Here is a 230,686-nt window from a genome sequence, read left to right on the forward strand (position 1 = left end):
ACGTGAAGCCCGCGCCGGTCGCCGCTCCGGTGCAGGGCACCTCGACCGGTCGGAACGCCACCGCGAAGCGGGCTGCCCGTGCGGGTGGCGCTGCCGCCGGTGGCGGTGAGCGTGCCGCCGGTGGTGGCCGCCGCCGCCGTGGTCGCGGCGGGTCGGGTGCCGCAGCCGCTCCGGCCGGTGCCGGTCAGGGTCGGTCCGCCGCGCCCGCCGCCCAGGGCCGTGCTGCCGGGGCAGCCCAGAGTCGCGCCGCTGGCCAGGGCTCCGGCCGGGCCGCACAGGGTGCCGGGTCCGCCGCCGGCCGCTCGGCGCAGGGCCAGGCGGCCGCTGCCGGCTCCGGTCAGCCGCGTCGCAGCCGCAGCCGTCGCGCCGGCCGTCCCGCCGGTCCCGCGCAGTCGGCACACGCCGGTCGCTGACCTCCACGAACGGGCGCCCACGGTCTCGCGGACCGGGGCGCCCGTTCGCATGTCCGAGCGCCACCCGCAGGCGGTGCCGGGTGCGGGGTGTCAGGGTGGAACAGGCGGAGGGCGAGGGTGGTTGGACCGTGTGCGCCCGGCCCCTGGGCGCGAGGAGGAGGAGCACATGTCGACCTACGAGGTCACCAAGAACGAGTCCGAGTGGCGTGCCGTGCTGAACCCGGAGGAGTTCCAGGTGCTGCGCCTGGCCGGGACCGAGCGGCCGTGGACCGGCGAGCTGCTGGACGAGCACCGGGAGGGCGTCTACCGCTGTCGCGCCTGCCAGAACGAGCTGTTCCGTTCCGACACCAAGTTCGACTCGCACTGCGGCTGGCCGAGCTTCTTCAGCCCGCTCGCGGGTGACAAGGTCGAGCTGATCGAGGACCGCAGCCTGGGCATGGTCCGCACCGAGGTGCGCTGCGCGAAGTGCGGTTCGCACCTGGGACACGTCTTCGACGACGCGCCGCAGACCCCGACCGGCGACCGGTTCTGCATGAACTCGGTGAGTCTCACCTTCGAGCCGACCGAGAACTGACAGCCGGTGGGTTCAGGTAGGGCGAGGACCTGCCGATACCCCTCACATGGAAGAGGCCCTGATCGTGCATCGGTGGCGCCGCTACGGCGCTGACCGGTTGTACGTGCGGGCGGGGACCGGTGCACCCCTGGGCAGCATCGACCTGATGACCGGCGCGGTGGATCTGGCGCAGGGGGCCGCATGGGCCGACGCTGCCGTCCGGTCCGCCGCGCAGGCATTCCTGCGCCGGGACCTGCCCGAGCTGGTGCTGCCGCTGTCCGAGGTGCTCGGTGAATCCGGAGCACGGGGTCGGCGTGCCGCCCCCGGACCTGCTGACCAGTTGGCCGGTCGGACCCCGATCAGCCCGGCGACGATGCCGGGCTTCGCCACGCTGGCGGGTCCGGTGCTGCCCACCCCGCGCGGTCGGCACCGCGCTGACGAGGCCGTCGGTGACGGACTGCGCGACCGGCTCGACCGGCTGGAGCTGTCCGGCTGGTCGGTGCTGCACGATGTGCCGCTGGGGCGCCAGGGGACCGTGCTGGAAGACTTGCTGATCGGGCCCGGCGGGGCCTTCGCGGTCGCCGATGCCACCCGGATCGCGGCCCGCTCCTTCGTGCTGGAGGGTCGGCGACTGTCGGCCGACGGGGCCGCGGTGGCCGAACTGCGCCAGGTGCGCCTGGCCGCCACCCGTGCCGGTGCACTGCTGCGTGCGGCGGTCGGCACCCCGGTCGAGGTCCGCGGCGTGCTGGTGGTCGGTGCCCCCGTGCAGGAGGTGGCGGCGGCCGATGCCTGGGCGGTGCCGCTGGACGCGGTGCCGGAGTTCTTCGAGCGGCAGGCCCCGCGATGGGATGCCGGGCGGGTGGCGGCGTTGACCCAGGTGGCCCGGCGCACCAGCACGTGGTCGCTGACCTGGGCGCACTGAGTCGGGCGCTCGGAGGCCGTCAGACCGGCTCGTCGTCCGCCAGGCGGTGCTCGGTGAGGTCGCGGTTCAGGCGCGCCAGCTGGTCGGCGAGCACGCCACGGTCGTCGTCGGACCAGTCGGTGAGGGCGGCCGCCAGGTAGTCCCGTCGCGCGCGGCGGGCCTGCCGCATCTGCTCCTCCCCGGCGTCGGTCAACCGGATCAGCTGCCCCCGCGAGTCCTGCGGGTCCGCCTCCCGCTCGATGAGTCCCAGCTGCTCCAGCCGGGCGAGCTGCCGGGACATGGTGCCGCGCCCGATGCCGATCAGCCGGGCCAGCTCACCGGCCCGGATGCCGGGCGCCTGCGCGATCCTGACCAGCAGCGGATACGCGGAGGGCTCCAGATCGGGGTGCACGGCGCGGGACAGGCGTTCGGCCTGCGACCGGGCGCGCCGCAGCAGGAGACCGAGCTCGGCCTCGATCCGGGCCAGCGGGTCGAGTGCGTCCATGGGCGCATTCTCCCGTACGTGCGCACTCGCCCCCGCCCGGACGACCGGACAGGGGCGAGTGGTGGAGGGACTCAGGCGTCGACCGACTCCAGCTCGTCGACCACGGCGGCCCGCTGCTGCAGACCGGACCGGGTGCCGAGCGGGACCTCCTTGAGGAAGAGCACCGCGATCAGAGCGACGATCGCCAGCGGCGCGGCGACCAGGAACAGCTCGGCGATCGCGTCACCGTAGGAGGACTCGACGATCACCCGCAGCGCGTCCGGCATCGAGTTCACGTCCGGCACCGTGCTGCTGCCACCGCTGAGCTGGCTGGGGTCGATCCCGGCCGAGACCAGCTTCTCCGTGATCAGCGTGGTGATCCGGGAGGCGAGCACCGCGCCCAGCGCGCTGACGCCGATCGCGCCACCCAGGGTCCGGAAGAAGGCCACGGTCGCGGTGCCGGAGCCGATCTCCTCCACCGCCAGGGTGTTCTGCACGGCGAGCACCAGGTTCTGCATCAGCATGCCGACACCGGAACCCAGGATGAACATGAACAGGCAGACCAGGGCCAGGCTGGTGTCGTAGTGGATGGTGCCCATCAGGGCCAGCCCCACGGTCAGCACGGCGGCACCGGCGATCATGAACTTCTTGTAGTGGCCGGTCTTGGTGATCCGGCGGCCGCTCAGGGTCGAGGAGATGAACAGGCCGAGGATCATCGGGATGGTGAGCAGACCGGACTGGGTCGGGGTCTTGCCGCGCGCCACCTGCATGTACTGGCTCAGGAAGACCGAGGTGCCGAACATCGCGACACCGACGGCGACCGAGGCGATCACCGAGAGCACCAGGGTGCGGTTCTTGAACAGGTGCAGCGGGATGATCGGGTCGGCGACCTTGGACTCGACCCACACCGCGAGGGCGAGCAGGACCACGGCGCCACCGACCATCGCGCCGGTCTGCCAGGAGATCCAGTCGAAGCTGGTCCCGGCGAAGGTCACCCACAGCAGCAGCGAGGCGATCCCGGCGCTGATCAGCAGGGCGCCCCAGTAGTCGATCCGCACGATCTTGCGGACCATCTGCGGCAGCTTCAGGGTGATCTGCAGGACGATGATCGCGGCGACCGCGAACGGCAGTCCGACGAAGAAGTTGTAGCGCCAGCCCAGGGTGTCGGTGATGACACCGCCGAGCAGCGGGCCACCGACCATGCCGATGCCCATGATGCCGCCCATCAGGCCCATGTACTTGCCGCGCTCGCGGGGGCTGAGGATGTCGGACATCAGGATGGTCGCCAGGGCGGTCAGACCGCCGGCGCCGATGCCCTGGAAGGCGCGGGCACCGATCAGGAAGCCGACGTTGTGCGCGAAGCCGGCGGCGGCCGACGACACCACGGAGATGATCAGCGCGATCTGGATCAGCAGCTTGCGGTCCATCAGGTCCGCGAGCTTGCCCCAGATCGGCGTGGTGATCGTGGTGGTCAGCAGGGTGGCGGTGACCACCCAGGTGTAGGAGTGCTGCGAGCCGTTCAGGTCGCTGACGATCTTGGGCAGCGAGCTGGAGACGACGCTCGTGGCCAGGACGGACACGAACATGCCCAGCAGGATGCCGGACAGCGATTCCAGCACCTGACGGCGCGACATGGGCGCGGGGGAGGTCGCGGCGGGTGCCGCGGCGGGGGACTCGGTCATGCTCTCGGCTTTCGGTTCGTGGTGGTGGAACCCGGCGCCGTCGTCGGGAAAGGGGTGTGGAGCAACGGTCAGGGGGCGACCAGTTCGGGTTCGGCGTGCGCGTCGATCGCGCCCACGGTGTCGGCCACCCGGTTGATCTGGCCGGCCGCCGCTTGGATCTGTTCGGGGGTCCAGTCGCCGAACACCTCGGCGAGCAGGGCGTCCATCCGGACCCGGGTCTGTTCGGTGAAGGTGCGACCGGCGTCGCTGAGCCGGACGGTGCGGACCCGATGGTCGGCACCGGGTGCGCTCTGTCGGGTGCGCTCGGCGTAGCCCGCCTCGACCAGGGCGCTGGTCTGTCGGCTGGCGACCGACAGGTCCACCCGCAGGTGGGTGGCCACGTCGCCGATGGTCAGCTCACCGCGCTTGTCCAGCAGCCACAGCAACCCGAGCGCGGCGCGGGGGCAGTCGAGCTGCCGGGACAGCTTCTCCCCGATGTCCCGCTGGACACGGGTGAGGCGGCTGATCGCGTCGATCAGTGCGCGGGAGTGCTCGGGGATCACGGCTGCCTACTTTCTTGGTTGCAGCAGGCAACTTATTACGTGTGGTTGCAGAAGGCAACTGATATCGGCTGTGAGCTGTGCCGCACCCGGGGGCGGACGATCAACGCCCCGCGGCGTAGCCCTGCATGCCGCGCGGGTTGGCACCGGCATGCAGCAGCCCATCCCGGCGGACCCCGGCGGCGCTGACCCGGCCGAGTGCCCACGGCCCGGCGTCCCGCACCGCATGCCCCCGGTCGCGGAGCCCGGCCAGCACGTCGTCGCCGAGCCGACTCTCCGCCTCCACGCCGAGCCGCTCGCTGACCCGCGGGTGGAAGGACGACGGCACATGCGTCGAGTGCCACCCCGGTGCGTCGATCGCCGCCTGGAGGTCGGCGCCCCAGAGCAGGTGGTGCAGCAGGAACGGGACCGTCCACTGGTCCTGCTGGTCGCCGCCGGGGGTGCCGAAGGCGAAGCCGGTGCCGTCCGTGCGCAGGGCCAGTGCCGGGCTGAGGGTGGTGCGGGGTCGTCGGCCGGGGGCGAGGGACGCGGGCAGACCCGGCTCCAGCCAGAACATCTGCGCCCGGGTCGGGAGGCCGAAGCCCAGGCCGGGGACCACCGGCGACGACTGCAACCAGCCACCGGACGGCGTGGCTGACACCCGGTTGCCCCAGCGGTCGACCACGTCGACGTGGCAGGTGTCGCCCCGGGTCTCGCCGGTCGGTCGGGTCGGCAGCGTCGGGTCGGTGCCCTCGCCTGTCCCGGTCGTCTCGATGCGCATCGCGTCCGGGCCGGTGAGCTCCGTCGGCTCGGCCGGGCCGCGGGTCGGTTCGCCGCCACCCGCGCCCACCGCGGCACCCTCGTACCGCCCGGGCCACACCCCGTCGACCGCCTCGCCGAACACGCTCGCGAGCCGGGGTGCGCGGCCACCGGGACGACCGGGTCGCAGCCCGTCGGCCGCCGAGTCGCCGACCAGGGCCGCGCGCTCCGCGGCGTACCGGGGGTCGAGCAGGTCGGTCAGCGGGGTGTCGTCGTCGCCGTACCAGGCCTCCCGGTCGGCGAAGGCGAGCTTGGCCACCTCGATCGCGGTGTGCACCAGCTCCACCGACCCGGGCTCGGCCTCCGCGACGTTCAGCGTCTCCAGCATCTGGAGCTGCTGCAACAGCACCGGACCCTGACCCCAGGCTGCGGTCTTGTGCACCTGCACCCCGGCGAAGTCCACCGCGACGGTCGGCTCCTCGGTCGGGTGCCAGGCGGCCAGGTCGTCGGCGGTCAGCAGCCCGGTGTGGTCGTCGCCGGTGGAGTCCCGGACCGGAGTGCGCAGGAAGTCGTCCATCGCCTCGGCGACGAAGCCGGCGTAGAACGCCCGGTGTGCTGCCTCGATCTGGCTGAGGCGGTCGGGTCCGGCGGCCTCGGCCTCGGCCAGGACCCGACGGAAGGTGGCGGCGAGGTCGGGATTGCGGAACCGGGCACCGGGCTCGGGCAGCTCGCCGTGCGGCAGGTAGATCGACGCCGAGGTCGACCAGTGATCGGTGAAGAGATCGCGCACGGTGGCGATGGTGCGCACGGCGGCCGGGACCAGCGGGTACCCGTCCTGGGCGTAGCCGATCGCGGGGGAGAGGACATCGGCGAGCGGGAGGGTGCCGTAGCGGGCGAGCAGGTCGAGCCAGGCACCGAACGCCCCGGGCACGACAGCAGCCAGGTGGCCGGTGCCGGGGATCTCGCTCAGGCCGAGCTCACCGAAGGCACCGATGGTCGCCTCGGCCGGAGCGGTGCCCTGACCGCAGATGACGAAGGTGTGACCGTCGGCCGCCCGGTGCCCGACCAGCGGGGCGTCGCCGCCCGGTCCGTTCAGATGGGGTTCGACCACCTGCAACGTGAACCCGGCGGCGACGGCCGCGTCGAAGGCGTTGCCGCCCTGTTCCAGGATCCGCATGCCGACCGCGCTGGCGAGCCAGTGCGTGGAGCCGACCATGCCGAAGGAGCCGACGAGTTCCGGGCGGGTGGTGAACATCGGCCCACGGTACGTGCTCAGTCGGTCGACGCCCGGTGCAGCCGCGAGTGCCGGTAGGAGTACCCGGCGTAGACGGCGATGCCGATCGCCAGCCAGACGAGGAACCGCAGCCACGTGGTCACCGTCAGGTTGCTCATCAGCCACAGGCAGGCCACCCCGGCGATGATCGGCAGCACCGGCGACCACGGCACCCGGAACCCGCGCGGCAGGTCCGGGCGGGTGCGACGCAGGATCGGGATGCCGAAGCTGACCAGCACGAAGGCCGACAGCGTGCCGATGTTGATCATCTCCTCCAGCAGCTCGACCTTGGCCAGACCGGCGATCAGCGCGACCGCGATGCCGCAGATGATCTGCAGCCGGGCCGGGGTGTGGAACCGGGGCGAGGTGCGCGAGACGCCGCGCGGCAGCAGGCCGTCGCGGCTCATCGAGAACACGATCCGGGTCAGGCCGAGCAGCAGCACCATGATGACCGAGGTCAGGCCGACCAGGATGCCGACCGAGATGACCTTGCCCGCCCAGTCGGCACCGACCAGGACGAAGGCGGTGGTCAACGAGGGGTCACCGGATTCGGCGAGGGCGGTGTAGGGCACCATCCCGGTCACCACGATGGTCACCAGGATGTAGAGCACCGTGACGATCGCCAGACCGCCGAGGATGCCACGGGGCAGTGCCTTCTGCGGGTTCTTGGTCTCCTCGGCGGTGGTGGCCACCACGTCGAAGCCGATGAAGGCGAAGAACACCAGCGCCGCACCAGAGAGGATGCCGACGATGCCGTAGGTCGTCGGTTCCAGACCGGACAGGAAGGCGAACAGCGACTGGTGCAGGCCGGAGTCGGAGTCGGCGGGCTGCGCGGGCGGGATGAACGGGCTGTAGTTCTCCGCCTTGACGTAGAAGAACCCGGCGACGATCACGAACAGCGTGATGCCGACCTTCAGGATGGTGAAGATGCTGTTCACCCGGGTGCTGAGCTTGGTGCCCACCGCGAGCAGGGTGGTGAACACCCCGACCACCAGCACCGGACCCCACTCGACGTCCACCGGGCCGAGGTGCAGCGTGGTCGGCACGTCCAGGCCGAACAGCCCGAAGGCGTCGGAGAGGTAGACGCCCCAGAACTTCGCGATCACCGCCGCCGCCAGCAGCATCTCCAGGATCAGGTCCCAGCCGATGATCCAGGCCACGAACTCGCCCATCGTGGCGTAACTGAAGGTGTACGCCGATCCGGCGACCGGCAGGGTGGACGCGAACTCGGCGTAACACATGATCGCTAGCGCACACACGACGGAGGCGATGATGAAGGACAGGATCACGCCCGGTCCGGCGTAGTTCGCCGCCGCGGTCGCCCCGACCGAGAAGATGCCGGCGCCCACGGCCACGGCGACGCCGAGCACCGCGAGGTCCCAGGCGGTGAGGTCGCGGCGCAGTGAGCGCTCCGGATCCTCGGCGGTGGTCAGCGAGTCCTCGACGGACTTACGACGCAGGATGCTGCGGTTGATGCCCACGGCTGGCTCCCCTGGGGTCGGCGACGGCGATGAAGCATTCCGTGTGTCACAGGTCCCCGCATCCCGGGTCCGCCATGTGGTCCGGTCAGACGCCGCCGGGGAAGTCGAGCTGCCGCCACGCCTCGTAGAGCGCGATCGACGCCGAGTTGGTCAGGTTCAGTGACCGGCGGCCGGGCAGCATCGGGATCCGCAGCAGGCCGGAGACGCGGGGGTGGTCCAGCACCTCCTGCGGCAGCCCGGTGGGTTCGGGCCCGAACAGCAGGGCGTCACCGTCCTGGTACTCGACCCCGGTGTAGCCCTGGTCGGTGTGGGTGGTGAAGGCGAACACCCGGCCGGGCAGCGCGGACATCGCGTGCTCCAGGTCGGGGTGCACCACGGTGTTCGCGAGGTCGTGGTAGTCCAACCCCGCCCGCTTGAGCCGTGGCTCGTCCATCACGAAGCCCAGCGGTTCGACCAGGTGCAGGGTCGCCCCGGTGGCGGCGGCCAAGCGGATCGCGTTGCCGGTGTTGCCGGGGATGCGGGGCTCGAAGAAGACGACGTGCAGCACGCCGTGATCCTCTCACCTGACATGATCGGGGGTGCCAGCCACCCAGCGTCGAAAGGCCAGCCATGCCCGTCCTGCCTCCCTACCGCGCAGCGGACGACCGCTACGAGTCGATGCCCTACCGCCGCGCCGGTCGCTCGGGGCTGGACCTGCCCGCCCTGTCGCTCGGGCTGTGGCACAACTTCGGTGACGTGAACCCGATGGAGACCCAGCGGGCAGTGCTGCGCCGGGCCTTCGACCTGGGCATCACCCACTTCGACCTGGCGAACAACTACGGCCCGCCCTACGGCTCGGCGGAGACGAACTTCGGTCGGCACCTGGCGCAGGACCTGGCGCCGTACCGGGACGAGCTGGTGATCTCCTCCAAGGCCGGGTACGACATGTGGCCCGGGCCCTACGGCGACGGCGGGTCGCGCAAGTACCTGCTGGCGAGCCTCGACCAGTCGCTGGCCCGCACCGGGCTGGACTACGTGGACATCTTCTACTCGCACCGGCCGGACCCGAGTGTCCCGCTGGAGGAGACGATGGGGGCGCTGCACACCGCTGTGACCAGCGGCAAGGCGCTGTACGCCGGCATCTCCAACTACAGCCCGTCGGCGACCCGGGAAGCAGCGCGCATCCTGGCCGAGCTGGGCACGCCGCTGCTGATCCACCAGCCGTCGTACTCGATGTTCAACCGGCACGTGGAGCAGGTCGCCGAGGGACAGACCGAGGCGCTGCTGGACACCGTCGGTGACCTGGGGGTGGGGATGATCGTGTTCTCCCCGCTCGCGCAGGGCCTGCTGACCGGCCGCTACCTGTCCGGGGACGTGCCCGCCGACTCCCGCGCCGCGCAGGGCAAGTTCCTCACCGCCGAGGCGATCAGCGATACCTACCTGGAGCGCGCCCGCGGTCTGAACGCGATCGCCGAGGGCCGCGGTCAGACCCTGGCCCAGTTGGCGCTGTCCTGGGTGCTGCGGGACGCCCGGGTGACCTCCGCGATCATCGGCGCCTCCTCGGTGGCCCAGTTGGAGGACAACGTGCGGGCGCTGAGCGCCGAACCGCTGACCGACGACGAGATCGCCGCGATCGAGCCGCTGGCGGTGGACGGCACCGGGCGCTGACGATGACCGGTCCGCTGCCCCTGGTCCTGCTGCACGGCCTGACCGACTCCGCCGCGTGCTGGCCGAGTGTAGTCGCGGAGTTCGGCGGCACCCGCGACGTGATCGCGCTGAACGCGCGGGGGCACGGCGGCCGGCCGCTGCCGGACGAACTGTTCACGATCGGCGCGCTCGCCCGGGACGCCGCCGACGCCCTGCGGGACGTGGGTCCGGCGATCGTGCTCGGGCACTCGATGGGCGCCGCCACCGCCGGGGCACTGGCCCTGCACGCCCCGGACGTGGTCGCCGCGCTGATCCTGGAGGACCCGGCCTGGACGGGCGGGAACGACGACGGGGGAGCGCCGCCGTGGTTGGCGGAGGTGGTGGGGCGTTTCTCCGGCCGATCCGTCGAGGAGCTGATGGCGCTCGCCGACCGGGAGTGCGTCGGATGGTCCGACGTGGAGAAGCGCGGGTGGGTGGCGGCCAAGCAGGGGCTCGATCCCCGGATCGCCGAGGTGGAGCACCGGTGGCGAGAGCGGGACTGGGCGGCGGCGATGGCCGAGGTCCGGGTGCCGGTCACCCTGGTCACCGGTGACGTGGACCGTGGGGCGATCGTGACCGCCGCGCGGGTGGCCGGGGTGCGCGCGGCACTGGGGGAGCGGTTGACCCACGTGCCGGTGGCCGGGGTGGGGCACAACATCCGGCGGGAGGCGCCGGGGGAGTTCCTGGCGGCGGTCCGAGCGGCGATCGGTCGGGCCGACCGGGGCTGACCGAGCTGACCGGGGCTGGCCGAGCTGACCGGGGCTGACCGAGCTGACCGAGGCTCATCTAGGCGACCGGACCGGCCGGGTCGACCCGCTCAGGTCCCCGTCACGCGTCGTGCTCGGGCTCCCGCCCGGCGACCACCGCCAGCACCCCCTCGCCGTACTTCTCCAGTTTGCTCGCCCCGACTCCGCTGATCGTGCCCAGCGTCCCGGTGTCCTCCGGTCGGGCGGCGGCGATGGCCCGCAGGGTGGCGTCGTGGAACACCACGTACGCGGGCAGCCCGTTCGCCTTCGCCGTGCGCGCACGCCAGGCCCGCAGCCGCTCGAACAGTTCGGTGTCGGCGTCGTCCAGCGGGGTCGTCTCGGCGGCCGCGCGACGGGACCGGGTGGCGGTGGACCGGGCCACCCGGGTCTCGGTGCGCAGCGGCACCGGGCGCTCGCCGCGCAGCACCACGGCGCTCAGCTCGGTGAGCCGCAGGGTCCCGTAGCCGTCGGTGTCCACGCCGAGGATGCCCCGGGCGAGCAGCTGGCGGACCACCCCGCGCCACTCGGCGTCGGACAGGTCGGTGCCCAGGCCGAAGGTGCTCAGGCCGGCGAGCCCGAGCTGGTCGATCCGCGGGGTGTGCTTGCCGCGCAGGATGTCCACCAGGTGCCCGGCGCCGTAGTGCCGACCGTGCTCGCGCTCCAACCGCACCACGGTGGACAGCAGCTTCTGCGCCGGGACCGTGCCGTCCCAGGTGCTCGGCGGTGCCAGACAGGTGTCGCAGTTGCCGCACGGCTCGGACTGCTGACCGAAGTAGCCGAGCAGCTGCTGGCGACGACAGGTGACCGTCTCGCACAGCGCCAGCATCGCGTCCAGGTGCTGGCCCAACCGGCGCCGGTGCTGGTCGTCGCCCTCCGAGCTGTCGATCATCTTGCGCTGCTGCACCACGTCGCCCAGGCCGTAGGCCAGCCACGCGGTCGACGGCAGTCCGTCGCGTCCGGCGCGCCCGGTCTCTTGGTAGTAGCCCTCCACCGATTTCGGCAGGTCGAGGTGCGCGACGAACCGGACGTCCGGCTTGTCGATGCCCATCCCGAAGGCGATGGTCGCCACCATCACCAGGCCGTCCTCGCGCAGGAACCGGCTCTGGTTGCGGGCGCGCACCGCCCGGTCGAGGCCGGCGTGGTACGGCAAGGCCGGGATGCCCTGGGCGGACAGGAACTCGGCGGTCTGTTCCACCGAGGCCCGGGACAGGCAGTAGACGATCCCGGAGTCACCGGCGTGCTCCGTGCGCAGCAGGTCGAGCAGCTGGGCGCGGGGGTTGTCCTTGGGCACGATGCGGTACTGGATGTTCGGCCGGTCGAAGCTGGACACGAAGTGCCGCGCTCCCTGGGCCGCGGTGAGTTCCAGCCGCTCGGCGATCTCCGCGCGGGTGGCGGCGGTCGCGGTGGCGGTCAGGGCGATCCGGGGCACCTCCGGCCAGCGGTCGTGCAGCACCGACAGCCCGAGGTAGTCGGGTCGGAAGTCGTGCCCCCACTGGGACACGCAGTGCGCCTCGTCGATGGCGAAGACGCTGATCGATGCCCGGCCGAGCAGGTCCAGGGTCTCCGGCACCCGGAGTCGTTCCGGTGCCAGGTAGAGCAGGTCGAGCTCACCGCCGAGCAGTGCCTGTTCCACGGCGCGGCGCTGGGCGAAGTCCTGGGTCGAGTTGAGGAAGCCCGCCCGCACCCCGACCGCCGACAACGCATCCACCTGGTCCTGCATCAGCGCGATCAGCGGCGAGACGACCACCCCGGTGCCCGGTCGGACCAGCGCGGGGACCTGGTAGCACAGCGACTTGCCGCCACCGGTGGGCATCAGGACCAGGGCGTCCCCGCCGGCGATCACCGTGTCGACGATCGCCGCCTGCTCACCCCGGAAGTCGTCGTAGCCCCAGACCTCGCGCAGCACCGCCAACGGCGACTGCCCGGTGTGCGAACCGGCGGCCGGTCCCGTGGGCGCGGCGGTGGCGGCGCGGGGTGCGATGTCCGGGACGCCGTCGTACTCGGGGTCGTACGGCGGTTCCTCGGGGAGCGGCCAGTCGTCGGGGGATGACACCCGACCAGCCTAGGCCGGTCACTCCCGGGGGTGCTCCGGTCGTCCCCAGAATGTGACGCTCGACCCGGGTGTGGAGAGTCGCGCCGTCGAGGGCTACCCTCGATCCCGGACCGGTCGGTCCGCCACGGCACGACGCGAGGAGGTGGCGCGATGAGTGACTCCGCAAGTAGTCCGCATCCGTCGACGCCCGTCGTGCCCTGCGCGCTGAGCTGACCCCGGGTGCCGCGCACTGCGGTGACAGTGCAGCCCGCGTCGAGCCCACAGCCTCGGATCGTCGAGCGTCGTCGGAGAGCTCCGGCACCCATCGGGTGCGCCCCGCCCACCGCTCTGCCGGTCCCCTGATCACCCCTGTACCCGGGCCACGCCTGCGTCGACGTCGACGGCGTTGCCCGGGTGTCGGCGTGCGCACGGAGCCGGTGGCCCTCCCGGTCAGGAGATCCGCCATGACGCCCACGACCACCCTCCACACCCTCGATACCCTGGACCTGCACGACGTGCTGACCGTCGGCACCCCGCGCTCGGTCGAGATCTGGCTCGACACCGTCGGTTCCCGGCGCGCCCGGTCCGACCAGCTCGCCGACCTCTCCGACGAGCAGGTCCGCGCGCTGGTCCGGCTGCTGCGGCCGGACACCGCCCGTGAACTGTTCGGCACCCTCGACCCGCATGCGGTGGCCGAGGTGCTGGACGTGCTGCCGCCGGCCGTCGCCGCCGGGCTGGTCGACTCGATGGAGCCGGACACCGCGGCCGAGGTGCTGCGCGCGGTGGACGACGATGAGCGCACCCGGCTGCTGTCGGCGATGGCGCTGGCCCGCTCGGCGGTGCTGCGTGGCCTGCTCGCCTGGCCGGAGGACTCCGCCGCCGCACAGATGAACCCCGAGGTCGTCACCGTGCAGCCCACCCAGACGGTGCGCGAGGCGGTGGACGCGATCCAGACCCAGTCCCCGGCCCAGGACACCACCGAGGTCTACGTGACGAACCCCGACGACGACGGCCGGGACGTGCTGCGCGGGGTGGTCAGCTTCCGGGACCTGGTGCTCGCCCCCGCCGACCAGCTGGTCGCCGACCTGATGCGGGACGACCCGGTGTGCGTCGAGGCGACCGCCGACCAGGAGCGGGCCGCCCGGTTGATGGGTGAGCACCGGCTGGCGGCGCTGCCGGTGGTCGACGACGGGCGGCTGATCGGGGTGCTCAGCCCGGACGACATCGCGGACATCATGCGCGAGGAGACCACCGAGGACGCCGCGCGGCAGGGCGGCAGCGAGCCGCTGGACGTGCCGTACCTGCGGGCCAGCCCGTGGCTGCTGTGGCGCAAGCGGGTGGTGTGGATGCTCGCGCTGTTCCTGGCCGAGATGTACACCGGTTCGGTGCTGCGGGCGTTCGAGGACGAGCTCGCGACCGTGGTCGCGCTGACCTTCTTCGTGCCGCTCCTGATCGGCACCGGCGGTAACGCGGGCACCCAGATCACCACCACCCTGATCCGGGCGATGGCCACCGGCGAGGTCCGGCTGCGCGACGTGGGCCGGGTGCTCGGCAAGGAGATGACCACCGGCACCCTGATCGCCGTCACCATGGCGGCGATGGCCTTCGTCCGGGCCTGGACCCTGGGCGTCGGGCTGGAGGTGGGGTTGACCGTGGCGGTGTCGGCGGCGGCGATCGTGCTGTGGGCGTCGTTGATCGCGTCCGTGCTGCCGTTGGTGCTGCGCCGGATCGGCATCGACCCGGCGGTGGTCTCCGGGCCGATGATCGCCACCATCGTGGACGGCACCGGGCTGATGATCTACTTCACGGTCGCCCGGCTGTTCATCTCCGCGCTGGGGTAGTGGGCACACCTGGTCTGCGCCGGGTCGGTCGCGGGTCGGTGCCGGGTTGGCTCGGCGGCACCGGGAAGCCCCTACGCTGACCCGGTGCAGGAGAACCCGGCCCCGGTGGAGAGCGTCGACCGTGCCCTGCGGGTGCTGGACCTGGTCGCCTCCGCCGGACCCGGTGGCGCGGCGCTCGCGGACCTGGCCGGGACGCTCGGGCTGCACAAGACCACCGTGCACCGCTCGCTGGCGGCGCTCCGGCACCGGGGCTTCGTGGCCCAGGACCCGCTGACCGGGCGCTACCAGCTGGGCGGCGCGGCGGTGGCGCTGGCCGACCGGTTCTTCGCCGAGGACGACCTGCCCGCCCGCCTGCGCCCCGCGCTGCTCGAGGTCTGCGCCGCCACCGACGAGCTGGTGCACCTCGGGGTGCTCAGCGGCGCGCAGGTGGTGTACCTGGACAAGGTCGAACCCGAGCGGGCGGTGCGGGTGTGGTCGGCGGTCGGCCGTCGGAACGGGGCGGCGGCGACTGCGCTCGGCCGGGCGATGCTGGCGTTCCGCGATCTGCCCCGGTCCACCGCCGACGACTACGCGGCCGCCGCCGGATCGGATCCCGACCGGCTGTGGGCCGAGCTGGTCGCGGCCCGGGAGCGCGGCTGGGCGCAGGAGACCCAGGAGAACGAGCCGGGGATCGCCTGCGTGGCGGTGCCCCTGTTGCGCGGCCCGGGTAGGCCGGTGGCCGCACTCAGCGTCACCGCCCCGGTCGAGCGGATGTCCCCGGAGCGGATGGCCCAGATCCACCGCCAGCTGACCGGTGTGCTGCCCGACCTCCTCCCGCCGGGCCTGACGCTCCCGCGCTGACCCGCCCGACCCCGCCGCGCTGTACGTGCGGTGCTGGTCGGTCCCGGTAGGTCCCGGTCTGGTCCCGGATGGGGCCCGCGCAGCTGTGGCATGCTGGCGTTGCATCCAGTAGCACGCGCGTTGCGCAGAGTGAAACGGAATCCCGATGGACGTCCTCACGCAGTTGTCAGCCTCCCGCCTGGTCCCGGTCGTGGTGCTCGACCAGGCAGCCGATGCCGACGGGCTCGCCTCGGCGCTGGTCGCCGGGGGACTGCCGGTGGCCGAGGTGACCTTCCGCACCGACGCCGCCGCCGAGTCGATTCGGATCATGGCCGACCGCGGTGACGTGCTGGTCGGTGCGGGCACCGTGATCACCCCGGCGCAGGTCGACCAGGCGGTCGCCGCCGGGGCGCGCTACCTGGTCTCGCCGGGCACCTCCCGCGCGGTGATCGAGCGGGCACAGGAGCACGGCGTCCCGGTGCTGCCCGGCGCGGTGACCGCCACCGAGGTGCAGGCGGCGCTCGAACTCGGGCTGGACACGGTGAAGTTCTTCCCGGCCGGGACCTCCGGCGGGGCGCCGGCCATCTCGGCGCTGTCGGCTCCCTTCGGCGGTGTGCGGTTCGTGCCGACCGGCGGCGTCGGGCCGAAGAACCTGCACGAGTACCTGGCGCTGCCGTCGGTGGCGGCGGTGGGCGGCTCGTGGATGGTGCCGCGCGACCGGGTGCGGGCCGGGGACTTCGACGGGGTGCAGGCGCTGATCGCCGACGCCGTCGCCCTCGCGCAGTCCCTGCGGCCCTGACCCCCGCGCGCCGAGGACCCGCGCGTCACCCCGGCGCGCGTGCCACACACCCACGGCGCGCATCCCGTCCGGGCGGCAGCACCGCCCACCCGAGCCGACCTCGAGGAGACCCACGATGACCACCCTCCCGCTCCGTCCCGCCGCCGACTGCCGCTACGACGCGGTGTCCCTCGGTGAGGTGATGCTGCGCCTGGACCCCGGTGAGGGTCGGGTGCGCACCACCCGTCAGTTCCGCGCCTCGGAGGGCGGTGGCGAGTACAACGTCGCCCGCGGTCTGCGCCGCGCCTTCGGCCTGCGCACCGGCATCGTGACGGCGTTGGTCGACAACGAGGTCGGTCGCCTGGTCGAGGACTGCATCCTGGCCGGCGGCGTCGACACCGAGCACATCCGCTGGGTGCCGTCGGACGGGGTGGGCCGCAGCGTCCGCAACGGACTCAACTTCACCGAGCGCGGCTTCGGGGTACGCGGCGCCGTCGGCGTCTCGGACCGGGGCCACACCGCCGCGTCCCAGCTGCGGGCCGAGGACGTGGACTGGGACGACCTGTTCGGTCGCCAGGGCGCCCGCTGGCTGCACACCGGTGGCATCTTCGCCGCGCTCAGTGAGACCTCCGCCGAGACCACGCTGGCGGCGGTCAAGGCAGCCCGCGCGCACGGCACCCTGGTGTCCTACGACCTGAACTACCGGCCCAGCCTGTGGAAGTCGATCGGCGGCCAGGCCAAGGCCCAGGAGGTCAACCGGGCGATCGCGCCGTACGTCGACGTGATGATCGGCAACGAGGAGGACTTCACCGCGTCGCTCGGCTTCGAGGTCGAGGGCGTGGACGCCGACCTCGCCGAACTGGACGTCTCCGGCTTCGCGGCGATGATCGACCGGGTGGCGGCCGAATACCCGAACTTCCGGGTGATCGCCACCACCCTGCGCACCGTCCGGACCGCCACGGTCAACGACTGGGGTGCGATCGCCTGGTCCGCCGACTCCGGCCTGGTGCGGGCCACCCACCGCGAGCGGCTGGAGATCCTGGACCGGGTCGGTGGCGGCGACTCCTTCGCCTCCGGGCTGATCGCCGCGCTGCTCGACGGCGAGCCGCTGGCCACCGCGGTCGAGTGGGGCGCGGCGCACGGTGCGCTGGCGATGACCACCCCGGGCGACACCTCGATGGCCAACCGCGCCGAGGTGCTCAAGCTGGCCGGCGGTGGCGGCGCGCGCGTCGACCGCTGAGCCGGGAGAACACGACGAGGCCCGGTGGTCGAGCTGACCACCGGGCCTCGTCGGGTGCGGATCACTTCACGTCGTCGTCGACCCAGTCGAAGGTCTTGGTCACGGCCTTCTTCCACAGCCGGTACTGACGGTCACGCTCCGAGGAGTCGATCTTCGACTCCCAGCGGGTGTCCTCGGCCCAGTTGTCGATGACGTCCTGCTCGCCGTTCCAGTAGCCGACCGCGATACCGGCGGCGTAGGCGGCACCCAGGGCGGTGGTCTCCGCCACCTTCGGCCGGATCACCGGCACGTCGAGGATGTCGGCCTGGAACTGCATCAGCAGGTTGTTGGCGGTCATGCCGCCGTCCACCTTGAGCTCGGTGAGCGCCACGCCGGAGTCGGCGTTCATCGCGTCCATCACCTCGCGGGTCTGGAAGGCGGTGGCCTCCAGCGCCGCACGGGCGATGTGGTTGCGGTTCACGAACCGGGTCAGGCCGACCAGCGCGCCGCGGGCGTCCGACCGCCAGTACGGGGCGAACAGCCCGGAGAACGCCGGCACGAAGTACGCGCCACCGTTGTCGTCGACCTTGCTGGCCAGGTACTCGATGTCCGGGGCGTCCATGAACATGCCCAGGTTGTCCCGGAGCCACTGCACCAGCGAACCGGTGACCGCGATCGACCCCTCCAGCGCGTACACCTGCGGGGCGTCACCGATCTTGTAGGCGACGGTGGTGAGCAGGCCGTTCTTGGAGGCGACCGGCTCGGTGCCGGTGTTCAGCAGCATGAAGTTGCCGGTGCCGTAGGTGTTCTTGGCGTTGCCGACCTCGAAGCAGGCCTGGCCGAAGGTGGCCGCCTGCTGGTCGCCCAGGATGCCCGCGATCGGCACACCCGGGACCAGTCCGCCCTTGCGGCCCTCGCCGTAGACCTCGGAGGAGGAACGGATCTCCGGGAGCATGGACATCGGGATGCCCATCTCGGCGGCGATCTCCTCGTTCCAGGTCAGGTCGTCGACGTTCATCAGCAGCGTGCGCGAGGCGTTGGTGACGTCGGTGACGTGGATGCCGCCGTCCACACCGCCGGTCATGTTCCACAGCACCCAGGAGTCGGTGTTGCCGAAGGCCAGCTCACCGCGCTCGGCCTTCTCCCGGGCGCCCTCGACGTTGTCCAGGATCCAGCGGACCTTGGGGCCGGAGAAGTAGGTCGCCAGCGGCAGACCGGTGCGCTCCTTGTAGCGCTCGGCCCCGCCGCCCAGCGCCGCGAGGTCGTCGCAGATCTTCTGGGTGCGGGTGTCCTGCCAGACGATCGCGTTGTAGACCGGCTGACCGGTCGTGCGGTCCCAGACCACCGCGGTCTCGCGCTGGTTCGTGATGCCGATCGCTGCCAGGTCGGTGTAGGTCTTGTTCGCGCGGGACAGGGCCAAGCCCACGACCTCGCGGACGTTGGTCCAGATCTCGTTCGGGTCGTGCTCGACCCAGCCGGCCCGCGGGAAGATCTGCTGGTGCTCGGTCTGGCCGACCGACACGATCTGACCCGCGTGGTCGAAGATGATCGCCCGGGACGAGGTGGTGCCCTGGTCGATGGCCATGACGAACTTGTCGGACATGTCACTTCCTCAAATGTCAGGGGAACAGGGTGCTCGCGGGCCGGGCGCGGCTCTGCTGGCCCGGCCCGCGAGCGGGGTCAGGTCGGGTCAGGCGACCCAGCCGAGGGCGGCGGCCACCAGACCACCGAGGATGCCGCCGACGGCGGGACCGGCGACCGGGACCCAGGCGTAGGCCCAGTCCGAGCCGCCCTTGCCCCGGATGGGCAGCAGGGCGTGCGCGATGCGGGGCCCGAGGTCACGGGCGGGGTTGATGGCGTACCCGGTCGGGCCACCGAGGCTCGCACCGATACCGACCACGACCAGCGCCACACCGAGCGGACCGATCTGCGCCGGGGTGTTGCCGCTGATCACGACCCAGAACACCAGCACGAAGGTGGCCAGCACCTCGGTGACGAAGTTCCAGCCGTAGGACCGCACCTCAGGGCCGGTGGCGAAGACGCCGAGCTTCACGCTCGGGTCGGCGTCCTGGTCGAAGTGCTTCTTGTAGGCAAGGTAGGCCAGCAGCGCGCCCACCGCAGCACCGGCCATCTGCGCGGCGATGTACACGAAGCCGTTGACGGCGTTCACCTCGACACCCGGGGCGAACTCCTCCTTGCCCGCCGCCCAGATACCCAGGGTCACGGCGGGATTGAGGTGTGCTCCGGACTTGAAGGCCACGTACACACCGGCGAAGACACCGAGGCCCCAGCCGAAGTTGATCATCAGGGTGCCGCCGTTGAAGCCCTTGGTCTTCGGCAGGATGACATTCGCCACCACACCGGCACCGAGCAGCAGCAGCACCGCGGTGCCGAGGAATTCGGACAGGAACACCTGTCCCAACGAGATGGACTCCACAGTCGACCTCTTTCTGGACGTCGTTGTCTCACAGGGGTGACCGGTCGGTCGGGAGAACCTTCCCCCGACCGACCGGGGTGGTGCTGGTCAGATCAGGTGCCGGCCGGCCCCGCCGCAGCGCGGGTGTCGGGCGAGGAGCCGGGCTTGGTGCCCGACTCCACCGTGTCGCCGCCCGGCATGGGCAGCATGGGAGCGAGGTCCTCGGCCTGCAGTCGGGCCACCTCGGCCGCGACGTCGTCCGGCTGCTCGGCAGCGGCGAACTCCGCCTCGGCACGGGACCGGTAGGCGGCGATCTCCTTCTCCCGGGTGGCGGCATCCCAGCCGAGACGCGGACCGATCAGGTCGGCCATCTCCTCCAGGGCGCCGACACCCTTGTCCGCCTGCTCGTAGTTCAGGCGGGTGCGGTGCATCAGCACGTCGTCCAGGTGCAGCACGCCCTCGTGGGTGGCGGCGTAGACGACCTCGGCCCCGATGTACGCGGGGGCGTTCTTCAGCGGCTCGGCCAGCTCCGGCTCCGCCTCGATCAGGTCGATCAGCTCGTGGATCAGCGACCCGTACCGGTGCAGCAGGTGGTCCATCCGCCCGCGGTCCCAGCCGTAGCGCTTGGCGATGTCGCGGGACTGGCGCTGGACGACCTCCAGGCCCTCGGCACCGACCAGCGGGATGCGGTCGGTGATCGACGGCAGCGTGGTGGCGCGGGAGCCGATCGCGAAGTCCACGGCGTCCTTGGCCATCACCCGGTAGGTGGTGAGCTTGCCACCGGCGATCACGGTCAGACCCGGGATCGGCGAGGCGACGGTGTGCTCACGGGAGACCTTGGCGGAGGACGTGCCCTCCTTGGTGCCCGGCTGCAGCAGCGGCCGCAGGCCGGCCCAGGTGCCGATGACGTCCTCGCGGGTCAGCGGCCGGGCGAGCACCGCGTTCGCGTGGTCGATCACGTAGTCGATGTCCTCGCTGGTGGCGACCGGGTGGGTCAGCTCCTGCTCCCACGGGGTGTCGGTGGTGCCGATCACCCAGTAGCGCGACCACGGGATCACGAACAGCACCGACTTCTCGGTCTGCAGGATCAGGCCGGTGTTCCCGGCGATCCGGTCGCGCGGCACCACGATGTGGATGCCCTTGGACGCGAGCACCCGCAGGCCGCCGTCGGTCCCCGCCAGACCCTCGGTCTTCTCGGTCCAGACCCCGGTGGCGTTGATGACGTGCCGGGCGCGGACGGTGAACCGCTCGCCGGTCTCCAGGTCGACCAGCTCGGCACCGGTCACCGCGCCGCCCGGGGTGGTGGTCAGGTCGACCACCTGGGTCCGGGAGGCGGCGTGCGCGCCGTAGCTGACCGCGGTGCGGATCAGGGTGGAGGTGAGCCGGGCGTCGTCGACGGCGGCGTCCCAGTACCGGACGGCACCGACCGCCGCGTCGTGGCGCAGGTCGGGGAACAGCTTCTCCATGCCCTTGCGAGACAGGTGCCGGTGGATCGGCATCGCGCGCTCGCGGCCGGAGACGCTGGCCAGGGTGTCGTACAGCGCGACACCGGCACCGACGTAGGCCCGCTCCCAGACCCGGTGCTCCAGCGGGTAGAGGAAGGACACCGGCTTGACCAGGTGCGGGGCGAGGGTGTTGATCAGCAGGTCGCGCTCGGTCAGCGCCTCGCGGACCAGGTGGAAGTCGAGCATCTGCAGGTAGCGCAGACCGCCGTGCACCAGCTTGCTGGACCGGCTGGAGGTGCCCGACGCCCAGTCCTGCGCATCGATCACCGCGGTGGACAGGCCACGGGTGACGGCGTCCAGGGCGATGCCGGCGCCGGTGACACCGCCGCCGATCACCAGTACGTCGAGCTCGGGACCCCCCTCCGAGGTGGAGCGCAGGGTCGCCAGGGCGTCCTCGCGCAGCTGGGGGGTCAGTGCTGCCGTCCTCATGGGTGTCTCTCCGATGCGTCGCCGTCGGCCGCTCGTCCTGCCCGTCCGCGGCTGCTCGCACGGGTAGGACTTCGGTCCTGCCTGGAGCTATCGTCAGGGTCCGCGAACAGACGCGCAACCGCTGTGCACGAACGTGCAGGGACCGGGGAGGGTGAATGGCCGAGCGCGATCAGGACGTGTTGCGGGCCGCCTCGATGTACTACCTCCAGGACGTCAAGATGGAGGTCATCGCGCGGCATCTGGGCACCTCGCGGTCCACGGTCTCCCGGTTGCTCAAGCAGGCGCGGGAGAGCGGTCTGGTCGAGATCACCCTGCGACCGTCCACCACCCGGGCACCCGGACTCGGCCGCTCCATCTCCGCGGCATTCGGCATCGAGACCTATGTGGTGCCGGTCCCGGACTCAGCCGAGGAGATCGACCGCCTGGACCAGGTGGCCAAGACCGCCGCCCGGCTGCTGGCCAGCTGGTTCGACTCGGACATGATCCTCGGCGTCGCCTGGGGCACCACGCTGGCCGCCATCAGCCGCCGGTTGCAGCCCAAGGCCACCCGGGGATCGGTGGTGGTGCAGCTGAACGGTGCCGCCAACACCCGCACCTCCGGCATCGAGTACGCCTCGGACCTGATCGCCTCCTTCGGCGCCGCCTACGGCGCGGCGGTGCACCACTTCCCGGTGCCCGCGTTCTTCGACTACCCGGAGAGCAAGGCGGCGATGTGGCGGGAGCGGTCGGTGCGGCGGGTGCTGGACGAACAGGCCCGGGCTGACATCGCGCTGTTCTCGGTCGGGTCGGTGTCCGGGTCCCTGCCGTCGCACGTGTACTCGGCGGGCTACCTGGACGCGGCGGATGTCGACCTGCTGCACGACCAGGGAGTGGTCGGGGACGTCTGCACCGTCTTCCTGCGGGCCGACGGCTCCTGGCAGGACGTGCCGCTCAACGCCCGCGCCACCGGCCCGACTCCGGAGCAGCTGCGCCGGATCCCGCGCCGGCTGTGCGCCGTCGCCGGAGACACCAAGGCGGTGCCCCTGCTCGCCGCCTTGCGGGCCGGGACGGTCACCGATCTGGTCATCGACGAGCGCACCGCCGCGCGCCTGCTCGACCTGACCTGACCTGACCCGACCTGACCTGCGCGTAGGTTGGGGCCGTGACCTCGCGCGACGACTCCCCGATCCGGATCCGACCCGCCCGCCCGGCCGACGTCCGCGCCATCGGCGCGCTGGTCCAGCCCTACGCGGAGGAGCGCATCCTGCTCGCGAAGGAGTGGGTCGGCTACTACGAGGCGGTGCAGGAGTTCCTGGTCGCCGAGGCGGCCGACGGCACCCTGATCGGCTGCGGTGCCCTGCACGTGATGTGGGAGGACCTGGCCGAGATCCGCACCCTCGCGGTGGCGGCCGACTGGCGCCGCCGAGGTGTGGGACACCTGCTGCTGGACGCCCTCACCGACCGCGCGCGTGCACTGGGGCTGCGGCGGCTGTTCTGCCTGACCTTCGAGGTCGACTTCTTCGCCGGGCACGGATGGTCGGAGATCGACGGCACCCCGGTCGACCAGCAGGTCTACGCCGAGCTGCTGCGGTCGCAGGACGACGGCGTGGCGGAGTTCCTCGACCTGGCGCGGGTGAAGCCGAACACGCTGGGCAACACCCGGATGCTGATCGAGTTGAGCCCGGGCGAGCCGTCGGGGACGACGGTGCTGCGGGGGCCGGTCCGCTAGCCGGGCACCGTGCTCGGTCAGTGCGGGAGCCGGTACCGGTCGCCCACCTGTTCCACCAGTCGGTCGGCGAGCAGGGACGCCAGGCATCGATCCCGCTGCTCGTCATCCGGCCAGACCGCCGCGACCGCATGGGCCGGCGCGGGTTCCAGGGCATCGCGCAGCAGCGCCATGATCCGGCCGCGCACCTGACGATCGGTGCCCCCCCACGCCTGGGTACGACGGCGCGCGGCGTGCACGTCGGCCGGGAACCCGGCGGCGCGCCAGGCGCACAGGCCACGCACCGGGCAGTCGTCGCAGCGGGGCGAGCGTGCGGTGCAGACCAGGGCGCCCAGCTCCATCGAGGCGGCGGCCCAACGGGCGGCGGTGGCGTCGTCCTCGGGAACGAAGGCCCCGGCGAGTCGCCGTTCGGCGGCGGTGAGGGCCGGTGCCGGGAGCGCGATCCCCTCGGCGACCCGGGCCAGCACGCGGCGGACATTGGTGTCCAGCACCGTCGACCGCAGCCCGAAGGCGAAGGCCCGGATGGCGGCGGCGGTGTATTCGCCGATCCCCGGCAGGGCGCGCAGCTCCGCCTCCTCGGTGGGCAACTCACCGCCGTGCCGTTCGACAACTGCCTGCGCGCACTCCCGCAGCCGCAGCGCCCGACGCGGGTAGCCCAGCCGGTCCCAGGCGCGCAGCACGTCGGCGGGTGCGGCGGCGGCCAGGTCGGCGGGGGTGGGCCAGCGGGTCATCCAGGCGTGCCAGGCCGGTTCGACCCGGACCACCGGGGTCTGCTGCAACATCACCTCGCTGACCAGCACCCCGTAGGGCGTGCGGTCGTCGGCGCGCCACGGCAGGTCGCGGGCGTGGGCGGCGAACCAGTCGAGGGTCAGGTCCCGGATCTCGGCGACCTCGTCGGCGGGGACCAGATCGGCTGCGTGGTCGGCGGGGGCGGCTGGCACGGGGGACATCCTCACATCCGGCGGCTGGCCGCCCGCCCGGGGACCATCGGTGGTGTGATGTCCCGGCGCGCCGTCCGCACCGACCTCGGCCCGCTGGTTACCGTGATCGCCAGCCGGACACGGGAGGATCGACGATGAGCGTGCTGCGCCCGACCGGGCCGGAACCGGCTCAGGTGTACTGGCGGCGCCGACTGGTGGTGCTCCTGGCCCTGGTGCTGGTGAGCGTGCTGGTGGTGGTCGTGATCCGTGCGCTGACCGGCGGGGGCGACGAACCGACCGGCACGCCGACCGACGGCACAGCCGTCTCCGACCCGGCCGCCTCGCCCAGCGCACCTCCCGGGACCGAGACCGCCGCCTGCGACCCGGCCGACCTGACGGTGCAGCTCACCGCCGACGCGGCCGCCTACCCCGAGGGTGCGCAGCCGCTGTTTACCGCGACCATGACCAACGCGGGTTCGACACCCTGCCTGCTGGACGCCGGGGACGCGCAGCGCCAGGTGGTCATCACCTCCGGCTCGGACCGGATCTGGGGCAGCACCGACTGCGGTGAGGGGCAGGCGCTGCAACTGCTGCTCGCGCCGGGCCAGGCCGACCAGCGGCAGACCCAGTGGGACCGCACGCGATCGGACGAGGCGTGCTCCACCGACCTGCCGGCACCGGGTGCCGGGACCTACCAGGCGGTGCTCACCCTGAACGGCGTGAGCACCGACCCGGTGGTCTTCACCCTGGACTGAGCCTCAGGGCTTGACGACGATCTTGCCCCGGGTGTGACCGGAGGCCAGATCGTCATAGGCCTCGGCGGCCCGGTCCAGCGGGTAGCTCGCCGCGACCTCGACCCGCAGCTGCCCGTCCGCGGCGAGCTGGGCCAGCTCGGCCAGCCCTTCCGGGTCGGGGCGGACCCACACGTACGCGCCGCCGAACTCGGTGCGGGCGCGCGGGTCGGCGATCGACACGACGGTGCCACCCTCGCGACGCAGCTCGTTCGTGGCGTCCATCGCCGGGCCGCCGACGTAGTCCAGGATCACGTCCACGCCTTCGGGGGCGAGCGCGCGGACAGCTTCCACCAGGCCGTCGCCGTAGGTCACCGGCTCGGCGCCGAGCTCCCGCAGGTAGTCGTGGTTGCGCTCGGAGGCGGTGCCGATCACCCGGGCACCCGCCCGCAGGGCCAACTGCACCGCGATCGACCCGACACCACCGGCGGCTGCGTGCACCAGCACGGTGTCGCCCTCGCCCAGCCCGGAACGCCGGATGCTCTGCAGGGCGGTCAGCCCGGCCAGCGGCAGGGCCGCCGCGTGGTCGAAGTCCAGCCCGGCGGGCTTCGTGGTGGCGGTGCGCACCGGCACCTGCACGAACTGGGCCAGGGTGCCGTCCTGCACGGTGTCCTTGCGCGCGTAGGCCAGGATCTCGTCGCCCTCGGCGAACTCAGGGGTGTCCAGCCCGGCCTTCACCACGACACCGGCCACGTCCCAGCCCGGGATCGCGGGGAACCGGGTGTCGATCAGCCCCTGGAGGTAGCCCTCCCGGACCTTGTAGTCGACCGGGTTGATCCCGGCCGCCACCACCTTCACCAGCACGGAGTCCGGACCGACGTGCGGTTCGGGCTGCTCGGTGACCTGCATGACCTCGGCGCCGCCGAAGCGGTCGTACGTGACTGCCTTCATGCTCGGCGCAACGACGATGGCACCGATCGCATTCCTCGGCTCAGACGTAACGCTCCAGGATGCTGGACTCGGCCAGCCGGGACAGGCCCTCGCGGACCGCCCGGGCACGCTGCTCGCCGACGCCGTCCACCGCCATCAGGTCGTCGATGCTCGCGGCGAGCAGCTTCTGCAGACCGTTGAAGTGCCCGACCAGCCGGTCCACGATCGCGGCCGGGAGCCGGGGCACCTTGGACAGCAGGCGGTAGCCGCGCGGGGCGACCGCGGAGTCCAGCACCTCGACCGCACTCGGCAGGCCCAGCACCCGGGCCATCGACGACAGGTCCAGCAGCTCGGTCGAATCCAGGGCGGCCAGCGCGGTCTGCACCTGGTCCTGGGTACGGCGGGTGGTGTCCACGTAGTCCCGCACCACCAGATCGGCGTCCGACCCCACCCCGCCGGTCAGCTCGTCCAGCTGCAGCGACAGCAGACGGCCGTCGGTGCCGAGCTCGACCACGTACCCGGCGATCTCGGCCGAGATACGCCGGACCATCTCCAGACGCTGCACCACCACGCACACGTCGCGCACGGTGACCAGATCCTCGATCTCCAGCGCCGACAGGGTGCCCGCGACCTCGTCCAGCCGCGCCTTGTACCGCTCCAGGGTGGCCAGCGCCTGGTTCGCCCGGGCCAGGATCGCGTCCGCGTCCTCCAGCACGTGCCGCTGGTCGCTGACGTACAGCGCGATGATCCGCATCGACGCGGACACCGAGATCACCGGCAGGCCGGTCTGCTTCGCCACCCGCTCGGCGGTGCGGTGCCGGGTGCCGGACTCGGAGGTGCTGATCGAGGCGTCCGGCAGCAGCTGCACCGCGGCGCGCAGGATCCGACCGCGGTCCGGATCCATCACGATCGCGCCGTCCATCTTGGCCAGCTCGCGCAGTCGGGTCGCGGAGAACTCGACGTCCAGCTCGAAGCCACCGGAGCAGATGCTCTCGACCGTGGCGTCGTAGCCGAGGACGATCAGCGCGCCGGTGCGGCCGCGCAGGATGCGCTCCAGGCCGTCGCGCAGCTCGGTGCCGGGGGCGACGGCGGCCAGGGTGGAGCGGAGCAGGTCGTCCGCCGGGGTGGTGGGCACGGCGTGATCCTACGGGTCAAGCCGGGATCGTGGGGGGTCGGACACCCGATGTGTGGGTGGCCGCCGTTAGCGTGACCCGGGTGAGCACCACCACCTCCCGTTCATCCCGCACCGCCCGGGCCGGTTACCGCTGTTCGGAGTGCGGCTGGACCACCAGCAAGTGGGTGGGCCGGTGCGGTGAGTGCCAGACCTGGGGGAGCGTCACCGAGGAGGGCGCCGCCGGTGGGGCGGCCCCGCGCACCGTCGCCAGCACCCCGCCCCGCGGAGCGGCTCGGCCGATCGCGCAGATCGACGTCGAGACCAGCCGCTCCCGGCCGACCGGCGTGGACGAGCTGGACCGGGTGCTCGGCGGTGGCCTGGTGCCGGGCGCCGTGGTGCTGCTGGCCGGGGAGCCGGGGGTGGGCAAGTCCACCCTGCTGCTGGACGTCGCGAGCCGGGTGGCCGAGTCCGAGGGACGCACCGTGCTCTACGTGACCGGCGAGGAGTCGGCCGGACAGGTGCGGCTGCGCGCGGAACGGATCGGGGCGCTCGCCGACCGGCTGCTGCTGACCGCCGAGACCGACCTGTCGACGATCCTCGGGCACATCGAGCAGTCCGACCCCGACCTGCTGGTGCTGGACTCGGTGCAGACGGTGGCCTCCGCCGCGGTGGAGGGGTCGCCGGGCGGGGTCGCCCAAGTGCGCGAGGTGGCCGGGTCGCTGATCGCCGCCGCCAAACAACGCAACCTGCCGGTGGTGCTGGTCGGACACGTCACCAAGGACGGTGCCGTCGCCGGGCCGCGCACGCTGGAGCACCTCGTCGATGTGGTGTGCCAGTTCGAGGGCGACCGGCACTCCCGGCTGCGGCTGCTGCGGGCGACCAAGAACCGGTTCGGCCCCACCGACGAGGTCGGCTGCTTCGACCTGAACGAGGGCGGCATCGTCGGGCTGGCCGATCCCTCCGGGCTGTTCGTCTCCACCGAGCGGAACCCGGTCCCGGGCACCTGCGTCACGGTGACCCTGGAGGGACGGCGGCCGCTCGCGGTGGAGGTGCAGTCATTGGTCGCCCCGAGCATGCTGTCCAACCCGCGCCGCACCACCAGCGGCATCGACGGCTCCCGGCTGGCGATGGTGCTGGCGGTGTTGCAGCGGCGGGCCGGGCTCAAGGTCGCCGACCAGGACGTCTACGTGTCGAGCGTCGGCGGCGCGCGGGTGGTCGAACCTGCTGCCGATCTGGCCCTCGCCCTCGCCACGGTGAGCTCCCGGGAGAACGTGGCCCTGCCGCCCCGGTTGATCGCGATCGGCGAGGTCGGGTTGGCCGGGGAGATCCGACCGGTGACCGGGACCCTGCGCCGCCTGTCCGAGGCGGCCCGGCTCGGTTTCACCCACGCCGTGGTGCCTGCCGGGTCCATCGAGCAGGGTCAGGCTCCGGCCGGGATGGCGGTGGCACAGGCCGCGGATCTGATGGAGGCGGTGCGCGCCACCCGGTCCGGACCTCGCGGCGCCGACGGCTGAGGCACGTGGCGGCGCCGTGCCCCGCTGGTGCGTGGGGTGCGACACGTCGGTGCAGGTCGGTATCCCGAGCGGGTGACTCTGGCGGCTAGGCTGCCCGAGATCATGCGGGAGACACCAATGAACGAGCGCGACAGCCTGCCGGACGCCAGCGACGGGCAACGGCCCGCCGACCCCGCGACCGCCCCACAGCCGGCCGTGCCCTCGGCCTTCGGCAGCGCCCCGGCGTTCTCCTCCGAGCCGGCACCGGTCACCGGCGCCCAGCCGATGGCTGCTGTGCCGAGCCGCCGTTCGTTGCGCGGCAAGCCCCCGGTCAGCACCGCCGCGATCCCGGTGGTGCCCGCGCCCAGCGCGACGACCGGCGGACCGCAGCCGGCCGGGGCCCCGCAAGCCGCCGCCGCCTCGGACACCCGCGCGCCGATGGGGTCCGACGCCGCGACGTCGGCTGCGGCTCCGTCGACTCCTGCCGGGTCGCCGGATCCGGCTCGGGCAGCGGATGTCACGCCACAGCTCAGCGGCACGGCGTTGCCGCGTCGCAGCTCGTGGAAGCGGGATGGAGCAGCACCGGGCACGGCCGCGCCGACTCCGGACGCCATGAACCCGGCCGCAGCGAACTCGGTTGCGCCCGCCCCGACCGACCCGGCAACGGCTGCGCCCGCAGCCGCTCCGATCGGCACCCAGGGCGATGCCGCCGGGTACGCCGCCCTGGGGGCGATCGGCGCCCACGCCACGCTGCAGCCCACCGGCCCCTCGGCGTCCGGCTCCCGGCCGACACCGCCCGCATCGTCCGCGCCGACTCCGGCCGCTCCGAACCCGTCGGCGGCTGCTCCGAACCCGACCGCGGCTACTCCCAACCCGACCGCGGCTACTCCCAACCCGCCCGCAGCAGCCCCGAACCCGGCTGCGCCGTCGGCCCCGTTCGCGCCGACCGATCCGACGGCCCCCACCGCGCCGCCCGCCTGGCACCCGGTGAGCGCTGCGGACACCGCGGCCTCGACGGGACCGCAGACCCCGTGGAAGCCGGTCACCGGCGCCCAGGCGATCGTGCCGCCGCGTGACACGACCCCGCCGTCGACCCCCGAGTCGGCCCCGGACGTGACTCCGGCCGCCGTGGAGAACTCGGGCGCTCCGGTCCCGGTCCCCGATGCCCACAGCCAGGTGCCCGCCGAGGCCCACGCCGCCCCGACCCACGCCGCCCCCGGCTGGGACCCGTCCGCTCAGTCACCGCCGACCACCGCCACCCCCGCTGTCGCGGGCTTCGGCGCCCACTCCTCGGAGGAACCCGTGACCTCGAACCGTCGCAGCCGTCGCGGCCTGTGGATCACCCTGATCGTCGTCGGCGTCGTGGTGCTGGCCGGTGCCGGGGTGGCGGCGTGGTTCCTGCTGAACCGGGACGAGCCCGCCGCGCAGCAGCAGGAGGTGGTGCAGGCGCCGGTGCCGACCAGTGCACTGACACCGGTCGACCGCGCGGCGACCTCCGCCTTCGCCGCGAACCTGCCCGGCACCGTCCTGCAGTACGCGCTGACCGGTTCACAGCAGGACACCGAGTGGTCGACCGTGGGGGCCCTGGAGTCGTACCTGGACTCTTACGCCGACGAGGCGGGTGACCAGATGACCGTGCACTCCGGCCAGTGGGCGAGCGCCGACCAGGCCCGCGCGCAGCAGGAGTCGATGGCGGGTGCGCTGACCGGCGAGGTGCTGAGCTCCGGCCCGGTCACGGTGGACGGCCAGGACACGGGTGCGGTCACCGTCGTGGACCTGGGCGATGGCAACGGTGCGGCGCTGTGGAGCAATGGCACCGGCGTGTTCGTCCTGACGGCTCCGGTGGACGACGTGACCAACGCGTACGCCGCCTACCCGGTCTGATCGCCGCATCGCGCTCCCCGGTCCGACCGCCGCACCGCCCGCCCCGGTCTGACCGCCGCATCGCCCTCGCCGGTCCGACCGCCGCATCGCGCTCCCCGGTCTGGCCGCCGGTCGTCCCCTCGCGGGTCCCCGGGCGACATGTCGCCCCGACGCCCGTCGTCGGACCATGGTGTGCGCCGGGAAGAGTCCCGGCGCCTTCCGGGTTGCCCCCGTGGTACCCGATCACCCGACCGGGCGCTGACGATCGATGGACGCCGCCCCGCACGGCGTCGAGGAGGATCATGACCCGCATCGGCACCACCGACCTGGACGTCCTGCCGCTCAACCTGGGTGGCAACGTCTTCGGCTGGACAGCTGACCAGGACCAGTCGTTCGCGGTGCTGGACGCCTTCGCGGCGGCCGGCGGCAGCTTCATCGACACCGCCGACGTCTACTCCCAGTGGGTGGAGGGCAACTCCGGCGGTGAGTCGGAGGCGATCATCGGGGCGTGGCTGGCCGCACGCGGCAACCGCGACGACATCGTGATCGCGACCAAGGTCGGTCAGGCCAGCGCCCAGCCGGGGACGTCCCGCGCCGCGGTGCAGACGGCCATCGACGGGTCGCTGCGCCGCCTGGGCACCGACCACGTGGATCTGTACTACGCGCACATCGACGACCAGGACACCCCGCTGGAGGAGACGGTCGCCGCGCTGGGCGAGGTCGTCACCCAGGGCAAGGCCCGGTATGTCGCGGCGTCGAACTTCACCGCCGACCGGCTCGCGCAGGCGCTGGCGATCGCGGATGACCTGGGTGTCGCCCGGTTCGTCGCGCTGCAGCCGCACTACAACCTGGTGCACCGGGACGAGTACGAGGGTGCGTTGCAGGACCTCGCGGTCGCGGAGAACCTGGCGGTGCTGCCGTACTGGTCGTTGGCGAGCGGGTTCCTGACCGGCAAGTACCGCGACGGCGAGACCGTGGACTCCCAGCGCGCCGGTGGTGCGGCCCGTTACCTGGACGACCGTGGTCGCCGGGTGCTCGCGGCGCTGGACGCGGTGGCGGCGGACACCGGTGCCTCGGTCACCGCGGTGGCGCTGGCCTGGCTGCGCGCCCAGCCCGGGATCGCGGCGCCGATCGCCAGCGCCCGCACCGTGCAGCAGCTGCCCGACCTCATCGCCGGTGCCACCCTCGACCTCACCCCCGAGCAGCTCACGACGCTCACCACCGCCTCCGCCTGAGCCACGGCGTCGAGACTACGGAAATCGACGCCTGGCCTCGCCCGTTGCGACGTTTTCCGTAGTCTCGGCGGGCGCTTGTCGTCTCGGCGGGGGCGTGCGAGTTCGGCGCGAGTCTGGGCGGACGGATGGGGTCTGGGCGGGCGGTTGGGGTCTGGGCGGGTTAGGCGTGGGGCAGGTGGACGGTGAAGGTGGTCGCGCCCGGTGTGCCGTCGGCTTCGATCGTTCCGCCGTGTGCGGTGACCACCGCGTGCACGATGGCCAGGCCCAGGCCGGTTGATCCGGCGGCACGGTTGCGTGACGCGTCGCCTCGGGCGAAGCGCAGGAACAGCCGGGACAGCAGCGGTTCCGGGATGCCCGGCCCGTCGTCCCGGACCCGGAGCACCACCTGGTCGCCCTCGTCCCGGACCGACACCACGACCTCGGTGCCGGGTGGGGTGTGCACCCGGGCGTTGGACAGCAGGTTGAGCAGCACCTGACGCAGCCGGTGCTCATCGCCGAGCACCGGGGCCGGGGGCTCGGCGCCCTCGGTGCCCAGGTCCAACGTCCAGACGTGGTCAGGACCGGCGACATGCGCATCGGCGACCGCGTCCACCGCGAGTCCGGCCAGGTCGACCTCGGTCAGGTCCAGGTCGCGTCCGGCGTCCAACCGGGCGAGCAGCAGCATGTCCTCGACCAGGGCGGTCATCCGCCGTGCCTCGGACTCGACCCGCCCCATCGCGCGCAGGGCGTCCTCCGGCAGATCGTCCGGCAGGCGCTGCACCAGTTCGGCGTAGCCGCGGATCGATGCCAGCGGGGTGCGCAGCTCGTGCGAGGCGTCGGCGACGAAGCTGCGGACCTGGGTCTCCGATGCGTGGCGGGCGGTCAGCGCCGACTCGACGTGGCCGAGCAGCTGGTTGAGCGCGGCGCCGACCTGCCCGACCTCGGTGCCGGGGTCGGTGTCCTGGGCGGGGACCCGCTCGGCGAGTTCGACCTCGCCGCGGGACAGCGGGATCTGCGCCACCCGGGTCGCGGTGGCCGCCACCCGGTCCAGGGGGCGCAGCTCGCGGCGGACCAGGACGGTGGCGAGCCAGGCGCCGACACCCAGCGCGACCACGACGACGGCCAGCTCGACCACCAGGAACGTGTCGACGGTCGCGGTGACGTCGGCGAGCGGGAGGGCGGTGATCGAGAGGTCGCCCCGGTCGCCGGTGGTGGAGACCGCTCGGTAGTCGCCGAGTCCCGGCAGCGCGACGGTGGCCGTCGTGCCGTCGGGGGTGAGGCCGAGCAGCGCGTCGAGTTGGTCGTCGGTGAGTTCCTGGCTCACCCCGTCGTCGTCGAGGTAGCCGGAGAGGGTCAAGCCGTCCATCCGGTAGACGTTCACCGTGCCGACGTCCTGCCCGGGCATGACCAGGGCCGGTGGCACATCGGTGCCGGGCGGCGCGGTGGGTGTGGCGTCGCCGTCCGGCTCCCCGTCCGCGAAGCGCTCGGGGGCTCGCTCCGCGCGCTGACTGGCCGCGGTCAACCGCTGGTCGATCTGTCCGATCAGGGTGCTCCGCAGGGCCAGGGTGGAGACCACGCCCATCGCGGCCGCCACCGCTGCCAGCAGCACCAGGACCACCGCGACCAGGCGACGGCGCAGGGGCCAACGGCGGCGTCCGCGGCCCGGGGCGGAACGTCCGGCTTCGGTCACGCGGCGGGCTTGAGGACGTACCCGACGCCGCGGAGGGTGTGCAGCATCGGCGCGCGCCCCTTGTCGATCTTGCGGCGCAGGTAGGAGACGTACAGCTCGACGATGTTCGCCTGCCCGCCGAAGTCGTACTGCCACACCCGGTCCAGGATCTGTGCCTTGGACAGCACCCGCTTCGGGTTCCGCATGAAGTAGCGCAGCAGCTCGAACTCGGTGGCGGTCAGCCGGATGTCGTCGCCGCCGCGGGTCACCTCGTGCGAGTCCTCGTCCATCACCAGGTCGCCGACGGTCAGCACCGCCTCGTCCCGCTGGTTCACCGCTCCGGTGCGGCGCAACAGGGCGCGCAGCCGCGCCACGACCTCCTCCAGGCTGAACGGCTTGGTCACGTAGTCGTCGCCCCCGGCGGTCAGCCCGGCGATCCGGTCCTCGACGGCGTCCTTGGCGGTGAGGAACAGCACCGGGACCGTGGGGTGGGTGGTCCGGATCCGGCGGAGCACGTCCAGCCCGGACAGATCCGGCAGCATGACGTCCAGCAGGATCACGTCCGGGTCGAGGGACTTCGCCTGCTTGATCGCGCTCTGGCCGGTGAGGGCGTGCTCCACCTGCCAGCCCTCGTAGCGTAGGGCGGTGGACAGCAGTTCGGCGAGGGTGGCCTCGTCGTCGACGACCAGCGCGCGGACCGGCTGTCCGTCCGGGCGGGTGAGGGCTTCGCGGGTGAGTGTGGAGGCGGTCATGCGTTCACTGTGCGCCGGCTGACTGAACCGGTCCTGACCCGAAGCTGTGAGAAAGCTGTAGATCGTCAGTCGTCGGCGACGATGGACAGCACGTTCCCGGCCGGGTCGGTGAACCACGCGATCAGCGGACCTCCGCCGCGGAACACCCCGTCCTCGTCGGTCTCGGTCGGCGTGCCGCGGTAGTGCTCGAAGGTCACTCCCCGGTCGCGCAGCTCGGCGACCGTGCCGGGCACGTCGGCGACCCGGAAGTTCAGCACGGTGTACTCGGCCGGCCGGTGCGCGGGGCCCTTGGGGTAGAGCAGCACCTCGGCGCCGGTGCCCAGGCGCAGCCAGAGCAGGCCGTTCACCGGCCTCGTCTCCAGGCCGAGCACGTCGCCGTAGAACCGCTGGGCGGCGTCGATGTCGTCCACCGAGTAACCGCTGAACGGATTGCTGAGATCGGCCATGTCCGCACCCCTGGTCGCCGGTGGCCACCACGTCGTGGCCGACAGCTCCAGGATGCGACACGACGACGCCCCCCGCCCACCGAGGACGAGGGGCGTCGTGGCGTGCCGACTCAGACGTGGACCGCCGTCTCCGGCCACAGGGAGTCGTAGTCCTGGCCGGTGAGCTGCTGCACCACGGTGCGGGTCTCCGGGTCGACATCCGCCTTCGCGCCACCCGACTGCAGGCGGTCGATCTCGGCGCGCAGCACCGCGTGGGTGCCGGAGTTGAGGTACACGAACCGCGAGCAGATGAAGGCGGCGACGATCAGCGCCATCGGCAGCAGGACGGTGACGGCGGCGATCGCGTGCTGGGCGCCGGAGCTCTGCACCAGCGGGCAGGAGTCGGTGCAGGCCAGGTCGAGCTGGACGCCACCGGCCGAGCCGGGCTTGAGGAAGCCGCCGAGGTCGAGCAGCCAGGACACCAGCAGGGTGGAGACCGCGCCGGTGGACTTGCGGCCGAAGGTCATCACCGCGGCGTAGATGCCGGAGCGGTCCTCGCGGGTCATGATCCGGTCCACGTCCGGGATGAACGGGAACACGTTCCACGGCGTGAACTCCAGGATCGAGCGGCCCGCCTGGTAGCAGACGCCGACGATCACCATCAGGGTGATGACCGACGTCGGCTGGATCAGGTAGATCGCCCCGATCGACAGCAGGCAGGCGATGATGATGCTGAACGAGGTCGCCCACAGGAAGCGCGGCCCCTTGCGCACCATCAGGAACCCGGCGGCGACGGTGACCGGCAGGCCGACGATGGACAGCGCCTGCAGGGTCAGCCCGAAGGACTCGGTGCCGTTCAGCGCGTAGACCACGAAGAACGTCAGCGCGGACGCGAACACGTCCTTGCCGGTGAAGGACAGCAGGTACACCGCCAGGTGCTTGCGGAAGCTGGAGTTGCGGAAGGTCGAGCCGAAGTCCGCGAGGTTCTGCCGCAGCGCGGCCATCGGGGTCAGGCGGGGCTTGGCGTCCAGCTCGGCGACGAACTCGCGGGTCAGCGGCCGTTCCCAGGTGGTGAAGTAGGTGATGGCGACGGCGGCGGCGAACAGCACCGAGAAGATCAGACCGGTGATCAGGTACGCGTCCGGGTTGTCGGTCGCCTTGATCCGGGCCGGGATGAAGAACACCAGGAAGGTGCCCAGGGCGGACAGGAACATCCGCGCCGAGCTGAGCTTGGTGCGCGCGGTGTAGTCGTCGGACATCTCGGTCGGCAGCGTCTCCCAGGGGATCAGGATGACGGCCATCACGATCTCGACCAGCAGGTAGACCCCGAGGTAGTACCAGAAGCCCTGGTGGGAGATCCACAGCAGCGGGAAGACCACCAGCAGCGCCGGAATGCCGGCCAGCAGGAAGAAGTGCCGCCGTCCGAACCGGCGGCCGAGCCGGGTGCGGTAGAAGTTGTCGGTCAACGGGCCGATCAACAGGGAGGCCACCGCGTCGACGATCCGGGCGATGAACAGGATCGTGCCCGCCTCCACCGCCGTGACGTTGCCGTAGGTGGTGAAGAAGTACAGCATCAGCCCGCTGATGATGGTGTTCCAGCCACCGCCCATCAGGTCGAGCACACCGAAGCCGACGGCGCGGGCCAGGGTGATCGGTTTCGGCGTGTATACCCGCCGGGTGGTGAGGTCGTCAGACGTCGTCATCGTGCACCTTTGCTGATCAGGGGGTCGTCGAACGGCTGGTCGTGATCACTGCGCGGCGTAGGCCTGGACCGGCAGCCGGTACGCCAGGTCGGTCGCCGTGTCGATGGCCTCGTCCAGGTCGAGGCGGTGTTCGGCCACCAGGCGGGCCAGATAGCCCGCGTCCACCCGGCGGGCCAGGTCGTGTCGGGCCGGGATGGAGCAGAACGCGCGGGTGTCGTCGACGAACCCGCTGACGTTGGCGAAGCCGGCGGTCTCGGTGACCGCCTCCCGGAACCGGCGCATCGCGTCCGGGGCGTCCAGGAACCACCATGGCGCGCCGACCCGCAGCGACGGGTAGGCACCGGCCAGCGGAGCGAGCTCCCGCGAGAAGGTGTCCTCGTCGATGGTGAAGGCGATCATCCGGAAGCCCGGGTGGTGACCGAAGGCGTCCAGCACCGGGCGCAGCGCTTCGGTGAACTCCACCGCGACCGGGATGTCGTAGCCCCGGTCGGCGCCGAACCGCGCGGTCTGGGCGCTCGCGTGCCCCCGGCACACCCCGGGATGCAGCTGCATCACCAGGTGGTCGTCGGCGGCCATCGTGGCGAGCTGGAAGAGCATGTGGGCGGTGAAGGCGTCGCGCTCGGCGGTGCTGACGCTCGCCCCGCGCATCGCCCGGTCCCAGAGTGCGGCGGCGTCGGCGGCGTCCATCGGGGTGGTGTCGGCCAGGAAGGGGCCGTGGTCGGTGGCCAGCGCACCGGCCCGCTTGAACCGTTCGCGCTGGGCGCGCAGGGCGTCGAGGTAGGCGGCGTAGGAGGTCGGGTCGATCCCGGCGGCCTGGCCGAGTCTCTGGACGTCGGCGGCGAAGGTGGGCGAGTCGACGGCGAGCACCGGGTCCGGTCGCCAGGTGGGCCGGATCCGGTCGCCCCACCCCTGTTCGCGCAGGGTGGCGTGGTCGTCCAGGGTGGCCCAGGCCGGGTCGGTGGTGGCGATGGTCTCGATCCGGAACCGGTCGAGCAGGGCGCGCGGGCGGAACGACTCCTCGGCCATCACCGCGGCGATCCGGTCGTAGATCGCGTCGGCGGTGTCCGGACCCGGGCGTTCGGTGACCCCGAAGATCTCCACCAGCTCGGTCTCGATCCAGAACCGGGTCGGGGTGCCGCGGAAGTGCCGCCAGCCGGCGCAGAACCGCCGCCAGATCTGCCGCGGGTCGGTCTCGGCGGGGGCGCTGCCGTCCAGGGCGGGGATCCCCAGCTCGGGGAGCGTCGCGCCTTGGGAGACCAGCATCCGGATCAGGTAGTGGTCGGGCACCACGAGCAGATCGGCGGGGTCGGAGAACGCGGTGTCCTGGGCGAACCACTCCACCGGGACGTGACCGTGCATGGAGACCACGGGCAGGCCGGCGACCGCCTGGTAGATCTCCCGGGCGATCGGCCGGGTGGTCGGGTCGGCGGGAAGCGCACGGTCCGGGTGCAGGGTCCAGGTCATCGTCAGGTCCGCTCCTCATCCAGCGAATGCAAACGATTGCATTCGTCCCATTCCCGACGTTCGTTGTCGGACACGACGATGAAAGCGCACAGAATGGCGTCCCGATGTGACGTAGGTCCCATCGCAAAGGCGCTGGGTTCGCCATAGTTGTGCAAACGTCAGCATCAGGAGGGGAGCACCGTGGCCGTCACCATCCACCAGGTCGCCGCCGCGGCGGGCGTCTCGCCCGGGACCGTCTCCCGCGCGCTGACCAGGCCGGAGAAGGTCGCCGCGCCGACCCGTGACCGGGTGCTCTCCGCCGTCCGCGCCCTCGGCTACGTGCCGAACCGAGCCGCCAGCGCCCTGCGAGCCGGGCGGACCCGGACCATCGGCCTGGTGGTGCCGGACATCGCCAACCCGTACTTCGCCGCGCTGACCAAGGGCGTCGCCGACCGGGCACGCGATCACGACCTGACCGTCTTCGTGGTGGACGCCGACGAGGACCCGTCGATGGAGAGCGAACGCACCCGAGCGGTGATCGCCCAGGCCGACGGCATCGTGCTCTGTTCCCCGCGCGCCCCCGCCGAGGAGGTCGTCGTCCCGACGTCGGTCCCCGTGGTGGTCGTGAACAACGAGCTCGCCGGTGCCACCTGCCTGGCATCGGACGCCGAGGGCGGGATCGAGCTCGCGCTCGACCACCTGCACGCGCTCGGCCACCGCCGGATCGGCTACGCGGGCGGGCCGGGTCGATCCTGGTCCGACCGGCACCGCCGCCAGGCGCTCGCGGACGCGCGCAGCCGATGGCCCGAGATGGAGCTGATCGAGCTGGGCGGTTTCAGTCCGGACGTGGACGGCGGGATCGCCGCCGGCGGTCTGGTGCTCGCCTCCGGTGCCACCGCGGTGATCGCGTTCAACGACGCCATGGCCGCCGGGCTGATGCGCCGCGCCCGGGAACTGGGCATCGAGGTGCCGAACGCGCTGTCGGTGGTCGGCTTCGACGACACCCCGCTGGCCCGGGTGGTCGAACCGGCGCTCACCAGCGTGCGGACCCGCCCCCGCGAACTCGGCCGGGCCGCCGCCGACGCCCTGGTCGCGCTGTTGTCCGGCGTCGTCGACGGGCCCGACCCGGTGCCGGTGCCCGCCGAGCTCACCGTCCGCGCCTCCACCGCCCCCGAACCCTCCCTGCTGTCCCGCTACCCCCGATCCTGAGGAGATCCCCGTGTCGCACGACCTGCCCCGACTGGGTGCCACCACTCCACTGCCCGACGGCGTGACCGGACCCCGGGTGCTGCCCGAGTCGGTCGGCATCGTGCACCTGGGCTGGGGTGCGTTCCACCGGGCGCACCAGGCGGTCTACACCGAGGACGCGATGGCGCTCGGCGGCGACCGGAGCTGGGGCATCCTCGGCGACGTGGAACGCACCCCGGTGCTGGTCCCGGCGCTGCGCGAGCAGGACGGCCGCTACACCGTCCTCACCAGCGGGGTCGACGACGACGGCACCGTGGTCCGCACCGCTCGGGTGATCGGCTCGGTGGTCGACGTCGCCTACCCCGGCGACGAGACACCGCGGCTGCTGGCCGCGATGGCCGCCGACAGCACCCGGCTGATCACGCTGACCGTGACCGAGAAGGGTTACACCCGCACCGCCGACGGGCACCTGGACCTCCCGCAGGTCGCGGCGGACGTCACCGCCTTCACCGCCGCACTGCGCGGCGAGGCCGACCCGGTCGCCGCCGTCTCCGCGATCGGCCTGCTGGTGCGTGGCCTGCTCGCCCGGTTCCACGCCGGGGGCTCGCCGGTCACGGTGCTGTCCTGCGACAACATCCCGCACAACGGCCGGGTGCTGTGGTCGGTGGTGGACGAGTTCATCGCGGCGGCCGACACCGACACCGACGCCTTCCGGTCCTGGCTGGCGGACAGCACCACCTGGCCGTCCTCGATGGTGGACCGGATCACCCCGGCCGCCACCGACGCCACTCGGGCCGAGATAGCCGCGGTGCTCGGTGCCCGGGACGAGGCGGGCATCCTGGCCGAGCCGTTCAGCCAGTGGGTGATCGAGGACCGGTTCGCCGCCGGGCGTCCCGCCTGGGAGCTGGCCGGTGCCGAGTTCACCACCGACGTCACCGCCTGGGAGAACGCCAAGCTGTTCATGCTGAACGGCACGCACTCGCTGATCGCCTACGCCGCACGCCTGCTCGGGCACACGACGATGGCCGACGCGGTGGGCGACCCGCGGATCGCCACGGCGGCGCGGGAGTACATGATGCGCGACGCGCTGCCGACGCTGACGGTGCCGGAGGGTGCCGACCTGGCGGAGTACGGCGAGGGCCTGCTGCGCCGGTTCGCCAACCCGGCCACCGGCCACACCACGACCCAGGTCTCCACCGACGGCAGTCAGAAGCTGCCGATCCGGTGGGGCCGGGTGGTCGCCGACTCCCTGGCCGCCGGCCGGGTGCCGCGGGGCGTGGCCTTCGGGCTGGCGGCCTGGAGCGAGTTCGTGCGCCGGGCGGTGCGGGACGGGATCGACCTGGGCGACCCGGCCGGTGCCGAGACCCTCACCGCGACCGTGCGCGCCGCTGTGTCGTCATCCACCGCGGCACCGGAGGACCTGGCCGCGACCCTGATCGCGCTGCCCGGCCTGCTGCCCGACGGCGCGGGGACCGACCCCGGCCTGGTGGCCGCCGTGGTCGCACAGGTCCGCGCGCTGACCGCCGTCGGCGACGACGTCATCTGATCCACCGACCCCCACCGAGAGGCACCCCATGAAGATCGGATTCCGCTGGTACGGCGAGGGCAACGACACCGTCGCCCTGGACGACATCCGGCAGATCCCCGGCGTCGAGACCATCGTCTGGTCGCTGCACCACAAGCAGGCGGGCGAGGCATGGTCCGAGGCCGAGATCGCCGCCGAGCTCGCCACCATCACCGAGCTGAACGAGCAGCACCGCGCGCGCGGCATCACGAAGACCTTCGACGGCGACGTGGTCGAGTCGGTGAACGTGCACGAGTCGATCAAGCTCGGGCGCACGGTGCTCGGGATGAGCCGGGACCAGGCGATCGAGAACTACATCGTCACGCTGGAACGGCTGGGCCGGGCCGGGGTGAAGGTGGTCTGCTACAACTTCATGCCGGTCTTCGACTGGCTGCGCACCGACCTGTGGCACCCGCTGCCCGACGGGTCCACCGCCCTGTTCTACGAGCAGGCGGTGGTCGACCAGCTCACGCCGGAGAAGCTGATCGCCGACATGCAGGCCAACTCCGGCGGGCTGACCCTGCCCGGTTGGGAGCCGGAGCGGCTGGCGTCCTTCACCGAGCTGGCCGACGCCTATGTCGGCGTCACCCGGGACGACATGTACGAGCGCTACCGGTACTTCCTGGACGCGATCATGCCGACCTGCGAGCAGTACGACGTGAAGATGGGCGTGCACCCGGACGACCCGGCCTTCGACCTGTTCGGCTGGCCCCGGGTGGTGTCCACCAAGGCGGATCTGGAGCGGGTGCTCTCCCTGCACGACAGCCCGCACCACGGCCTGACCCTCTGCCTGGGCAGCTTCTCCTCCAACCCGGGCGCGGACGCGGTCGACGCCGTGCGCACCTTCATGGACCGGATCCACTTCTCCCACGTCCGGAACATCAAGCACCTCGGCGGCGGCGACTTCACCGAGGTCGCTCACCGGGCCTGCGAGGGGTCGGTGGACACGGTCGGGATCATGCGGGCCTACGCCGAGGCCGGGTACACCGGGTACATCCGGCCGGACCACGGCCGGCACCTGTGGGATGAGAACACCACCAACAAGCCGCGGCCCGGTTACGGGCTGTACGACCGGGCGCTGGGCATCCAGTACCTGCTGGGGGCGTGGGACTCCGCGCGCTACGGCAGCTGAGCCGATCCACGGACGAGCGCTGTCAGGGTCGTGCACGTTCGGTGTGCACGACCCTGCGGCGCGCTGGGAGTCCGCGTCGTCGCCTACCGTGATCGCCATGACCTCCGTCCAGACACCGCCGCCCGCCCCCGTGCGGACCTTCGGTGCGTCCCGGTCCACCGCGGTGGCCTGGACCGTGCTGGTGACATTGGTGGCGGCGCTCGGGGTGATCGGCTGCTGGCGGCTGTTCGTGGCCACCGAGCACGGCCAGGCGGTGGATCAGGCATCGCTGGAAGGTGCGCACATCGGCCAGGGTCGGCTGTGGCAGGTCGCCGAGCCGGTGCTGGACGTGGTTTCGGTCGGGTTCATCGTCGGTGCCGTGCTGTTCTGCGGGGCGATCGCCCTGATCCGCCGCCGCTGGTCGCTGGCCATCGCTGCCACCCTGGTGCTGGGCGGTGCGAACCTGAGCACCCAGTTCCTGAAGAAGATGGTCTGGGACCGGCCCGACTGGGGTCACGGTCCGGACTTCAACACCCTGCCCAGCGGGCACACCACCGCCGCCGCCTCGGTGGCTGTGGCGGTGCTGCTGGTCGTCCCGCCGCGGGCCCGGGCCTGGGTCGCGGTGCTCGGTGCCGGGTACGCCGGGGCGACCGGGATCTCCACCCTGGTCGGCCAGTGGCACCGGCCCTCCGACGTGATCGCCGCGGTGCTGGTGGTGCTCGCCTGGGGTGCGCTGGCCTGCCTGGTGCCGGCGGTGGGGTCACGGGATCAGCGCGGCACGCCGACCGCCGCGGTCCCGACGGTCACCCGTCGACCGGTCGGCCGGACAGCTGATCGGGTCGCGATCGTCCTGTTGCTGCTGGTCGCGCTGGCAGCCGGGGTCGCCGGAGGACTGGGGCTGATCAGCACCTGGAACTCGGCCGACCCGCTCGCCGACCGCACCTCGCTGTTGACTGCCTACGGTGGTGGGGCGCTGGGCATCGTGGCGGTGACCGCCCTCGCCTTCGCCGTCCTCACCGCCGTCCGCCGCTCAGCGGTGGCGTCCGGGTTGCGGGACGGTCCGTCGTAGAGTGCCCCCGTCGCCCGAGTCCGCTCGGCCGTCCCCGTCACCACAGCCCGTCGTTCTGGTCGTCACAGCAGGGAAGCAGGAAGTTCATGTCCGCAGGTCGCAAGCTGGTCATCGTGGAGTCGCCCGCCAAGGCGCGCACGATCGCCGGGTACCTCGGCGACGACTACGACGTCGAGGCGAGTGTCGGGCACATCCGTGACCTGCCGCAGCCCTCCGAACTCCCCGCGGAGATGAAGAAGGGCCCGTTCGGCAAGTTCGCCGTCGACGTGGACAACGGCTTCGAACCGTTCTACGTGGTCGACGCGGACAAGAAGAAGAAGGTCGCCGAGCTCAAGCGCAAGCTCAAGGACTCCGACGAGCTCTACCTCGCCACCGATGAGGACCGCGAGGGCGAGGCCATCGCCTGGCACCTGCTGCAGGAGCTCAAGCCCAAGGTGCCGGTGAAGCGGATGGTCTTCCACGAGATCACCCGCGAGGCGATCACCCGCGCGCTGGAGAACACCCGCGAGCTGGACGAGCGACTGGTCGACGCCCAGGAGACCCGGCGCATCCTGGACCGGCTGTACGGCTACGAGGTCAGCCCGGTGCTGTGGCGCAAGGTCCGCCAGGGGTTGTCCGCCGGTCGCGTGCAATCGGTGGCCACCCGTCTGGTGGTGGAGCGCGAGCGGGAGCGGATGGCGTTCACCGCCGCCGACTACTGGGATCTGACCGGCACCTTCTCGGTCGAGTCCGCCGACGAGCCGTCCTTCGAGGCCCGCCTGACCCGGATCGGCGACCAGCGGGTCGCCACCGGCCGTGACTTCGGCGACGACGGCATGCTGAAGGCGTCCGCGGGTGCCGTGGTGCACCTGGACGAGGCGGCGGCGACCGGCTGGGTCTCCGCCCTCGACTCCGCGGACTTCGCGGTCAGCGCGCTGGAGTCCAAGCCGAGCACCCGGCGGCCGGCCGCGCCGTTCACCACCTCGACGTTGCAGCAGGAGGCGTCCCGCAAGCTGCGGATGGCCTCCCGGCAGACGATGCGCACCGCGCAGAGCCTGTACGAGAACGGCTACATCACCTACATGCGTACCGACTCGCCGGTGCTGAGCACCCAGGCGATCGACGCGGCCCGGCGGCAGGCCGCCGAGCTGTACGGCGCCGACCACGTGGCCGACAAGCCCCGGGTGTACGCCGCGAAGTCCAAGGGCGCCCAGGAGGCGCACGAGGCGATCCGGCCCGCCGGTGACAACTTCCGCACCCCGGCGCAGGTGGCCCGCGAGCTGTCCGGCGACCAGTTCCGACTGTACGAGCTGATCTGGAAGCGCACCGTCGCCTCGCAGATGGCCGACGCCAAGGTGCAGACCACCACCGTCCGGCTGTCGGCGACCGTGCCCGCACCCGGCACCGGCGAGGCCACCGCCGCGCAGTTCTCCGCCTCCGGCACCGTCATCACCTTCCGCGGCTTCCTGGCCGCCTATGAGGAGGGCCGGGACGTCGAGCGCTACGAGGGCAAGGAGTCCGCCGGCAAGGAGGAGACCCGCCTGCCCCGGATGTCCGAGGGCGACCCGCTGACCGCCGCCGACCTGACCGCCGACGGACACCGGACCTCCCCGCCGCCGCGCTACACCGAGGCCAGCCTGGTCAAGGCGCTGGAGGAGCGGGGCATCGGCCGCCCGTCGACCTACGCCGCCACCATCTCCGTGATCCAGGACCGCGGCTACGTGACCAACCGGGGCCAGGCCCTGGTGCCGACCTGGCTGGCCTTCGCGGTCACCCGGTTGCTGGAGGAGAACTTCGACCGGCTGGTCGACTACGACTTCACCGCCGGGATGGAGCAGGACCTGGACGCCATCGCGGCGGGCACCGAGGACCGGGTGGACTGGTTGACCCGGTTCTACTTCGGCTCCACGGCCGCGGACGGTCCGGATGGTGAGGGCTTGCGCGAGCTGGTCGCGAACCTGGGGGAGATCGACGCCCGCGAGGTGAACTCCATCGACCTCGGCGACGGGCTGACCCTGCGGGTCGGTCGCTACGGGCCGTACATCGAGGACAGTCAGGGCGAGCCCGGGCCGGACGGCAACCCGCGCCGCGCCTCGGTGCCGGACGACATGGCCCCGGACGAGCTGACCGCGGCGAAGGCACGTGAGCTGCTGGAGGCCGAGCCGGAGGGTGACCTGGTGCTCGGCACCGACCCGTCCACCGGCACCACCATCGTCGCCAAGAACGGTCGCTACGGGCCGTACGTGACCGAGCTGCTGCCGGAGCCGGAGCTGGATCCCGGGCTGTCGGCCGCCGCGAAGAAGAAGGCCCTGGCCGCCCAGCCCAAGCCGCGCACCGGTTCGCTGCTGAAGTCGATGTCCTTGAACACCGTCACCCTGGAGGACGCGCTCAAGCTGCTCAGCCTCCCGCGGGTGGTGGGCACGGACCCGGAGACCGGCACCGAGATCACCGCGCAGAACGGTCGCTACGGGCCGTACCTGAAGCGGGGCACCGACTCGCGCACGCTGCCGTCGGAGGAGGCGATCTTCACCACCACGCTGGAGGAGGCGCTGGCGATCTACGCCCAGCCGAAGCGTGGCCGGGGTGCGACCGCCGCGCCGCCGCTGCGTGAGCTGGGCGACGACCCGACCTCGGAGAAGCCGATCGTGGTCAAGGAGGGCCGGTTCGGCGCGTACGTCACCGACGGCACCACCAACCGGACCCTGCCCCGGGACGTCACTCCGGAGACGATCACCCGGGAGCAGGCGATCGAGCTGCTGGCCGACAAGCGCGCGCAGGCGCCGAAGAAGAAGCCGGCCGCCCGCAAGACCACCAGCCGGGCGAAGGCGACCAGCAAGAAGTAGCGCATCACCGAACGCCCCGACCCGCGGGTCGGGGCGTTCGTCGCGTCAGTGGACCGGTCAGCGCGGCGCGGCGATCAGCCAGCCACGGGCCGGGACCATCGCCCGCACCCCGGCCACCGACCCCGCGAGCGGCACCGCCGCCGGGTCGCCCTGCCCGACGCCGTCGTCGGCCGCCGACACCACGAGGACCTCGGCGTCGTCGTCCCCGAGCGGCACGTCCGCGACCGGCTCCGCCGCCAGGTTGAGCGCGACGACCAGGCGCGGCTCCGGTCCGGGACCGGTGTGCCCCTGCGCCACCTGCCGGTACACCAGCAGATCGCCGGTGACGGTCAGCACCTCGGTCCGGGCGGAGGCCAGCCACGGGTGCCGGTGCCGCAGCCCGAGCAGCGCCTGGTGCAGGCGGCGCAGGGCGGTGCCGCCCGGGGCCAGGCCGTGGTCGGGCAGGTCGGCCGGGGAGGCGGGGTACTCCGGCCGGATCGCGTCGTCGCCGCCGATCCGCTCCTCCTTGACCCCGGTCAGCGCCTGCTCGTCCCCGTAGTACACCGCAGGGGTCCCGGCCAGGGTGCTGAGCAGGACCAGGGCGTGCCCGGCGATCCGGGGGTCACCGACCTGGGTGACGATCCGGGTCACGTCGTGGTTGCCGATGAAGGTCCACGGACGGAAGTGCCGCACGAACTCGTCGTGCCGCCCCAGGGTCCAGACCAGCTCGTGCCAGTTGTGGTCGACGATCGAGCTCCAGATCGCCTTCCACAGCTCGTACTGGGTCACGCTGTCGATGCCGGACTCCGCGACGAACCCGGCGTAGTCGCCATGGATCACCTCGCCGAGCAGGTAGGCGTCCGGGTGCCGGTCCCTGACCCGTCGCACCACCTGTGCCCAGAAGGTCGTCGGCACCGCGTACGCGGCGTCCAACCGCCAGCCGTCGATCCCGGCGTCCAGCCAGTGCAGCATCACGTCGGCGATCCAGTCGACCACCCGGGGCGAGTCGTGATTCAGGGTGACCAGCTGGCGGTGGCCCTCGAAGCAGTCCCAGGTCGGGTCGTCGGCGGACCAGTCGATCCGGAACAGCTCGTTGTCCGGGTGCTCGGGTCCGCCCGCCAGCACGGCCTGGAACACCGGGTGCTCGGCGCCGACATGGTTGAACACCCCGTCCAGCAGCACCCGGACGCCGCGCTGGTGGGCGGCGGCGATCAGGGCGTCGAGGTCGGCGCGATCACCCAGGCGCGGGTCGATCCGCAGGTGGTCGACGGTGTCGTAGCCGTGAGTGCTGGCGGCGAAGACCGGGCCGAGCGCCAGCCCGTTCCACCCGGTCTCGACCAGATAGTCCAGCCAGGCGGTGATCCGGGGCAGTCGGTGGGCGGGCTCGGCGGTCGCACCGGTGAAGCCGAGCGGGTACACCTGCCACCAGAGGGCGTCGGCGGGTCGGACGAGGTCGCTGCTCACCCGACCCACCGTAGGCCCGTGACCCGGCTCGTCGCTCAGTGCCCGCGGTGCGGCACCGGCTCCGGCAGCCCGGCCTCGGCGCGGACCCGGCGGCTCAGGCCCTCGATGGAGCGCAGCGCGTCCACCAGCTCCGGTACCCGCACCGTGAACGGCATCGCGTGGATCGTCTCGCCCTCGACCGTCGCCGCCTCGGCGACCCGGGTCAGGTCGTCGACGTCGTCGGTGGTCAGCCCGATCTCGGTCAGGGTGTTCGGCAGCCCGACCCGGGTGGTGAACTCGATGAAGTCCCGCACCTCCTGGGTGGGTGCCCCCTCCAGCACCAACTGGGTCACCGAGCCGATGTTCACCTTCTGCCCGTGGGTCAGCCCGTGGGTCTGCGGCGCGGCGGTCAGCCCGTTGTGGATCGCGTGCGCGGCCGCCAGCCCACCGGACTCGAAGCCCAGGCCGGACAGCAGGGTGTTCGCCTCGATCACCTTCTCCACCGCCGGGGTCACCAGGTGGTCGCGCACCGCGTCGATCGCGGGCAGCGCGTTCTCCCAGAGCGCGTCCCAGGACAGCCGGGCCAGGGCGGTGCCGGTCATCGTCGGCAGCCCTCCGGCCATCGTGGTGGCATCGGTCTTCGCCACCGCGCGGGCCTCGATCCAGGTCGCCAGCGCGTCGCCGACCCCGGCGATCAGGAACTTCACCGGCGCGTTGGCGACCAGCTGGCTGTCCACCAGCACCAGGTCCGGGTTGTGCGGGAAGAACCGGTACTCCTCGAAGGCGCCCTCCTCGGAGTAGATCACCGACAGCGCCGAGCAGGGTGCGTCGGTGGAGGCCACGGTCGGGACCGACACCCACCGGACGCCCGCCAGGTGCCCGGCGGCCTTCACCGCGTCGATCACCGAGCCGCCGCCGACCCCGACCACCACGTCCGCGCCCACCTCACCGATCCGCGCGGCGATGGCGTCGACGGCCTTGGCGGTGGCGTACACCCCGAAGCCGTCCCGGGTCAGCGGCAGCCCCGCCTCGGCGAAGGACGCGGTCACCTGCTCGCCGACGAAGCCCCAGACCACGTCGTCGGCCACCACCAGCGGGGTGCCACCGATCGGCTTGGTCAGCTCGCCGAGCCGGGACAGGGCGCCCCGGCCCTGGGCGTACCGGCCGGGGGAGATGACGGTGCGGATGCTGGACATGCTGCCTCCTCGGATCGCGCCGACGGCGGGCCCGGCATGGTCCGCGCCGACATCCCCACCCTAGGAAGGATCGGTGCCCGCCGCTGGGACTAGGGTCGGTGGCATGACGCTGATCGCAGAGCCGCGCACCGCGCCCGCCCTCCGCTGGGGGATCCTCGGCGCGGGGAACATCGCCGGACACTTCACCGACGCCCTGCACGCCGAGACCGAGTCGAGAGCCGTGGCCGTCGGTTCCCGCAACCGGGACAAGGCAGCCCGTTGGGCAGCCCAGCACGGGGTCGAGACCGTGCACGGCAGCTACGACGCGCTGGTCAACGACCCGCAGGTGGACGTGGTCTACGTCGCCACCCCGCACTCCGAGCACCGCGAGCACGCCCTGCTGGCGATCGCCGCGGGCAAGCACGTGCTGGTGGAGAAGGCCTTCACCCGGAACGCCGCCGAGGCCCGCGAGGTGCTGGACGCAGCCCGGGCCGCCGGGGTGTTCGTGATGGAGGCGATGTGGACCCGGTTCCTGCCGCACGTGCAGGCGCTGCACCAGGTGATCGACTCCGGTGAGATCGGCGAGGTCGTGTCGCTGCTGGCCGACCACGGTCAGGCGTTCCCGCTGGACCCGACCAGCCGGCTGTACGCGCCAGAGCTGGCCGGTGGCGCGCTGCTCGACCTGGGGGTGTACCCGGTCAGCTTCGCCCACGACCTGCTGGGCGTCCCGCGGTCGGTGCACGCCGTGGGCCAGCTGACCGAGACCGGGGTGGACGGCCAGATCGGCATCGTCCTGGACTACGGCGAGCGCACCCAGGCCACGCTGTCCACCACGCTCTGGGCCCGCACCCCGACCACGGCGGCGATCACCGGCACCGACGGTGCGATCACCGTCGAGGGGCCGTTCTACGCGCCGAGCGGCTTCACCGTGCGCCGCAACGACGGCCGGGTGTGGACCTTCGAGCGTCCCACCCCGCACGGCCTGCAGTTCGAGGCGGCCGAGGTGGCCCGGCGGATCAGCGAGGGTGCCACCGAGAGCGAGCGCATCACCTGGGCGAACACCCTCGAGGTGATGACCACGATGGACAGCATCCGCGAGCAGATCGGGCTGCGGTACCCCGGCGAGTGAGTGCCCTGCACGCGGACCCGGTGCCCGATCGGGTCCGCGTGCCTAGGGTCGGGGGATGCACACCATCGGCCCCTGGACCAAGGGCTTCTGGCAGCCCGAACCCGTGTCGACCGACGACTGGCTCGCCGCGGACCATCACCTGTTCGATGGGTCGTTGAGCTGGCCGGTGCTCACCGTGGACACCGCCGCCGTGGACCAGAACATCGCCACGATGGCCGCCTTCGCCGCGGAGCACGGGCTGCGTCTGGCGCCGCACGGCAAGACGTCGATGGCCCCGGCATTGTTCCGGCGGCAGCTCGACGCCGGTGCCTGGGGGATCACCCTGGCCAGCGCGAACCAGGCACTGGCCGCCCATGCCGCCGGGGTGCGGCGGATCCTGATCGCGAACCAGGTGCTCGACCCGAGCGCGCTGCGCTGGATCGCCACCGTCGACGCCGAGATCCTGCTGCAGGTCGACTCCGATGCCGGGATCGCGGCGCTCGCGGCGGTGGCCGACCCGGTGCGGCCGGTGGAGGTGCTGATCGAGCTGGGGCACCCGGCCGGACGGACCGGCGCACGCGACCTGCCGTCGCTGCTCGACCTGGCCCGCCGGGTGCAGGACACCCCGGGCCTGCGGCTGGCCGGGGTGACCGCCTACGAGGGCGGGCTGCCCGACGCGCAGCGGGTACGGGACTTCCTGCGGCTGCTGCGGGCGGCGGGGACGGCAGTCGGCGAGCTGATCGGCGGCGAGGCGATCGTCTCGGCCGGTGGTTCGGCCTGGTTCGACCTGGTCGCCGAGGTGCTGGGCGGGATGCCGGACGCCACCGTCCTGCTGCGCAGCGGGTCGACGGTCACCCACGACCACGGCATCTACGCCGAGCGCACCCCCTTCACCCGGATCGCGGGGGACCTGCGACCGGCGCTGCGGGTGTGGGCGCAGGTCACCTCCCGGCCGGAGCCGGGGCTGGCGATCCTCGGCGCCGGGAAGCGCGATCTGCCCTACGACGAGGGGCTGCCGCTCCCGCTCCGCGTGCACCGGGACGGGGCTGCCTGGGACAGCCACGGCTGGACGCTCACCCGGACCAACGATCAGCACGCCTACCTGGAGGCTGCCGCCGACGCGACCGAGCTGGCGGTCGGCGACGTGGTCGAACTCGGTCTGTCCCACCCGTGCACCAGCTTCGACAAGTGGCGGGTGGTGCCGGTGATCGACGACCGGCAGCGGGTGGTCGAGCTGCTGCACACCCTGTTCTAGGCGGCCCCGTCCGGGGTGTGCACCAGCCGGCCCAGCTCGTCGAAGCGCAGCGGCCAGCCGGGCACCCCGGGCCGTCGCTGCCAGGGGTGCGGTCCGTCCAGCGGGCGGTACTCCACCCCGGCGGCGTCCAGGCGGGCGAGGTGCGCGGTCCGCAGCCGTCGATCGAAGTCCGGCCAGTCCCGTGCCTCGCGCGGTGACCACACCACCTCCGCGAAGGCGGCGAGGCGGGGGAAGGCGGCGTAGTCCACCCGGCGCGGGGAGTCGAGCTGCTCGCTCCACAGCTGGGCCTGAGCGCCCAGGACCGTCCCGGCACCCGGTTCGGCCGCCGCCTCCGCGACCTGATCGATCATCGGCTCGAAGCGGTACACGTCGGCGAGGGTGTGCACCGTGCCGACCGGTGCCGGTTCGTCCAGGCCGGGTGCGGCGCGGTGGTCCAGGTAGACCTCGTGCTCGGGGCAGACCACCACGTCGTGGCCGTCACGTAGGGCGTCGATGCCACCCCGGTAGCCGCGCCAGGAGTTGATCGCCACGTCGGTCGGCAGCCGGGAGCCGCCCACCTCGTCCCAGGCGGTGGCCCGGCGACCACGGCTGCGCAGGTGATCGGCCAGCTGCCCGATGAACCAGGGCAGCAGCTCCTCCAGACCGGACATCCCCAGTTCCTCGGCGCGGCGCACGCTGGCGGGGTCGGCCGCCCACTCGTCCACCGGCACCTCGTCGCCGCCCAGGCAGATCAGCGGCGAGTCGAAGATGTCCAGTACCTCGTCCAGCACCGTCCGGTAGAAGTCCAGCACCCGGTCGGCGGTGCTCAGCACGTGCGGGTTCAGCCCCCAGCGGGTCCACACCTGCCAGGTCGCCGCCTGCTCCCGCAGGGCCGCCAGCTCCGGGTAGGCCACCATCGCCGCCTGGGAGTGCCCGGGCAGGTCGATCTCCGGGATCACCGTCACGCCCCGGCTGCGGGCGAAGGCCACGATCTCGCGCAGGTCGTCCTGGCTGTAGAAGCCGCCGTGCGGCGCGCCGTCGTACCGCGACGACCGGGACGAGCCGACCTGCGACTCGGTGCGCCACCCGCCGACCTCGGTCAGCCGGGGGTAAGCGCGGATCTGGATCCGCCAGCCCTGGTCGTCGGTCAGGTGGAGGTGCAGCACGTTCAGCTTGTGCGCGGCGATCAGCTCGATGAACCGCAGCACGCCGTCCTTGGGCATGAAGTGCCGGGCCACATCCAGCAGCACGCCGCGGTGACCGAAGCGCGGGCCGTCCTGCACCACCAGCCCGGGCAGTGTGATCGTCTCCTCGCGTACCGGCATCGCCCGGAAGGCCGTCGGTCCGATCAGCTGCTGCACGGTGCGCAGCGCGTGGCGGGCACCGTCGGGGCCGTTCGACTCGATCAGGACGCCGCCGTCGATCACCAGCCGGTAGTGCTCGGCGGGCAGCGTCGGGTCGTGTCGCAGACGCAGCTGTGCCGTGCCGTCCTCCGGTGCCAGCTCCCGGCCGAGCCGGATGGCGAACAGGTCGATGAGCGGGGAGCGGGCGGCGGACAGCTCGGGGTCGACGGTCACGGTGAGCCGCTCCGGCAGGGTCCAGGCGGTGTCGGTCGGGGTGAGGTGGGTCGGGGCGGGGATCAGGGTGTGCGCAGGGGTGGTCACGTCAAGGCTCCCGGTCGGCTGGTCGGGGTCACGCGGTCGGGTCGATGGTCGGCGGGGGGCGTGGTGACGGGGCGCCGGGGTGGTGGGGTCCAGCCCAGGGCACCCGACAGCGATCGGGCGACCTCGACGGTGGCCCGGGCGTTGTCGCGCAGGGTGGCCGGTGGCATCCGGTGGTGGTCCAGGGCCACGCCGACGGCGGCGACCACCATGCCGGTGTGGCCGAGCACCGGTGCGGCGACCGCCCGCACATGCGGGTCGTGCTCCCGGTCGTCCAGGGCGAAGCCACGCTGGCGGGTGCGGTCCAGCTCGCCGCGCAGCTCGGTCGGGTCGGTGATGGTGCGCGGGGTCAGCGCGCGCAGACCTGTGGCGATGGCCCGGTCGATCCACGCGGCGGGGGCCATCGACAGCACCGCCTTGCCCCAGGCGGTGCAATAGCTCGGGACCACGGCGTCGGTGCTCAGGCTGCCCCGGCCCCGCCCGGCGGTCAGCGCCAACCGGATCCCGTCCTGCTCCGGGACACCCAGGACGCACACCCCGCCGGTCCGTGCCGCCAACGACCGCAGCGCCGGATCGGCGAGGGCGGGCAGGTCGATCGACCCGAGGTACGACTGACCCAAGTGCAGCGCCCCCAGACCCAGCCGGTAGCGACCGGCGCCGTCCCGGTGCAACAGACCCTCGTCCAGCAGCGGGGTGAGCAAGCGGGCGGCGGTCGAGCGGTGCACCCCGATCGCTTGGGCCAACTCCATCACCGGCACCCCGCGCTCCGCGGTGGCGTGGGTGCGGACGTGTTCGAGCAGGTGCAGACAGCGCCGGACAGAGAGGGACTCGTTCCGCATCGTCGTCTCGCCAGGGGGCATGGCAGGGACGGTAGCGGTCGGACCGGCTGTCCGGGGTCGCTCGTCGCGGAATGCGCGCGCGTTCTGGATCGATGGGCGCTGACCTGAACCGACGCGCGGTCCCGCCCGGTGTCATGCGTGTGCAGTGCACACGCGGTGGCGGTCGGGCGGTCGCCAGGGATGGTGCCCGGTGGCGCGCGGGACGTGCCTGGGGCGGCCGGGGGATAGTGCCTCGGGTGGTCGGGCGGGAAGTGCCTGGGGTGGCCGGGCGGGACGTGCCTCGGGTGGTCGGGCGGGAAGTGCCGGGGGTGTCCCCGGCAGTCGATACCCTGGGCCGGTGACTTCCGCTGCGACCGTGCCCGGTGGGCTGTTCATCTCGCTGGAGGGCGGCGACGGGGTCGGCAAGTCCACCCAGTCCCGGCTCCTGGGCGAGTGGCTGACCGGACTCGGCCTGCCGGTCGTGCTGACCCGCGAGCCGGGCGGCACAGACCTGGGCCGGACCCTGCGTGAGGCGGTGCTGCACGGCGAGCACATGGACGCCCGGACCGAGGCGCTGCTCTACGCCGCCGACCGGGCGCACCACGTCGCCTCCCTGGTCCGCCCGGCGCTGGACGCGGGGCAGGTCGTCATCACCGACCGGTACCTGGACTCCTCGGTCGCCTACCAGGGCACCGGCCGCGACCTCGGCGCGCAGGAGGTCGAGGACCTGTCGCTGTGGGCCACCTCCGGCCTGCTGCCCGCGCTCACCGTGCTGCTCGACCTGGACCCGAGCGTCGGGCTGTCCCGCCTCGCCGACCGCGACCGGGGACCCGACCGACTGGAGAGCGCCGGCGACGACTTCCACCGTCGGACCCGGGAGGCGTTCCTGACCCGGGCCGCCGCCGACCCCGCACGGTGGCTGGTGCTGGACGCCGCCCGCAGCCCGGAACAGGTCGCCGCAGACATCCGCAGCCGGGTCGCCGCCCTGCTGGCGGCACGCGGGGTGCCGGCATGACCTCGGTCTGGGACGACGTCGTCGGGCAGGAACCCGCGGTCGAGGTGCTGCGCGCCGCCGCCAAGGACCCGGCCAGGATGACGCACGCCTGGCTGCTCACCGGGCCGCCCGGATCGGGACGCTCGAACGCCGCCCGCGCCTTCGCCGCCGCCCTGCAGGACCCCAGCGCGGACCCGCGCAGCCCGGGGTGCGCGCAGGTGCTCGCCGGGACCCACCCGGACGTCACCGTCGTCAACACCGAGGGTGTGGTCATCCGGGCCGACACCGTCCGGCCCCTGGTCGAGCTGGCCCAGCGCAGCCCCTCCCAGGGTCGGTGGCGGGTGATCGTGATCGAGGACGCCGACCGGCTGAACGAGACCTCCGGCAACGTGCTGCTGAAGGCGATCGAGGAGCCGCCGCCGCGCACCGTCTGGCTGCTGTGCGCCCCCAGCCCGCAGGACGTGCTGGTGACCATCCGCTCCCGGTCGCGTGCCGTCGCGCTGCGGGTGCCGCCGGTGCAGGCGGTGGCCGATCTGCTGGTCCGTCGGGACGGCATCGACCCGGCGGTCGCCCTCACCGCCGCGCAGGCGGCGCAGAGCCACGTCGGGGTGGCACGACGGCTGGCCCGCGACCCGGAGGCCCGGGCACGGCGTGACCAGGTGCTCCGCCTGGCGTCCCGGGTGCGCGGCGTCGGTGACGCGGTGCTCGCCGCCGCCGATCTGGTCGAGACCGCGCAGGCCGATGCCAAGGCCGCCACCGAGGAACGCGACGCCGCCGAACGCACCGCTCTGCTGCACGCGCTCGGCGCCGAGGGCCTGACCACGGTCCCCCCGGCGCTGCGCGGACAGCTGCGGCAGCTGGAGGAGGAACAGAAGCGCCGTGCCACCCGGGCCCAGCGCGACGTGCTGGACCGCGCCATGGTCGACCTGCTGTCGCTGTACCGGGACGTCCTGGTGATCCAGCTCGGCGCCGACGTCGACCTGGTGAACCGGGCGCAGGAGGAGGCCATCCGCGACCTCGCCCGCAGCAGCACGCCGGAGCAGAGCCTGCACCGGATGGACGCCGTCACCGAGGCCCGCGAGCGACTTTCCGGAAATGTCGCCCCGCTGCTGGCGGTCGAGGCGATGATGATCGGACTGCGACCGCAGCAGGTCTGAGCCACCCGCTACGGTGACCCGGTGACTTCCGTGCGCCACCAGACCGTCCGAACCCTGGCCCTCGCCACCGTCGCCGTGCTGGGCCTCGGCGCCTGCGGTGCCGGCGGCGACACCGACACCGCCCCCACGGCCCCCGCCGTCGTCCCTACCTCGGTGCCGGACGGCGCCGACGCCATCTACGGCCAGGACGTCGACTGGTCCACCTGCGGTGACCTGGAGTGCGCCACCGTCACGGTGCCGCTCGACTGGTCGGACCCGGGCGGCGACACGATCGACATCGCGGTCAATCGGCACGCCGCCACCGGCGACAAGCTCGGTTCGCTCCTGATCAACCCCGGTGGCCCCGGTGGTTCCGGCATCGACGCGCTGTCCTCCATCGCGCTCGGCCGGTTCGGCGACGAGGTCGTCGACCGGTACGACCTGATCGGCTTCGACCCGCGCGGCGTCGGACAGTCGACCGCCGTCTCCTGCGTCTCCGACAGCGAGATGGACACCCTGGTGTCCGCCGACTACGACTTCAGCACCGACGACGGCGTGGCGCAGGCCGAGGCCGCCTACGCGAAGCTCGGCGAGGGCTGCCTGGACGGCACCGGGCCGCTGCTGGAGCACGTCGACACCGTCAGCGCCGCCAAGGACATGGACGTGATCCGTGCCGTGGTCGGCGACGACACCCTGACCTACGTCGGCTACTCCTACGGCACCCAGCTCGGTGCCACCTACGCGGCCCTGTTCCCGCAGCAGGTCGGCCGCCTGGTGCTGGACGGCGCCGTCGACCCGACCCTGTCCTCGCAGGCGCTGTCCCTCGGTCAGGCGGTCGGCTTCGAGAACGCCCTGCGCGCCTACGTCACCGACTGCCAGACCGGCACCAACTGCCCGCTCACCGGCACCCCGGACGAGGGCCTCGCCCAGATCCGGACCATGCTGGACCAGGCCATCGCCAGCCCGCTGCCGACCCAGGACGCCCAGCGCCCGCTGACCGGCTCCCTCGCGTTCAGCGGCATCGCGCTCCCGCTCTACGACGAGACCAGCTGGCCCTACCTCACGATGGGCCTGCGGGACGCGATCAGCAACGGCGACGGCTCGGTCCTGCTGCAGCTCGCCGACCTCTACTACGACCGTGACGCCGACGGCACCTACACCACCAACTCCACCGTCGCGTTCTGGGCGATCGGCTGCGCCGACGACCGTGCCACCACCGACATCGCCCAGATGCGCACCGACGCCGCCGAGATCGAGGCAGCCGCCCCCACCGTCGGCCGCTTCTTCGGCTACGGCGGCGTGCTCTGCGCCGACTGGCCGGTCCCCGAGGCCGGCGGCCTGGACTCCTACACCGCCACCGACGCCGCGCCCATCGTCGTCATCGGCACCACCAACGACCCGGCCACCCCCTACGCCTGGGCCGAGTCCCTCACCCAGACCCTCGGCGACTCCGCCACCCTGCTGACCTACGAGGGCGAGGGCCACACCGCCTACGGCCGGTCCAACGCCTGCATCCTCGACACCGTGGACGCTTACCTGATCGACGGCACCGTGCCCGCCGAGGGCACGCGCTGCTGACGCTTTGGAGCAGCGCCCGCCCGCCAGGTAGAGTGGGGCCGCTCGTCCTGCTGGACGACGCCGCCTTAGCTCAGTCGGCAGAGCGTCTCACTCGTAATGAGAAGGTCAAGGGTTCGATTCCCTTAGGCGGCTCAGGCGCGAAGGCCCGGGATCATCACGATCCCGGGCCTTCGTCGTGCACCCGACATACTGGCCGGGTGCCGATGACGTCGCTCCGCCGCCCGGGCCATGGGGTCCTCGCCCTCTGCGCCGCACTCGCGCTCGCCGCGCTGGTGATCGTGCTGACCGTGATGCCGGAGGGAGCTCCGGTGTCCTCCGACCCGGGGGCGCCGGTGGTGCCGTGGTGGGTGGTGCTGCTGCCCCCGGTGGTCGGCATCGCGCTGACCCTGGTGCTCCCACGCCGTCGCACCGCGATGCCGGCCGAGGTCGCCGACCGGCGCCGGTTCACCGCCTCCACCGCCGTGCTGCTCGGATTGGCAGTGGCGTTCCCGCTCGTCGTCGGCCTGCTCGATCTGGGTGGCTCGGAGTGGTACGTGCTGGTGAAGCTCGTGCTGTTCATGCTCGTGCCGGGGGTCGTCGTCGCGGTCGTCCGGGGCGTCCGGATCGAGCGGCTCCGCGCCGCGTGGCGGTGGTGGGCGCCCGCCGTGGTGATCCTGGTGTGGACGCTGCTGTCCCAGGTCGCGCCGTGGAATCCCCGCCACGACCTGTCCGACATCGACCCGACGATGCTGGTGATCAGCGCGACCGCGACGGCCATCACCGCCGGGCTCGGCGAGGAGCTGTTCTACCGGCGGTGGTTGCAGACCCGGCTGGAGGCCGGGCTCGGTGCCGCGCCGGGGATCGCGCTGGCCTCGTTGGCCTTCGCGCTGATGCACCTCGGTTCGCACGGCTCCGGTGAACCGCTGGTGGACGTGGCGCGGGTGATCGTGGCGCAGGGGTCGTTCGGGGTGTTCGTCGGTGTGCTGTGGTGGCGGTACCGGAACCTGGCGGCGATCGTGGTCGCGCACCTGATCGTGAACGGGTGGCAGGTGGTGGTCGAGCTGGTGTCCGGCACGGCGGGGTGATGGAGAGAGTGCGCGGTCCGTCCGATGCCGGTGGTCACTCAGGGCTGAATGGGTGATATCGGTACGGGAGGAACGGTTCGACCCCGTCGCGCTCCCTCCCGTGCCTACCGTGCGCGAGTGACCTCTCCCGTGCCCGGTTGGTATCCCGATCCGCAGTCGCCCACGCAGCTCCGCTGGTGGGATGGCTCGCGCTGGACCGAGCACGCCCGACCGCTGCCAGCTGCCGGTCCGACCGCAGGAGGTGCGCCCGCTCGGCCGCCGCACGACCAGGCCCCGAGCGCACCGCATCACGCACAAACCGAGGGGCCACAGGGGCAGCAGACAGCCGCTTTCCCGGAGGCACCGCGCTTCGAACCGGCGCAGCGCGGAATCCCGGGTCAGTACCCCGGGATCGAGCAACCGACGAAGAAGCCGCTCTTCCGCCGGACCTGGTTCATCGTGACCGCCAGTGTGATCGCGTTCTTCGTGGTCGTCGGGGTGGCAGCCGGGCTGAGCGGTGGCTCCGACGACGCAGCGTCGCGCGGTGACGGTGCGCCGACCACCGCGGTCGACCGCGAGACGTCGGACACGATCGAGGTGCCCGACGTGGTCGGGATGTCGCTCGCCGACGCGACCGCTGCGATCGAGGCGGCCGGGCTCACGGTGGGCACCATCGGCGACGCCGGTGAGGTCGAGTCGCAGGCACCCTCCGGCGGGCAGTCGGTGGACCCGAAGAGCCAGGTGATGCTCACCGTGGTGGACCGGGCCGCGGAGGAGGCAGCCGCCGCGGCGGCTCAGGCGGAGGCGGATGCCGCCGCGGCAGCGGCCGAGGCAGCCAAGGGGACGGTCTCCCAGCAGAACGCCTATCAGGCGGCGCAGTCGTACCTGAGCTTCACCTCCTTCTCCCGCGCCGGTTTGATCGATCAGCTCACCAGTGAGTACGGCGATGGCTACCCGCCGGAGGACGCCGAGTTCGCTGTGGCCCGGCTGGAAGCCGAGGGCGGCGTCGACTGGAATGCGGAGGCTGCCGAGGCCGCCGCGTCATACCTGGGCTTCACCTCGTTCTCGCGGCAAGGTCTGCTGGACCAGCTGACCAGCGAATATGGCGATGGATTCACGCCGGAGCAGGCCGAGTATGGGGTGAGCACCACCGGGCTGTAGGAGGGCGGAGCGTGCGCTCCGAACCCAGCCGCCGCTGCCACGCCGCATGATCGGCGCGACGGGCTCCGGTGAACCGCTGGTGGACGTGGCCCCCGCAGTCGCTCCGCGGTGCGGGCGTCGCTATCGTGCGGGAATGGCCCGAGGACTGCGACGCCCCCAGAAGCGTCCCTACCGCACGCCCGCCCTGTGGTGCCTGGGTGTGGGGACCGTGCTGGTCCTCGCGTCCCTGCCGCAGTTCTTCTTCGGCATCCCGGTGTCGGAGGGGTTCGCGCCAGCGGGCTTCACGTTGGGGCCCGCCGCGATCATCGCCGGTCTGGTCCTGTACTTCTCCCAGCGTCCCCAGCGCGGTGAGCGCTTCGTCGAGGACATTCACACCTTCCGGCACATCGACCTGTAACCGCCCGCGGACCGGCCGGTCGGCGTGTAGGAGGATGGAGCGTGCGCTCCGAGCCCTGCCCCCGCTGTGATGCCGCCACCGTCGTCGTGGACTGCTACGACACCCGCAGTCGCCGGTTCACCGCCGTGGAGCTGACCGACCAGCAGATCCCGGAGCAGGAGCGCTGGTACTTCCACGGCACCCGCGGTGTGATCCACGGCGGCCTGATCGACGCACCGGCGACGCAGCCCTTCGTCGTGTTGCACGCCTGCGACCGCACCCGGCTCGGCTCCGGACAGGGTGCGCCGAACAAGTCCGGGTACATCGGGGTGGACGCCGAGATCGCCCAGCGCGACGACCTGCCGACCACCGACGACCACGAGCTGCGCATCCCGGGCCGGGTGTACAGCTACCGCTTCCCCTCGCACTGGGCGCACATCGTCGCCGGTGCCGACGGTCGGGGACTGTGCGGGGACCGGGTGCTGGTCCCGGAGGAGATGACGCCGCGGGAGCGGGCCCGGATCGCGGGGATGAAGGTGTGCCCGCGCTGCCGAGGTCGGAACGCGCGGGACGAGGCGAGCGCGGGCGACCCGCGGTAGGACGGTCACTCCACCCCGACGACCGCCTTGGTCCGCGACCGCCCGGTGGCATCCTTGATCACGATGTACTCCAGGTCGACATGCGGCTCCAGTGCGCTGAACTTGTCGTTCGGGGCGCCGATGACCAGCTGGAAGCCGAGCCCGCGCCAGGCGTTGATCGCGCGGCCGGTGAACCGGGCATCCGCCTTGATCAGCGCCTCGTCCAGGAACACCGGCGCGTAGCGCGGCCGGTCGGCACCGGCGTCGCCGAGCTGGTAGCGCAGGGCGGCGCCGACGATGAACGCGACCAGCTCCTGCGACTCACCACCGGACTTCTCCCCGATGTGGTCGTACAGCGCGACGTGGTTGCCCTCCAGGTCGACCTTCTCCGCCGAGAGCCGGACGTGCCGGCGGACGTCGACCAGGTCGGCGAAGTCGGGTGCGGTGCGCCGGATCCGGTCGATCACCCGCGCCATCCGGGTGTAGCGGCGCTCGCGCTCCTCGTCGGTGGCCTCGGTGGCCAGTTCGTCCCGGAGGTCGCGCAGCTCCTTGCGGAACCGGGCGACCACGGTGGACTGGGTGTCCCGGGCGTCGATCCGCAGCCGGTGGTCGTCGTCGGCGAAGGGCAGCACGGCGAGGATGTCGTTGACCGGGCGGATGCGTTCCTTGATCTCCCGCACCGACCGGGACAGGGCGTTGTAGAGGTCGGTGAGGTCGTTGCCGGACAACCGGAGCAGGCTCTTGCGCCAGTCGGCCTCCAGCTCGTGCAGCCCGGAGGTCTCCAACTCGGTGAGGATGCGGTCGAAGTCGGCGAAGGCGCCGTCCGGGTCGGTGCCGAGGTTCGGGTCCGGCCAGCGCTCGACGAAGGTCTCGAAGATCCGGCGCAGGGTGTCCCGGGCGGTGCCGATGCCCTGCTCGGCCACCTGCCGGTCGGTGCGCAGCAGCTCGGTGGCCCGGGCGGCACGGGTGTCGAAGGCGTCCAGGGCGGCACGTGGCGTGCTCGGCGGCTGGTCGTCCGGGGTGCCGAGCAGGGCGTCCAGGTAGGCGCGCTGGTCGTCGGCGACGGTCACCTCGGCGTCCAGGGCATCGTCCAGTGCGCGCTGGGTGGCGTCCACGTCGTCGGTGACCGCGGACCAGGTGTCGGCGATCTGCTCGGTGTCGCCCTTGGCCCTGCCGAGCTGGTCGCTGAGCGACCGGATCTGCGCCTCCAACTCGGCGGCGCGGGCCTGCAAGGCGGTGACTTCGGGGTTCCCGGCGGTGACGTCCTCGATCACCTGGGCCCAGCGGTCGCGGTCGGCCTCGGCGGTGTCGGTGTCGACCTCGTCCCAGCTGGTCGCGTCGACGGCCCGGTAGGCCTCCAGCTCCGCGTCCTGTTGGTCCAGGCCGGCATCGGCGGACTCGACCTGCTGCTCGGCCAGCAGCAACCGGCGCTGGGCGGCCTCGATCTCCCGGTCCAGCTGCGCCAGACGACGGGTGTTGCTGAAGCCGAGCAGGTTGGCCCGGCCACCACCACCGTGCGCACCGCGGCTGCCCTCGGAGGTCTGACCGGTGCGGGTGAGGGCCTTGCGGTGCTGGGACAGCTCGCCGGTGGTGTCCACGCAGACGTAGGCGAAGCGGTTGGCGAGCTCGGTGCGCAGCCAGCCGGTGAACGCGCCGGACTTGAAGTCGAGCCGGCCGGGCAGGGTGCGCGGGTCCAGGGCCACGTCGGTGTGCAGGTCGGTGGGCACGCCCTCGAACCGGAGGCGTCGCCCGAGCTGCACGCCGTCGATGGCGTCCCGGAATCGGCGCAGATCGGCCATGTCCAGCAGCAGCTGGGTCGCGAAGCCGCCCAGTGCCAGGTTGAACGCCTCCCGCCACGGCTCGTGCTCGGCACGGACCTCGATCAGCTCGGCGACGAACGGCAGCTGCTCGGGGGTCATCCCGGCCGCCTCGGCCAGTGCGGCGCGGGCGTGCAGCAGCTCGCTCGGGATCGCGCCCTTGTGCGAGGTGGCGGCGACCCGGTCCGACCGCAGCCGGGCCAGCTCGATCGCGGCGTCCTTCTTCTCGGTCATCGCGTCGCCGAGCGCCCGGCGGGCGGTGGCCTTGGCGTCGCCGTCGGCGAGGGCCGCCCGCGCCTGGTCGACCAGCCGCTGGTAGTCGTTCTGGCCCTTGATGTCCCGGTCCAGGGCGTCTCGCACGATCTGGTCGATCCGGGTGCGGGCGACGGCGACCCGGGCCAGGCGCTCCTCGGCGGTGCGGTGCTCCCGCTGGGCGGTGGCGAGCCGGTCGCCGCCGGAGGACCACAGCGTCTCCTTCACCCCGTCCAGCTCGGCGCGGGCAGCCTCCACCCGGGCGGTGGTCTCGCTGACCTGGCGCTGGGCGCCGTGGTGTCGCTGCTGCAGGTCGTGCTCGACGTCCCGCAGCAGGTCCAGGCGCTGCTCGTGCCGCCAGAGCGCGGCGGGGGAGTTCGGGGCGTCCACGTCGCCGAGCTGTGCGATCACCCGGAGCCGGTCGGCCGACTCCTCGATCCGCTCCCGCAGCTCCCGGATCGGCTCCAGGGCCTTGACCTGCTGGCGGGCGGTGATCATCTGCTCACGGGTGCCGGAGAGCTTGTCGAACTGCTCGACCACGGCGTCGGCGGTGGCGAAGGTGCCCGGCTCCTCCAGCACCATGGCCTTGTACAGCGCATCGACGGTGGTGATCTGCTGCCCGGCCTGGATCCGGCCCAGCAGGCCGACCGCGCGGCTGCCGTCACCGGTGGCGCCGATGCCGAGGGTGGACCACAGCCGGGCGGTGAACTCGCGGTCGGTGTCGTAGGCGGTCAGCCCGGTGGCGGTGACGGCGGTGCGGCTCAGCCGCTCGGCGGCGGCCGGTTCCAGGGTGCTCAGGTCGTAATCGCCGTCAACGGTGGCCCGGACGGCGGTGACCTCCTCTAGGTGCCGGGCGGCCGACGGCACGTACCAGGCGCGCACGGCGGTGAACACCCGGCCGCCCTGATCCGCCCAGGTCATCGCGATCGCCGACCAGGTGTCCTTGCCGTCACCGCGCAGCACCCGCTCCCGGGTGCCCTCGTCGGTGCGCGACTCGTCCAGCTTGCCGCGCGAGTAGGACAGGATGTTGCGCTGGTCCTTGCCCCGGGGACGGCCGACCACGCCACCGTTGGACGCCCCGTTGAACGGGGTCGTGTGCGGCATCAGCAGGGCGATGTAGGCGTCCATCAGGGTGGACTTGCCGGAGCCGGAACCGCCGGACAGCAGGGTGGCGGTGGGGGCCAGCAGCACCCGGTGGTGGCCGTCGTAGCCGCCCCAGTTGACCAGCTGCAGGTCACGGGCCACCCACTGCTGACCGGTGGAGGCCGCAGGGATCAGCCCGAACAGGGTGTCCACCATCGTCATCGGTCGGTCTCCTCGAACAAGTCGTTCTCCTGCGGCGGTTCGGGCACGTCGTCGACCGGCGTCGGCTCCGGTGCGGGTTCCGGCGCGTCCTCGTCGACGACCACCTCGGCGCCCGGGGTGCGCAGCCACTCGCGCAGCTCGACCAGGCGCTCGTTGCTCAGCACCACCTCCACCAGCGGGGTGATCCGGTAACGACCCTCGGACGCCTCCTCGATCAGGCCGTCCTTCGCCAAGCGGGCCACCGCCGCGCGGATCTCGCGCTGCCGGGTCGCCAGGTTGGTGCCGGTCGGGTCGAAGTAGGTCAGCGCCGTCTGCTCGATCTCCTCGACGTCCACCCGGACCGAGGTCTCGCCGGCACCCCGCTCGCGCTGGAACACCGTCCGCAGGTGCACCAGGACCAGGGTCTCGGCGCGGGTGTAGGCGTCGTCGCGCAGCAGCACCGGCACATCCAGCTCGTCCGAGCGCACCTGCTTCTTGTAGGCGATGCCCCGGTCGTGGTCGACCACCAGGTGCACGAACAGGTCGTGCAGCCGGGACTCGATCACCTGCTGGTTGGCAAGCAGGGTCTTCCACTGCGCGGCGTTCTTCTCGGCCAGCAGGAACCGGCGCTGCAACAGGCGCACCAGCACCCGGCGCACGTCGGCGTCCAGCGTGCCGGAGTCCCCGGCGAAGAGTTCGCCCGGGTCCTCCTCCATGGAGACGGTGTCGATGAAGGCGTCAGTCATCTCATGTCCTCCGCCCGGACCGTGACGCCCTCGAAGGCGAAGCGGCGCGGGGTGCCGTCGGGGCGCACGGCCTCGACGTAGGCGATCGTGTCGGTCTCGGTGGGGCTGAACTGCTCGGCGATCTCCAGCAGACCGAGCAGGTCCACCGGTCGGCGCAGGTGCGCGGGTGCCGCTGCGAACGCTGTGGCCAGATCCGCGCTGTCGGCGTCGGTGTGCTCGGACAGCCAGCGGGTCAGGTACGCGCCGAGTTCGGCATAGTGCGGGCCGCCCCAGGCCCGGGCCTCGGCGTGCGAGACGTCCGGCTCGGAGTCGTCCTGGGCGGTCAGCGCATCCGGCGGCTGCGGCGGCCGCAGGTCACCCGGGGTCTGGCGCAGGTGGTCCACCTCCGCCACCGGCAGGCGCCGCAGCGGTTCCACCGCCTGACCACGACGGGAGTCCGGCATCCAGGTCTGCAGACCGGTCATCACGTCGCGTAGCAGGTCGTCCACCTGGCGGTCGCGCAGCGGGTCGTGGTTGCGCACCTGGGTGGTAATCACCGACGACGCCTCCCGCTGCGCGGCGAAGACCTGCTCCAGACCCTGCTCGATCCGGCGGCCGATATCGCTCAGCTCGGTGCGCTGCTGCGCGGGCAGCCGACGGGTGAAGGGGTGCCGCAGCACCACGTCCAACCGGGTCGCCAGGTCGTCGAGCTGCTCCGGGTCGCCGATCAGCCGCAGCGCCCCGGCGAACGCCCGGCCCTCGACCGTTGACTCCATCACGTGCTCGCCGCGCTCCAGGTACTCCCGCAGCACCTCGCCGGTGGGCCGCTCGTCCTGGCGCAGGGCGGTCACCACATCGCGCTGCATCGCCTTGATCGACTCGGCCACCCGGGCGAAGTCGCCGGGCAGCTCACGCACCAGGTGCAGGAGATTCTCGGCCTCCTCCAGCAGGGTCTCCTCGCCGACCTGCTCGACGGTGCCGGTGCGCTGGATGCGGGCGAGCTCCGCCTGCTTCTCCGCGATCTCGGCGTCCAGCCGGGCCATCGCGACCAGCACATCGGGGTCGGCGTGCTGGGCGAGCCGGTCCACCGCGTCCAGCAGGGTGCGCACCCGAGACTGGGACACCCGCGCCCGCGTCCCCCCGGCGCGACCGGCGACCTCCAGGGCTCCGACGGCGTGCGCCGACACCTGGTAGACCTCGACCTCGTCCTCCAGCACCTGCCGCACCAGCCAGCCGGCGTCGGCCCACTGGCGGCACAGATCGCGGGCGCTGCCGGTCGGCAGGTCGTCGCCGTGTCCGGCGGCACGCAACTGGTCCAGGGCGTCGGCGATCTCCGTGTGCGCGTCGTCCACCGGCACCGTCGGCCGCTCGGCGGTGAAGACCAGCGACAGCAGGGAGACGATGAGCGGGGCATGCCGCTTGTGCAGCAGGTCGAGCATCGGATTCTGGAACGCCCGGACGGCGCCCAGGTAGGCACCTTCGGCACGAGTGATCATCGCGGGCCAGCCTAGTGAAGTCCCGACGGTGCCCGTGCCACCCTGAGGCGGTGAGCTCCTACCGCGTGACCCTGATCGTCGGCCGCCTGCGCCCCGGCGCCACCCCGGAGCAGGTGCTGCCCGCCGCTGCCGACGCGGCGGGCGAGCTGGCCCGGGTCGAGGCGCGGGACCTGGAGGTGGTGGCCGGTGAGGCCCGGATCGTGGTGCGCTTCCTGGCCGACGACGACGCCCACGCCCGCTCGGTGGCCGGGCGGGTGGTCGGTGAGGTCTCCGGGCTCGCGACCGTCCCGGCCTCAGTGATCACCCGCCGCGAGGGGAGCCGCTGGCTCCCGGTCCTGACCCCGATCCCCTGACCCGGCCCCGCTGCCCGCCTCCGCCGCCCGCCTCCGCGGCCCGGCCGCCCGCCTCCGCGGCCCGGCCGCCCGCCTCCGCCGCCGAGTTCGGCACTTTCGCCCCGAAGTCGCTGTCTCAGGTACCGACCTCGGGCCCGAACTATCGAACTCGACACCTACCCGGGCGACGCCGACCGACCCGCGGTGCGGTGCGCCGCCGAGCCCGCCCCCGGCTGCCGAGGGGCCAGAACTCGAGGCGATCCGGGCGCGATGTGGCTCGGGTACTGCCCCCTCGGCGTTGGCCGGGCTAGCGTGCGGGTATGTCCGAGGTGATCGTGTCCGCTGAGGCACTGGCGCAGGAGCTCGCGCGGGTCCGGGTGCTCGACGTGCGGTGGCAGCTGAACGGCCCGCCGGGGATCGACGGGTACCGGGCCGGCCACATCCCCGGGGCGATCTACGTCGACCTGGACACCGAGCTCGCCGCACCGCCCAGCCCGGCCGGTGGTCGGCATCCACTGCCCGACCCGGCCGCCCTGCAACGGGCCGCCCGCACCTGGGGCCTGCGCCAGGGCGAGTTGGTGGTGGTCTACGACGACTCGGGGTCGATGTCCGCCGCCCGCGCCTGGTGGCTGCTGCGCTGGGCCGGGGTCGAGGACGTGCGCATCCTGGACGGTGGCCTCGCCGCCTGGACCGCCGGTGGCTTCGAGGTGGACCAGACCCAGGTGCACCCTCCGCTCGGCGACGTCGAACTCGACGGCGGTCACCTGCCGACCCTGGACGCCGACGGCGCCGCCGCCTGGCCGCAGGAGGGTCTGCTGCTGGACGCCCGCGCCGGTGAGCGGTTCCGCGGCGAGGTCGAACCTGTCGACCCCCGCGCCGGACACATCCCCGGCGCGGTCAGTGCGCCCACCGCGGAGAACCTCGGCGACGACGGCACCTTCCTGCCCACCGACGCTCTGACCCAGCGGTTCGCCGCTCTCGGTGCGCCCGCGGGTGGCCGGGTCGCCGTCTACTGCGGGTCCGGGGTCACCGCCGCGCACCAGGCGGCGGCATTGACCATGGCCGGGTACGAGCCGGTGCTGTACCCGGGCAGTTGGTCGCAGTGGTCCAGCGACCCGGATCGGCCGGTGGCGACCGGGGGCTGAGTCGCTCGTCGTCGTTGATGCGCAGACACCGGCTGGCTCCTCGTGTAGCCTTGAGTCACTAGACACCGGCCCCCACTGATGAGTTCATTCTCACCATGGGGCCGGTTTTCTTTTGTACGGTCATCAGGTGAAGTCCTTCCGCTCCCACGATGAGCTGGTCGCTCTGCTGCAGCAGCGTGGGATGGACGTCGACGACCCGATCCGAGCGCGCGCGACGTTGCGTCGCCACGGCTACCACCGTCTCGGCGGTTACCGGTATCCCTTCCGCCGCCCTCTGCCACCCGAGCGGGTCGACGTCGACGCGAGATCGTTCCGCTCGGATGACTACCAGTCAGGAACGCGCCTGGACGACGTGATCCAACTCGTCGAGTTCGACGCACGACTCCGTCAGGTCTGCCTGGTCGGATTGTTCGAATTCGAAGTTCGGTTGCGTGCGGCGATCGCTCACGCGCTCGCAGCACGGGACCCGTTGGCACACCGCGACGTCATGCATCTGGACGGGGCTGTCTGCGCGTCTTCCGCGAAAGGAGGCACCAAGTTCGAAGCGTGGATGGCTACGGCCGACAACGCGGAGAGGCGTGGTCGCGACGAGGACTACTGTGTGCACCACCGCGCACGAAGCAGTGATCCTCAGCTACCGGTGTGGGCGCTGGTCGAGCTGTTGGACTTCGGGTCCCTGCCCTATCTCTTCGACCTACTCAAGGTGGACGACCGCCGGGCGGTAGCCGAAGCGTTCGGAATCCGACACCCATCCAGCTTCGTCAAATGGGTGCACTCCTTGTGCGATCTGCGCAACGTCTGCGCGCACAACCAGAGGCTGTTCAACCGGTCGTTCAAGCGCACCCTCGTCGTGCGCACGCCAGGTATCGCGCCGGACCTGGATCACTTGGTGGCGTCGCACTACTACCCCGTCGGCACCGCCGCCAAGAAGCTCTACCCGGTTGTCGCGGTCCTGGCCACGGCGCTACGCGGTCACGAGAGCGGCAGCCAGTGGCCACTCGCGTTCAAGACGCAGGTGCGCAAGCTCCCATCGATCAGACTGTCGGCATCCGCGCGTCCACTGATCACCGCTGAGGATTCGATGGGATTCCCGTCGAACTGGGAGACGCTCCCCATGTGGAGCGGAGCCGTCACTCGGTAGTGGTGCCGCGGTCGCGGTCCTTGCTCGGCTGCACCCGCTTCGGTTCGCCGGGCATCTTGGGATACTCCGGCGGATAGGGCAGGTCGGCCAACCCGTGGTCGCGCTCGTCCCGGTCGGCCAGGTCGAGCAGGCCCGCCAGGGACCCACGGTCCGGCGCACCGGCGGTCAGCGGCGCGAACAGGTCCCCGACCTCGGCGAACCGGGCCGGGACGGTGCGCAGGTCGAAGTCGTCGGGATGGACGTCGCCCACCTCCTCCCACCGCAACGGCGTGGAGACGGTCGCTCGCAGATTGGGCCGGATGGAGTAGGCCGAGGCGATGGTGCGGTCGCGGGCCATCTGGTTGTAGTCGACGAAGATCGCCTCGCCACGCTCCTCCTTCCACCACTTGGTCGTGACCTGTCCTGGCAGCCGACGTTCCAGCTCCCGGCCGACGGCGATCGCCGCACGCCGACACTGGGTGAAGGTCCAGCGCGGCTCGATCGGCGCGAAGATGTGCAGCCCGCGGCCGCCGGAGGTCTTCGGGTACCCGGTCAGTCCGTGTTCGCTCAGGATCTCCCGGACGTGCGGCGCGACCCGGGCGGCGTCGGTGAAGTCGGTGCCGGGTTGGGGGTCCAGGTCGATCCGCAGCTGGTCCGGCGCCTCCACGTCGTCGGCGGTGACCGGCCACGGGTGGAAGGTCAGGGTGCCGAGGTTCGCCGCCCAGACCACCACGGCGAGCTCGGTGGGGCTGACCTCGTCGGCGGTGCGACCGGAGGGGAAGACGATCCGGGCGGTCTCGACGTACTCCGGCGCCCCCTGCGGCACCCGCTTCTGGAAGAACGCGTCACCGCGGTTGTCGGCGCGGGTGGACAGGGTGGCTCCGGGGAAGACGCCCTTCGGCCACCGCTCCAGGGTGGTGGGCCGGTGCAGCAGCGCGTTGAGGATGCCGTCGCCGACGGCGAGCAGGTACTCGACCACATCCAGCTTGGTGTAGCCCCGCTCGGCGAAGTACACCTTCTGCGGATTGCTGACCCTGACCGTGCGACCACGCACCTCGATCTCGGTCGCGGGGGAGGCACTGGGCGTCATGCCGCCACGGTAGGGCGGTGCGGGGTCCGGCGCTCGATGTGTGCGGAGCGCGACCGGCACCCGCCACCCCTGGCCGAGTCATCGATCCCTGTGACTACCGTCACTCCGCGCAGTCGGTAACGAGGCCGACCGCGGAATCGCAGGGGGACATCATGAATCGACGTCAGCGACTCACCAGCGCCGCGGCGGCCGTCGCCGTCACCGCGGGACTCGGCTTCGCCGCGGCACCGACCGCCTGGTCGCACGGGTACATCGGCGGCAGCAGTTCGCAGCTGATCGCCCGGGCCGCGATGCCGGGCAACACCGGCCTGGGCGCCGTGCAGTACGAACCGCAGAGCATCGAGGGACCGAAGGGCTTCCCGGCGCAGGGACCGGCCGACGGCACCCTGGCCTCCGGCGGCAACACCCGGTTCTCCGAGCTGGACCAGCAGAGCTCGACCCGCTGGGTGAAGAACCAGGTGACCACCGACCAGGTCAAGGTGTCCTGGAACTACACCGCGTTCCACGCCACGACCAAGTGGGAGTACTACATCACCAAGCAGGGCTGGAACCAGAACGCCCCGCTGTCCCGGTCGTCGCTGGAACTGATCGAGACCGTGCCGGGCAACGGTGCGGCCCCGGTCCAGGGCGTGCAGCACACCCTGGACATCCCGGCCGACCGGACCGGCTACCACGTGATCTACGCGGTGTGGGTGGTCGACAACACGTCCAACGCGTTCTACAACGCGATCGACGTCAACATCCAGTGACCCTCAGCCGAGCTGGACGTCGTGCCCGGCGGCGAGCGCGGCGTCCAGCTCGGCCAGGATGCGGCGGCACTCCGTGACGTCCCACGGGGTGCCCGCGATCTCGAACTCGAAGAGCACCGGACGGCCCGACCGCTCAGCGATCTGCCGACACGCCATCTGGTAGTGCCGCCCGAAGTTCCGGTTCCCGGAGCCCATCACCCCGACCATCCGGCGACGGTTGGTCGGATCGCGCAGGAACCGCCGGACCGCCTCGGGGATCGTGTCGTTGTTCTCGTTCCCGGTCTTGTACGACGGGGTCAGCAGCACCCAGGGGCCGTCGACCCGGCTCATCCTGTGCTGTCGCTCGGCCAGGTTGAACACCGGCCGGTCGAGGCGCTCGGCGAACGACCGCACCAGTCCGCTGGCGCTCGAGTAGTAGTACACCGGGGTCGTCCGCACCCGTTCAGCGAACCTCGGGTGATCGTGCGCGGACGAGGACGTTGGTCCCGGACAAGCCGAGGGCCGGATCCCCGTGCGGAGATCCGGCCCTCGGGTCAGCTCACTGCTGGTCGCCGGTACCCGACGCGGTCGGGGCCGAGCCCTCGCTGGTCGGGGTCTGGCCACCGGCTGCGGCCAGCGACTCGTGCGCGGCGGCGACCACGGCCTCGGCGGTGATGCCGAACTCGCGGTACAGGGTCTGGTAGTCGGCGGAGGCACCGTAGTGCTCCAGCGACACCGCGCGACCGGCCTCACCCAGCAGCTTGTGCCAGGACATCGCGATACCGGCCTCGACCGACACCCGGGCGCGGACGGACGTCGGCAGCACCGACTCGCGGTACTCCTCGTCCTGCTCGTCGAACCACTCCAGGCTCGGCGCCGACACCACGCGGGTGGCGACACCGGCGGCCTCGAGCTGCTCGCGCGCCTCGACGGCGAGCTGCACCTCGGAGCCGGTGCCGATCAGGATCACGTCCGGGGTACCGGAGGAGGCCTCCAGCAGCACGTACGCACCCTTGGCGACGCCCTCCGCCGAGGCGAAGCCCTGCTCGCCGCGCGGGAAGGTCGGCACGTTCTGCCGGGTCAGCACCAGGCCGACCGGGCCGTCGTGCCGCTCCAGGGTGGCCTTCCACGCCTGGGCGGTCTCGTTCGCGTCGGCCGGGCGCACGATGGCCAGGCCCGGGATCGCCCGCAGCGCGGTCAGGTGCTCCACCGGCTGGTGGGTCGGACCGTCCTCGCCCAGACCGATCGAGTCGTGGGTCCAGACGTAGATCGCCGGGACGCCCATCAGCGACGCGAGACGGACGGCGCCGCGCATGTAGTCGGAGAAGGTGAAGAAGGTGCCACCGTACGGCCGGGTCAGACCGTGCAGCGTGATGCCGGACAGGATCGCGCCCATCGCGTGCTCGCGGATGCCGAAGTGCAGCGTGCGGCCGAACTCGTCACCGGCGAACTCGTGGGTGGAGCGCTCCGCCGGGATGAAGGACGGCTCGCCCTTCATGGTGGTGTTGTTCGACCCGGCGAGGTCGGCCGAGCCGCCCCACAGCTCCGGCAGCACCGAGGCCAGCGCCGACAGCACCTCGCCGGAGGCGGAGCGGGTGGCGACGGACTTGCCGGACTCGAACACCGGCAGCTGGTCGGCCCAGTCGGCGGGCAGCTCGTGCGCCACCAGGCGGTCGAGCAGCTTCGCGCGGTCCGGGTTGGCCGAACGCCAGGCCTGGTAGCCCTTGTCCCACTCGGCCTGCGCGGCGGCACCGCGGTCGATGGCCTTGCGGGTGTGCGCGATCACCTCGGGGTCGACGTCGAAGGACTTCTCCGGGTCGAAGCCCAGGACCTCCTTCAGGCCACGGACCTCGTCGGTGCCGAGCTTGGAACCGTGCGAGCCGTGGGTGTTCTGCTTGGTCGGGGACGGCCAGGCGATGATGGTGCGCAGCCCGATGAAGGACGGCCGGTCGGTGACCCGCTTCGCCTCCTCGATGGCGGCGTACAGCGCGTCGACGTTCTCGGTGTAGTCGCCACCCTCGGTCCAGTCCACGAACTGCACGTGCCAGCCGTAGGCCTCGTACCGCTTGACGACGTCCTCGGTGAAGGCGATCTCAGTGTCGCCCTCGATCGAGATGTGGTTGTCGTCCCACAGGGCGATCAGGTTGCCGAGCTTCTGGGTGCCGGCGATCGAGGACGCCTCGGAGGTGACGCCCTCCTGCAGGTCGCCGTCGGAGGCGATCACGTAGACGAAGTGGTCGAAGGGGCTCGTGCCCGGGGCCGCCTCGGGGTCGAGCAGGCCGCGCTCGCGGCGGGCGGCCATCGCGAAGCCGACGGCGGAGGACAGACCCTGGCCCAGCGGGCCGGTCGTGATCTCCACGCCGTTGGTGTGCTTGTACTCGGGGTGGCCCGGGGTCTTGGAGCCCCAGGTGCGCAGCGCCTCGATGTCGGACAGCTCCAGGCCGTACCCGGACAGGTACAGCTGGATGTACTGGGTCAGCGAGGAGTGCCCCGCCGACAGGATGAAGCGGTCACGGCCCAGCCAGTGCGCGTCGGCCGGGTTGTGGCGCATGACGTTCTGGTAGAGCAGGTAGGCCGCGGGGGCCAGGCTGATCGCGGTGCCCGGGTGGCCGTTGCCGACCTTCTCCACGGCGTCCGCGGCCAGGACACGCACGGTGTCGACGGCCTTGCGGTCGAGCTCGGACCAACCGACCTGCTGGGCCAGGGGAGCCTTGGCGTTCACCACACCTCATTTCTGCCCGGATGCGGCACCCGGGCTCGGGGACGGGCTCGGACCGGTGGCGACCGGCCTCGGGCACTGCCACCGAGCCTAGACTCCCCGGGTCGGTCCGTGCCTGTGGCGAAGCAGACGTTCGGACCCTCCCGTCCACGGATCTGACCGAGGAATGGACTTCGATGTCCGCAGCGCGGGACGTTGACCTAGTCTTGACCGTGTGACAGACCCTCAGATCTCCCGCGAGGCCCGCAGCGGCCTGGCACGTCACGAGGTCCCGGACCCGCTCCGCAATGACGTCCGCATGCTCGGCGAGTTCCTCGGCCGGGTCATCCGGGAGTCCGGCGGAGACGATCTGTTCGACGACGTCGAGCGTGTGCGCGCGCTGACCATTCGTGCCCACGACGAGCAGGACCAGGCCGCGCTGGCCGAGGCCGAGGAACTCGTCGCGTCCTTCAGCATGGAGCGTGCGCAGCAGGTCGCACGCGCCTTCACGTGCTACTTCCACCTCGCCAACCTGGCGGAGGAGCACCACCGGGTGCGTGTGCTGCGCGACCGCGAGGCCGAGCTGCCCGCCGGTGAGCTGATGCAGGACGACTCGCTGCCCGCCGCCATCGACGCCCTGGCCCAGGAGGTCGGCCGCGACGAGGCCCTGCACCGGTTGCACGAGCTCGAGTTCCGCCCGGTGCTGACCGCGCACCCGACCGAGGCCCGTCGCCGGTCGGTGTCCCGGTCGATCCGGCGGCTGTCCGACCTGCTCGCCGAGCGCGACGCGCTCGCCGCCGGTGGCACCTCGCGGGCGGAGAACGACCGACGGGTGCTGGAGGAGATCGACGCGCTCTGGCGCACCTCGCCGCTGCGCGCCCAGAAGCCCACGGTGCTGGACGAGGTCCGCACCGTGATGAACATCTTCGACACCACGCTGTTCGAGACCTACCCGACCGTCTACCGGCGGCTGGACGACTGGCTGCGCGGTTCCGAGGCCGGTCGCACCGCCCCGCTGGTGAAGCCCTTCGTGCGACTCGGCTCGTGGATCGGTGGCGACCGGGACGGCAACCCGAACGTCACCGCCGAGGTCACCCGCGCCGCCGCCGCCCTGGCGAACGAGCACGTGCTGACCGCGCTGGAGGACTCGGCGCGCAAGATCTCGGCCAAGCTCACCCTGGACGACACCGGCACCCCGGCCTCCGCCGAGCTCACCGCGCTCTGGCACCGGCAGCGTGACCTGTCCGAGGACGCCGCCGCCAAGGCCGCCGCCGAGGTCAAGCACCAGCCGCACCGCCGGGCCCTGCGGATGATCGCCGAGCGGATCGCCGCCACCCGGCGTCGGGACGCCGACCTGTCCTACCCCGGTCCGGAGGCGCTGCTCGCCGACCTGGACGTGGTGCAGCAGTCCCTGGTCACCGCGGGCGCCCCGCGCGCCGCCTACGGCGACCTGCAGCGGCTGATCTGGCAGGTGCAGACCTTCGGGTTCCACCTCGCGGAGCTGGAGGTGCGCCAGCACTCGCAGGTGCACGCCGCCGCCCTGGCCGACATCGCCGCGAACGGGGTGGACGGCGAGCTGGAGCCGCGCACCCGGGAGGTGCTGGACACCTACCGCGCCCTCGGCGCCGTCCAGCGTCGCTACGGCGTGGCGGCCGCCCGGCGCTACATCGTCTCCTTCACCCAGGCGCCGGAACACCTCGAGGCCGTCTACCAGCTGGCCGAACTGGCGTTCCCGGACCCGGAGACCCGGCCGATCATCGACGCCATCCCGCTGTTCGAGACGTTCGCCGACCTGGAAGCCTCGGTCGACATCCTCGAGTCGATGCTGACCCTGCCGCAGGTGCAGGCACGGCTGGCGCAGAACGGCCGGCATGTCGAGGTCATGCTCGGCTACTCGGACTCGTCGAAGGACGTCGGTCCGGTCGCCGCCACCCTCGCCCTGGACGTGGCACAGAGCCGGATCGCCCAGTGGGGCAAGAAGCACGATCTGCGCCTGACCCTGTTCCACGGTCGCGGCGGTGCGCTCGGCCGTGGCGGCGGCCCGGCCAACCGCGCGGTGCTGGCCCAGCCCCCGGGCTCGGTCGACGGCCGGTTCAAGCTCACCGAGCAGGGTGAGGTCATCTTCGCCCGGTACGGCAATCCGACCATCGGCGCCCGGCACATCGAGCAGGTCGCCGCGGCGACCCTGCTGGCCAGTGCCCCCTCCACCGAGCAGCGCAACGCCGCCGCCACCGAACGGTTCGCCGGTCTGGCGTCCGCGATGGACGGCACCTCACGGGCCAGGTTCTACGAGCTGGTCCGTGCCGAGGGCTTCCCGCAGTGGTTCGCCCAGGTGACCCCGCTGGAGGAGATCGGTCTGCTGCCGATCGGCTCCCGGCCCGCGCGTCGTGGCCTGTCGGTGGAGTCGCTGGACGACCTGCGGGCGATCCCGTGGGTGTTCTCCTGGTCGCAGGCCCGGACCAACCTCGCCGGGTGGTTCGGCCTCGGCACCGCGCTGGACCAGGTCGGCGACCTCGCCGAGCTCCAGGCCGCCTACGCCGAGTGGCCGCTGTTCACCACGATGATCGACAACGTCGAGATGTCGCTGGCCAAGACCGACGAGCGTCTGGCGGAGCGGTACCTGGCGCTCGGTGACCGGGACGACCTGGCACGGTTGGTGCTGGAGGAGATGGCGCTGACCCGGCGCTGGGTGATGGCGATCACCGGCTCCGAGTCGATCCTGTCCCGGCGGCGGATCCTCGGCCGGGCGGTGCAGCTGCGCAGCCCGTACGTCGACGCGCTGTCCCTGCTGCAGATCCGGGCGCTGCGGGCGTTGCGGACCGGCGTCGCCGAGGAGCAGGTCGAGGAGAACAAGCGCCTGCTGCTGCTGACCGTGAACGGCGTGGCCGCCGGTCTGCAGAACACCGGCTGATCCGCCGACACGACGAAGGCCCCTCGGGTGATCCCGGGGGGGCCTTCGTCGTGTCGGCCGGAGGCTGGCCCGGCTGTCCCCGCAGGTCGGGGACAGCCGGGCGCGCGGCTCAGCCCCAGAGACGCTGGGTGGCCAGCTCGGCCCCCTCGACCAGGCTGCGCAGCTTGGCCCAGGCGATCTGCGGGTGGATCCGGCCGCCCAGACCGCAGTCGGTGGAGGCGATGACGTTCTCCCGGCCGACCAGCTGCGCGAACCGCTCGATCCGGTCCGCGACCAGCTCCGGGTGCTCGACCACGTTGGTGGCGTGCGAGACGACGCCCGGCAGGATCAGCTTGCCCTCGGGCAGCGTGACGTCCTGCCACACCTTCCACTCGTGCTCGTGCCGGACGTTCCCGGCCTCGAAGGAGTAGGCGCCCGCGTTGACCTCGAGCATCAGCTCGACGATGTCCTTCATCGGCAGGTCGGTGGTGTGCGGGCCGTGCCAGGAACCCCAGCACAGGTGGTAGCGGATCCGGTCCTCCGGCAGTCCGCGCAGCGCGTGGTTGAGCGCCTCCACCCGCACCCGGCTGAACGCCTGGTAGTCGGCGACCGAGGGCTCGGGGGTGATCTGGTCCCAGTTCTCGGCCAGCGACGGATCGTCGATCTGCAGGATCAGCCCGGCGTCGATGATGGCGCGGTACTCCTCGCGCATCGCGTCGGCGCACGCCCAGACGAACTCCTCGTCCGTGCCGTAGAACTCGTTGTCGATCCGGACCACGCTGCCCGGCGCGATCGAGGTGATGAACCCCTCGGTGTAGCCGTGCGCGGCGAGTCCGGCCTGGAAGTTGCTGATGTCCGCGGCGATCGCGTCCTGGCCGGTGTAGGTCACCGGTGCGACGGCGGTGGGGTACGGCTTCGGTGCACCCCCGGTGAAGATGCCCGAGGTCGGGTCGTCGTAGGCCTGCTCGAACCGGGCGCGGTCCCGTCGGTGGCCGAATCCGGTGGTGTGCACGTCGCCGGGGCCGGACTGCACGTCGCGGGTGATCCAGCTGTAGCCCTCGCGCAGTTCCAGGCCGCCGAGCCGCTGGAAGCAGTACGACCACCAGGCGCCGTAGTCGATCGGGGAGCTGGACGCCTTGCCGAGCTCGCCGTCACCGGGCACCGAGATGCCGATCTCCTCCTGCAGGCGGACCGTCTCGCCGACCGCGTCGGTGAGGACCTGGGCCACCTCCGACTGCTCGCCCGCCTCCGCCGCGGCGTGGGCGGCGGTCAGGTCGTCCAACCGCGGCAGGCTGCCGGCGTGGGTGGTGAGGATGCGGTCGGTGCTGCGCTTCATCGGGGCTCCCGGGTGACGGAATCGTGGCGCCGTCATCGTGGCACAGGGGATTGCTTGATGTGGCAGGCGTCTCAGCGTCGGGCCGGGCGGTTCAGGCCATCCGTGCGAACGGCGGGGTGAGTTCCCGCAGGACGTGCATCAGGATCCGGTTGAAGGCGACCGGCGCGTGGCTGTTCACGTCGTGCCCGGCGCGCGGGACCACCCACTGACGGCTGCCCGGCCGTGCCGACAGGTAGCGCCGCGCTCCGAAGCGCAGCGGATCGCGGGCACCGTTCACCAGCCACACCGGAAGTCCCACCCGGCGCAGATCCGACAGCGGCGAGTAGCCGTGCATCGCGCCCAGCATGTCGCCGACCACGTGCCAGGTGCTGTCCCGACGCCCGAACATCCGGACCGCACGGGTGGAGAGTCGACGGTAGGTGCGCAGCGGCTTGCCCTTGATCTCGGTCGAGCACCCGGCCAGCACGACGCCGGCCAGCCGCTCCTCGTGCCGGGCTGCGTAGGCGAGCGACATGTAGCCGCCCAGCGACAGGCCGACCAGCAGCGGCGGGGCAGCGCAGGACGCGACCGCCGCGTCGATCGCCGCCAGGGCCCCGTCGAAGCTGAAGCGCTCGCTCGCCCGGGTGCCGTGGCCCGGCAGATCGATCGCGAGCGTCGGATGCCCGTCCGCGGTGAGCGCCCGGACCTGGTCGTCCCAGATCTGAGCGGACGTACGGGTGCCGTGCACCAGGACGATCGGCTGCTCGATGGACATGTGCGCTTCTTCCGGTTCCGTGCCGTCGGGGTCTTCCTCCAGTCTGCACCCGCACTGTGTGCGCGGGGTGTGCCCTAGGGGGTGCTTGAGTACGGATCAGGGTCCGATCAGGGGACCTTCCCGATGTTCGTGAGTGGTGCCCCGGGCAGGCTGAGGGCACGGCCCGATCAGGGCGTGGACAGTGCGAGGGAGAGCAGAGCGATGACCGGCATCTACGAGTCGATGTGGCGCGGCGGACTGGTGCGGCCGCGGGCCGACCGGGTGATCGGGGGCGTCTGCACGGGTCTGGCGCGCAGGTTCGGGATCGATCCCTGGCCGATGCGATGGCTGTTCCTGATCGCGCTGATCGTCCTGCCCGGCAGCCCGATCCTGATCTACCCGGTGCTGTGGATCGTGATGCCGGACGAGGAGTGGGTCGCCCGCGAGCGCGGCGGCGTGCACTACTCCTGACCCGGCCGATTCCCACTCACGTCCCTGGCTGATGGACTCAAATTCGCGTCGACCAGCACTCAACCTGCCCCTTCACTGCTGATCCGACCCTGATCCGCTGCCACCGTCGATCTCCGGAAGTGCTCCAGGACGACGGGTGGCGTGGGATGAGGACGACTGACAGGCGGATGCGACGGCTGCGGTGGTGGGCGGCGCTGACGGTGGTGCTCCTGCTCGGTTCCGGGCTACCCGTGCTCAGCGGGAGGTCCGGGCTGTCCGAGGCGGTGGCCTTCGAGACGACCAGCAGCGTCAAGGGCGCGGAGCAGAACCAGTTCCACGCCTATGTCCGCGCCGGGGAACGGATCCAGGTCGCCGGGGCACCGATCGACGAGACCCTCGGCGTCACGATCACCGTCACCTCGCCCACCGGCACCGTGGCGGAGGTCCCGCCGACCGGTGTGGCCCAGACGTTCAGCACCGCCTCGGACGGCATCTGGCTGATCGACTACCGCGGTGCCACTCCCCGGGACGACAAGTACGACTGGACGATCCGGGTCTTCGACGGTGACGCCGAGCAGACCGGTCGCGTGTGGAGCTACGCCTATCGCCGGTACGACAGCACCGCGGGCGACTTCACCTACTGGGTGGTCAACGACCTCGGGTACCTCTACCGCGCAGAACTGACCGACTACCGCGGGATCTTCTCCCTGTTGCAGGCGACCTCTGTGGGCTGGACCGAGACGGACGACTGCACGCCGACCTACTCCTCGGTCGACATCACCGGCGGCGAGGTGCTCACCGGGGAGACGCTGCCCGTGCTCGACCAATGCGGTACGCAGTACCGGGTGTTCCTGGAGGAACCCGACCCGACGCTCCCCGCCACCGGCACCTCGGCGACGGGGACCGAGACGATCGTGCCGTCCCCGCTCGGCGTCGAGCAGCTCCAGGTCTCGCCGATGCGCTTCACGCCGGACAGCACGGCCACGCAGGGCACCTTCCGCTACACCATCGACAGTCGGTTCACCGGTGGGTACCTGTTCCAGGTGGACGCCGACGGCAACGGTTCCTACGACGACCCGGTCGACCGGGTGGTGCAACTGGGAGCCGACGGTGCCGGCGAGTACGAGTACGTCTTCGACGGACTGGACGGCCGAGGTCGGCCGATCGCCCCCGACGCGCTGCCGTCCGCCCGCCTGTTCTTCGACAAGATCGGCGAGATGCACATGGTGCAGATCGACGTGGAGGGTCGGGGCGGACTGCGCCTGCTGCGCACGACCGGGCCCTCCGCACCCGATGCGACGACCTACTGGGACGACTCCGTCCTCAGCACCGACGGACGGGACAGCCTCACCGAGCCGATGGCGTCCGGAACGGACGGCGTGGCCAGCACCCTCAGCACGCACGGCTGGTCCAACACCGGCACCAACCCGTGGGGCAACGACCGGATCATCGACGACTGGACCTATGCCCCGGCTGCTGTGGGATCGACCTCGGTCACCTTCGGTGGGCAGCAGCTCGGCGTCACCAAGGAGTCCGACCTGCCCGACGGGGCGCGACCCGGTGACACCGGGCACTACACGGTCACGATGACGAACACCGGGCGCGGTGACTTCACCGCCGAGACGCCCGCCACGCTGATCGACGACCTCGGTGCGGCGGTCGACGACCTCGCGGTCGACCCGGGCGGTGTGACCGCAACCGTCGACGGTGCCGACGTCTCGGCCGGCCTGACCAGCTCGGACACCGAGGTCCGCTGGCAGGGTGCGTTGGCGGCGGGCGCAAGCGTGGTCGTCACCATCCCGGTCACGGTGATCGGCGGTGGCGACGGCTCGGCCACCGACACAGCGTGGGCGCACGCGCCCTGGGACGTCACGACCACGACCCCGGCCTGCGACAGCACGGAACCGGCGGTCGCCTGCGTCACCGATGTGTTGCCCCGCCTCGTCGTGCATAAGGCCGCTGACACCGCCGACCAACCGGCGGTGGGGGATCGGGTGCACTACACGGTCACCGTCGGCAACGCCGGCCCCGGTGACACCACCGACGAGCGACCGGCCACCGTCGTCGACGACCTCAGTGGGGTCGTCGACGACGCCACACTCGTACCGGACTCCCTGACAGCGGACATCGGGGAGGTGGAGGCCACCGACGGCGGGCTGCGGTGGTCCGGCACCCTCGCCGCCGGTGACACCGCCACCATCGGCTACGACGTGATCTACCGGGGTGGCGGCGACAACACCCTGGTCAACTCGGCCTGCGTGCCGGAGGGTCACCAGGTCGTGGGCGAGGAACCCTGTCGAACGGTCACCGTGCCCGGCCGGGTGGTGTCCTCGCTGGACCTCGCCAAGACCGCGACGCTGCGCGACACCGACGAGAACGGGGTGGCCGATCCGGGAGAGTCGATCGGCTACGCCTTCACCGTGGTCAACACCGGCAATACCACCGTGACGGGGCTGACCATCGACGACCCGACGATCGCCGCCGACGGCATCACGATCAGCTGTGACGTCGACACCCTGGCCCCGGGACGGGTCGCCACCTGCGCCACGACGGCGGACCGGCCGGTGACCGAGGCGGATCTGCTCGCCGGGTCCATCGAGAACACCGCCACCGCCGTCGCCACGGACCCTGACGGTGGCCGGGTCGCAGCCGAGGACCGGGCCACCGTCCCGTCCGCCCCGGTGCGGTCGGCGCTCACCCTGGCCAAGCACGGCACGCTCGACGACGCCGTCACCCCCAACGAGACGGCGGACCTGGGCGAGGCAATCAGGTACGGCGTCGAGCTGACCAACACCGGGAACGTGACGCTGCACGACGCGCGGATCGTGGACCCGACGCTGAGCGACGCCGGACTGTCGATCGAGGACTGTCCCGCGTCCCTCGCCCCGGGTGAGTCGGCGGTCTGCTGGGCCACAGCGGACTACACGGTGACCCAACAGATGATGGACACCCTGACCGTGGTCACGAACACCGCGTGGGCCACGGCCACCGATCCCACCGGCCGGGACGTCACGTCACCGGAATCCACGGTGGAGATCCCGGTGACCGCCGCGGCACCGGCGCTCCGCCTGGTCAAGCACGCCGCCCTGGACGACGCGGTGGCCGCCAACGACACGGCGGACGCGGGGGAGTCGGTGCGCTACAGCTTCGAGCTCACCAACAGCGGCAGCGTCACCCTCGGTGAGCTGCGGGTCGAGGATCCGATGCTGACGGACGCGGGCATCGCGGTCACCGAGTGTCGGCAGGACGGGCAGGTGGTGACCTCCCTCGCCCCCGGTGCCACGGCGATCTGCGACACCGATGACGCCCTGGTGATGAGTCAGGAGCAGTTCGACGCGCTGGCGGGGACCTCGCTGTCCAACACCGCAGTGGCGTACGGCACCGGTCCGGACCGCGCCGAAGTCGCGGCGCCCCCTTCCACGACGGACACCCCGGTCACCGACCCGGCACCGGCTCTCACCCTGAGCAAGGAGCAGGGCACCTGGACCGATGTGAACGGCAACGGGTCGGTCGATGCGGGTGACACCACCAGCTACCTGTTCCGGGTGCGGAACACCGGCACCGTCACGGTGTCCGACATCGCGGTCACCGATCCGCTCCTGACCGAGCGCGGGGTGGACCTCACCGACTGCCACGTCACCACACTCGCCGTCGGCTCGACCACCAGCTGTGAATCGGGGCCGTTGACCCTGGACGCCGACGATGCCGCGGCGGGACACCTGCTCAACACCGCCACCGCGACCGGAGCGACCGGAGACGGCACCGCCCTCAGCTCCGATCCGGCGACCCACGATCTTCCCCTGCCCGACGTCGAGTACCGGAAGTCGGTCGAGGCCGACAGCGAGCCGGTGCTGGCGGGCAGCATCCTGACGTACACCATCGCCCTGACCAATCACGGTGCGGCGGCGGGGCCGGTGGCGCGGGACGACGTGCTGTCCGACGTGCTGGACGACGCGGAACTGCTCGACCCGCCCACCGTGGAACCGACGGATGCCGGGGTGAATCTCGGCCCGGTCACCGACGGACGGTTCGCGATCGACGGCACGCTGGCGCCCGGCGCAACGGCGACCGTCACCTACCGGGTGCGGGTGCTGCCGGACGACGAGCGGGGATCGGGCTCCCGCGCGGTCAACTACCTGGTGCCACGGGGTGAGGACGCACCGGACGGCTGCGCACCCGAGGCCGGGCAGTGCACCGACACCCCCTTGTCGGTGCTGCGGGTGCTGAAATCCGTGGACGCCGGGCCGGACGCCGACCTGCAACCGGGTCAGCGGCTGACCTACACCCTGACCTTCGGCAATGAGGGCACGGCGTCGGTGCCGGTGGATCGGGTCGACGACCTCACCCACGTGCTGGACGACGCCGCGTGGGTACCGGGGTCGGCGCGCTCCTCGGATCTGACGGCCCTCGCGGTCGAGTTCACCTCGCCCCGGCTGCGCGTGGTGGGTCGGCTGGACGCGGGGGCGAGCGTGAGCATCACCTATCAGGTGGTGGTGAATCCGGCCGGTGAGCTGGGCGACCACGTGCTGAGCAACTACGTCCTCGCACCGGATCAACCACTCCCGGATCCGCGGGCGTGCACCGGTGGCGGTACCTGCACGGTCGGGTACTCCGGCGAGCTGGGCATCGGCAAGACCTCGTCCGCCTCCAGCACCCCGCTGGTCGCGGGGAGCACCGTCGACTACGTGCTGACGTTCGCCAACTCCGGTGCCGGTGCCGTCCCGGTCGACCACCGGGACGACCTCACCGGTGTCCTGGACGACGCCGACTGGGACCCGACGACCCTGGACGTGTCCGCCGGACTGCGAGCCGAACGCGACGGCGATCAGCTGGTGATCACCGGTGCCGTCGCCGCGGACAGCGTCGCGACCGTGCGCTATCGGGTGACGGTACGGGCCGATGCCGACCGCACGGGCGACGACCTGCTGATCAACCACCTGCTCGCCGCGGGTGACCCCGGGCCGGGTGAGGTGTGCGCCGCGACCGTCACCTCGACCTGCGACCAGGTCGCCCAGATCGAGTACGCCAAGACGGTCGCGGTCGAACCGGCAGGTCCGGTCGTCGCCGGCAGCGTGCTCACCTACACCGTCACCGCGCGCAATGCGGGGCAGGGTTCCGGGGTCGTCGACCGGGAGGACGTGCTCGGTGATGTTCTGGACGACGCGGCGCTCCGGTCCGCGCCGGTGGTGACCCCCGCGGACGCCGGGGTCCAGGTCGGTCCGGTCACCGACGGCCGGTTCGCGATCACCGGGGCCCTCGGGGCAGGTGCGGAGGTCACGATCACCTACCAGGTCGAGGTGTTGCCGGATGCGCGGCGCAGCGCCGGGTCACAGGCGGTGAACTGGCTCGTGCAGCCGGGCACCGCGCCCGACGGCGCCTGCCGGACGGAGGATCCGGCATGCACGGCGACCGGGCTTCCCCTGCTCAGCGTCACCAAGACCTCCGATCCGGCGTCCGGGGCTCACCTCGAACCCGGCGACCGGGTGGACTACACGGTCAGCTTCCGGAACACCGGCACGGCAGACGCTCCGGTGGATCGGGTGGACGATCTGACGCAGGTGCTGGACGACGCCGCGCTCGCCGGCGGCTCGGTGACGTCCTCCGACCCGGAGCAGGTGACGGCCGAGCTGACCGGCTCGCGGCTCGCGCTCACCGGAGCCGTAGCACGGGAGGCCACGGTCACGGTCACGTACTCGGTGATCGTGCGCCCGGACGGTCAGCAGGGCGACCACCTGCTGACCAACCATGTCCTGATGCCGGACGACCCGACGCCGACCGAATGTCTGGCCGGGGCGGTGTGCGTCACGCACTTCGCCGGTGACCTCGCCGTCAGCAAGACCGCTGTCCCCTCCGCCACACCCCTGCTGGCCGGCGACACGGTGGAATATCAGCTGCGGTTCACCAACTCGGGCACCGCCCCGGCGACCGTCTCGCACATCGACGACCTGACGCAGCTGGTCGATGACGCCGTGGTCGGTGCCGCGACTGTCGATGACGCCCTCACCGTCACAGCCCAGGACGACCGACTGGTGATCGGCGGCGCGGTCCCCGCGGGGTCCAGCGCCAGCGTGCGCTACACCGCCACAGTGCGTCCCGACGCTGAGCGCGGTGACAACCTGGTGGTCAACCACCTGGTCGCCGACCCCGACGGCACCGGTCAGGCCACCACGTCGGAGCCACCGGACCCGGACGGAGCCTGCACCAGCACGACCACCAGCACCTGCCACGAGGTCGCCCAGGTGGTCTACACCAAGTCGGTCGTCGCCGACCCGGCCACCCTGATCGACGACCAGATCGTCGCGGGCACCCTGCTCAGGTACACGATCACGGCACACAACCAGGGCCGGGGCGTGGGTGTCGTCCAGCGCAGCGACGACCTGTCCGACGTGCTCGACGATGCCGACCTGGCCACGCCGCCGGTGTCGGACAACCCCGCGGTACGCGTGTCGGAACCGGTGGACGGCAGCTTCACTCTGACCGGCAGCCTCGGCACCGATCAGAGCGCGCGGGTGACCTACACCGTGCGGGTCCGGGACGAGGCGGACCGGGTATCCGGTGACGCGACCGCGACCAACCGTCTGCTGTTGGACGGTGAGGAGACATGCGACACAGCCCCCGACGCATGCACCAGCACCCCGCTGCCGCGCATCGGCTACGCGAAGTCGGTCGAGCTGAGCGAGGACGGCAGCACGCTGGCCTACACGATCACCGTGACCAACGGGGGGACGGCCACCGGTGTGGTCGACCGGGAGGACGTGTTGACCGACGTCCTCGACGACGCGGCACTGACGGGCGAGCCGGAGACCGATCAACCGACCGTGACGATCACCCCGGTCGGCGAGGGCCGGTTCGCGCTGGGCGGCACACTCGCGGCCGGTGCGGTCGCGCACGTCACCTACACGGCGACGGTCCGGCCGGACGCGGAACGGGCGACAGCGAACGCGGTCGCCCGGAACGCCCTGGTGCGCCCCGGTGACCCAGCGCGCTGCGGTCCGGACGTTCCGTGCACCAGCACCCCGCTGCCTCTGATCCGCTACGACAAGTCGGTCAGCGCGGAGGACTCGCCGCTGGTCGAGGGATCGGTGCTGCGGTACCGGATCACGGTGACGAACGCCGGCTCGGCCCCCGGACGAGTCACCCGCGAGGACGACCTGAGCGACGTGCTGGACGACGCCGAGCTCCTGGACGATCCGGTGTCCGACACGGCATCGGTCCGGGTAACACCGCTGGACGCGACCACGGGCCGCTTCGGTATCGACGGCACCCTCGATCCCGGGGCCACGGCGACGATCACCTACCGGGTCCGGGTGGTGAGTGACGCGGATCGGGTGAATGGCAACGACCTGGCGTTGAATGTCGTGGTGCCGCCGGGTGAGCCCGGTGGGGCCGACGCCTGCGGGCCGGACACCCCCTGCACCTCCACCCCGATCCCGCGGCTGACCTACACCAAGGACGTGGTGGCCGATTCGGACCCGGTGGTGTCCGGCACGGTCCTGACCTACACCGTCACCGCGACCAACGCGGGCAGCGGCGTCGGTCTGGTGGATCGCACGGATGACCTGACCGGGGTGTTGGACGACGCCGCCCTGCTCGACCGGCCGGCGCTGACCGACGGGCCGACCACGGTGACGGTGTCGCCGGTGACCGACGGCCGCTTCGATCTCGGCGGCACGCTCGAACCGGGGGAGACCGCCACGATCCGCTACCGGGTCCGGGTGCTTCCCGAGGCCGAGCGGTCCGACGGCGACCGGCGCGCGGTGAACCTCCTGATCCCTGGCCACGGCTGCACCGACAGCGACGACTGTGGTGCGCGAACCGAGACCCCTTTGCCCTTCATCGAGGTCACCAAGACGGTCGATCCGGCATCCGGGACGTCGACCGAGGCGGGGCAGGAGCTGACCTACACCGTGCAACTCAGCAACACCGGCACCGCGGCGGAGCGAGTGGAGCGGGTGGACGACCTCGGTGGCGTGCTGGACGACGCCGATCTGGTCACGGACTCGATCCGGTTCGACGGCGGGACCGGGTGGACCATGACCCGCGAGGACGCGTCCAGGATCGCCGTCAGCGGCACGCTCGATCCCGGCCGGACGGTCACGCTGACCTACCGGGTGACGGTGCGCCCGCAGGGTGCTCTGGGCGACCACGTCCTGCTCAACCGCGTCCTACGACCCGCTGAGCTGACCTCCACCGGCCTGAGCTGTCTGCCCGACCAGGTGTGCACCAGCAACCCGGTCGGTGAGGTGGCGGCGACCAAGACGTCGGACCCGGAGTCCGGCACGACCGTGCACGTCGGGGATGTGGTGCGGTACGCGCTGACCTTCGGGAACGTCGGCGAGGGGACCGCGGGCGTTGCCCACCGGGACGACCTGTCAGCGGTGCTCGACGACGCCGAACTGACCGAGGCACCCACCTCCTCCGATCCGGCGCTCGCGGTCGGCCGGACCGGGGATCAGCTGGTGATCACCGGGACGTTGGCGCCGCACGCGACCGTGACCGTCCGGTACGCGGTCACGGTGCGGGCACAGGCGGACCGTGGTGACGCGATGCTGACGAACCAGGTGCTCCGCGACGGTGAGCAGCCGACCGTCGGGTGTGATCCTGGACGGCCGTGCACCCAGCATCCGGTGGCCGACGATCCGGTGCCGCACCGCCTGTTGTCGATCCCGGGCCTCGCTCGGACCGGTGTCGCCCTGGGTGGGGTGCTGGTGGCGGCCGGGTGTGCCTTCGTGATCGGGTTCGTGCTGACCCGGTTCGGCGGACAGGGTGTCGGAGGTGGCGGCTCCGCGGGCGGCAGGCGCGGCAGTCTCGGGTACCGGAACCGCCGCTCGGGGCGGCAGGGCGGCACCTCGTGAGCCTCAGCCCCCGAGCACCTCGACCTCGATCTCGTGCGGCCACCCGTCCAGGATCTCGGCGGCGTGCGAGCGCGCGACCCGCTCGGCCGTCACCTGGTCCGGAGCCTCACCACGCAGGTCGAAGACCACCACCGCCGGTCCGACGAAGTCCGGGGGAGCGTCGTCGCGCAGAGCGCCGAGAGCGTCGGCCATCCCGGCGCGGGTCTCGTCATCGGGCACATCGGAGACGGAGAGATGAGCGACGTAGTCCGGCATGGCCGCATCCTGCCGCGAGGGTCCGACATTCGGGTGGTTCTGCCCGCGTTCGCGCCCGCCGGATCACTCGTCGGCGCGGTTCAGTCGGCGGACCGGCGCAGCTTCGGGCAGAGTGTCCGGGTGGGCGATGTCAGGGACCTTCGATCGGCACCGGCGGTGCGTCGTGCCGACGCCCGGGCGGAACGCGACGAATTGGTCCTCGATGCCCGCCGCACGGCACCGCGGGCGGCGCGGCACTGGATCATGAATCGTGTGGCTGCCTCCGGCGTGTACGGCTCGGAGAACCAGGTGATCGAGCTGCTCACCGGCGAGGTGGTGGCGAACGCCGTGGTGCACGGACCCGAGCACGGGCGGATCCGGGTGGGCATCCGGGTCGACGAGCGCGGCGTGCTGGTCTCGGTGACCGACGAGAGCCCGGCGACCCCAGTGGTGCGGCACCCCGAACCGACAGCCGTCAGTGGACGCGGCATGGCCCTGGTCGAGGCACTCGCCCAGACCTGGGGAGTCGACCACCAGAAGGTCGGCAAGACCGTCTGGTTCCTGGTCGCCACCGAGTCGGACTGACCGGCCCCGGCCGGATCGGCCCACCGTCGGCCCACCCGACCGGGGGATCAACCCACCAGCGCCACCCGGCCAAGCTCCTCCCCGCCGGTCACACCGCCAGGTCCACCACCAGCGCCCGGTGGTCGGACATCCCGGTGTTCACCGCGATCGGTTCGCTGGTCGCACGCACCGGCCCGTCCAACAGCACGTGGTCGATCTGCCGCTCGGGCACCTCCACCGGGAAGGTCATCGCCTGCCCAGCGCTGCGCCACCGGCTGATCAGGGCCGGTGCCCTGCCCTCCAGGTTCAGGTCACCCGTCACCACCAGCGGCCGGGCCAGCGGTCGGCAGGAGCGCACCAGGCGACGCAGCTGCACCGCGTTCCAGCCCGGGATGAACGTCAGATGGGTCGCGACGACGGTCACCGATCCGGTCTCGGTCTCCACCTCCGCCGCCAGCGCGGCGCGCTGCTCGTCCCGCACCAGGGAAGGGCGCCGGTTCCCGCGGTGCACCATCGGCACCCGGGTCGGCAGGGTCGGCAGCGCGAGCACCCGCCAGCGACGCACCGGCAGTCGGCTGAGCAGGGCGATCCCGTAGGCGGAGGACTCGGGCTGCCGGTCACCGGTGGCGGCGGTCCAGGTGCCGGGCTGCCCGTGCAGGGTGGCCACGAACCGGTGATGGGTGGCGCCCATCGCCTCGGCGGCCACCGCGGTCAGGTCGGCCTGGTGCGAGCGCGGTTGATCGCGGTCGACCTCCTGCAGTGCCACCACGTCGGCGTCGAGTCCGGCCACGGCGGCTCCGAACCGGTCCAGGTCGACCCGGCCGTCGCTGAGTCCACGTCCGTGCAGGATGTTGAAGGTCGCAAGTCTCACCAGGCGATTCTGTCCGCCGGACTGCGACCGCGCCCGTCGTCGTGTACACCCGAGGCATGGCAGCCACCCCTCCCGCCGACGCCACGGTCCGCGCCGGAGCGCTCGCCGCGCCCGGTGACAGCCAGGATGTCGCGCACCCGCCGGACATCCGGACCGCCCTCCAGGACGCGCTCCGCCTCACGGCGGTGGCACTGACCGAGGCGGGGGTCTCGTTCGCGTTGGTCGGTGGCTACGCGGCCTGGGCCCGGGGCGCGCCGGAGCCGAGCCACGACGCCGACTTCGCGGTGGCGGAGGAGGACGCCGACCGGGCGCGGGAGGCGATCGCGGCCGCGGGGCTCGAGGTGCGCGAACCGGCGGAGAACTGGCTGTTCAAGGCCTTCCACCACGGGGCGATGGTCGATGTCCTCTACCGGATGGTCGGCGAGCCGATCACCCCCGCGATGCTGGGCCGGTCCGAGGAGATCGAGGTGCTCGCGGTGCGGATGCCGGTGTTGGACGCCACCGACATCCTGTCCGCCAAGATGCGGGTGCTCGGGGAGCACTACTGCGACTTCACCCGGATGTTGGCGATCGCCCGGGCGCTGCGGGAACAGATCGACTGGGACCGGGTGCGCGCGGAGACCGCCGACACCCCCTACGGCCGGGCGTTCCTGCTGCTGGTGCACCAGCTCGGCATCAGTCCGGTCGGTCCGGTGTCGCCAGCGGAGTGAGACCGCGGTGCAAGATCGGGTCGGCTGCCGACACAGGGAACACAGAGGATGTCCCTGTGTGGCCGCCGACCCGGCGCGCCCACCGACCCGGAGGTGATCAGTGAGCGACAGTGCAGCCGACGACTGGTTCACCGCGCTGTTCCAGGACCACGCCGATGCCGTACACCGCTACCTGCTGCGCCGTGGGGCCGGACCGGAGGCCGAGGATCTGACGGCAGAGGTGCTCACCGTCGCCTGGCGTCGTCGCGCGGACGTCCCGGCCGGTGCGGAGCTGCCCTGGCTGTATCGGACGGCCGGGTTCGTGCTGGCGAACCATCGGCGCAAGGGCCGACCGGTGCCGGTGGGCGAGCTGCCCGACGAGCCCGACCCCGACGACCCGGCATTGCAGGCGGTGCGGGACGACCAGGTGCGTCGGGCGCTCGCGGCGCTGAGCGTCCGGGACCGGGAGGTGTTGCTGTTGTCCGCCTGGGAGGGGTTGTCCGGCGTGGAGCTCGCGGCGGTGCTCGGCATCGGCCGTGGCGGTGCCGACGCCGCGTTGTCCCGGGCCCGCGCCCGGCTCCGGGAGAGCTGGGCCACGCACGCCTGACCGTGCAAGACCGGGCCCGGTGGGCACATAAACCGGTCAGATCACCCCGAGCCGACCCAGGAGGCAGCGATGGACGAGCAGCACGAGCACGACGAGGCATTCGCGCGGCTCCGGGCGTCCGACCCGGCAGCGGCGGCGCAGCTGGACCATGACGCCCTGCACCGGGACGTCGAGCGACGGATCGCCGACCAGCCGGCTCAGTCCCGGTCGTCGTCGTCGGCGCTGTCGTCCCGGTGGTGGCAGGTGGCGGCGGCGGTCGCCGCGGTGGCGGTGGTCGGCGGTGCCGGGTTCTGGGCCGGACGGGGCACGGAGTCGACGACGGCGGCGGTGCCCGCGATCACCCTGGAGCAGTCCGGCACCGAGGGGGCGTTCGCGGCGCAGGATCAGAAGGCGAGCGCCGATCTGCGGATGTGGTCGCCGGGTCGGGTGGTGTTCTCCGCCGCCGACGGCCTGGGCGATGAGGCGGGCAACGCCCACGCGTGGGGGTTGGACGCCGGATCGGTGTTCTCCGCGGACTCGGTGGCCCGGCTGGCGGCCGCGCTCGGGGTCACCGGAGACCCGGTACAGCAGGACGGCAGCTGGCTCGTCGGTCCGCAGGACGGCAGTGGGCCGTCGGTCTCGCTGTACTCGGACGGCACGGCGTCGGTGAACTACTACGACCCGGCGCGCGACCCGTGGAACTGTGCGTCGACGGGGACTGCCGACGATGCGCAGGCGACTATCGACCCGGTGGCTCCCTGTGAGCCGACCGGCCCGCAGCCGTCCGCCGACGACGCGACGGCGGCGCTGCGCGAGGTGATGACGGCGATCGGGCTCGACCCGGCGCAGTTCCAGTTCTCGACACCGGACGTCGGTCAACCGGCGAGCACCTCGGTGACCGCCGAGCGGGTGATCGACGGGCAGGGCACCGGGTTGACCTGGAACGCGACGGTGGTGGCGGACGGGGTGCAGAGCCTGTACGGCCAGCTCGCCCCGGTGGTCGACCTGGGTGAGTACCCGGTGGTCGGGGCGACGACCGCGGTGCAGCGGATGGCGGATCCGCGCTTCGGCGCCGGGTCGACCGGATTCATGCCGCTGGCCCGGGACGGGGTCGCCGTCGCCGACGGTGCCGCCACGCCCGAGGCCGAGCCCGTCGCCCCGCAGTCCCCGGCCCCCGAAGCGACGACCTCGCAGTCGCCGGCGGCCGAGCCGACGGCCCCGGAGGCCACGGACCCGGAGCCCACGACCCCCGACCCGGGCAGCACCGACGCCCCGGCAGCCACCACCCCGCCGACCGCCACCCCTGGCGGCCCGATCGCATGGCCGGTGCAGCAGGTGACGATCACCGAGGCGCAGCGCGGTCTGACCCAGCTGTTCCAGGCGGACGGTGCCGTGATCCTTGCCCCGGCGTACCTGCTCACCGGTGACGACGGCAGCACGTGGAGCGTGCTCGCGGTGGCCGACTCCGGACTCGCCTTCGACTGACCCGGCGCCACCGAGCAGCTCGCCGCACCCGGCCGCACCCGGCCGCCACCACCCGGCCCGCGGACCCATCGCGGATCGGCAGGCGGGGCGGGACGACGACCCAGCGGTTGCCGTCCGCCGGCCCGGGCGGCAGCGTCGGAGCATGACGACACCCCGGCACGGTCATGGAGCACGGCACGGCGTGAGCACCGGATCGGTGCTGTGGCGATCGGCGGCCCTCGGGGTCGCCGCCGGGAGCCGGGGGAGTCTGGGCGTCGCCGGGCCGGTGCTGTCGTCGGGTGCCGGACGGTTGACCCGGTGGCCGGTGCTCTGCGGTGTGGTCGGCGAGCTGGTCGGCGACAAGCTGCCGAGCACACCCAGCCGCTTGATCCCGCCCGGTCCGCAGGCCCGCGCGGTGGCGGCGGCGACGGGTGGGGTGGCGCTGGCCCGGCGTGCGCATCGACCCCTGTGGTCGGCCGCGGTGGTCGCGGCATCGGCGTCGGTGCTCGGCACCTGGGGCGGCGCCGCGTGGCGGTCCTGGTCGGCGCGCCGTGGACCCGACTGGCGGGGCGCGCTGGTCGAGGATGCCGTCGCCCTCACCCTGACGGCGTTGGCCTGCCGCGACCGCCGCTGACCGGCGGCGGGTGCGCCGGAGGCGTGAACTGCTTCGGATCGGGGTCCGGAGGTCGATAGGGGGAGCGTCATTCGTATCCCATGGAGGGGCCCCCACAGATGAGCAGCACGCAGCGACGGGTCTGGGCCGACCGGCCGGTCCTGGTCAAGATCCTCACCGCCGTCGCGGTCATGTTCCTGGCGACCGCCGTGCTCGCCGTCGTGGCGCTCAGCTCGCTGCGCACCCTCCGGGCCGACGCCGCGCAGATGTACGGCGACAACGTCCAGCCCTTGCAGGTGCTGTCCGAGATCCAGCGGTCCTACCAGGGTGACCGTGCCCGGGTGATCCAGTACGGGATCGCCGACGCCGAGACCCGCGCCACCCTGCGCGACGAGCTGACCGAGCGGCAGGGCGACCTCGACGACCTGCTGGCCGACTACCGCCCGGGCGCTGCCGACCCGGCCGGGGTGGACGCGATCACCGCGGCCCTGGACGACTACTACTCGGCCGCCGAGGACGAGCTGTTCCCGCTCGCGGACAAGGGCGACGCGGCGGGATTCGCCGCCTATTTCAATGACACCGTCCGTCCGCTGACCACCGCGGTGATGGACGCGATGCAGGCCGAGTCCGACGGTCAGGGCGAGCAGGCCGCCGACCTGGCGGCCTCGACCGACTCGCTGGCGAACCGGTCGATCCTCACCGTGGTGATCGTGGCGCTGGTCGGCGCGCTGGGCGCGTTCGCGCTGGCCATCGGGGTCGCCCGGTCGATCGCCCGTCGGCTCGGGCACGTGTCGGTGGCGCTGTCCGCCGCCGGTGACGGTGACCTGACGGTCGCCTCGGATGTGACCGGGAACGACGAGGTCGGCCGGCTCGCGGTGGACCTGGCTCGCACCCAGGAGTCGCTGCGGTCGCTGGTCTCCGGTGTGGTCGAGACGGCGCAGACCGTCGCCGCCGCCGCCGAGGAGCTGTCGGCCGCCTCGTCGCAGGTGGTGGCCGGGTCGGATCAGACGTCGGCGCAGGCGGGTGTGGTGGCGGCTGCTGCCGAGCAGGTGTCGCGGAACGTGCAGACGGTGGCGGCTGGTGCCGAGGAGATGGGTGCCAGCATTCGGGAGATCGCGCAGAACGCCTCGCAGGCGGCGAAGGTCGCTGGTCAGGCCACGGATGCTGCTGCGGTGACCAATGATCAGGTCGCGAAGCTGGGGGAGTCCTCGGTGGAGATCGGCAACGTGGTCAAGGTCATCACGTCCATTGCGGAGCAGACGAATCTGTTGGCGTTGAACGCGACCATCGAGGCCGCTCGTGCCGGTGAGGCCGGTAAGGGCTTCGCGGTGGTGGCCGGTGAGGTCAAGGAGTTGGCGCAGGAGACGGCGAAGGCGACCGAGGACATCGCGCGCCGGGTGGAGACCATCCAGGCCGATACCTCGGGTGCGGTGACGGCGATCGGGGAGATCTCGACGATCATCGCGAGCATCAACGACTACCAGCTGACCATCGCCAGCGCCGTGGAGGAGCAGACCGCGACCACCACGGAGATGTCCCGGTCGGTGGCCGAGGCCGCGACCGGCTCCGGGGAGATCGCGAACAACATCACCGGGGTGGCTTCCGCCGCCAACGCGTCCAGCCAGACCCTGGGGCAGATGGGGTCGGCCATCGACGAGCTGGCCCGACTGTCCGAGGACCTGCGCGGCCGGGTGTCCCGCTTCACCTACTGAGTGCCATGACGGAAAGGGCTGCACCCGATCGGGTGCAGCCCTTTCGTGGTCCCACCCGGCCGTCCGTGGTCGCCCTCGGCGCATTCAGGGGAAACGGGAGGTGAACGCTCACACCGACGGGAAGCCGTCCGATGGGCGGGCCGAGGGGCACCGGGGGAGGTGGCCCACAGACGAGGGAGTCAACGGATGCCGCAGAGATGGCGTCGGTCGGCGGCAGTGGCCGTCGTGGGACTGATCGGTGCTGCCGGGATGACGGCGTGCAGCTCCACGGACGACGGCGCGGGGGATCGCCCGCTGGTCGGGGTCGCGATGCCCACCACGACCTCCGACCGCTGGATCGCCGACGGGGAGAACGTCCAGGCCCAGTTGGAGGCACTCGCCTACGAGGTGGACCTGCGGTACGCGGACGACGACGTGCCGACCCAGGTCCAGCAGCTGCAGGAGATGATCGACGAGGGCGCCGACGCACTGGTGATCGGATCCATCGACGGCGTGGCGCTCAAGGACGTGCTCGCCGACGCCGCCGCCGCCGACATCCCGGTGATCGCCTACGACCGGCTGATCCGCGAGTCCGGCGATGTGGACTTCTACGCCAGCTTCGACAACGCCCGGGTCGGCGTGCAGCAGGCCACCACCCTGTTGCAGGGCCTCGGGGTGCTGGACGACGCGGCGAAGCCGACCGGTGCGAACGGACCGTTCACCATCGAGCTGTTCGCCGGGTCCGCCGACGACAACAACGCCACCGTGTTCTACCAGGGTGCGATGCAGGTGCTGCAGCCGTACCTGGACTCCGGTGTGCTGGTGGTCGGATCGGGGGAGACCGACTTCGACCAGATCGCCACCGAGCGCTGGGACCCGAAGAACGCCGCCGCCCGGATGACCGAGCTGCTGCCGCGCTACACCGCCGGTGCCCGGCTGGACGGGGTGCTCTCGCCCTACGACGGCCTGTCCATGGCCATTCTGGATGTGGTGAAGAAGGCCGGTCTGCCGCAGCCGGTGGTCACCGGGCAGGACGCCGAGCTGGCCTCCGCCCAGTCGATCGCCGACGGCGGGCAGTACGCCACGATCTTCAAGGACACCCGCCAGCTCGCCGAGGTCGCCGTGCAGATGGTGCACGCGCTGATCAGCGGCGCCGAGCCCGAGGTCAACGACACCACCTCCTACGACAACGGGGTGATCGTGGTGCCGTCCTACCTGCTGGCACCGCAGGTCGTCACCGAGCAGAACTACTCCGCCGTCCTGGTCGACGGTGGGACCTACACCGCACAGGAGCTGAGCTGATGGCCGCCGAGACCCGCCGCCGCCGTGCTGCCTGGTTCTGGGACCGCCCGGTCGCGGTCAAGATCGCCGTCACCCTGCTGGTGCTCGGCGGTACCTTCGCCGCCGTCGGCGGCACCGGCGCGGTCGCGCTGTACCGGGCCGGGCAGAACCTGGAGGAGATGTCCGGCCTGACCGGCGACCTGCAGACGGCGATGGCCGAGCTGCGCACCGGTCAGACCCGCAGCCACCTGCTGATGCACCGGGCGGCGGAGGCGACCGACGAGTCGCTGCGCACCCAGTTGCTCACCTCCTCGGAGTGGAACGACCAGGACGTCGCCGCGCAGATCGATCTGATCAACGGCTTCCCGGAGTCGAACACCCAGCAGTGGTCGGACTTCACCACTCGCTGGGAGGCCTGGACCGCCTACCGCGACGCCTCGGTGCTGCCGCTGGTCGAGCAGGGCGACGTCGACGGTCTGGCCGTCGCGTTGGCCGCGGATGTGTCCGCCGACCCGGAGTGGGCAGGCCGGGCGTTGGCGCTGGCCCAGGGCCAGATCGACGCCCAGGTGGAACAGATCCTGGCCCGCTCGCAGGCCGAGGTGGATCGGACGATCCTCGCGCTGGGCATCGCCTTCGCTGTGGGCGCCGGACTCTCCGGTGTGCTCGCGGTGCTGGTGACCCGGCGGATCACCGGCGCGGTCCGGACCGTGCAGCGTTCCCTGGAGGCGATGGCGGAGGGCGACCTCACCGTCGACGCTCCGGTGGAATGGCGGGACGAGACCGGCGCGATGGCCGACGCGCTGTCCGCGGCCCAGGGGTCGCTGCGCACCGCGCTGTCCCAGGTCGAGCAGGCGGCCGCCTCCGTCCAGCGCACCGCCGACCAGCTGACGTCGGCCAGTGGCGAGGCGGTGGACGGCACCAGCCAGACCAGCGAGCAGGCGGGGGTGGTGGCCACCGCCGCCGAGCAGGTGTCCCGCAACGTGCAGAGCGTGGCAGCGGGCGCCGAGCAGATGGGCGCCAGCATTCGGGAGATCGCCCAGAACGCCTCGCAGGCGGCGAAGGTCGCCGGTCAGGCCACCGAGGTCGCCGCCGCCACGAACGAGCAGGTCACCCGGCTCGGCGAGTCCAGCCAGCAGATCGGCAACGTGGTCAAGGTGATCACCAGCATCGCCGAGCAGACCAACCTGCTGGCGTTGAACGCGACCATCGAGGCGGCCCGGGCCGGGGAAGCGGGCAAGGGCTTCGCCGTCGTGGCCGGGGAGGTCAAGGAGCTGGCCCAGGAGACGGCGAAGGCGACCGAGGACATCGCCCGCCGGGTGGACGCGATCCAGGACGAGACCCGGGCGGCTGTCGTCGCCATCGGCGAGATCACCCAGACCATCGCCGGGATCAACGACTACCAGCTGACCATCGCCAGCGCGGTGGAGGAGCAGACCGCGACCACCACGGAGATGTCCCGTTCGGCATCGGAGGCAGCCACCGGCTCGGGCGAGATCGCGGGGGCGATCACCGGCGTGGCCGGAGCGGCGACGCGGTCGGTGGCCGGACTCGACCAGGTGGCCGAGCAGATCACCGAGCTCGCCGGACTGTCCGCCGAACTGCACGACCGGGTGTCCCGCTTCACGTTCTGAGCGCCACACCACACGCCACGCCCCACGTCCCGGCCCCGCGCCGAGGCGTGGGGCGCGGTGCGTCCGGTCAGCGGCGGCCCGCGCTGGCCCAGGTGAAGGTGCGGTCGAACTCGTCCTCGGTGAGGTGGAGCGTCTCGGCCTCGCCACCCGCACCGTCGGTGCCCCAGGGGTTCTGCACCACGATCCGGTCGCCCTCGACCCCGGTCACGTAGTAGACGTGCCACGACGAGATCGAGCGGTCGGTGACCCGCCAGGTCGTCAGAGCCGAGACCGGCCGCCGCTCGGCCATCGCCCGGCGGATGCGCGCGAGGGTCCGGCTCCGGGTGAACGGCAGCGGGTTCGTGGACAGGAAGTCGGTGGGCCGACCCGTCACCGCCGAGATGCCGGTCGACGGCCGCCCGGCGGTCAGGCCCGCGTAGCTGCCGCCACCGAGGACCTGCGCGGCCGCCTTCTCGTAGATCGACAGCCAACTCGGCACCCGGCCGTGGCGGGTCTGTTCCCCGGCGTAGACCGCCCGGCGGTTCGACGGGTGCACCGGAACCCATCCGGACACCGTCACCCGCACCGGCGCCCCGCGCCGAAACACCGTCACGGTGTACGTCCCGTTGGCGTTCACCGTGATGTTCCGGCGCACCGCGGCCACGTCGACCGCCGCGACCGCTCCGATCCCGGCGAGCAACCAGCAGTCGTTCGCCCTGCCCTGGGCGATCCCGCGCTCGCGCACGTCGTCCAGCGTGAACCGCACCGGCTCGCGCGCGGTGTCGATCCGGTCGCCGTCGAGGTAGCGCGGCTCGACGAACGGGAACCGTCGCACGACCGTCCGCACCTGCTCGGCGTCGGCCGTCAGCAGCAGCCAGGACGACAGCTCCAGCACGGTGTCGGTCATCGCGTCCCCCGTCCGGTCCCGGCGACGACCACACCGTAGCCACCTCACCCGCACCGCACCCGCTCGGCGGCTCAGAACCTCCGCCCCCCGTCCGATGGGGAGGTGTCGGCCACGGAAGGCCGGTGGTGAGAGAGAAGAGGATGCTCGTGACCAGGATCAGGGTGCTGGTGGTGGACGACTCGGTCGTCGTGCGCCGTCTGGTCACCGACTCGCTCTCCCGCGATCCGGACATCGAGGTGGTCGGCTTCGCCTCGAACGGCAAGATCGCCCTGTCGAAGGTCGACCAGCTCGGTCCCGACCTGGTGACGATGGACATCGAGATGCCGGAGATGAACGGCATCGAGGCGGTGCGGGAGCTGCGCCGCGCGCGGCACTCCATGCCGATCATCATGTTCTCCACGCTGACCGAGCGCGGTGCCTCCGCGACGCTGGACGCGCTGGTCGCGGGCGCCACGGACTACGTGACCAAGCCCGCGAACGTCGGCAGCGTCCAGGAGTCGCTGGCCCAGGTCGCCAGCCAGCTCATCCCCAAGATCAAGGCCCTGGTGCCCAAGCGCGCCGAACTCGGCCGCGCGAGCGTGCCGAACCAGCACGCACCGGCCGCCCCGTCGGCGCCGATCCGTCCGGCCGCCCGCGGCCCGGTGACCACCCGGCCGATGCCGCCGGTGCATCCGGTGCAGGCGCTGATCATCGGCTCCTCGACCGGCGGCCCGGAGGCGCTGTCCAAGGTGCTGAGCAACCTGTCGGTGCCGCCGACGGTGCCGGTGCTGCTGGTGCAGCACATGCCCCCGGTGTTCACCCGGCAGCTGGCCGCGCGCTTGGACCGGCTCGGCCCGGCCACCGTGGTCGAAGCGGCGGACGGCGACGTCCTGCGCCCGGGCACCGTGTACGTGGCACCGGGCGATCACCACCTGGAGCTGCGCCGGTCGGCCGGCACCCTGCGGATCGCGATCACCGACGGCCCGCCGGTCAACTTCTGCCGTCCCTCGGTGGACGTGCTGTTCCGGTCGGCGGTCAAGGAGTTCGGCGGGAAGGTGCTCGCGGTGGTCCTCACCGGCATGGGCGCCGACGGTCGGACCGGCTGTGAGGACGTGGTCTCCGCCGGAGGCACCGTCCTGGTCCAGGACGAGCCGACCAGTGTGGTGTGGGGCATGCCGGGTGCGGTCGCGACCGCTGGTCTGGCCCACAGGATCCTGCCGGTGGGCGATGTCGCACCGGCCATCGAATCGGTGCTCGCACGCAGCGGCACCGCAGTCCCGAGCGGAGGCGCAAGATGAGCCTGACCCGCGAGACCTTCGACTTCGTCGCGGACCTGGTCCGACGGCGCAGTGCGATCCAGTTGGAACCGGGCAAGGAGTACCTGGTCGAGAGTCGGCTGCTGCCGCTGGCCCGCGAGGGTGGGCACGCGGGGGTGGACGCCTACGTGTCGTCGGTGCGCACCGGCCGTCGGGAGGCCGACCTGGTCGCCGTGGTCGAGGCGCTGACCACCAACGAGACCTCCTGGTTCCGTGACTCCACCCCGTTCAGCGCGCTGCGCACGCACATGCTGCCGGCACTGCGGGCGGACCGTCCGGTGCTGGACCGGCTGCGGGTGTGGTCGGCCGCCTGTTCCACCGGGCAGGAGCCGTACTCGATCGCGATGACCCTGGCCGAGATCCTCGGCCCGTCGACCCGCACCGAGATCGTGGCCACCGACCTGTCCGACCAGGTGCTGAACCAGGCGAAGGAGGGCAGGTACTCGCAGCTCGAGGTGAACCGGGGTCTGCCCGCGCCGATGCTGGTCCGGCACTTCCGCCGGTCCGGCGCGGACTGGCAGATCGCCGAGGAACTGCGTCGCACCATCACCTTCCAGCGGCACAACCTGCTGGACGCGGCACCGCTGGGACCGTTCGACATCGTGTTCCTGCGCAACGTCCTCATCTACTTCGACCTGGACACCAAGCGAGCGATCCTCGGCCGGGTGCACCGGGTCCTGCGGCCGGGCGGCTTCCTGGTGCTGGGTGCCGCGGAGACCACCATCGGGGTGGACGGCGACTGGGAACGGGTGCCGGTCGCCCGGGGCTCGGTCTACCGGCCGGTGCACGGCGGATCCGCCGGGCTGCCCACCCCCCGCACCACCACCACCAATTTCCCGGTGGCGTCCACCTCGACCTTCGTCAACCAAGGAGTGAGCCGATGAGAGCCCTGGTCATCGACGACTCGCGGACCATGCGCCGCATCGTCGCGCACACCCTGGAGGAGCTGGGCTTCAGCACCGTCCAGGCGGGCGACGGGCAGGAGGCTCTGGACGTCCTGGAATCGGGCGACCAGGTCGACCTGGCCTGCATCGACTGGAACATGCCGGTGATGGACGGACTGACCTTCGTCACCAATGTCCGGTCGCGCCCCGAGTGGCGATCCATCACCCTGATGATGGTCACCACGGAGAGCGAGCACGGTCAGATCGTCCGGGCCTTGGCCGCGGGCGCGCACGAGTACCTGATCAAGCCTTTCACCCCTGACGCGATCCGGGACAAGCTCGACCTGCTCGGGCTGCTCCCGCTGGAGGAACCGGTATGAGCATCGCCGTGGAGACCGACCAGGTCTACGCCATCACCGAGGAGGTGTTCGGCGCGATGATCGACCCGGAGCCGGGGTACCTGCGGCCGTGGGAGGGCGACCTGCCCACCCCGACCGACCCCCTCGCCGCCTGGGTCGACGTGCACGGTGAACTGGCCGGCCGGGCCGCCGTGATCTGCGAGACCGCCACCGCCCACGAGCTGGCCCGCGCGCTGCTCCGGATGGAGCCGCACGAGGAGGTGACCCCCGCCGATCTGGTGGACGCCTTCGGCGAGGTCGCCAACGTGGTCGGCGGCAACATCAAGGCGCTGCTGCCGAGCCAGGGGTCGCTGACCCTGCCGCAGGTGGCCGCCGCCGTTCCCCAGGCACCCGCCGACGCTCCGGCGCACACCCTGGCACTCGACTGGCGCGGTCACCCGCTGTCGGTCGTCGTCTGGCTGTTCTGAACCCTCTCTGCTCAGCAAACCCGCTCAACAACCTGAAGGATGTGACCCGCCATGATCCGCGTGCTCATCGCCGACGACAGCCGTGTCATGCGGCAGATCGTGATCCGCACGCTGCGCCAGGCCGGCTACGACTGGGAGGTCCGTGAGGCCGCCGACGGGGCCGAGGCCCTGCAGGCGGTCCGGGACGACGAGCCCGACGTCGTGCTGTCCGACTGGAACATGCCGGAGATGACCGGCATCGACCTGCTGCGTCGTCTCCGGGCGGAGGGCTTCGGCACCCCGTTCGGCTTCGTGACCTCGGAGGGGTCGCCGGAGATGCGGGAGACCGCGGAGGCGGCCGGTGCGCTGTTCCTGATCGCCAAGCCGTTCACCCCGGACTCGTTCCGCGAGGTCATCGAGCCGGTGCTGGCATGAGCGACGCGACTCCGCTGCCCGCCGCGCTGGAGGTGCGGGAGCTCTGGGAGGGGCTGGTCGGCCGGGACGTGTCGGTGACCACCGGCGGCCCGATGGTCGATCCGGTGCTGAACGGTGGTGCTCAGGTCGGGGTGTACGTCGACCGCGCGATGCAGCTGTCGGCGCTGGTGCTCTTCGACCTGCCACTCGCTGCCCGGATGGGTGCCGCGATCGCGTTGGTGCCGCAGGCCGCCGCCGAGACCGCGGTGATCGAGGAGCAGCTGCCCAGCTCGCTGTCGGAGAACTCCGCCGAGATCCTCAACGTGATGGCGGCGCTGTTCAACGTCGGTGACGCCCCGCACCTCAAGCTCGACACGGTCTACAACCCGCGCGAGCCGCTGCCGTCCGATGTGGCGCGCTGGGTGCTGGCGTACGTCCGTCGGCTCGATCTGGAGGTCGAGGTCGCCGGCTACGGCAGGGGTACTGCCTCGGTGCTCGTCATCTGAGTGCTACTCAAAAGTAGCGGTCGCTACTCTCACGTAGCGCGCTGCCACTACCTGGTTCAGGCCCCGGGACCCCTCAATTCAGGGGTCTCGGGGCCTCTGGTGGTTTCCGGGCCGGTGCGGCGCGACCTAGCGTTCTGGGCATGCCGACAGACCGCCGAGGGAAGCCTCTCGACCGTGAGGACGCACGCGGCCGAGGCTTGCCGGTTGCTGTTCGGCTGACAGTCGACCGGGCTCCGCACGCCGAGAACCCCCTTGCCGGCGTGCGGGTCCGGTCGACCATCCCGGGTGTCACGGTCACCGGGCGGCTGCCCGACGTCTGGCGCGCGGCACTGGCGGCCGCCGGCCTTCGTCCGGTCCCCGATGTCGTCCCGGCGATCGCCCATCTGGTCGCCCCGGCAGGCCGGCCGGACCGACTGACGGGCGTGCTCCGCGGCGGTGATCTGGTGCTGCTCCTGGACGGTGCCGACCGACTCGGCGCCGTCGCCGCCGCATTCGGTGCCGCCCGGCCGGAGTTCGCGTTGCTGCCCGATGCCGACCGCCCGTGCGTCCATCTCGCGCAGGCACGGCTCCGTGGCGGTGTGGCGCAGGGGCCGCACCGTGTGATCGGTGCCACGGCCCAGGCGGCGATCCTGGCGAGTGCGCTGCTCCGGCGGCTGTGCCCCGGGCGTCTCGATCTGTTCGCCCCCGCCCACCTGGGTGCCGAGCCGACCCTGCTCTGGTCCGAGCCGCGGAACCGGACCTGACTGACCGACCGGTCATGCCAGAATTCGTCGCATGTCCACCACCACTCCGGGCACCGCTGTGCCCGCGGCGCCGCGCAACGCGCTGGACCGCTTCTTCAAGATCACCGAGCGCGGCTCGTCCATCGGCGCGGAGGTCCGCGGCGGTCTGGTGACCTTCTTCGCGATGAGCTACATCATCGTGCTGAACCCGCTCATCATCGGCACCGCCCAGGACGGCACCGGCCAGTTCCTCGGCGGCGGTGACGGCCCGAACCTGGCGATGGTCGCGGCGACGACCGCTCTGGTGGCCGGGCTGATGTCGATCCTGATGGGTGTCGTGGCGAACTTCCCGCTGGCGCTCGCCGCCGGTCTGGGCCTGAACGCGGCCGTCGCCTTCTCGATCGCGGCGCTGCCGGACATGACCTGGGCCGACGCGATGGGCATCGTGGTGCTGGAGGGCATCCTGATCCTGATCCTGGTGCTCACCGGGTTCCGGCAGGCGGTCTTCCAGGCGGTGCCGATGGAGCTCAAGACGGCGATCAGCGTCGGCATCGGCCTGTTCGTCGCCTTCGTCGGCTTGGTGAACGCCGGCTTCGTGCGGATCCCGGCCAGTCAGTCCACCCCGGTCGAGCTGGGCATCGGCGGCTCGCTGGGCGCGTGGCCGCTGCTGGTGTTCCTGGTCGGCGTGTTCATCGCGGTCATCCTGATGACCCGCAAGGTGAAGGGTGCCATCCTGATCGCGATCGTGGCGTCCACCGTGCTGGCGGTCGTCGTCGAGGCGATCACCCACGTCGGCGTGCGGACCGCGGACAACGGTGGTGGCTGGGCGCTGAACGTGCCCGCGCTGCCGGACGGCGTGGTCGCCGCGCCCGACTTCTCCCTGCTGGGTCAGTTCTCCCTGTTCGGCTCGATCGGCAAGATCGGCGTCGTCGCCGTCATCCTGCTGGTGTTCTCGCTGATGGTCGCCGACTTCTTCGACACCATGGGCACGATGGTCGCCGTCGGCGGTGAGGCCGGTCTGCTGGACAAGGGCGGCAACCCGCCGCGCACCAAGCAGATCCTGATCGTCGACTCGGTGGCGGCCATCGCCGGTGGCGCCGGGTCGGTGTCCTCGAACACCTCCTACGTGGAGTCCTCCGCCGGTGTCGGCGACGGGGCGCGCACCGGTCTGGCCTCGGTGGTCACCGGCATCGCCTTCCTGCTCGCGACCTTCCTGTCGCCGCTGATCGAGATGGTGCCCTCCGAGGCCGCCACCCCGGCGCTGGTCGTGGTCGGCTTCCTGATGTTCCAGCAGATCACCGGCATCGACTGGAAGAACTTCGAGGTCGCGATCCCGGCGTTCCTCACCGTGATCCTGATGCCCTTCGCGTACTCGATCACCGTGGGCATCGGCGCGGGCGTGGTGTCCTTCGTGGTGCTGAAGATCGCCGTCGGCAAGATCCGGCTGATCCACCCGATGATGTGGGTGGCCACGGTCCTGTTCGGGATCTACTTCCTCACCGAGCCGATCAAGGGCCTGCTCGGACTCTGAGTACCGGCTGAGTGCTGCCGCCGGGTAGGTTCGGGGGAATCCCTCCGGCAGCAGAAGGACCCCATGCGTATCTCCGTCATCGGTTGCGGCTACCTCGGTGCCGTGCACGCGGCCAGCATGGCCACCCTCGGTCACACCGTCGTCGGTGTGGACGTGGACAGCGCGAAGATCGACCGGTTGGCCGCCGGTACCGCTCCGTTCTACGAGCCGGGTCTCCCCGAACTCCTGGACGGGCTGCGGGACAGCGACCGGCTCACCTTCACCACGGACCTGTCCCGGGTGCGGGGTGCCACGGTGCACTTCCTGTGCGTCGGCACCCCGCAGAAGGACGGCGAGTTCCGGGCCGATCTGTCCTATGTGGAGTCGTCCTTCGAGGCGTTGAAGCCCTACCTGAACCCGGGTGACCTGGTGGTGGGCAAGTCGACGGTCCCGGTCGGGACCGCGGAGGAGCTGGCGGCGCGTCTGGCGGGCACCGGCGCGACGCTGGTGTGGAACCCCGAGTTCCTGCGCGAGGGCTTCGCGGTGCAGGACACGCTGCACCCCGACCGGCTGGTCTACGGGCTGCCGACCGACGCCGACGGCAACCCCACCCCGGAGGGAGAGCTGGCCCGCGGCGTCCTGGACCAGGTCTACGCCGCACCGCTGGCCGAGGGTGCGCCGCTGGTGATCACGGACTATCCGACCGCGCAGCTGGTGAAGGTCGCGGCGAACTCCTTCCTGGCCACCAAGATCTCGTTCATCAACGCGATGGCCGAGCTGTGCGAGGCGACCGGTGCGGACGTGACCCGGCTGGCGGATGCGATCGGGCACGACGTGCGGATCGGTCGCAAGTTCCTGAACGCCGGGCTCGGCTTCGGGGGCGGGTGCCTGCCCAAGGACATCCGGGCGTTCATGGCGCGGGCCGGTGAGCTGGGGGTGGACCAGGCGCTGTCCTTCCTCAAGGAGGTCGACGCGATCAACATGCGGCGCCGGGTGCGGATGGTCGACCTGGCCCGTGAGGTCTGCGGCGGGTCGATCGTCGGACGCCGGATCGCGGTGCTGGGGGCGGCGTTCAAGCCGAACTCGGACGACATCCGCGACTCGCCCGCACTGTCGGTGGCCGGTCAGATGCAGCTGCAGGGTGCGCACGTCACCGTGACCGACCCGCAGGCGGTCGAGAACGCCCGCACCGCCTGGCCGGGTCTGCACTACGCCACCTCGGTCGCGGAGGCGGTGCAGGACGCCGATGTGGTGCTGTTGGCCACCGAGTGGGACGAGTACCGCGAGCTGGACCCGGACTCCATCGCCGACCTGGTCGCCCAACGGCACATCCTGGACGGCCGCAATGTGCTGGAGCCGACCCGGTGGCGCGCCGCCGGCTGGACCTACCGGGCGCTCGGCCGCCCCTGAACCGACCGCGTCGAACGCGTCGAGAGTTCGTCGGACACCCCCGGACCGCAGGACGGTCCGGGGGTGTCTCGTATGACGAACGACCCATGTCGTGAGCTGAGGTAATGACCTAAGCTAACGACCATGCCCGAACCGACCCCCGCCCAGTGCCGTCCCGGTGCCCTGGCGGGTGAGCTGCGCGGCGCGATCGGCGTCTCCCATCGCCGGATCCGCTCCCGTCGTGGGGCCGCGGACCTGCCGGATGCCCAGTTCACCGTGCTCGCCGTGCTGCTCCGGGAGGGGCCGCTGACCCCCGGTGCCCTGGCCGACCGCGAGCACGTGCAGCCGCCCACCATGACCCGGACCGTCAACACGCTGGTCGACCTCGGCTTCGTCACCAAGGAGCCGCACCCCACCGACGGCCGGTTGGTGATGGTCCGGCTCACCGCGGCGGGGGAGTCCGAGGTCCGGGAGACCCGTCGGCGCCGGGACGACTGGCTGGCGCAGCAACTGAAGAAACTCACCGCAGAAGAGCGGTCGACCCTGGCGGAGGCTGCCGTGCTGCTCCGCCGGATCACGGCCGCGGGATGACCCGTCGATGAACTCCACTTTCGCCTCGCTCAAGATCCACAACTACCGCCTCTGGTTCGCCGGTGCGCTGGTCGCCAACGTCGGCACCTGGATGCAGCGCGTCGCCCAGGACTGGCTGGTGCTGACCGACCTCTCCGACGACTCAGGGCTCGCGGTCGGGATCACCACCGCGCTCCAGTTCGCCCCGACCCTGCTGCTGTCCGCCTGGGCCGGGCTGCTCGCCGACCGGGTCAACCGCCGCAAGCTGCTGATCGCCAGCCAGGTCGCGCAAGGACTGCTCGCCCTCGGGCTCGGGCTGCTGGTGCTGTCCGGGCACGCCCAGCTCTGGCAGGTCTACCTGTTCGCCCTCGCCCTGGGCTGCGTCGCCGCGATCGACCAGCCGGTGCGCCAGACCTTCGTCGCCGAACTGGTCCCGGCCGGGAAGCTGTCGAACGCCGTCGGGCTGAACAGCGCCTCCTTCAACGCCGCACGGTTGATCGGCCCCGGGCTCGCCGGTCTGCTGATCGCCGCCTTCGGCTCGGGTTGGGCCTTCGTCATCAACGGCGCGACCTTCGCCGCGACGATCCTCGCGCTGACCAAGATGCGCACCGATCAGCTCTACTCGATGCCCGCCGCTCCCCGGGCGAAGGGCCAGATCCGCGAGGGCATCCGGTACGTCCGGCACCGCTCCGACATCCTGGTGATCATGGTCGTGATCGGGGTGGTCTCCACCTTCGGCCTCAACTTCCAGATGACCAGCGCGATGATGGCCCGCTCCGAGTTCGGCAAGGGCGCGGGGGAGTACGGCATCCTCGGCTCGATCATGGCGATCGGGTCGCTGGCCGGGGCGCTGCTCGCCGCCCGGCGGGAACGGCCGCGGGTCCGGCTGGTGATCGGTGCCGCCTTCGGCTTCGGCATCGCGACCGGGGTGCAGGCATTGATGCCGACCTACGCCTCCTATGCCGTCGCCGCGATCCCGGTCGGCCTCGCCTCGCTCACCATGCTCACCGCGGCGAACACGACGATCCAGATGTCCACCGACCCCGCGGTGCGCGGCCGGGTCATGTCGCTCTACATGATCGTGATGCTCGGGGCGACGCCGATCGGCGCGCCGATCGTGGGCTGGATCGGTGAGCACTTCGGCGCCCGCTGGTCCATCGGCATCGGTTCGATCACCGCGCTGCTGGTGGCCACCCTCGCGGCGGTGTGGGCCAAGAAGCGCTGGCAGGTGGAGCTGCACTACCGGGTGCGGGCGCGGCCGCACCTGCAGGTGATCTACCCGCGCCGGGCCGCCGACCGGGTGGCGGCGCAGGAGGTCACGGACGCTAGCGCGACCTGACCGGCGCTGCATCGTCCGGCCGCGGGTGAAACACGCCGGAGTCCGCGCCAGCCAGCTGTCCGAAATGTCACGATTCATCGATGACCACGCGACGACGCCTCCTGCTGATCGGATCCGTGGTCGGCGCGATCGCCCTGCTGCTCGCCGTCTGGCTCGGCATCCGGGTCGCCCAGGCCGCCGGAGCGTTGCGGGAGCTGTCGGAGAACGCGGCACCGGTGCTGTACGGCCTGCCGCACGGTGACACCACCGCGTTGCGGGACCGGCTCCCGGCGATCCGCGAGTCGGCGGCCCACGCCCGCTCGGCCACGGCGGACCCGATCGTGCGCGCGGCATCGCGGCTGCCCTGGATCGGTGACGACCTCCGGGCGGTGACGGCGGTGTCCCGGGCTGCCGACGGTCTGGCGGGCGAACCGGCCCAGGCGGTGCTCGACCTCACCGGGGCATCGCCGACCTCGGCGGGCGGGTCCGACCTCGATCTCTCGGCGGTGCTCGCAGCGGCTCCGGCGATGGCCGATGCCGCCGACATCCTGCTCGCGCTGCGGACCGAGTTGGTCGACCTCGACCCGGACCGCCTCACCGGACCGGTGCGGGACGGAACCGCCCGGCTCGCACCCCTGCTGTCCGCCGATCCTGACCAGCTGCGCTCCGCCGCCGCGCTCGCCGACCGCCTCCCCGCGTTGCTCGGCGCCGACGGTCCCCGCCGCTACCTGCTGCTCGCCATGAACCCCGCGGAGTTGCGCACGCAGGGCGGCATCGTCGGGTCCACCGTTGTGCTCACCGCCGACCGCGGCACCCTCACCCTGACCGAACAGCGCGGTACCACCGAGCTGCCCGAGCTGGCCGGACCGGCGCTGCCGCTCACCGATCAGGAGACGGCGCTCTACGGCGACCGGCTGGGGCGGTGGATCCAGGACGTGGTGCTGAGCCCGGACTTCCCCCGTGCCGCCCAGCTCGCCGCCGCCTACTGGGAGCAGGTCGTCGGCGGTCGGGTGGACGGGGTGCTGGCCACCGACCCGGTGGCGCTGAGCGCCGTGCTGGGGGCCGCCGGGAGTGGGATCACCGTGGACGGGCAGCAGGTGCCCCCGGATCAGCTGATCGGGTTGCTGCTGCGGGATGCCTATCTGACCTACGGCGACCCGCGGGACGGTGACGCCTTCTACGCCCGGACGGCGGCAGCGGCCTTCGGTGCGCTGACCGAGGTGCTGCGGCAGCCCGCGTCGATGGTCCACACCGTCACCACCCTCGCCGAGCAGGTCGAGCACGGGCGGTTCCGGCTGTGGTCGGCGGACCCTGCGGATCGACGCGCACTGGCCGGGACACCGCTGGCCGGTGACTTCCTCTCCGGCAGTGATCGGGGGGCGACGGTCGGGGTCTTCCTGGACGACATCACCGCGGGCAAGCTCGGTGCCGACCTGGACGTGTCGGTGTCCGCGACGGTCGATGGCTGCGGCGGCGCCGATCCGATGGCGCGGCTCACGGTCCGGCTGGACTACCGGCCGCCGTCGGATGTCGCCGACTACCCGGCCCAGGTGCTCGGCGACGGGGGGCCGGGGGTGCCGCCGGGCTGGATCGCCACCAACCTGTCGGTCTACTCGGCCCGGCACGGCACCGTGGGCACGATCAGCCGGGACGGCGAGACGATCGGCGGCGAGCAGGCGGGGATCGACGGGCGCACGGTGCAGACGGTGACGGCGCGGATCGCCCCCGGCGCCGCGCAGGAGTACGTGATCGAGGTCCCGGCCCCCGGGGGTGAGCTGTCGGTGTGGACGACGCCCACCGTGACGGCGGGGGGGCGTGGCCGAGGCGCGCTGCGGCTGATTTCTCACCCGCTGCCGACCGGCGTCCCGGGGTACAGTCACTGTGACAAATGTCCGATTTGTCCGTATCACCCACACCGGCACCGCTGCCGGCGGGGAAGGGGCGTCATGTCGCAGCACCGCAGGACCGGCTCGGCCGTCACCACCCTCCTGATCGCGGGGTTGCTGCTGCTCGCCCCCGCGCTGACCCCGTCGGCGCTCGCCGCGCCCACCGCGCCACTGTCTCCCGCAGCCCCGGCAGCACCCTCAGTGCCCTCAGCACCATCAGCGCCCTCGGCGCCCGAGGACCCGGCCGCCCCGGTCGCCGACACCACTGCCTGTGCCCAGCCGGCCCTCGGCTACGCACCGCGCGGCGCCTGCGAGCTGCGGGTCCTGCGCGCCCAGTCCGCCTGTGTCGGCGGCGCGCCGGTGCTGGAGTACGCGGTCGAGCCGGTGGGCACACCGCGCACCACGGTCACCCTGACCTGGCAGAACCCGACCGGCCCGGATGTGGTCTTCCCCGACCTCCCGCTGTCCGGCACCGTGCTGTGGCCCGGCACCGTGGTCGAGGGTGGCACGGTGCTCGACTGGCCGGGCTGGACCCCGCGACCGGACGGCGGCTTCGACCGTGGTGACGAGTACGACTGGGTCCGCCCCGGCGTCTCGGTGCTGTTCGAGGTGAACCCGACCGCGACCCAGACGGTGTCCTACCCGTCGGAGAGCGCACGGTGCGCCAACCCCGCCACCGGCACCGGCGTCCTCGGCGGCGACGAGCCGGTGATCACCCCGGTGGGCACCGGTGCGCAGCCGTCGGTCGCCGCTCCGCCTGCCGGGGGATCGACGGTCACCGTTGCCGAGCCCTCCGCCGCCGATCGCACCGCCCTGCGATCGGCGGGTCGGTCCCAGGTGGCCGAGGCCCGGGAGCTCGCGCTCACCGGCGCCGAGGTCGCACCGGAACTGCGCACGGTGGGCGTCCTGGTCGGCGGTGGGCTGCTGGTCCTGGTCGCCGCCCGCCTGGTCGCCCGGCGCCGCGACCGCACGCGCTGACCGCTCGCGCTGACCGCGAGACAGTACGGTCCCCGAGCGGCCCGAACAGCACACCGCGCTCGTCGACCCCGCCACCGCGTGCCCTGACCCGCCACCGCGTGCCCTGACCCGCCACCGCGTGCCCTGACCCGTCACCGCGCGCCGGCCGTCCCGGCCGGACCCTGTGGCCCGACCGCTCCGGGAATCAGACCAGCTGCTCCACCACGTGGTCGATGCACGCGGTCAGCGCCAGCACGTCCTCCGGGTCGACCGCCGGGAACATCGCCACCCGCAGCTGGTTGCGGCCGAGCTTGCGGTACGGCTCCACGTCCACGACCCCGTGCGCCCGCAGCGTCTTCGCGATGGTCGCCGCCTCGATCTCCGGCCGGAAGTCGATGGTGCCGACCACCGGCGACCGGTGAGCGGGGTCGGTGACGAAGGGGGTGGTCCAGTCGCGGGCGTCGGCCCAGGAGTAGAGGTGCCCGGCGGAGGTGGCGGTGCGCTCGGCACACCAGTCGAGGCCGCCGTTCGCCAGCATCCAGTCGATCTGCTCGGCCAGCAGCACCAGGGTCGCCAGGGCCGGGGTGTTCAGCGTCTGGTCCGCCCGGGAGTTGGTCACCGCGGCGGTTAAGGACAGGAACTCCGGCACCCAGCGGTCACCGCGTGCCTCGACCCGGGCCGCGCGCTCGATCGCGTCGGGGGAGAGCGCGGCCAGCCACAGCCCGCCGTCGCTGCCGAAGGACTTCTGCGGCGCGAAGTAGTAGGCGTCGGTGTGCGCGACGTCCACCGGCATCCCTCCGGCCGCGGAGGTGCCGTCCACCAGCACCAGGGCCCCGTCGTAGTCGGCGGCGCGGCGCACCGGGGCCACCGCGCCGGTCGAGGTCTCGTTCTGGGCCCAGGCGTACACGTCGACCCCGGCGGTGGCGGCCGGGACGCCCGCGGTGCCCACCGGCAGCTCGGTCACCACCGGCTCGGCCAGGAACGGCGCCCGGGCCGCGGCGGCGGCGAACTTCGCACCGAACTCGCCGAAGGTGGCGTGCGCGGACCGCTGCTCGATCAGGCAGGCGACCGCCACTTCCCAGAACGCGGTGCTCCCGCCGTTGCCCAGCGCGATCTCGTACCCCTCCGGCAGGGCGAACAGCTCGCTCAGTCCGGCCCGCACCCGGTGCACGACGGCCTTCACCGGCGCCTGGCGGTGCGAGGTGCCCAGCAGGTTCCGCCCGGCCTCGGTCAGGGCCTGCACCTGCGCGGCCCGCACCTTGGCCGGTCCGGAACCGAACCGACCGTCGCGCGGCAGCAGGTGGGCGGGGATCTGCGGCAGGGTGTCGCGGCTCACGGTCACAGGGGCGACCCTACTCACCTGCCGCGTGGGCTGGACGGACCAACTAGCCTGTGGACGGACGACTGCGCGGCAGGGCATGACAGGAAGGCACGGGCGTGAGTGACCTGATCGACACCACCGAGATGTACCTCAAGACGATCTACGAACTGGCCGAGGAGGGGATCACCCCGCTCCGGGCCCGGATCGCCGAGCGTCTGGGACACAGCGGGCCGACGGTGTCGCAGACCGTGGCCCGGATGGAGCGCGACGGCCTGGTCATCGTGTCCGGTGACCGCCACCTGGAGCTGACCGAGGCCGGGGCGCACAAGGCCACCCAGGTGATGCGCAAGCACCGGCTCGCGGAGCGCCTGCTCACCGACGTGGTGAAGCTGGACTGGGAGTTCGTGCACGAGGAGGCGTGCCGCTGGGAGCACGTGATGAGCGAGCGGGTGGAGCAGCGGCTCGCCGATCTGCTCGGTCACCCGCAGTTCGACCCCTACGGCAACCCGATCCCCGGCCTGCCCGAGATCGGTGAGCCCGCCGCGCCGGTCACCTTCCTCGAGGGCGTGGCATCCGTGGTGCTGCTGCTCGAGCGCAGCGCCGGCCCGGTCACCGGCACCCTGTCGCGGCTCGGTGAACCGATGCAGACCGACGTCGAGCTGCTCGGCCGGATGGCGGCCCTGGGCCTGGTGCCGGGCACCCTGGTCACCGCCACCCGGGGTCGTGGCGTGATCACGCTCAGCGCCCCGGACGCCACCGCCGTGCTGGACCTGCCGGACGACATCGCCCGGCATGTGTTCCTCGCCACGACCTGACTTTCACCCGCCGGGGTGCCGCGCCGCGGTGTGGGTCGCTGACCTGCGCCGCGGCGTCGTCGTGTCCGGGGCCCTCCGGGGGCACCCCGACCGCCGGGGAAACAGACCGTGACCGGAACGTGACAATCGCCGCGGGGGTCGGGTACGGTCGGTCCTGCTCGTCGGAACCCTCCTCTGTACGAGCCCCCGGATGGCCAGCCGAACCCTGCCATCATCTGGGGTCCGTCTCATTCGCCGGCAGGGGCGGGGGAACCAACTTCGGGCGCCATGGTGCGTCCTTGGGGTGAAGCCGCGAGCAGCGTCCGTCAGGGCGGTTCTCGCGGCCGGACATCTCCAGTCCGAACCCGACAGCTCACCTCGTAGGCACAAGGAGAGGCTGTACGTGACCGCTGTTGCTGCACGCGCCCGGCACCGTTCCGCGCGTCGCCCCGTCACCCCCCTGACCGAGCTGACCGGCACCCTCGCCGGCGCCGGCCGCCGCACCGCCGTCGTCGCGGCGTCGTCCGGTCTGATGGTCTCGATGATCGCCGTGCCGGCCACCGCCGCGCCGTCGAGCAACGACACCGCTCTCGGCTCGGTGGACACCACGAACCTGACCGCCTCGGCGCGGGCAGTGCTCGACACCGCCCCGCAGGTGACCGCCCCGGCCGAGGCCGCGTGGACCTTCGAGGCCCCCGCCGTCACCGCTGTCGTGCCCGAGCCCGAGCCCGAGCCGGAGCCGGTCGTCACCACGACCTCGCGTTCCGCCGCCCGCGCCGACGCCGCCGCCACCACCGAGACCGCGTCGGTCGAGGTCGCGTCCGCCGCCGTCCCGCAGTCGGTCGCCGGGAACGCTGTGCTCGAGGTCGCCGCCCGCTACGTCGGCACCCCGTACGTCTCCGGTGGCACCACCCCGGACGGCTTCGACTGCTCCGGCTTCGTGTCCTACGTCTACGCCCAGCTCGGCATCGACCTGCCGCGGACCTCCTCCGCGATCAAGGGCGCCGGCACCGTGGTCTCCGCCGCCGACGCTCAGCCCGGCGACCTGATCTGGAGCCCGGGGCACATCGCGATCTACGCCGGTGGCAACCAGCAGATCGACGCCCCGCGCCCGGGCAAGACCGTGCAGTTCCGCGCCATCTGGCAGAGCAACCCGGTGTTCATCCGGATCGGCTGATCGCGCGCGTTCTCCGACGGCCCCCGCACCCCACGGTGCGGGGGCCGTCGTCGTTCGCCGGTGATGACACGACCGGAATTCATCGGGTGCACCGGCAGGGCGTGCGCGTACGCTGATCGCGCAGTCTCCCCAGCGGACCCACCAGCCAGGCGGGTCCCGCGCTCGCAAGGAGTTCGCCGTGCTCCCGTCCGCCACCGCTCGGACCCTGTTGCTGAATGCCAGTCACGAGCCGCTGTGCGTGGTCAGCCTGCCACGCGCCGTCACCTTGGTGCTGTCCGGCAAGGCCGTCGTCCTGGAGACCACCGGCCTCGTCCTGCACTCCGAGCACGCGTCCGTGCTGCTGCCGGCCGTGTTGTGCCTGAACCGCTACGTGCACGTGCCGCACCGCCGCCCGGTGCCGCCCACCCGGCGCACCGTGCTGCAGCGCGACGACCACCGGTGCGCGTACTGCGGCTCCCGGGCGGACACCGTCGACCACGTCCAACCCCGGTCCCGCGGCGGGCGGCACGAGTGGGAGAACGTGGTGGCCGCCTGCCGTCGGTGCAACCACCGCAAGGCCGACCACCTGCTGCACGAGATCGGCTGGGAGCTGACCGTCCAGCCCCGCCCGCCCCGGGGCGCAGCCGCGTTCCTGCGCGGCACCCTCGCCCAGGACCCGGCCTGGACCGCGTACCTGGCAGCCTGACCCGCGCCACGCTGAGGTCAAGAAACTCTCACGAATGTGTCGAAGGAGCGTGCACGGGAGGCCATCTCGGAGCACACTGGGATCGTTCCTGCGAGGAGGTCGGAAACCATGAAGCGTGACGCGGAGATCCTGGTCGGTGTGGACGGATCGGCGGCCAGCATGCACGCCCTGGACTGGGCGGCGGCCGAGGCCAAGGTCCGGGGGCGCGGGCTGCACGTGGTGTGCTCCTACACCCTGCCCTCCTTCGCCGCCGCCTCGCTGGACGGCGGCTACGCGGCACTCGACGACACCGCGATCCAGGAGGGCGCCCACGCGGTGCTCGCCGAGGCGGGTCAGCGGATCGCCGACCACGGCGTGCCGGTCACCACCACCGTCGCCACCGGTGACGCCGCCGCCGTCCTGGTGGAGCTGTCCCGGCAGGCATCGCTCGCCGTCGTCGGCACCCGCGGCAAGGGCGGGTTCGCCGACCGGCTGCTCGGCACCGTGTCCAGCACCCTCCCGGCCCACGCCTACTGCCCGACCGTGGTGGTCCCGCTGCGCGACTCCCGCCGCGGTGGCGCCGTCCCGGTGGACGAGTCGGTCCCGGTGGTCCGGCCGGTGCGCCGGATCGTGGTCGGCGTCGACGGGTCGCCGCAGGCCGATCTGGCGCTGCGCCAGGCGATCGTCGAGTCCCAGGCATGGGGCGCCGAGCTGACAGCGGTCGCCGGTGTCCCGGTGGGGGCCGGTGCCGGGGTGATGGCCTGGCTGCCCGCCGCCGTCGACCAGACCCAGGTGCTCGCGGATGTCACCGAGGGGCTCAACGTCGTGGTCGACCGGGCGCTGGCCGACTATCCGGGGGTGCAGGTGAAGCGGCATGTGCTGGACGGCACCGGCGCGGAGCTGCTGACCGAGTTCTCCACCGCCACCGACCTGCTGGTCGTCGGATCGCGGGGCCGGGGCGGGTTCACCGGGCTGCTGCTCGGCTCCACCAGCCAGGCGGTGCTGCACCACGCCGCCTGCCCGGTGATGGTCGTGACCAACCGGTGCCAGGAGGCCAGTGCCGACGGCGAGGCCACCGCCTCCGCCACCGCCTGAGTCCGAGCTCGTCTAGTCCGCGGGCAGGTCGGCCCGGCGCAGCAGGGCGGAGAGCACCACCGTCGACCGGGTGCGCACCACGAAGGGCTCGGCCGCGAAGCGTTCGACCACCTGTTCCAGGTGGCGCATGTCCCGGGTGCGCACCTGCACCACCAGGTCCACGTCCCCGGTGACCGTGCTCGCGGCCACCACCTCCGGGTAGTGCTCCACCGCTGCCCGCATGGTCGCGGGGGAGGTCGATCCCTGGCAGAACAACTCGATGAACGCCTCGGTCCGCCACCCGAGCGCGGCCGGGTCCAGCCGGACGGTGAACCCGCGGATCACGCCCTGATCGCGCAACCGGTCCACCCGGCGCTTCACCGCGGGGGCCGACAGGGAGACGATCGCGCCGAGTTCGGCGTAGGACGCGCGGGCATCGACGGCGAGCGCGCGCAGGATCTCCTGGTCGATGGCGTCCATGGGGCCATGCTGCCGCATCAGCGCAGCACGACCGCCAACCGGTCCAGCGCCAGGTTCAGGTCCTCGGCCTCGATCACCAGCGGCGGTGCCAGCCGGATCGTCGAGCCGTGGGTGTCCTTGGCGAGCACGCCGACGTCGAGCAGTCGTTCGCACAACTGGCGTCCGGTGCCCCAGGCCGGGTCGACGTCCAGCCCCGCCCACAGTCCGACGCCCCGGCTGGCGGTCAACAGCCCACCCTGCACCAGGGTGCGCAGCCGACCGTGCAGGTGTTCGCCGAGGACCTGCGCCCGGTGCTGTGGCTCACCGGTGGCCAGCAGCTCGATCACCGCGAGACCGACGGCGCAGGCCAGCGGGTTCCCGCCGAAGGTCGACCCGTGGCTGCCCGGCGTGAGCACCCCCAGCACGTCGGGCCGGCCCACCACGGCGGACACCGGCAGCACGCCACCGCCGAGCGCCTTGCCGAGGGTGATCAGGTCGGCGCGCACGCCCCAGAGCTCCAGCGCGAAGGTGGTGCCGGTGCGTCCGAGGCCCGATTGCACCTCGTCGGCGATCAGCAGGGTGTCGGTGGTGTCGCAGATCGCCCGGACCTGCGGCCAGTAGTCGTCGGGCGGCATGACGACGCCCTGCTCGCCCTGGATCGGTTCCAGCAGGACGGCCACCGTGGTGTCGTCCACCGCCGCGCGCAGCGCCTCGGCGTCACCGAAGGGCACCAGCCGGAAGCCCGGGGTGAACGGGCCGAAGCCGTCCCGGGCCTCCGGATCGGTGCTGAACGACACGATGGTGGTGGTGCGACCGTGGAAGTTCCCGGCGGCGACCACGATGGTGCCCTGGTCCTCCGGAATCCCGCGCCGGTGGCCCCACTTGCGGGCGGTCTTGATCGCCGTCTCGACCGCCTCGGCGCCGGTGTTCATCGGCAGCACCATCGGGGCGTCGTCACCGGCCACCGCCGGGCGGGCCAGCGCGGAGAGCGCGTCGGCGAACGGCCGGAGCAGATCGTGGTCGAAGGCCCGGGACGACAGGGTGATCCGGTCCAGCTGCCGATGGGCGGCGGCGGTCAGATCGGGGTGCCGGTGACCGAAGTTCAGTGCGGAGTACCCGGCGAGCAGGTCGAGGTAGGTGCGCCCGGCGGTGTCCCGCACCCACGCCCCCTCGCCGCTGGTCAGGGTGACCGGCAGCGGGTGGTAGTTGTTCGCCAGGGTGTCGGTCATGCGGTCCGGATCTCCAGCGTGCAACACTTGGCGCCGCCACCGCCCTTGAGCAGCTCGGAGGTGTCGACCGGGATCGGCTCGAAGCCGCGCTCGGTGAGCTGGGCCGCCAGGTCGGTGGCACCCGGCGCCACCACCACGTGCAGACCGTCCGAGACCGCGTTCAGGCCCAGGCAGTCGGCGTCCTTCTCGGTGGCGATCACCGCATCCGGGAACCGGCGCTCCAGCTCGGCGCGCGAGGCGTCGGAGAACGCCGGCGGGTAGTACGCGACCAGCGGGGCGGCCGGGTCGGAGCTGAGCACGCTGAGCGCGGTGTCCAGGTGGTAGTAGTGCGGGTCGACCAGCTCCATCGTGACCACCTCGCGGCCGGTCACCTGGGCGATCTCCGCGTGCGAGGACCGGTCCGTCCGGAAGCCCGTCCCGGCGAGGAGCACGTCGCCGACCATCAGGATGTCGCCCTCGCCCTCGTTCACCTCGACGGCGGTGTGGGTGCGGAAGCCGTGGTCGGCGAACCACTGCTCGTAGGCCGGGCCCTCGGGCTGGCGCTCCGGGTAGCGGAACTTCGCCGAGTAGACGATGCCGTCGATGACGGTGGCGCCGTTGGCCGCGTAGACCATGTCGGGCAGGCCGGGGATCGGGTCGATCAGGTCGACGGTGTGGCCCAGCTCCAGGTACAGGTCGCGCAGCACCCGCCACTGCCGGACCGCCAGGTCGGCATCGGTGTACCGGGTGGAGTCCATCCACGGGTTGATCTCGTAGGAGACGGTGTAGTGGGTGGGCTCGCACATCAGGTAGCGGCGCGGGCTCGACTGGGGCGTGGTGGCCAAGGTGACTCCTCAAGAGGTGCGGGTGGACCGGGCCACGTCGCTGGGGCTGAGTCGAGGGTACGAGTCGGTCGGCGCAATGATCGGTAAGCGTCGTTGCGCCGGACCAGCGATCTGTTGCGTCTCTACCGCCGCAGTGGTGCATTCATTGTGTCGCGACGCACGCGATGCAGGGCCAGCGCCAGCATGCCGTGCACCAGGACGGCGCCGATCCACTGGGTGAGCTGCCGCGGCAGTCCGCGCAGGAAGACCTCCTCGGACCAGCCGACCCGGGAACGACCCGGCCCGTCGCCGGTGACCACGATCCGCGCGGTGCCGCCCAGCACCGGCCCGAGCTTCACGAACACGGCGGTGCCCGGTACCGCGTCCAGCGGCGGTTCGTAGCGCTCGATCCGCATCCGGTCCACCAGCCCGCCGCCACCCTGCCGTGCGCGCGGTCCGGAGACCGCCACCACCAGGTCGCCCGGCTGCGGGTCGGCGGTCACGCCGCACCAGCGCCAGCCGGGGGCCGGACCGCTGCCGGGTGCGTCGCCCGCCGCCGGGCGTGCCAGGTCGACCCGGGTCAGCGGCACCCAGCGGGCGTGGTGCCGGGCATCGGCCACCAGCGACCAGGCCTGATCCGGGGGCAGGGGCAGGGTGCGTTCGACCCAGGCGGTCGGCACCCGACGGCGGTTGCGGTTGGTCATGTGGCTCCTCGCGGACCGGTGCGGCACTCGGTCGCAGCGATTCTCCCGTGCGCGGTCGTGCTCCGCCCGGGCGACCCGCCGAGGTGGTCGGGACGCTCCCGGTGCGTGGGTGCCTCCACCCGTCCGCGGCTAACCTGCCGCCATGCAGACAACGACGTGGGGCAGGGCCGGGCGTACCACCAGCGCCGTCGGGCTGGGGTGCTGGCAGCTCGGTGCCGACTGGGGCGAGGTCGACCCGGAGGACGCGCTGGGGGTGCTGGAGGCGGCCGTCGACTCCGGGGTCACCTTCCTGGACACGGCCGACGTCTACGGCGATGGACGCAGCGAGCAGCTGATCGGGCGGTTCCTGCGCGAGCGCACCGCACCCAGGCCGACGGTCGCCACCAAGATGGGCCGCCGCGCCGACCCGCACACCGCCGACGCCTACACGCTTGACGCGTTCCGGGGCTGGGCCGACCGGTCACGGGCGAACCTCGGTCTCGACACCCTCGACCTGGTACAGCTGCACTGCCCGCCGACCGCCGTGTTCAGCCGCGAGTCCACCTACGACGCGCTGGACACCCTGGTGCAGGAGGGCAGGATCGCCGGATACGGCGTCTCGGTCGAGACCGTGGACGAGGCGCTCACCGCGATCGCCCGGCCCGGTGTGGTCAGCGTGCAGATCATCGTCAACGTCTTCCGCCGCAAGCCGCTCGAGCAGGTGCTGCCCGCCGCCGCGCAGGCCGGGGTCGCGATCATCGCCCGGGTGCCGCTGGCCAGCGGTCTGCTGTCCGGCCGCTACGACGAGCACACCACCTTCGCCGCCACCGACCACCGGAACTTCAACCGCAACGGCGAGGCGTTCGACGTCGGGGAGACCTTCGCCGGAGTGCCCTTCGAGGTCGGTGTCCGCGCCGCCCGTGAGGTGGCGGCCCTCACCCCGGAAGGCTGGACCACGGCGCAGTTCGCGCTGCGCTGGGTGCTGGACCAGCCCGGGGTGTCCACCGTCATCCCCGGCGCGCGCTCGGCCGAGCAAGCCCGGGCGAATGCCGCCGTCGGGGAGCTGCCGTCACTGACCGCCGAGCAGCAGGACGCCCTGGCCCGGGTCTACGCCCAGCACATCCGGGCGCACGTGCACGACCGCTGGTAGGTCACTCCGGGCGGCCGTCGGCGATCAGCAGCGGTTCCTGCCCGGTCTCCACCACCCGGACCGGCGTCGTGAAGGTCAGCGGCGCCGGTCCGAACGCCTCCCGGGCACCGTCGATCACGGTCCGGCCCAGTCCCCGGGCACCCGCGACACCCACCACCGCACCGATGCCGAAGGGCACCAGACGACCGACGGCCAGGCCGCTCTGCTTCGCCAGCTGCCGCTTGACCAGCCGCCGGGTCAGCCGGTTGTTCACCCGGGCGATGGTCCCGGTCGGCATCCGGGTCAGCAGCGCCTGCCCGACCCGCACCCCGCGCAGCCCGGTCATCGCACCGGTCTCGACCACCGCCTTGGCCCCGGACTCGCCGAGGATGGTCGCCAATAGCAGCGCCCGCCGCCGGTCGGCGTCCTGGACCTCGATCCCGTGCACACTCGCGACCGCCAGGCTGAACGCGGCGGAGGCGGCGAAGAACGTGCCCACGTCCGCCACGGTCAGGGTCATCGCCAGGCCGGTGCCCACCGCCGGGGCCGCAGCCGCGGCACCCACCGCGCCGCCGGAACCCTGCACGATCAGCAGGTACTCCCGCTCGAGCAGCTGGATCAGCTCCGCCGGCGTGGCGTGCGGGTGCTTGCGGCGCAGCTGGCCGACGTGCGCGTGCACGGCGCTCGACGGCAGGGTGACGGCCCGGTCCAGGGCAGCATCGACGAGCTTCACGACTGCACGACGTCCAGGGTGATAGCGGCCCCCGCCTTGAGGGTCCGGCCCACGGTGCAGTGCTCGTCCACCGCGCGGTGCACCACCCGCAGCAGGCGCTCCTTGGTCGGCTCGTCCAGACCGGACATGTCCACGACCAGGCGCTCGTGCAGCTCGGGGTAGCGGTCCTCGGTGGGGTGACCGGCACCCTCGACCTCGACGGTCACGTCCACGTCGTCACCGAGCCGGTGCGCGATGGCGTGATCGGAGCTCATCCCCGAGCATCCGGCCAGCGCGATCTTCAGCAGCTCACCCGGGGTGAACACCGCTCCGGCCTCCACCGGTCCGATCGCGACCTCGGCGCCCCGGCTGTTGCGTCCGGTGTACGTCCGGGTGCCGGTGCGCTCCACCCACAGGCGGGTCCCGGCCGCGTTCGCCGGGGTCACCGCATTCGCTGCGTTGTCCATCGCCGCATCCTCCCACTACTCCACCCGAGCGGCTCGGAATGCGTCCGGCCGCACGCTGATTACTGTGAACCGCCAGGGCATGGCACCCAGGGGGCACGGTATGAACGTCGTAGGCGACACCCATCTTCCGGTCGACGCCGACCGGATCGACCAGGCTGCCGAGGTGGTGCGCCTCCTCGACCGGGTGCGGGAGCACCTGGGCATGGACATCGCGTTCCTGTCCGCGTTCACCGTCGGCACCCAGGTCGTGCTCGCGACCAGTGAGCGCACCGGCCCGATGGACCTGGTCGCCGGGGACAGCCGATCCCTGACCGAGACCTACTGCCTGCGGGTCGCGCACGGGGACCTGCCCGCCGTCATCCCGGCCGCCCGGCGGCATCCGGTCACCCGGGAGATGGCCGTCACCGGTGACCTCGGGATCGGCGCCTACATCGGCGCCCCGCTGCGTGGCCCGGACGGGCAGCCGGTCGGCATGCTCTGCTGCCTCAACCGTGGCGAGAACCCGATGCTCGACGACGACGCCCTGCGCGTGATGCGTCTGGCGGCGGCCCTGGTCCAGGATCAGGTCGGCGCCTTCGGGCTCCCGCACCGGGCGGCCGCGGTCGAACGGGTCCAGCGCATCCGCCGGATCATCGAACGCCAGGACGTGCGCATGGCCCTGCAACCCATCGTGCGGCTGGACACCCGTGCCACCGTCGCGGTCGAGGCACTGGCCCGCTTCGACCAGCGCTGGTTCCCCAACCCCTCGGTCGCCTTCGCCGCCGCCGCCACCGCCGGACACGGCGTCGACCTCGAACTTCTGGCCGCCACCGCCGCGCTGTCCCGGCTGCACGACGTCCCCGACGACGCCTGGCTCGGCATCAACCTGTCGGCGGACGCCCTCACCGACCCGCGCACCATCGACCTGCTGCTGCCGCACGGACCGCGGGTCGGGGTGGAGATCACCGAACACGCCCCCGTCACCGACTACGGGCCGCTGATCGAGGTCACCGACCGGCTCAAGGAGGGCGGCGTGCACGTGGCCGTCGACGACGCCGGAGCCGGCTTCGCCAGCCTGAAGCACGTGCTCCAGCTCCGGCCCACCGCGATCAAACTCGACATCGAACTGGTCCGGGACATCGACACCGACCCGGTCCGGCAGGCGCTGGTGCGGTCCGTCGAGCAGTTCTCCGGGGCGCTGGCCGCGTGGCTGGTCGCGGAGGGGGTGGAGTCGGAGACCGAGCGCAAGACGCTGCTGGACCTGGGGGTGACGTACGGGCAGGGGTACCTGTTCGGGCGGCCGGCGTGGGAGCTGGCGGCGGCCTGAGTAAGAGGTGCTAAAGGCTTGGGCTCAGCGGCGGCACCACCGCATCCCGTCTCTGATCACGAGCGCCGTCACTTCCTGCCATGGCTCCACTACCCTGCTCGGAGACGTGCGTCCGACAACGGACCTGCCTCAGCAAGGAGCATCGCCAGGTGAACAGCACCACCCACTCCAAGATCGTCTCGTTCATCTGGGGGATCGCCGACGACGTTCTGCGCGACCTGTACGTGCGGGGCAAGTACCGCGACGTCATCCTTCCCTTCACCGTGCTGCGGCGCCTGGACAGTGTCCTGGAGCCGACCAAGAAGGCCGTTCTGACGATGAAGTCCGCGCTCGACAACAGCGGCATCGACAACCAGGACGCCGCTCTGCGCCAGGCCGCCGAGCAAGACTTCTACAACACCTCACCGTTCACCCTGCGTGATCTGCGGGCAGCTCGGTCCCGGGCGCAGCTCCGCGCCGACTTCGAGGCGTACCTAGATGGCTTCTCGCCCAACGTCCAAGAAATCCTGGACAACTTCGAGTTCCGCAACCAGATCCCGCGCCTGACCAGGGCCGACGCCCTCGGTTCGCTCATCGAGAAGTTCCTCGACCCGTCCCTGGACCTCTCCCCGCGCACCGCGGCCAACCCCGGCGGCCTGGACAACCACGCCATGGGGTCGGTCTTCGAGGAACTGGTGCGCAAGTTCAACGAGGAGAACAACGAGGAGGCAGGCGAGCACTGGACTCCACGCGACGCTGTGCGCCTGATGACGCGACTGATGTTCGAGCCCATCGCCGACCAGATCCCCTCAGGCACCTACCTGCTGTACGACGGCGCGATGGGCACTGGCGGCATGCTCACCGTCGCTGAAGAGACCCTCGAAGAGCTGACGGCTGCACGCGGCATCCAGGTCTCCACCCATCTGTTCGGCCAGGAGATCAACGCCGAGACCTACGCCATCGCCAAGGCCGACCTCATCATCAAGGGCAAGGGCCGGGCCGCCGACGATGTCGTGGGGGGACCGGAGTGGTCGACCCTGTCCAACGACGCCCACCCGAGCATGGAGTTCGACTTCATGCTCTCCAACCCCCCGTACGGCAAGTCTTGGAAGACCGACCTGGAACGCATGGGCGGCAAGACCGGCATTCGCGACCCCCGCTTCATCGTCTCCCACGACGGCGACCCCGAGTACTCGCTGCTCACGCGGTCCAGCGACGGTCAGCTGCTCTTCCTGGCCAACCTGGTCTCCAAGATGAAGCACAACACTCCGCTCGGCAGCCGCATCGCCGAGGTCCACAACGGCTCGTCGCTGTTCACCGGAGACGCCGGCCAGGGCGAGTCCAACATCCGCCGCTGGATCATCGAGAACGACTGGCTCGAAGCCATCGTCGCCCTGCCGCTGAACATGTTCTACAACACGGGTATCGCCACCTACGTCTGGGTGCTGACGAACCGCAAGCCCGCCCACCGCAAGGGCAAGGTCCAGCTCATCGACGCCAGCAGCTGGTCCACACCGCTCCGCAAGAACCTCGGCAAGAAGAACTGCGAACTGTCCGCTGCCGACATCGACCGTGTGGTCGAGACGTTCCTCGCCTTCGACGGTGCGAACGACGACGAGCACTCCAAGGTCTTCAACAATGCCGACTTCGGGTACTCGAAGGTGGTCGTCGAGCGTCCCCTGCGGCTCGCAGGCGTCGACGTTGACAGGGTCTACACCGCCGCCGAGATCCGCAAGCTGAAAGAGTCAGCCGAGCGCGACGAGACCGCAGCGCCAGTCATCAGGAAGCTCCACCGGGCGGGGACCCCCGCCGACCCTCTGCTCGGCCGGTTCGAGGCGGTGGTCGATGGTCGCCCCCGGGTCGTCGAGTACGAGCCCGACACCGACCTGCGCGACACCGAGCAGATCCCTCTCACTGAGCCCGCGGGTGAGTGGCGGGACGGCGTCGAGGCGTTCGTCCGACGCGAGGTGCTGCCGTACGCCCCCGACGCCTGGCTCGACGAGAACAAGACCAAGATCGGCTATGAGATCAGCTTTACCAAGCACTTCTACAAGCCTGTGCCGCTGCGGACACTGGACGAGATCCGGGCCGACATTCGCGCCCTTGAGGCTGAGACCGAAGACCTGCTCAGCGAGATCGTCGGCTGATGTTCAGCGACCTCAAGCCGTACCCTGCCGATGTCCGGTCAACGTGGACCACGCTGAGGCTCGGCGCTGTTGGCTCGATCTTCAAATCCAACGGCGGCTCGAAGGAAGACGACGCGGACCTCGGTGTCCCCTGTATCAGGTACGGCGACCTCTACACCCGATATAGAACAGCCATCCGTCGGGTTGAGCGTGCAGTTCGCACAGATGTGGCGGACCGATACACCAAACTAGAGTTCGGCGATCTACTTTTCGCGGCTTCCGGCGAGACGACAGGCGACATTGGTCGAAGCGCCGTGAATCTCGTCGAGGGCGAGGTTCGTGCCAGTGGCGACATCGTCGTCTGCCGACCGGCGCGCGACGTGAACCCCGAGTTCCTCGCGTTAGCGGTCGACACGCCAGCAGCGAGGCAGCAGAAGTCGGTTGGCGCGACGGGGACGATGATCATCCACATCACGTCATCGGTAGTCAAGACGCTTCGAGTGGACCTGCCGCCACTCGAGGAGCAGGCAGCGATCGTTAGGTACCTCGCCCACGCTCACCGCCGCATCGACCGCGCTATCGCCGCCAAGCGCAAGCTCATCGCCCTGCTCGAAGAGCAGAAGCGGGCCATCATCAACCAGGCCGTCACCCGCGGCCTCGATCCGACGGTTCCCCTCAAGGACACGGGCATCCCCTGGCTCGGCAAGGCCCCCGAACACTGGCAGGCCGTGCGGTTCAAGCACCGGGTTGGATTTCAGGAGGGCCCGGGGATCATGGCTGCCGAATTTCGCGATGCGGGGATTCCCCTGCTCCGAATCTCGTGCATGGCGGGGCCGGAGGTCGACCTTCATGGGTGCAACTTCCTCGGCCCAGAAGCAGTCGAAGAGCGTTGGGCCAAGTTTAGGGTCAATGCAGGTGACTATCTGCTGAGCGCCAGCGGCAGCACCGGTACCGTTAAGCCCGTGGGTGAGGTCGCGATCGGGGCAGTGCCCTACACCGGGTTAATCCGCCTTTGGCCCCGAGATGGCGATGTGGACATGGAGTTCATACGGCTGTCTATGACGAGTGCTCCATTCGCATCTCAGATCGACCAGGCCAAGTCCGGTGTCGGCATCGAGCACTTCGGGCCGACGCACCTGAAGCGAATGTGGATCGCGATGCCACCGATCAAGGAGCAGATGGCAATAGTGGCGAACGTCGCCTCCGCGACCGCGGCGATCGACGCTTCGGCCGGCGTGGCCAGGAGGGGAGTTGAGATCCTCCGTGAGTTCCGCACCCGGCTGACGTCCGACGTAGTAACCGGCCAAGTCGACGTGCGGCACATCGCGGCGACGCTCCCGGACCTGGATCCAGACGAGTTCACCGCCGATGTCAGTGCCATGGACGATGGTCTTGTCGACGAGGCTGCCGAGTTCGTGGAGGAAGTCGACGCGTGAGCGAACCCGCCGGTGAGCTGATTCTGTACCGAGCCGATGACGGCGGCTCGGTGGTCCAGCTGCGCGCCGTCGGCGGGACTGTGTGGCTCACCCGCGGAGAGATGGCGGACCTGTACGGCACCACCCCGCAGAACGTCGGCCAGATCGTCGCGCGGGTACTCGCCGATGGCGAGGTGGGCGAAGCAACCCGAAAGCCAGAGTTTCTGGTTCGCCAGGAGGGCGCGCGGGAGGTCCGGCGCCGCATGGATCTCTACAACCTCGACATGGTCCTGGCCGTCGGGTACCGCGTGACGACGCCGCGGGCGGTTCAGTTCCGTCAGTGGGCCACGACGGTGCTGACGGAGTACCTGGTCAAAGGCTTCGCGCTCCAGGACGAGCGTCTCAAGGACCCGGGCGCGGACTACTTCGACGAACTGCTCGAGCGGATCCGAGACATCCGGGCATCGGAGAAGCGGTTCTACCTCAAGGTCCGTGACCTGTTCGCTACCACGAGCGCGGACTACGACAGCACCAGCGATGTCGCCCGGACGTTCTTCGCCACCATCCAGAACAAGCTGCTGCACGCCGTGACGGGTCGCACCGCAGGCGAGCTGATCCGGGAACGCTGCGACCCAGCGTCGGGCACCTTGGGGCTGACGACGTGGAAGGGCAACCGACCGCGCAAGGCGGACGCCAGCGTTGCGAAGAACTACCTCACTGAAGAGGAGGTCAGCGATCTGAACCTGCTGACCACCCAGTTCCTGGACTTCGCCGAGGGCCGGGCCCGCCGCCGTCAGACCACCTCGATGGCGGACTGGGTCGTGCAGGCAGACCGGTTCATCGAGTTCAACGAGTATCCGGTGCTGACCGGTGCCGGATCGGTGGCACACAGCCACGTCGAGCAGATCGTCGCTGAGCGGTATGCCGACTGGGATGACCACCGTCGCGAGCTGGAGTCGCAGCGCGCATCAGCCGATGAGATCACTGACCTCGATGCGTTGCTCGAGGCCGAGCGGAACCTGACACAGGGGGAGCAGAACGATGGTCACCAGCCTGAATGAGGAGAGCCTCGAGGCGCTGATCGTCGCCCAGATGACCGGCGACACGGCTGGCGACGCGGTGCGCTGGGTTGAGGGCTCCCCGGGCGACTATGACCGCGCGCACGCCGTCGACCTCGCTCAGCTCACGGCGTTCCTACAAGCGACGCAGCCCAGCACCGCCGAGGCGCTGGACCTGGAGAACGACTCGAGCACCAGGCGTGCCTTCTTGGCCCGACTCCAGGGCGAGGTAACCAAGCACGGCGGGGTGGCCGTCCTGCGCAACGGCATCCAGCACGGACCGCACACGATCGACCTGTACTACCCGACCCCCACCCCCGGGAACGCGAGCGCGGCTGACCGGTTCGATTCCAACCGGTTCACCATCACCCGCCAGCTGCGCTATAGCCCCACCGACACCGGCCGGGCGCTGGACCTTGCGGTCTTCGTCAATGGTCTGCCGCTGCTGACCTTCGAACTGAAGAATTCCATCACCAAGCAGACCGTCGAGGAAGCTGTCGACCAGTACAAGCGCGACCGCGATCCTCGCGAGCTGCTCTTCGGGTTCGGCCGCTGCATGGCGCACCTGGCAGTCGACGACCAGCGGGTACGGTTCTGCACGCGCCTGGCGGGCAAGACGTCATGGTTCCTGCCGTTCGACAAGGGCTACAACGACGGTGCCGGTAACCCTCCCAATCCTGACGGTCTCGCCACGGACTACCTGTGGCGACGCATTCTGGCACCGTCCTCGCTGGCGAACATCATCGAGAACTACGCGCAGATCGTCACGGTGAAGAACCCGCAGACCGGCAAGAGGACCAGCGCCCAGATCTTCCCGCGCTACCACCAGCTCGACGTCGTGCGTCGGCTCCTGCATGACGTGGATAGCAACGGTGCGGGGCAGCGGTACCTCATCGAGCATTCGGCCGGCAGCGGCAAATCGAACTCGATCGCGTGGCTCGCCCACCAGCTCACCACCGCGCGCCACGAGGGAGTACCTGCGTTCGACTCAGTCATCGTGGTGACCGACCGCAAGATTCTCGACCGGCAGATCGATGCCACCATCAAGGGCTTCACCCAGGTCGGGTCCACCGTCGTGCACGCCGACCGGTCGGCCGACCTGCGCACCGCGATCGAGGCGGGCAAGAAGGTCATCGTCACTACGGTGCAGAAGTTCCCCTACATCGTGGCCAACCTGGGTGCCGCTCACCGGGACCGCCGCTTCGCGATCATCATCGACGAGGCCCACTCTAGTCAGGGCGGCAAGGCCACAGCCGCGCTGGCCACATCCCTGTCCGCCGCCGGGCTGCCGGTGGTGGAAGGCGAAGAAGTCGAGGACCAGCTCAATCGGCTCATGGACGCCAAGAAGATGCCGGCCAACGCGTCGTACTTTGCGTTCACCGCCACCCCGAAGAACAAGACCCTCGAGACCTTCGGGGTTCCGTTCCCCCGCCCGGACGGCAAGACGGGGTACCGGCCGTTCCACGCCTACACGATGAAGCAGGCCATCGGGGAAGGCTTCATCCTGGATGTTCTGGCCTCGTACGTTCCCGTGGACAGCTACTACAAGCTGGTCAAGACCGTCGAGGACGACCCGGAGTTTGACGCGAGCCGCGCCTCGAAGAAGCTGCGGCATTACGTTGAGTCGAACCGGCACGCGATCCGCCTCAAGGCCGAGATCATGGTCGACCACTTCCACACCCAGGTCCTGGCAAAGCGGAAGATCAAGGGTCAGGCACGGGCGATGGTCGTGACCTCCAGCATCGACCGGGCTATCGACTACTACGAGGCGATCAGTGCCTACCTGATCGAGCGGAAGAGCCCCTACCGGGCGATCGTCGCGTTCTCCGACACTGAGCGCGGCGGGGTCAAGGTCACCGAGTCCGACTACAACCAGTTCCCCAGCAAGGACATCCCCGACCGGATCCGCGAAGACCCCTATCGGATCCTGGTCTGTGCGGACAAGTTCCAGACCGGCTACGACGAACCCCTGCTCCACACGATGTACGTGGATAAGGCCCTCTCGGGGGTCAAAGCGGTTCAGACTCTCTCGCGGCTGAACCGCGCTCACCCCGACAAGCGTGATGTGGGGATCCTGGACTTCGCCAACGACGCCGACACGATCAAGAAGTCGTTCGCCGACTACTACCGCACCACGGTGCTCGCCGAGGAGACTGACCCCAACAAGCTTCACGACCTGGCCGGTGAGCTGCGCATGTCGGGAGTGTTCACCTCTGAGCACGTCGACGCGTTCGTCGAGAGGTATCTGGCCGGGGTGGATCGCGACCAGCTCGACCCTCTGCTAGACGCGTGCGCCGCTGAGTACATCGAGCTCCTCGATGAAGACGACCAAGTCGCGTTCAAGGGCTCAGCGAAGGCTTTCCTCCGGACCTACGGGTTTCTCTCAGCGATCCTGCCGTACTCCAACGTCGAGTGGGAAAAGCTCTCGATCTTCCTCGACCACCTGGTGCCCAAACTCCCGGCCCCGAAGGAGGACGACCTGTCCGCCGGGATCCTGGAGACCGTCGATATGGACTCCTACCGGGTAGAGAAGCGCACAGCCATGGCTATCGCTCTGGCCGACGAGGACGGCGAGCTCGACCCCGTCCCCGCCACCGGCGGCGGCATGAAGCCCGACCCTGACCTGGAACCACTCTCACTCATCCTGGCGTCGTTCAACGACCAGTTCGGCAACATCGACTGGGACGACGCCGATCGCGTCCGCAAACGCATCACCGAAGAGATCCCGGCCAGAGTCGCCGAAGACGTCGCCTACCAGAACGCCCAGAAGAACAACGACCCGGTCAACGCTCGAATCGAGCTCGACAAGGCTCTCGGGCGCGTCGTGCTGTCGATGATGCGAGACGAGACCCAGCTGTTCAAGCAGTTCAGCGACAACGACAGCTTCCGCGCCTGGCTCGCCGACGCGGTGTTCCGGCAGACATACAGCAAGAGCGCGTAGTTCGGGCACAACCCGAGCGACTGGGCTACATGAAGGGTTGGAGGATGGAGTCGAGTACGCGAATACCGGCCGCGGCTGCGCTGGGCTACCAGCTCACCCCCAGCGCTCGCTCCGGTACGCTGAACCTGCGCCGTCCAGACCGCTCAGGCCCGGACGGCACCGCACGGGACTGACGAGAGCACCCACGGACGAGTCGGCCGCGATCCTGGCCGGTTGTCGACCACGTTTCGCGTACGCCCCACGCGCCTGTAGCTCAGGGGATAGAGCACCGCTCTCCTAAAGCGGGTGTCGGCAGTTCGAATCTGCCCAGGCGCACAGACCACGGCAGCTCGCCGAACGCCAGCACGGTGTCCCGCGACGAGTCCGACGCGCGCACGGCGCCGAGCGCGCGTGACGATGAGGCGACGGCGAGAGTGGGAGACCGCACCCAGGAGGACGCCATGCCGATCGCCCGCGGGATGATTCGCATCAACACGAGGTTCATCAACCCGCTCATGCTGCGGCTTGCCGGAACCGGGTCGATCGTCGATCTGGAGCACATCGGCAGGCGGACCGGAACGGTCCGGCACACGCCGATCATGGCATTCCGCCAGGAGGACGTGGTGACGATCGCTTTGACCTACGGCCCGGGCGTCGCATGGCTGGCGAATGTCCGGGCCGCGGGCGGCTGCCGCATGCGCATGGGCGGCACGATCCTTCGGCTCGGGGCTCCGCGGACGCTCGACCCCGACGAGGGATCGGCCCGGATGCCGCAGCCCCAGCGGACACTGCTGCGGTGGCCCATCCGGTGCCGCGACTACGTGGAGCTGCCCGTTCTCCGGACGCCCTCGGCTGCGAGTTCTCCCGGGGAGTGAGCCCGTCGACCGGGCTCGACCGGTCGATTCCGCCTAGGAGCGCCACCGTGCCCGTACGATGGGCGCGCACGACAGTGAGTCTCGGCGTCTCGATCCGCCGCGGAGCTGTCGCCGCCGGGTGAGCAGACCCGGTGACGGTGCCGGGTGAACAGGCCCGGTGTGTCGACCCGGTGCGTGTGCCGGAGTGAGCAGAACGGGCGTCGGTCGCGCCGTGGAACGAGCGGCCTGGACGCGATGTGCCGTGCCGTGACCCGGTGCGGATGAAGGAGGAGATGTGGCCCGAGCAGCCCAGCGCGGATCCGGTCGCGCGCGCACCGGTAACAGTGGTGCCCAGCGCCGACGGCCTCGGTCCGAGCAGGGTCTGATCCCGGTGCTGGCGGATGTCGCCCGGGACGTCGACCGCGCGGTGCAGCGTCCGCCGACCCGGTCGACGGTGCGGACCAAGTTCCAGGTGGTCGCGTTGCTGGTCCGCGAGGAGCGGGCCCGGGTCATGGCGGACGCCGAGCTGTCCTCCGCCAAGCGCACCGAGGAGTTGAAGCGGCTGGACGGCGTGGCGACGATGCTGGCCAAGACCGCCGCGCGGGACACCTCGCTGCTGGAGCTGCTCGCAGAGGACGCCCGGGTCACCGAGGCGGCGCGGGAGCTGAAGGTGACCCTGATGCGGGACGCCGGCCTGGACGTGCCGGACGAACCGGAGCCCGAGCCCGCCGCGACCCCGGTCGCGACCATCCCGATGACGCCCACCCACGCGGTGCCGCCGTCGGTGCTGGCCCGGCAGCGGTCGAACCCGTTCCTGCCGCCGGACTTCGAGGCGGCGGCGGAGAAGATCGCCGGCAAGCCGCGGCGGTTGGCCGGTTGGGAGCTGCTGGAGCCGCTGTTCCGGTCCTTCGAGCGCGCGGCGACCGGCGCACCGGCATGCATGGAGCTGCCGGAGCCGGGCCGGGTGTCGGCGCCGCTCGGCCGGAATCTGATGCCGCACCAGGCGCAGGTGGTCGAGGCGACCGCCCGCGGGCACCGGACCTTCCTGCTCGCCGACGAGCCGGGTCTGGGCAAGACGGCACAGGCACTGCTCGCAGCGCAGGCGGCGAACGCCTACCCGCTGCTGGTCGTGGTGCCGAATGTGGTCAAGACCAACTGGGCGCACGAGGTCGGCCTGTGGACGCCGCAGCGCCGGGTCACCGTGGTGCACGGCGACGGGGAGAAGGTCGACGGCTTCGCCGATGTCGTGGTGGTCAACTACGAGATCCTGGACCGGCACGTCGGCTGGCTGGGCAACTTCGGCTTCCGCGGGATGGTCGTCGACGAGGCGCACTTCATCAAGAACAAGTCCTCGCAGCGCTCCCAGCACGTGCTGGCGCTGTCCGAGCGGATCCGGGACCGGGCCTCGCGGCCGCTGATGATGGCGCTGACCGGCACCCCGCTGATCAACGACATCGAGGACTTCCGGGCGATCTGGCAGTTCCTGGGTTGGATCGACGACGTCAAGCCGCTGGGTCGCCTGATGGCGGCGCTGGAGGACTCCGGCCTGACCCCGGCCGACCCTGGCTTCTACTCCGCTGCCCGATCGGCGGTGATCGACATGGGGATCGTGCGCCGGCGCAAGGTGGACGTGGTCGCCGACATCCCGGCCCGCCGGGTCGCGGACCTGCCGGTGGAGCTGGACGGGGCGGTGGCGCGGTCGATCAAGGCGGCGGAGGCGGCGCTGGCCGAACGACTGGTCGGCCGCTACCGGGCGGCGCTCGCCGCCACCGGTCACGACACGTCCATCGGCGCCGAGGTCGATCACGAGCTGGCGCGTCGGGTGGCCGCGGGCGAGCTGAAGGACTCCAGCTCCAAGACCGGCGGCGAGAACGTCTTCACGATGGTGCGCCGGATCGGTCAGGCCAAGGCGGGGCTGGCGGCGGACTATGCGGCACAGCTGGCCCGGAACGTCGGCAAGGTGGTGTTCTTCGCGCGGCACGTCGACGTGATGGACGCGGCCGAGAAGCACTTCGCGGACCGGGGGATCCGGTACAGCTCGATCCGTGGCGACCAGACCACGCGGGTGCGGGACAAGAACATCAAGGCCTTCGTCGAGGACCCCGAGGTCTCGATCGTGGTCTGTTCGCTGATGGCCGCCGGGGTCGGGCTGAATCTGCAGGTGGCGTCCAACCTGGTGTTGGCGGAGCTGTCCTGGACGGATGCCGAGCAGACCCAGGCGATCGACCGGATCCACCGGATCGGGCAGGACGAGCCGGTGACCGCCTGGCGGATCATCGCCGCGCAGACCATCGACTCCAAGATCGCCGAGCTGATCGACAGCAAGTCGGCACTGGCGGCCCGTGCGCTGGACGGTGCCGACGAGGAGGACGGCGCCTCGTCCACCGATGTGCAGCTCGAGGCGTTGGTCGCCCTGTTGGTGGATGCCCTCGCCGCTGAGCGTGGAGCCTGAGCATTCGGCACCTGGGTGCGATGCTCGGACCACTCAATCTGCCGGTGATGGCCCTCAGCTTGACCGGTGGTGACACCTAGTCGGGCGATTCGGGCGGTTCTGCTGCCGTAGACATATCCCTGTCGGCGGGGCCTGCTGCGGCTGACAGGCTCCGCCGACACTCCTGTCCGCCCGACGATCCGCTCGACGATCCGCCCCGGGGATCCGACCGGCGTATCACTCGACCCTTCGTCCGGCCGTTCACTCGACCGGACGTGACGCGCCTCACGCGGTCGAGTGGTCACCTGGCGAAACGTCGAACGGCTGTGACCAGCCTGTGTGAACGCTCACCGAGCTGGTTGACCGTCGACAGGTGTCACGTCATAGTTCTCGTCAGACGGTGCGCGTCGCCTGCCCCCTGCGCGGCGCGCACTGTCCTCAGCCTCGGATCCCGGTCGAGCGCCACTGCTCCCGATCCACCCGATCCACCCCCGCAGTTCCGCATGATCACCCGCTGCGGCGGCGTGCCGCCGGGTCTTCCTCAGCCCTGACGGTTAGCGTTCGGTGGGTGAATGTCCCCGCGCGCCGCAATCAGCAGCCGGAGGCCGACGTGACCCGTCCCGCTCCGGTCGAGGAAGCCCCGCAGCCCTCCGCCGCCGAACTGGTGGCGCAGTCGCTCGCGGGCTGGCGTTCTGCCCTGGTGGAGGCCGCGGGCGGGTCGACACTGGCCGATGTGGGCCTGCTCGGGGACGCCGCGCTGGACCTGACCGTGGCGCACCCCTCCGGCATCGCGCAGCTGTTCGCGGGCCGCTCCACCCGGCTGTCCAACCTGGTCCGTGAGGACGCGGCGCTGGGGTCCGCCCGCCGCCGCGCCCGGGCCGTCTCCGCGCGGGCGGCGACCTACGCCCAGCAGTACGGCATCGCGCCGACCTACCTGGCGATCGGTCTGGCGAGCTGGACCGAGCGCACCACCCCGGACACCGCCACCGACGACGTCGCCGCCCTGGCCACCGCCACCCGTCCCGGTGCCAGCGAGCCGACCCAGGACGAGGACGCGCCGGTCAGCCGCACCGTCCGCGCTCCGGTGCTGCTCCGGCCGGTCACCCTGCAGGCCCGCGGCACCGCCGAGAGCGACTACGAGCTCAGCCTGGAGCCCTCGCTCGAGGTCAACCCGGTGCTGGCCCGCGCCCTCCGTGGTCGCGGTGCGCTCCTCGACCCCGGTGCGCTGGCCCGCAGCGCCTTCACCGGCTCCGGCTTCGACCCGCAGGAGGCGCTGTCCCGCCTCGGGTCGCTCGGTGCGGCGGTGCTGGAGGACTTCCAGCTCACCGACCGGATCGTGGTGGGCACCTTCGTCCACCCGGGGCAGGTGCTGGTCGACGACCTCGACCGGTTGGCCGCCGGGCTCGACCGGCACGAGCTGGTCGCGGCGCTGGCAGGTGCTGATGCCACCACGGTGGCGGTCGACCTGCCCGAGCCGGTGGTCGGCGACCGGGACCCGGCCGCCGAGCGCGGTATCGGTGACCTGGACCCGGCGCAGCAGCACGTCCTCGATGTGGTCGCCACCGGCGCACACGTCTTCGTGGACGCGCCCGCCGACAGCGACCTGACCGGGACGGTGGCGGCGCTGGTCGCGGATGCCGCCGCCGCCGGCCGCACGGTGCTCTACGTCCCCGGCCACCGCCGCGCCGCCATCGCCCTGGCCGAGCGGCTCGACCGCCTGGGTGTGGGTGACGTGCTGCTGGACATCGCCCCGGACGCGGGGTGGCGCTCAGCCGCCGGTCGACGACTGCTCGGCGCGATGACCCTGGAGGCCGACCCGGGCGACCCGGCGCGTACCACCGCGCTGCGCTCCTCGCTGGTCACGCACCGGGAGCGGCTGCGCAACTACCTGTCCGGGCTGCACCTGCCGCGCGCGCCCTGGGGGGTGTCCGCCTACGACGCCTTCCAGGCGTTGGCCGCGCTGACCGCCGCCCGCCCGACCCCGAGCACCACGGTCCGGCTGGACCCGGCGGTCGCCCGCGAGCTGGGTGCCGAGCGCCGCGCCGAGCTGGCCGAGCAGCTGCGCGCTGCCGCCGAGGTCGGCGCGTTCACGCTGCGCCCGGTCGACACCCCCTGGTACGGCGCCTCCCTGGACACCGCCCAGCAGGCGCAGGACACCCTGGACCGGGTGCGCAGGCTGGCGGGGTCGGACGGTCTGCCCCGACTGCGCCGCCGGATCGCGGAGGTCGCCGAGGCCACCGGGTTCACCCCGGCCACCACGGTGCAGGGCTGGGGGGAGCAGCTCACGGTGCTCGCCGGGGTCCGGGGCACCCTGGACGACTTCCAGCCGATCGTCTTCGAGCGCAGCGTCGCCGACCTGGTCGCGGCGACCGCCAGCAAGTCCTGGCGCGCCGAGCACGACCAGCCGATGGGCTACTGGCTGCGCCGCCGCCTGAAGAAGCAGGCCAAGGATCTGCTCCGGCCCGGTCGCCACGTCGACGACCTGCATGCGGCCCTCGCCAACGCCCAGCACCAGCGCGAGGTCTGGCGGCAGCACTGCGCCGCCGGTGGCTGGCCGCAGCTGCCCGCCGGGATGGCGCAGATCGAGGCCGAGTACCAGCAGGTGCGAGCCGACCTGGACGCGCTGGCCCCGGTGCTGGTCGGCACCCCCGAGGGCGGTGAGCTGGCCGGGACCCCGGTGACCCAGGTCGCCGACCGGATCGAACGGCTGCTCGCCGGTGCCGACACCCTGCCCGCGGTGCCCGAGCGCAGCCGTCTGGTGCGCGACCTGCGGGCCGCCGGGCTCGAACCGTTGCTCTACGACCTCGCGGACCGTCGGGTGCCCGCCTGGCTGGTCGGTCCGGAGCTCGACCTGGCGTGGTGGAGCACCGTCTTCGAGCAGATCATCACCGCCGATCCCGCCCTCGCCGGGTACGACGGTCGGTCGCTGGGCCGTCTGGTCGCCGAGTTCCGGCAGCTGGACCTGGCGCAGATCGAGGCGCTCGCCGGTCCGGTGCGCGCCCGGGCCGCCGCCCATGCCCGGCACGCGATGGAGCAGCACCAGGAGCAGACCGAGGCGCTGTTCGGTGAGCTGGTCGAGGACCGGTTCAGCGGGCTGCTGGAGGCGATGAGCCGCTACGGAGACGTCGCCCGCCGGCTGCGGCCGGTGCTGGCCGCCGCGCCGATGCTGGTGCCGCAGGTGCTGCCCGCCACCCGCACCGTCGACCTGGTGGTGCTGGACGCCGCCGACCACCTGCCGGTGGAGGTGCTGCTGCCCGCGCTGGCCCGGGGTCGCCAGGTGGTCGTCCTCGGTGACCCGCGCTGCGCCTCCGGCTCCGCGGTGCCCGAGCTGGCGGCCGTGCTGCCCCGGGTGGCGCTGCACGCCGACGGCTCGCGCCGTGACCCGTACCTCACCGCCTTCCTGGCCGGGCACGGCTACGCCGGAGTGCTCAGCCCCACCCCGCTGCCCTCCGAGGCCGCGGCGGTCGGTTTCCACCCGGTGGACGGCACCGGGATGCCCGACGACTCCGGCAGCGTGCAGAGCACCCGCGCCGAGGTGGACCGGGTGGTCGAGCTGGTCGCCGAGCACGCCTTCAACCGGCCCGAGGAATCGCTGGCGGTGATCACCGCCTCCGCGCTGCACACCGCGCAGATCCGGGAGGCCGTGCTGTCCCAGGTGCGGGGCAACCCCGCGCTGGCGGCCGCCCTCGACGCCGGACGGCCCGAGCCCTTCGTGGTCACCGATCTCACCTCCATCGCCGGTCTGCGCCGGGACGCCGTCGTGCTGTCCCTCGGCTTCGGTCGCACCCCGCACGGTCGGGTGCTGCACCGGTTCGGCCCGATCAGCGAGGACGGAGGCGACGGCCTGCTGCTCGCCGCCCTCGGGGTCACGCGGCACCGGCTGGACGTGGTCAGCTGCCTGCTTGCCGACCAGCTGGACCGGGACCGGCTCCGTGGCGAGGGCCCGCAGCTCTACGCCGACCTGCTGCGGTTCGCCGAGCGCCGGGCGGCGGGTGACGCCGAGCTGCTGGCCGACATGACGGCAGCACTGGACGGCGCCGCGGCCGACAGCACGGACGCACTCGACGGTTCCGATGGTGTCGACGCTGCTGAGGGTGCCGCCGCGTCTGCTGCGGGCAACGCCCCGGCCGACCTCGCGACGACCGTCGCACCCGATGCCGATCAGAACGCCTCGGAGCCGGAACCGACCGTCACCGACCGCCTGGTCGTCGACCTGGCCGAGCGGCTGTGGCGGCACGGGCTCGTGGTGGAGCTCGACTACGGGCTGCCCGGCGGTCTGCACCTGCCGATGGCCGTGGGCCACCCCGACCTGCCCGGTCGGCTGCTGGTCGCGGTGCTCACCGACGACGACGCCTACGTCCGCGAGCCGAGCATCCGGGTTCGCGACCGCCAGGTGCCCGAACGGCTGGAACGCCTCGGGTGGAGTGTGGTCCGGGTCTGGTCGGTCGCCGCGTTCATCGACCCGGACGCCGAGGTCGACCGGATCCGGCGCGCCGTGCACGCGGTGGCCGACTCCCAGGTCGACCGGGCTCGGCTCGAACGGCAGCGTGCGATGCTGCTGCTGCCCGAGGTCCCGGTCGTGCACGCCGACGAACTCGACCCGCCCACGACGGGCGCCATCTCGGTGATCGGGCTGCCCACCGACGCCGGGCTGCCGGTCGGCGGCGGCGCCCGCGACGGTGAGCCGCCGGCGATGACGGCGCCGACCTGGACCGTGCCCGGATTCGAGGGACGCTCCGGCACCGGTGAGCTGCCAGCCGTCGTGGCGGATGCGGGCTCCGCCGACGTCGCGGCCGACGAGGGCGCAGCGTCCACGACCCCCGGTGCGTCCTCTGCACGAGGCAGCGCTGCTCGGACCTCGGCTGATGAGGTGGCCCGTCTGGGTGTTCAGCCGTCCTCGGGTCGCGGGGCGGCCCGTCCGGCCACGGGCGCTGTCCCGGCCTCGGGCAACGTCCCGACCTCAGGGGCTGTGCCGACCTCGGGCGACGTGCGGGCCCCCGGCGCAGCTCCGACGTCGGGTGACGCTCCGGCCTCGGGTGGCGCCGCGACCTCCGGTGGCGACCAGGCTCGTCCGGGGGCGGTCCCGGCCCACGACGGCGACGGGGCTCGGCCGCGCACCGGCACGGTTCCGGTGCTGGACGACGACCCGGCCCGTCCGCGGACCGGCACCCTGCCACTGGTCGCCGCCGACATCCCGGGCGTCATGGAGGCTGCCGCGCCGATGACCGGCTCGCTGCCGATCGTGCCGAAGCCCTCCCCGGGCGACGGCCCCGGCCCGCGACCCGATGTGCGGCCGGGACTCCCGATCAGCGCCTATTCCGACGACCAGCTGGACGAGTTGGTCGCGTGGATGCTCGCCGACGGACACGAGCGCACCGAGTCGCAGCTCGCCGCCGAACTGCGGCTGGAGCTCGGGGTGACCCGGCGGGGGTCGCGGGTGGACTCGGTGGTCTCGGCCGCCGTCCGTCGCGCGCTCGGCTGACGGGTCGACACACACCCTCAGGTCGCCGTCCCGCTGTGAACGGGGACGGCGGCCTGCTCACCCCCAGTGCGGCGGCACGTCCCGCAGCAGTTGCTCGTCGTTGGACTCGGCGGGCCGGTCCCCCCAGCCGGTGTCCGAGTCGTCGGCGCTGCGGCGCGGGGTGACCGGACCGGCGTCCTCGCCACCCTGCCTGACCACCCGGCGATGACGTCGCGGCGACGGCTGCGCAGACGGGGGCGTGGACGACTCACTCACCGGAGCATCATCCCACCCCGGGCCGGGCGTTCAGGTGCCGAGCTGTGCCGTCAGGCGCGATGGGCGCCGTGCCCGCCCGCCTCCGGGCTGCCGGGTGCCTCGGGGGTGCCCGGTGCCGGGTACTGCCCGGTGTCGGCCCGCAGGGCGGTGCTGGACTGGGCGGCCAGCAGGTCGCGGATCTCCTGCAGCAGCAGGATGTCCTCGGAGGGCCGCGCGGGCTCCGCCTCGACCCCCTTCTTGCGCCGTTCGGCCAGCTTGTTCAGCGGCAGCACGATGATGAAGTAGATCGCCGCGGCGGTGATCAGGAACTGCAGCAGCGCGTTGAGGATCAGGCCGACATTGATCTCGGCGTCGTTGCGGCCGGAGATGACCCACAGGCTGGAGATGTCCGGCTTGCCGAAGATCATCGCGATGAGCGGCGCGATCAGACCCTCTTGGATCGCGGTGACCACGGCACCGAAGGCGGCGCCGATGACGACGCCGACGGCCAGCTCGATCGCATTGCCGCGGGAGATGAAGTCCTTGAATCCCTGGAACACGGCGCCGAGGCCCTTGGCCCGCTCACCGGCGGCCCGCAGACCCTTGTTCACTGTGTCGCTCATGGCCCCTCGATCCGATCGACTCGCGGCTTTCGCCCGCATCATTCCACGAGGATCGCCGACAGGCCGGTGGAAGCACTCGCCGCGCTCAGCTGTACCGCCTGATCGGGATCGACGGCCAGCAGAACCACACCGTCGTCCGACCCTCGGGTCGGCGGGTCGGTGTCGTCGGAGCCGGGTCGGCTGAGCACCAGGGCACCGGTGGCCACGGTGACCGCCCCGGAGTCGGGCATCGTGCTGACCACGTCCACCCGTCGGCCGGGCATCAGATACCCGACGGTGCTGGCATCGGCGAACCGGACCGGGACGGTCACGGTCCCCGGCGGGCCGGTGTCCAGGGTGTCGGCGAGCAGGGCCGCGACCAACGGCAGCCCGGCCGGGATCTCGACCGCGGTCCGAGCGCCCAGCAGTGTCGTGTCGTCGTCGGTCACCCCGTCGGGCAGCGTGCCGGTGGGCAGCGGGCGACGTGCCAGGTCGTCGACGCCCACGGTGCTGCCGAGCGGGATGTCGCGGGCGGCGACCAGCACGGTGCTGGTCGGCGGGCCGGGGGAGCGGATCGCCTGCACCAGGAGCAGAGCCGCCAGGGCGAGGCACAGGGCGGCGGCGGGTCGGCGGCCCCGCCACAGCAGGCGGCGCAGGCTCGGGGGAAGGCGGTCCATACGCCGACGCTAGGCACGGTCGAGGGCGCATCGTCCGGACAGCACACAACCCCTGGGGACGGCCGAAGGGCCCCAGGGGTTGTGGACAGGTGAGGGCCCCGGTGATCCGGGGAGCGGCTCAGCTCGCGGCGGGCGCGGAACCGCCGGAGGAGCTCGACCCGGAGCCGGACGACGCGCCACCCGAGCTGGACGAGCCGCTCGCGCCGTTGGACGCACCGCTGGTCGAGCCGGAGCCGGTCGACGTGGTGCCACCCGACGTCGCCGAGCCGCTCGCGCCGGAGGTCCCGGTCGACGCGGTGCCGGACTTGGCGGGGGCGCTGCTCGACGTGGAGCCGGAACGCGAGTCGGTGCGGTAGAAACCGGAGCCCTTGAACACCACGCCGACGCTGGAGAACAGCTTGCGCAGCTTGCCGCCGCAGTTCGGGCACTCGGTGAGCGCCTCGTCGCTGAACGACTGGTGGATGTCGAAGGAGTGGCCGCACTCGGTGCAGGTGTAGGCGTAGGTGGGCACTGCTCGTCTCCCGAGGATCAACTGGCCGGGTCTGGCACTCCCGGCGTCCGAGTGCCAATGATACGCGCCCGGTCCAGTCGGCTCGCTCCGCACCGACGCCGCGCTGGGCGGACTCACTGCGAGGCGTCCGGCGAGGGGCCGCGTCAGCGCGGCAGCGGGTGCCAGCCCTCCGGCGTCGCCACCATGTCCACCCGGCGGTCGTGCTGCTCGCGGGGCAACGGGTGGGTGTCGGCGTCGTAGACCTCGTCGGCGAACACCAGGGCGACCACCGGCACACCGGGCCGGGCGTGCTGCAGGGCGCGGTCGTACCAGCCGCCACCCTGGCCGAGCCGGGTGCCCGAACTGTCGACCGCGAGGGCGGGGGCCAGGATCAGGTCGGCGCGGGACAGTCCCTCGGCGCCGAGCGAGGGCGTACCCGGCTCCGGCGGCCGACCCGGTGCGCGCTGCACCAGATCTTCCGGCCCCGCGTAGGCCGCCCACTCCCGGGACAGCCCGGCGCCGAGCACTGGCAGCAGCACCTCGATGCCCCGCTCGGACAGCAGCTCCAGGATGGCGGTGGTGTCCGGCTCGGAGGGGCGCGCACTGTAGGCGGCGACGCAGCGGGCCTCGTCCAGTCCGGGCAGGGTGCTCACCACCCGGGCGAGGGCGGCACCGGCCTCGGCGCGCTGCCGGGCGGAGGTGTGGTGGCGAGCGGCGCGCAACATCGCGCGGAACTCGTCCTTGGTGTCCGTGACGTCCCCGCCGTCCTGGGCAGGCGGATAGGGCTGAGCAGCGGCGCACATGTGTCCAGTGTCGCAAACATTCGATTGGCCGGGCAGGACCATTGGTGTGCCGTTAGCCTCCGGGGCATGGCGATCCACAAGGCAGTCATTCCCGCAGCCGGTCTCGGCACCCGATTCCTTCCCGCCACCAAGGCCACGCCCAAGGAGATGCTCCCGGTGGTGGACCAGCCCGCCATCCAGTACGTGGTGGAGGAAGCCGCCGCCGCCGGACTGGACGACGTGCTGATCATCACCGGCCGCAACAAGGGCTCGATCGAGGACCACTTCGACGCCGCGCCGGAGGTCGAGCGTGCGCTGGAGAAGAAGGGCGACCACGCCCGGCTCGACGCCGTGCGCAGGTCCACCGAGCTGGCCCACGTGCACTTCGTCCGTCAGGGCGACCCGAAGGGCCTGGGGCACGCGGTGCTGCAGGCCGCCGACCACGTCGGTGTGGAACCGTTCGCGGTGCTGCTCGGCGACGACCTGATCGACGCCCGGGACGAGTTGCTGTCCACCATGATCGAGGTCCAGGAGCGGACCGGCGGCTCGGTGATCGCGCTGTTGGAGGTCGACCCGGCGCAGATCTCGCTCTACGGGGTGGCCGAGGCCGAACCGATCGAGGGCGGCGACGACCCGGATCAGGTGCGGGTGACCGCATTGGTGGAGAAGCCCCCGGTCGACGAGGCGCCGAGCAACCTGGCGATCATCGGCCGCTACGTGCTCAGCCCGGCGGCCTTTGACGTGCTGCGGCGCACCGAGCCCGGTCGGGGCGGGGAGATCCAGCTCACCGACGCCCTGGCCGAGTTGGCCACCATGCCCGCGGAGCAGGGCGGCGGCGTATACGGCGTGGTGTTCCGTGGCCGGCGCTACGACACCGGTGACCGCCTGGACTACCTGAAGGCGACCGTGCGACTGGCGGTGGACCGGGACGACCTGGGCCCCGACTTCCGCGGCTGGCTGGTCGAGTACGTGGACGGTCTGCGCGGCTGACCCGACGACGCCCACCGGGGCGTGCAGAATGCGGACATGAGATCCGTCCAGGACCAATTGGCAGCCGTGCTCGCCGCGGTGGGACCGGTGGCACCGCTCGACGTGGTGTTGACCGACGCCTCCGGCACGATCCTGGCCGAGGACCTGATCGCCCCGGTGGATGTCCCGGCGACGCCGCTCGCCGCCTGCGACGGGTACGCGGTGTCGACCGCGGACCTGCAGGGCGCCGACCCGAGCGCGCTGGTGCTGCCGGTGGTGCACGACGTGCTGGCCGGTGACCCGTCGGTGTTGCGACTCGCCCCCGGTCAGGCGATGCGGATCGCCTCCGGCGGTCAGGTACCGGCCGGTGCCGACGCGGTGATCGCCGCCGAGCAGACCGACCGGGGCGATGTCCGGGTGGCGTTGAGCCGGGTGCCGTCGCCCGGGGAGAACATCCGGCCCCGCGCGGTGGACGTGACGGCCGGGCAGGTGGCGCTCGCGGGCGGGATCCGACTGGGCGCGCGGCAGCTCGCGGTGGCAGCGGCCCTCGGCCGACGGCGACTGCGGGTGCATCCGGCGCCGCGCGTGGTGATCGTGTCGATCGGTTCCGAGCTGGTCGAACCGGGTGCCCCGGGCCGGGACGGCGGCGTCTTCGAGTCGGCCGGGCACGCCCTGGAGGTCGCGGTCCGGGACATCGGTGGCACCCCGGTGCGGGTCGGTGCGGTCTCCGACGACCGGGCGCTGCTGCGGGAGGCACTGGAGGACCAGCTGGTCCGCGCAGACGTGCTGGTGACCACCGGTGGGCTCTCGGAGTACGCGCAGGACACCCTGGCCGACGTGCTGGCACCGCTGGGCACGGTGCGCTTCGACCACGTGGCGATGACCCCCGGTTTCCGGCAGGGGTTCGGGACCGTGGGCGGCGGGTCGGGGGCGGTGCCGTTCTTCGCGCTGCCGGGACACCCGGTGGCCTCGATGGTGGGCTTCGAGCTGTTCGTGCGGCCGGCGCTGCGGGCGATGGCCGGGCACACCGACCTGTTCCGGCCCTCGGTGCGTGCGGTGGCGGACCAGGGCTGGTCGTCCCCGGCGGGCGTGCGGCAGTTCGTGCCGGTCGCGGTCTCGGGATCGCCGACCGAGGGCTACCGGATGTCGCCGGTGGGGGATCCGGGCCAGTGGTCGATCGGCGGGCTGGCGCGGGCCAACGCCCTGGCCGTCGTGGGCGAGCAGGACACGGCGGTGGAGGTCGGCCAGTCGGTGCCGTGCCTGGTGCTGGAGGGGTGATGTCGTCCCGGAGCTGGCCGGTCGAACTGCGCGAGGGGCAGATCCTGCTTCGACCGCTCCGGCGGCAGGACGAGGCGCCGTGGATGCACCTGCGCGCACTGAACGCCGGGTGGCTCGAACGCTGGGACGCCACGTCGCCGGTGCCCGTGACGGGTCGCCGCCCGACCTTCGGGCAGTTCGTGCGGACCCTCGACCGGCAGGCACGTGAGGGCAGTTCGCTGCCGTTCGCGGTGGAGTACGCCGGGGAGCTGGTGGGGCAGCTGACCGTCTCCAGCATCACCTACGGGTCGCTGCACTCGGCGTCCATCGGCTACTGGGTCTCCGAGCACGTCGCCGGGCGCGGCATCATCCCGACCGCGGTGGCGATGGCGACCGATCACAGCTTCGGACCGCTGGGCCTGCACCGGGTGGAGATCAACATCCGCCCGGAGAACGCGCCCTCCCTGCGGGTGGTGGAGAAGCTCGGATTCCGGGACGAAGGGGTGCGGGAGCGCTATCTGCACATCCAGGGACGCTGGTGCGACCACCGGACCTTCGCGCTGACCACCGAGGACGTTCCCGCCGGACTGCTGGCCCGTTGGCGACGCACCCAGTCCACGCGGGACTCGTCGCCCACGCCCGGGGAGTGAACTACACGGGTGTGATTACCCCGTCGACACGCCGTGGACGCTCCGAGCCCGCCGCGCATGGTCCACCTACCGTCAGGGGGTGTACGCATTCGCCGGGCCCGCCGTCCTCGCGGTGATCGCCCTGTGGATCGCGTACCTGGTGCCGCACAAACTGCGGCACCGGCAACAGATGCTCGAGTCGCGGACCGATGACAGGTATTCGGCGGCGTTGCGGGTGCTGGCGGTCAGCGGTCCGGTGGGGTCGCGGCGCCGGCTCCGATCCGACAACGCAGTCCGGGGGATCCGTCCGGACTGCGGGTCACCACAGAAGAGGACGGCCCTGCTGCACGGGGGCACCGGAGCCCGGATCGGGAACGAGGGACGCGACATGGACCGACCGCACACCACCGCGGAGGGCATGGGAGCCGACGCTGCCCGCAAGGTCGCGCAGCTGAAGGCCGCGCATGCCGCCGCCACCGCGCGCCGCGGTGCCGCCGCCCGCCGACGTGGCGTCCTGGCCACCGCGCTGTCCGCACTAACGGTCGTCGCGTGGGTGGTCGGTGCCGTGACCGCCGTCCCGCTGTTGGTCGCGCTCGTGCCGACCGTCGTCCTCGGCTCCGTGCTGGTGCTCGGCCGGCGGGCCGTCGTCCAGGGCGAGGCCGCCGAGATCGAGTGGCAGCGCCGGATCGAGGAGGCCGCCACCCCCGTGGTGCGCGCGCCGCGGCCGGGCCGGGTGGGTGCTTCGGGCCGGGCGGTGCGGGCATCGGTGGACGCCACGCAGGCCATGCCGCGGGTGAACGACCGGAAGACCGCCGACCCGACGGCGAAGAAGGTCGCCGACGCCGACGCCGACGCCACATGGTCGCCGGTGGATGTGCCCCGGCCGACCTACACCACCAAGCCGCGTGCGCCGCGGCGCGAGCCCGCCCCGCTGGGTGAGGTCGAGGGTTCGACCGCGGTGCGTCCTGCCCGCACGGTCGCCCAGCCTGCCGCGGAGACCACGGCAGCCCCGGCCGCCGAGACCGCCGCGGCCCCGGCCGAGACGGCGGCGCGACGGGTGGACGGGGCTGCCGACCCGGCGGTCCCGGCTGCCGCGACCGCGACCGTGCAGGACGAGCCCACCGGGTCCATCGACCTGAACGCCGTGCTCGCCCGCCGCCGGGCAGCGGGCGAGTGAGCCGGTGTGAACTGAGTGCCGCGGTGTCGTCGACCACCCCGCACGGGTGCTAGGCTGATGACCGCTTCGCGGGGCTATGGCGCAGTTGGTAGCGCGTCTCGTTCGCAATGAGAAGGTCGGGGGTTCGAATCCCCCTAGCTCCACCCGCAGGCGCAAGGCCCGGAACTTCGGTTTCGGGCCTTCGTCGTTCGTTGTCCGACCCATCAGTGATACTGGAACCTATGACCTCCCTCTCCACCGGTGACGGAGCCGGAACCATCCGGTCCGACGACGCTCAGCCGCACCGGTTGGTGATGATCGGGGAGGTCGATCTGGCGGTCGTGTCCCGGCTGCGCACGCTGCTCGGGGTGGCCGACGACCCGACCCGGCTCGGCGAGGTGCTCACGGGTGTGTCCGAGGTCGACATGTCCGAGGTGACTTTCGCGGACTCCTCGGCGCTCGGGGTGATCGGTGCGTTGGTGCTGGACCGGCAGCGCACCGGATCGTCGCCGCTGACGGTGATCGGTGCCCGGCCCTCGGTGCGCTCGGTGCTGGAGATCAGCGGGATGTCGGCCTTCATCGACCTGCGCTGAGTGTCGGTGCCCGGTCGTACCGTCGCGGTATGACCAGCGTCGTGTACTCCACCGCCACCACCCTGACCGGACAGCTCGCCGACGAGCACCACTCACTGTCCTGGCTGTTCGCCGTCGAGTCCGAGGGACCCGACCACGAGGCGTTCCTGGCGGGGATCGGGGTCCTGGTCAGTGGATCGAGCACCTACGAGTGGGTGCTGCGGGAGGAGGACCTGCTCGCCCACCCGGAGAAGTGGCCGAGCTACTACGGCGCCCGGCCGATGGTGGTCTTCACCAGCCGGGAGCTTCCGGTGCCCGAGGGCGCCGACGTGCGCTTCGTGCGGGGACCGGTCGCCGACGCGCTGCCGAGCATCCGGGCGCTGGCCGGGGAACGGGACATCTGGCTGATCGGCGGCGGCGACCTGGTCGGGCAGTTCGACGACGCGGGGGCGCTGGACCGGTTGGAACTGACCTACGCCCCGGCGACGCTCCCCGCGGGGATGCCGCTGCTGCCCCGACGGATCGGCCCGGATCGGCTGGTGCTACGGGATGTGCAGCGCTTCGGGCAGTTCGCGCACCTGAGCTACGACGTCACGCGCTGAGCTGGCAGACTGTCGCGGTGAGAGTCGCCTGGACCGCCGTCAAGAAGTGGGTCGACCCGCTGGTCGTGATGATCGTGGCGGTGTTCGTCCTCGGACTGCTCCTCCCGGCGACCGGCGCGGTGGCGACCGGGGTGGACCGGGTCAGCACGGTCGCTGTGGTGCTGCTGTTCTTCCTCTACGGCGCGCGGATGTCCACCACTGAGGTGTGGGCGGGGCTGCGCAACTGGCGGTTGCAGGGCGGGATGTTTGCGGCGACCTATCTGCTGTTCCCCCTGCTGGGGATCGCCGTGCAGCTGCTGCCGGAGTCGGTGCTGCCGGGTGACCTGCAGACGGGTCTGCTGTATCTCTCGCTGCTGCCTTCCACCATCCAGTCGTCGGTGGTCTTCACCTCGATCGCGCGGGGCAACATCGCCGGGGCGATCTGCGGCGCCACGGTGTCGAACGTGCTCGGCATCGTGCTCACCCCGCTGCTGGTCGGGCTGATCATGTCCCGGGCCGGTGGTCCGGTGGGTGGTTCGGCCGGGTCGACGCTGCTGCAACTGCTGCTGCCCTTCGTGGTCGGGCAGCTGCTCCAGCCGAAGATCGGGAACTGGGTGCGGTCCCACCGGATCGTCACGCTGCTCACCGACCGGGGCACGATCCTGCTGGTCGCCTACTCCTCGGTGTCGGAGGCGCAGGTCTCCGGGGTGTGGGACGGGCTGACCGTGGGCGTCCTGGTGGTGCTGGTCGTGGTCTGTGCCCTGCTGCTGGCGGCGATGCTGTCCCTGACCTGGACCGGTGGTCGGTTGCTCGGCCTGGATCGCGCCGACCGGATCGCGTTGCTGATGTGTGGCTCCAAGAAGTCGCTGGCGACCGGGTTGCCGATGGCGAGTGTGCTCTTCGGTCCGGTGGCGGCGGCCGGGGTGGCGCTGCCGGTGATCGTCTTCCACCAGTTGCAGCTGGCGACCTGCGCCGTGATCGCCCGGCGGTTGGCGGCGGGCGAGCCCGATGCGGCTGTGGTGGCCCCGCGGGCGTGAGCCGGTGGGCGCCGCGAGCCTGACCCGACGCGCCCAGCTCGCCGAGGCGGTGGCGCCCCGCGGGCCGGACCCGGTGTGCGCCGGGGGCTCGGGCCGAGCGGCGCACACACCCGGGCCGAGCGGCGCACACACCCGGGCCGAGCGGCGCACACACCCGGGCCGGTACGCCGTGCACCGGACTCCGTGTGCAGGGCGCGACCGACCCGGCGTGCGGGGTCGGCGGGGGCGGCGACGATGGTCGCGCTGTGCAGGACCAGGGCGGTGCGAGCTGCCACGGCACCCCTGAGCTGGGCAGACTAGGGCCGCATCGTCGCCACCCTGGAGGTCTCCCCGTGCCTGCTCCGATCGCCCTCGTCCCGCTGCCGCGCTCCGTGGTGTGGACGGCGGACGACCCGTTCGTGATCGGTGACGGCGGAGCCGTCCTGGTGGCGGCTGACCAGGCGGACTTCGGCGCGCTCGCCGCGACCCGGCTGACCGAGGCCACCGGCCGACCCTTCACCGTGGGCGGTCGCGGGCCGTCGGTCGAGTTCCGGTTGGTCGAGGGTGGTGCCGCCGAGTCGTCCACCGTGTCGATCGCGGCCGACGGTGTGCTGGTCGAGGCATCCGATCCGGCCGGGCTGTGGCACGGTCTGGCCACGCTGCGCCAGGTGGTCCGGCAAGCGGGGCCGGAGGTTCCCGCCGGAAGGATCGAGGATGCGCCGCGCTTCGGCTGGCGGGGTCTGAGCGTGGACATCGCCCGGCACTTCTTCGGTCCGGCGGAGCTGCGCCTGGTGGTCGACCTGATGGCCGAGCACAAGCTGAACGTGCTGCACCTGCACCTCTCCGACGACCAGGGCTGGCGGATCGACCTGCCCGGTCGGCCGGAGCTGGCGGCGCGCTCCGGGGCGACTGCGGTCGACGGCGACCCGGGTGGGTTCCTCACCGCCGACGACTACCGGGAACTGATCGACTACGCGGCGCTGCGCGGGATCCGGGTGGTGCCCGAGGTCGACGTGCCCGGGCACGTGAACGCCGCCCTGCACGCGGTGCCGGAGCTGACCCCGGACGGTGCGGGTGTGGACGTGTACACCGGCATCGAGGTCGGGTTCAGCAAGCTGGCGGCGGACCTCCCGGCGACCGAACCGTTCCTGCGCGACGTCTTCGGCGACCTGGCGGCGATGACGCCGGGCGAGTACCTGCACATCGGTGGCGACGAGGTGCACACCATGGAGCCGGCCGAGTACGCGCGGCTGGTGGCGATGGCGGCCGCGGCGGTCCGGGACGCGGGCAAGCAGGTGGTCGGCTGGCAGGAGATCGCCACGACGCCCCTGGAGCCGGGCACCGTGGTCCAGTTCTGGGACCCGCGCGAGGACGTGACCCCCTTCGTGACGGCGGCCCGCGCCGGGGCGAAGCTGCTGATGTCCCCGGGCTCGCGTGCCTACCTGGACATGCAGTATCACGAGGGCTTCCCGCTCGGCCTGCACTGGGCCGGGTACGTCTCCCTGCGCGATGCCTACGACTGGGAGCCGACGACCCTGATCGCCGGACTGCCCGAGGACGCCGTGATCGGGGTGGAGGCGGCGGTGTGGACCGAGACGCTGCGCACCCTGGACGAGCTGACCACGATGCTGCTGCCCCGACTCGCCGCGGTGGCCGAGGTGGCGTGGACCTCGGCCGAGGCGCGCGGGTGGGAGGACTTCGCGGCGCGGGTGGCGGCACAGGGTGACGACTGGCGCGCCCGGGGGATCGCCTTCCACCCGGCGGACGGGGCTCAATGGTGAGGGCTCCAAGTCGGCGATCGGTATCGCAAAAAGCCGGCGATCGGTAGCGTAGATGGTCTGCTAACGGTAGCGTCCACGAACTGCGAACGGTAGCGTAGACAGCGTGGAGAGCTACCGTCATCGGACGATCGACGAACTCCTGGACGAGATCCAGCCGGAGATCCCCGCGCTCGCGCTGCAAGGGCCGAAAGGTGTCGGCAAGACCGCTACTGCGCGCCAACGGGCCGAAACCGTCTTCACCCTGGACGATCCGGCCGATGCCGAACTGGTCCGCGCCGAACCGCAGGTGATCACCGCGGCATCAGCCCCCGTGTTCGTGGACGAGTGGCAGCGACAGCCCGCGCTCTGGGACCTCATCCGACGGGACGTCGATGCCCGCAGCATGCCCGGACGCTATCTGCTGGCGGGCTCGGCGGTACCGATCGGCGCTCCCGTGCATTCCGGGGCCGGACGCATCGTCACTCTGCGGATGCGGCCGCTCAGTCTCGCCGAACGCATGCTCGGCCCGACCACCGTGCGACTCCGGGACCTGCTCACCGGCCACGCCGATCCGGCCGGGAGCACCTCCCTCGGGCTGACCGACTACGTCGAAGAGATCGTCGCCTCCGGATTCCCCGGCATCCGCACGAGCTCGCCGCGGGTGCGCGGGATGCGTCTGGACGCCTACCTCGACGCCGTGGTCGAGCGAGAGTTTGCCGAGCAAGGGTTGAACGTACGTCGACCCCAGACTCTGCGCGCCTGGTTGCGAGCTTTCGCCGCAGCGACCAGCGGTACGACCAGCTATAACGCCATCCTCGACGCGGCGACTCCGGGGCAATCCGACAAGCCCGCTCGGTCGACGACGACCGCGTATCGCGAGGTGCTGGAAAGTCTGTGGCTGATCGATTCGCTCGACGCGTGGGCACCGGGAACCAATGACCTCGACCGGCTCAGCCGCTCACCCAAGCACCAGCTGGCTGACCCGGCACTGGCCGCGCGCCTGCTGGGGGTGGACGCGGATGCGCTGCTAGCCGGCACGACCGGTCCGGCACCGGAGTTGCGGCGGGGCACCCTGCTCGGTGCGCTGTTCGAACACCTGATCGCCATGAGCGTGCAGGTGTACGCGCAGATCAGCGGTGCGACGGTGCAGCATCTGCGCACCCGGAACGGCGATCACGAGGTCGACCTCATCGTCCGCCGACCGGATGGGCGTGTGGTGGCGATCGAGGTGAAACTGGCCAGCACGGTGACCGATCAGGATGTCCGGCACCTGCGCTGGTTGCGGGACAAGATCGGACCCGACCTGCTGGACGCCGTCGTGGTCACGACTGGTCGGGACGCCTACCGTCGCGCCGATGGGATTGCGGTGGTCCCGGCCGCCCTGCTCGGTGCGTGACTCAGATCCAGGACCGCAGCCACATGTGGATGTGCCAGAAGTCGTAGGGCACCACCCAGGCGGTCCAGATCGGGTAGAAGAACGCGCTGATCGACACGATCACGGTCACCACCGCCGTCGTGACCACCAGACCGCGGCGTTGTCGGTCCGGGTCGGGTGACTCGATCAGCAGCCCGAGAACATAGACCAGGGTGAGCACCACCCACGGGGTGAAGGCGATCGAGTAGAAGGTGAAGATCGTCCGCTCGGCGTACTGGAACCAGGGCAGCCAGCCGGCGACGATGCCGGAGAGCACGGCGCCGGCCCGCCAGTCGCGCAGCCGGACCAGGCAGATCACCGCGACCACGATGGCCACCGCACCCAGCCACCACAGCACCGGGTTGCCCAGTGACGTCACGGCCTGGGAGCAGCGCTCGGCACCACAGGCCGCCTGCGCCTCGGTGCCGCTCAGCCCGGAGACCGACTTCGGGTAGTAGAACGAGGTCGGCCGCCACTGCAGGATCCAGCCCCAGGGCTTGGCCGCATAGGTGTGCTCGCTGGTCAGCGTGGTGTGGAAGTGCCACATGTCGGTGTGGAACTTCCAGAACGACCGCAGCGGGTCCGGCAGCCAGGTGATGCCCTCGCCGGGGTGCTCGGCCGCCCACTGGCGCAGGTAGGCGTTCGGGTGCGCGAACCAGGACGCCCAGGTGCCGAGGTAGGTCCCGGCGGCGGTGAACACCATCAGGAACCCGGCCGGGATCGCGTCCTTGACCAGGGTGGCCAGCCCCCAGTCCCGCACCCCGACGGTCCGGCGGGCGGTGGCGTCCCAGGCCACGCTCAGCAGCCCGAACACCGCCAGGAAGTACAGGCCGGACCACTTGGTGCCGATGCACAGCCCGAGCAGCACCGCGGCCGCCAGCCGCCACCACCGCCAGCCGAGCGACGGCCCCCAGCCCAGGGTGCCGCCACCGTCCAGCACGGTCGCGGTCCGCTCGGCCAGGCGGCGTCGTGCCTGGTCCCGGTCCAGCAGCAGCGCGCCGAAGGCGGCCAGCGCGAAGAACATCACCGTGTTGTCCAGCAGCCCGGTCCGGGAGTGCACGATCGCCTCGCCGTCGACCGCCATCAGCAGGCCGGCCAGGGTGCCGAGCAGGGTGGAGCCGAACAGTCGACGGCCGATCCGGGCCACCATCAGCACCGCCAGCGTGCCCAGGACCGCGGTGGACAGTCGCCAGGCAGCGGAGGAGTCGATGCCGCCGCCGAGCTGCATGCCGAGCGCGATCAGCCATTTGCCGACCGGCGGGTGCACCACGTACTCAGCGGTGGTGCCCAGTGCCGATCCGTCCCCCGCGGCGAACAACGCGTCGGCGCCGTCGGCCCACTTGCCCTCGTAGCCGAGCTGCAGCAGCGACCAGCCCTGCTTGACGTAATAGGTCTCGTCGAAGACCAGCTCGTGCGGGGTGCCCAGCCGCCAGAATCGCAGCACCCCGGCGAGCAGGGTGACGGCGAGCGGCCAGAGCCAGCCGGTGAGCCGGGCGCGACGGGTGGCGTTCAGGGTCAGGGCGCGCGACCCGAGCAGGGCGAGGCGCAGCCGGTCCACGGTCGTCAGGGCATCCGCCTCCGATGACGGCGCGGCACCGTCATCGGCCGACCGGGCGTTGTCCACCGGGACGGAGGCCTGGGTCAGCGGGGCGGGTGCGGCGTGCTGCGGCGGGTGGGCCTGCTGCGGGTCCTCGGTCGGCGACACGCTGGTCATGGTAGGTCCCGTGGATGGGTACTCACCCCACACATGGCAGGCTGGGTCGGTGAACGCTCCCACCCCCGGCCGACTGATCCTCGCCGCGACCCCGATCGGCAATGCCGAGGACGCGTCGCCCCGGCTGCGGCGGCTGCTGGCCGAGGCCGAGGTGATCGCGGCGGAGGACACCCGGCGGTTGCGCGCGCTGGCGGCCCGGGTCGAGGTGGAGATCACCGGGCGGGTCCTGAGCCATCACGAGCACAACGAGCAGGCGACCGTCGGCGAACTGCTGGCGGCGGTGGCGGCCGGGTCGACGGTGCTGGTGGTCAGCGACGCCGGGATGCCCGCAGTCTCCGACCCCGGGTTCCGCGCGGTGGCGGCGGCGGTGGCGGCCGGGCTCCCGGTGACCGCGGTGCCGGGCCCGAGCGCCGTGCTGACCGCGCTCGCGCTGTCCGGTCTGCCCACCGACCGGTTCTGCTTCGAGGGCTTCGCTCCGCGCAAGGCGGGGGAGCGCGCCCGCAGTTTCGCCCTGCTGGCCCGTGAGCCGCGCACGATGGTGTTCTTCGAGGCGCCGCACCGGCTCGCGGCGATGCTGGCCGACCTGCGGGACGCCCTGGGTGCCGACCGCCCGGCCGCGGTCGCCCGGGAGCTGACCAAGACCTACGAGGAGGTCCGGCGCGGCACCCTGGGCGAGCTCACCGCGTGGGCCACCGAGGGCGAGGTGCGGGGCGAGATCGCGGTGGTGGTCGGCGGCGCTCCGGATGTCGTCGAGGTCTCGGAGGCGGCGCTGGTCGCGGAGGTCCTGGCGCGGGTCGATGCCGGGGACCGGCTGAAGGAGGCGGTGGCGGAGGTGGCGCAGGCGGCCGGCGTCGCCAAGCGCGAGCTGTACGCGGCGTCGCTGGCGGCCCGGGGCAGGGCCTAGAGCGCGTCCGACCCCGGCAGTACCCGAGCGCCGGTCACCGGACCGGAGGCGGTCAGGACCGAGTCGACCACCCCGGCGGCAGTCATCGCGGCGGCCAGGGCCAGCGCGTGCTGCCGGCTACGGCCCAGGGCGGCGACCGTCGGTCCGGAACCGGAGACCACCACCCCGAGGGCACCGGCATCCTCGGCGACCGCCAGGGTCTCGACGAGCTCCGGGCACAGCTCGACGGCCGCCTGCTGCAGGTCGTTGTGCAGCAGCGCGCCCACCGCCACCGGGTCACCCGCCCGCAGCGCCTGCATCAGGGCGACCTCCGAGTCGAGGTCCGGCACCTGCGGGTCCGGGTACAGCGCGTCGAAGGCGTCGAACACCGCCGGTGTGGACAGGCCCTGCGCGCGGACCCCGAACGCCCAGTGGTAGTCGCCGCGACCGAGCGCCGGGGTCAGCACGTCGCCCCGCCCGGTGCCGACCGCGATCTGACCCATCAGCAGGAACGGCACATCGGCGCCGAGGGTGGCCGCCAGCTCGGCGAGCTCCTCGCGCGGCAGTCCGGTGCCCCAGAACGCGTCGCAGGCCACCAGCGCGGCCGCGGCATCGGCGGAGCCGCCGGCCATCCCGCCCGCCACCGGCACCGTCTTGGTGATCCGCAGGTGCACGCCGTCGTCGACCCCGGTGTGGGCGGCGAGCAGGCGGGCGGCGCGCAGCGCGAGGTTGTCGTCGCCGGTCGGCACCCGGTGAGCCTCCGGCCCGAGGACGCTGACCCGCAGGTCGTCGGCGGGCCGGGCCGCGATCTCCTCGAAGACGGAGACCGCCTGGAAGACGGTGCTGAGCCGGTGATACCCGTCGTCGTCACGCGGTCCGACCCGCAGCGAGAGGTTGACCTTCCCGGGCGCACGGACCCGCACTTCACGGCGGGCGAGTCGCAGGTCGGTCACGGCCCCCACTGTGCCAGGTCCACCCGGTCCGGTCGCGTCCACCGGCCACCGTCGGGGGTGACGTCGCGCGGTGCCGAGTCGATGGCGGATGGCGGGTCAGCGCCGCCGTCGGGTCGGAGCCGGGCCGCGGTGCACCAGGGCCTCGGCGGGCAGCTGCTCGGCGACCCGGGCGAAGGCGGTGATGTCCAGGGCCTCGCCGCGCGCCTGCGGATCCACTCCGGCGGCCTCGATCGCCGCGGTGGCGGTGGCGGTGTCACCGGCGAGCGGTGCCAGCGCGGCGCGCAGCATCTTGCGCCGCTGGGCGAACGCGGCGTCCACCACGGCGAAGACCTGCTCGCGGGTGGCGGTGGTGGTCGGCGGGGTGCGACGGTCCAGGCGGACCAGTGCGGAGTCGACGTTCGGGACCGGCCAGAACACGCTGCGACCGACGGTGACCGTGCGGCGAGCCTCGGCGTACCAGGCGGTCTTGGCGGAGGGGACACCGTAGGTCCGGCTGCCGGGGGGTGCGGCGAGGCGGTCGGCGACCTCGGCCTGGACCATCACCAGCACCCGTTCCAGGCTGGGGAAGTGCTCCAGGAAGCCGAGCAGCACCGGCACCGACACGTTGTACGGCAGGTTGGCGACCAGCGCGGTGGGCGGTCGCCCGGGCAGGGCGCGCACGTCCAGCGCGTCCCCGCGCACCAGGGTGAGGGTGGCGGGCTCGGCCTCGGTGGCGGGCAGGTCCACGGTGGTCACCGTCGCGCCCGGGACGTGTCGACGCACGGTGTCCGGCAGCAGCCCGGCGAGCACCGGGTCGATCTCCACCGCGACCAGATCGGCACCGGCCTCCAGCAGGCCGAGCGTCAGCGACCCGAGTCCGGGGCCGACCTCGACGACCCGCTCCCCGGCCACGATGTCGGCGCCGCGCACGATCTTGCGCACGGTGCCGCCGTCCAGCACGAAGTTCTGCCCCAGGGTCTTGGTCGGTCGCACCCCGGCGCGCTCGGCCAGCTCGCGGATCTCCGCCGGACCGAGCAACGGCCCCGCCGCTGCTGCGACGGGGCCGTTGCTCTCGCTCATGGGGACTGAGCCTACTGGCTGCTCAGCCGAACAGGCGCGAACCGCAGACCGGCCACTGACCGGCGCCGGAGCGGTTGTAGAGCGCCTGGGCGCGGGCGGTCTGCTCATCGGCGGACGCCTGGGAGGGCAGACCCGCCCCGCCGACCGACTGCCAGGTGCTGACCGAGAACTGGTACAGCCCGTGGTACTTGCCGTTCGCGGAGACGATGGACGCGTTGCCACCGGACTCGCAGGCGGCCAGGGCGCCCCAGTTCAGACCGGCAGCGTCGCCGCCGCCGACGGCGGGGGTCCCGGCGGAGGAAGCGGCCGGAGCGGCCGCCTTCGGCTTGGGGGCCGGACGGACCTTGGTGCCCACGTTCGTCACCTGGTCGACCGGCGCCTGGGTCACCTCGTCGGAGAGCGACTCGCGGGCGGTCTCCTGACCGTCCACCGTGGTCACCCGCTCGACCAGGGTGCGCACGCCGGGGACGCCGGCGGTGGTCACCTTGTTCGTGCCCTGGTACAGCGAGGGGTCCTCCTGCTCGGTGGCACCGAACGGGACCTCGCTGGTGGTGGTGACGTCCTGCACCACGACCCGGTTGACCACGACGGTCACGGTGTCGTTCGCGGCGCGGGTGACGGACACCCGGTCAAGCGGCTGCAGCACGACGCCCAAGTGGTCCAGCGCCTCGGCCACCGTGGTGCTGCCGTCGTCGACGGTCTGGGTCTGGCCGTCCACCTGCACCTCGGCCGGACCGTTCAGGGTCAGGTCCAGGGACAGGTCGGGGCGACCGGAGTTCGAGCGGTTCGCGACCAGGCGGACGTCGCCGCCGCGGCTGGCCAGCATGGTGAGCGCCTCGTCGGCGGTGAGCGCGGTGGTCCACACCTGCTGCTCGGCGCCGTCGGCGTTGATCACGATCTGGTGGGCGTGCCGCACCTCGATGGCGACGCCGTCCTGCAGCGCCCCGCCGGGGGTCACGGTGTCCCGGGCACCGAGCTCGAGGCCCTGCTCGGCGAGGAGGCCGTCGACGCTGCCGGAGAAGGTCGACACGGTGGTGGACACCCCGTCGACGTCCAGGGTCACGGTCTTGTGCGCGTCCGCCACGGCGACGCCGCCGGATGCCAGCACGACCACGGCAGTGGCGGCGGCGATCACGCGGCCGCGGTGGCGGCGCGGGCGGGTCTGCTCGGGGTTCTGGGGGTCCGGCTCGCTGGTGTTGCGGACGATCCGGTCGCGGAGGGAGGTGGTGGCGGCACTGAGGCGCGCACCCATACGGCTGGCAGAGGTCACTGGGGTCCAGACGACGACGGTCCCGGGCACGGGTGACGGGGGCTCACGCTGCCGTGACCGGATCGGTCCTGGCGGTGTCGGCAGCTGGAGGGTGCTGCCGATCACGCGGGTCCCGGATCCCCGATCCGGCTGTCCGACTCCCGTTGCTGGAAGCCGATGTCCGCGGCACAACCACGAACGACGTGAAAACGTAACCTATTCGTGATGTGTTGCCAACCCTCGATCTCAGCTCTGTGAGCTAAGGAACCTCAGTACCAGCCCTTGGACTGGGAGGCGGACCAGGCGCCGCAGGGGGTCGAGTAGCGGCCGGCGATGTAGTTCAGACCCCAGGTGATCTGGGTCGCGGGGTTGGTGCGCCAGTCGGCGGAGACACTGGCCATCTTCGATCCGGGCAGCGCCTGCGGGATGCCGTACGCACCAGAGGAGGTGTTCTCCGCGTCGACCCGCCAGCCGCTCTCCTTGTTCCAGAGCTGGAGCAGGCAGGCGAACTGGTCGTCGCCCCACCCGCGCTCGGCGGCCATCGTCTTGCCGAGCTCCTGGGCACTGCCCGGCGTGACGTTCACGTTGGCGGACACCTCCATGGTGCCGACCTTCACGATCTGGGTGACCGGTTCGACGGTGACGGCGGAGGCGACCACCTGACGCTCGACCACCGCGCCGCCGATCACCGCCGTGCTGTACGTCGTGGTGCGCACCCCGGCCTTGCCGGCGGTCTCCACCTTGCGGGTGCCGTTCGCCAGGGTCGGGTCCTCGACCTCCTGCTCCTCGAACGGGATCGCCTCGGTGACGGTCTCACCGGAGGTGGCGGCCCGGGTCACCATGACGACGAGCCCGTCGGTGGCCGTGGCGTCCAGCGGCACCGAGACGCGGTCGCCCTCGTTCAGGACCAGGCCGATGTCGCGCAGGGCGTCCCGGACGGTCCCGGCACTGGTCACACCGTCGATCACCTGACCGTCGACCGCGAGGTGGATGGTCTTCTGGGTGGAGACCCGCAGGACCGCGTCCCGCTCCACCGACGACGACCGCGAGGCCGAGGTCAGCGTGTCCGTGTCGCGCAGCCCCAGGTCGTCCACGGCCTCACCGACGGTCAGCGCCGTGGTCCAGACCGTCTGCTGCTCGCCGTCCACCTCGACGTCGATCTGCCGACCGTGCCGGACCACGATCTCCGCACCGTCCCGCACCTGCTCGTCCAGGCCGGGGGCGACCAGGTCGTGTTCACCGACGCTGATGTCCCCACTGGCGAGCACCTGGCCGACCGTCCGGCCGAAGGCGTTCACCTCGACCGGCTGACCGTCCACCTCGACGGTGACCGTCTTGTGCAGTCCGACGAAGGCAGTGGTCGCACCGGCCGCCAGCACCAGCACCGCCGCCTGAGCACCCCACCGCACCAGGCGGTTCGGACGGTCCTGCCGATGGGTCGACTCGGAACGCAGTCGAGCGTGTTCGGCGGACTCGGCGGGGGTGGCCACGCGCAGGTCTCCAAGGGGGGTCAAGAGGGTTGACTGACGATGACCGTAACCGATTCGTGACCGACGGGGAAGCCCGGACCGTGCTGCCACGGACCTACCAGCTGCCGTACACCCGTTCGGTGGTCCGGGTCAGCGTCTCGCACAGGGTCCGGAGGTCCTGGTTCAGCTCCGCCGCGATCCGGCGCACCGTGAGCGGCAGCTGGTACGGGGCGTTCGGGCGCCCCCGCATCGGATGCGGGGTCAGGTACGGCGCGTCGGTCTCGACCATGACCTGCTCGACCGGCAGCACCCGCAGCGCCGCCCGCAGCTCGTCGTTCGCACCGAAGGTCACCGGACCGGCGAACGAGGCGAACCACCCCTCCTGCGCGCAGACCTCGGCCAACGCCGGGCCGCCGGAGAAGCAGTGGAAGACGGTGCGCTCCGGGGCACCGTCCCGCCGCAGCAGCTCCACCACGTCGTCGTGCGCGTCCCGGTCGTGGATCTGCAACGCCAGGCCGAGCTCCTTCGCCAGGGCGATGTGGGCCCGGAACGCCTCGCGCTGCACCGCACGACCGCGCTCACCGGCGCGGAAGTAGTCCAGCCCGGTCTCGCCGATCGCGCGGACCCGGGGGTTGGCGCGGGCGACGCGCTCGACGGTGGCCAGGGCATCGGCCAGCGACGTGTCGTGCCACGGCTGCGGGTCGGGGTCGAGTCCGTCCGGGGCCGTCTCCCGCACCCCGGCGTGCAGCACCGCCTCGTTGGGGTGGATGGCGATCGCACCGAGCAGGACACCTCGGCGGGTGGTCATCGGCACCGGGCCGTCGGCGCCCGGGTCGCCGGCATCGGCGCGCAGCACCGCGTCGGTCCAGGCCACCGACTCCAGATCACACCCGACCTGCACCATCCGGGCCACACCGACCGACGCCGCGAGCCCCAGGTGGTCGTCCAGGGTGCGCGGACCGGGCTCCGCCTGGACCCCGAGCACCGACTCCAGGTGGGTGTGGTTGTCCGGGACCGGGCTGGGCAGCGCCTCCGGGGCGTCCGCCCAGCCACGATCCCGGTTCTTGCGGGACATCAGCCCTGACGCAGGCGATCGAGCTCGGCCTCGACCATGTCGTCGTCCAGCTTGGTGAACACCGGGGTCGGCTTCGCCACCGGGGTGCCGGGCACCACGGCACGCGGCTCCCACGCCGGGACCGCCGAGTAGTCCCCGGTGATCACCGGGTACTCGCGGCTCGGGTCGTCGAGGTCGGTGACCTCCTCGATCCGGGGCAGCGGGGAGATGGTGCCGGTGCCGCCCAGGGCCTCGTGCACCTGCTGCGCGGAGTGCGGTAGGAAGGGCGACAGCAGGGTGTTCAGGTCGCTGACCGCCTGCGTCGTTGTGTGCAGCACGGTGGCCAGCCGGTCCGGGTCGGTCTTCAGCTTCCACGGCTCGGTCTCGGACACGTAGCGGTTGGCCTCCTGCACCATCCGCATCGCCTCGCCGATCGCCGCCCTGTGCCGGTGGCTGCCGATCAACTCGCCGACCCGGCCGAAGGCGGTGGTGGTCTGGGCCAGCAGCGCCTCGTCCACCGGCTCGCGGCGACCGGGCTCCGGCACCGCACCGAAGTTCTTGTGCACCATGCTCGCGGTCCGGTTCACCAGGTTGCCCCAGCCCGCGACCAGCTCGTCGTTGGTGCGCCGCTTGAAGTCGGCCCAGGTGAAGTCCGCGTCCTGGTTCTCCGGTCCGGCGCTGGAGATGTAGTACCGCAGCGCGTCCGGCTGGTAGCGGGACAGCATGTCGCGCACGTAGATGACCACGCCCCGACTGGAGCTGAACTGCTTGCCCTCCATCGTGAGGAACTCGCTGGAGACGACCTCGGTGGGCAGGTTCAGCTTCCCGTACGGACCCGGGGCGCCACCCTTCGACCCGCCACCGTCGTAGCCGAGCAGCTCGGCCGGCCAGATCTGGGAGTGGAAGGTGATGTTGTCCTTGCCCATGAAGTAGTAGGACAACGCCTCGGGATCGGTCCAGAACTGCTGCCAGGCATCCGGGTCGCCGCTGCGCCGGGCCCACTCGATCGAGGCGGACAGGTAGCCGATCACCGCGTCGAACCACACGTACAGCCGCTTGGAGGGATTCGACTCCCAGCCCTCCAGCGGCACCGGGATCCCCCAGTCGATGTCCCGGGTCATCGCCCGCGGCCGCACGTCGTCCAGCAGGTTGAGCGAGAACTTCAGCACGTTCGGACGCCAGTTGGTGCGCGACCGCAGCCAGTCGCCGAGGGCGTCCACGAAGGCGGGCAGGTCGAGGAAGAAGTGGTTCGACTCGACGAACTTCGGCGTCTCGCCGTTGATCCGGCTCTTCGGGTTGATCAGGTCGATCGCGTCCAGCTGGTTGCCGCAGTTGTCGCACTGGTCGCCACGAGCACCGTCGTAGCCACAGATCGGGCAGGTGCCCTCGATGTACCGGTCCGGCAGTGTGCGCCCGGTGGACGGGCTGATCGCGCCCATCGTGGTCCGCTCGACCATGTACCCGTTCTTGTGCACGGTCCGGAACATCTCCTGCACCACGGCGTAGTGGTTGCGGGTGGTGGTGCGGGTGAACAGGTCGTAGGACAGGCCGAGCTGGGTCAGGTCCTCGACGATCACCCGGTTGTACCGGTCGGCGAGCGCCTGCGGGGTGACCCCCTCCTGCTCCGCCTGCACCAGGATCGGCGTCCCGTGCTCGTCGGTGCCGGACACCATCAGCACGTCGTGGCCCGACATCCGCATGTACCGGCTGAACACGTCGGAGGGAACGCCGAATCCGGCGACATGACCGATGTGGCGCGGTCCGTTGGCGTAGGGCCAGGCGACAGCGCTGAGGATGTGGGACATGGGGCGATCCTAGTGACGACCCGCGGGTGCTCTCCACGGCCCGGAGCAGCGGTGGCACTCACCCATTGGGTGTCGGCCACTCAACGGCCGTGGGAGACCACTCATTTCTCGCGCGCTGGCACTCATCTCTGATCGTTTGCGGGAGAAGCGCACCGGTCGATGACCACACTCGACCCCGGAGCGAATGCGCCCGTCCATCCGCAACGCAGGGAGTTTGGTCATGCCCGTCATCCCACACTCGGCGTCGATCGCCGCGAGTGCTCTGCTTCTCACGGTCCTGGCCGGATGTGCCACGCCGGGCGACGCCCCCGAATCGACGCATGGCACGAACACGTCGTCGGATGTCGCGGGAAATGACGCCCTGGCCCCGAACCTGGCGACGACGGTTGCGGAACTCCCGTTCGCACGCTTCGGTGCCGCCGTCACGGCGCTGGCAAGCGATGCGGGCTCATCAGGGGTCGACGAGGACGTGTTCGCCTCGCGTGAGGCATTCATCGCCGACTGCATGGCGGCCGAGGGATTCACCTACACCCCCGCCCCTTACCCTGAGCCGGAGTCGGCGTCGTATCCCTGGCTCGAGAACGCGATTGCGGTGCCCGAACTCCCGGCGGATCGCAGCGCGGTGGCGACCCGCGGGTACGGCCAGGACGACCCCGATCGCGCCGATGAGGGCGCCACCCTGGTGGACGACGCCGACGCCGAGTACATCGAGGGCCTCAGCGACCAGGCCGTGACCGCCTACATGGCGGCGCTGACCGGCTCGCGTGGCCCCGATGACATGAATCCGGCTGAGGACGGTGGATGTCAGGGCCGCTCCGAGACGGAGTTCCCGGCGCGCTCGGATGTGTCGGACTCTGCAGCCGTCCAGTTCCAGCCGCTGATCATGGCGATGCAGAAGCTGGTCCAGCGGGACATCTACACCGACCAGGCGGTCGCCGACCTCAATGAGGAATGGGTCGGCTGCATGGGGGAGGCGGGGTACGACGTCGGTGCGCCGGCCGGGTACCCAGCACCATCGGTTCCCGGGCCGATGGAGGGCTGGAACCTCGCCGTCATCACGGGAGCGGACGGCACAGCCCACTGGTCGGAGGTCGGGACGGCGATGTCCGACCTGCCCGAGGACGAGCGGGCCCTCATCGGCACCGAGGCGGAGCACGCCATCGCGGTGGCCGACTTCGACTGCCGAGCCGAGACCGACTACGTCGAACGCTTCACGGCTGCGCTGAGGTCAGCGCAGCAGGAGTTCGTCGACCGGAGGGGTGACGAGCTGGCGGCGATGGAGGCCGCCGCAGGTCTCTCGTAGTCACGGGCTGAGCTTCCCGGCGTGCACAAGAGGGCCGGGCGAAACAGGGGAGAGAAATGAGAAAGATCGTCGGATCGCTGACAGCTGCCGTCGCGATGGCCGGGGCGGTTCTGGTGGGCGGGGCTGGCGCCAGCACAGCCGCCACCGCGAATACCCCGTGTGTCACCTGGGCTGCGGAAGGCGCGGGCATGTATGCGCGGGTGATTCCCTCGCGCACCAACGGTTCCACCGACTGCTATCTCGTCAAGGGGAACAGTGGTAACGGGGCTCGCGCGCTGCAGAACGCCCTGCGCGGGTGCGAAGGGTATGGCATCGCGGTCGATGGGATCTTCGGTTCCGGCACCAAGACCGCCGTGACGCAGTTCCAGCGCAGTCAGGGAATCGGAGTCGATGGCCAGTACGGAAATCAGGTGAAGGGCCGCATCTGGTTCGCCAGCAGTACCACGTTGAGCGGCACGTACTTCTGCAACCGGTGGTGAGCGTCCGCCCATGACGTCGTGGGTGGGTGCGGCGGGACGGCCGCGTCCACCCACGATCCGGACGCGTGACACGGCGCGACCTTCGGTGCGGTGACGATTCCTCGCAGCGAGGTCCTGTGTGCCAATGAGGGAGACGATGGGCGAGAGCAAGACCGAGCGCGCGAAGGGCCGGTTCCGTGTCTCCAGGCTGCCGCGGCAGTTCCGGACGGTCGCCGTGCTGGCCCTGGTGGCGCTCGCCGGGATCGGCGGAGGCATGCTCGTCAGTACGCGCATCGTCTCCCCGAGCCAGGCGGCGGCGGACGCGGCACCCCCCGAACCTCAGCCGATCACGGTGCCGATCGGGACCCGAGTGATCACCAACGAGGTGACGGCACGTGGCGACGGCAGCTTCGCCGAACCGCAGCAACTGACCCTGATGACGAACCGGGCCTCCGGCCCGTCGGTGATCACCGGTCGGGTTCCGGACGTCGGGGCCGAGGTGCAGGCGGGGACCGTCCTTGTGGAGGTCACGGGCCGACCGGTCATCGTGCTGCCGGGTGCCATCCCCACCTACCGCGACCTGGGGTGGGGGATGAGCGGCCCGGATGTGCAGCAACTCAAGGCGGCACTACTGTCGCTCGGCATCGACCCCGGCGACCCGGACTCGGATGTCTACGACGTGCAGACGGCCGAGGCGGTGACGGCGCTGTACGCACGCGTCGGCTACCCGGCGCCGGAGGCGCCCGCCGACGCCGCGTCCGCGCTGGAGGCCGCGCAGGAGGAGGAGCGAGCAGCGGAGCAGGCGGTGGTCGAGGCATCTGCTGCCGTGGCCGACGCCTCGGCCGGGATGCTCCCCTCGGAACGCATCGACCTCGATACGCAGGTCGCTGTCGCGGAGGCGGCGCTCGCCGAACTGGCGGACCAGTGCGCCCTGGCCGGTGCCACCTGCAGCCAGTCCGAGGTGGTCGCGGCGCAGGGTGCTGTCGCCCAGGCCCGGGCTCGGCGGGACGAGGCGACCGCCGCACCCGACGTGAGCCGGGAGACCTCCGCCCTGCGCAGTGCGCAGGCAGCCCTGGACAGCGCCCGTGACAAGGTGGCGGAGGCGAGCTCGGCTGTCCTGGTCGGACTCCCCGCCGCGGAGGTCGTCATGGTGAAGGATCTGCCGCGCAGGATCGATCAGGTGAACGTCGCGCTCGGTGACACCGTGACCGGGGCGGTGGCGTCCGTCTCGAGCACCGCTCTCACCGTGCAGGCGGTGTTACCGGCGGAGAGCGCCGCCTTGGTCGCGGTGGGGATGGCTGCCCGGACCACGGTCGACGGGCAGGACGTCGACCTGACGGTGAGCGCCGTGGGTGAGACGGCCGGGTCCGACCCCTCGACACCGGGGGACGCCGACACCGGTGCGGACGATGCCGGGACGGACAACGCTGGTGCCAGCGATGCCGGAACTGGGACGCCCCAGGACACCTCGGCGCCGGCCGCCGGCTCCGCGTCGTCGTCGGTGGGCGGCGAGGTGGCGATCCGGCTGGATCCGGTGGGTGAGCTCGCGCCGGAGACGGCGACGGCACTGCGCGGCGCCAACGTTCGGGTCACCATCCCGGTGAGCTCGACCGGTGGCGACGTGCTCGCCGTCCCCCTCGCGGCGCTGACCAGCGGGCCCGGCGGTGAGACCCGGGTCAGCATCGCGCAGGCCGATGGTCAGTGGCAGCTCGTCACGGTCGAGACCGGCCTCGCCGCCCAGGGCTACGTGGAGATCGTCTCAGCGGACCCGGATCTCAAGGCGGGGGACCGGGTGCTGATCGGCGAGTCGACCGGTGCGGGCGGGTGAGGGGCATGTCGCTGTCGGCGTGGCGACACTCTCGCCGGGACAGCTTCACCCTGCGCGACCTGGTGACCGAGGCGCTCTACGGCGTGGCGAGCAGGCCCGCCCGGCTCCTGCTCACCATGGCGGGCACGGTGATGGGCACCACCTCGGTGGTGGTGACGCTGGGACTGGCCGCCACCGCATCCGGTCAGATCGACAGCCAGTTCGACGCGGTCGCGGCGACGCAGGTGGTGATCACGGCCAAGAGCGTGGCCGATGGGGACGCCACGAACGGCGTGATCCCCTGGGACGCGGAGGACCGCGTGGCGCCGCTGGCCGGTGTGGAGGCGGCCGGCCTCGCGGCGGTGGTCGACCTCCCGCCCGGCACGTCGATCCAGGGGGTCGCCGTCACCGATCCGTCGATGGGGGCGCGGCCCGACTACGACCTGGTGGCGACGTCACCGGGCTTCATCTCCGCGGTGCGCGGGTCGGTGGGCACCGGGCGGTTCTTCGACCGGGGTAGCGAGGAACGTCAGGACCGGACCGTCGTCCTCGGTCCCGACGCCGCGCGACGCTTGAACATCGCCACCGTCGAGACACAGCCGTCGATCTTCATCGGCGACACCGCCTATGCCGTGATCGGGATCCTGGCGGACCTCGGCGAACGAGCCGACCTGTCGGGGGCGGTGCTGGTGCCGGTCAGCACCGCACGCCAGGACCTCGGGCTCCAGGAGGTCGACGAGGTCCGGCTGCGCATCGCGGTGGGAGCGGGCGAGGTCGTCGGCTCCCAGGCACCCACCGCGCTGGATCCGGTAGCGCCCGACAGCTTCACCGTGAACGTCCCGCCCCGGCCGACCCGGGTGCGCGAGGGCATCCGATCCGAGCTCCAGGGCGTCTTCCTCGCTCTGGGCGCCGTCGCCATGCTGGTCGGCGGTCTCGGGATCGCCAATGTCACTCTGCTGTCCGTCATGGAGCGTGCCGGTGAGATCGGTCTGCGGCGTGCGCTGGGCGCGCGGCGCTGGATGATCGGCATGCACTTCATGTCGGAATCGCTGATCACGGGGGCGCTCGGCGGCATGGTGGGCGCCGCGGTGGGTCTGATGGCGGTGGTCGGAACCTGCGTCGTGCGTGCGTGGACGCCGATCGTCGACAGCCGCTTGGTGGTGGCGGCGGCGCTCGCAGGAGTCCTGACCGGGCTGATCGCCGGTGCGTACCCGGCGCTGCGTGCAGCGCGGATCGAACCGATCGAGGCGCTCCGCGAGCGCCTGTGATGGTGCGCGTCGTCTGCTCAGAGCAGAACGCCCACCGCGCCGCCGCGCCCCGGGCCTACCGTGAGCCATGACCGCCACCACGCAGCGTCCGGTGTCCCCGATCCGTCGCGGGCGTGAGCCGTTGTGGCGGGAGCTGCTCGGGCTGCGGCTGCGCCGGCTCCGTCACCAGCGGGGCGAGACACTGGGCGAGACCGCCGAGCGCGCCGGGGTGTCCCCGCAGTACCTGTCCGAGATGGAGCGCGGGGTCAAGGACCCGTCCAGCGAGATGATCGCGGCGGTCGCCGGGGCCCTCGGGGTGACGCTGCTCGACCTGACGGTCGGGGTGACCCAGGAGCTGACCGGGGGCGGCCGACCCTCCGGCGCGGTGGTGTTCGCGCCGTTCGGGCTGGCCGCCTGACCGATCATCGCCGGTCGATCACCCGGTCGATCAGCCCGTACTCGCGTGCGCCGCTCGCGGTGAACACCCGGTCGTGGTCGGTGTCGGCACGCAGCCGCTCGACGCTCTGACCGGAGTGCTCGGCCAGGATGCCCTCCATCTCGGACCTGATCCGGACCACCTCGTCGGCCGCCAGGATCAGATCGGGGATCGCGCCCCGGCCCTGCGCCACGGGCTGGTGCAGCACCACGCGGGCGTGCGGCAGCGCAGCGCGCTTGCCCGGTGCACCGGCGGCCAGCAGCACGGCGCCGACCGCGACCGCCTGGCCGACGCAACTGGTCGCCACCTGCGGCCGGATGTACTGCATCGTGTCGTAGACCGCGAGCATCGCCGACGGGTCGCCGCCCTCGCAGTTGATGTAGAGCTGGATGTCCTGGTCCGGCGCGTCCGCCTCCAGATGCAGCAGCTGGGCGATCAGGGCATTCGCCACCCCGGCATCCAGGGCGGTGCCGAGGTACACGATCCGCTCGGTCAGCAGCTGCGAGTACACGTCCATGATCCGGTCGCCGCGCGGGTGCTGGGCGACCACGCTCGGGATCGGGTAGCTGCTCATGGTGGTGCCACCCGGGCGGGAGCGGCCGTGGGTGCCGGTGTCGCCGCTCATGCCACGCCGCCGAATCCGGCCAGGCCGCGCGGCCGCTGCGGTCGGATCACGTCGAAGTCGTCCACGACCGCGTCGATGAAGCCGTAGTCCAACGCCTCGGCGGCGGTGTACCAGCGGTCGTGCAGGCTGTCCTCGAAGATCCGGTCCAGCGGTTGGCCGGTGTCCTCGGCGATCAGGCCCAGCACGGTGTCCCGGGTGTGCCGGAGGTCGTCGGCCTGGAGCTCGACGTCCACGGCGGTGCCGCCGATCCCGGCCGATCCCTGGTGCATCAGCACCCGCGCATGCGGCAGTGCGCGACGCTTGCCGGCGGTTCCGGCCGAGAGCAGGAACTGCCCGGCCGAGTACGCGATGCCCAGGGCCAGGGTCGACACGTCGCAGGGGATGAGCCGGATCAGGTCCCGGATGGCGAGCATCGCGGGCACCGACCCGCCGGGTGAGTGGATCCACAGTGCGATGTCCGTGGTCGGGTCGGTGGCGGCCAGGGCGACGAGCTGGCTGGCGAGCAGGGTGCCGTTGTCGTCGTCCAGCGGGCCGTCCAGCACCAGGATCCGGTTGTCGTAGAGGGTGCGGCGGGCCTCGGCTGTGAACCGGGGCGGGGCGGGGATGTCGGTCATGCCTCCACGGTCGCCCGGTGCGCGGCCGCGCGGCAGTCGATGCTGCCCAGGGCGGAGCTGCCCTGAGCAGCACTCAGCCCTCGACGGCCTCCGCGAGCTCCAGCCAGCGCAGTTCCAACTCGGCCAGCTCGTCCAGCCGCGCCGCCCGGTCCTCGGTGAGCTTCGCCAGCCCGCCGTAGTCGGCGGGGTCGTGCTCGTTCATCCGGGTGTCCAGGTCGGCGATCTGGTCGTTCAGCTTCGACATCCGGCGGTCGACGGCGGCCAGTTCCTTCTTGGCGGCACGGGTGGCGGCAGCATCCGAGGGCGCCTTGGCGGCGGTGGTCGCGGCGGCCGGGGTCTCGGCGGCGGACAGCAGGCGGAGGTACTCGTCCACCCCGCCCGGGACGTGCCGGAAGTGGCCGTTCAGCACCGCGTACTGCTGGTCGGTGACCCGTTCGAGCAGGTACCGGTCGTGCGAGACCACCAGGAGGGTGCCGGGCCAGGTGTCCAGCAGGTCCTCCATCGCGGCGAGCATGTCGGTGTCCAGGTCGTTGGACGGCTCGTCCAGCACCAGGACGTTCGGCTCGTCCAGCAGGATCAGCAGCAGTTGCAGCCGTCGCCGCTGCCCACCGGACAGGTCCTTGACCGGGGTCTGCAGCTGGGTGTTCGTGAAGCCGAGCCGTTCCAGCAGCTGACCCGGTGACATCTCCTTGCCGCCGGCCACGTAGGTGGTGCGGTAGCGGGCGATCACGTCGTTGACCCGCTGGTCGGCCACGTCGGCGAGCTCCTGGGTGAGGGTGGCGACCTTGACCGTCTTACCGCGCTTGACCCGGCCGGTGGTCGGGGTGACGGCGCCGGTGACCAGGCCGAGCAGGGTCGACTTGCCCGCCCCGTTGACGCCGAGCACGCCGGTGCGCTCGCCCGGGGCGATCAACCAGGTCACGTCCTCCAGCACCCGGTGGTCGCCGTAGCTGACCGAGACGCCCTCGATGTCCACCACGTCCTTGCCGAGCCGGGCGGTGGCCATCTGGGACAGCTCGACCGTGTTCCGCGGCGGCGGCTCGTTCGCGATCAGCGCGCTCGCGGCGTCGATTCGGAACTTCGGCTTGGAGGTGCGGGCCGGGGCGCCCCGGCGCAGCCAGGCGAGCTCCTTGCGCATCAGGTTCTGGCGCTTGGCCTCGGAGGCGGCGGCCATCCGGTCCCGCTCGACCCGCTGCAGCACGTAGGCGGCGTAGCCCCCCTCGAAGGGCTCGACGATCCCGTCGTGCACCTCCCAGGTGGCGGTGCACACCTCGTCCAGGAACCAGCGGTCGTGGGTGACCACCAGCAGCCCGCCCGCGTTGCTCGACCAGCGACGGTTCAGGTGACCGGCGAGCCAGGTCACCGCCTGGACGTCGAGGTGGTTGGTCGGCTCGTCCAGGAACAGCACGTCGTCGTCCCGGGTGAGCAGCGCCGCCAGGGCGGTGCGCCGCCGTTGACCACCGGAGAGGTCGCCGATCTTCTTCTCCCACGGCAGGTCGCCCGCCAGCCCGGCCACCACGTCCCGGATCCGCGGGTCGCCCGCCCACTCGTGCTCGGCCCGGTCGCCGACGATCGCCTGGCCGACGGTCAGGGTCGGGTCCAGGGTGTCCTGCTGGTCCAGCACCCCGATCCGAGTGCCGCCGCGGACGGTGACCCGGCCGCCGTGCGGCTCCAGCCGACCCGACAGCAGGGCCAGCAGCGACGACTTGCCGTCGCCGTTGCGTCCGACGATCCCCACCCGGTCGCCCTCGTTGAGTCCGACGGTGATCCCGTCGAACACGGTCTTGGTCGGGAATGACAGCCGGAGATTCTCGCCGCCGAGCAGATGCGCCATTCGGCCAAGCCTACGGGCGTGCGACGATGCGGCGGTGTCTGCATCCCAGCGCGTGACCCGGGGCGATGTGCTGGCGGCGGTGGTGACCTGGTCGGTCGCGGTGGCCGGTCTGCTGCTGCTCCCGGCGATCAGCGCGATGGAACCCGCCGAGCCGGTGGAGCTGCCGGCTGCCGGGTCGTGGCCGTGGTGGCTGGTGCTGCTGGCGCTGACCGCGCAGGCGGTGCCGGTGCTGCTCGCCCGCGCTCGACCCGTGCCCGCGCTGATCGCGGTGGCCGCGATCCCGGTGCTGCTCGCCGTGGTCGGGCCGACCGGGTCCGGGGGTCTGGTGACCCTCGCGCCGGTGGTGGTGGTGTACCGGGCGACGGTCGGTGGTCGTCGGCTGTGGGGCGTGCTGGCGGTGGTGGCCGCCCTGCTCACCGTGGCCGGTGCTTGGCGAGGCGACCTGGCCACGGCGTTGACCGCCCTCGCCCAGGGGGTGCTGCTGGTGCTGATCGGGGTGGTTCCGGCGCAGGTGGTCGGTTCGCGGCGGGCGGTGCTGGTCGCGCAGGCCGGGGAGCTGCGCGCGCTGGCCCGGGAACGCGATGCCCTGATCGCCACCGCGGTGGCCACCGAGCGCACCGCGATGGCCCGCGAGCTGCACGACATCGCCGCCCACCACCTGTCCGGCATCGCGTTGATGGCCTCCGCGATCGACCGGCAGCTGGACACCGATCCGGTCGCCGCGCGGCAGGGGCTGCGGGCAGTCCGGGACCAGAGTCGGGTGGTGCTGACCGATCTGCGCCGCCTGGTCGGTCTGCTGCGCGAGGACGACCCGGCCGAACTGAGCGCCTGGAGCCTGGCGTCGCTGCCGGAATTGGTCGGCGAGTCGGCGACCCTGCGGGTCCTGCGTGCGCCCGACGGGGCGGAGCTCGGCGCGGGGATCGGGCCGCTGGCCCAGCTCGCCGGGTACCGGATGGTGCAGGAGTCGTTGGCCAACGCCCGCTCGCACGCTCCCGGGGCCGCCTGCGAGGTGACGGTCGACGACCGGGATCCGACGCTGCTGGTGATCACCGTGCAGAACGGGCCGCCCACCGGTGCGCCGCTCGCCGCCGAGGGCGGGGGCAACGGGCTGCGCGGGATGGCCGAACGGGCCACCCTGGTCGGCGCCACCCTGCGCCACGGGCCGACCGTGGACGGTGGCTGGCAGGTACGGCTCGCGATCCCGCGGGCGATGACGAACGACGGAGACGACGCATGATCCGGGTCCTGATCGCCGACGACCAACCACTGGTCCGGGCCGGACTGAGCGCACTGCTGGCGGCCGAACCGGGGATCGAGGTGGTCGGCACCGCGGCGGACGGCGACGAGGCGGTGCGCCTGGCCCGCGAGCTGATGCCCGACGTGGTCTGCCTGGACGTGCGGATGCCGGGCCGGGACGGGATCAGCGCCGCCAAGGAGCTGTGCGGCCCCGAGCTCGGGCTGTCGGTGCTGGTGCTGACCACCTTCGACCTGGACGAGTACGTCTTCGCGGCGTTGGAGGCCGGGGCGTCGGGCTTCCTGCTCAAGGACGCCGAGCCGGAGACCATCGTGCATGCGGTGCGGGAGGTGGCGGCCGGGCGCGGCACCCTCGACCAGACCCTGACCCACCGAGTGCTGCGGGAGTTCGCCGAGCGCCGACGGCTGCAACCGGTGTCGCTGCGCCGGGGCGCCGACCTGCTGACCGGACGGGAGCGGGACATCCTGTTGCTGCTGGCCCAGGGGATGTCCAACGAGGAGATCGCCGAGCAGCTCGTGGTCGAGGTGTCCACGGTGAAGTCGCACCTGGCCCGGATGATGCCGAAGCTCGGGGTGCGCTCGCGGTTGCAGGCCGTGGTGTGGGCCTACCAGAACCGGGTCGTGACGGTCCCCGAGGACTGAGGGTCTGCATCCAAAGGTGCAGACAGGAGGGTTCCATCCGGGGCGGCTGGAGGGTGACCCACCCGGATTCCTAGCGTCGAAGGACACGATTCCGACGACCCCTGGAGACCGCCATGACCGCCACGACCCTGGTCCAACCCGCCGTCCGCCTGCACCAGGTCCGGCGCAGCTACCCGAATGGCAGCGGCAGCATCGAGGCGCTGGCCGGGGTCACGCTGAGCTTCCCGCCCGCCTCCTTCACCGCGGTGATGGGGCCGTCGGGTTCCGGGAAGTCGACCCTGCTCAACTGCGCTGCCGGGCTGGACGTGCCGACCAGCGGCCAGGTGGTGATCGGTGACACCGACCTGTCCGGGCTGTCCCCGGACGCGGTGACCCGGTTGCGTCGGGACCGGGTCGGCTTCGTGTTCCAGGCCTACAACCTGATCGGTCACCTGACCGTGGCGGAGAACATCGCGTTGCCGTTGCTGCTCGGCGGCCGTGAGCCGGACCCGGAGCTGCGTGCCTGGCTGATGGCGGCGGTCGGGTTGGAGCAGCTCGCCGACCGGCTGCCCGGCGAGCTGTCCGGCGGACAGGCCCAGCGGGTGGCCATCGCCCGGGCGCTGATCACCCGGCCCGCGGTGGTGTTCGCCGACGAACCGACCGGTGCCCTCGACTCGCACACCGGCGCGCAGGTGCTCGGCGTGCTGCGCGACACCGCGTCGGCGCTCGGCCAGACCCTGGTGCTGGTGACGCACGACCCGCAGGTGGCGACCGCCGCCGACCGGGTGGTGTTCCTGGCCGACGGTCGCCTGGCCGGACACCTGGACGCCCCGACCGCCGCGCAGGTGACGGCCCGGATGATCGAGCTGGCCCGATGAGCGCCGTCTGGTCCTCCGCCCGCTCCGCGGTCCGGGTGCACCGGTCGAGCTTCGCCGGGAGTGCGCTGGTGGTCGCGCTGGCCGCCGCGCTGCTCACCGCCACCGGTGCCTGGGTGGAGGCGGGGCTGCGTGCCGCCGAGGACGGGTCGATGCTGGTCACCGTCGCCTCGTCCTTCGCCGGGACCGCGATCATGATCGCGCTGTTCGTGGTCGCCGCCACCATCGCCGCGGCGCTGCGGCCCCGGTCCCGGGAGTTCGCCCTGGTGCGCGCTGTCGGGGCGACCACCGGGCAGGTCCGGCAGATGGTGACCGCCGAGGTGGTGCTGGTGTTCGCGGTGGCCGCCCCGCTGGGTGCGCTGCCCGGCCTGTTCCTGGCCCCGTTGCTCGGTGGCCCGCTCACCTCCGGCGGGGTGCTGGGCCCCGACTTCCGGATGAGCCTGTCGCCGTGGCCGGTGCTGAGCACGCTGCTCCTGCTGGTGCCGACCGCGATCGGCGCCGCCCGGTTGGCGGGCCGGGAGAGCGCCCGGCTGAGCCCGGCCGGTGCCGTGCGCTCGTCGGCGGTCGAATCCACCGGTCTGTCCCGTGGCCGACTGCTGTCGGCGGCGGTGCTGGCGATCACCGGTCTGGTGACCGCGCTGGTGCCGTTCGTCCTGCCCGGTCTGCTCGGCACCGCGTCGGCCGCGGTGTCGGCCTTCCTGCTGGTCATCGCCGCTGCCCTGGTCGGTCCGTTGCTGCTGGGCTGGGCGGCCCGGCACGGTCTGGCACTGTCCGGGCGGCGCGCGGGGGCGACCACGACGTTGGCGCTGTCCAATGCGCGCGGCTTCTCCCGGCGGTTGACCGGGGCGATCGTGCCGCTGATGGTGCTGCTCGCGCTGGGCACCGTGCAGTCCGGGACGAATGTGGCAGTGCTGGACGGTGCCGAGCGTCAGGTGCGGGAGTCGTTGACCGCGGACGCCGTGCTGCGGGGCGAGGCCGCCGCGTTGGCGCAGGTGACCGCCCAGGGGGTCACCACCGGTGCCACCGACCTGTGGCCGGCCCAGGTCAAGGTCGATCAGGACGAGGAAGACCTGGCGTTCCTCGCCTCGCTGTCCTGGGAGGACACTGCCCTGCGCACCGTTCCCACCGACGGGGCGCTGCTCGACCCCGGGGTGCGCCGCGGGTCGCTGGCAGCACTGGACCGACCCGGCACGATCGCGGTCAGCCAGGAGGCGGCGCTCGGCGGGCTGTCGTCCATCGGTGACCCAGTGGACGTCCGACTCGACGGCGAGCAGCGGACGCTGGAGGTCGTCGCCGTCTTCGACCGGGGCCTGGGGCTGGGCGACTACCTGATCGGGGAGGCCACCGCGGCGACCTTCGCCGGGGAACCGGCCGACAGCACCCTCCTGGTCGACCTGCACGGGGAGCGGTTGTCCCCGGTGCCGGGCGTCACCGTGACCGACGTGCCGGGCTACGCCGCGCAGGTGCGGGAGTCGGCGGCGGGGCAGCAAGGGCTCTCCGCGGCGCTGCTGTTCGCGCTGCTCGCCTTCGTGGCGGTGGCCGCGGCGAACACCCTGATCATGCTGACCGGGTCCCGGCGGGCGGAGTTCGCCCTGTTGCGACGCACCGGCGCGACCCGGCGGCAGCTGCTCGGGATGGTGGGGGTCGAGTCGGCGTTCGTCACCGTGGTGGCCGTCCTGGCGGGTCTGGCCTGTGTGCTCCCGGCGCTGGTCGGGGTCGGGCAGGGGCTGCTCGGGGTGCCGCTGCCGACCTTCGACGTCGGGGCGCTGGCGGGGTTGGTGGCGGCGGTGGTGCTGATCGGCCTGCCGCTGCCGGTGCTGGTCGCGTCCCGGACGATCCCCCGCTGACCTGGATGCCCGGCACAGGCGGCACCCGGGACTCGTTACCGTGTCCGGGTGCCGCCCACCCTGAACCCGGACGACCCACGCTGGCGCCGCGCAGCGCTGACCCAGGACCAGTTCCGCGCCGACCTGTTGATCGCCGCGGTGCTGTTCGTCGGCGCCGTGCTGGATCTGGCGCTGTGGCAGGTGGTCGGTCTCTACGACGAGCCGGCCTCCGGGCCGGTGGCGGTGGCCTGCCTGGTGGCGACGATCTTCCCGCTCGCGTTCCGGCGTCGGTCGCCGTCGCTGGTGGCCGGGATCTGCGCCGTGATGTTCGTCGTCACCGCCAGCCTGCAGGTCTCCGAGACGCTGTTCGTGAACATCGCGTTGTTCATGTCGATCTACACCGTCGGTGCCTGGGAGACCCGCCGGACGCGGGCGTTCTGGGTGCGGGCGGTGGTCGTCACCGCGATGTTCCTGTGGCTGCTGGTCACGATCTTCCAGTCGGTGACCGACCCGGACGCGATCCCCGGACTGTCCCGCGCCGGGGCGTTCTCCCCGATGGCCGCGTACCTGATGAGCCAGGTGCTGACCAACATCCTGTACTTCGCGGGTGCCTGGTACTTCGGCGACCACGCGTGGAACGCCGCGCGGGACCGGGCGCGCACCGCCTGGCGTGGCGAGCAGCTGGTCGCCGAGCGCCGGGTGGTCGAGGAACAGGCGGTCGCCCTGGAACGACTCCGCCTGGCGCGGGAACTGCACGACGCCGTCGCCCATCACGTCTCGCTGATGGGGGTGCAGGCGGGGGCGGCTCGGGTGCTGCTCGCCGCCGATCCGGCCAAGGCCGCCGAGGCGTTGGAGCAGGTCGAGGACTCGGCCCGGGACGCGATCCGTGAACTGCAGGGCGTGCTCGGCACGCTGCGCGAGGCGGGCGCACCGGTGACCTCCGGTGCCGCCGTCGCCTCCCTCTCGGTGGAGCAGCTGCCGACGCTGGTCGACCACTCGAACGAGGGTGGGGTGCGGGCCAGCTTCCAGGTGATCGGCGACCCCCGGCCCCTGCCGCCGCTGGTGTCCCTGAACCTGTACCGGATCGCGCAGGAGGCACTGACCAACACCCGCAAGCACGCGGGCGTCGGAGCCCGGGCCGACGTCCGGCTGCGCTACGCCGAGGACGCCGTCGAGCTCGAGGTCACCGACGACGGCGGTGGGCTGACCCGCCGCGCCCGCACCGGCGGCAGCGGCCTGGGCCAGGTCGGGATGCGGGAACGTGCGGCCGCCGACGGCGGCACCCTGGAAGCCGGACCGCGTGGTCGCGGCGGATACCTGGTGCGGGCGCGAGTGCCGCTCGCCACGATGCGAGAGCGGGACGACCGATGACCGAGATCCGAGTGCTGCTCGCCGACGACCAGGCGCTCCTGCGCGCAGCCCTGGCCACCATCCTGGACTCCGCCGACGACCTCACCGTGGTCGGCCAGGCCTCCACCGGGCGCGAGGCGGTCGACCTGGCCCGCGAGCTGCGACCCGATGTGATCTGCATGGACGTCCAGATGCCCGAGATGGACGGCATCGAGGCCACCCGGCAGATCCGCGCCGACGCCGACCTGGACACCGCGATCCTGGTGCTCACCACCTTCAACCGGGAGGACTACCTGGTCGAGGCGCTCGCCGCCGGGGCGTCCGGGTTCCTGCTGAAGAACTCCCGCCCGGAACAGCTCGCCGACGCCGTCCGGGCCGTGGCCGCCGGGGACGCGCTGCTCTCGCCCGAGGTGACCCGGTCGGTGATCGCCCGCGCGATGGGCAGCGGCGCCGCCGAACAGCCGGGGCCCGAGCCCTGCCCGGTGGCGGTCGAGCAGCTCACCGAGCGGGAGACCGAGGTGCTGCAACTGGTCGCGCGCGGGCTGAGCAACGACGAGATCGCCGCCGAACTGGTGCTGGGCCGCGCGACGGTGAAGACCCACGTGTCCAACGTGCTGACCAAGCTGGGGCTGCGGGACCGGGTGCAGGCGGTGGTGTTCGCGTATCGGAACGGGTTGGGCAGCTGACCACCTAGACCCCCGGTCGTCCAGTACCTAGGACCGGCGACCGACCCTGAGCGGACACGATTCCTCCCATGGTCGGACGCCGTACCGCGAGGCCGAGGTGTGCCATGGCTGCATGCGACGCCTCACTCCACTTCTCGCCATCCCCGCAATCGGTGCTCTCCTCGCCGGATGTGGGACGACGCCCGTCCCCCATGCCACGTCGACCGACGACGGGACGGTCCGCTGGGGGACGTGCGACATGCTCGTCGATCAGGTGCGGGAGTTCAGCGCGCTCGTCGACACGCCGTCGGCGCTCGCCGGCTGGCAGGACCGGTTGGAGTGCGGGGAGCTCACGGTTCCGCTGGACTACCGCGACCCGGCAGCAGGCACCCTGACCCTCGCGGTCAGCCGGCTCCTGCCCACCAGGACCAGTCAAGGGGTCGTGGTCACCAACCCGGGCGGCCCCGGGGTGGAGGGGCGGACCCTGCCGGCGGTGATCGCCGATTCGGGGATGGCAGCGTTGGCCGAGGACCGGACCATCGTCGGGATCGATGTGCGGGGCACCGGCGGATCGACCACACTCCACTGCCCGGAGCTGATCGACGTGCAGGCGCCCGAGGTCGACACCGTCTCCGAGGAGGTCGCGCTGTCGTACTCGGCTGACGTGGCGGCGGCCAACGCTGCCTGTGCCGAGTCCGACGGCCCACTGCTGGCCTCCTTGACCACGCAGAACGCCGCCCGGGACCTGGACCTGGTGCGGTCGGCCCTCGGGGAGGACACGATCGACTACTACGGCACGTCCTGGGGCACCGAGCTCGGAATGGCGTACCTGTCGGCGTTCCCGGATCGGGTCGGGCGCATGCTGCTGGACAGCGTCACCGATCCACGGCAGGACGCCGAGGCCGCGCTGGACGATATCGCCGCAGCGGTCGCCACATTCGGTGAGCCCGATCCGGAACAGCCGGACGGAACGACCGCGGACATCGGGTACCGGCCGATCGACTTCACCGCGCGTACCGCCTTCACCTGCAACGCGTACACCGGTGCCGACGACCCGCGAACGGTGTGGTCGTCCCACGAAGCGCGGTCGGCGCGCTTCGGGCTCGACCCGCAGGAGCGGATCGCCCACCCGCTCTCCGGCGACCTCCCCGGCACCAGCGTGTGTGCCGGCTGGCCGTTCGCTCCGGAACCGGTGGCCCCGGAGGCAGGGGGGCACGACGGCCTGCAGATCGTGGCGCATGCGACCGAGATCACCACCCCGGCGGTGTGGGCCGAGCGGGCGCACCAGTCGTTGGGCGGATCCCTTCTGACTCTGCCGGACGGTGCTCACGGCTCGCTGTCCAGCAGTAGCGCGGCACCCGCTGCCGTCGCCTTCCTGCGCGCCGGCACCCCCATGGGGTGACGGCCCCCACCCGTCGAGGTGTCGGCGCCTGAACCGATCGGGGCGATGCGCAGCACGGCGTCGCACCGTCGTGGTCGGTCTCCGCCTTGCGGGGGAGGTCGAGTGTCGGGGCGGCGCGGACAAATCCGTCCTAGGCCGGAGGTGGTGGGTGTCGGTCCCGGCCTAGCGTCGTGTCATCAGCACCACCCATCACGACGACAGGAGTTCAGCGTGCTAGAGCTGAGCGGCATCCGCCGGTCATTCGGCGACCGACTGGTCCTCGACGATGTGGGCTTCACCGTGCAGCGCGGCAAGCTCACCGGCTTCGTCGGCGGCAACGGCGCCGGGAAGACCACCACCATGCGGATCATCCTCGGAGTGCTCTCCTCCGACGCGGGCACCGTGACCCTGGACGGCGCGCCGCTCGGCGACGAGCAGCGCCGGTCCTTCGGCTACATGCCGGAGGAGCGCGGGCTGTACCCGAAGATGAAGATCGTCGAGCAGATCGCCTACCTGGCCCGGCTGCACGGATACGACAAGCGCACCGCGACCACCAAGGCCACCGACCTGCTGACCCGGCTCGGCCTGGGTGAGCGGCTGAACGACCCGGTCGACGACCTCTCGCTGGGCAACCAGCAGCGGGCGCAGATCGCGGCGGCGCTGGTGCACGACCCCGAGGTGCTGATCCTGGACGAGCCGTTCTCCGGTCTGGACCCGATGGCGGTCGACGTGGTGCTGAACGTCCTCAGCGAGTACGCGGCGCAGGGGGTGCCGGTGCTGTTCAGCTCGCACCAGCTGGACGTGGTCGAGCGGCTCTGCGACGACGTGGTCGTGATCGCCGGCGGGCAGATCCGCGCCGCCGGTGGTCGTGAGGAACTGCGCGACCAGTACGCGGAGTCCCGGTTCGAGATCCACTCCGGTGGTGACATGGGCTGGCTGCGCACCCAGCCGGGGGTGCAGGTGCGGGAGTTCGACGGCGGCTACGCCCTGTTCGACGCCGACGAGCAGGTCGCCCAGCAGGTGCTGCGGACCGCGTTGGAGTCGGCCCCGGTGCAGTCGTTCAGCCCGGTGCGTCCGCGCCTGGCCGAGATCTTCCGCGACATCGTCACCGACGAGGTGCGCAACGACGAGGAGGCAGCCCGATGAGCACCCCCACCCCGAAGCAGCGCCCGGCGACGCCGACGATGCTGCAGAACACCATGCTGGTGGCCGAGCGCGAGGTCACCACCCAGGTGCGCAGCAAGGCCTTCATCATCTCCACCGTGGTGATGCTGGTGCTGATCCTGGCCGGGATCATCCTGTCCAGCGTGCTGGGCGACAAGCTCGGGTCGGACACCAAGGTGGCCGTGGTCCCGGCCACCGCCGAGCTGATCGCCGGCGTGGACGGCATCGAGGCCGTCGACGCCGCGGACGACGCCGCCGCCCGTCAGCTGGTCGAGGACGAAGAGGTGTCCGCGGCCCTGCTGCCGGATCCGGACACCGACGACAACCCGCTGGGCGTCGTGGTGGTCGGCAAGGAATCGGCGCCCTCCGACGTGGTGTCGGCGCTCGCGGTCACCCCGCCGGTGGAGCTGCTGGACGAGCCCACCACCAGCGAGGGGCTGCGCTACCTGGTGTCGCTGGCCTTCGGCCTGGTGTTCATGTTCGCCTCGCTGACCTTCGGCAGCACGATCGCGCAGAACACGGTGCAGGAGAAGCAGTCCCGGATCGTGGAGATCCTGCTGTCGGCGGTGCCGCCCCGCGCGCTGCTGGCCGGCAAGGTGATCGGCAACAGCATCCTGGCCTTCGGTCAGACCGCCGCGATCGCCGCCGTCGCCGTGATCGGCCTGGTGGTGACCGGACAGGACGACGTGCTGAGCCTGATCGGCGCTCCGGTGGCCTGGTTCGTGGTGTTCTTCCTGGTCGGGTTCGTGCTGCTGGCCGCGATGTTCGCCGCCGCCGCATCGCTGGTCTCCCGGACCGAGGACACCGGAGCCGTGCTCACCCCGGTGATGTACCTGGTGATGATCCCGTACTTCCTGGTCATCTTCTTCAACTCGAACGAGGTCGTGCTCGCGGTGATGAGCTACGTCCCGTTCAGCGCCCCGGTGGGGATGCCGGTCCGGCTGTTCCTCGGCACCGCCGCCTGGTGGGAGCCGCTGCTGTCCCTGGTGATCCTGGCCCTGTCGGCCTGGGGGGTCACCGCGATCGGCGCCCGGATCTACGAGCGCTCGGTGCTGCGCACCGGACGTCGGGTGAAGCTGAGCGAGGCCCTCAAGGGCTGAGCAGCGCCCGCAGTGCTGGACGGCCGGTCACCCTCGCGGGTGGCCGGCCGTTCTCATGCGTCGAAGGGCAGGACCAGGGTGCGCAGCAGGTCGGCCAGGCGCTCCCGGTCCCCGTCCGGCAGGTCGGCCAGCAGGTCGCGTTCGATGTCGAGCAGGCTGGTCATCGCCGCGTCCACCCGGGCCAGCCCCTCCTCGGTGAGGCTGACCAGCACCCCGCGCCGGTCCTCCGGCGACGGCTGCCGTTCCACCAGTGACCGGGCAGCCAGCCGGTCGATCCGGTTGGTCATCGTCCCGCTGGTCACCAGGGTCTGGGTGAGCAGGGCACCGGGGGAGAGTCGGTACGGCGACCCGGCCCGGCGCAGCGCCGAGAGCACGTCGAACTCCCACGGCTCCAGCCGGTGCAACGCGAACGCCCGGCGCCGAGCCAGATCCAGGTGCCGGGACAGGCGGGTCACCCGGGACAGCACGGTCAGCGGGGTGACGTCCAGGTCGGGGCGCTCCCGGGCCCAGGCGTCGACGATCCGGTCGACCTCGTCCACCGGCAGCTCCTCGGGCATGGCGGGAGGCTACCCGTGCTGGTCGGAGAGCTGGGGACGACGCTCCAGCCCGGACAGGCCGTTCCACGCCAGGTTGACCAGGTTCGCCGCGACGTCGGCCTTCTCCGGCGAGCGGGCGTCCAACCAGTGCTGCCCGGTCAGGGCGACCATCCCGACCAGCATCCGGGCATAGATCGGTGCGGTGCGCGGGTCCAGGTGCGACTTCTTGAACTGCGCCGCCAGCAGGTGTTCGACCTGGGTCGCCACGTCCCCGATCAGACTGGAGAACGTGCCGGTGGCCTGCGCGACCGGGGAGTCGCGCACCAGGATGCGGAAGCCGTCCTCGTTCTCCTCGATGTAGCTGAGAAGCGCCAACGCCGAGCGTTCGACCAGCACCTTCGGGTGATGCCCCTTCTCCAGGGCACCGTTCAGCGCATCGGTGAGCGCCCGGATCTCGCGGTCGACCACCACCGCGTAGATGCCCTCCTTGCCGCCGAAGTGCTCGTACACCACCGGCTTGGACACCTTCGCCCGCGCGGCGATCTCCTCCACCGAGGTGCCGTCGAAACCCTTCTCCGCGAACAGCCGGCGACTGACGTCCAGCAACTGCTCGCGCCGTTCGGCCGCGGTCATCCGCGGCTTGGACGCCCGAGCGGCGGGACGGGTCTGGTTGGCCATCGGGTCATCTTGCCAGGGATGGCGGGACCGTGGTCCTGGCATCCGCCCGCGGTGTGGCCTGGCAGACTGGTGTCGCACATCGACGCGGTCGGCTGTGCGGTCCGCCCTGGTGTAATGGCAGCACACAGGCCTTTGGTGCCTTGAGGTCCGGGTTCGAATCCTGGGGGCGGAGCCCTAGTGCAACGTCGCGAACCGGGTGATCTCCACCCGCAGCGTCTCCGCCATCTCGGCCAGCCCCTCGCCGTCGCCGCCACCCGCCGATGCCGCCACGGCCGCGACCTGATCCGTCATCCCGGCGACCAGCGCGCCGATCTGCTCGATGGTGTGCCCGGCCTCGGTGGCGGCGGTCATCGCGGCGGTGACGTGGTCGGCGATGTCGTCGGAGCGGCCGGCCGACTCGTCCGCCAAGGTGCGCACCTCGGCGGCGACCACGGCGAAACCACGGCCGGCCTCCCCGGCGCGGGCGGCCTCGATCGCGGCGTTCAGTGCGAGCAGGCGGGTGCGCCCGGCGATGGTCTTGACCAGGCCGACCGCGTCCTTGATCTGCGCGGAGGTGTCGGTCAGCGAGGTGACGGTGGACCGGGAGCCCTCGGTGGCGTCGGCCGCTGCGCGGGCGGAGGCGGACAGCGAGGTCGCGGAGACCGCCAGGCTGTGTGCAGCGTCGGCGACCCCGGCGGCGATCAGCACCAGGCGTTCGGCCAGCGCCGCGCGTTCGGCCTGTTCGCGGGCGGTCTGCTCGGCGGCCCGTTGCAGCGCCGACCGGGCGGCGTCGATCCGGGCCGCACCGGACCGGAACGCGCCGGGCATCCCGCGGCGCAGGAACCTGCGGTGGAACCTGCCCGCACCGGCCGCGGTCAGGGTGGCCTGCGACTCGCGGACGTAGGCGTCGATCAGGTCGGCGACCCGGTTGAGTCCGGTGCGGGCGCGCTGCACCTCGGGGGAGTCGGACAGCGGGGGCAACCGGACTTCCAGGTCGCCCTGGGCCAGGCGCTCGCAGAAGGTGGCGATCGCGTCCAGATCGGCGGTGCCGCTCCGGTCGGTGGCGGCGCTCATCGGGTCACCGCCGCCAGTTCGTCGGCGGCAGCCAGCGACCAGACCCAGGCGTCGTAGTCGGTGCCTGCCTCGTGCAGGGCGGTGGTGAGGGCGGCCGTCCCGGCGGCGACCGCGTCCCGGCTCCCCGAGGCCGACTGCTCGGCGGCGAGCACCGTCCGGTAGAGGGTGGCGACGGTGCGGCGGGTGGCCGGCGGCACCCAGCGGCGGTTCGAGTGGTAGCCGGTGATCCGGCCTGCCGGGTCCAGGGTCGGTGTGACGTGCGCGAACACCCAGTAGTGCCCACCATCGGCCGCCAGGTTGAGCACGTAGGCGAAGAGCTCGTCGCCCGCGCCGATCACGTCCCACATCAGCTGGAACACCGCCCGGGGCATCTCCGGGTGCCGGATCAGGTTGTGCGGCGCACCCAGGATCTCCGGTTCCGGGTACCCGGCGACCCGGACGAAGACGTCGTTGGCGTAGGTGATCACTCCGCGCGGATCGGTCTTGGAGACGATGATCTCCTCCGGGCCGAAGGTGCGTTCGACGCCGGTCGGGGCGGGGCCGCGCTGACCGCGGCGTGCGGGTGGCATGGCGGGCGTATCGGCGCGGGCCGTCCGGGTGATGAGGGCGCCGGAGCACCCGGTTCCGCTCACCGGTTCCGGGCCGGGGTGGTGCCACCTGTGCCCGGTCGACTGGAGAGGTCGAAGGTCCCGAATCGTCAGCCGACGAACAGGCAGAACGGGTGTCCGGCCGGATCGGCGAACACCCGCAGGGGCTCCTCCGGATCGTCCGACCGGTCCCGCAGCAGCCGGGCGCCGAGCTCGACCGCCCGTCGACTGTGCTGATCGAGCTCGTCGGTGCTGGTCACGGTGATGTCGAGGTGCAGCTGCTGCGGGACATCCGGGTCGGGCCAGGTCGTGGCCGCCAGCTCCGGCACGTACTGGAAGGCGAGCGGGACGGCGCCGGTCAGCACCAGCCAGTCGGCGCCGTTCGGATCCGGCTCACCGTCGGCCGGTGGCTCGTCGCCGGGTCGGTAGCTCAGGCCGAGCAGTGCGCGGTAGAACTCGGCGAGCCCGCGCGGATCCGTGGTGTCCAGGACGGTCTGGACCACCGTGGGAAAGGACCGATCGGTCATGGTGACGCTCCCGGTGTCGGGTCCCCGGCGGCGAGTCGCGCCGGTCGCTGAAGTTCCATCGTCGGACCTTCGGGCACGGAACGCATCGGCAGCGGCGGTAGAGTGCGTGAACGCACGCCATCCCACTCTCGTGACCGTCTCGGGTCGCGGGCAGAATCGACGGGAGCACCCACAGGTGACCACCCCCCGCCCCGCTGCGGTCGTGGTCCTCGCCGCAGGCGAGGGCACCCGGATGAAGTCGTCCACCCCCAAGGTCCTGCACACCCTCGCGGGCCGGAGCATGCTCGGTCATGCGCTGGCCGCCGCGCAGGCGCTGGACCCGTTGCGCACCGCGGTGGTGGTCCGGCACGAGCGTGATCGGGTCGCCGAGCACGCCCGGTCGCTGGACTCCGCCGTCCTGATCGCCGACCAGGACGAGATCCCCGGCACCGGCCGCGCCGTGCAGTGCGCGCTCTCGGTGCTGGACTCCGCCGCCCAGGCCGACGCCGCCTCCCGCGAGGACGGTCCGGGCCAGCCCGGTTCCGCCGCCGGGGTGCTGGTGGAGGGCCCGGTGGTGGTGCTGGCCGGTGACATCCCGCTGCTGGACGGCGAGACGCTGGCCGAGCTCCTGGCGGCGCACGCGGCCGACGGCAACGCCGTCACCGTGCTGACCACCGAGGTGCCGGAGCCGACCGGGTACGGCCGGATCATCCGCGGCGCCGAGGGTGACCTGGAGTCGATCGTCGAGGAGAAGGACGCCACTCCTGAGCAGCGCGCCGTCACCGAGATCAACTCCTCGGTGTACGTCTTCGACGCGGCCGTCCTGCGCGGCGCCTTCGGCCGACTCGGCCGGGACAACGCCCAGGGCGAGGTCTACCTCACCGACGTGATCCAGATCGCCCGCACCGACGGTGGCCGGGTCCGTGCTCTGCGCACCGACGACCCGGTGCTGGTCGAGGGCGTCAACGACCGGGCCCAGCTGGCCGTCCTGCGTGCCGAGCTGAACCGCCGGATCCTGGACGACTGGATGCGCGAGGGCGTGACCATCGTCGACCCGGCCACCACCTGGATCGACGTGGACGTGGACCTGTCCCGCGACGTCACCCTGCTGCCCGGCACCCAGCTGCACGGGGCGACCAGCATCGGTGCGGGCGCGACCATCGGCCCGGACACCACGCTGACCGACGTCGAGGTGCACGACCGCGCCACGATCATCCGCACCCACGGGTCGCTCGCGGTGATCGGCGAGGACGCGCTGGTCGGGCCGTTCGCCTACCTGCGCCCGGGCACCGTGCTCGGCGAGCGGGGCAAGATCGGCACCTTCGTCGAGACCAAGAACGCCGAGATCGGCGCCGGGTCCAAGGTGCCGCACCTGTCCTACGTCGGTGACGCCACGATCGGCGTGGAGACGAACATCGGCGCCGCCAGCGTGTTCGTGAACTACGACGGTGTGCGCAAGCACCGCACCACCATCGGCTCCTACGCCCGCACCGGGTCGGACAACATGTTCGTCGCGCCGGTCACGGTGGGCGACGGTGCCTACACCGGTGCCGGTTCGGTGATCCGGCACGACGTGCCCTCCGGCGCCCTGGCGGTCAGTGCAGGGTCGCAGCGGAACATCGACGGCTGGGTGGTGCGCAACCGCCCCGGCACCCCGGCGGCCGACGCCGCTGCCGCCGCCGTGGACCCGGATGCCGGGCTGTCCCCGCAGGCGCGGGCCGAGCGCGAGCGTGCCGGCCAGGCGGCCAGCACCCAGGCGCCCACCCCGCCGCCGGAACTGCCGCAGCACAGCCCGAAGAAGCACGACACCGCCACGGAGGACAACGCACGATGACTGGGTCGATCGAGCAGACCGAGGAGAAGCGCCTCGTCCTGGTGTCCGGGCGGGCACACCCCGAGCTGGCCACCGCGGTGGCGGAGAGCCTGGACACCGAGCTCCTGCCCACCACGGCGTACGACTTCGCCAACGGCGAGATCTACGTGCGCTTCGCCGAGTCGGTCCGTGGCGCTGACGTGTTCGCGCTGCAGAGCCACGCGGCGTCGATCAACCAGTGGGTGATGGAACACCTGCTGATGGTGGACGCGCTCAAGCGGGCATCGGCCAAGACCATCACCGTGATCGCCCCGTTCTACGGCTACGCCCGGCAGGACAAGAAGCACCGTGGGCGTGAGCCGATCTCGGCCCGGCTGATGGCCGACCTGTTCAAGACCGCCGGTGCCGACCGGCTGATGAGCGTCGACCTGCACGCCGCGCAGATCCAGGGCTTCTTCGACGGCCCGGTGGACCACCTGTGGGCGATGCCGATCCTGACCGACTACGTGCGCAGCCGGGTCGACGTGCAGAACGTGACCGTGGTGTCCCCGGACGCCGGGCGCATCCGGGTGGCCGAGCTGTGGGCGCAGAAGCTCGGCGGCGGCCCGCTGGCGTTCGTGCACAAGTCGCGCGACATCAACCAGCCGAACAAGACCGTGGCGAACCGGGTGGTCGGCGACGTCGAGGGCCGGACCTGCGTGCTGGTCGACGACCTGATCGACACCGCCGGCACCATCACCGGTGCGGTCCGGGTGCTGCTGGACGCCGGGGCCAAGGACGTGATCGTGGCCGCGACCCACGGCGTGCTCTCCGACCCGGCCGCCGACCGGTTGCAGCAGTGCGGTGCCCGCGAGGTGATCGTGACCGACACCCTGCCGATCCCGGAGGAGCACCGGTTCCCGAAGCTGACGGTGCTGTCCATCGCCCCGCTGCTGGGCCGGGCGATCCGCGAGGTCTTCGACGACGGCTCGGTGACCTCCCTCTTCGACGGCCGCGCCTGACCCAGCCCCAGCCCAGCTGACCGAACGCCCTCGCGGCGCGCTGACCGAGGTCGGCACTTCCGCCCCGATCGGGGCTAGCGAAGTGCCGACCTCGGGCGCGTACCGCCGACTTCGGGCGCGTACTGCCGACTTCGGCTGGCCGCCGAACCCGGGCGCGGAGGGCGGCTCGGGGCTGCTCGGGGGACCGGGGCCGGTGGGAGCGAGCCGGTCGGGCCGGGTGAAAGCGGGCCGGGCGGACTGGTAGGATCGGGAAGTTGCCTCGGCGAGGGACGTTGGGCGGGGACGGTCCGAGTGGCCGACCTGCTGGTCCGTGATCGACAGGGTGGATGCCTCCGTGTTTCCCCGTCTGTCGTGCCGCGTCGAGGCCAACCGCCTTCGCCACCAGAACGCATCAGGAGTCATCATGTCCGAGGTCAAGCTCGTCGCCACCGCCCGTTCCGAGTTCGGCAAGGGCGCCGCCCGCCGTCTGCGCCGGGCCAACCAGATCCCCGCCGTCCTGTACGGGCACGGCACCGACCCGGTGCACGTCTCGCTGCCGGGCCACGCCACGATGATGGCGCTGAAGCAGGCCAACGCCCTGTTCACCATCGAGCTGGACGGCACCGACACCCTGGCGATCGCCAAGGACGTGCAGCGTGACCCGGTCCGCCAGATCATCGAGCACGTCGACCTGCTGCTGGTCCGCAAGGGCGAGAAGGTCGAGGTCGAGGTCCCGGTGACCGTCGTCGGCGAGTCCGCCCCCGGCACCATCCACATCGTGGAGACCCAGAACGTGGCCCTGGAGGCCGAGGCGACCCACCTGCCGCAGCACGTCGAGGTGAACATCGACGGCCTGGAGGCCGGTGCGCAGGTCACCGCCGCCGACCTGACCCTGCCGCAGGGCACCTCGCTGGTGACCGACGCCGAGATCGTCATGGTCGCGATCGCCGTGCCGCGCTCCGAGGCCGCTGACGACGCCGCCGAGGAGTCCGCCGAGGCCGCCGCGGAGTGATCCGCCCCGGCGTGTGCTGAGTGGGGCGACCACTCCGCGTCGAACCCAGGACGCCCGGTACCGTGCAGGTGCCGGGCGTCCGGCATGTCTGGACCCGATTCTCCGAGGGAGCACGATGAGCGAGGGACGCTGGCTGGTGGTCGGCCTGGGCAACCCCGGACCGCAGTACGCCGGGAACCGGCACAACGTCGGGCAGATGGTGCTGGACGAGCTGGCCCGTCGGGTGTCGACCACCTTCTCCACCAAGGGTGGTGGGCTGTTGTCCCGACGACCGCAGGCGGCGACGGCCGAGGTTCGGGTCGGCGTGCTGCCGGGCGGCGCGCCGGGTCCGCGGGCGGTGCTGGCGAAGCCGGGCACGTTCATGAACACCTCGGGTGGTCCGGTCTCCGGGTTGGCGCAGTACTACGACATCCCGGCGGACCGGGTGGTGATGGTCCACGACGAGATGGACATCCCATTCGGCGCCGTGCGGCTCAAGCGCGGTGGTGGCGAGGGCGGCCACAACGGCCTGCGGGACACCAGCAAGGCCCTGGGCACCAAGGACTACCTGCGGGTGCGGGTCGGGGTGGGGCGACCGCCGGGGCGTCAGGACCCGGCCGACTTCGTGTTGAAGGACTTCGGTGCCGCCGAGCGCAAGGAACTGCCGTTCCTGCTGGACGACGCGGCGGACGCGGTGGAGCTGCTGATCACGGAGGGTCTGGAGAAGGCGCAGCTGCGCTTCCACTCCAAGTAACCCATACGGGTGCGAAAGGGGTGAAAACGGACAGATAGGGCGGACTGGGACAAACCTGCTGATATAGCCTCGCGGCGTCACCGAGGTTTCAGGGGTCCCCATGAGCTTGCTCGACGATCAGGACGTGCCGCGCACCGCGCGCGCCGCCGATCCCACGGTCCCGGCCACCGCCGTCGAGACGCCGCCGAGCGGACTTCCGCTGGATCCGGCCGACCGGCGGCGGAGCAGTCAGGGACCGCGGCTGTCCTGGGCGTCGGACAAGCCCTTCCAGCCGCCGCTGCCCGGCGCCGCGCCCTCGGACTGGCGCAGCCAGCACGGCAGCTACCAGGTCGAGACCCTGTCCCGTGACCTGGTGCTCGCCACCGGTATCCCGACCCTCCTGCTGTTCCTGATGCACGGCGTGAGCCTGTTGCAGCTCAGCTGGGGCGTGATGATCGGGGTGCTGTTCGTCGCGATGACCGCCGTCGAGCGCGGCTACGACCGTCAGGTGATCGGCGACGGGCACCTGGAGTTCGAGGCGGTGCTGCGCGGCGGGGTGCTGACGGCCGCCGGGCTGGCGCTGCTGGCAGTTGGTGCGGACGTCGACGTGCCGCGCACCATCGTCTTCGCCGCGCTGCCCCTGGTCGTGCTGGTGCTGGCCGCCTCCCGGCACCTGGCCCGCCGGTCGCTGCACAAGCGGCGGGCGGCCGGGGAGTCGATGCGCCGCACCCTGGTGGTCGGCGACGCCGGATCGATCACCGGGGTGGTCGAGGACCTGCGCGGGCTGCCGCAGCACGGGTACCAGATCGCCGGTGTGTGCGTGCCTTCCTTCGACGGTCCACTGCCGGGGCTCGGGGTGCCGGTGCTGGGCACGGTCTCCGATGTGGTGCAGGTGGCGGTCGACGGTCGGTTCGACGTGGTGATCGTCACCGGGTCCGAGCTGTCCGGCCAGGCACTGCGCCGACTGTCCTGGGCCTTGCAGCGCACCCACACCGAGCTGGTCGTCGCACCGGGCATCGTGGAGGTGTTCGGGCCGCGGGTCAGCCTGGAACCCACCGCCGGGCTGTCGCTGATCCACGTGAACGCGGCCGAGGCCCGGCGCTCCCGGATCGTGGCCAAGCGGGTGGTGGACACCGCCTCGGCGCTGGGCGGTCTGCTGGTGCTGGCACCGGTGCTGGTGGTGATCGCCATCGCGGTGAAGGTGACCAGCCCGGGCCCGGTGCTGTTCCGCCAGGTGCGGGTCGGCAAGGAGGGCCGCGAGTTCTCGATGCTGAAGTTCCGCAGCATGGTGGTCGACGCGGAGAAGCAGCTCGCCGAGCTCCGGGACGCGAACCAGGCCGACGGTCCGCTGTTCAAGCTGGACCACGACCCCCGGATCACCCGGATCGGCCACTTCCTGCGCCGGCACTCCCTGGACGAACTGCCCCAGCTGTTCAACGTCGTGCGGGGCGACATGGCACTGGTCGGTCCCCGGCCGCCGCTGCCGCACGAGGTGGCGGTGTACCGCGAGTCGGTCCGCCGTCGTCTGCTGGTCAAGCCCGGCCTGACCGGACTGTGGCAGGTCAGCGGCCGCGCCGACCTCCCGTGGGAGGAAGCGGTGAAGCTGGACCTGCGCTACGTGGAGAACTGGTCGATCGCCTTCGACCTGATGATCCTGTGGCGGACGCTCGGTGTGGTGGTGAGCGGACATGGCGGCCGCTGAGATCGCGCTGGCCCACGACTACGCGACCCAGCGCGGCGGCGCCGAACGGGTGGCGTTGATGCTGGCGGACGCGTTCCCGGGCGCACCGATGTACACCACGCTGCACCACCCGGCCGGCACATTCCCCGAGTTCAGCGACCTGGATCTGCACACCTCTCCGCTGGACCGGATCGGGGTGCTGCGCCGCTCGCACCGCTGGGCGCTGCCGCTGCTGCCCGGCGCGGTGGACCGGACCCCGATCGACGCGGACCTGGTGCTGGCGTCGTCGACCGGCTGGGCGCACGGCTTCCCGGTGACCGGCCGCAAGGTGGTCTACTGCCACGCCCCGGCGCGCTGGCTCTACCAGGCCGAGCGGTATCTGGGCCGCGATGGTGGTCTCGGGCGCTGGGCGATGGGTCGGGCGTTGGGCGCTCTCGCCCCTCGGTTGCGGGCCTGGGACCAGCGGGCGGCGCGATCCGCCGACCGCTACCTGGCCAACTCCACGGTCACCGCACGGGCGGTCCGGGCGGTGTACGGGATCGAGGCCGAGGTGCTGCCGCCGCCGCCCGCGATGCTGCCGGACGGACCGGAGTCGCCGATGGCTGCGGTCGAGCCCGGCTTCCTGCTGTGCGTGGCGCGGCTGCTGCCGTACAAGAACGTGGACGTGGTGATCGAGGCGGTCCGGCGGATCCCCGGCGCACGGCTGGTGGTGGTCGGTGACGGTCCCGAGCGGTCGGCGCTGAGCGCCCGGGCAGCCGGTCTGCCCGGGGTGGTGCTGGCCGGCCGGGTGGACGACGCCCGGCTGCGCTGGCTGTACCGGCACTGCGCCGCCCTGGTCGCTGCCTCCTACGAGGACTACGGCCTGTCGCCGCTGGAGGCGGCCGCCTTCGGCCGTCCGTCGGTGGTCCTGCACGACGGCGGCTACCTGGACACGGTGCGCGGCGGGGAGACCGGCGAGTTCTTCGCGACGCCGACCCCCGAAGACATGGCCGCGTCCATCGACACCGCCCTCACCCGGAGCTGGGACGCCGATCTGCTCCGCACCCATGCCGAGTCCTTCGGCCTGCCCCGATTCGTCGCTCGGCTGCGTGCCGTCGCGGATGCCGAACTGGGCCGCCTCGCCGCCCCCGTTCCCACCCAGGAGACCCGATGACCCTGCAGGAGATGCTCCGGACGATCTGGTTCGGCAAATGGTTGGTGCTGGTGGCGCTGGTCGCGGCCGGGGTCGGGGCGTGGCTCTACGTCTCCGACTCCGAACCGCAGTACGCGGCCGAGGCCACCGTGCAGATCGTCGATGCCGAGACGCTCGCCGCAGCCGGGATCCGGATCGAGGCGGACCCCAGCCTGGTCACCTCGGACGATGTGGCGGCGGCGGCCGCGAAGGAACTCGGCGGTGGGGTGCGGGGGCGCGATCTGGCGGCCAGCACCAGCGCCGAGTACCAGGTCGACAACCCGAACACCGTGGTGGTGGACACCACCGGCACCGACCCGAAGGCGACCACCGCGGCGGCCAACGCGATGGCCACCGCCTACGTGGCCGCGTTGCAGGCCCAGTTCGACGAGGACCTGACCGGCATCCAGCAGCGCCTGGACGCCCTGGCCAAGACCATCGACGGCCAGCAGAAGGCGATCACCAACGCCCGTGCGGCCAGCGCGGCGGTCGCCGGAGCCGCGAGCACCGACCCGGTGGACGGCCTGCTGGAGGCGCAGTACGGCGCGAGCATGGACCAGTACCAGACCCTGGCCGCCCAGCAGGCGCAGGCGACGGTGCTCGCCAACCCGGCGCGAGTGCTGCAGAACGCGGTCGGCGCACAGCTGGTGAGCATCCCGTCGTCGCTGGTCTACGCGATCGCCGCGCTGGCCGGTCTGCTGGTCGGGATCGCCCTGGCGGTGCTGCGGCGAGGGCTGGACACCCGGGTGCGGACCGCGGGTGCTGCGCGCCGGGCCGCCTCGGCGCCGGTGCTGGCCCGGTTGTCCGGCACCGGCGCGGCGCTGAAGACCTGGGAGTCCGAGGCGGTGCTGCCGGTCGCCACCCGGGAGGCCACCGCCTACACCCGGTCGGTCCGCGAGCTGCGCACCGCGTTGCAGGCGGCGGTGGAGAATGAGTCCGGCAGTGCGGTGATCGTGGTGACCTCGGCCGACCTGGAGACACCACGCTCCTTCGTGGCGGCGAACCTGGCAGCGTCCTGGGCGCTGTCCGGGCGCAGCGTGGTGGTGCTCTCCGGCGACCTGCGTCAGCCCCGGTTGAACGCGCTGCTGCCGGTGGTCGAGGACGGCACGCTCTCCGAGCCGGTGGCCGCGGCCGGAGCCCAGCCGACCGGCACCCCGCACCTGGCGGTGCACCCGGCCCTGCGCACCGAGCTCGACCCCGCGGACTTCCTGGCCAGCGACCGGGTGCGCGAGCTGATCGCCACCCTGCGAGCGGCGGCGGATGTGGTGATCATCGACGCACCGCCGATGCTGGTCGCCGCCGACGCCACGATCCTGGGCGGGCACGCCGACGGGGTGCTGCTGGCGGCCACCGTCGGACACACCCGGATCGGGTCGGTGGAGGAGTCCGCCGACCGGCTGCGAGCCGCCAACGCCCGGCTGCTCGGGCTGAGCCTGGACGGGGCTGCCGGACGCGAGGTCGGGTACGAGGCGAGCTATGCCTTCGCCGGGGCGGCGGCCGAGCCGGAGAACGCGGAACCGCCGACGCAGCCCGAGGACATCGGCACGGGCCGGGACGACGGCCGCGCCGATCCGGAGCGGGACGCCGAGCCTGGGCTGGATGCCGAGCCGGGGCTGGATGCCGACCCCGAGGAGTCCGGCACCGAGGCCCGGGTGCCCGCCACCTCCGGCCGTGGGGGCGGCCGCGGTCGCCCGGCGATGTTCTTCACCCACCGGCCATGACCCCGGTCCGGGTGGTGGTGCTGGACCACACCGCCCAGACCGGCGGCGCCGAGCTGGCGCTGCTGCGGACAGTCGCGGCGCTGGATCCGAGCCGGGTGGACCTGACGGTGCTGCTGTTCGCCGAGGGGCCGCTGGTCGGGCGGTTGCGGGCGGTCGGCGCACGGGTCGAGGTGCTGGCGCTGGATCCCCGGGTGGCGGCGACCGGGCGGCACGCGGTGGGACGGCTCGGATCGCTGCGGGCGGCGCCCTTCGTGTTCCGACTGGCCCGGGCGCTGCGTCGGCTGCGGCCCGACGTGGTGCACTGCACCTCGCTGAAGGCCGACCTGATCGGGCTGGTCGCCGCCCGGCTGGTGCGTCGCCGGGTGGTGTGGCACCTGCACGACCGGATCGCCGCCGACTACCTGCCCCGCCCCGTGGTGGCGCTGGTGCGGTGGCTGGCGCGGCATGCGGTGACCGAGGTGGTGGTCAACTCCCGGGCGACCGCGTCGACGGTGCTGCCGCTGCCCCGGTGGACGCTCGCGTATCCAGGACTGGCGCCGGAGCAGGTGGGGCCCGATCCGATCCACCGGCCGACCCCGACGCCACCGGTGGTGGGGATCGTGGGCAGGATCAGCCCGACCAAGGGGCAACGGGAGTTCCTGGCGGCCGCCGCCCTGCTGGCCGACCGGTTCCCCGACCTGCGGTTCCGGGTGATCGGGGACGCGCTGTTCGCGGAGGCCGACTACGCGGAGCAGGTGCGGGCCCAGGCAGCCGGGCTGGCCGACCGGGTGGAGTTCACCGGGTGGGTGGCCGATCCGGTGGCCGAGCTGGACCGGCTCACCGTGATGGTGCACGCCTCCCCGACCCCGGAGCCCTTCGGCCAGGTGGTGGTCGAGGCGATGGCCCGCGGCGTGCCGGTGGTCGCCACCGCCGGAGGTGGGGTGGACGAGATCGTGCTGCCCCGGGACGCGGAGCCGCGCGGTGCCCTGGTCCGACCGGGGGACGTGGCCGGACTCGCGGCGGCGGTCGAGGCGCTGCTGCGGGACCCGGAGACGACAGCCGCCCGCGCGCGACAGGCGTGGTTCGGGGTGCGGCGCGACTACCCGATCACGGCGACGGCCGAGGCGCTCACCGCGGTGTGGTGCCGGCTCGCACCCGGTCCAGGACGTCCCGCATCTGCCGCACCCGGTCGCCCCAGCTCGGGACCTCGGCCGGTGACCCGGGTGTCGGCGGCGCGCTGAGCACCCGGAGCACGGCGGCCGGGAGCTGCTGCGGCGAGGCGGTGATCACCCGGTGGCCCGGCTGGTCCCGGAACCCGGCGACCGGGGTGCTCACGATCGGCCGGTTCACCGCCAGGTACTCGTAGAGCTTGATCGGGTCCAGCGAGTCGGTGAAGTCGTCCACCCGGTGCGGGACCACCAGTGCTGCGGCGTGTTGCAGGTAGGCGGGCACCACCGCCGCGGCCCGGGCGCCCAGCACGACGGCACCGGCGGCCTCCAGCCGGGTCAGGTCCAACGGGTCGAGCAGCGCGGGGCCGACCAGCACCAGGTGTGCCCCGGCGGTGCGCAGCGCGACGGCCAGCCGCAGGCACGCCTCCAGGTCCAGCCGGTCCGGGTGCAGGGTGCCGACGTACACCGCGTAGTCGCCGGCCGGCAGGTCGCCGGGGCGGGCCATCGGGCGACGGTAGGCGGCTAGGTCGACGGCATTCGTCACCAGGCTGACCGTCCGGCCGACCCGGTCACCCTTGCTCCGGGCCAAAGCGGGGGAGCAGACCACCACCGCGTCGCAGTCGGCCAGCAGCAGGTCCTCGTTCTGCCGGGTGCGTCGGTGCTCGGCCGGGTCGCGTTCGGCACGCAGCCAGTCGTCGGTGATGTCGTACAGCGAGCGCCAGCCGGTGGCCCGCAGCACCGCCGCGCCGTCCGGGTCGTTCACCCAGAGCACCGGGTCGCTCATCCCCAGTCGGCGCGCCGTCCGGTGCACGGCCCGGGCGCGGCGGTCGTCGGCGCCGGGGGCCAGCCGTCGGGGCAGCCACTTGGTCGGTCGGTACGCCCAGGCGCGACCGGTGGGCGTGCCGTCGTGGGCGGTGAGCGGGCGGAGGCGTCGACCGAGGGTGAGCGGGGCGCCACGGCGCAGATCGTGCAGGTGGTCGACCGGCGGCTCGACGAAGAGCACGTGCAGCGCCGGGTCGTCGTGCAGCAGTCCGGCGATCAGGTGCTGGTTGCGGCGCCAGACCTCGTCCCAGGGTTCCAGGCTCAGCACCACCAGGTCCTGCCGGACGGGGGTGGTCACCAGGCTCATCGTCGGACCTCCGCGTAGACCGACTCGACGGCGGCAGCGTGGGTATCCAGCGCGAACCGCTCCTGCTGGGCAGCCCGGAGCGCGGCACCGTAGCGCGCGCGGCGTGCCGGGTCGTCGGCGAGGGCCGCCAGCATCCTGCCCGCCGCGGTCGGGTCGTCCGGGGGCACCAGCACGGCCTCCGGCACCGAGCCGACCGTCTCGCTGTGGCCGCCACCAGCCCCGGCGACCACCGGCACCCCGTGCGCCATCGCCTCCACCACCGACAGCCCGTAGGGCTCGTCGCCGCGCGGGGCGAACAGGATCCCGGCGGTGGACAACAGGGTGTCGACGTCGGTGCGGGCACCGAGGAAGCGCACCGAGTCGCCGACCCCGAGCCGCCGCGCCATCGTCTCCAGTTCCGGCCGCAGTGACCCGGTGCCGGCGATGTGCAGCTCCCACCCGCGTGCCCCGAGGCCGGACGCCGCCCAGACCCGCAGGCCGAGGTCGGTGCGCTTCTCCGGTTCCAACCGCTGGGCGATCAGCACCACCGGTCGCCGGGTGGCCGTCGCCGGTGGCAGCACCGGCACGCCGGGGTGGGCGACCACGCTGGTGCCCTCGACCCGGTCGGCGACGAACGCGCTGATCGCGATCTGGGCCGCGATCCGTCGGGTGAGGTAGCGACCGACGGTCCGCGCGGGCAGCGAGGATCCGCGCCGCTCCGCGAAGTGCCGGGTGGCGACGACCGGGGCGCGGGCGGTGAGCACCGCGGCGAGCTCGGCGGCGGTCATGTGCGCGTGCACCACTGCGGGCCGGGTGCCGCGCAGCTGCCGGGCCGCCTGACGCCAGGTCCCGGCCGGGCGCCAGTCGATCCCGGTGCCCGCCAGTTCGGTCGGCATCCGGGCCGGGTCGCCGCCGAGCACCAGCACCCGGGTGCCCCGGTCGTCCTGCCACCGGGCGAGGGTGCTGACGTAGCGCTCCACCCCGGCGAAGGCCTCGGTGCAGACCACGTGCACCACCTCCGGGCCGATCACGGGTCGCTCCGGGGGGTGAGCGCGAAGCCGCGATGGTCGTGATCGTCCTCGTCCAGTCGCCGCCGCCGGACGTGCTCCTGCGCGCCGAGGCAGATCCCCGCCAGCACGAACGGGATCGACACCTGTGCCGCGACCCAGAACAGGTCGAACTGCCCCTGCACGAACCGCATCAGCACCAGGACGAACGCCAGGGTGCCGAACCGCCGGTCCATCCGCCACAGGATGACCAGCATCGCGGCGAACATCACCAGGAAGCCGACCAGCCCGACCAGCCCGCCGGAGGACAGCATCTCGAACTCCGCGTTCGGTGGCTGGAACTGCTGGTCGAAGCGGTCGGTGTACCACCAGCGCAGACCCGCGCCGAACACCGGGTACTGCTCCCAGATCCGCAGCGACTGCCCGAACCAGACCAGGCGCTGATACGCCGAGTTGTACTGGTCGCCGGACTCCAGCTGGTCCTGCACCAGGAAGCCGACCACCACCGCGGCCACCGCCACCGCCAGGAGCACGACCTTGGACCGCCGCCGACTCGGGTCGGGGCGCAGGGCGATCACGGTGACCGCCACGGCCAGTCCGATCAACGCCTGCCGGGACTGCGAGACCAGGATCCCGGCCAGGAAGAACCCGAACAGGCTCAGGCACAGCAGGTTGTTCAGGCGCAGCCAGCGGGGCCGGGCGTAGACCACCACCGCGGCGAAGGCGAGCACGCAGCCGATGAAGTTCTTGTGCATCAGGAAGGGCTCGTTCAGGTAGACCGCCCCGGTGTTGCCCGCCGCTAGGTTCATCCCGAACTGGGTCAGCGCCGCGACGGTGACCACCGCGCTCCCGGACAGGTACAGCACCACCGCGAGGCGTGCCCAGCCGGCGGCCCCGATCGCCCAGCCGACCAGCAGCGCGCCCCCGACCAGCAGCCAGGAGTGCACCCATTCGACCGCGTTGGCCAGGTACGGATTCGCGATCACGGTGAACAGCACGGTGACCTGGTAGAACGCGTTCGCCCACAGCAGGTTGCGCAGGGTCCGACCCAGGGGCCGTCGGGCGAAGAGCAGGGCGGGCCAGAACGCGGCGAACAGCACGAAGTCCGATACCGACAGCGTCCCGCCGACCCGGTTCACCAGCAGCAGCGCGGGCATGGCGAGCACCGGCAGGGCGATCGGCTCGCGCAGGGTGAGGGCGATCACCAGCAGCAGGGCGCCGATGCCGAGGGTGTACCAGGGATTGAGCGAGGTGGTGAGGACCAGCACGACGCCGATCGCCGCCACCCCCGCCGCCAGGGCGATCCGCTGCGGGAGGGTGGGCTGGGGGAGCCGGGTGCGGGGGGCGGCGCTCACCGTGCTCGGCGCGGTCGCTGTGCGCGGCTCGTTCACTGTGCCCGGCTCGGTCTCGGTGCTCACGCTGCCTCCCGGGGCCGGGCTGTCGGGTTGTCGCCGGGCTGAGTGCTCGGATCGCCGTCGGTCCGGGCGGGTTCGGGTGGTGTCGGCTGGTCGGGGTGGGGCTGCGCGGGCCGGGTCGTCGGGGCTGCCACCGGAGGACGGGGTGGCAGCGGGTCCAGCACCGACGACCGGGGGCGGCGCGGGTCACCCAGCGCCCGCTCCGCCCGGATCGGCCCGCGCAGGTACAGGTGGGCGCGCAGCCGTGCCGAGCGCCCGGTCTCACCCGGCAGCACGGCACGCACGAGCGCCCCGGCCACGACCCCGAGCCGGGCGAGCTGCCAGCCGGCATCCCCGTGGTGCTTGCGGAGGTAGCGCTCCTGGCCGGCGTGGAAGTGGGTGTCCCGTCGGGTCGGGTCCGCGCTGGTGCCGCCCCCGGTGTGCCGCGCGTCGGTGTCCACCACCGCCAATGACCAGCCCGCGCTGCGTGCCCGGCGCTGCCAGTCGGTCTCCTCCGCATAGAGGAAGAACGCTTCGTCGAAGCCGCCCACCTCGGCCAGGGCGGCGGCGCGCAGCAGCAGCACCGAGCCGATCACGAAGCCGTCGTCGGTGTTCGGAAGTCCGAGGCCCACCGCCTGCCGCCACGCTCCGCCGGGGGTGGGGAACGGCCAGCGCACCCGGGACGGCACCGCGTCGTCATCGAGCTGGACGGGTCCCACCGCGGCGAGTCGCGGGTCGGCGTGCAGTGCGGCACCGAGGGCGCGCACCCCGGCCGGGTCGATCCGGGCGTCCGGGTTCAGCAGGAGCAGGTCGGCCTCCGGGTCCAGCCGGTCGGCCAGCACCCGGTTGATCGCGTTCCCGAAGCCGAGGTTGGCGCCCGGGTCGAGGTAGCGGGCACCGGCGGCGGCGGCGACGGCGCGGACCTCCGGGTCGCCGGAGTTGTCCACCACGGTGATCGGCAGGTGTCCGGCCAGCGGGGCCAGGGCGTCGGCGAGCGGGCCGGGGGCGCCGTAGGCCACGACGACCACCTCGGGGTCGGGCCGTGGCGCGGGCGCCGGGTCACCGGACGGTGCGGGCCGAGTCGACGGCGGGACCTCGCCCGCCCGCGTGCTGGTCGTCGTGCCGAGCGCCGCCCGGTACAACTCCCGGTACTGTTCCGCGATCGCCGCCCAGGTGTACCGCCGCGCCCGCGCCAGTCCGTCGGCCCGCAACCGAGCCGCCAGCCCGTCCTCGTCCTGTACCCGGCGCAGCGCCGTGCGGAGGGCGCTCGCGTCCCCGGGCGGCACGACCAGCCCCGCGTCCGCCACCACCTCCGGCAGTGCGCCGCTGTCCGACACCACCACCGGCACGCCGAGGGCCATCGCCTCCACCGCCACCCGGCCGAACTGCTCCAGCCAGCCGGGGGCGGCCACCGACGGCACCGCCAGGACGTCCAGCGAACGGTAGAACGCGTTGAGGTCGGCGTCGGCGAGCGCCCCGTGGAAGGTCACCCGCCCGGCCAGGTCGGCGCGGTCGGCGCGGGCACGCAGCTCGGACGCCTGTGGCCCGTCGCCCGCCAGGTGCAGCTCCCAGCCGGGTTCGTCCGCGACCGCCGTCAGCAGGGTGTCGATCCCCTTGTGCGGGGCGAGGAAGCGTCCGGCGTAGCCGACCCGGAAGCGGGGTGGCGTGGCGTGTCGTCCTCCGGTGCCACCGCGCTCCGCCGAGACAGCAGCTGCGGGAGTGACGCGGGCCCGGGTCTGTGGTGCGGCCATCTCCACCCCGAGGCCGATCACCCGCACCGGCGCTCGCAGCCCCTTGTCCCGCAGGATCCGGGCGGCGGCCGCGTTGCAGACGCTCACCGCACCCGCGTGGCGCAGCGCCCACCGTTCGCACCAGCGGAACGGCGGCGGATAGCGCTTGGCGATGTTCTGCGCCGAGTACAGGAGGTAGGGCGTGCTGACCCGGCGCAGCGCGCGCAGCAACAGCACCTCGGCGGTCGCCAGCGCCGAGGGTTCCTCGTGCAGGTCGATCAGGTCCCACGGCTGGCCGAGGGCGCGCCAGAGCGGGCGCGGGTCGTAGAGGAACAGCTGGGGGTGGCGACCGAGGGTGCGGACGCCGACCACGTCCTCGTCCGGTGCCGGATCCAGGTCGACGGGGCGGCCGCCCTCCGGCCAGCGCCGGGCGCTCAGCAGGTGCACGGTGCTGCCGTCGGCGCGCAGGGCGTGCTCCCGCTGTCGCCACGCCGTGACGACCGCACTGTGGGAGATCCGCAGAATGCGCATGCCGACCATCGTGCCGGGCAAAATCCTCATGCTGGACAAATCGGACAGGGCTTCACCCGACCGGCGCGGGTGAAACCACCCGGTCCAGTCGCTGCCGGGCCCAGCCCCAGTCGCCCGCCTCCGCCCGCGCCCGACCCTCGCGCCCGACCCGCTGCCGGTAGCCCTCGTCGGTGGCCAGCGCGTCCAGGACCGTCGCCAGCGCCGCCGGGTCGTCCGGCGGGACCGGGATCCCGGCGCCGCCCATCGCCTCCGGGATGCCACCGATCGCCGAGGCGACCACCGGCACTCCGCTGGCCATCCCCTCCAGCACCGTCAGAGCGAAGGGCTCCGCCCAGCGCGAGGGCACCACCAGCACGTCGGCGGCGCGGAACAGCGCGGCGATCCGGGACCGCGGCGTGAAGGGGTGCAGGTGCACCCGGTCGCCGAGCGCCGTCGCGCGGCGGGTCAGGTCCCGCTGGTAGGCGCTCGGCCCGGCCCCGGCGTCGAAGTTCTGGCTCCCGACCAGGGTCAGGTCCAGATCGGGCCGGGCGAGCCGGAGCACGGCGTCCAGCAGCACATCGGCACCCTTGTCCGGGATCATCCGCCCGACGAACAGCACCCGCAGCCGCTCACCCCGCCGCGGGTCGGCCCGGGGCCGGAACCGGACGGTGTCCACGCCGTTCGGCACCACGCGCAGCCGGTCGTGCAGCGAAGGCGGCAGGTGGTCGGCCGTCTGCTGCGCCAGCGCGGCGCTGACGCAGACGATCGCCGCCGCCCGCTCCAGGGTGCGCCCGGCCTCGGTGTGGGTGTAGCTGCGCAGCAGCGAGTTGTGCGCGTAGAGCACCGGGGTGTGCCGACCCTCGACCAGTGGCACCGCCTGCGGGGCGTTGTGCAGCAGCACCACCCCGTCGTCGAGCCGGTTCTGGGTGCGCAGCGCGGCGCGCAGTCCGCGCCGGACACCGGGGCGCGGCAGGCCGAGTCGTCCGGCGGCGGCGTCCAGGTACCGGTCGGCCCGCGCCGACTCCGGCAGGTCGTACTCCACCGGTACAGCACTCGGGTACCGGTCCGGGTAGGTGCCGCGCGCCACCGCCACCCGGGGACGCTCGTCGGACGGCAGCGGTCCGAGGGCGGCGCACAGCCCGTCGACCACGGTCGGGATCGCGGAACCGGTGCGCGGGGAGAAGTGGTCGCCCGGGGTGAGCAGGTGCAGCTCGGGGCGACGGGGTGGGGTCGTCATGCCCGGACCACCGCCCGCTGGCTGCGGGGCTGTCGGCCCAGCGCCGCCCAGACGTCCGCGGCGGGTCCACGCCAGCGCGGCAGGGTCCAGGCGGTGGGCACCGTGGCCAGCGCCCGCAGCCGTTCGCCGACCGGCAACCCGGAGTCGGCCACCCCGCGCAGCAGCTCCACGCTCACCCGGGTGTGCGGGAAGGCGAAGCGCACCGATGCCTGCGGAGCGTGCCAGGCGACCTGTGCCTGCCCCTGGGCGGAGAACTGCTCGGCGTGCCGACGCTGCAGGAACAGCTGTTCGGGTACCAGGGCGAACGGTCCGCGGCAGGCGAGTTCGGTGAGCAGCACCATGTCGTTGCCGACCACCGGGCGGATGCCGCGGGTGCTGCGCAGCACCTCGGTCCGGTGCAGCCCGTAGAAGATGTGCGCGGCCTGCGCGGTGAGGAAGTGCCGCATCCGCTGGTGCGGGGTGGGCTCGTCGCAGGCCAGGTCGGCGTCGTTCAGGTCCTCGATGATCCGGCCCTCGGCGTCGATGATCCGGGTGCGCGGGTAGACCAGCACCGTGGCCGGGTCGGCGGCGGCGAACACCTCCAGGCAGCGCCGGACGAAGGCGGGGCGACGGATGTCGTCGGCGGCGGCCCAGGTGAAGTACGGGGTGGTCGCCAGCTCGACCAGGTGGTTGAAGTTCCACGCCCCACCCCGGTTCACCTCCTGCCGGTGGTAGCGGATTCGCGGGTCCTCGGCCGCCGCCGCCCGGCAGATCGCCTCGGTGCCGTCGGTGGAGGCGTTGTCCGAGATGACGATCTCGATGTCCGGCTCGTCCTGGGCGCGCACCGAGTCGAGTGCGGCGCTCAGGTAGCGCTCACCGTTGTAGACGGGGATGCCGACAGTGGCACGGGAAGTCATCGACAGGGTCCTTCCAATTCAGACTGAGCGGGGGCTGGCGTGCGATCCGGAGGCCGGGTCGAGGTCGGCAGTTGGTGCCAGAACCGGGCGGGCGATGTGCCGACCTCAGGCGTGGACTGCCGACTTCGGTCGCGGGTGGGGCTGGGGCTGGGGCGGGGGGTTGGGGTTGGGGCGGGGGTTGGGGGCGTGGGGAGCTAGGGGGCGGAGGCGGAGAGGTGGAGGAGGGAGAGTGGCCAGGTGGGGGTGGGGGCGACGGGTTCCCAGGCCGGGAGCAGGCCGCCGTACTGGCCGGAGTAGTTCAGGTCGGGGATCGTCACGCCGCGGGCCGCGGTGCTCGGCACCTGGACCCGGATCGCGGTCGCCGTCACCGGGTCGAAGTCGACGGCGGTGCTCCGGTCCAGGAACGCACCCGCCACGCCGCCGACCTCCTGCCACTGTCCGTCGACCAGTGCGCTGACCGTGTACGCCCGGACGCCCGCGGTGCAGCACCGGATGCCGGCCGAGGTGACGGTGACCCGGCTGATCGTCGTCGGTGCGGGCAACGCGACCTCGACCCACGGGCTCACGTCCGGGCCGTCGTCGGTGCGCGGACCCGCCTGCCACGGTGCCGCCTGCGCACCCTCCGCCGTGATCAACGTGCTGGGGTCGGTGCCGGAGGACGCGGTGACGGTGCCGCCGGTGAGCAGGTTGCTGGCGGGCAGCAGCGGAGCCGGGCTGGCCACGGTCAGCGTGGCGGCTCCGGTCAGGTACACCGGCGCGCCGGTGACCGGCAGCGCGACACCCTCCGGTCCGACGTCCAGGGAGCGGGTGCCGCCGTAGAGGTCGGTGACGGTCACGGTGGTCGGGCTCGGCGCGCTGACGGTGACCGTGGTGGTCGCATCGGCCGCCCAGACGGCGAGCAGCTGATCCGCGCTGTGCGGTGGGGGCGGCGCGTCGTAGGCCAGCGCCGTCACCGCCCCGTCCCCGGTGTCCAGCACCCGCGGCGCACCCCGACCGGCCAGCATCCGGTCCACCGTGGCCATCGCCAGGGCGGCCGGCTTCACGAAGGACCCGACCTGCACCAGCGACCAGGAGAACCCGCCCTCGCCCCAACCACCCTCGCTGAAGAAGTAGGTCCACTCGTCCACCCCGAGCGTGGTCAGCAGCAACCGGGTCCGGGCCACGTCCTGGGCCTGCTGCCAGTGGTTCGCCGGGCCGTCCGACCACCAGCCGGACTCGGTGTCCCAGATCGCCTTCCCGGCGCAGCTCGGCTCCGCGGCCAGGGCCTGCCGCAGGGCGGTGATCTGACCGATCGGCCCGGCGCTGCCTTCCTCCTGCCACGACCGGTTGAAGCCGGTGTACGGGTGGATGCCGATCACGTCCAGGTGCGCGCAGCCACCGGCGTCGATCAGCTGCTGGTACCAGCCGACCACCACGTTCAGCGCGTTGCCGCCGATCACCCGGGCGGACGGGTCGGCGGCCCGGACCCCGGCGGCGAAGGGGGCGAGCACCTGCCGGGCGTAGTCACCACCGTCGCCGAAGCCGGTGTTGTTCGGTTCGTTCCACGGCGCCCACTGGTGGACGAACGGCAGCGCCTGCGCGATCACCCGCACCCAGTCGCCCCAGGTCCCGGCCGCGACCGCCGCACGTTCGGCGTCACCGCCCTGGCCGACCTGGACGTACAGCTGCACCCCGGTCCGCGCCGCCGTCGCCGCCGCCTCGGCCAGTCCGTCCGGCAGGGCGTCCAGGTCCAGCCCGGCGGCGCTCGCGGGCGCGGTCGGGTCCGGCACCAGGCCACCGAAGTCGAGCTGCGCCCGGTAGCTGCCGATCCCCAGCTGGTCGGCCAGCTGCACGCCGCGCAGCGGTCCGGCGCCGCCCCAGTCGGCGCCCTCCGCCAGTCCGGCCGGGTCGAGGGTCGACGCCGGCGCCCCCACTGCGTAGCGCAGGCAGGTCGCGGTGCGGGTCACCCCGGTGTCGGCCTCGACCAGCGTCGCGTGCACCTCGTACGCCCCGGGGACGGCGGGCGGCAGGGCCAGGGGCACGGAGCCACCGTCGGCGGGGATGTCCAGGGTGCCCTCGGTGGGCGTCACGTCCAGGGTCGGGTCACCGGTCACCCGGTAGTGCAGGGTGTAAGCGCCGGACAGCCGGCCCCACTGCGGGTCGACGTCGAAGGTCACCGCCGGGTCGTCACCGGCCGGGAAGTAGTCGTCGACCGCCGGGGTGCTCAGCCCCAGGCCGTAGCCGAGGCGGTCCATCGTCGACGCGTGGTTCAGGTCCCAGGTCACCGGCGCGTCCAGCAGCAGGTCGAGCTGGTCGTCGGCCACCCGGCTGAGCTGGAAGCCGTCCTCGGTCGGGGAGACGAACAGCAGCCCGCCGTCGGTCCGGACCACCGGCGTGAGGTCCGCGAAGGTGAAGGTCGACCCCTGCCCCTGGCCGGAGAGCGCGATCCGCCGCCATACCCCGTCCGGCCCGACCTCGACCAGCCGCCAGGTCGGTCCGGCCAGCAGCAGCCCGCCGTCGGCGGCCGTGACTACGCCGGTCGGATGGTCGAGGGTGCTGGCCCGGCCGTTCGACGGGGTGTCCAGCAACCCGGTGATGCTCAGCCCGGCGGTGCCCTCGGCGTCGTACCGGGTCAGCGTGATCGTCGACGACTGGTCGGCGGCGGCGTCGCTCATCACCGCCAGCCCACCGTCGTCCAGCGGGAAGAACCGGGGGTAGAAGTCCACCGGGACGCGCGGGCCGTCCGGGTCGACGGTGCCGTCCGCCCGCAGCAGGGCCAGCCGCGGCGCATCGGTGAAAGCGACCGCCGCCAGTGCGTCGGTGCCCGCCGACCAGCCGATCACCGCGCGCACGTCACCGCGGTCCAGGTCGCCCAGCTGCCAGGTGACGCCGGGGTCCTGGTCGTCCAGCGCCCAGCCGGCCACGGTGTCCGCGTCGGTCGCGGCCAGCACCGTGCCGTCGTCGGTCAGCGCGAAGGACCCGGCGTCGCCGACGTCGACGGCGTCCAGGGCGTGACCGTCGGCGGACCAGCGCTGCACGGTGCCGTCGGTGAGCGTGGCCAGGTAGTCGTCGGTGGCGGCCAGCGCGCCCGGCACCGCATCCAGCGACGGCACCACGGTCTCGACCCCGGCCATCGGCGCATCGGTGGGCAGCGCCGCGTAGCGGTCGGGGTCGGCGACCCCGCACACCGGCGCGGCGAACTGCCCGGCGGCGGGTGGTTCGACCGCCGCGGCCTCGGACCCGCGGTCGCGCACCAGCACCACGCCGGTGCCGACCAGCAGCACGCCGATCAGTCCGACCGACCCGATGGCCACCCCCCTGCGGCGCACCTCAGATCACGTCCGCGAAGCCGCGTTCCATCTTCGAGAACACCAGCGCGCCGGCCACGAACACCCCCACCGACACGACCACCGCCGCGATCAGCTGCCAGGGCGCGGGCTGGGCCAGTCCGAGCAGCGACCAGCGGAAGCCCTCCAGGATCCAGGTCAGCGGGTTCAGGTCGAACAGCCAGCGGATGTTCTCGCCCACCGAGCTCAGCGAATAGGCCAGCGGGCTGGCGTACAGCAGTGTCTGCATCGCGAAGGGCACCACGTAGGCGACATCGCGGAACTGCACCATCAGCGCCGAGCACAGCAGCCCGATCCCGGAGCCGAGCAGGATCACCAGCAGGATCCAGCCCGGCAGGGCCAGCACCGCCCAGCCCGGGTTGATCCCGTAGACGACCAGCAGACCGACCATCAGCACCGCCGCGACCAGGAAGTCGACCAGCACGCTCAGCACCGCCGACAGCGGCACCAGCATCCGGGGGAAGAACACCTTGGACACCAGGGCCTGGTTGTTCACCAGGGAGGGCGCCGCCCGGGTGACGATCCCGTTGAACAGCGTCCAGGCCAGCATCCCGGCGAAGGAGAACACGAAGTACGGCACCCCGTCGCTGGACAGGTCGGCGATCTGCCCGAAGACGATGCTGAAGATGCCCGCGCTGAGCAGTGGTTGCAGGACCACCCAGATCACACCGAGCGCGGTCTGCCGGTAGCGCAGCTTCAGGTCCCGGATGCCGAACCGGGTGAAGACCTCGCGGGCCTCCCAGAGCTCGCGCCAGCCGGGCAGCGGTAGGCGGCCCGGGGGCGTGATGACGATCGTGCGGGTGGTGGCCACCGCGCTCACCGCCTCTCGTAGTCGAAGTCGGCCAGCACGAGACCGTTGTCCAGTCCCTCGTCGGAGACGGCGTTCGGGTAGGGCAGCACCGGGTGGATCTCGAACCGGCCGGCGCCCTCGAAGGAGTCGAGCACCCCGGAGCTGCACACGAACAGGTCCACCGAGTACTCGCCGGGCTTGAGCCACGGTTCCTTGATCGTGAGGGCGATCTTCTGTTCGGTGCCGGGGTCCAGCCACAGGCCGCCCACCCGGGAATCGCACTGCAGCAGGGTGCTGCCGTTGCGGTCGTTGACGTGCGCGGAGACGAAGTACTTGCCCACGTAGTCCGGATTGGCCGACACCGTGAACTCGACGGTCTTCGGTTCGACGGTCCGGTACAGCGGGGACGACACCTCCACCGAGGTGATCCGCAGTTCGCCGGTGCCGGGCCGCCGGTCGATGTCGGTCTGGCTGAGCGAGGCCCGGTCCCGACTGGTCTGGTACAGCTCGATGGCCTCGTCCACATCGCCGTGGTGCAGCAGCTTGCCGTGCTCCAGGTACAGCGCGGAGCTGCACAGCGCCTTGACGGTCTGGATCTGGTGCGAGACGTACAGCACCGTCCTGCCCTCGGCCGCCACCGCCCGCATCCGCTCGATGCACTTGGCCTGGAACTCCGCGTCGCCCACCGCCAACACCTCGTCGATGGCGAGGATCTCGGTGTCCAGGTGCGCAGCGACCGCGAAGGCCAGCCGGACGTACATCCCGGACGAGTAGCGCTTGACCGGGGTGTCCAGAAACTTCTCCACCCCGGAGAACGCCACGATCTCGTCGAAGCGGCGCTGGATCTCGACCTTGCGCATGCCGAGCAGGGTGCCGTTGAGGTAGACGTTCTCCCGGCCGGTCAGCTCGGGGTGGAAGCCGGTGCCCACCTCCAGCAACGACCCGACCCGGCCGCCCAGCTCGATCCGGCCGCGGGTGGGCGCGGCGACCCGGGTCAGGAGTTTGAGCAGCGTCGACTTCCCGGCGCCGTTGCGGCCCAGGATGCCGACCGCCGACCCCCACGGGATGTCGAAGTCCAGGTCGTCCAGTGCCCGGAACTCCTCGAACTGCGCCCGGCTCATCGGGTGCCGCATCCGGTGCAGCAGCGCCTCGGCCGCCGTCACCGGCCGGTCGTCGGAGAGGGCGATCTTGTAGTGCTTGCTCACGCCGGTCGCCCAGATCGCGGGGGTGGCGGGGGTGTCCGTCATCGGCGGGTCTCCAGGGTGTCGAGGTAGAGCCGTTCGTAGGCGTCCGCCACCGCGGTCAGGGCGAAGGTGCGCGAGCGCTCCAGTCCGGCGGCGGTCAGGCGCGCCCGTCGGTCGGGGTCGGTCAGCACCGCGGTCAGGGCGGTGCCCAGCTCCGGCAGATCGGCGAGCACCGCGGCCCGCCCCTGGTCGGAGACGTAGCGCGCGCCGACGTTCGGGGTCGCCACCACCGGCAGTCCGGAGGCCATCGCCTCGGCGTAGGGGATGCCGAATCCCTCGTAGGACGACGGCAGGCAGAACACCCAGGCGCGGCGGTAGGCGTCGGCGAGCTCGGCGTCCGAGAGCCTGCCCAGCACCCGGATCCCCGCACCATCGACCCCGGCCGGCACGTCCCGACTGACCATCCACAGTTCGGCATCCGGCACGGCCGGGCGCACCACGGTGCGGAACTGCTCGACCAGGTCCCGGCCGCGCTTGCGCCCGTGCCAGGTGCCGACGAACAGGATCACCGGGTGGTCGGCGCGCTGGCCGGTGCCCGGCACGAACCGCTCGGTGTCCACCCCGTTCGGCACCACGGCGTGCGACCGCGCCACCCAGCGCCGGGTCTGCGGTGAGACCACCACCACCCGGTCGGCGACCACCGATGCCAGCACCTCGGTCATCCCGAGCAGCGCCATCCGCAGCTTCTCCTTGGCGCCGTGGATGTGCTTGGCCTCCTCGAAGCAGCTGCCGTGCACCGTGCGCAGGTGCGCCCGGGTGCGCCGCCGCCACAGCCAGTAGTCGTCGCCGTGCGCGTGCAGGACGTCGTAGCCGCTGAAGTCCTGACGGCGGACCCGGGTGGCGAACCGGAAGCTGCGCAGGCTCCCGGACATCCGCAGGTGCCGGTGACCGTAGCGGGCACCCTCCACCGGTGGGCAGTCCGAGAACACGTCCACGGTGTGCCCGCGCCGGGACAGTTCGGTCGCCAGCTCGTGCACCTGGAAGCCGACCCCGATCTTGGAACCGGAGGGCAGGTAGTAGCTGATCATCGCGATCTTCAGCGGGTCAGCCACGAGCCACCGCCAGTTCCCGGGACCCGGTGCTGAGCCCTGACCGCAGCGCGTCCAACCAGCCGTGCCCGAACTCCTGATCCGGCTCCAGGTAGTTGCCCTCGGCCCACTCGTTCCACGACTTCACCCAGAGCAGCCGCTCCTGTTCCGGCCGGTCGGCCAGGGTCGCCGCCGCCTGACCGACGTGCCGGGCGAACAGCTCCGGCGTCGACCCGGTCACCGCCAGCCCGCGCCGACCCGACCGTGGTGTGTTGTCCCAGTTCGGGTAGACCACCGGTTGCAACCGGTCGCTGATCCCGGTGGGTGCGGCCTGATAGTCCGGTGCGTGCCGGTAGACCTCCGGCCGATGGAGCAGCTTGCGTCCGGCCCGCATCCGCAGCACGTCCAGTGGCAAGCGCCGGGCCGGGATCCGCATGTACGCCCCGGCGTCGAATCCCGCCGCGTCGACGTCCACGAACCGTGGTCCGGCACCGAGCAGGTCGGAGACCTCCGCCACCAGGTACAGCCCGGGCAGTCCGGCGGCGCGGGCCATCGCCTGCCACCGGTCGACGAAGGCAGCCGGGTCGGGCAGCTCCTCCGGCCGGAAGACGTAGAACACCGGCCGGTCGTCCACCCGCAGGTAGCGATCGTCCAGGAACGCCGGCAGCACGGTGGCGAAGTGCGCGCGGTCGTCCTCCGGCCCCGGGTAGGTCTGCTCCAGCAGGACCGTGTCCGCCGCGCCGTGCCAGATCCCGGACCAGGTCTGGTTCGCCCAGGCCAGCGCGAAGCCCATCGACGGCTCCCGACTGGCCAGCACCTCGGCGAACGGCCGCTCCAGGATGCGCCGACCGGCACCGAACCAGTAGTGCCAGTAGACGAACGCCTCCACCCCGTACTCCCGGGCCAGCTCGCCCTGGGCCTGCCGGGTCTCCGGGACGCGCAGGTCGTAGAACCCCAGGTCGGCGGGCAGATGCGGTTGGACGTGGCCGCGGAACAGCGGGCGGGCCTTGGCGGTGTTGGTCCACTCGGTGAAGCCCGGTCCCCACCACTGATCGTTCTCCGGGATGGGGTGGAACTGGGGCAGGTAGAAGGCGAGGGCCCGGGTCATGTCAGCGCCGCCTGATCCACCCGCAGCCGGTCCACGACCCGCCCCTCCGGCACCGTCACATCCGCGTACGTCAGCGTCGCGTCGCGCGGGACGTCGCGCACCAGCACGCACCCCTCCGCGACCCCGACCGGCAGCAACGACTCCCGCCGGGTGACGTCCGCCCGCTCGGCCTGCCCGTAGTAGTGGTACCCACCGAGCGCGTCCAGCACGGTCCCGGCCGTTAGGTCGGTCTTGGCGGTGGTGACCACCTCGACCGTCGGTGCGCCGAGCGGCCGGATCGTCGCGTCGCCGAGCAGAGCAGCCCGGGCGATGGTGGTCGGCACCTCGAAGTGGCACAGGTGGTACGGCTGGTAGAAGGAGTAGAGCGGCCCGGTGCCGAGCTTGTACAGCTCCAGGTAGTGCCGCTGCTTCGGGTCGTCGTGGCTGGCCAGGATGTAGACCCCGGGCCCGGGCCTGGCGCCGACCACGTAGTCGACCGCACCGCCGAGGGCGCGCAGCTCGTCCACGTCGTAGCGGCCGGTCAGCTCGTCGACGTGGCCGTCGTGGTCGCGGCCGAGCATCCCGCGCCGGTGCACGCTCATCCCGGTGGCGTTGGCGACGAGTGCTTGCTCCACCGACACCTTGGTGCCGTCGGCGAAGGAGGTGACCATGTGCGGGTCCTGGCCCCAGCGCTCGGCGAACGCCTTCTGGGTGGTGGGGGTGCGGTACTCGTCCTGCAGTCCCTTGATGTTCCCGGCGACCAGCGGGGTCAGGCCCAGGCCGGTCACGAACCGGTGCAGGTTCAGCTGCACACCGGGCTGATCGCCGTCGCAGCCGGTGTAGACCACACCCGCCTTGTCGGCCAGGCGGGCCAGTTCGGGTCCGACCGTGGCATCGACCTCGGCGTTCATCAGCACCAGGTGCTTGCCGTACTCGAAGCAGTCCAGGGCGACCCGGGCGCCGTACTCCACCGCGCCGGTCACGTCCACCACGACGTCGACCAGGTCGGATCGGAGCGCGACCAGATGGTCCTCGGTGACGGCGGGGCCGCCGACCCGGTCGAGCGCGGCGGCCGAATCGACGTGGGCGACCCGCTCGATGCCCGCCTCGGCGAACGCCCGCACCCCCTGCTCGGGTCGGCGGGCGACGATCACCGTCACCTCCATGCCCGGGGTCGAATGCACGATCTGGTTCACCAGTCCGCGGCCCATGAACCCGGCGCCGATCAGGGCGACCCGGATCGGTCGCCCGGAGCGCTGCCGCTCGGTCAACAGGGAGTCGATGATGATCACCGGGCCACCGCCTGAAGCAGCGGCGCGGCGGCGTCCTTCGCGGAGATGACCGACACCGGCAGCGGCCAGTCGATCCCGAACGCCGGGTCGTCCCAGCGGAACGACTGCTCGCCCCCCGGCGCGTACGGGCCGCTGACCTGGTAGGACACCTCGGTGTCGTCCACCAGGGTCTGGTACCCGTGGGCGACGTAGGGCGGGATGAACAACGCCCGGTGGTTGTCGGCGGTCAGTTCGACCAGGACGTGCGCACCGAAGGTCGGCGACCCGGGCCGGACGTCCACCGCCACGTCCACGATCGCGCCCCGGGTGCAGCGCACCAGTTTGCCCTCGGCGTGCGGCGGCACCTGACGGTGCAGCCCGCGCAGCGTCCCGGCGCGGTGGTTGAAGGACAGGTTGCCCTGCGCCACCGCGGTGTCCAGCCCGTGCGCGGCGAACTCGGTGGTGTCGAAGGTCCGGGCGAAGAACCCGCGGTCGTCCTCGCGCGGTTCCAGGTCCACGATCTGCGCGCCGGCCACGGCGGTCGGGGTGTACTTCACGGCTGCACCGTCCAGAACAGGTCGGGGTCGAGCTGCCCGGTCTTCAGCAGGTGCTCGATCTGGGCCAGCCGGGTGTGTCCCCGGCCGGTGAAGGTGGCGTCGTCCAACTGGATCTGGGTGAACACCCGGTGCAGCTGGGCGGCACCGGCGGCGGCGTCCCAGGCGGTCTCGAACCCGGGCAGCACCTGGCGGATCCGGGCGAAGGACACCCGGTAGCTGCGGTTGTCGGAGCTCGGCTCCCCGAAGCTGACCTCGCAGCCGGGGAACTCCGCGCCCACGGTCTCGGCGATCTGCCGCACCGTGTAGTTGTTCGCGTCCGAGCCGACGTTCAGCACCGCCGCGTGCACCGACTCCCGGGGTGCCGCCAGCACCAGCCGGATCGCCTGCGCGATGTCCAGGCCGTGCACCAGCGGTCGCCACGGGGTGCCGTCCGAGGTCATCGCGATCCGGTGCGTGGTCCAGGCGAGTCCCGCCAGGTTGTTCAGCACGATGTCGAAGCGCTGCCGGGGCGAGGCACCGAAGGCGGTGGCGTTGCGCAGGAAGGTGGGGGAGAAGTCGTCGTCGGCCAGCGCCGTGACATCGCGTTCCACCAGCGCCTTGCAGCGGGCGTAGGCGGTCTGCGGGTCGACCGGGCTGTCCTCGTCCACCGTGCCGTCGGCCACCCCGTACACCGAGCAGGACGACATGTACACGAACCGGCGCACCCCGGCCGCCTTCGCCGCGGTGGCCAGGCGGACCGACCCCTCGTGGTTGATCCGGTAGGTCACCTCGCCCAGCAGGTCGCCGATCGGGTCGTTGCTCAGCTCGGCCATGTGCACCACGGCGTCGTAGCCGCGCAGGTCGTCGGCGGTGACCTCACGGATGTCGCGCACCAGGGTGCGGGGGGTGGCGGGCACCCCGTGATACAGCCAGCCCTCCGCGTAGTAGCCGGTGTCCAGGCCGGTCACGTCGTGGCCCTCGGCCATCAGGGTCGGGGCGAGCAGGCTGCCGAGGTACCCCCCGGTGCCGGTGACGAGGATGCGCACCTCAGTCCTCCCAGATCTTCCACGGGGCACGGCCGGCGTCCCACAGGCCGTTCAGCTCGGTCCAGTCCCGGAAGGTGTCCATCCCCATCCAGAAGCCCTCGTGCTCGAAGACCGACAGCTGCCGGTCCCGCGCCAACTGCTGCAGCGGCACGCTCTCCAACATCACCGCCGGGTCGTCGTCGAGGTACTTGTCCACGAACTCCCGCTCGAAGACGAAGAACCCGCCGTTGACCCAGCCGTCCGCCAGGGTCGGCTTCTCGTTGAACTCGACCACCGTGTCGCCGTCCACCCGCATCTCGCCGTACCGGCTGGAGGGGTGCACGCCGGTCAGGGTGCCCAGCAGTCCGGCATGGACGTGATGGGCCAGCACGCCGGTGATGTCCACGTCGCCGATGCCGTCGCCGTAGGTCAATGCGAACCGGTCGGCGTCCAGGTGGTCGGCGACCCGGCGGATCCGGGCGGCGGTGGCCGTCTGCAACCCGGTCTCCACGAAGGTGATCTCCCAGTCCTCGGTGCCCGAGGTCTGGTGGAAGACCGGCTGCTCCTCGGTGCCCAGATGCAGGGTGAAGTCGCTGGTCAGGTGGCGGTAGTCCAGGAAGTACTGCTTGATCAGGTCGCTCTTGTAGCCCAGTGCCAGGACGAACCGGCGGAAGCCGTGCTCGCTGTAGGACTTCATGATGTGCCAGAGGATCGGTCGGCCACCGATGTCCACCAGCGGCTTGGGCAGCTTCTCCGATGCCTCACGCAGCCGGGTGCCCATCCCGCCGCAGAGGATCACGACGGGGATGTCGGCCGGGGCGATGGTGCTCATGGCTGCTCCTGGGGGCGGGGTGAGGGCCGTTCAGCGGTCTGCGAGGAGGCTAGCCCGGGCATTTCCCCCCAAACAGGTTCCATCGGGTGAAAACGGACATTCAAGACGGATCGGGCAGGGCTGGTTGGATAGATGTGCTGGTCGCGGGCATGCGGACGCGTGCCGTCGTCGCGGGGCGAGTTGGGCCATCCGGGGGAGTGCGGCAGGTCCCGGGGATGGTGGTGTCGTCGTTCTCGGGGGCGGCAGGCGGAGTCCCGCCGGGCCGCGCGCCCAATCGGGTGAAAACCCCCAAAACGGACAGTGTGTGCGCGACAGGCGACCACACTGGTGTCGCCCACCCAGCCATCGGGAGTCGCCATGACCGAGTCCGCGCACCGCGCCGCCCCGAGCGTGCACTCCCACCCTGCCCCGGGCACACGCGACCCCGCGCCGGCTGCGCGCACCACGCGACCCGCCCCCGGTGACCGGGTCGTGCTGCGGCGGGACCTCGGGGACTTCGGGTCCCCCGCCCCCCGGCCGCTGCGCACCCGACCCGGCCTCGCGGTGCTCGCGCCGATCGCCCCCACGTTCTGCGTCGACACCCCCGCGCCGGAGTTCGCCCTGACCTACGACGACGGCCCGGATCCGGCGCACACCCCCGCCCTGCTCGACCTGCTCGCGGAGCGCGGCGTGCACGCCACCTTCTTCGTGCTCGCCGATGCCGCGACCCGGCACCCCGACCTGCTGCGCCGGATCGTCGCCGAGGGCCACGAGCTCGCCCTGCACGGCCAGGACCACCGGCGGCTCACCCGGCTGTCAGCACGGGAGGCCGTCCGTCGGGTGGTCGCCGCCCGCGCCACCGTCGAGTCGCTGTCCGGCGCCCGGATCAGGTTCTTCCGGCCGCCCTACGGTGCGCACACCCCGGCGATGCTGGGCGGCTGGCGACGGCACGGGCTGGACGTGGTGATCTGGTCCGGGTGGGCCAGCGACTGGCAGGACGACCCGACCGCCGTGATCGCCGACCGCGCCGCCGCCGCTGTCCATCCGGGCGGGATCCTGCTGCTGCACGACACCCGCGCCGACCCCGACACCCTCGGTCCGGGCGAACGACTGCCGACCTTCGACCGTGCCGAAGCCTCCCGGCTCCTGCTGGACCGACTCTCCGACTGGCAGCCCCGCACCGTCGGCGACCTGCTCGCCCGTCACCCCCGGGTGCGGGCGGTGATCCGGGAGTTGTGGACATGAACCTGAGCGTGGTGATCGCCGCCTTCGACGCGGCCGGGACCCTCGACCAGCAGCTCGCCGCGCTGGCCCGGCAACGGGTGGACGCCGCATGGGAGGTGCTGATCGCCGACAACGGCTCCACCGACGGCACCCGCGAGCTCGCCGCCGCCTGGGCCGACCGGCTGCCACGACTGCGGGTGATCGACGCCTCCGCCCGCCGCGGTGCCGGCGCCGCCCGGAACATCGGCGTCGAGGCAGCCACGGGGCGTGACGTGGTGTTCTGCGATGCGGACGACGTGGTCGCCGACGACTGGTTGGCGGCCATGCACCGGGCCCTTGCCCACCACAGCTTCGTCGCGGGCCGGTTCGACGGGATCCTGCTCAACACCGACCGAGTGCGGCGCAGCCGTTCGCTGCCGCAGCAGGACGGGCTGCAACGCACCGAGCCGTTCCCCGACTGGGCGCATGCGGGGGCGGGGAACCTCGGCCTGCGGCGTGAGTTGTTCCGCGCGGTCGGTGGCTTCGACCCGGACGCGCTCTTCCTGGAGGACACCGACCTGTGCTGGCGGCTGCGGCTGGCCGGTGTCCCGCTGGTCTGGGTCCCGGAGGCGCTGGTGCACGTCCGGCTGCGCGGCACCCTGCGCACGGCATTCAGTCAGGGCTACCACTACGGCTCCGGGGAACACTGGCTCGCCCGCCGCTATCGGGAGCAGGTGTCGACCACCGCTTCCGTCGAGCCGGCCGGACCCCACAGCGGCCGAGCCCGACGACTTCTGCACCGGGGCGCTGTCACCGCGCGCGCTCTGGGTCGGGTGCGCTCACTCGGCGACCTCGGCGCGTGGGGTTGGGACCTCGGTTTCGGGCTGGGCTATGCCTTCGCCCCGATCACCGACCCCGAGCCGGTTCGCATCACCTCCAGCGGCGACCCGCGCTCGGCGGTCGCCTGACTGCCGTGCCCGGCAGCACCCGGTCCAGCTCCCCGACCAGGTGCGCCGCGATCTCCAGCGCCGCGGTCGCGGCCGGTGACGGGGCGTTCAGCACGTGCACCTGGCCCGGTGCCGTCTGCACCAGGAAGTCGTCCACCAGCCCGCCGTCCCGGCGCACCGCCTGCGCCCTGACCCCGGCCGGCGCCGGCACCAGGTCGTCGGCGGTGATCCCGGGGACCAGGCGGGACAGGCTCCGGGCGAAAGCGGCAGGTGACAGCGACCGCAGCACCTCCGCCGCCCCGGGTCGCCAGTTCCGCGCCCCCATCCGCCACAACCCCGGCCAGCTCAGGGCGTCGCCCACGTCACGCGCCGACACCTTCCCCCAGGTGTACCCCTCGCGGGCCAGGGCCAGCACCGCGTTCGGTCCGGCGTGCACGTGCCCGTCGATCCCCCGGGTGAGGTGCACCCCCAGGAACGGGAACCGCGGGTCCGGCACCGGGTAGATCAGTCCGTGCACCAGCTCCGCGGCTGTCTCGCTCAGCCCGTAGTACTCGCCGCGGAACGGCACGATCCGGGCGGCCGGGTTCAGCCCGCTGGCCCGGGCGAGTCGGTCGGCGTGCAGCCCACCGCAGACCACCAGGCCGTCCGCCTCCCGGTCGGTCACGGAGGTGCGGACCTGGACCCGCGCGCCCACGGTCCTGGCGGCCAGCATCGCCTCGCCGAGCAGGATCCGGCCACCGGCGGCCTCGATCTGACCTGCCAGCACCCGGCACACCCCGGCGTAGTCCACGATCCCGGTGCTCTCCACCCGGAGGGCGGCGACCGCCCGCACCTGCGGTTCGTACGCGCGCACCTGCGCCGGGTCCAGCAGCCGGGCCGGCACCTTGTTGGCGGCCGCCCGGGCGGCCAGCTTGTGCAGCCCCGGCAGCTCCGACTCCTCGGTGGCGACCACCAGCTTCCCGCACACCTGCACCGGCACCCCGTGCTCGGCGGCGAAGGCGGCCATCGACCGGGCGCCCGCGGTGGCCATCCGCGCCTTGAGGCTGCCCTCGGGGTAGTACAGCCCGGAGTGGATCACCCCGGAGTTGCGGCCGGTCTGGTGCCGGGCGAGGCCATCCTCCTTGTCCAGCACGGTGACCCGGTCGCCGCGGGCCGCCAATCGTGCGGCGGTCGCCAGCCCGACGATGCCGCCACCCACCACGATCACGTGAGACATGACGGTCACGCTAGCCGCCCGCTATGGGCGAATATGTGGATATTGTCCGGTTTCACCCTGTCGGCGGCTCCGATCCGGTGCGCCGCGACCGTACGCTCGCCGCCATGACCAGCCCCGTCAGCGTGAGCGCCGTGGTGTTCTCCCGGAACGAGGCCGACCTGCTCCGGGACTGCCTGCCCCTGCTGACCGGCTTCGACCGGGTCCTGGTCTGCGACATGGCCTCCACCGACGACACCGTGCGGGTCGCGCACCAGCACGGTGCCGAGGTGATCGCTGTCCCCGATGTCCCGGTCGCCGAGCGGGTCCGACAGCACGCCCTCGAGGCGCTCGACACCGACTGGGTGCTGTTCGTGGACGCCGACGAGCACCTGCCCACCGGGTACCGCGCCACCCTCGACCCGGTGATCGCCGACCCGGGGATCGCCGGGGTGCGGCTGCGCTACGACAACGTGGCCTTCGGTCGGCTGCTCCGGCACAGCCTGCAGGGCAGCGCCAAATACGCCCTGGTCCACCGGACCCGCACCCGGTACAGCGCCACCGTCCCCGCGCACCGGCCGCCGGAGTTCGACGGACCCGCGATCGACGCCCCCGCCACCGTGCCGCCGATCCTGCATCTCAACTTCCGCAGCATCGACCAGACCCAGGAGAAGGTGCTGCGTTACGCCGCCAGCCGCGCCGACACCACCGTCCGGATCGACGACCCGATCGCCCTGCTCCGCGAGTTCGCCCGCACCACGGTGTTCTCCGGCGTCTGGCGGGACGGTCGGGCGGGCTTCGCGGTGGCGGCCCTGCACACGGTCGGCCAGCTGTCCGGCTCCCTGATCGCCGCCGAACACGACGGCACCCTGCTCGCCGACCTGCCCCGTCGCCGCACCCGCCTGCTCGGCGCCATCGAGTCCACCCAGCGCGCCGCCGTCCGCACCCGCGACGCCCTCCGCCGAAGCCGCCCCCAATGACCCCGCCCCCACCGCCCCGCCCCACGATCCCCCCGCCCCCACCCCCGCCCCACCCCGCCGCCACCCCGCCCGGCCCCGCCACCGCGCCGAGGTCGGCAGTCCGCGCCCGAGGTCGACACTTCGCCGCCCCCGACCCGGCCCCAACTGCCGACCTCGCGTCCCGCGAGAGCGCGCCTGGCGACCTCGCGCCCCGCGAGAGCGCGCCTCCCGACCTCGCGGCGCCCGGGCGCCTGCTGCACCTGACCCGGATGCCCCCGAGCCCCAGCGGGGTCGCCGCCTACGCGGCCGTGTTCCGGGATGCCCTCGCCGAGGTCGCCCCGACCTCCACCGTCCCGCTCCCCGCCCAGCCCGCCGCCTCGCAGTCGTTCCCGCTCGCGGCCCGGCTGATCCGCCGCCTCCGCCCCGAGGTCGCCGTCCCGGGCACCGTCCTGGTCGTCGAACAGGCGGGCCGCGGCCTCGCCGAGTTCTGGGCGGCCTGGTGGCTGAGCCGTCGGGGCGCCCGGATCTGGTTGATGGTGCACGACGTTCCCGCGCTGTCCGGTGGCGCGTTCTTCGGTCGGCTGCTCGACCGGCGCGGCGGCCGTCGCGTGGCGGCCCTGCTGTCCGACACGCTGGGACGGCGCGCCGAACGCGGTCTGCTCGCCCGCGCCGAACGGGTGTTCTGCCTCGCCCCCTCGGGAGCCGCGGTCCTGACCAGCACCCACCGCCTCACCCGCGCCGTCGAGGTGCTCCCGCACGTCGCCGCCCTGCCGCCGACGGTGGCGGGGGAGCAGCGCACGATCCTGGTCCCCGGCTACGTCGCCGCCGCCGCCGACGTGCTGCCCCTGCTCCCTGTGCTGCACACCCTGCCCGCCGACTGGCGTCTCGCGGTCGGTGCCTGCCCGGACGACGCGGCCACCGCCATCGCCGCCCTGGCCGCCGACCTCGGGCTCACCGACCGGGTCGACCTGCTCGGCTTCACGGACGAGGCCGGGGTCCGTGCCGCCTTCGCCCGGGCAGCGATCGTGGTCCGGTGGCGGCGCGACGGGTGGTCCGGTGGCGCGAACCGGCACGCGGTGAGCGGTCCGGTGATCGCCGCCCTCGCACACGGCTGCGCCCTGGTCACCAACGACGACCGTGGTGCCCGCGAGCTGCTGGGCCGGGCCGGGGCAGTGGTGGTCGACGGCCCGGAGGACCTGGCCGCCGCCGTGTCCGCCCTGGTGCGCGATCCCGCCGAGCGCGCGCGGCGCGGGGCGATCGGCCGCGCCCTGATCGAGTCCGACCACACCCCGGTCGCGGTCGCGGCCCTGCTGCGCGGAGGTCACTGATGGGTGCCCGAGGTGAGCTGTTGTTCAACCGCCTGCTGACCGACATCCCGAGCAACCGGCTCCGGATCGCCGCCCTGCGTCGCCTCGGCGCTGACCTGGGTGAGCACGTCTACCTGTTCGGCGGCTCCGAGGTGCTGGAACCGGGCAACCTGCGGATCGCCGGTCGCTGTCACATCGGCCGGTTCTGCCAGGTCGACGCCCGGGGCGGCATCGACATCGGGCACGACGTGGTGATCGCCTCGCACGTGCTGCTGATCACCGCCGACCACGACCACCGCGATCCCGGCTTCGCCGGTCGTCTCGGCCCGATCGTGATCGGTGACCGGGCGTGGCTCGCCAGCCGGAGCACGGTGGTGCGCGGGGTCACCATCGGTGAGGGCGCGGTGGTCGCCGCCGGTGCCGTCGTCACCGAGGACGTCCCACCGTGGACCGTGGTCGGCGGCGTCCCCGCCCGGCCGATCGGCGACCGACCCCGGGAGCAGCACTACCGGATCGACTACGGCCCGGAACGGTACTGACCGCCCGGTGGAGCACGGACCGAGCCGGGTGTGCCGGAAGCGCGCGGGGAATGGACAGCGATGGATCTGACCGTGGTGATCGCGGCCCGCAACGCCGCATCGACCCTGCCCGCTCAGCTCGACGCCCTCGCCCGGCAGCGCGCCGACCTGGACTGGGAGGTGGTGGTCGCCGACAACGGCTCCACCGATGGCACCCGGGACCTGGTCCGTGACCGACCCGACGTCCGCCTGATCGACGCGGGCGACTTCCCCGGTGCCGGTCACGCCCGCAACCTCGGCGCCCTCGCTGCGGAGGGTCGGTGGTTGGTGTTCTGCGACGCCGACGACGTGGTCGCCGACGACTGGGTGACCCGGATCGCCGCTGCCCTGTCGGCGGCGCCGCTGGTGGCGGGTCGCCTGGACTGGGATCTGCTCAACGACGACGACGCCCGGCGCTCCCGCGCACTGCCCCAGGTGACCGGCCTGCAGGCCACCGCCCCGCTGTCCTGGCTCGGCCACGCCAGCGCCAGCAACCTCGCGGTCCACGCCGACCTGTTCCACGCCCTCGGTGGCTTCGACGTCGGTGCTCGTTTCCTGCAGGACACCGACCTGTGCTGGCGGGCCCAGCTCTCCGGCGTCGCCCTGCGGTTCGCGCCGGAGGCGGTGGTGCACATGCGGCTGCGCACCGGGCTGCGGGGCGCGTGGCGGCAAGGGCGCAACACCGGGATGGGCCAACGCTGGCTGACGACCCGCTACGGGCACCTGAGCGCACCGGACCCCGACCCGACCTCGAGTCGCCCCGCCCCCGGTGGACCGCACGGCGCGACCCGGGTGCTCCGCCGCGCCGCCCTGGTCGCGGCCCGAGCCGCCAGGATCCGCACCCGGGGCGACCTCGCCGCCCTGTGCTGGGACACCGGCTTCGGCCTCGGATTCGCGTGCGGTGGACTGCCCGACCCGGCACCGTTCAGCCGCCCGGAGCTGCACGCCCGCTCGGTGTGAGCCACCCGACCGGCGCCATGTCGGTCCCCGCTCGTAGAATCGTTGCGCACCCCGGGTCCCACAGGATTCGGGGTCCTCGTGCTGTCGAAGGGGTTCCATGAACGTCGCAGGTCTGCTGCCGCTGCTGCTCGACGACCCGGCCATCGCCCGAGCCGTGGAGTCGGTGCGTGCCCGCGGTGAGCTCGACGTGGTCGGGCCCCCGGGGATCCGCCCGCCGCTGCTGGCCGCGATGGCCGGTGCCGCCGCGCACTCCGGTGCCGCCGAGCTGACGGGCCGGCCCCTGGTCGTGGTCACCGCCACCGGCCGGGACGCGGACGAGCTGGCCGCCGCCCTGCGCTGCTACCTGCCCTACGACGACATCGCCGTGCTGCCCAGCTGGGAGACGCTCCCGCACGAGCGCTTGTCGCCCCGCGCCGACACCGTGGCCCGCCGCCTCGCGGTCTTCCGCCGCCTGGCGCACCCGGACCCCGAGCCGGGCCACACCGGACCGATCCGGGTGCTGGTCATGCCGGTGCGCGCCCTGCTGCAACCGGTGGTCGAGGGCCTGGGCGAGCTGGTGCCGGTGTCGCTGAACCCCGGGGACACCGCCGACCTCACCGACGTCGCCGACCGGTTGACCGCCGCCGCCTACAGCCGGGTGGACATGGTCGAGCGGCGCGGCGAGTTCGCCGTCCGCGGTGGCATCCTGGACGTGTTCCCGCCCACCGAGGACCACCCGATGCGGGTCGAGTTCTGGGGCGAGGACGTCGAGGAGATCCGCTGGTTCTCGGTCGCCGACCAGCGGTCGCTCGAGGTCTCCGAGCACGGGCTGTGGGCCCCGCCCTGCCGGGAGCTGCTGCTCACCGAGGACGTGCGCGCCCGCGCGCAGGAGCTGACCGCGCAGCTGCCCGGCGCCATCGAGATGTTGGACAAGATGGCCCAGGGCATCGCGGTCGAGGGCATGGAGTCGTTGACCCCGGCCCTGGTCGACACGATGGTCCCGGTGCTGGACCTGGTGCCCGACGACGCTCTGATGGTGGTGGCCGACCCGGAGCGGGTGCGTCGCCGTGCCCACGACCTGGTCGCCACCACCGAGGAGTTCCTGGCAGCCGCCTGGACCTCCGCCGCCGCCGGTGCCGCCACCCCGCTCGACCTGTCCGCCGCCTCCTTCGCCTCCTTCGCCGAGGTCCGGGCGCTGGCGGCCGTCCGTGGTCTGGGCTGGTGGACGCTCAGCCCGTTCACCCTGGACGCCGACGCGGTTGAACACGTCGACGACGACCTGCGCACCGAGGGCGACCAGACCGTGGTGGTCGCCGCCCGGGAGGTGGAGCGTTACCGCGGGGACGTCGACCGTGCCGTGAACGACGTGCGTGCCCTGCAGCAGCAGGGCTGGCACCTGGTGCTGACCACCGAGGGGCACGGCCCGGCGCAGCGGATGACCGAGCAGCTGAAGGCCGCGGACGTCCCGGCCCGCCTGCTCCCGGCGCTGGACGAGCGTCCCGAGGGCGGTGTGGTGCTGGTGACCCCGGCGCAGCTCGGCCCCGGCTTCGTCGCCGAGGAGCTGCGGCTCGCGGTGTTCTCCGAGTCCGACCTGACCGGGCGCGCGGGCAGCAGCACCAAGGACATGCGCCGGATGCCCTCGCGCAGGCGCAATGTCGTCGACCCGTTGCAGCTGCGCCCCGGCGACTTCGTCGTCCACGAGCAGCACGGCGTCGGGCGGTTCGTGGAGCTGATCTCCCGCACCATCGGCACCGGCGCGGCCGCGGCCACCCGCGAGTACCTGGTGATCGAGTACGCCAGCTCCAAGCGGGGCCAGCCGGGCGACCGGCTCTTCGTGCCCACCGATCAGCTCGACCAGGTGACCAAGTACGTCGGCGGCGAGTCGCCCAGCCTGAACAAGATGGGCGGCGCCGACTGGACCAAGACCAAGGGCCGGGCGCGCAAGGCGGTCAAGGAGATCGCCGGCGAGCTGGTCCGGCTGTACTCCGCCCGGATGGCCACCCAGGGACACGCCTTCGGGCCGGACACCCCGTGGCAGCGCGAGCTGGAGGACGCCTTCGCGTACGTGGAGACCCCCGACCAGCTGGCCACCATCGACGAGGTCAAGGCCGACATGGAGAAGTCGATCCCGATGGACCGGCTGATCTGCGGCGACGTCGGCTACGGCAAGACCGAGATCGCGGTCCGTGCGGCGTTCAAGGCGGTGCAGGACGGCAAGCAGGTCGCCGTGCTGGTGCCCACCACCCTGCTGGTCCAGCAGCACCTGGAGACGTTCTCCGAGCGGTACGCCGGGTTCCCGGTCACCGTGAAGGCGCTGTCCCGGTTCCAGACCAAGGCCGAGTCCGAGGCGGTGGTCGACGGGCTGCGGGACGGCAGCATCGACATCGTGATCGGCACCCACCGTCTGATCACTGGGGAGATCCGGTTCAAGGACCTCGGCCTCGTCATCATCGACGAGGAGCAGCGGTTCGGCGTCGAGCACAAGGAGACGCTCAAGGCGTTGCGCACCAACGTCGACGTGCTGGCGATGTCGGCCACCCCGATCCCGCGCACCCTGGAGATGGCGGTCACCGGCATCCGGGAGATGTCCACCCTCGCCACCCCGCCGGAGGAGCGGCACCCGGTGCTGACCTTCGTCGGCCCCTACGAGGAGAAGCAGATCGCCGCCGCCCTGCGCCGCGAGCTGCTGCGCGAGGGCCAGGTGTTCTACGTCCACAACAAGGTCGAGTCGATCAACCGCACCGCCGCCCGGCTGAACGAGCTGGTGCCCGAGGCCCGGATCGCGGTCGCGCACGGCAAGATGAACGAGCACGAGCTGGAGCAGGTGATCGCCGACTTCTGGGAGAAGAAGTTCGACGTGCTGGTCTGCACCACCATCGTCGAGACCGGTCTGGACATCTCGAACGCGAACACCCTGATCCTGGAGCGCGCCGACCGGTTGGGCCTGTCCCAGCTGCACCAGCTGCGCGGCCGGGTGGGCCGTGGCCGCGAGCGGGCCTACGCGTACTTCCTGTACCCGCCGGAGAAGCCGCTGACCGAGACCGCCCACGACCGGCTCGCCACCATCGCGGCGAACACCGATCTGGGTGCCGGGATGGCGGTGGCGATGAAGGACCTGGAGATCCGCGGCGCCGGCAACCTGCTCGGTGGCGAACAGTCCGGGCACATCGAGGGCGTCGGCTTCGACCTGTACATCCGGATGGTCGGCGAGGCGGTGGCGTCCTATCGCGGCGACCAGCCGGAGGAGGTGCCGGACATGACCATCGAGCTGCCGGTCGACGCGCACATCCCGCACGACTACATCGCCCACGAGCGGCTGCGGTTGGAGGCGTACCAGAAGCTGGCGAACGCCACCGAGGAGGCGACCCTGGCCGAGATCTCCGCCGAGCTGATCGACCGGTACGGCCCGATCCCGGAGGCGGCGGCCAACCTGTTCGCCGTCGCCCGGTTCCGGCTGCATGCCCGTCGGGCCGGACTCACCGACATCACCGCCCAGGGCAAGTTCGTCCGGTTCGCGCCGGTGGAACTGCCCGAGTCGGCGCAGCTGCGGCTCAAGCGGCTGTACCCGGGCACGGTGCTCAAGCCCGCGCTGCGCACCGTCCTGGTGCCGTTCCCGACCACCGCCCGGATCGGCGGCAAGCCCCTGCACGGCGGCGCGATCCTGGACTGGGTGCGTGAGCTGATCGACGCCGTGATCCTGGGCGACGTGTCGGCCGCGGCGACGGTGGGCACCACCCGCTGACCAGGGCGAGGGCCTAGCATGCGAGGACCACACGACCTACCACCAGGGAGACAACGGATGTCCACCCGTCACCGGCTCGGCGCGATCATCGGAGCGGGCGTGGTCGCCGCGTCCCTGGCTGCCTGCGGCGGGGGCACCCCCGGCGCGGCGGTGGTGGTCGACGGCCGGTCGATCAGCGAGCACGACGTCCAGACCGCCTACGAGCAGGTCGGGCCGCTGTTCAACGGCCAGCTCGCCGTCGGTCAGCTCGCCGCGCTGCTCGGTCAGGAACCGGCGTTCACCGAGGTGGGTCAGGAGTTCGGCATCGCCTTCACCGACCAGCAGCTCACCGACCTCTACACCTCCACCGCGGACCAGCTCGGCCTGGACTCCGACGTCGACCTGACCGACTCCTCGCTGGCCATGCTCCGGCTGTCGGCGGTCAGCACCGGCCTGAACCAGCTGTCCCCGCAGCAGGTGCAGCAGGCGGGCAGCGAGCTGGACCAGAAGCTCGCCGACCTGGACGTCCGGGTCAGCCCGCGGTACGCCATCGACGAGGACTCCGGCCTGCCGGGCTCCTACCCGTGGCTGGTGCAGACCGACGCGGCCACCGCCACGCCGTGACCGAGCCCGAGGCAGGGACCACGACAGGGGTCGACTCCGTGCCGACCGATCCGCTACGCGAGCTGGTGGCGGTGATGGACCGCCTGCGCTCGCCCGGCGGCTGCCCGTGGGACGCCCAGCAGACCCACGAGTCGCTGGTCCCCTACGCCGTCGAGGAGGCCTTCGAGGTCGTCGAGGCGGTGGAGAACGGCGACCGGGAGAACCTGCGCGAGGAGCTCGGCGACCTGCTGCTGCAGGTGGTCTTCCACGCCCGGATCGCCCAGGAGGACCCGCGGCACCCGTGGGGCATCGACGAGGTCGCCGCCGATCTGGTCGCCAAGCTGATCCGCCGCCACCCGCACGTCTTCGCCGACGCGCAGACCGAGGACGCCGAGGGCGTGTACCGGCAGTGGGAGCAGATCAAGAAGGCCGAGAAGGCCCGCGCGTCGGTCTTCGACGGCATCCCGCTCGGCCTGGGCGCCCTGGCCCGCGCGCAGAAGGTCGCCTCCCGTGCGCACCGCACCGACCTGACGGTGCCGCCACCCGCCGACGGGTCGCTGGGCGCCCGACTGCTGGCTCTGGTCATGGAGGCCCAGGCGCAGGGACTGGACGCCGAGGGCGAGCTGCGCCGCAGCGCTCGGGACTGGGAGCACGCGCTCCGGGCCGCAGAGTCCACCGACTGAGACCGTCCGGCCCGGGGTCGGCCCGGTTCCACCGCTCGGATCGGGTCGCTGGGCCGATGGTCCTGCGCCTGGTCACCGACCCGCTCGGCAGGATGACGACCACACGCACCACGATCAGAAGGAGAGCTGATGAGGATCGGCGTGCCGAAGGAGAGCAGGCAGGGCGAACGCCTGGTCGCCGCGACTCCGGCCACCGTCGCCCAGTTGGGCAAGCTCGGCTACGAGGTCGTGGTCGAGTCGACCGCGGGGGAGGCAGCCGGTTTCCCGGACGCCGCCTATGCCGACGCCGGGGCGCAGGTCGGTGACGCCGGGACGGTGTGGTCGAGTGATGTGGTGACCCTGGTCGCCGCCCCGACCGCCGCGCAGGTGGACAGCCTGCGACCGGGGGCGACCGTGATCGCGACGATGGCCCCGGCCGGGCACCCCGAGCTGGTCGACGCCCTCGCCGAGCGGCGGGTCACCGGCCTCGCGCTGGATGCCGTGCCCCGGATCTCCCGGGCCCAGGCGCTGGACGTGCTGTCCAGCATGTCGAACGTCGCCGGTTACCGGGCGGTGATCGAGGCCGCCGAGGAGTTCGGCGGCATGTTCACCGGCCAGGTCACCGCCGCGGGCAAGACCCCGCCGGCCACCGTCTTCGTGATCGGTGCCGGGGTCGCCGGCCTGGCGGCGATCGGTGCCGCCGGCAGCCTGGGTGCGCAGGTGCGGGCCTTCGACGTGCGTCCCGAGGTCGGGGAGCAGATCGAGTCGATGGGCGCCAGCTTCGTGCAGGCCGAGCTCCCGCAGCAGGAAGTCTCCAGCGACGGGTACGCCTCCGCGCTGACCGCCGAGCAGGAGCGCCTCACCGCGCAGATGTACGCGGCCGAGACCGCGCGGGCGGACATCGTCATCACCACCGCGTTGGTCCGGGGGACCGCACCGCGCACGATCACCGCCGAGATGGTCGCCGCGATGCGCCCGGGCAGCGTGATCGTGGACCTGGCGGCCTCCGGCGGCGGCAACTGCGAGCTGACCGTCCCGGGGGAGAAAGTCGTCACGCCGAACGGGGTCACGATCCTGGGCTACACCGACCTCACCAGCCGGATGGCGCGGCACACGTCGCAGCTGTTCGGCACCAACGTGGTCAACCTGATGAAGCTGCTCACGCCGGGCAAGGACGGCGAGCTGGTCCTCGACCTGGACGACGTGGTGCAGCGCGGGATGACCGTGGCCCACGACGGCAGCGTGCTCTGGCCGCCGCCCCCGGTCCAGGTGTCGGCCGCTCAGCCGACCGCCGCCCCCGCCGCACCGGTGGCGGACCCGGCTGCCACGGCCGCCCGGCAGCGCGCCGATGCCCGGCGGAAGGGTCAGCGCCAGATGATCGGCCTGGCGCTCGGCGCCGTGCTGCTCGGTCTGGCGATGACCTTCGGCCCGGCGGCATTCCTGGGTCACTTCACCGTCTTCGTGCTGGCCTGCTTCGTCGGCTACTACGTGATCAGCAAGGTGACGCACTCGCTGCACACCCCGCTGATGGCCCAGACCAACGCGATCAGCGGCATCATCCTGGTCGGCGCCCTGCTGCAGATCGGCTCGGACAACCCCTGGGTGACGGCCCTCAGCCTGGTCGCGGCGACCGTGGCCAGCATCAACATCTTCGGCGGCTTCCTGGTGGCCTACCGGATGCTCGGCATGTTCCGGAAGGAGGACGCCTGATGTCCGCCCTGTTCCCGGCCGCCCTGGAGGCGGTCGACCCGACCTCGCGGCTGACCTCCGCCGTGCAGGCGGCCTTCGTGATCGCCGCGGTGCTGTTCGTGCTGTCGCTGGCCGGGCTGTCCCGGCAGGAGACCGCCCGGCGCGGCAACCTGCTCGGCATGGTCGGCATGGTGCTGGCCCTGGTCGCCACCATCGTGCTGGCGATCGACCGCTCCGAGCGGGACGCCCTGGTCACCCTGCTGCTGATCGCCCTGGTGCTGATCGTCGGTGCGGCGGTCGGTGTCTGGCGGGCGCGCCGGGTCGAGATGACCCAGATGCCCGAGCTGATCGCGATCCTGCACAGCTTCGTCGGTCTGGCCGCCGTGCTGGTGGGGATCAACTCGTTCCTCACCGAGGTCGAGACCTCGGGCTGGTTCGCCTATGCCCCGCTCAGCGGCGAGGTCTACGCCCCGCGCCCCGACAGCGTGCACCTGGTCGAGGTGTTCCTCGGTGTGCTGATCGGTGCCGTCACCTTCACCGGTTCGATCGTGGCCTACCTCAAGCTGTCCGGCCGGATGAAGTCGGCGCCGCTCACCCTGCCCGGCCGCAACTGGCTGAACCTGGGTGCCCTGGTGGTCAGCGCCGGCCTGCTGGCCTGGTTCCTGGCCGAGCCGAGTCTGGTCCCGCTGCTGCTGATGACCGTGATCGCCCTGGCCCTGGGCTGGCACCTGGTCGCGGCGATCGGCGGCGGTGACATGCCGGTGGTCGTCTCGATGCTGAACTCGTACTCCGGCTGGGCTGCCGCGGCGACCGGCTTCATGCTCAGCAACGACCTGCTGATCATCACCGGGGCCCTGGTCGGCTCCTCCGGTGCCATCCTCAGCTTCATCATGTGCCGGGCGATGAACCGTTCGTTCGTCAGCGTCATCCTCGGCGGCTTCGGCTCCGACGGCGGCGCACCCGCTGCCGGGGGCGACCAGGACTACGGCGACCACCGGGAGATCCAGGCCGCCGAGGTCGCCGAGCTGCTGAAGTCCGCGAAGACCGTGGTCATCACCCCGGGCTACGGCATGGCGGTGGCGAAGGCGCAGTACCCGGTCGCCGACCTGGTGTCCCGGCTGCGCGCCCAGGGCATCGACGTCCGCTTCGGCGTGCACCCGGTCGCCGGACGCCTGCCCGGTCACATGAACGTGCTGCTGGCCGAGGCCAAGGTGCCCTACGACATCGTCCTGGAGATGGACGAGATCAACGACGACCTGGCCGACACCGACGTGGTGCTGGTGATCGGTGCCAACGACACCGTGAACCCCGCCGCGCTGGACGACCCGCACTCGCCGATCGCCGGGATGCCGGTGCTGCGGGTGTGGGATGCCGGGCAGGTGATCGTGTTCAAGCGGTCGATGGCCACCGGTTACGCCGGGGTGCAGAACCCGCTGTTCTTCCGCGAGAACACCGCGATGCTCTTCGGTGACGCCAAGGCCCAGGTCGAGGCGATCGTGCAGGCGCTCTGACCCGCACCACCGTGCCGGGACAACTGTTCACCGAAGGTCCCGACGACTCCCGCGCCCGACGGCACTAGGCTGAGGTCGCATACCCATCCGCATTCGAAGGAGCACGCATGGCCACCATCGAGGCCGTCGGCGCCCGCGAGATCCTTGACTCGCGCGGCAACCCCACTGTGGAGGTCGAGGTCGCCCTCGACGACGGCACCATCGCGCGTGCCGGTGTCCCCTCCGGCGCGTCGACCGGTGCTTTCGAGGCCGTCGAGCGTCGTGACGGCGACAAGTCCCGCTACCTGGGCAAGGGTGTCGAGGGCGCTGTCAACGCCGTCATCGACGAGATCGCCCCGGAGATCATCGGCTTCGAGGCCTCCGAGCAGCGCCTCGTGGACCAGGCCCTGATCGAGCTGGACGGCACCCCGAACAAGGGCAAGCTGGGCGCGAACGCCATCCTCGGTGTCTCGCTGGCCGTGGCCAAGGCCGCTGCCGACTCGGCCGACCTGCCGCTGTTCCGCTACGTCGGTGGCCCGAACGCCCACGTGCTGCCGGTCCCGATGATGAACATCCTGAACGGTGGGTCGCACGCCGACTCCAACGTGGACATCCAGGAGTTCATGGTCGCGCCGATCGGTGCCACCACCTTCCGGGAGGCCCTGCGCACCGGCGCCGAGGTCTACCACTCCCTCAAGTCCGTGCTGAAGAGCAAGGGCCTGTCGACCGGTCTGGGTGACGAGGGTGGCTTCGCGCCGAACCTCGAGTCCAACCGCGCCGCCCTGGACCTGATCCTGGTCGCCATCGAGCAGGCCGGCTTCACCCCGGGCAAGGACGTCGGTCTGGCCCTGGACGTGGCCTCCACCGAGTTCTTCAAGGACGGTGCCTACCAGTTCGAGGGCAAGGCCACCTCCCCGGCCGAGATGATCGCGTTCTACGAGCAGCTCGTGCGCGACTACCCGCTGGTCTCCATCGAGGACCCGCTGTCCGAGGACGAGTGGGGCACCTGGTCGCAGCTGGTCGCCGAGATCGGTGACAAGGTCCAGATCGTCGGCGACGACCTGTTCGTGACCAACCCGGAGCGTCTGGCCAAGGGCATCGAGCTCAAGGCCGCCAACTCCCTGCTGGTCAAGCTGAACCAGATCGGCACCCTGACCGAGACCCTGGACGCCGTCACCCTGGCCCAGCGCAACGGTTTCACCACGATGACCTCGCACCGTTCCGGTGAGACCGAGGACGTCACTATCGCCGACCTGTCGGTGGCCACCAACGCCGGTCAGATCAAGACCGGTGCCCCGGCCCGCGGCGAGCGGATCAACAAGTACAACCAGCTGCTCCGGATCGAGGAGGAGCTGGACGACGCCGGTCGTTACGCCGGCGCCACCGCCTTCCCGCGCTGGAAGGCCTGAGCGCTCAGCTCGACCAGTACCGGAGGCCGGTGGCCCTTTGCGGGTCGCCGGCCTCCGGCGCGTTCGGGCCCGGCCGCCGCCGACGCGGGGATCCGCCGGTCGATGGTGTGTCGCTCGGCACCCAACACGCAGCGCCCCACGTCCCGGTGCCCACCGGTCGGACACGGCAGAATCGACCGCATGTCCGCCCCCCGCCGCCCCGCCGCCCCGCGCCCGGGTGCCGGACGTGCGCCGGAGTCGGGGGAGCAGGCGGTCGACCGCCGCAGGGTGCCGGGTCAGGCGGCGGAGCAGGAGAAGCGCCCGGCCACCCTGCGCCCGGCCGGCGGTGCCCCCCGTCCCACCCCGCCGCGGGTGCGCCCGACCCGATCCGGTGGACCGAAGTCGTCGGCCAGCCGTCCGGCCTCGGCCCGCCCTGCCGCCCGCACCGGGTCCGGTGGCGGCCGTGGCGGTGGGGCGGAGACGGTGCAGCAGCGGGTGCCGCGGCTGTTCACCGTGCGCGCCCTGGTGATGCTGATCGTGGTCGCGGTGGCGTTCATCCTGGTGTTCCCCACCCTGCGGCAGTACCTCAACCAGCAGGTGTCCCTCCAGCAGTCCCGGGCCGATGTCGCGGCGGCCCAGCAGCGCAACGAGGACCTGCAGGCCGAACTCGACCGCTGGTCCGATCCCGCCTACGTGGAGGCGCAGGCCCGGGAGCGGCTGGCCTTCGTGATGCCCGGCGAGCAGGCCCTGCGGGTCGCCGACCCGGAGACGGTGCCGGAATCGACCCCGTCCGGGCAGACGGGGGACGGCCCGGCGGTCCAGGCCGATCCGACCCGGCCCTGGTACGCCCAGATCTGGGACTCGGTGCAGGTCGCCGGGGTGGCCGGCACCGATGACACCCAGCAGTCGAGCTCGGGGGAGAATGTCCCCCAGCCGACCGCCACCCCGTGACGCGCGTCCGACGCCGTCCGACCCCGTGAGGACCGAAGTGACCGACCTGCCCGTCGCCCTGCCCGACTCCGCCGAGGTGCCCAGCGCCGACCGCAGCCGCCCGGAGGTCACCGCGCAGGACCTCGACGTGCTGCGCGAGCAGTTGGGCCGCCCCGCCCGCGGCGTGGTGGGGGTGGCCGCCCGGTGCGTCTGCGGTCGACCGCTCGTCGTGCGGACATCGCCCCGGTTGGACGATGGCAGTCCGTTCCCGACCACCTACTACCTGACCAGCCCGGAGGCGGTCGCCGGGGCGAGCACCCTGGAGGCGACCGGTCAGATGGTCGGCCTCACCGAGTGGGTGCGCACCGAGCCGGTCGCCGCCGCCTACCAGCGCGCGCACGAGGCCTACCTCGCCGACCGCGCCGAGCTGGGTGAGGTCGAGGAGATCGCCGGTATCTCGGCCGGTGGCATGCCGACCCGGGTGAAGTGCCTGCACGCGCTGCTCGGGCACGCGCTGGCCGCCGGCCCCGGGGTGAACCCGGTCGGCGACGAGGTGCTGCTGCGCCTGCGGGACACCTGGCGCCCCGACCACTGCACCTGCTGACCCTCGCCCGCATGACCCCGGTTCGCCGGGATGGAAGGATGCCCGTCGTGACGCGTGTGGCTGCCATCGACTGTGGGACCAACTCGATCCGCCTGCTGGTGGCGGACGTCGATCCGACCGCCGGGACCCTGGTCGACCTGGAGCGCCGGATGGAGGTGGTCCGGCTCGGGCAGGGCGTGGACCGCACCGGCCGGATCGCCCCGGAGGCGTTGGCGCGCACCCTGGACGCCGCTCGTCGCTACGCCGCGATCTGCGCCGACCTCGGGGTGGAGGCGATCAGGTTCGTCGCCACCAGCGCCTCCCGGGACGCCGAGAACCGGGACGAGTTCGTCGCCGGGGTCCGGGACGCGCTGGGCGTCGAGCCGGAGGTGATCGGCGGGGTCGAGGAGGCGTCGCTGTCGTTCCGCGGTGCCACCGGGGTGCTCGCCCAGCCGGGGCCGTACCTGGTGATCGACCTGGGCGGCGGCTCCACCGAGGTGGTCCTGGGCGAAGGGTCTCCCTCCGCCGCCCACTCGATGGACGTCGGCTGCGTGCGGATCACCGAGCGGCACCTGCGCACCGACCCGCCCACCCCCGAGCAGATCGAGGCAGCGGTCGCCGACGTGCACGCCGCCCTCGACGTCGCCCTCGCCGACGTGCCGGTCGGCCACACCCGCACCCTGGTCGGCGTCGCCGGATCGGTCACCACCGTCACCGCCCACGCCCTGGGTCTGGACCGCTACCGTCCCGACCGGATCGACGGCGCCACCCTCACCGTGCAGCAGGTGGTCGACGCCTGCGAGGACCTGATCGCGCGGGACCGCGACTCGCGTGCCGCCCTCGGCTTCATGCACCCGGGCCGGGTCGACGTGATCGCCGCCGGTGCCCTGATCTGGCGCGAGGTGGTGCTGCGCGTCCAGCGGGAGGTCGCGGCCGCGGGTGGCTCGCTGACCGAGGTCATCACCTCCGAGCACGACATCCTGGACGGCATCGCCTGGAGCGTGGCCGCGCGCGACTAGGACTTTGTGCCCAGAATCACGCACTGCCAGGTCGACCGTGGCGTCATGGCGGATCTACCGTTGTCCCATGACTGAGTCCTCCGTTTCCACGAGCGCCAAGCCGCGCAAGGTGCCCCGCATCCTGATCCTCGGTGGTGGGACGGTCGGGCTCTACTCCGCTCAGCGTCTGCGCCGTCGGTTGGGCAACCGCGAGGCGGCGATCGTCGTCGTCGACCCGCGCCCGTACATGACCTATGCGCCCTTCCTGCCGGAGGCCGCCGCGGGGTCCATCGACGCCCGGCACGTCGTCGCGCCGCACGTGCGCGCACTCAAGGGTGTCGACGTGCTGCAGGGCAAGGTGTCGGAGATCAAGCACGCCGACCGCACCGTGCAGGTGACCCCGGAGGAGGGTGAGCCGTACTGGGTCACCTACGACCACCTGATCGTGGGTCTGGGTTCGGTCGCCCGCACGCTGCCGATCCCGGGTCTGGCGGAGGAGGCGATCGGCTTCAAGAACGTGGAGGAGGCCATCGCGGTCCGCAACCACGTGCTGGGCCGGATCGACCTGGCGTCGTCCACCTGGGACGCCGACCTGCGCAAGAAGATGCTCACCTTCACCTTCGTCGGTGGTGGCTTCGCCGGTGTCGAAGCGATCGCCGAGGTCGAGGACATGGCCCGCGACGCGGTGAAGCAGTACGCATCGCTGGAGGAGTCCGACCTG

At 72.2% G+C, this 230,686-nt stretch carries 193 protein-coding genes, 4 tRNA genes, 1 pseudogene and 1 riboswitch (2 of these 199 running past the window's edge); of the genes and pseudogenes, 122 read left to right on the top strand and 76 right to left on the bottom strand.

Annotated features, from left to right (window positions below; translation table 11 throughout):
• From HGK68_RS02115 to HGK68_RS02125, 3 genes are all read left to right on the top strand, one after another.
• On the top strand, positions 1 to 413 hold the 3' portion of the coding sequence (locus HGK68_RS02115; RefSeq protein ID WP_169164473.1) for a DEAD/DEAH box helicase. It extends 1,162 nt beyond the left edge of the window; 413 of the gene's 1,575 nt are visible here — the last part of the coding sequence; its start codon lies off the left edge, out of view; the stop codon is at positions 411 to 413.
• Positions 414 to 579: 166 nt separating this feature from the next.
• Positions 580 to 987, top strand: a complete 408-nt coding sequence (gene msrB, locus HGK68_RS02120) for a peptide-methionine (R)-S-oxide reductase MsrB (RefSeq protein WP_206155783.1) — start codon at positions 580 to 582, stop codon at positions 985 to 987.
• 46 nt (positions 988 to 1,033) lie between these two features.
• Entirely contained in the window at positions 1,034 to 1,888 is an 855-nt protein-coding gene (locus tag HGK68_RS02125) for an NERD domain-containing protein (RefSeq protein WP_169164475.1), read from the top strand.
• Positions 1,889 to 1,907: 19 nt separating this feature from the next.
• On the opposite strand, the gene HGK68_RS02130 is transcribed toward HGK68_RS02125, so the two are convergent.
• The 6 genes from HGK68_RS02130 to HGK68_RS02155 all read right to left on the bottom strand — a co-directional run bounded on the left by HGK68_RS02130 (position 1,908) and on the right by HGK68_RS02155 (position 8,611).
• Positions 1,908 to 2,372 (bottom strand): MarR family winged helix-turn-helix transcriptional regulator, encoded by a 465-nt coding sequence (locus tag HGK68_RS02130; RefSeq protein WP_169164476.1) that lies wholly within the window; start codon positions 2,370 to 2,372, stop codon positions 1,908 to 1,910.
• A 71-nt stretch (positions 2,373 to 2,443) separates the two neighbouring features.
• A complete protein-coding gene (locus HGK68_RS02135) occupies positions 2,444 to 4,033 on the bottom strand; it encodes an MFS transporter (protein ID WP_169164477.1) in 1,590 nt (529 codons plus the stop codon).
• Between the two features lie 68 nt (positions 4,034 to 4,101).
• Positions 4,102 to 4,575, bottom strand: coding sequence for a MarR family winged helix-turn-helix transcriptional regulator (locus tag HGK68_RS02140; protein WP_169164478.1), 474 nt, complete (start codon positions 4,573 to 4,575; stop codon positions 4,102 to 4,104).
• Positions 4,576 to 4,675: 100 nt separating this feature from the next.
• Positions 4,676 to 6,565 carry a gamma-glutamyltransferase family protein gene (locus HGK68_RS02145; protein WP_169164479.1) on the bottom strand — a complete coding sequence of 630 codons (1,890 nt, stop codon included), beginning with the start codon at positions 6,563 to 6,565 and terminating at the stop codon, positions 4,676 to 4,678.
• Positions 6,566 to 6,582: 17 nt separating this feature from the next.
• Complete coding sequence (locus tag HGK68_RS02150) at positions 6,583 to 8,064, bottom strand: APC family permease (protein ID WP_246260512.1); 1,482 nt, start codon at positions 8,062 to 8,064, stop codon at positions 6,583 to 6,585.
• A gap of 85 nt (positions 8,065 to 8,149) precedes the next feature.
• Positions 8,150 to 8,611, bottom strand: coding sequence for a tRNA (cytidine(34)-2'-O)-methyltransferase (locus HGK68_RS02155; RefSeq protein ID WP_169164480.1), 462 nt, complete (start codon positions 8,609 to 8,611; stop codon positions 8,150 to 8,152).
• Positions 8,612 to 8,673: 62 nt separating this feature from the next.
• On the opposite strand from HGK68_RS02155, the gene mgrA reads away from it, so the two are divergent.
• Together mgrA and HGK68_RS02165 are read left to right on the top strand one after the other, a co-directional pair.
• On the top strand, positions 8,674 to 9,711 hold the full coding sequence (gene mgrA / locus HGK68_RS02160) for an L-glyceraldehyde 3-phosphate reductase (protein WP_169164481.1): 1,038 nt from the start codon (positions 8,674 to 8,676) through the stop codon (positions 9,709 to 9,711).
• A gap of 2 nt (positions 9,712 to 9,713) precedes the next feature.
• On the top strand, positions 9,714 to 10,457 hold the full coding sequence (locus HGK68_RS02165; RefSeq protein ID WP_169164482.1) for an alpha/beta fold hydrolase: 744 nt from the start codon (positions 9,714 to 9,716) through the stop codon (positions 10,455 to 10,457).
• Positions 10,458 to 10,557: 100 nt separating this feature from the next.
• Here HGK68_RS02165 and recQ read toward each other — a convergent pair whose 3' ends face one another.
• Positions 10,558 to 12,528 carry a DNA helicase RecQ gene (gene recQ / locus HGK68_RS02170; RefSeq protein ID WP_206155784.1) on the bottom strand — a complete coding sequence of 657 codons (1,971 nt, stop codon included), beginning with the start codon at positions 12,526 to 12,528 and terminating at the stop codon, positions 10,558 to 10,560.
• Between the two features lie 443 nt (positions 12,529 to 12,971).
• Here recQ and mgtE point away from each other — a divergent pair, with 443 nt between their 5' ends.
• From mgtE to HGK68_RS02190, 4 genes are all read left to right on the top strand, one after another.
• Positions 12,972 to 14,348: a magnesium transporter gene (gene mgtE, locus HGK68_RS02175; RefSeq protein WP_169164483.1), complete on the top strand. Its 1,377-nt coding sequence runs from the start codon at positions 12,972 to 12,974 to the stop codon at positions 14,346 to 14,348.
• 84 nt (positions 14,349 to 14,432) lie between these two features.
• A complete protein-coding gene (locus HGK68_RS02180) occupies positions 14,433 to 15,188 on the top strand; it encodes an IclR family transcriptional regulator (protein WP_169164484.1) in 756 nt (251 codons plus the stop codon).
• Between the two features lie 145 nt (positions 15,189 to 15,333).
• Positions 15,334 to 15,966, top strand: a complete 633-nt coding sequence (gene eda / locus HGK68_RS02185) for a bifunctional 4-hydroxy-2-oxoglutarate aldolase/2-dehydro-3-deoxy-phosphogluconate aldolase (protein WP_169164485.1) — start codon at positions 15,334 to 15,336, stop codon at positions 15,964 to 15,966.
• 115 nt (positions 15,967 to 16,081) lie between these two features.
• Positions 16,082 to 17,185 (top strand): sugar kinase, encoded by a 1,104-nt coding sequence (locus HGK68_RS02190; protein ID WP_169164486.1) that lies wholly within the window; start codon positions 16,082 to 16,084, stop codon positions 17,183 to 17,185.
• Between the two features lie 61 nt (positions 17,186 to 17,246).
• Here the strand turns inward: HGK68_RS02190 and glpK are convergent, their stop codons facing one another.
• From glpK to HGK68_RS02205, 3 genes are all read right to left on the bottom strand, one after another.
• Positions 17,247 to 18,767 (bottom strand): glycerol kinase GlpK, encoded by a 1,521-nt coding sequence (glpK, locus tag HGK68_RS02195; RefSeq protein ID WP_169164487.1) that lies wholly within the window; start codon positions 18,765 to 18,767, stop codon positions 17,247 to 17,249.
• An 87-nt stretch (positions 18,768 to 18,854) separates the two neighbouring features.
• On the bottom strand, positions 18,855 to 19,592 hold the full coding sequence (locus tag HGK68_RS02200) for an MIP/aquaporin family protein (protein WP_169166892.1): 738 nt from the start codon (positions 19,590 to 19,592) through the stop codon (positions 18,855 to 18,857).
• Between the two features lie 101 nt (positions 19,593 to 19,693).
• Entirely contained in the window at positions 19,694 to 21,514 is a 1,821-nt protein-coding gene (locus HGK68_RS02205) for a glycerol-3-phosphate dehydrogenase/oxidase (RefSeq protein ID WP_169164488.1), read from the bottom strand.
• A gap of 155 nt (positions 21,515 to 21,669) precedes the next feature.
• On the opposite strand from HGK68_RS02205, the gene HGK68_RS02210 reads away from it, so the two are divergent.
• Both HGK68_RS02210 and HGK68_RS02215 read left to right on the top strand, forming a co-directional pair.
• Entirely contained in the window at positions 21,670 to 22,620 is a 951-nt protein-coding gene (locus tag HGK68_RS02210) for a sugar-binding transcriptional regulator (protein ID WP_169164489.1), read from the top strand.
• Between the two features lie 35 nt (positions 22,621 to 22,655).
• Positions 22,656 to 23,222 (top strand): amino-acid N-acetyltransferase, encoded by a 567-nt coding sequence (locus tag HGK68_RS02215; RefSeq protein WP_206155785.1) that lies wholly within the window; start codon positions 22,656 to 22,658, stop codon positions 23,220 to 23,222.
• A gap of 17 nt (positions 23,223 to 23,239) precedes the next feature.
• On the opposite strand, the gene HGK68_RS02220 is transcribed toward HGK68_RS02215, so the two are convergent.
• On the bottom strand, positions 23,240 to 24,169 hold the full coding sequence (locus HGK68_RS02220; RefSeq protein ID WP_169164490.1) for an A/G-specific adenine glycosylase: 930 nt from the start codon (positions 24,167 to 24,169) through the stop codon (positions 23,240 to 23,242).
• 125 nt (positions 24,170 to 24,294) lie between these two features.
• Here HGK68_RS02220 and HGK68_RS02225 point away from each other — a divergent pair, with 125 nt between their 5' ends.
• Positions 24,295 to 24,894 carry a hypothetical protein gene (locus tag HGK68_RS02225; RefSeq protein ID WP_169164491.1) on the top strand — a complete coding sequence of 200 codons (600 nt, stop codon included), beginning with the start codon at positions 24,295 to 24,297 and terminating at the stop codon, positions 24,892 to 24,894.
• A 3-nt stretch (positions 24,895 to 24,897) separates the two neighbouring features.
• Here the strand turns inward: HGK68_RS02225 and HGK68_RS02230 are convergent, their stop codons facing one another.
• Positions 24,898 to 25,821 (bottom strand): NADP-dependent oxidoreductase, encoded by a 924-nt coding sequence (locus HGK68_RS02230; protein WP_169164492.1) that lies wholly within the window; start codon positions 25,819 to 25,821, stop codon positions 24,898 to 24,900.
• Positions 25,822 to 25,861: 40 nt separating this feature from the next.
• Positions 25,862 to 26,935: a DNA integrity scanning diadenylate cyclase DisA gene (disA, locus tag HGK68_RS02235; RefSeq protein WP_169164493.1), complete on the bottom strand. Its 1,074-nt coding sequence runs from the start codon at positions 26,933 to 26,935 to the stop codon at positions 25,862 to 25,864.
• An 80-nt stretch (positions 26,936 to 27,015) separates the two neighbouring features.
• On the opposite strand from disA, the gene radA reads away from it, so the two are divergent.
• The 3 genes from radA (at position 27,016) to HGK68_RS02250 (ending at position 31,505) form a co-directional block, all read left to right on the top strand.
• A complete protein-coding gene (gene radA, locus HGK68_RS02240) occupies positions 27,016 to 28,428 on the top strand; it encodes a DNA repair protein RadA (RefSeq protein ID WP_169164494.1) in 1,413 nt (470 codons plus the stop codon).
• 117 nt (positions 28,429 to 28,545) lie between these two features.
• On the top strand, positions 28,546 to 30,291 hold the full coding sequence (locus HGK68_RS02245; RefSeq protein WP_169164495.1) for a hypothetical protein: 1,746 nt from the start codon (positions 28,546 to 28,548) through the stop codon (positions 30,289 to 30,291).
• A gap of 281 nt (positions 30,292 to 30,572) precedes the next feature.
• Positions 30,573 to 31,505, top strand: coding sequence for an aldo/keto reductase (locus HGK68_RS02250; RefSeq protein ID WP_169164496.1), 933 nt, complete (start codon positions 30,573 to 30,575; stop codon positions 31,503 to 31,505).
• Between the two features lie 160 nt (positions 31,506 to 31,665).
• Here HGK68_RS02250 and HGK68_RS02255 read toward each other — a convergent pair whose 3' ends face one another.
• The 5 genes from HGK68_RS02255 to uxaC form a co-directional block, all read right to left on the bottom strand.
• The gene (locus HGK68_RS02255; RefSeq protein WP_246260514.1) at positions 31,666 to 33,174 is read right to left on the bottom strand and encodes a sensor histidine kinase; all 1,509 of its coding nucleotides are present in this window, start codon (positions 33,172 to 33,174) and stop codon (positions 31,666 to 31,668) included.
• Positions 33,171 to 33,905: a response regulator transcription factor gene (locus HGK68_RS02260; protein ID WP_169164497.1), complete on the bottom strand. Its 735-nt coding sequence runs from the start codon at positions 33,903 to 33,905 to the stop codon at positions 33,171 to 33,173. The genes HGK68_RS02255 and HGK68_RS02260 overlap by 4 nt, the downstream gene beginning before the upstream one ends.
• Before the next feature lie 65 nt (positions 33,906 to 33,970).
• Positions 33,971 to 34,351 (bottom strand): VOC family protein, encoded by a 381-nt coding sequence (locus HGK68_RS02265; protein WP_169164498.1) that lies wholly within the window; start codon positions 34,349 to 34,351, stop codon positions 33,971 to 33,973.
• A 110-nt stretch (positions 34,352 to 34,461) separates the two neighbouring features.
• On the bottom strand, positions 34,462 to 36,033 hold the full coding sequence (locus HGK68_RS02270) for an MFS transporter (RefSeq protein WP_169164499.1): 1,572 nt from the start codon (positions 36,031 to 36,033) through the stop codon (positions 34,462 to 34,464).
• Positions 36,034 to 36,078: 45 nt separating this feature from the next.
• The gene (gene uxaC / locus HGK68_RS02275; RefSeq protein ID WP_206155842.1) at positions 36,079 to 37,503 is read right to left on the bottom strand and encodes a glucuronate isomerase; all 1,425 of its coding nucleotides are present in this window, start codon (positions 37,501 to 37,503) and stop codon (positions 36,079 to 36,081) included.
• Between the two features lie 174 nt (positions 37,504 to 37,677).
• Between uxaC and HGK68_RS02280 the strand changes: the two genes are divergently transcribed.
• From HGK68_RS02280 to topA, 5 genes are all read left to right on the top strand, one after another.
• A complete protein-coding gene (locus HGK68_RS02280; protein WP_169164501.1) occupies positions 37,678 to 38,685 on the top strand; it encodes a LacI family DNA-binding transcriptional regulator in 1,008 nt (335 codons plus the stop codon).
• 10 nt (positions 38,686 to 38,695) lie between these two features.
• Positions 38,696 to 40,210 carry a mannitol dehydrogenase family protein gene (locus tag HGK68_RS02285; protein ID WP_246260516.1) on the top strand — a complete coding sequence of 505 codons (1,515 nt, stop codon included), beginning with the start codon at positions 38,696 to 38,698 and terminating at the stop codon, positions 40,208 to 40,210.
• 28 nt (positions 40,211 to 40,238) lie between these two features.
• Entirely contained in the window at positions 40,239 to 41,360 is a 1,122-nt protein-coding gene (uxuA, locus tag HGK68_RS02290) for a mannonate dehydratase (RefSeq protein ID WP_169164502.1), read from the top strand.
• Between the two features lie 97 nt (positions 41,361 to 41,457).
• The gene (locus tag HGK68_RS02295; protein WP_246260518.1) at positions 41,458 to 42,408 is read left to right on the top strand and encodes a phosphatase PAP2 family protein; all 951 of its coding nucleotides are present in this window, start codon (positions 41,458 to 41,460) and stop codon (positions 42,406 to 42,408) included.
• A gap of 86 nt (positions 42,409 to 42,494) precedes the next feature.
• On the top strand, positions 42,495 to 45,230 hold the full coding sequence (gene topA, locus HGK68_RS02300; RefSeq protein ID WP_169164503.1) for a type I DNA topoisomerase: 2,736 nt from the start codon (positions 42,495 to 42,497) through the stop codon (positions 45,228 to 45,230).
• A gap of 57 nt (positions 45,231 to 45,287) precedes the next feature.
• Here the strand turns inward: topA and HGK68_RS02305 are convergent, their stop codons facing one another.
• A complete protein-coding gene (locus HGK68_RS02305; RefSeq protein ID WP_169164504.1) occupies positions 45,288 to 46,673 on the bottom strand; it encodes an alpha-amylase family glycosyl hydrolase in 1,386 nt (461 codons plus the stop codon).
• A 35-nt stretch (positions 46,674 to 46,708) separates the two neighbouring features.
• Positions 46,709 to 47,848 (bottom strand): glycerol dehydrogenase, encoded by a 1,140-nt coding sequence (locus tag HGK68_RS02310; RefSeq protein WP_169164505.1) that lies wholly within the window; start codon positions 47,846 to 47,848, stop codon positions 46,709 to 46,711.
• A 103-nt stretch (positions 47,849 to 47,951) separates the two neighbouring features.
• Here HGK68_RS02310 and HGK68_RS02315 point away from each other — a divergent pair, with 103 nt between their 5' ends.
• Complete coding sequence (locus tag HGK68_RS02315) at positions 47,952 to 48,956, top strand: Gfo/Idh/MocA family protein (RefSeq protein ID WP_169164506.1); 1,005 nt, start codon at positions 47,952 to 47,954, stop codon at positions 48,954 to 48,956.
• Between the two features lie 55 nt (positions 48,957 to 49,011).
• Positions 49,012 to 50,190 carry an alanine racemase gene (locus HGK68_RS02320; protein WP_169164507.1) on the top strand — a complete coding sequence of 393 codons (1,179 nt, stop codon included), beginning with the start codon at positions 49,012 to 49,014 and terminating at the stop codon, positions 50,188 to 50,190.
• Here the strand turns inward: HGK68_RS02320 and HGK68_RS02325 are convergent.
• Positions 50,187 to 51,833 carry a beta-N-acetylhexosaminidase gene (locus HGK68_RS02325; RefSeq protein ID WP_206155786.1) on the bottom strand — a complete coding sequence of 549 codons (1,647 nt, stop codon included), beginning with the start codon at positions 51,831 to 51,833 and terminating at the stop codon, positions 50,187 to 50,189. The genes HGK68_RS02320 and HGK68_RS02325 overlap by 4 nt on opposite strands.
• Entirely contained in the window at positions 51,830 to 52,690 is an 861-nt protein-coding gene (locus HGK68_RS02330; protein ID WP_169164508.1) for an IclR family transcriptional regulator, read from the bottom strand. The genes HGK68_RS02325 and HGK68_RS02330 overlap by 4 nt, the downstream gene beginning before the upstream one ends.
• Positions 52,691 to 53,006: 316 nt before the next feature.
• Here HGK68_RS02330 and tmk point away from each other — a divergent pair, with 316 nt between their 5' ends.
• The 9 genes and pseudogenes from tmk (at position 53,007) to HGK68_RS02375 (ending at position 59,535) form a co-directional block, all read left to right on the top strand.
• Positions 53,007 to 53,663 carry a dTMP kinase gene (gene tmk / locus HGK68_RS02335; protein WP_206155787.1) on the top strand — a complete coding sequence of 219 codons (657 nt, stop codon included), beginning with the start codon at positions 53,007 to 53,009 and terminating at the stop codon, positions 53,661 to 53,663.
• Complete coding sequence (locus HGK68_RS02340; protein WP_169164509.1) at positions 53,660 to 54,799, top strand: DNA polymerase III subunit delta'; 1,140 nt, start codon at positions 53,660 to 53,662, stop codon at positions 54,797 to 54,799. The genes tmk and HGK68_RS02340 overlap by 4 nt, the downstream gene beginning before the upstream one ends.
• A gap of 21 nt (positions 54,800 to 54,820) precedes the next feature.
• The gene (locus HGK68_RS02345; RefSeq protein WP_246260520.1) at positions 54,821 to 56,356 is read left to right on the top strand and encodes an alpha/beta hydrolase; all 1,536 of its coding nucleotides are present in this window, start codon (positions 54,821 to 54,823) and stop codon (positions 56,354 to 56,356) included.
• Between the two features lie 59 nt (positions 56,357 to 56,415).
• Positions 56,416 to 56,488, top strand: a tRNA-Thr gene (locus HGK68_RS02350).
• A gap of 71 nt (positions 56,489 to 56,559) precedes the next feature.
• On the top strand, positions 56,560 to 57,420 hold the full coding sequence (locus tag HGK68_RS02355) for a CPBP family intramembrane glutamic endopeptidase (RefSeq protein WP_169166900.1): 861 nt from the start codon (positions 56,560 to 56,562) through the stop codon (positions 57,418 to 57,420).
• A gap of 48 nt (positions 57,421 to 57,468) precedes the next feature.
• Positions 57,469 to 57,606, top strand: a pseudogene (locus HGK68_RS02360) (DUF2510 domain-containing protein); the annotation flags it as partial.
• 252 nt (positions 57,607 to 57,858) lie between these two features.
• On the top strand, positions 57,859 to 58,560 hold the full coding sequence (locus HGK68_RS16005; RefSeq protein ID WP_246260688.1) for an Ltp family lipoprotein: 702 nt from the start codon (positions 57,859 to 57,861) through the stop codon (positions 58,558 to 58,560).
• Positions 58,561 to 58,693: 133 nt separating this feature from the next.
• A complete protein-coding gene (locus HGK68_RS02370) occupies positions 58,694 to 58,957 on the top strand; it encodes a hypothetical protein (RefSeq protein WP_169164510.1) in 264 nt (87 codons plus the stop codon).
• 41 nt (positions 58,958 to 58,998) lie between these two features.
• A complete protein-coding gene (locus HGK68_RS02375) occupies positions 58,999 to 59,535 on the top strand; it encodes a hypothetical protein (RefSeq protein ID WP_169164511.1) in 537 nt (178 codons plus the stop codon).
• A gap of 5 nt (positions 59,536 to 59,540) precedes the next feature.
• Here HGK68_RS02375 and HGK68_RS02380 read toward each other — a convergent pair whose 3' ends face one another.
• Genes HGK68_RS02380 through HGK68_RS02390 form a run of 3 tightly spaced genes read right to left on the bottom strand, consistent with a single transcriptional unit; the run spans position 59,541 to position 65,088 of the window.
• On the bottom strand, positions 59,541 to 62,888 hold the full coding sequence (locus HGK68_RS02380) for an ATP-binding protein (RefSeq protein ID WP_169164512.1): 3,348 nt from the start codon (positions 62,886 to 62,888) through the stop codon (positions 59,541 to 59,543).
• Complete coding sequence (locus HGK68_RS02385; RefSeq protein WP_169164513.1) at positions 62,885 to 63,613, bottom strand: DUF4194 domain-containing protein; 729 nt, start codon at positions 63,611 to 63,613, stop codon at positions 62,885 to 62,887. The genes HGK68_RS02380 and HGK68_RS02385 overlap by 4 nt, the downstream gene beginning before the upstream one ends.
• Positions 63,610 to 65,088 carry a DUF3375 domain-containing protein gene (locus HGK68_RS02390; protein ID WP_169164514.1) on the bottom strand — a complete coding sequence of 493 codons (1,479 nt, stop codon included), beginning with the start codon at positions 65,086 to 65,088 and terminating at the stop codon, positions 63,610 to 63,612. The genes HGK68_RS02385 and HGK68_RS02390 overlap by 4 nt, the downstream gene beginning before the upstream one ends.
• Positions 65,089 to 65,138: 50 nt before the next feature.
• Between HGK68_RS02390 and HGK68_RS02395 the strand changes: the two genes are divergently transcribed.
• The 3 genes from HGK68_RS02395 to HGK68_RS02405 all read left to right on the top strand — a co-directional run bounded on the left by HGK68_RS02395 (position 65,139) and on the right by HGK68_RS02405 (position 67,706).
• A complete protein-coding gene (locus HGK68_RS02395) occupies positions 65,139 to 65,441 on the top strand; it encodes a hypothetical protein (RefSeq protein ID WP_169164515.1) in 303 nt (100 codons plus the stop codon).
• 299 nt (positions 65,442 to 65,740) lie between these two features.
• Positions 65,741 to 66,565, top strand: a complete 825-nt coding sequence (locus tag HGK68_RS02400) for a sulfurtransferase (protein ID WP_169164516.1) — start codon at positions 65,741 to 65,743, stop codon at positions 66,563 to 66,565.
• A gap of 127 nt (positions 66,566 to 66,692) precedes the next feature.
• Entirely contained in the window at positions 66,693 to 67,706 is a 1,014-nt protein-coding gene (locus HGK68_RS02405) for an Abi family protein (protein ID WP_169164517.1), read from the top strand.
• On the opposite strand, the gene HGK68_RS02410 is transcribed toward HGK68_RS02405, so the two are convergent.
• Positions 67,696 to 68,775, bottom strand: coding sequence for a DNA polymerase domain-containing protein (locus HGK68_RS02410; RefSeq protein WP_169164518.1), 1,080 nt, complete (start codon positions 68,773 to 68,775; stop codon positions 67,696 to 67,698). The two genes, HGK68_RS02405 and HGK68_RS02410, sit on opposite strands and share 11 nt — an antisense overlap.
• Before the next feature lie 152 nt (positions 68,776 to 68,927).
• Between HGK68_RS02410 and HGK68_RS02415 the strand changes: the two genes are divergently transcribed.
• Positions 68,928 to 69,524: a lytic polysaccharide monooxygenase gene (locus tag HGK68_RS02415; RefSeq protein ID WP_169164519.1), complete on the top strand. Its 597-nt coding sequence runs from the start codon at positions 68,928 to 68,930 to the stop codon at positions 69,522 to 69,524.
• Positions 69,525 to 69,527: 3 nt separating this feature from the next.
• Here the strand turns inward: HGK68_RS02415 and nrdI are convergent, their stop codons facing one another.
• Together nrdI and tkt are read right to left on the bottom strand one after the other, a co-directional pair.
• Positions 69,528 to 69,962, bottom strand: a complete 435-nt coding sequence (gene nrdI, locus HGK68_RS02420; protein WP_169164520.1) for a class Ib ribonucleoside-diphosphate reductase assembly flavoprotein NrdI — start codon at positions 69,960 to 69,962, stop codon at positions 69,528 to 69,530.
• A gap of 100 nt (positions 69,963 to 70,062) precedes the next feature.
• Positions 70,063 to 72,225, bottom strand: a complete 2,163-nt coding sequence (gene tkt / locus HGK68_RS02425) for a transketolase (RefSeq protein ID WP_169164521.1) — start codon at positions 72,223 to 72,225, stop codon at positions 70,063 to 70,065.
• 295 nt (positions 72,226 to 72,520) lie between these two features.
• Here tkt and HGK68_RS02430 point away from each other — a divergent pair, with 295 nt between their 5' ends.
• Complete coding sequence (locus HGK68_RS02430) at positions 72,521 to 75,112, top strand: phosphoenolpyruvate carboxylase (protein ID WP_169166902.1); 2,592 nt, start codon at positions 72,521 to 72,523, stop codon at positions 75,110 to 75,112.
• Between the two features lie 109 nt (positions 75,113 to 75,221).
• Here the strand turns inward: HGK68_RS02430 and HGK68_RS02435 are convergent, their stop codons facing one another.
• Both HGK68_RS02435 and HGK68_RS02440 read right to left on the bottom strand, forming a co-directional pair.
• A complete protein-coding gene (locus HGK68_RS02435) occupies positions 75,222 to 76,427 on the bottom strand; it encodes a cobalamin-independent methionine synthase II family protein (protein WP_169164522.1) in 1,206 nt (401 codons plus the stop codon).
• 91 nt (positions 76,428 to 76,518) lie between these two features.
• A complete protein-coding gene (locus HGK68_RS02440; protein ID WP_169164523.1) occupies positions 76,519 to 77,181 on the bottom strand; it encodes an alpha/beta fold hydrolase in 663 nt (220 codons plus the stop codon).
• A 201-nt stretch (positions 77,182 to 77,382) separates the two neighbouring features.
• Here HGK68_RS02440 and HGK68_RS02445 point away from each other — a divergent pair, with 201 nt between their 5' ends.
• Positions 77,383 to 77,631 carry a PspC domain-containing protein gene (locus HGK68_RS02445; protein WP_169164524.1) on the top strand — a complete coding sequence of 83 codons (249 nt, stop codon included), beginning with the start codon at positions 77,383 to 77,385 and terminating at the stop codon, positions 77,629 to 77,631.
• Positions 77,632 to 77,798: 167 nt separating this feature from the next.
• A complete protein-coding gene (locus tag HGK68_RS02450; protein ID WP_169164525.1) occupies positions 77,799 to 86,465 on the top strand; it encodes a DUF7927 domain-containing protein in 8,667 nt (2,888 codons plus the stop codon).
• 3 nt (positions 86,466 to 86,468) lie between these two features.
• On the opposite strand, the gene HGK68_RS02455 is transcribed toward HGK68_RS02450, so the two are convergent.
• The gene (locus tag HGK68_RS02455; protein WP_169164526.1) at positions 86,469 to 86,720 is read right to left on the bottom strand and encodes a hypothetical protein; all 252 of its coding nucleotides are present in this window, start codon (positions 86,718 to 86,720) and stop codon (positions 86,469 to 86,471) included.
• 243 nt (positions 86,721 to 86,963) lie between these two features.
• Between HGK68_RS02455 and HGK68_RS16010 the strand changes: the two genes are divergently transcribed.
• Positions 86,964 to 87,284 (top strand): ATP-binding protein, encoded by a 321-nt coding sequence (locus HGK68_RS16010; RefSeq protein ID WP_246260521.1) that lies wholly within the window; start codon positions 86,964 to 86,966, stop codon positions 87,282 to 87,284.
• Positions 87,285 to 87,372: 88 nt separating this feature from the next.
• On the opposite strand, the gene HGK68_RS02465 is transcribed toward HGK68_RS16010, so the two are convergent.
• Positions 87,373 to 88,134 (bottom strand): endonuclease/exonuclease/phosphatase family protein, encoded by a 762-nt coding sequence (locus HGK68_RS02465; protein ID WP_169164528.1) that lies wholly within the window; start codon positions 88,132 to 88,134, stop codon positions 87,373 to 87,375.
• A gap of 56 nt (positions 88,135 to 88,190) precedes the next feature.
• Here HGK68_RS02465 and HGK68_RS02470 point away from each other — a divergent pair, with 56 nt between their 5' ends.
• The 7 genes from HGK68_RS02470 to HGK68_RS02500 all read left to right on the top strand — a co-directional run bounded on the left by HGK68_RS02470 (position 88,191) and on the right by HGK68_RS02500 (position 96,089).
• Complete coding sequence (locus HGK68_RS02470; protein WP_169164529.1) at positions 88,191 to 88,844, top strand: nucleotidyltransferase family protein; 654 nt, start codon at positions 88,191 to 88,193, stop codon at positions 88,842 to 88,844.
• A 100-nt stretch (positions 88,845 to 88,944) separates the two neighbouring features.
• Complete coding sequence (locus HGK68_RS02475; protein ID WP_169164530.1) at positions 88,945 to 89,430, top strand: RNA polymerase sigma factor; 486 nt, start codon at positions 88,945 to 88,947, stop codon at positions 89,428 to 89,430.
• A gap of 69 nt (positions 89,431 to 89,499) precedes the next feature.
• Positions 89,500 to 90,894: a hypothetical protein gene (locus HGK68_RS02480; protein ID WP_169164531.1), complete on the top strand. Its 1,395-nt coding sequence runs from the start codon at positions 89,500 to 89,502 to the stop codon at positions 90,892 to 90,894.
• Between the two features lie 181 nt (positions 90,895 to 91,075).
• Positions 91,076 to 91,507 (top strand): hypothetical protein, encoded by a 432-nt coding sequence (locus HGK68_RS02485; RefSeq protein ID WP_169164532.1) that lies wholly within the window; start codon positions 91,076 to 91,078, stop codon positions 91,505 to 91,507.
• A gap of 98 nt (positions 91,508 to 91,605) precedes the next feature.
• The gene (locus tag HGK68_RS02490) at positions 91,606 to 93,198 is read left to right on the top strand and encodes a methyl-accepting chemotaxis protein (RefSeq protein ID WP_169164533.1); all 1,593 of its coding nucleotides are present in this window, start codon (positions 91,606 to 91,608) and stop codon (positions 93,196 to 93,198) included.
• A 186-nt stretch (positions 93,199 to 93,384) separates the two neighbouring features.
• Entirely contained in the window at positions 93,385 to 94,479 is a 1,095-nt protein-coding gene (gene chvE / locus HGK68_RS02495) for a multiple monosaccharide ABC transporter substrate-binding protein (protein WP_169164534.1), read from the top strand.
• Positions 94,479 to 96,089, top strand: a complete 1,611-nt coding sequence (locus tag HGK68_RS02500; RefSeq protein ID WP_169164535.1) for a methyl-accepting chemotaxis protein — start codon at positions 94,479 to 94,481, stop codon at positions 96,087 to 96,089. The genes chvE and HGK68_RS02500 overlap by 1 nt, the downstream gene beginning before the upstream one ends.
• A 67-nt stretch (positions 96,090 to 96,156) precedes the next feature.
• Here the strand turns inward: HGK68_RS02500 and HGK68_RS02505 are convergent, their stop codons facing one another.
• Positions 96,157 to 96,975 carry a C2 family cysteine protease gene (locus HGK68_RS02505; protein ID WP_169164536.1) on the bottom strand — a complete coding sequence of 273 codons (819 nt, stop codon included), beginning with the start codon at positions 96,973 to 96,975 and terminating at the stop codon, positions 96,157 to 96,159.
• 140 nt (positions 96,976 to 97,115) lie between these two features.
• Between HGK68_RS02505 and HGK68_RS02510 the strand changes: the two genes are divergently transcribed.
• The 12 genes from HGK68_RS02510 to HGK68_RS02565 all read left to right on the top strand — a co-directional run bounded on the left by HGK68_RS02510 (position 97,116) and on the right by HGK68_RS02565 (position 109,252).
• Positions 97,116 to 98,252, top strand: a complete 1,137-nt coding sequence (locus HGK68_RS02510; protein WP_246260690.1) for a protein-glutamate methylesterase/protein-glutamine glutaminase — start codon at positions 97,116 to 97,118, stop codon at positions 98,250 to 98,252.
• Positions 98,249 to 99,154, top strand: coding sequence for a CheR family methyltransferase (locus HGK68_RS02515; RefSeq protein WP_169164538.1), 906 nt, complete (start codon positions 98,249 to 98,251; stop codon positions 99,152 to 99,154). Before HGK68_RS02510 ends, HGK68_RS02515 begins: the two co-directional genes overlap by 4 nt.
• A complete protein-coding gene (locus HGK68_RS02520; RefSeq protein WP_169164539.1) occupies positions 99,151 to 99,534 on the top strand; it encodes a response regulator in 384 nt (127 codons plus the stop codon). Before HGK68_RS02515 ends, HGK68_RS02520 begins: the two co-directional genes overlap by 4 nt.
• A complete protein-coding gene (locus HGK68_RS02525; RefSeq protein ID WP_169164540.1) occupies positions 99,531 to 99,980 on the top strand; it encodes a chemotaxis protein CheX in 450 nt (149 codons plus the stop codon). The genes HGK68_RS02520 and HGK68_RS02525 overlap by 4 nt, the downstream gene beginning before the upstream one ends.
• A 51-nt stretch (positions 99,981 to 100,031) precedes the next feature.
• Positions 100,032 to 100,394 carry a response regulator gene (locus HGK68_RS02530; protein ID WP_206155788.1) on the top strand — a complete coding sequence of 121 codons (363 nt, stop codon included), beginning with the start codon at positions 100,032 to 100,034 and terminating at the stop codon, positions 100,392 to 100,394.
• Positions 100,391 to 100,879: a hypothetical protein gene (locus HGK68_RS02535; RefSeq protein ID WP_169164541.1), complete on the top strand. Its 489-nt coding sequence runs from the start codon at positions 100,391 to 100,393 to the stop codon at positions 100,877 to 100,879. Before HGK68_RS02530 ends, HGK68_RS02535 begins: the two co-directional genes overlap by 4 nt.
• Positions 100,880 to 101,139: 260 nt before the next feature.
• Positions 101,140 to 101,622: a hypothetical protein gene (locus tag HGK68_RS02540; RefSeq protein ID WP_169164542.1), complete on the top strand. Its 483-nt coding sequence runs from the start codon at positions 101,140 to 101,142 to the stop codon at positions 101,620 to 101,622.
• Positions 101,623 to 101,653: 31 nt separating this feature from the next.
• Complete coding sequence (locus HGK68_RS02545) at positions 101,654 to 103,132, top strand: NCS2 family permease (RefSeq protein WP_169164543.1); 1,479 nt, start codon at positions 101,654 to 101,656, stop codon at positions 103,130 to 103,132.
• A 63-nt stretch (positions 103,133 to 103,195) separates the two neighbouring features.
• A complete protein-coding gene (locus HGK68_RS02550; RefSeq protein WP_169164544.1) occupies positions 103,196 to 104,521 on the top strand; it encodes a UDP-glucose dehydrogenase family protein in 1,326 nt (441 codons plus the stop codon).
• Positions 104,522 to 104,644: 123 nt separating this feature from the next.
• Complete coding sequence (locus tag HGK68_RS02555; RefSeq protein WP_169164545.1) at positions 104,645 to 105,091, top strand: MarR family winged helix-turn-helix transcriptional regulator; 447 nt, start codon at positions 104,645 to 104,647, stop codon at positions 105,089 to 105,091.
• Between the two features lie 7 nt (positions 105,092 to 105,098).
• The gene (locus HGK68_RS02560) at positions 105,099 to 106,409 is read left to right on the top strand and encodes an MFS transporter (protein ID WP_169164546.1); all 1,311 of its coding nucleotides are present in this window, start codon (positions 105,099 to 105,101) and stop codon (positions 106,407 to 106,409) included.
• A gap of 80 nt (positions 106,410 to 106,489) precedes the next feature.
• On the top strand, positions 106,490 to 109,252 hold the full coding sequence (locus HGK68_RS02565; protein WP_169164547.1) for a DUF4012 domain-containing protein: 2,763 nt from the start codon (positions 106,490 to 106,492) through the stop codon (positions 109,250 to 109,252).
• Between the two features lie 184 nt (positions 109,253 to 109,436).
• Here HGK68_RS02565 and serC read toward each other — a convergent pair whose 3' ends face one another.
• Positions 109,437 to 110,567: a phosphoserine transaminase gene (gene serC / locus HGK68_RS02570; RefSeq protein ID WP_425483673.1), complete on the bottom strand. Its 1,131-nt coding sequence runs from the start codon at positions 110,565 to 110,567 to the stop codon at positions 109,437 to 109,439.
• A 101-nt stretch (positions 110,568 to 110,668) separates the two neighbouring features.
• Here serC and HGK68_RS02575 point away from each other — a divergent pair, with 101 nt between their 5' ends.
• The 4 genes from HGK68_RS02575 (at position 110,669) to HGK68_RS02590 (ending at position 114,282) form a co-directional block, all read left to right on the top strand.
• Entirely contained in the window at positions 110,669 to 111,367 is a 699-nt protein-coding gene (locus HGK68_RS02575; RefSeq protein WP_169164549.1) for a metal-dependent transcriptional regulator, read from the top strand.
• Positions 111,368 to 111,589: 222 nt separating this feature from the next.
• A riboswitch (cyclic di-AMP (ydaO/yuaA leader) is annotated at positions 111,590 to 111,747 on the top strand.
• A 2-nt stretch (positions 111,748 to 111,749) separates the two neighbouring features.
• A complete protein-coding gene (locus HGK68_RS02580; protein WP_246260525.1) occupies positions 111,750 to 112,523 on the top strand; it encodes a C40 family peptidase in 774 nt (257 codons plus the stop codon).
• 178 nt (positions 112,524 to 112,701) lie between these two features.
• Positions 112,702 to 113,208, top strand: a complete 507-nt coding sequence (locus HGK68_RS02585; RefSeq protein WP_210766871.1) for an HNH endonuclease — start codon at positions 112,702 to 112,704, stop codon at positions 113,206 to 113,208.
• Positions 113,209 to 113,316: 108 nt separating this feature from the next.
• Positions 113,317 to 114,282 carry a universal stress protein gene (locus HGK68_RS02590; RefSeq protein WP_169164551.1) on the top strand — a complete coding sequence of 322 codons (966 nt, stop codon included), beginning with the start codon at positions 113,317 to 113,319 and terminating at the stop codon, positions 114,280 to 114,282.
• 12 nt (positions 114,283 to 114,294) lie between these two features.
• On the opposite strand, the gene HGK68_RS02595 is transcribed toward HGK68_RS02590, so the two are convergent.
• The 4 genes from HGK68_RS02595 to HGK68_RS02610 all read right to left on the bottom strand — a co-directional run bounded on the left by HGK68_RS02595 (position 114,295) and on the right by HGK68_RS02610 (position 117,456).
• Complete coding sequence (locus tag HGK68_RS02595) at positions 114,295 to 114,741, bottom strand: Lrp/AsnC family transcriptional regulator (protein ID WP_169164552.1); 447 nt, start codon at positions 114,739 to 114,741, stop codon at positions 114,295 to 114,297.
• Positions 114,742 to 114,758: 17 nt separating this feature from the next.
• The gene (rocD, locus tag HGK68_RS02600; protein ID WP_169164553.1) at positions 114,759 to 115,949 is read right to left on the bottom strand and encodes an ornithine--oxo-acid transaminase; all 1,191 of its coding nucleotides are present in this window, start codon (positions 115,947 to 115,949) and stop codon (positions 114,759 to 114,761) included.
• A complete protein-coding gene (gene ddaH, locus HGK68_RS02605) occupies positions 115,946 to 116,734 on the bottom strand; it encodes a dimethylargininase (RefSeq protein WP_169166905.1) in 789 nt (262 codons plus the stop codon). Before ddaH ends, rocD begins: the two co-directional genes overlap by 4 nt.
• Before the next feature lie 161 nt (positions 116,735 to 116,895).
• A complete protein-coding gene (locus HGK68_RS02610) occupies positions 116,896 to 117,456 on the bottom strand; it encodes an SRPBCC family protein (protein ID WP_169164554.1) in 561 nt (186 codons plus the stop codon).
• Positions 117,457 to 117,598: 142 nt separating this feature from the next.
• Here HGK68_RS02610 and HGK68_RS02615 point away from each other — a divergent pair, with 142 nt between their 5' ends.
• The gene (locus tag HGK68_RS02615; protein ID WP_169164555.1) at positions 117,599 to 118,585 is read left to right on the top strand and encodes an aldo/keto reductase; all 987 of its coding nucleotides are present in this window, start codon (positions 117,599 to 117,601) and stop codon (positions 118,583 to 118,585) included.
• Position 118,586: 1 nt separating this feature from the next.
• On the opposite strand, the gene HGK68_RS02620 is transcribed toward HGK68_RS02615, so the two are convergent.
• Positions 118,587 to 119,297 (bottom strand): hypothetical protein, encoded by a 711-nt coding sequence (locus tag HGK68_RS02620; RefSeq protein ID WP_246260527.1) that lies wholly within the window; start codon positions 119,295 to 119,297, stop codon positions 118,587 to 118,589.
• The gene (locus HGK68_RS02625) at positions 119,294 to 119,743 is read right to left on the bottom strand and encodes an OsmC family protein (RefSeq protein WP_169164556.1); all 450 of its coding nucleotides are present in this window, start codon (positions 119,741 to 119,743) and stop codon (positions 119,294 to 119,296) included. Before HGK68_RS02625 ends, HGK68_RS02620 begins: the two co-directional genes overlap by 4 nt.
• 100 nt (positions 119,744 to 119,843) lie before the next feature.
• Here HGK68_RS02625 and HGK68_RS02630 point away from each other — a divergent pair, with 100 nt between their 5' ends.
• The 9 genes from HGK68_RS02630 to HGK68_RS02670 all read left to right on the top strand — a co-directional run bounded on the left by HGK68_RS02630 (position 119,844) and on the right by HGK68_RS02670 (position 137,314).
• Positions 119,844 to 121,049 carry a sensor domain-containing phosphodiesterase gene (locus HGK68_RS02630; protein WP_169164557.1) on the top strand — a complete coding sequence of 402 codons (1,206 nt, stop codon included), beginning with the start codon at positions 119,844 to 119,846 and terminating at the stop codon, positions 121,047 to 121,049.
• Between the two features lie 149 nt (positions 121,050 to 121,198).
• Complete coding sequence (locus HGK68_RS02635) at positions 121,199 to 123,175, top strand: type I restriction-modification system subunit M (RefSeq protein WP_246260529.1); 1,977 nt, start codon at positions 121,199 to 121,201, stop codon at positions 123,173 to 123,175.
• On the top strand, positions 123,175 to 124,590 hold the full coding sequence (locus tag HGK68_RS02640) for a restriction endonuclease subunit S (protein ID WP_169164559.1): 1,416 nt from the start codon (positions 123,175 to 123,177) through the stop codon (positions 124,588 to 124,590). Before HGK68_RS02635 ends, HGK68_RS02640 begins: the two co-directional genes overlap by 1 nt.
• The gene (gene rhuM / locus HGK68_RS02645; protein ID WP_169164560.1) at positions 124,587 to 125,630 is read left to right on the top strand and encodes a RhuM family protein; all 1,044 of its coding nucleotides are present in this window, start codon (positions 124,587 to 124,589) and stop codon (positions 125,628 to 125,630) included. Before HGK68_RS02640 ends, rhuM begins: the two co-directional genes overlap by 4 nt.
• Positions 125,611 to 128,568 (top strand): type I restriction endonuclease subunit R, encoded by a 2,958-nt coding sequence (locus HGK68_RS02650; protein ID WP_169164561.1) that lies wholly within the window; start codon positions 125,611 to 125,613, stop codon positions 128,566 to 128,568. The genes rhuM and HGK68_RS02650 overlap by 20 nt, the downstream gene beginning before the upstream one ends.
• 242 nt (positions 128,569 to 128,810) lie before the next feature.
• A tRNA-Arg gene (locus tag HGK68_RS02655) sits at positions 128,811 to 128,883 on the top strand.
• Positions 128,884 to 129,008: 125 nt separating this feature from the next.
• On the top strand, positions 129,009 to 129,422 hold the full coding sequence (locus tag HGK68_RS02660) for a nitroreductase family deazaflavin-dependent oxidoreductase (RefSeq protein WP_169164562.1): 414 nt from the start codon (positions 129,009 to 129,011) through the stop codon (positions 129,420 to 129,422).
• A 274-nt stretch (positions 129,423 to 129,696) separates the two neighbouring features.
• Positions 129,697 to 131,853: a DEAD/DEAH box helicase gene (locus tag HGK68_RS02665; RefSeq protein ID WP_169164563.1), complete on the top strand. Its 2,157-nt coding sequence runs from the start codon at positions 129,697 to 129,699 to the stop codon at positions 131,851 to 131,853.
• Positions 131,854 to 132,400: 547 nt separating this feature from the next.
• A complete protein-coding gene (locus tag HGK68_RS02670) occupies positions 132,401 to 137,314 on the top strand; it encodes a hypothetical protein (protein ID WP_246260531.1) in 4,914 nt (1,637 codons plus the stop codon).
• 57 nt (positions 137,315 to 137,371) lie between these two features.
• Here HGK68_RS02670 and HGK68_RS02675 read toward each other — a convergent pair whose 3' ends face one another.
• From HGK68_RS02675 to HGK68_RS02695, 5 genes are all read right to left on the bottom strand, one after another.
• Entirely contained in the window at positions 137,372 to 137,569 is a 198-nt protein-coding gene (locus HGK68_RS02675; protein WP_169164110.1) for a hypothetical protein, read from the bottom strand.
• Between the two features lie 50 nt (positions 137,570 to 137,619).
• Positions 137,620 to 138,171, bottom strand: coding sequence for a large conductance mechanosensitive channel protein MscL (mscL, locus tag HGK68_RS02680; RefSeq protein WP_169164564.1), 552 nt, complete (start codon positions 138,169 to 138,171; stop codon positions 137,620 to 137,622).
• Between the two features lie 38 nt (positions 138,172 to 138,209).
• Positions 138,210 to 138,827 (bottom strand): SAF domain-containing protein, encoded by a 618-nt coding sequence (locus tag HGK68_RS02685; protein ID WP_169164565.1) that lies wholly within the window; start codon positions 138,825 to 138,827, stop codon positions 138,210 to 138,212.
• 118 nt (positions 138,828 to 138,945) lie between these two features.
• Positions 138,946 to 139,338 (bottom strand): FmdB family zinc ribbon protein, encoded by a 393-nt coding sequence (locus HGK68_RS02690; protein ID WP_169164566.1) that lies wholly within the window; start codon positions 139,336 to 139,338, stop codon positions 138,946 to 138,948.
• A gap of 143 nt (positions 139,339 to 139,481) precedes the next feature.
• On the bottom strand, positions 139,482 to 140,120 hold the full coding sequence (locus tag HGK68_RS02695) for a 5-formyltetrahydrofolate cyclo-ligase (RefSeq protein ID WP_169164567.1): 639 nt from the start codon (positions 140,118 to 140,120) through the stop codon (positions 139,482 to 139,484).
• Positions 140,121 to 140,186: 66 nt separating this feature from the next.
• On the opposite strand from HGK68_RS02695, the gene galU reads away from it, so the two are divergent.
• The 10 genes from galU (at position 140,187) to HGK68_RS02745 (ending at position 149,435) form a co-directional block, all read left to right on the top strand.
• Complete coding sequence (gene galU / locus HGK68_RS02700; protein WP_169164568.1) at positions 140,187 to 141,089, top strand: UTP--glucose-1-phosphate uridylyltransferase GalU; 903 nt, start codon at positions 140,187 to 140,189, stop codon at positions 141,087 to 141,089.
• 36 nt (positions 141,090 to 141,125) lie between these two features.
• Positions 141,126 to 142,346, top strand: a complete 1,221-nt coding sequence (locus tag HGK68_RS02705) for a molybdopterin molybdotransferase MoeA (protein ID WP_169164569.1) — start codon at positions 141,126 to 141,128, stop codon at positions 142,344 to 142,346.
• Positions 142,346 to 142,975, top strand: a complete 630-nt coding sequence (locus HGK68_RS02710; protein WP_169164570.1) for a GNAT family N-acetyltransferase — start codon at positions 142,346 to 142,348, stop codon at positions 142,973 to 142,975. Before HGK68_RS02705 ends, HGK68_RS02710 begins: the two co-directional genes overlap by 1 nt.
• Before the next feature lie 79 nt (positions 142,976 to 143,054).
• A complete protein-coding gene (locus tag HGK68_RS02715) occupies positions 143,055 to 144,131 on the top strand; it encodes a hypothetical protein (RefSeq protein WP_169164571.1) in 1,077 nt (358 codons plus the stop codon).
• Positions 144,132 to 144,201: 70 nt separating this feature from the next.
• Positions 144,202 to 144,274 (top strand) — tRNA-Ala (locus HGK68_RS02720).
• A 78-nt stretch (positions 144,275 to 144,352) separates the two neighbouring features.
• Positions 144,353 to 144,703 (top strand): STAS domain-containing protein, encoded by a 351-nt coding sequence (locus HGK68_RS02725; RefSeq protein WP_169164572.1) that lies wholly within the window; start codon positions 144,353 to 144,355, stop codon positions 144,701 to 144,703.
• 29 nt (positions 144,704 to 144,732) lie between these two features.
• Complete coding sequence (locus HGK68_RS02730; protein WP_169164573.1) at positions 144,733 to 145,284, top strand: dihydrofolate reductase family protein; 552 nt, start codon at positions 144,733 to 144,735, stop codon at positions 145,282 to 145,284.
• A 17-nt stretch (positions 145,285 to 145,301) separates the two neighbouring features.
• Positions 145,302 to 146,300: a bile acid:sodium symporter family protein gene (locus tag HGK68_RS02735; protein WP_343036999.1), complete on the top strand. Its 999-nt coding sequence runs from the start codon at positions 145,302 to 145,304 to the stop codon at positions 146,298 to 146,300.
• A gap of 332 nt (positions 146,301 to 146,632) precedes the next feature.
• The gene (locus tag HGK68_RS02740; RefSeq protein ID WP_169164574.1) at positions 146,633 to 148,060 is read left to right on the top strand and encodes a family 20 glycosylhydrolase; all 1,428 of its coding nucleotides are present in this window, start codon (positions 146,633 to 146,635) and stop codon (positions 148,058 to 148,060) included.
• A gap of 103 nt (positions 148,061 to 148,163) precedes the next feature.
• Complete coding sequence (locus HGK68_RS02745) at positions 148,164 to 149,435, top strand: ATP-binding protein (protein ID WP_169164575.1); 1,272 nt, start codon at positions 148,164 to 148,166, stop codon at positions 149,433 to 149,435.
• A 1-nt stretch (position 149,436) separates the two neighbouring features.
• Here the strand turns inward: HGK68_RS02745 and HGK68_RS02750 are convergent, their stop codons facing one another.
• Entirely contained in the window at positions 149,437 to 151,167 is a 1,731-nt protein-coding gene (locus HGK68_RS02750; protein ID WP_169164576.1) for a dolichyl-phosphate-mannose--protein mannosyltransferase, read from the bottom strand.
• A 49-nt stretch (positions 151,168 to 151,216) separates the two neighbouring features.
• Here HGK68_RS02750 and rsmI point away from each other — a divergent pair, with 49 nt between their 5' ends.
• On the top strand, positions 151,217 to 152,071 hold the full coding sequence (rsmI, locus tag HGK68_RS02755; protein WP_343037000.1) for a 16S rRNA (cytidine(1402)-2'-O)-methyltransferase: 855 nt from the start codon (positions 151,217 to 151,219) through the stop codon (positions 152,069 to 152,071).
• On the opposite strand, the gene HGK68_RS02760 is transcribed toward rsmI, so the two are convergent.
• The 6 genes from HGK68_RS02760 to metG all read right to left on the bottom strand — a co-directional run bounded on the left by HGK68_RS02760 (position 152,068) and on the right by metG (position 159,639).
• Positions 152,068 to 153,003 (bottom strand): 4-(cytidine 5'-diphospho)-2-C-methyl-D-erythritol kinase, encoded by a 936-nt coding sequence (locus HGK68_RS02760; RefSeq protein WP_246260535.1) that lies wholly within the window; start codon positions 153,001 to 153,003, stop codon positions 152,068 to 152,070. The genes rsmI and HGK68_RS02760 overlap by 4 nt on opposite strands.
• A gap of 96 nt (positions 153,004 to 153,099) precedes the next feature.
• Complete coding sequence (gene rsmA / locus HGK68_RS02765) at positions 153,100 to 154,062, bottom strand: 16S rRNA (adenine(1518)-N(6)/adenine(1519)-N(6))-dimethyltransferase RsmA (RefSeq protein ID WP_169164578.1); 963 nt, start codon at positions 154,060 to 154,062, stop codon at positions 153,100 to 153,102.
• A gap of 22 nt (positions 154,063 to 154,084) precedes the next feature.
• Complete coding sequence (locus tag HGK68_RS02770) at positions 154,085 to 155,314, bottom strand: resuscitation-promoting factor (protein WP_169164579.1); 1,230 nt, start codon at positions 155,312 to 155,314, stop codon at positions 154,085 to 154,087.
• A gap of 266 nt (positions 155,315 to 155,580) precedes the next feature.
• A complete protein-coding gene (locus HGK68_RS02775; protein WP_246260537.1) occupies positions 155,581 to 156,801 on the bottom strand; it encodes a resuscitation-promoting factor in 1,221 nt (406 codons plus the stop codon).
• 94 nt (positions 156,802 to 156,895) lie between these two features.
• Positions 156,896 to 157,855: a TatD family hydrolase gene (locus HGK68_RS02780; protein WP_169164580.1), complete on the bottom strand. Its 960-nt coding sequence runs from the start codon at positions 157,853 to 157,855 to the stop codon at positions 156,896 to 156,898.
• On the bottom strand, positions 157,855 to 159,639 hold the full coding sequence (gene metG / locus HGK68_RS02785) for a methionine--tRNA ligase (protein WP_169164581.1): 1,785 nt from the start codon (positions 159,637 to 159,639) through the stop codon (positions 157,855 to 157,857). Before metG ends, HGK68_RS02780 begins: the two co-directional genes overlap by 1 nt.
• 220 nt (positions 159,640 to 159,859) lie before the next feature.
• Between metG and HGK68_RS02790 the strand changes: the two genes are divergently transcribed.
• The 5 genes from HGK68_RS02790 (at position 159,860) to HGK68_RS02810 (ending at position 164,872) form a co-directional block, all read left to right on the top strand.
• Positions 159,860 to 160,942, top strand: a complete 1,083-nt coding sequence (locus HGK68_RS02790; protein WP_169164582.1) for a hypothetical protein — start codon at positions 159,860 to 159,862, stop codon at positions 160,940 to 160,942.
• A gap of 56 nt (positions 160,943 to 160,998) precedes the next feature.
• Positions 160,999 to 161,421 carry a peptidoglycan-binding domain-containing protein gene (locus HGK68_RS02795; protein ID WP_169164583.1) on the top strand — a complete coding sequence of 141 codons (423 nt, stop codon included), beginning with the start codon at positions 160,999 to 161,001 and terminating at the stop codon, positions 161,419 to 161,421.
• A 136-nt stretch (positions 161,422 to 161,557) separates the two neighbouring features.
• Positions 161,558 to 163,228 (top strand): efflux RND transporter periplasmic adaptor subunit, encoded by a 1,671-nt coding sequence (locus HGK68_RS02800; protein WP_169164584.1) that lies wholly within the window; start codon positions 161,558 to 161,560, stop codon positions 163,226 to 163,228.
• Between the two features lie 5 nt (positions 163,229 to 163,233).
• A complete protein-coding gene (locus HGK68_RS02805) occupies positions 163,234 to 164,475 on the top strand; it encodes an ABC transporter permease (protein ID WP_169164585.1) in 1,242 nt (413 codons plus the stop codon).
• Between the two features lie 67 nt (positions 164,476 to 164,542).
• Positions 164,543 to 164,872 carry a helix-turn-helix domain-containing protein gene (locus HGK68_RS02810; protein ID WP_169164586.1) on the top strand — a complete coding sequence of 110 codons (330 nt, stop codon included), beginning with the start codon at positions 164,543 to 164,545 and terminating at the stop codon, positions 164,870 to 164,872.
• Between the two features lie 4 nt (positions 164,873 to 164,876).
• On the opposite strand, the gene HGK68_RS02815 is transcribed toward HGK68_RS02810, so the two are convergent.
• The 3 genes from HGK68_RS02815 to HGK68_RS02825 form a co-directional block, all read right to left on the bottom strand.
• Entirely contained in the window at positions 164,877 to 165,464 is a 588-nt protein-coding gene (locus HGK68_RS02815) for a ClpP family protease (protein ID WP_169166911.1), read from the bottom strand.
• A gap of 47 nt (positions 165,465 to 165,511) precedes the next feature.
• A complete protein-coding gene (locus HGK68_RS02820; RefSeq protein WP_169164587.1) occupies positions 165,512 to 166,129 on the bottom strand; it encodes a ClpP family protease in 618 nt (205 codons plus the stop codon).
• A gap of 73 nt (positions 166,130 to 166,202) precedes the next feature.
• Entirely contained in the window at positions 166,203 to 167,963 is a 1,761-nt protein-coding gene (locus tag HGK68_RS02825; RefSeq protein ID WP_169164588.1) for an ABC-F family ATP-binding cassette domain-containing protein, read from the bottom strand.
• Between the two features lie 34 nt (positions 167,964 to 167,997).
• Between HGK68_RS02825 and HGK68_RS02830 the strand changes: the two genes are divergently transcribed.
• The 9 genes from HGK68_RS02830 to HGK68_RS02870 all read left to right on the top strand — a co-directional run bounded on the left by HGK68_RS02830 (position 167,998) and on the right by HGK68_RS02870 (position 178,199).
• Positions 167,998 to 169,200: a sensor histidine kinase gene (locus HGK68_RS02830; protein WP_169164589.1), complete on the top strand. Its 1,203-nt coding sequence runs from the start codon at positions 167,998 to 168,000 to the stop codon at positions 169,198 to 169,200.
• Entirely contained in the window at positions 169,197 to 169,859 is a 663-nt protein-coding gene (locus HGK68_RS02835; RefSeq protein ID WP_169164590.1) for a response regulator, read from the top strand. The genes HGK68_RS02830 and HGK68_RS02835 overlap by 4 nt, the downstream gene beginning before the upstream one ends.
• 113 nt (positions 169,860 to 169,972) lie before the next feature.
• On the top strand, positions 169,973 to 170,716 hold the full coding sequence (locus HGK68_RS02840) for an ABC transporter ATP-binding protein (protein WP_169164591.1): 744 nt from the start codon (positions 169,973 to 169,975) through the stop codon (positions 170,714 to 170,716).
• Positions 170,713 to 172,560, top strand: coding sequence for an FtsX-like permease family protein (locus HGK68_RS02845; protein ID WP_169164592.1), 1,848 nt, complete (start codon positions 170,713 to 170,715; stop codon positions 172,558 to 172,560). The genes HGK68_RS02840 and HGK68_RS02845 overlap by 4 nt, the downstream gene beginning before the upstream one ends.
• A 48-nt stretch (positions 172,561 to 172,608) precedes the next feature.
• Positions 172,609 to 173,910, top strand: a complete 1,302-nt coding sequence (locus HGK68_RS02850) for a sensor histidine kinase (RefSeq protein ID WP_246260538.1) — start codon at positions 172,609 to 172,611, stop codon at positions 173,908 to 173,910.
• Positions 173,907 to 174,575 carry a response regulator gene (locus HGK68_RS02855; RefSeq protein WP_169164593.1) on the top strand — a complete coding sequence of 223 codons (669 nt, stop codon included), beginning with the start codon at positions 173,907 to 173,909 and terminating at the stop codon, positions 174,573 to 174,575. Before HGK68_RS02850 ends, HGK68_RS02855 begins: the two co-directional genes overlap by 4 nt.
• A gap of 238 nt (positions 174,576 to 174,813) precedes the next feature.
• Positions 174,814 to 175,956, top strand: a complete 1,143-nt coding sequence (locus HGK68_RS02860) for an alpha/beta fold hydrolase (protein ID WP_169164594.1) — start codon at positions 174,814 to 174,816, stop codon at positions 175,954 to 175,956.
• A gap of 210 nt (positions 175,957 to 176,166) precedes the next feature.
• The gene (locus tag HGK68_RS02865; RefSeq protein WP_169164595.1) at positions 176,167 to 177,081 is read left to right on the top strand and encodes an ABC transporter ATP-binding protein; all 915 of its coding nucleotides are present in this window, start codon (positions 176,167 to 176,169) and stop codon (positions 177,079 to 177,081) included.
• Positions 177,078 to 178,199 (top strand): ABC transporter permease, encoded by a 1,122-nt coding sequence (locus HGK68_RS02870; RefSeq protein ID WP_169164596.1) that lies wholly within the window; start codon positions 177,078 to 177,080, stop codon positions 178,197 to 178,199. The genes HGK68_RS02865 and HGK68_RS02870 overlap by 4 nt, the downstream gene beginning before the upstream one ends.
• Before the next feature lie 53 nt (positions 178,200 to 178,252).
• On the opposite strand, the gene HGK68_RS02875 is transcribed toward HGK68_RS02870, so the two are convergent.
• A complete protein-coding gene (locus HGK68_RS02875) occupies positions 178,253 to 178,756 on the bottom strand; it encodes a MarR family winged helix-turn-helix transcriptional regulator (protein WP_169164597.1) in 504 nt (167 codons plus the stop codon).
• Positions 178,757 to 178,765: 9 nt separating this feature from the next.
• On the bottom strand, positions 178,766 to 179,368 hold the full coding sequence (locus tag HGK68_RS02880; RefSeq protein WP_169166913.1) for a TetR/AcrR family transcriptional regulator: 603 nt from the start codon (positions 179,366 to 179,368) through the stop codon (positions 178,766 to 178,768).
• A gap of 145 nt (positions 179,369 to 179,513) precedes the next feature.
• On the opposite strand from HGK68_RS02880, the gene HGK68_RS02885 reads away from it, so the two are divergent.
• Positions 179,514 to 179,585: transfer RNA gene (locus tag HGK68_RS02885), tRNA-Gln, on the top strand.
• Positions 179,586 to 179,587: 2 nt separating this feature from the next.
• On the opposite strand, the gene HGK68_RS02890 is transcribed toward HGK68_RS02885, so the two are convergent.
• From HGK68_RS02890 to HGK68_RS02900, 3 genes are all read right to left on the bottom strand, one after another.
• Positions 179,588 to 180,466 carry a methyl-accepting chemotaxis protein gene (locus HGK68_RS02890; protein ID WP_206155789.1) on the bottom strand — a complete coding sequence of 293 codons (879 nt, stop codon included), beginning with the start codon at positions 180,464 to 180,466 and terminating at the stop codon, positions 179,588 to 179,590.
• Entirely contained in the window at positions 180,463 to 181,035 is a 573-nt protein-coding gene (locus HGK68_RS02895; protein ID WP_169164598.1) for a PAS domain-containing protein, read from the bottom strand. The genes HGK68_RS02890 and HGK68_RS02895 overlap by 4 nt, the downstream gene beginning before the upstream one ends.
• A 128-nt stretch (positions 181,036 to 181,163) precedes the next feature.
• Positions 181,164 to 181,580, bottom strand: a complete 417-nt coding sequence (locus HGK68_RS02900; protein ID WP_169164599.1) for a VOC family protein — start codon at positions 181,578 to 181,580, stop codon at positions 181,164 to 181,166.
• Between the two features lie 175 nt (positions 181,581 to 181,755).
• Here HGK68_RS02900 and glmU point away from each other — a divergent pair, with 175 nt between their 5' ends.
• From glmU to HGK68_RS02940, 8 genes are all read left to right on the top strand, one after another.
• Positions 181,756 to 183,393 carry a bifunctional UDP-N-acetylglucosamine diphosphorylase/glucosamine-1-phosphate N-acetyltransferase GlmU gene (glmU, locus tag HGK68_RS02905; protein WP_169164600.1) on the top strand — a complete coding sequence of 546 codons (1,638 nt, stop codon included), beginning with the start codon at positions 181,756 to 181,758 and terminating at the stop codon, positions 183,391 to 183,393.
• A complete protein-coding gene (locus tag HGK68_RS02910; protein WP_169164601.1) occupies positions 183,390 to 184,373 on the top strand; it encodes a ribose-phosphate diphosphokinase in 984 nt (327 codons plus the stop codon). Before glmU ends, HGK68_RS02910 begins: the two co-directional genes overlap by 4 nt.
• Positions 184,374 to 184,776: 403 nt before the next feature.
• Entirely contained in the window at positions 184,777 to 185,364 is a 588-nt protein-coding gene (locus tag HGK68_RS02915; RefSeq protein WP_169164602.1) for a 50S ribosomal protein L25/general stress protein Ctc, read from the top strand.
• A gap of 115 nt (positions 185,365 to 185,479) precedes the next feature.
• Complete coding sequence (pth, locus tag HGK68_RS02920) at positions 185,480 to 186,097, top strand: aminoacyl-tRNA hydrolase (protein ID WP_169164603.1); 618 nt, start codon at positions 185,480 to 185,482, stop codon at positions 186,095 to 186,097.
• A 100-nt stretch (positions 186,098 to 186,197) separates the two neighbouring features.
• The gene (locus tag HGK68_RS02925) at positions 186,198 to 187,778 is read left to right on the top strand and encodes a sugar transferase (protein ID WP_169164604.1); all 1,581 of its coding nucleotides are present in this window, start codon (positions 186,198 to 186,200) and stop codon (positions 187,776 to 187,778) included.
• Positions 187,765 to 188,910, top strand: a complete 1,146-nt coding sequence (locus tag HGK68_RS02930; protein WP_169164605.1) for a glycosyltransferase — start codon at positions 187,765 to 187,767, stop codon at positions 188,908 to 188,910. Before HGK68_RS02925 ends, HGK68_RS02930 begins: the two co-directional genes overlap by 14 nt.
• Positions 188,907 to 190,649, top strand: coding sequence for a Wzz/FepE/Etk N-terminal domain-containing protein (locus HGK68_RS02935; RefSeq protein WP_169164606.1), 1,743 nt, complete (start codon positions 188,907 to 188,909; stop codon positions 190,647 to 190,649). The genes HGK68_RS02930 and HGK68_RS02935 overlap by 4 nt, the downstream gene beginning before the upstream one ends.
• Complete coding sequence (locus HGK68_RS02940; protein WP_169164607.1) at positions 190,646 to 191,869, top strand: glycosyltransferase family 4 protein; 1,224 nt, start codon at positions 190,646 to 190,648, stop codon at positions 191,867 to 191,869. Before HGK68_RS02935 ends, HGK68_RS02940 begins: the two co-directional genes overlap by 4 nt.
• Here HGK68_RS02940 and HGK68_RS02945 read toward each other — a convergent pair.
• From HGK68_RS02945 to rfbF, 15 genes are all read right to left on the bottom strand, one after another.
• Complete coding sequence (locus HGK68_RS02945) at positions 191,757 to 192,917, bottom strand: glycosyltransferase (RefSeq protein ID WP_246260540.1); 1,161 nt, start codon at positions 192,915 to 192,917, stop codon at positions 191,757 to 191,759. The genes HGK68_RS02940 and HGK68_RS02945 overlap by 113 nt on opposite strands.
• Before the next feature lie 5 nt (positions 192,918 to 192,922).
• A complete protein-coding gene (locus tag HGK68_RS02950) occupies positions 192,923 to 193,936 on the bottom strand; it encodes a glycosyltransferase family 4 protein (RefSeq protein WP_169164609.1) in 1,014 nt (337 codons plus the stop codon).
• The gene (locus HGK68_RS02955; protein WP_169164610.1) at positions 193,933 to 195,330 is read right to left on the bottom strand and encodes an O-antigen ligase family protein; all 1,398 of its coding nucleotides are present in this window, start codon (positions 195,328 to 195,330) and stop codon (positions 193,933 to 193,935) included. Before HGK68_RS02955 ends, HGK68_RS02950 begins: the two co-directional genes overlap by 4 nt.
• Entirely contained in the window at positions 195,327 to 197,567 is a 2,241-nt protein-coding gene (locus HGK68_RS02960; protein ID WP_246260542.1) for a glycosyltransferase, read from the bottom strand. The genes HGK68_RS02955 and HGK68_RS02960 overlap by 4 nt, the downstream gene beginning before the upstream one ends.
• 52 nt (positions 197,568 to 197,619) lie before the next feature.
• Positions 197,620 to 198,783: a glycosyltransferase family 4 protein gene (locus HGK68_RS02965; protein ID WP_169164611.1), complete on the bottom strand. Its 1,164-nt coding sequence runs from the start codon at positions 198,781 to 198,783 to the stop codon at positions 197,620 to 197,622.
• The gene (locus tag HGK68_RS02970; RefSeq protein WP_169164612.1) at positions 198,780 to 199,679 is read right to left on the bottom strand and encodes a glycosyltransferase family 2 protein; all 900 of its coding nucleotides are present in this window, start codon (positions 199,677 to 199,679) and stop codon (positions 198,780 to 198,782) included. Before HGK68_RS02970 ends, HGK68_RS02965 begins: the two co-directional genes overlap by 4 nt.
• Before the next feature lie 194 nt (positions 199,680 to 199,873).
• Entirely contained in the window at positions 199,874 to 202,987 is a 3,114-nt protein-coding gene (locus tag HGK68_RS02975) for a discoidin domain-containing protein (RefSeq protein ID WP_169164613.1), read from the bottom strand.
• A 1-nt stretch (position 202,988) separates the two neighbouring features.
• Positions 202,989 to 203,816: an ABC transporter permease gene (locus HGK68_RS02980; RefSeq protein ID WP_169164614.1), complete on the bottom strand. Its 828-nt coding sequence runs from the start codon at positions 203,814 to 203,816 to the stop codon at positions 202,989 to 202,991.
• Positions 203,817 to 203,821: 5 nt separating this feature from the next.
• Positions 203,822 to 205,042, bottom strand: a complete 1,221-nt coding sequence (locus HGK68_RS02985) for an ABC transporter ATP-binding protein (RefSeq protein WP_169164615.1) — start codon at positions 205,040 to 205,042, stop codon at positions 203,822 to 203,824.
• Positions 205,039 to 206,091: a glycosyltransferase family 4 protein gene (locus tag HGK68_RS02990; RefSeq protein WP_169164616.1), complete on the bottom strand. Its 1,053-nt coding sequence runs from the start codon at positions 206,089 to 206,091 to the stop codon at positions 205,039 to 205,041. The genes HGK68_RS02985 and HGK68_RS02990 overlap by 4 nt, the downstream gene beginning before the upstream one ends.
• On the bottom strand, positions 206,084 to 207,175 hold the full coding sequence (locus tag HGK68_RS02995) for a glycosyltransferase WbsX family protein (protein WP_169164617.1): 1,092 nt from the start codon (positions 207,173 to 207,175) through the stop codon (positions 206,084 to 206,086). The genes HGK68_RS02990 and HGK68_RS02995 overlap by 8 nt, the downstream gene beginning before the upstream one ends.
• On the bottom strand, positions 207,172 to 208,446 hold the full coding sequence (locus HGK68_RS03000) for an NAD(P)H-dependent oxidoreductase (RefSeq protein WP_169164618.1): 1,275 nt from the start codon (positions 208,444 to 208,446) through the stop codon (positions 207,172 to 207,174). The genes HGK68_RS02995 and HGK68_RS03000 overlap by 4 nt, the downstream gene beginning before the upstream one ends.
• Positions 208,443 to 208,982, bottom strand: a complete 540-nt coding sequence (gene rfbC / locus HGK68_RS03005; protein ID WP_169164619.1) for a dTDP-4-dehydrorhamnose 3,5-epimerase — start codon at positions 208,980 to 208,982, stop codon at positions 208,443 to 208,445. The genes HGK68_RS03000 and rfbC overlap by 4 nt, the downstream gene beginning before the upstream one ends.
• The gene (locus HGK68_RS03010; protein ID WP_169164620.1) at positions 208,979 to 210,007 is read right to left on the bottom strand and encodes an NAD-dependent epimerase/dehydratase family protein; all 1,029 of its coding nucleotides are present in this window, start codon (positions 210,005 to 210,007) and stop codon (positions 208,979 to 208,981) included. Before HGK68_RS03010 ends, rfbC begins: the two co-directional genes overlap by 4 nt.
• Before the next feature lies 1 nt (position 210,008).
• Positions 210,009 to 210,818 (bottom strand): glucose-1-phosphate cytidylyltransferase, encoded by an 810-nt coding sequence (gene rfbF / locus HGK68_RS03015; RefSeq protein ID WP_169164621.1) that lies wholly within the window; start codon positions 210,816 to 210,818, stop codon positions 210,009 to 210,011.
• A gap of 357 nt (positions 210,819 to 211,175) precedes the next feature.
• On the opposite strand from rfbF, the gene HGK68_RS03020 reads away from it, so the two are divergent.
• Both HGK68_RS03020 and HGK68_RS03025 read left to right on the top strand, forming a co-directional pair.
• A complete protein-coding gene (locus tag HGK68_RS03020; RefSeq protein WP_169164622.1) occupies positions 211,176 to 212,042 on the top strand; it encodes a polysaccharide deacetylase family protein in 867 nt (288 codons plus the stop codon).
• Entirely contained in the window at positions 212,039 to 212,968 is a 930-nt protein-coding gene (locus HGK68_RS03025; RefSeq protein WP_169164623.1) for a glycosyltransferase family 2 protein, read from the top strand. Before HGK68_RS03020 ends, HGK68_RS03025 begins: the two co-directional genes overlap by 4 nt.
• Here HGK68_RS03025 and lhgO read toward each other — a convergent pair.
• A complete protein-coding gene (lhgO, locus tag HGK68_RS03030) occupies positions 212,931 to 214,163 on the bottom strand; it encodes an L-2-hydroxyglutarate oxidase (RefSeq protein WP_169164624.1) in 1,233 nt (410 codons plus the stop codon). The two genes, HGK68_RS03025 and lhgO, sit on opposite strands and share 38 nt — an antisense overlap.
• Positions 214,164 to 214,267: 104 nt before the next feature.
• On the opposite strand from lhgO, the gene HGK68_RS03035 reads away from it, so the two are divergent.
• The 14 genes from HGK68_RS03035 to HGK68_RS03100 all read left to right on the top strand — a co-directional run.
• Entirely contained in the window at positions 214,268 to 215,119 is an 852-nt protein-coding gene (locus HGK68_RS03035) for a glycosyltransferase (RefSeq protein ID WP_169164625.1), read from the top strand.
• 248 nt (positions 215,120 to 215,367) lie between these two features.
• Positions 215,368 to 216,426 (top strand): glycosyltransferase, encoded by a 1,059-nt coding sequence (locus HGK68_RS03040; protein ID WP_169164626.1) that lies wholly within the window; start codon positions 215,368 to 215,370, stop codon positions 216,424 to 216,426.
• Entirely contained in the window at positions 216,426 to 216,944 is a 519-nt protein-coding gene (locus HGK68_RS03045) for an acyltransferase (protein WP_169164627.1), read from the top strand. Before HGK68_RS03040 ends, HGK68_RS03045 begins: the two co-directional genes overlap by 1 nt.
• A gap of 60 nt (positions 216,945 to 217,004) precedes the next feature.
• Complete coding sequence (locus HGK68_RS03050) at positions 217,005 to 217,922, top strand: glycosyltransferase family 2 protein (RefSeq protein ID WP_169164628.1); 918 nt, start codon at positions 217,005 to 217,007, stop codon at positions 217,920 to 217,922.
• Positions 217,923 to 218,019: 97 nt separating this feature from the next.
• A complete protein-coding gene (mfd, locus tag HGK68_RS03055; RefSeq protein WP_169164629.1) occupies positions 218,020 to 221,643 on the top strand; it encodes a transcription-repair coupling factor in 3,624 nt (1,207 codons plus the stop codon).
• A gap of 57 nt (positions 221,644 to 221,700) precedes the next feature.
• Positions 221,701 to 222,246, top strand: coding sequence for a hypothetical protein (locus HGK68_RS03060; RefSeq protein WP_169164630.1), 546 nt, complete (start codon positions 221,701 to 221,703; stop codon positions 222,244 to 222,246).
• Complete coding sequence (locus tag HGK68_RS03065) at positions 222,243 to 222,908, top strand: nucleoside triphosphate pyrophosphohydrolase (RefSeq protein WP_246260544.1); 666 nt, start codon at positions 222,243 to 222,245, stop codon at positions 222,906 to 222,908. Before HGK68_RS03060 ends, HGK68_RS03065 begins: the two co-directional genes overlap by 4 nt.
• Before the next feature lie 129 nt (positions 222,909 to 223,037).
• Entirely contained in the window at positions 223,038 to 224,597 is a 1,560-nt protein-coding gene (locus HGK68_RS03070) for a Re/Si-specific NAD(P)(+) transhydrogenase subunit alpha (RefSeq protein ID WP_169164631.1), read from the top strand.
• Positions 224,597 to 226,087 (top strand): Re/Si-specific NAD(P)(+) transhydrogenase subunit beta, encoded by a 1,491-nt coding sequence (gene pntB / locus HGK68_RS03075; protein ID WP_169164632.1) that lies wholly within the window; start codon positions 224,597 to 224,599, stop codon positions 226,085 to 226,087. The genes HGK68_RS03070 and pntB overlap by 1 nt, the downstream gene beginning before the upstream one ends.
• 107 nt (positions 226,088 to 226,194) lie before the next feature.
• On the top strand, positions 226,195 to 227,475 hold the full coding sequence (gene eno / locus HGK68_RS03080; RefSeq protein WP_169164633.1) for a phosphopyruvate hydratase: 1,281 nt from the start codon (positions 226,195 to 226,197) through the stop codon (positions 227,473 to 227,475).
• 180 nt (positions 227,476 to 227,655) lie between these two features.
• A complete protein-coding gene (locus HGK68_RS16015; RefSeq protein ID WP_246260546.1) occupies positions 227,656 to 228,405 on the top strand; it encodes an FtsB family cell division protein in 750 nt (249 codons plus the stop codon).
• Between the two features lie 37 nt (positions 228,406 to 228,442).
• Entirely contained in the window at positions 228,443 to 228,988 is a 546-nt protein-coding gene (locus HGK68_RS03090; protein ID WP_425483659.1) for a DUF501 domain-containing protein, read from the top strand.
• A 47-nt stretch (positions 228,989 to 229,035) separates the two neighbouring features.
• Positions 229,036 to 229,986, top strand: coding sequence for a Ppx/GppA phosphatase family protein (locus HGK68_RS03095; RefSeq protein ID WP_246260547.1), 951 nt, complete (start codon positions 229,036 to 229,038; stop codon positions 229,984 to 229,986).
• A 67-nt stretch (positions 229,987 to 230,053) separates the two neighbouring features.
• Positions 230,054 to 230,686, top strand: the beginning of a protein-coding gene (locus tag HGK68_RS03100) for an NAD(P)/FAD-dependent oxidoreductase (RefSeq protein WP_169164636.1). The gene runs 792 nt beyond the window's last position; 633 of the gene's 1,425 nt are visible here — the first part of the coding sequence; its start codon is at positions 230,054 to 230,056; the stop codon falls past the right edge of the window.

The sequence above is a fragment of the Cellulomonas taurus genome, from assembly GCF_012931845.1.
In the GTDB taxonomy this organism is placed as follows: domain Bacteria; phylum Actinomycetota; class Actinomycetes; order Actinomycetales; family Cellulomonadaceae; genus Cellulomonas; species Cellulomonas taurus.

Coding starts and splice junctions, on each gene's coding strand:
- msrB (WP_206155783.1), top strand. CDS start 580: ATGTCGACCTACGAGGTCACCAAGAACGAGTCCGAGTGGCGTGCCGTG.
- HGK68_RS02125 (WP_169164475.1), top strand. CDS start 1,034: ATGGAAGAGGCCCTGATCGTGCATCGGTGGCGCCGCTACGGCGCTGAC.
- HGK68_RS02130 (WP_169164476.1), bottom strand. CDS start 2,372: ATGGACGCACTCGACCCGCTGGCCCGGATCGAGGCCGAGCTCGGTCTC.
- HGK68_RS02135 (WP_169164477.1), bottom strand. CDS start 4,033: ATGACCGAGTCCCCCGCCGCGGCACCCGCCGCGACCTCCCCCGCGCCC.
- HGK68_RS02145 (WP_169164479.1), bottom strand. CDS start 6,565: ATGTTCACCACCCGCCCGGAACTCGTCGGCTCCTTCGGCATGGTCGGC.
- mgrA (WP_169164481.1), top strand. CDS start 8,674: ATGCCCGTCCTGCCTCCCTACCGCGCAGCGGACGACCGCTACGAGTCG.
- HGK68_RS02165 (WP_169164482.1), top strand. CDS start 9,714: ATGACCGGTCCGCTGCCCCTGGTCCTGCTGCACGGCCTGACCGACTCC.
- mgtE (WP_169164483.1), top strand. CDS start 12,972: ATGACGCCCACGACCACCCTCCACACCCTCGATACCCTGGACCTGCAC.
- eda (WP_169164485.1), top strand. CDS start 15,334: ATGGACGTCCTCACGCAGTTGTCAGCCTCCCGCCTGGTCCCGGTCGTG.
- HGK68_RS02190 (WP_169164486.1), top strand. CDS start 16,082: ATGACCACCCTCCCGCTCCGTCCCGCCGCCGACTGCCGCTACGACGCG.
- glpK (WP_169164487.1), bottom strand. CDS start 18,767: ATGTCCGACAAGTTCGTCATGGCCATCGACCAGGGCACCACCTCGTCC.
- HGK68_RS02205 (WP_169164488.1), bottom strand. CDS start 21,514: ATGAGGACGGCAGCACTGACCCCCCAGCTGCGCGAGGACGCCCTGGCG.
- HGK68_RS02210 (WP_169164489.1), top strand. CDS start 21,670: ATGGCCGAGCGCGATCAGGACGTGTTGCGGGCCGCCTCGATGTACTAC.
- HGK68_RS02220 (WP_169164490.1), bottom strand. CDS start 24,169: ATGTCCCCCGTGCCAGCCGCCCCCGCCGACCACGCAGCCGATCTGGTC.
- HGK68_RS02225 (WP_169164491.1), top strand. CDS start 24,295: ATGAGCGTGCTGCGCCCGACCGGGCCGGAACCGGCTCAGGTGTACTGG.
- HGK68_RS02230 (WP_169164492.1), bottom strand. CDS start 25,821: ATGAAGGCAGTCACGTACGACCGCTTCGGCGGCGCCGAGGTCATGCAG.
- HGK68_RS02245 (WP_169164495.1), top strand. CDS start 28,546: ATGAACGAGCGCGACAGCCTGCCGGACGCCAGCGACGGGCAACGGCCC.
- HGK68_RS02250 (WP_169164496.1), top strand. CDS start 30,573: ATGACCCGCATCGGCACCACCGACCTGGACGTCCTGCCGCTCAACCTG.
- HGK68_RS02260 (WP_169164497.1), bottom strand. CDS start 33,905: ATGACCGCCTCCACACTCACCCGCGAAGCCCTCACCCGCCCGGACGGA.
- HGK68_RS02265 (WP_169164498.1), bottom strand. CDS start 34,351: ATGGCCGATCTCAGCAATCCGTTCAGCGGTTACTCGGTGGACGACATC.
- HGK68_RS02270 (WP_169164499.1), bottom strand. CDS start 36,033: ATGACGACGTCTGACGACCTCACCACCCGGCGGGTATACACGCCGAAA.
- uxuA (WP_169164502.1), top strand. CDS start 40,239: ATGAAGATCGGATTCCGCTGGTACGGCGAGGGCAACGACACCGTCGCC.
- HGK68_RS02295 (WP_246260518.1), top strand. CDS start 41,458: ATGACCTCCGTCCAGACACCGCCGCCCGCCCCCGTGCGGACCTTCGGT.
- topA (WP_169164503.1), top strand. CDS start 42,495: ATGTCCGCAGGTCGCAAGCTGGTCATCGTGGAGTCGCCCGCCAAGGCG.
- HGK68_RS02310 (WP_169164505.1), bottom strand. CDS start 47,848: ATGTCCAGCATCCGCACCGTCATCTCCCCCGGCCGGTACGCCCAGGGC.
- HGK68_RS02315 (WP_169164506.1), top strand. CDS start 47,952: ATGACGCTGATCGCAGAGCCGCGCACCGCGCCCGCCCTCCGCTGGGGG.
- HGK68_RS02320 (WP_169164507.1), top strand. CDS start 49,012: ATGCACACCATCGGCCCCTGGACCAAGGGCTTCTGGCAGCCCGAACCC.
- HGK68_RS02330 (WP_169164508.1), bottom strand. CDS start 52,690: ATGCCCCCTGGCGAGACGACGATGCGGAACGAGTCCCTCTCTGTCCGG.
- HGK68_RS02340 (WP_169164509.1), top strand. CDS start 53,660: ATGACCTCGGTCTGGGACGACGTCGTCGGGCAGGAACCCGCGGTCGAG.
- HGK68_RS02355 (WP_169166900.1), top strand. CDS start 56,560: ATGACGTCGCTCCGCCGCCCGGGCCATGGGGTCCTCGCCCTCTGCGCC.
- HGK68_RS02370 (WP_169164510.1), top strand. CDS start 58,694: ATGGCCCGAGGACTGCGACGCCCCCAGAAGCGTCCCTACCGCACGCCC.
- HGK68_RS02380 (WP_169164512.1), bottom strand. CDS start 62,888: ATGACGATGGTGGACACCCTGTTCGGGCTGATCCCTGCGGCCTCCACC.
- HGK68_RS02385 (WP_169164513.1), bottom strand. CDS start 63,613: ATGACTGACGCCTTCATCGACACCGTCTCCATGGAGGAGGACCCGGGC.
- HGK68_RS02390 (WP_169164514.1), bottom strand. CDS start 65,088: ATGATCACTCGTGCCGAAGGTGCCTACCTGGGCGCCGTCCGGGCGTTC.
- HGK68_RS02400 (WP_169164516.1), top strand. CDS start 65,741: ATGTCCGAGGTGATCGTGTCCGCTGAGGCACTGGCGCAGGAGCTCGCG.
- HGK68_RS02410 (WP_169164518.1), bottom strand. CDS start 68,775: ATGACGCCCAGTGCCTCCCCCGCGACCGAGATCGAGGTGCGTGGTCGC.
- HGK68_RS02415 (WP_169164519.1), top strand. CDS start 68,928: ATGAATCGACGTCAGCGACTCACCAGCGCCGCGGCGGCCGTCGCCGTC.
- HGK68_RS02430 (WP_169166902.1), top strand. CDS start 72,521: ATGCTCGGCGAGTTCCTCGGCCGGGTCATCCGGGAGTCCGGCGGAGAC.
- HGK68_RS02435 (WP_169164522.1), bottom strand. CDS start 76,427: ATGAAGCGCAGCACCGACCGCATCCTCACCACCCACGCCGGCAGCCTG.
- HGK68_RS02440 (WP_169164523.1), bottom strand. CDS start 77,181: ATGTCCATCGAGCAGCCGATCGTCCTGGTGCACGGCACCCGTACGTCC.
- HGK68_RS02445 (WP_169164524.1), top strand. CDS start 77,383: ATGACCGGCATCTACGAGTCGATGTGGCGCGGCGGACTGGTGCGGCCG.
- HGK68_RS02450 (WP_169164525.1), top strand. CDS start 77,799: ATGCGACGGCTGCGGTGGTGGGCGGCGCTGACGGTGGTGCTCCTGCTC.
- HGK68_RS02455 (WP_169164526.1), bottom strand. CDS start 86,720: ATGCCGGACTACGTCGCTCATCTCTCCGTCTCCGATGTGCCCGATGAC.
- HGK68_RS16010 (WP_246260521.1), top strand. CDS start 86,964: ATGAATCGTGTGGCTGCCTCCGGCGTGTACGGCTCGGAGAACCAGGTG.
- HGK68_RS02470 (WP_169164529.1), top strand. CDS start 88,191: ATGGCAGCCACCCCTCCCGCCGACGCCACGGTCCGCGCCGGAGCGCTC.
- HGK68_RS02480 (WP_169164531.1), top strand. CDS start 89,500: ATGGACGAGCAGCACGAGCACGACGAGGCATTCGCGCGGCTCCGGGCG.
- HGK68_RS02490 (WP_169164533.1), top strand. CDS start 91,606: ATGAGCAGCACGCAGCGACGGGTCTGGGCCGACCGGCCGGTCCTGGTC.
- chvE (WP_169164534.1), top strand. CDS start 93,385: ATGCCGCAGAGATGGCGTCGGTCGGCGGCAGTGGCCGTCGTGGGACTG.
- HGK68_RS02500 (WP_169164535.1), top strand. CDS start 94,479: ATGGCCGCCGAGACCCGCCGCCGCCGTGCTGCCTGGTTCTGGGACCGC.
- HGK68_RS02505 (WP_169164536.1), bottom strand. CDS start 96,975: ATGACCGACACCGTGCTGGAGCTGTCGTCCTGGCTGCTGCTGACGGCC.
- HGK68_RS02510 (WP_246260690.1), top strand. CDS start 97,116: ATGCTCGTGACCAGGATCAGGGTGCTGGTGGTGGACGACTCGGTCGTC.
- HGK68_RS02515 (WP_169164538.1), top strand. CDS start 98,249: ATGAGCCTGACCCGCGAGACCTTCGACTTCGTCGCGGACCTGGTCCGA.
- HGK68_RS02520 (WP_169164539.1), top strand. CDS start 99,151: ATGAGAGCCCTGGTCATCGACGACTCGCGGACCATGCGCCGCATCGTC.
- HGK68_RS02525 (WP_169164540.1), top strand. CDS start 99,531: ATGAGCATCGCCGTGGAGACCGACCAGGTCTACGCCATCACCGAGGAG.
- HGK68_RS02530 (WP_206155788.1), top strand. CDS start 100,032: ATGATCCGCGTGCTCATCGCCGACGACAGCCGTGTCATGCGGCAGATC.
- HGK68_RS02535 (WP_169164541.1), top strand. CDS start 100,391: ATGAGCGACGCGACTCCGCTGCCCGCCGCGCTGGAGGTGCGGGAGCTC.
- HGK68_RS02545 (WP_169164543.1), top strand. CDS start 101,654: ATGTCCACCACCACTCCGGGCACCGCTGTGCCCGCGGCGCCGCGCAAC.
- HGK68_RS02550 (WP_169164544.1), top strand. CDS start 103,196: ATGCGTATCTCCGTCATCGGTTGCGGCTACCTCGGTGCCGTGCACGCG.
- HGK68_RS02555 (WP_169164545.1), top strand. CDS start 104,645: ATGCCCGAACCGACCCCCGCCCAGTGCCGTCCCGGTGCCCTGGCGGGT.
- HGK68_RS02560 (WP_169164546.1), top strand. CDS start 105,099: ATGAACTCCACTTTCGCCTCGCTCAAGATCCACAACTACCGCCTCTGG.
- HGK68_RS02565 (WP_169164547.1), top strand. CDS start 106,490: ATGACCACGCGACGACGCCTCCTGCTGATCGGATCCGTGGTCGGCGCG.
- HGK68_RS02590 (WP_169164551.1), top strand. CDS start 113,317: ATGAAGCGTGACGCGGAGATCCTGGTCGGTGTGGACGGATCGGCGGCC.
- HGK68_RS02595 (WP_169164552.1), bottom strand. CDS start 114,741: ATGGACGCCATCGACCAGGAGATCCTGCGCGCGCTCGCCGTCGATGCC.
- rocD (WP_169164553.1), bottom strand. CDS start 115,949: ATGACCGACACCCTGGCGAACAACTACCACCCGCTGCCGGTCACCCTG.
- ddaH (WP_169166905.1), bottom strand. CDS start 116,734: ATGTGCGAGCCCACCCACTACACCGTCTCCTACGAGATCAACCCGTGG.
- HGK68_RS02610 (WP_169164554.1), bottom strand. CDS start 117,456: ATGACCAACCGCAACCGCCGTCGGGTGCCGACCGCCTGGGTCGAACGC.
- HGK68_RS02615 (WP_169164555.1), top strand. CDS start 117,599: ATGCAGACAACGACGTGGGGCAGGGCCGGGCGTACCACCAGCGCCGTC.
- HGK68_RS02625 (WP_169164556.1), bottom strand. CDS start 119,743: ATGGACAACGCAGCGAATGCGGTGACCCCGGCGAACGCGGCCGGGACC.
- HGK68_RS02630 (WP_169164557.1), top strand. CDS start 119,844: ATGAACGTCGTAGGCGACACCCATCTTCCGGTCGACGCCGACCGGATC.
- HGK68_RS02640 (WP_169164559.1), top strand. CDS start 123,175: ATGTTCAGCGACCTCAAGCCGTACCCTGCCGATGTCCGGTCAACGTGG.
- HGK68_RS02650 (WP_169164561.1), top strand. CDS start 125,611: ATGGTCACCAGCCTGAATGAGGAGAGCCTCGAGGCGCTGATCGTCGCC.
- HGK68_RS02660 (WP_169164562.1), top strand. CDS start 129,009: ATGCCGATCGCCCGCGGGATGATTCGCATCAACACGAGGTTCATCAAC.
- mscL (WP_169164564.1), bottom strand. CDS start 138,171: ATGAGCGACACAGTGAACAAGGGTCTGCGGGCCGCCGGTGAGCGGGCC.
- HGK68_RS02685 (WP_169164565.1), bottom strand. CDS start 138,827: ATGGACCGCCTTCCCCCGAGCCTGCGCCGCCTGCTGTGGCGGGGCCGC.
- HGK68_RS02695 (WP_169164567.1), bottom strand. CDS start 140,120: ATGTGCGCCGCTGCTCAGCCCTATCCGCCTGCCCAGGACGGCGGGGAC.
- galU (WP_169164568.1), top strand. CDS start 140,187: ATGGCGATCCACAAGGCAGTCATTCCCGCAGCCGGTCTCGGCACCCGA.
- HGK68_RS02705 (WP_169164569.1), top strand. CDS start 141,126: ATGAGATCCGTCCAGGACCAATTGGCAGCCGTGCTCGCCGCGGTGGGA.
- HGK68_RS02710 (WP_169164570.1), top strand. CDS start 142,346: ATGTCGTCCCGGAGCTGGCCGGTCGAACTGCGCGAGGGGCAGATCCTG.
- HGK68_RS02725 (WP_169164572.1), top strand. CDS start 144,353: ATGACCTCCCTCTCCACCGGTGACGGAGCCGGAACCATCCGGTCCGAC.
- HGK68_RS02730 (WP_169164573.1), top strand. CDS start 144,733: ATGACCAGCGTCGTGTACTCCACCGCCACCACCCTGACCGGACAGCTC.
- HGK68_RS02750 (WP_169164576.1), bottom strand. CDS start 151,167: ATGACCAGCGTGTCGCCGACCGAGGACCCGCAGCAGGCCCACCCGCCG.
- rsmA (WP_169164578.1), bottom strand. CDS start 154,062: ATGAGCGAGAGCAACGGCCCCGTCGCAGCAGCGGCGGGGCCGTTGCTC.
- HGK68_RS02770 (WP_169164579.1), bottom strand. CDS start 155,314: ATGGGTGCGCGCCTCAGTGCCGCCACCACCTCCCTCCGCGACCGGATC.
- HGK68_RS02780 (WP_169164580.1), bottom strand. CDS start 157,855: ATGTCCCGCAAGAACCGGGATCGTGGCTGGGCGGACGCCCCGGAGGCG.
- metG (WP_169164581.1), bottom strand. CDS start 159,639: ATGTCCCACATCCTCAGCGCTGTCGCCTGGCCCTACGCCAACGGACCG.
- HGK68_RS02790 (WP_169164582.1), top strand. CDS start 159,860: ATGCCCGTCATCCCACACTCGGCGTCGATCGCCGCGAGTGCTCTGCTT.
- HGK68_RS02795 (WP_169164583.1), top strand. CDS start 160,999: ATGAGAAAGATCGTCGGATCGCTGACAGCTGCCGTCGCGATGGCCGGG.
- HGK68_RS02800 (WP_169164584.1), top strand. CDS start 161,558: ATGGGCGAGAGCAAGACCGAGCGCGCGAAGGGCCGGTTCCGTGTCTCC.
- HGK68_RS02805 (WP_169164585.1), top strand. CDS start 163,234: ATGTCGCTGTCGGCGTGGCGACACTCTCGCCGGGACAGCTTCACCCTG.
- HGK68_RS02810 (WP_169164586.1), top strand. CDS start 164,543: ATGACCGCCACCACGCAGCGTCCGGTGTCCCCGATCCGTCGCGGGCGT.
- HGK68_RS02815 (WP_169166911.1), bottom strand. CDS start 165,464: ATGAGCAGCTACCCGATCCCGAGCGTGGTCGCCCAGCACCCGCGCGGC.
- HGK68_RS02820 (WP_169164587.1), bottom strand. CDS start 166,129: ATGACCGACATCCCCGCCCCGCCCCGGTTCACAGCCGAGGCCCGCCGC.
- HGK68_RS02825 (WP_169164588.1), bottom strand. CDS start 167,963: ATGGCGCATCTGCTCGGCGGCGAGAATCTCCGGCTGTCATTCCCGACC.
- HGK68_RS02835 (WP_169164590.1), top strand. CDS start 169,197: ATGATCCGGGTCCTGATCGCCGACGACCAACCACTGGTCCGGGCCGGA.
- HGK68_RS02840 (WP_169164591.1), top strand. CDS start 169,973: ATGACCGCCACGACCCTGGTCCAACCCGCCGTCCGCCTGCACCAGGTC.
- HGK68_RS02845 (WP_169164592.1), top strand. CDS start 170,713: ATGAGCGCCGTCTGGTCCTCCGCCCGCTCCGCGGTCCGGGTGCACCGG.
- HGK68_RS02855 (WP_169164593.1), top strand. CDS start 173,907: ATGACCGAGATCCGAGTGCTGCTCGCCGACGACCAGGCGCTCCTGCGC.
- HGK68_RS02860 (WP_169164594.1), top strand. CDS start 174,814: ATGCTCGTCGATCAGGTGCGGGAGTTCAGCGCGCTCGTCGACACGCCG.
- HGK68_RS02870 (WP_169164596.1), top strand. CDS start 177,078: ATGAGCACCCCCACCCCGAAGCAGCGCCCGGCGACGCCGACGATGCTG.
- HGK68_RS02875 (WP_169164597.1), bottom strand. CDS start 178,756: ATGCCCGAGGAGCTGCCGGTGGACGAGGTCGACCGGATCGTCGACGCC.
- HGK68_RS02880 (WP_169166913.1), bottom strand. CDS start 179,368: ATGACCGCGGCCGAACGGCGCGAGCAGTTGCTGGACGTCAGTCGCCGG.
- HGK68_RS02890 (WP_206155789.1), bottom strand. CDS start 180,466: ATGAGCGCCGCCACCGACCGGAGCGGCACCGCCGATCTGGACGCGATC.
- HGK68_RS02895 (WP_169164598.1), bottom strand. CDS start 181,035: ATGCCACCCGCACGCCGCGGTCAGCGCGGCCCCGCCCCGACCGGCGTC.
- HGK68_RS02900 (WP_169164599.1), bottom strand. CDS start 181,580: ATGACCGATCGGTCCTTTCCCACGGTGGTCCAGACCGTCCTGGACACC.
- HGK68_RS02910 (WP_169164601.1), top strand. CDS start 183,390: ATGACTGGGTCGATCGAGCAGACCGAGGAGAAGCGCCTCGTCCTGGTG.
- HGK68_RS02915 (WP_169164602.1), top strand. CDS start 184,777: ATGTCCGAGGTCAAGCTCGTCGCCACCGCCCGTTCCGAGTTCGGCAAG.
- pth (WP_169164603.1), top strand. CDS start 185,480: ATGAGCGAGGGACGCTGGCTGGTGGTCGGCCTGGGCAACCCCGGACCG.
- HGK68_RS02925 (WP_169164604.1), top strand. CDS start 186,198: ATGAGCTTGCTCGACGATCAGGACGTGCCGCGCACCGCGCGCGCCGCC.
- HGK68_RS02930 (WP_169164605.1), top strand. CDS start 187,765: ATGGCGGCCGCTGAGATCGCGCTGGCCCACGACTACGCGACCCAGCGC.
- HGK68_RS02935 (WP_169164606.1), top strand. CDS start 188,907: ATGACCCTGCAGGAGATGCTCCGGACGATCTGGTTCGGCAAATGGTTG.
- HGK68_RS02940 (WP_169164607.1), top strand. CDS start 190,646: ATGACCCCGGTCCGGGTGGTGGTGCTGGACCACACCGCCCAGACCGGC.
- HGK68_RS02960 (WP_246260542.1), bottom strand. CDS start 197,567: ATGCGCATTCTGCGGATCTCCCACAGTGCGGTCGTCACGGCGTGGCGA.
- HGK68_RS02965 (WP_169164611.1), bottom strand. CDS start 198,783: ATGACGACCCCACCCCGTCGCCCCGAGCTGCACCTGCTCACCCCGGGC.
- HGK68_RS02970 (WP_169164612.1), bottom strand. CDS start 199,679: ATGACTTCCCGTGCCACTGTCGGCATCCCCGTCTACAACGGTGAGCGC.
- HGK68_RS02985 (WP_169164615.1), bottom strand. CDS start 205,042: ATGACGGACACCCCCGCCACCCCCGCGATCTGGGCGACCGGCGTGAGC.
- HGK68_RS02995 (WP_169164617.1), bottom strand. CDS start 207,175: ATGACCCGGGCCCTCGCCTTCTACCTGCCCCAGTTCCACCCCATCCCG.
- rfbF (WP_169164621.1), bottom strand. CDS start 210,818: ATGAGCACCATCGCCCCGGCCGACATCCCCGTCGTGATCCTCTGCGGC.
- HGK68_RS03020 (WP_169164622.1), top strand. CDS start 211,176: ATGACCGAGTCCGCGCACCGCGCCGCCCCGAGCGTGCACTCCCACCCT.
- HGK68_RS03025 (WP_169164623.1), top strand. CDS start 212,039: ATGAACCTGAGCGTGGTGATCGCCGCCTTCGACGCGGCCGGGACCCTC.
- lhgO (WP_169164624.1), bottom strand. CDS start 214,163: ATGTCTCACGTGATCGTGGTGGGTGGCGGCATCGTCGGGCTGGCGACC.
- HGK68_RS03035 (WP_169164625.1), top strand. CDS start 214,268: ATGACCAGCCCCGTCAGCGTGAGCGCCGTGGTGTTCTCCCGGAACGAG.
- HGK68_RS03040 (WP_169164626.1), top strand. CDS start 215,368: ATGCCCCCGAGCCCCAGCGGGGTCGCCGCCTACGCGGCCGTGTTCCGG.
- HGK68_RS03045 (WP_169164627.1), top strand. CDS start 216,426: ATGGGTGCCCGAGGTGAGCTGTTGTTCAACCGCCTGCTGACCGACATC.
- HGK68_RS03050 (WP_169164628.1), top strand. CDS start 217,005: ATGGATCTGACCGTGGTGATCGCGGCCCGCAACGCCGCATCGACCCTG.
- mfd (WP_169164629.1), top strand. CDS start 218,020: ATGAACGTCGCAGGTCTGCTGCCGCTGCTGCTCGACGACCCGGCCATC.
- HGK68_RS03060 (WP_169164630.1), top strand. CDS start 221,701: ATGTCCACCCGTCACCGGCTCGGCGCGATCATCGGAGCGGGCGTGGTC.
- HGK68_RS03070 (WP_169164631.1), top strand. CDS start 223,038: ATGAGGATCGGCGTGCCGAAGGAGAGCAGGCAGGGCGAACGCCTGGTC.
- pntB (WP_169164632.1), top strand. CDS start 224,597: ATGTCCGCCCTGTTCCCGGCCGCCCTGGAGGCGGTCGACCCGACCTCG.
- eno (WP_169164633.1), top strand. CDS start 226,195: ATGGCCACCATCGAGGCCGTCGGCGCCCGCGAGATCCTTGACTCGCGC.
- HGK68_RS16015 (WP_246260546.1), top strand. CDS start 227,656: ATGTCCGCCCCCCGCCGCCCCGCCGCCCCGCGCCCGGGTGCCGGACGT.